The sequence below is a fragment of the Variovorax sp. J22P240 genome, assembly GCF_030316855.1.
Lineage (GTDB): Bacteria > Pseudomonadota > Gammaproteobacteria > Burkholderiales > Burkholderiaceae_C > Variovorax.
In genome coordinates, this window is record NZ_JASZYR010000001.1 from 222,487 (window position 1) to 443,525 (window position 221,039).

Below are 221,039 nucleotides of genomic sequence, written 5' to 3' on the forward strand. Positions count from 1 at the left end.
GTGCCGGTTGCGCCGGGCGCTGGATCTTGCTGTGGTCTGCAGCGAGGAAGGCGCTGAAGAACTTTTCGTCGAGCACCGCCGCGCGGCTCAGGCCCAGCTGCTCGCGATAGTTGGAGATCGCCTCGTCGATGGCAGGATTGAATTCGCCGTCGATCGGGCCGTCGTAGAACCCGCGGTGGCGCAGCTGGTTCTGGAAGTAGGCGATCAGCTCGATGCGCGTCGAAGCCATCGCGCTGTACCAATCCAGCATCTCGAGACGCGTTTCCTCGTTCGCCTTCGGGTCGGTGACGCCCAGGCAGGACCAGTAGGGGGTCTTCGTCAGCTTGCCGATGAGCTCCACCACTGCCAGTTCGACCAGCCCGCGCAGCGCCTGCGACTGGCCTTCCGAACGTGCCAGGTTCATGCTGTAGCTGATGCCGAACTTTTTGTACGCGGCGTCGCCGTCGATGCCCTTGCCCTGCTTCATGATCACCACGGCATTGCGTGACGTGACCCCCGGCAGCACCCCCATGTCGCTGGTCGACAGCACGTTCAGGTCGAGCGCCAGCATGCTGGTGGACGCGTCTTTTGCAGCACCAAGGTTGAGGTACGGGAAGTAGCCGATGCCGAAGTCTTTCTGGTTCTTGATCAGGTTCTCGTCGAACTGCGAGACGGAACCCTTGATGTCGTAGCGCGGAATCGCCTGGTAGACCGCCGTGGTCTGCGCGGCCGACAGGAAGCTGACCACGTTCAATGTGTCCTTGCCGAACGCGACCAGACGCACCGCGCGGCTGCGCCGCGACATGTCCGACACCGCCGAGATCAGCATGTCACGCGTTCCGGCGTTCAGCTTCTTGGTTTCGTCGGTGATTTCCTCGGTCAGCATCGTGACGTCGCGCACGCCGAAGTCGAGCATCAGCGTGTCCATGCAGCGCAGCGACTGCGAAAAGCCCGTGATCGAGCGCTGAGGGCGTTGCTCGGGGCCGACGCGGATCTCGGCGGTCTGTTCGAGGGTTGGCTGCTTGACCTCGAGCGCCTGGCAGCCTGCGAGTGCTGCGATTGCGCCAAGCGCCAGGAAGCGCACGATGCGGGGCGGTTTCATGACATCTCCGTTCTTGGCGATTTCGGCTCACCGGCAACTGCCGCGGCCGACGATGTTGATGGCATTGGGTGCGAACACGAACACCTCGCGCGGCCCGGCTCCGATGCGCCCGCCCGTGTCGATGTTGCCGATGCTCTGGCTCCCGCATGTGCCCTGGTTTTGGATTTGCTCCAGGGACTTGCCTTGTTCTTCAGCCTTGCGCTCCTGCGCGCTGATGCGGATCTTTTCCTTCGCGATCTTGGCGCGGAACCGTGAGTCGACCTCCAGCAGCTCCTGCCCCGCGAATGCACTGGCGCATGCGCCCAGCGTGATGGTGACGAGGATGATGCGGGAGGTGCGGCGGATGAGGGGTGCATTCATGGTGGGTCTCCTTGCTGGAAAACCGCCAGCGCCGTCGGCGCTGGCGGATGTGGGACGAAGGCACAGTGCTGGTTACTTGGCGACTCCGATGCTTTGAGCGGCGGTGGACAGGAAGCCGCTTGCGGTGTTGTTGGAGTTGGTGGCGATGACGGTCGAGTTGGTCAGCTTGCCGTTGCCTTGCGCGCCACCGATCTGCTGGCTGGCCGTGGACAGGAAGCCGGATGCGGTGTTGCTTGCACCATTGGCGATAACGGTCGAGTTGCTCACCTTGCCGTTGCCCTTGGCGAAGCCCACTTCCTGCGTGGCAGTGCTGAGGAAGCCCGAAGCCCTGTTGTTCAGGTTCGTTCCGATGACCGTGCTGTTGGTAAGCTCGCCGTTGTCCCGTGCGCGGCCGACGTCTTGGTTCGCCGTCGACAGGAAGCCCGAGGCGGAGTTGTTGGCCCCGTTGGCGATCACCGTGCTGTTGGTGATCTTGGAGTTCCCCTCGGACACACCGATGTTCTGACGCGCCGTGGCCAGGAAGCCGGACGAGGTGTTGTTGGCGTTGGTGGACAGCACTGTCGAGCCGGTGATTTCGCCCGCCATCGCGCCACCGAAGGCGAAACCGAGGGCGATGAGGATGGATGCTTTGCGAACGACTTGCATGATGATCTCCAGAGAGTGGTGACAGGGGTTGAGGTTGGGCTTGCCGAATTGCTTGCCTTCCCGCCCATGGGTTGCCGACGTCCCGGATTCGGTTCAAGGAGATTTCGGGCGAACGTCGCACCGGGGTAGGATCGCCCGCGATGCCCGACAGCGCGCCGCCTGATCCGCCGCCGAACCCCGCACGCCTGACGGGCTTGCGCGGTGCCTTTCACGCGCTGCGCAACTTTGGATTGATGGGTCTCGGCTCATCCGCTGCGAGCGAATACGACACGTTCACGGCCACGGATGGCCACGTTGTTCCCGTGTGTGTGCTCGGCCGCGGGTCGCCGCTGGTGCTGGTGCACGGATTCGGATGCACGCATCGCGATTGGCTGCCGGTGGCCCGGAGGCTGGCACGGCGCCATTGCGTGTTCAGCTGGGACGCACGCGGCCATGGCAGCTGCCGGTCGGCGAGCGGCAGCATCACGCTGGCGCGACTTGCGAACGACCTCGCCGAGGCACTCGACCATTTCGGGCTGCAGCGCTCGATCCTGGTCGGGCATTCCATGGGCGCGCTGACGTTGATGCAATACCTGCACCTGCATGGCACGCAGCGGGTTGCTGCGGTGGCGCTGGTCGACCAGTCTCCGCGCATCGTGACGGACGACAGCTGGCGACTCGGGCTGTTCGGCGGCTGCAGCGCGGCGATGCTGTCGGGGCTGATCGTCGGCGCGCGCCGGGATCTGGCCGAGACGCTGTTGAACGAGGTCGGTGCACTCGGAGGCACCTGGTTGCGGCGCCAGCTGGCTGTCGAAGCGCCGCTCGGACGGATGCTGCGTCGCCGCCTGGCGCGCATCGATGCCAGGCCGCTGCTCGACCTGGCCGAGTCAATGGCGAAGGCCGACTTCCGCGCTTCGCTGTCGCGCCTCGACGCGCCGCTGCTCGTCGTGCTCGGGGCCCGCAGCCCGCACTATGCCGGTGTGCCGCTCGATGCCTGGTATCGCGACACGGTGAAGCACGCGCAGATCTCGATCTACCCGCATGCCGGTCATTCGCCGCATGTGAGTGAGCCGCTGCGCTTCGCGCGCGAGCTCGAGCACTTCATCGAGGACCACGCCTGAGCGCCGCCCGGCCGCCCGAAGACGCTCGCACCGCAGTGCGAAGCACGGAGGTTACCCAATGAGCGGGTCGGCTCAGCTGCCGCAGCGCCCGTTGGCGTTCGATTTGAAGCAGAAGTCGGCGGTCAGGCTCGAGGACTCCCAGGGCACCTGCACGCGGCTGGTGTCTTCGGCCACACCGATACGCACCCGCTTGAAGAGTTGCTCGATCTGCAGTCCTGGCATCGACATGTTGGCCAGCAGGTGGCGTGCATAGACGCTGTGCTCGCTGCTGGCGCTGTCGAGCGCCACGCCGTTCGGCGCGGTCGAGAAGGCCACGAGCGTGCCCACGGGCGCATCGAGCGATGCCAGGCCGCCAGGCGTCGCGCCGCGGAATTTCAGGCGCCGTCCATCGGGGCCCACGATGACGCCGCCGGCGAACGGGTTCACACGGCAGGCATCGAGCACCACGATGTTGGCGCCGGTGCCGATCGCACTGAGCCGGTCGACGAACTCGCCGACGTCCGCACTTTGCCGCTGGATGTCCTCTTCGGACTGCGGGTCGGCATCGATCGGCACCAGGTAGTTGCGACCCTTCACCTGAACCCCGTGGCCGGCATAGAACATCACGCGAACCGCCGCCTTCGGCGCACGAATCGAAAACTCGCGCAGTGATTCGATCAGTTCCGGCAGTCGCGTGTTCTGACGCAGGGTCACCTCGTAGCCAAGGCCGCGCAGCGCTGCCGCGACGGCGATGGCGTCGCCCGGCGGGTTCTTCAGCGGTGCAGTGCGGTAGGCGCCGTTGCCGATCACCAATGCGATGCGCGACCCGGCGACGTTGGCATCGGCCGGGGCGCTCATGGCGGGACCGAAGGGCAGGGCTGCGGCACCCAATGCACCGCGCAGCAGCAGACGACGGGTCAGCAGTGCGGCCATGTCGGCTACTCCCGGGGCGGCACGCCGGCTGCGAGCGCGGCGGCCTGAACGATCGGGGCGGCCTTGACCTGTGCGAGCGCCGCCGCTTCGCTGCCGGCCGGTACGCGCAGGTAGTAGTCGCCGAGCTGGCCAGGGCCGCCGGCCAGTTCGCCGCGAACCTGGACCATCAGCATGCGGATGTCGGTCTCCTTGGCGTCGGGCGCGAAGCTGATCTTCAGCATTGGGCCCTCTTCGACACGGACCGCGTGCAGCGCGCGGATTTCGTCGGCGCTGTCGCGAGCGCTGCCGAGCAGGTTCACGATCACGCCGCCTTGCACTGCCATGACCGCCAGCGCGGCCAGCGCGTAGCTCGGTCGCATGCCGAAGTTGCCGAAAAAGGCGCCGATGCGATCGGCCAGGGTCGGACGGTCGCCCTGGATCAGGCGCATGCCGAAGTTGCCGAAAAAGCCGCCGATGCGCTCGGCCACGGTCGGACGGTCGCCCTGGATCAGGCGCATGGTGCGGGCCAGGCCGATCGTTGCCGGGACGGCCGGGGCGTTTTCCTCCACGCGCGCCTGCAGTGAGCGATACCAGTCCAGCTCGCTGCGGGACTCGGGATGCTGTGCCATGTAGGCGTCGACCCAGGCGCGGTCTTCGGCGCCCAGCGAGCCGTTGGCATACCAGGGGAGGAGTTCTTCGAAGCGTTCTTTCATGATGATCATTCCTGCACGGGACATGCCGTGTCAGCCCCTTGGTTGCGTGAGCCCGGCGGACGGTTCAAATTAATTCGCGCAATCGCCAAATACGCCACAAGCTCTTCAGGATGCAAGAGCGCCCCTCGCGTCAGGGGCACCCCCCTCACTGCGCAGCAGCGACTGCAGGCAATTCTTGATCTTCTGGCGGGCGTGGAACAGGCGCGTCTTGACGGTGCCCTCGGGACAGTTTTGTACCTCTGCCACGTCAGCCAGGCTCATGCCCTCGTAGAACACCAGGTGCAGGCATTCGCGATGCTCGTCCGACAGCTTGCCCATGCAATGTTGCACGCCTTCACGCCGTTGCTTGCCAGCCAACTCCGCGTAGCCGTCAGGCGTGTCGGAGGCGGTGGTCTCGGCGATGTCGTCGAGATCCCCGTGCACCTCGTCAGGCCGCCGCGCACGGTAGACCATCAGCGCCTTTCTGCGCGCAATCCCGATGAGCCAGGTGGAGAACTGCGAATCGCCGCGAAAGCGCTCGGGGTGGCGCCAGACCTCGTAGAACGAGTCCGCCAGGACTTCCTCGGCCCGCGCGTGGTCGCTCAGCATGTTGAGCACATACGCGTACACCTTGCGGCTGAACGCCTTGTACAGCTGACGAAACGCTGCCTGGTCTTCGCGGCCGATGCGTGCCAGCAGCTTGTTGACCTCGTCGTTGTCCATGCGGGCGGGAGCAGTGCGGTGGCGGTGACGAAATATAACGCGCTAAGTATCTGTCAGGTATGAGAAAAACAGGCCGCCGGCTTCGATGTCAGCCGGCCTGGGTCGCGCGCCTGAGCCAGCTCGGAAATTGCCGGTCGAAGACCTATCTTGTCGAGGCATTCGCAGGCGGTATCGGGCAAGGCCACGCTCATCTCGTTGTGCCAGAGCACGACGCCGAGCCAGCGCACCACCCTCACAGCGGCAGGGCAAACAGGACGAGCATGGCAATCAGCATGGCACTGCGTGAGCCCCGCCACAACGCCTCGGGCGTGCCATGCTTCCTGACAGCCTTTTTCATTGGGCGGCGCAGCGCCCGATCCGGGCGGTCAGCGGATCATGATCCACCGCCACTCGAGCCAGTTGTCCTCGCGCATCCATCAAACGGATGAGCCTCAGTCGATAGTGCGAGGATGACCCTCACGGATTCCCTCGGCGGCCAGTGCGCCCGCATCGATTGAAGGGCCCCGATATGCCGACGCTCCTCATGATGACCGCCACCGGCGAGACGCGGCAGGTCCTCCTGCAGCCCCACGACAACAAGATCGGCCGTGGCCCTCCATGGCGACGCCATCCGACTCGGTGCCTACGAGATGCGCTTCATTGCCACCGTTCAAGAGTTCACCCAGGTTGAAGCGTTGCGATTGCTGACCATGCACGGGCTGTTGGTCAACCTCGATCACGAAAGGGCGCAAGCGGACGCGCCCACGGCGCCGGACGTGCCTCGGAGCCAGCGCGGGCCTTTGTAGCCTCGCCTTGATTGACACGCCCGCAAGGCAGCGCGAAACTGCAGTCATCCATCTTTTAGCCGCTAGGCACGATCCCGGTTCGGGATCGTGAATGCATTGGCACGCCGAGTCGTTGCTGAAGCGACCACGAGTCGACGAACGTTTTCCCTGTCACACACTGGAGCTCTACGATGACCTCTCAAAGACAAGTCCTGATCGCCGCATGCACGGCACTGCTGATCGGGTCGAGTGCTGGAATCGCAGGCGCCGAGACGCCAGCCCACCAGCGGGTGGACCTCGAAGACGCACGAGGCGGCTCGACGGTTGTGTCCGTCGTCGGCGAGGTCACGGCGATCGATCTCGCCAACCGCATCGTGTCGATCAAGGGGCCCAAGGGCAACATCGGCGAGATGAGGGTCGATCCGGCAGTCAAGAATCTGGACCAGGTCAAGGTCGGCGACCGCGTCCGCCTCAGCTATCGAATCGGCGTCGCACTCGCGCTGGTGAAGGGCGGAGACGGCATTCGCGAAAAGGTTGAAACCGACTCGGCCGCGGTTGCTGCGCGTGGCGCGAAGCCGGGGGGCGTAGTGATGAAGAGAACCACCATCGTCGCCAACGTCGAGAGTGTGGATGCCAAGCGAGGCGTTGCCACGCTCAGGGGCCCGAGCGGCGATTTCGTGGACGTGAAGGTGCGCGATCCGAAGGTCTTGCACGAAGTCAAGGCAGGGGATCAGGTCGTCGCGAGCTTCACTGAAAGTGTGGCGCTGCGCGTCCAGCCTGCGCCGGCGAAATGATGGCGCGGCTTGCCGGCATGCGCAGGTGTTCGATCTGGGCATCCGCAGCGCGGCCGGGCGCACGCGGACTGGACAAGCTCATCAGGCGTTGATGCAATCCCGCAGCACCCCGTAGGCGCGACCGGTCGCTACGATGGGGGACGGTTCCGATCCCGTCCAACCCGAGGGTGCTCATCATGGCTGACGAGAAGTTTGATTCCGATTCGCTTCCAGGCGTCGTTTCGTCGGCCGCTTCGGATCTGTCGAGCCTGCGGCCCAGTCTGGTCGAGAACGCCCTGACTCAGGCGCTGCCTCTGCCTGACATCATGTTTGGCGGCGCGGTTCTCGTCGTGGTGATCATGTTCCATGCCTTCTGGATCCGCATCATCACGGGCTCCTATCTCAAGAGATCGAACGCGCTGAAGTCGAGCGCTTCGTTGTGGCAGGCCGACTTGCTGTTCACCCTGACCGTGATGATGCTGCTCGCGCTGCATCTGGCGGAGGTGGTGGTCTGGTCGGCAGCCCTGATCTTTGGCGACATCGTCGCGAACTGGTCCACCGCCGCGTACTTTGCGGCCAACTGCTACACCGCGCTGGGCGAGCCGTTCTCCCTGCCTCAGGCATGGCGCATCGTGCCGCCGATCATCGGGATGTCGGGGATCTTCACCTTTGCGTGGACGGCCAGCGTGCTCGTCAATTTCGTCTCACGCTACAACGACCTGCGCGAGTTCATGACCGGGCATCGACGGGCCGCGCACGAATCCTGAAGCGCAGGCTCAGCCGATCCTGCACCTGCATTGCGCCGCCGAGAATGGAGAAGGGCACGATGCCGAAGTCGGACTGCTTGAGTTCGAGCGTTCCCTCGACGCTCATCGCGCCCTCCACAGTCTCCATTTGCGCCGGCACATCAAAGCTGCGGCGGACCCCGTGCAGCGTGATGGTGACGTCGAGCCGCAACCCTGTCGGCGTCTTCTCCCCGCCGCTGATGTGAATGAGCGCGTAAGGAAAGCGTTGCGTCTCGAGCACCTTGTCGAGCATGTTCGAGCGCGTGCCGGCGATGTCGGACTCGGTGGGCTGCGTGTCCAATCTGCCTTCCGCGCGAAGTACCGGCTCGTCGACCGACAACTCGGCCAGGGGGACAAAGAAATCGGCAATTCTTTCGTCCGGGGCGATGTAGCCCTGGACGCCGCGGCTCGCAACGACGTGATCATGTCCGAGGTGCGCGAGCGATCCGCCGCGACGCACCAGGACGGAGACGAGTGATTGTTCGGGGTCCACGCGATAAACCGGCTTGCCCTGCGCCGCTGCTTCTTGATAGCGCTTGATAGGAAAGCCCTCCGGGGCGCTTCCCTTCGCAAGCGTCGGGGCTGGCTCCGGCGCTGTCACACGCACGGGCGGCGCGCAAGCCGCGATCAGCATCACGAGTGCGATGGCGTAGCCTAGGCGCAGCATTCACGAGGCCTTGCGCAGCCGCACGCGGAACTTCACCGCGACCTCGGGCCCGATCACATCCGTGGCGGTCCACTCGCCGGTGCCGATGCCGAATGGCGATCGCTTGACGGTGAATTCGCCTTGCATCGTCACGCCGTCGGACGCCTCGCTCCATCTGAAGGGCACCTCCAACGGCTGTTGCACTCCCTTCAGCGTGAGCACGCCGCGGGCGACGTAGCTGCCAGCCTGCGCAGGGCTCTGTCGGATGTCGGTCGAGTGGAACTCCGCCTGCTGATGGCGGGCAAAGTCGAACCATTCGGCCCCGGCAATGGCCTTGTTGATGTCCGCGCTGGCCATGTCCGCACTCGCGACCCTGATGGTGACATCCAGGCGGCCGCCGGCAGGCTTCGCCGGGTCGAAGTCGAGCCGCGTGTCGAACTCCTTGAAGGTGCCTGGAGCCGGCGATTTCTCGAAGGTGGCTGCGAACTCGAGCCGGCTGTTCGCAGGGTCCATTTTCCATTCGGCGGCGAGCGCGAAACCTGGCGCAGAGCAAGCCAGAACGGCGAGAAGACTGGCGAGCCCTTTCATTTCACGAGTCTCCTCGAAGGCAGCATTCGCCTCAGCACGTTGTTTCGCTTGACGAAGTGATGCCGCAGCGCGGCGCCGATATGCAGCATCAGCAAAGCGACGAAGGCAATGCCGAGTGCGAAGTGCACGAGCGCCACGACTTCTGCCGTGTGCTTGTCAGGTGCAATCAACGGCGGCAGCGGCAACTGCCAAAAGATGCGAAACGGGATGCCCGCCGCGGAGTTGATGACCCAGCCGGTGAGTGGCATCGCGATCATCAGGACATAGAGCAGGGCGTGGCTCCATCGTGCCGCAGCGCGCTCCCACGCGGGGGTGTCTGCCGGAAGCGGCGGCGTCGGCCTTGCCAGACGATTTAACAGCCGTGCGATGACCAAGGCGAGAATCAGCATGCCGATGGACTTGTGCCAGACGAAGAGATTGATCTTTGTCGGCGAAAGCCGCCACCCGACGGCCAGCCAGCCCATTGCGAACTGGATGAATATCAGCACCGCGATCAGCCAATGGAAGAGCCTGATCGACGCGCTCCAGGCGGCGTCGGTCTTCGCTTTCCCGGACGGGGCCGATGAGGGAGGCGTTCGCATCGCGCCCAGTGTCGCAGTTTGGGGCCATCTTGGACAACCCGCCTTCGCCTTGTCGCGCCGATCGAGCCGGCACACTTCAAAGTTGCCCCCTAGCTGCAGGAAGCCTCGGCGAGCGGCATGAGCGCCTCGATGTCATTCGCAGTCAGTGTGATGGGCGTGCACGGCGACGCGCGGTAGCGCTCCACGGCCTTCGCCTCGATCACGTCGAAATGGGCCTCGCAAGCATCGAGCAGGCTGATCTCGTCGTTGCTTGCGCCAAAGAGGTTGTGCAGTGCATCGTCGGCGATGCGGGCCATGATGCGAGGTCCGTCGAAGCCGTCGGGATAGATCGCGAACCGGACAGTCTCCGTGTCGAGACAATGGATCGCTTCGCAGTTCATGGTGAGCTCCTTTTTTCTTGGCTCATGGATTTCACGCTTTCACGGCCGAACGGATGCGCGCCATACTCGCAATGCAGGGACAGAAGCCGCCTACAGAAAGACATCTCCCATGAGCGATCCCTTCGATCTGAAGCGTTTCGTGGATGCCCAGGCCGGCGTGATCGACGGCGTTGTCGATGAACTGCGTGCGGGCAGGAAGCGCAGCCACTGGATGTGGTTCGTCTTCCCTCAACTGCTGGGACTGGGGCGCAGCGATATGGCGCGGCGCTATGCCATCGCTTCACTCGACGAGGCGCGCGCCTACCTGGCGCATCCGGTGCTGGGGCCAAGGTTGCGGGAGTGCAGCGAACGGGTCCTGGCGGTGGATGGCCGCACGGTGCACGAGATCTTCGGCGCGCCGGACGATCAGAAATTCTGGTCGTCCATGACGCTGTTCGCCGTGGCAGTCCCTTCGGCGGCGGTCTTTCGTTCGTGCCTGGAGAAGTACTTTGCAGGTCAGTCCGATCAGGCGACCTTGGTCTTGATCGGCTAGTTCAACTGTCCGTTGAGATAGGGCTCGGGGTCGACCGGCACGCCTTGTTTGCGGATCTCGAAATGCAGCTTGACGCGGTCGGCGTCGCTGTTGCCCATCTCGGCAATCTTCTGGCCCTGTCGCACCACGTCCTTCTCTTTCACGAGGATGGTCTGTGCGTGCGCGTAAGCGGTCAGGAAGGTGTCGTTGTGCTTGACGATGACCATGTTGCCGTAGCCGCGCAGCTCACCTCCGACATAGACGACGCGGCCGTCCGCCGACGCGACGATCGGGTCTCCGAGGTTCCCGGCGATGTCCAGCCCCTTGTTGCGGCTGCCGTCGAAGGTCGAGAGCGTGCGGCCGCTCGCCGGCCGGATAAAGATTGCTTGCGGTTTCGGCGCGGGCGCCGTCGCCTGCGGCGGGGCGACCTGCCCCGCAGGCGGCAAGGGATAGAAGGGCTGTGTCGGTCCTTGCCTTTGCTGCTGCGGTGCGGTAGTGCAGGCGGCCAGGACGGCTGCGGCAAACACCGCGACACCGGCGCGAAGAAGGTAGTTCTGTTCTTGCATGGGTCTTTTTGAAACGGATTCAGCAAAAAGGGTTCCCGCGGTCTCGCAACCGGGCCGTATTTTTAGCACGGCGCTGAAATTGCTGGCGTCATCATTTTCTGCAGCGATGGCTGGCGCGCGAGCACCGCGCTGCGGGGGCCGGCGTCCACGATCTTTCCGGCCTCCATCAGCACGACGGTGTCGAATCGATCGAGCAGGCTCAGCCGATGAATCGACGCAATCACGCAAGCATCCGGAAATGCTGCACCGATGCGTTCGAGCACGCGGCCCTCGGTGGCCGCATCCAGCGCGCTGGTGGGCTCGTCGAGCAGCAGCAACGAGCTGCCCTGAGCGGCGAGCACGCCGCGCGCCAGACACAGCCGCTGCCGCTGGCCGCCCGAGAGGTTAAAGCCGCGTTCGGAGAGGGGCGTATCGAGTTCACCATGTGTTGCCTTCAACACATCGTCGAAAGTGCTCACGCGCATTGCGGCCCGAAGCTGTTCGTCGTCGAAGGGCTGACCGAAGCCGAGGTTCTCGCGCACGCTCGCTTCGAACACTTCGGTTTCTTGCGGGATCAGTGTGGCGATCGCGCGCAGGCGCGACCAGGGTTGTGGTTGGCCATCGATGGCCACGGTGCCGCCATGCGGCGCATAGAGCCCGGCGAGCACACGCAGCAAGGTGCTCTTGCCTCCGCCGCTGGGGCCGACCAATGCGATGCGCTCGCCGCGGCGCAGCGCTAGCGACACCTCGTGCAATCCGCTGCGTGCGGTCTCGCCGGGCGCCTGAGTGCCGCGTGGGTTGTAGTTCCACACCAGGCCTTCGACCTGCGCAGTGCTCCAGCGGGCATCGCGGTCGACGTGCTCTTCCGCGAGATCGGCCGCGCGCGCTGGCGCCTGCCAGATCGGCGCCGCGCTGGTGTAGTCGGTGTGCATTCGTGCGAAGAACTGGAAGTTGGCCGCCATCGATGAAACCACGCTCGCGGCCTGCTGCGCATACTGGTAGATCATGAAGACCGAGCCCAGCATCACGGCTTGTCCCGGAGCGCGCGATTGCCAGACGTACACGACGACCAGTCCCCATGTCAGTGCCAATCCCATCAGGTCGACGGCACACCATTTGCCTTCGTTCAGCACGACGGTCCGCTTGAGCGGCTCAGAGATCGCTTCCATGCGTCGTCCCAGCAGCCCTCTCGAAGCGGCCGACAGCCGCAGTCCGATGACCGTCGATGCGTTGCCCAGGAAATCGAGGAGTGTCGCGACATAACGCCGGTCGGCATCGTTCTCGGCGCGTGCGAGGCGCATCAGCGCGCGGTCGAAGCGCACGATGATGACCGCGATCACGACATAGCCGATGATGGCCATTGCACCGCTGGCGCGTGACAGAAGCGTCAACGCGACCAGCGGCCCGATGAAGTTGACGATGTTCGTCAGATAGATGAACTGGTTCTGCGCGAAGTCCGACAACGCCCGGCTGGCCTGATGCACCCGGTGCTGCAGCTCGCCGGAGTGGTGCCCGTCGTGCCAGACGAGCGGCGCGGCTGCGATGCGGGCGTAGAGCGCATCGGCGAGCCTTTCACGAACGCGCAGGCCCACGTTGCGTTCGAGAATTCGCCCCGGACCGTGAATCACCCAAGAGAGGATGTAGACGCCCGCCACCGCCGCGATCCATTTCCCGGACCTCTCGATGTCTCCGGTCTGCAGCGCATTGATGGCCTGCGCCGCGAGCCACGGCATCGTGAGGCGCAGGATCTGCGACCCGGTCAACAGTGCCGTCGCGGAGAGCATTTGCGGCCGCGCGCCCTCTGCGTACTGCCAGAGCGCCGCATAGAGTTCACGGACGGCGTTGCCGGGTGCGCTGCTGCTCATCCTTTGGCGCCTGCTCTATTTCTGCGGAATCGGCGTCGCACGATCGATGGGAACCGCGGTGACGCTGTTCTTGGGAGATCCGTCAATGAGGAGATCGGAATAGGTCAGGTAGACCAGCGTGTTGCGCTTCGCGTCGACCATGCGCACGACGCGCAACCGCTTGAAAAGGATCGACAGGCGCTCGCTGTAGACCTCCTCGCGCTTCGGCAATGGCTGAGTCACGCTGACGGGCCCGACCTGGCGGCAGGCGATCGAGGCCTCGGCCTTGTCCTCGGCCAGTCCAAGCGCGCCCGAGACCCCGCCCGTCTTCGCGCGTGACACGTAGCAGGTGACGCCGTTCACCTTGGGGTCGTCATAGGCCTCGACCACGATCTTGTGGTCGGGTCCGATGAACTTGAAGGCTGTGTCCACTTCGCCGACAGGTTCGGCGCGCGCCAGCGCCGCCGTCGCCGTCAACAAGAGGAGAGCCGGGAGCAATGGAAAGGGCCGAATGCACGTCATGCGATGTCCACCGTGTGCACGCGGTCGAAGCTGCCGCGGCGCCGGTCCTCGAAATAGCGCTGCAGCGCCTCCTTGACCGTGCGGAACGCGATCTCCTCCCAGGGAATCTCTTCCTCGGTGAAGAGCCGGGCCTCGATGGTCTCGTGGCCCGGATCGAACCTGTCGCTCAAGAGTCTCGCGCGGTAGAACAGGTGCACCTGCCCGACGCGCACGACGCTCATGACCGCGAAGAGGCCTTCCATTTCGTACTGGGCACCGGCTTCTTCATCAGTCTCCCGCGCCGCGCCTTGCTCGGTCGTCTCGTTGAGTTCCATGAAGCCGGCTGGCAAGGTCCACTTGCCCCAGCGGGGCTCGATGTTGCGCTTGCACAGTAGAACCCGATCGCCCAGCACGGGGATGGTGCCGACCACGTTCAGCGGGTTCTCGTAGTGGATCGTGTTGCAGGCCGGGCAGACCGCGCGTTCCTTGGTGTCGCCGTCGTCCGGAACACGGTAGACGACCGCGGTGCCGCAGTTCTTGCAGTGCTTGATAGGGACGCGCAAAAACATGAGGCGTTCAGATGACCTTGACAGTCAGCGTAGGCAGGCCGGTGATCTCGCCGACGAGCGTGTCGCCGGCCACCACCGCGGCGACGCCTTCAGGGGTGCCAGTGAAGATCAGGTCGCCGGGCTGCAGTTCCCATGCGGCCGAGAGGTGCTCGATGGTCTCGCCGATGTTCCAGATCAGCTTGCTCACATTGCTGCGCTGGCGGTCGGTGCCTCCCACCTGCACGGAGATCTCGGCCTTCTCGACATCACCAGCCTGCGCGACCGGGACGATCGGGCCGATCGGCGCGCTTTGCTCGAAGCTCTTGCCGATGTCCCATGGGCGGCCTTGCTTCTTCATGTCGTTCTGCAGGTCGCGGCGCGTCATGTCCAGGCCGACGGCGTAGCCGAAGATGTGCTTGTGCGCATCGGCAGCCTTGATGTTCTTGCCACCCGTTCCGATGGCCGCCACGAGCTCGATTTCGTGGTGCAGGTTCTTGGTGAGGGTCGGGTAGGCCATGGTGCCGGTCGTGCCGGCATCCACCACCACGACGGCATCGGCCGGCTTCATGAAGAAGAAGGGCGGCTCGCGACCGGTGAAGCCCATTTCCTTGGCGTGTTCCTCGTAGTTCCGGCCCACGCAATAGATGCGGTGCACCGGGAAACGCGTGGTTTGGCCGACCACGGGAATCGACACGACAGGGTGGGGGGTGAAAACGTACTCGGAAGCCATGGAAAAAACGTCCTTTTCAGCGAAAACGGCAGTGTGCCAGAGGGCGGCGCCGGATGCCCCGGGGAATGGCCTCAGGGGCTGCGCGAGGCTATGCTTGCCGGATGATGAAGCTGCACAACTATTTCCGATCTTCCGCCTCCTTCCGCGTGCGGATCGCGCTCAACCTGAAGGGGCTCGACTACGAATACGTCCCCGTGCATATCGCGCGCGGGGACCACAAGACCGGGCCTTTCGCCGCCATTTCGCCGGACAAGCTGGTGCCCCTGCTAGAGGACGACGGCGAGCGTCTCACGCAGTCAATGGCGATCATCGAATACCTCGACGAGATCTACCCCGAGCCGGCACTGCTGCCGCACGACCCGGTGGGCCGCGCGCACGTGCGGGCGCTGTCGGAATCGATCGCCTGCGAGATCCATCCGTTGAACAACCTGCGCGTGCTCAAGTACCTCGTGCGCGAACTCAAGCTCGACGACGACGCCAAGAACGCCTGGTACCGCCACTGGGTGCGCGAAGGCATGGTCTCTTTCGAGCGCCAGCTCGCGCAATACCCCGAGGGCACCTACTGCTACGGCGACACGCCGACCATGGCCGACTGCTGCCTGGTGCCGCAGGTCTTCAATGGCCAGCGCTTCGACTGCGACTTCAGCGGCCTGCCGCGCACCATGGCAGCGTTCGAGGCCTGCATGCAGCTCGACGCTTTCCAGCGGGCACAGCCTTCGCGTTGCCCCGACGCCGAAGCGTGATCCATCCGGACTGGCTCGTCCCCGACTGGCCGACCGCGCCCGGCGTCCACACGCTGTGCACCACGCGGGCGGGGGGTGTCTCAGCCGGCAGCTACCAGGGCCTGAACCTTGGCGACCACGTCGGCGACGAGCCCGATCACGTTCGCGCCAACCGCTCCATGCTGCACCAGGCCATCGGCGCACGGCCGGTGTTTCTCCAGCAGGTGCATGGAACCTGGGTGACGCCGCTGGACTCGTCGAGCGTCGACGGCGCGGCGGCGGACGCCTGTACGACTGTCGAAAGCGGCATCGCCTGCACGATCATGGTGGCCGACTGCCTGCCGGTGCTGTTCACCGATGAAACGGGCAGCCGCGTCGCTGCTGCGCATGCGGGGTGGCGAGGGCTCGTCTCGGGCGTTCTGGAACGGACAGTCGAATCTTTCGACGCCGATGGCGGCGCCCGGAGAATCAAGGCCTGGCTCGGCCCCTGCATCGGGCCGGACGCCTTCGAAGTCGGCGACGAGGTTCGGGCCGCGTTCGAAGCCTCTGCGCCGGAGGCTCGCGACTGCTTCAGGCCCACCGGCTCACCAGGCAAATGGATGGCGGATCTGCCGGCCCTGGCGCGTCAGCGGCTGCGCGCAGCGGGCGTGATGCAGCTTCACGGCAACGACGGCAGCGAATCCTGGTGCACCGTGCACAACCCGTTACGCTTTTTCTCGCATCGGCGCGACCGGGTCAGCGGCCGCTTCGCCGCCTGCATCTGGCGCGACTGAATGCGCGGCGGCGGCTCGAATGGCGGCCTCGCGTTCGGCTGCCTCGCGCTCCTTGATGGCGCGGCGACGGGCTGGCGTCGCCATCAGGTAAACCACCAGTGCCACCGGCGCCAAGCCGTAGAGTAGAAAGGTGAAGACCGCGCCCAGCACGGTGCCGTTGGTGTTGGTGGCCTCTGCGACCGCCATCATCAGGGCAACATAAAGCCAGGCAATCACGACGAGATGCATAGACGATGATTTCAGGAAGGTATCGGGAGCCGCGCTGGTGGGGCTCTCGTGAATGCAGCATACTCAAATCCCGTATTGATGAGGCGAGGCACCAGGAGACATCATGAAACAAGAACATGCCACGGCGGCCGACACCTTCGCGCCGTTCCAGCAGGCGCTCACGCAGGGATGGAGCAAGGCGCTCGAATCATTCCAGTCGCTGGGCATGGGAGGCAACGGGCACGACATGTCCTGGGAAATGCCGAAGTTCTCACTCGCGACCGAGAAGCTGCAGGAGCTGCAGCAGCAGTACATCAACGAAGCCACCGAGCTCTGGCGTCAGGATGTGGCTCACAGGACGATCGGCGACAAGCGCTTCTCCGCAGAGGCCTGGAGCAGCAACCCCGTGTCGTCCTTCGCGGCGGCCGTCTACTTGCTCAACGCACGCACGCTGCTGGGCATGGCGGAGGCCGTCGAAGCCGACGAGAAGACGCGCTCGCGCCTGCGCTTTGCCGTCGAGCAGTGGATGGCGGCGTCGTCGCCCAGCAATTACCTCGCCTTCAATGCCGAAGCGCAGAAGAAGGCGCTCGAGACGCAGGGCGAGAGCATTGCCAAGGGCATCCAGAACCTGCTGCACGACGTGCAACAGGGCCATCTGAGCATGACCGACGAGAGCGCCTTCGAGGTGGGGCGCAACGTCGGCACCACCGAAGGCGCCGTCGTCTTCGAGAACGATCTTTTTCAGCTGCTCGAATACAAGCCGCTCACCGCCAAGGTCTACGAACGTCCGCTGCTGCTGGTGCCGCCGTGCATCAACAAGTTCTACATCCTCGACCTGCAGCCCGAGAACTCGTTGATCCGCTATGCGGTGGAGCAGGGGCATCGCGTCTTCGTGGTGAGCTGGCGCAATCCGGATTCGTCCATGGCCCAGTACACCTGGGACCAATACATCGAGGACGCCGCGATCAAGGCGATCCACGTCACGCAGGAAATCACCGGCCAGGACAAGAAGGGCGGAAAGATCGACACGCTCGGCTTCTGCGTGGGCGGCACCATCCTGAGCACCGCGTTGGCCGTGCTGGCGGCGCGCGGCGAGCAGCCGGCCTCGTCGGTGACCCTGCTGACCACCTTGCTCAATTTCACCGACACCGGTGTGCTCGACATCTTCATCGACGAAGCCTTCGTGCAGTTCCGCGAGATGCAGATGGCCAAGGGAGGCTTGCTGAAAGGTGGCGAACTCGCGTCGACCTTCAGCTTCCTGCGCCCCAATGACCTCGTGTGGAACTACGTGGTCGGCAACTACCTCAAGGGCGAGACGCCGCCGCCCTTCGACTTGCTGTACTGGAACAGCGACGCCACGAACCTGCCCGGCCCCATGTACTGCTGGTACCTGCGCAACACCTATCACGAGAACAAGCTCGCCGAGCCCGGCGCGCTGACCGTCGCCGGTGAGCAGGTGGATCTCGGCAGCATCGAGGCACCGGTGTACATCTACGGTTCGCGGGAGGACCACATCGTGCCTATCGGCGGTGCGTACGCATCGACGCAGGTGCTGACCGGCAAGAAGCGCTTCGTCATGGGCGCTTCCGGCCACATCGCTGGCGTAATCAATCCGCCCGTCAAGAAAAAGCGCAGCCACTGGATTCGCGGGGACGGCAAGCTACCGGCAACGCAGGAACAGTGGCTCGAAGGAGCGACCGAGCACCCCGGAAGCTGGTGGACCGACTGGTCGAACTGGCTAAAGACCCACGCGGGCAAGCAGATCCCTGCCCCCAAGACCTACGGCAAGGGCAGCGCCTACAAGGCGATGGAACCTGCGCCGGGCCGCTACGTCAAGGCGAAAGCCTGACCCTTTTCCTGTCATTTCAATCCACGCATCGGAGAGCACACCATGGAAGACATCGTCATCGTTTCAGCCGCACGCACCGCCGTGGGCAAGTTCGGCGGATCACTGGCCAACATCCCGGCCACCGAGTTGGGCGCCATCGTGATCAAGGAGGTGCTGGAGCGCGCCAAGGTCGGCAACGACCAGATCGGCGAAGTCATCATGGGCCAGGTGCTGACCGCAGGCAGCGGACAGAACCCGGCGCGGCAAGCCCTGTTGAAGAGCGGCATCGTCAATTCAGTGCCGGCGCTCACCATCAATGCCGTCTGCGGTTCGGGCCTCAAGGCGGTCATGCTGGCCGCGCAAGCCGTCGCAACGGGCGACAGCGAGATCGTCGTGGCCGGTGGCCAGGAGAGCATGAGTCTGGCGCCCCACGTGCTGCCGAACTCGCGCAACGGCCAGCGCATGGGCGATTGGAAGCTGATCGACACGATGATCGTCGACGGCCTGTGGGACGTCTACAACCAGTATCACATGGGCATCACCGCCGAGAACGTGGCGAAGAAGTACGACATCAGCCGCGCAGCACAGGACGAATTGGCGCTGGGCAGCCAGACCAAGGCCGCCGCTGCGCAGGACGCCGGCAAGTTCAAGGACGAGATCGTCGCGGTGAACATCCCGCAGAAGAAGGGTGATCCGGTCATCTTCGACAAGGACGAGTTCATCAACCGCAAGTCCAGCGCCGAAGGCCTGGCTGGCCTGCGCCCCGCCTTCGACAAGGCGGGCGGCGTGACGGCCGGCAATGCCTCGGGCTTGAACGACGGTGCCGCGGCCGTACTGGTGATGACCGCCAAGAAGGCGGCCGCGCTGGGCCTCAAGCCGCTCGGCCGTATCGCCAGCTACGCGAGCACCGGCCTCGACCCTGCCTTTATGGGCATGGGCCCGGTGCCTGCTTCGCAGAAAGCGCTGCAGCGCGCCGGATGGAAGCCGCAAGACCTCGATGTGCTCGAAATCAACGAAGCCTTTGCTGCGCAGGCCTGTGCCGTGAACCGCGAGATGGGCTGGGACGTGAACAAGGTCAATGTGAACGGCGGCGCCATCGCCATCGGCCACCCGATCGGCGCGTCCGGCTGCCGGATCCTGGTGACGCTGCTGCATGAAATGCAGCGCCAGAACGCCAAGAAGGGCATTGCGTCGCTTTGCATCGGCGGCGGTATGGGCGTTGCCCTGACGATCGAACGCTGACCCTCAGTCTCGCCCACTTCGTGTGGCTCGGCCTCCCCCTCTCGGGGGGGGTAACACCAGCGGACCGGCGGAGCCGGTTCCGCGGTATTCCCGGAACTTGAGGAGACGACTTGAGCGACAACGACGCTGAGCTTTTTCGAGTCATTCGGGACGAATTGTTCGTTGCCGCCGTGGGCGACGTGCTCGACACGATGGGCTACCAGCACCAGTTTCTTCCGGCGGGCATTGCGCCCCTGGAGAAGTCGATGCGCATCGTCGGCCGTGCGATGCCGGTGCTCGAAGCCGACGTGATCAACGACGGCAACCGATCGGCCGGGCCGTTGTCGGGCAAGCCTTTCGGGCTGATGCTCGAGGCGCTGGATGATCTGAAGCAGGACGAGATCTACATCGCTACTGGCGCCTCGCTGCGGTACGCGCTCTGGGGCGGCCTGATGTCGACACGGGCCCGACATCTCAAGGCGGCCGGCGCGATCCTCGACGGCTACGTGCGTGACGCCGACGAGATAGAGCGGCTCGGTTTCAACGTTTTCTGCCGGGGCACCTATGCGCAGGACCAGGGCGTGCGCGGGCAGGTGATCGACTATCGCTGCACCATCGAGATCGAGGGCATCCGCATTGCGCCCGGCGACCTGCTTTTCGGCGACCGCGAAGGCGTGCTGGTTGTACCGAGAGCGGTCGAGTCCGAGGCGGTGGCGAAGGCGCTCGACAAGGTGCGCACCGAAAACAAGGTGGCCGATGCGATCCGGGGTGGCATGAGTGCCTGCCAAGCGCTGGAGACCTTCGGCGTGATGTAGTTCCTGGGGCTTAGGGAAAACAGAAGGCCTCCTTCTGTAAACGCTGATTGCGCCGCCGCATGCCTGCGGCGACCATGAGGCTTCCCTATAGGTCAAAAAGGAGACATCTTGAAATTGAAATCGACATGGGCGGCTTTCGCTTGGGCGTCCCTGGGTGTCGGGCTGCTCGGCATTCAGACTCACGCTGCCGCGCAAGGCGCGTGGCCCGAGAAACCCGTCACATTGGTGGTGCCCTATTCGGCAGGCGGCCCGACCGACGTAGTGGCCCGCATGCTGGCGATCCCCATGGGCAAGTCACTCGGGCAGACTGTGATCGTCGAGAACACCGTGGGTGCCGGCGGCACGATCGCGCCGGCGCGGGTCGCCAAGGCGGCTCCCACCGGCTACACGATTCTCATCCACCACATGGGCATGGCGACCGCGCCGGCGCTCTACAAGAAGCTGCCATACGACCCGCTCAAGGACTTCGAATACGTCGGACAGGTCCTGGACGTGCCGATGACGCTGTTGTCGCGCAAGGACTTCCCGGCCAACACCTTCCCGGAGCTGCTGAAGTACGTGAAGGCGAACAAGGACAAGGTGTCCCTGGCCAATGCCGGCGTGGGTGCCGTGTCGCAGTTGTGCGGGCTGCTGCTCATGAGCCAGATCGGCGTCGATCTCACGACCGTGCCTTACAAGGGCGCCGGTCCCGCGCTCAACGACCTCATGGGCGGACAGGTCGACTTGTTGTGCGACCAGACCACGCAGACGGCGCCGGTCATCAAGGAAGGCAACCGCGTCAAGGTCTTCGGCGTCACCACGCCAAAGCGGCTGTCGAGCATGCCCAATGTTCCGACGCTCGACGAGCAGGGACTCAAGGGCTTCGACGTGCGGGTGTGGCATGGGGTTTACGCACCCAAGGGCACGCCTCCGGCCGTGATCGAGAAAATCAACATCGCGTTGCGCGCGGCATTGCAGGACGACGTGGTCAAGCAACGGCTGGCTGATCTGAGCTCGGAAATCGTGCCGATGGACAAGGTCACGCCTGAGGCCCTGCACAGCCATCTTGCGTCCGAGATCGCCAAGTGGGGCAAAGTCATTCGGGCCGCCGGCATTCAAGGCGAATAAGGGCTCGCCGCCAGGCTGCGCGCACTTCGTGTCGCTTCGCCCACCCCCTACCGGGGGCAACACCTGCGGCCCGACGGAGCCGGTTCCGCGGTGTTTCTGCAATGAGCTGTGCGGGTTCAGTCGCCGAGTTCGATGAGCACGGGTTGGTGGTCGGAGACGCGTGTTTGCAGGTCGACCTCGACACGGCGCACTCTGGGCGCCAGCGCATTGCTCACGAACACGAAGTCGCAGGCGATCGGGTCGGGGCCGTACTGGCGATCGAAGAGGCGGAAGGTGGGGTCGTGCGGGCGATCGGGATGAGCCAGCGGCCACGCATCCTGCAGGCGCTTGTCGGGCGTGCCGCCGACGGGCAATGCGGGGTCGGTGAAGGGCTGCTGTATCTCGTCGTAGGCGGGGTCCGATGCCGCCATGTTGAAGTCGCCGCAGAGGATGGCCTGGGGGGTGTGCAGCTTGGGCTGGAAGGGCGATCCGCGGAGTTCGACGACCGGGGGGGCGGCCGCCTGCTCGCACGCCTCGACGTGCAGGGCGCGCACGGCCCGGGCCTGTGCCAGGCGCTGGGTGGACGAGTAGTACTCGAGGTGCGTGGTTATCACGCGCAGGGAACCTAGCTCCGGGCTGGTCAGCGTGACGACGGTGCACATGCGCGGCATGCTGCTCACGCTCGAGTCGGCGGGCCAGGGCAGCAAGTGATGCTGCACGCGGGACACCGGCAGCCGCGTGGCGATCAGATTGCCGAAGCGCTGGCGGCGGCCGTCGGCGTCGAACTCGTCCACGGCCGCGCCGAAGAAGAGCTGGAAACCCGGCAACAGCCACTGCAACTCCGCCGGCTGGTCGCCGGGGCGTCCCGCCATGCCGTCGAAGCCGGAGGCGATCTCCTGCAGGCACAGCACGTCGAAGTCGCCCATTGCACGGGCGCCCTCGACGATGCGTTCGACGCTCACGACTCCGTCGAGGCCGCAGCACCATTGGGTGTTCCAGGTCACGAGTTTCATTTGATGCCGGCCCTCATGAAGCTCTGCACGAACTGACGCTGAAAGAGAAGAAACGCGATCAGCAGCGGCGCCGAGGTCATCAGGGTCGCAGCTGTGATCACCGACCAGTCGACGCCCTGATCGACCGACGAGAACACCTGCAGCCCGACCGTCAGCGGTCGCGCGTTGACGCTGTTGGTGATGATCAGCGGCCAGAGGAAATTGTTCCAGTGAAAGCTCACCGACACCAGCGCGAAGGCGGTATAGACGGGCTTCGCCAGCGGCACGTACACGCGCCACAACGTCTGCATCGCGCTCGCGCCTTCGACGCGGGCAGCCTCGTCCAGTTCCTTGGGCATGCCCATGAAGGTCTGCCGCAGCAGGAAGATCGCGAAAGCAGAAGCAAAGTAGGGCAGTCCAATCGCGACCAGGGTGTCGACCAGGCCGAGCCGAGCCATAGTCTTGTAGTTCTCCACCAGCAGGATGTCCGGCATGATCATCAGCTGCACCAGCACGAGGGCGAAGGCGATGCCGCGGCCCTTGAATTCGTAGCGCGCAAAGGCGTAGGCCGCGAGCGTTCCCAGCACGAGCTGCACGACGAGGACCATGCTGACGAGCAGGGTGGTGTTGAGGAAGTAGCGCGCGAACGGTGCGGCTTCCCAGGCGCGACGGAAGTTGTCCAGCGTGAGCGGCGCTGCCAGCGCGAAGCGCGTCGAATACTCGGCCGGATGGAAGGCGGTCCAGACCGCATAGGCGAGCGGCAGGATCCACAGCAGCGCGAGCAGCCATGCGGCCACCGTATCGAGCCAGGTCGGTTCGTTGAAGGCCAGCCGTTGTGCCGGAACGGCAGCGTTCATTTGTAGTGGACCTTCTTGTCGAGCACGAAAAATTGGAAGAGCGCGATGCCGGCCAGGACGACGACCAGCACCACCGTGATCGCCGAGGCGTAAGCCGTATCCCAGAAGCTGAACCCGACCTCGTACAGGTGGTAGAGCAGCAGAATCGACGCGTTGTCCGGCCCGCCGCGGGTGAGCACGAACAGATGGTCGACCATGCGGAAGGCGTTGATGAAGGCATTGACCAGCACGAACAGCGTGGTCGGCATCAGCAGCGGCCATTGCACGCGGCGGAAGAAATACCAGCGTGACGCGCCCTCGATGGCCGCCGCCTCGCGCAGGCTCGGATTGAGTGTCTGCAGCGCGGCCAGGTAGAAGATCATGAAGAAGCCGGCTTCCTTCCAGATCGCGACGAGCGTGACGGCACCCAGCGCGGTCGACGGGCTGCCAAGCCAGTTGTGCGAAGGCAGGCCGAGTGCGCCGGTGATCTGCTCCAGCAGGCCGTACTGCGGCGTGTAGAAAAAGAGCCAGATGTTGGCCACCGCGATCATCGGCAGCACCGTCGGCGTGAAGTACGCCATGCGCAGGAAGGCGCGGCCCGCGATGCGCTCGTTGACCCACAGCGCCATGACGAGTGCGAGTGCGATCGACAGCGGAATGGTCGCGCCCGCGAACCAGAGGTTGTTGCGCACGGCCTTCCAGAACACCGGATCGCTGGTCATCACCGCGTAGTTCTCCAGCCCGACCCACACGCCCGGGCGCTTGCCCTTGGGCGTCGAGAAGAAGCTGTCGACCAGCGTCGAGGCAGCCGGCCAGTGTGTGAACGCGACCAGCAGCGCCAGCGCTGGCAGCAGCATCAACCACGCATGCACCGCGTTGCGCGACGCGGTGCTTCCGGCGGCGATGCCGTGACTGCGCATGGTGGCGGCGTTCCTACTTGAACGAACGCAGGATGCGGTCCGCCTCGCGCTGTGCGTCCTGCATGGCCTGCGCCGGCGTCTTGCTGCCGGTCAGCGCGGCCTGGAGGCCGTCGTTCAGCGCCTTGGTCACGCGCTGGTTGTCGTGCGTGGAGAACTCCGCGACCGACACAGGCAGCTGGTCGCGCGCGACGAGCGCGGCCGGGAAGTCGCGGCCGTATTTGCGCAGCGTGTCGGTTTCATAGGCTGCGGGCGAGACGGCCACGTAGCCGGTGTCCATGCTCCACTGTGCGGCGCGCTCGGGCTGGGTCACCCACTTGGCGAACTTGAAGGCGGCTTCCTGTTGCGCCGGCGTGGACTTCTTGAAGATGTAGAAGTTGCCGCCGCCGGTCGGCGAACCCTTGCGCTTGTTGCCGGGGATCATGCCGACGCCGAAGTCGAACTTCGCGTTCGCCTTGATGTTGGTCAGGTTGCCGGTGGTGGTGTAGATCATCGCGGCCTTCTTCTCGAAGAAGTCCTTGGGCGTGGTGCCCCACTCGACCACGCCGGGCGGGTGGATGCCGGCCTTGCCGAGGTCGACCCAGTATTGCAGCGCCTCGACCACCTTCGGATCGTCGAACCGGACGGCGGTGCCGGCTTCGTTCGCGAGGATGGTGTCATTGGGCGTGGTCAGCGTCTGAAACAGCCAGTACGGGAAGCCGCTCGAAGGAATCTGCACGCCCCATTGAGTGACCTTGCCACTCGCATCCTTCTTCGTCAGCTTGGTGGCGGCGTCCTTGAGTTCGGCCCAGGTCGTCGGCGGCTTGTTGGGGTCGAGGCCGGCTTCCTTGAACAGTTCCTTGTTCCAGTACATGACGACGGTCGAGCGCTGGAACGGAATGCCCCAGGTCTTGCCGCCGGTCTGGCTGTTCATCATGAAGGCCTTGTAGAAGCCGTTCAGCCAGGCCTTGTCTTCGGCCGTCTTCACGAAGTCGTCGAAGGGGACGATGGCGTCTTCGTCGATCAGCGTGAACATGTCCGTCGACAGCAGCACGGACGTGACCGGCGGCGTGCCCGACTTGTGCGCGGTCAGCGCCTTGACGATGGTTTCCTGGTAGGTGCCCGCGTAGATCGGCGTGACCTTGATGCCTGGGTTCTCCTTCATGAACCCGGCCGCGAATCCGTCGATGGTCTTGGCGATCGGGCCGCCGACGGCCACCGGGTAGTAGAACTGGAGTTCCACCGGTGTCTGTGCGTGCAGCAGGCTCGCGGTGCCGGCGAAAAGGCCGCCGGCAGCCATCAGGTGGACGGCGAGCGTCCGGATGAAAGTCTTGCGTTGCATGGTCGCGTTTTTCCTTGGGAGTGGATTGGAAGTGAGAGATCAATCGATGCGCTGGCCGCTGGCGTCGAAGCCGTGCGCATCTTCGAGCGCCCAGCGCAGGCCGACGCGGTCGCCCGGTTCGGCGTGGTGCTGGCCAGCGGTGCGTACCAGCAGCGCCTGCGATCCGATCCCGCAGCGCAGCACCAGGTCTGCGCCGAGGTATTCCACGCTCTGCACGATGGCAGGGATGCCTTGCGGATCGAGCGCGATGGCCTCGGGCCGCACGCCGAGCATGGCGGCTCGCAGGCCCGTGGCGGCGTCGCTGCCGGCGATGCGACCGTCTTCCAGTGCCACGAGGTTCATCGGCGGCGTGCCGATGAAGCGTCCCGCGAAAGTGGTGGCGGGCCGCGCATAGAGATCGCGCGGCATGCCGGCCTGTTCGACTCGGCCCTGGTTCAGCAGCACGACCTGGTCGGCCATGCTCATCGCCTCGGTCTGGTCGTGCGTGACGTAGACCACGGTGAGCCCGAGTTGGCGCTGGAGATCGCGCAGTTCGCGGCGCATGTCCTGCCGCAATTGCGCGTCCAGGTTGGACAGCGGTTCATCCATGAGACAAACCTTGGCCTGCGCGACCAGGGCGCGGCCGAGCGCGACCCTTTGCTGCTGGCCTCCTGAGAGTTGCGAGGGCTTGCGGTCCAGCAGCGCACCGAGGCCCAGCAGGGCCGCGGCATCGCCCAGCCGCTTTGCAATTTCGGCTGCCGGCGTCTTGCGCACGGACAGCCCGAAGCTGATGTTGTCGGCCACGCTCAGGTGCGGAAAGAGTGCGTAGTTCTGGAACACCATGGCGATGCCGCGCTGGGCCGGCGGCAGCCGCGTCACATCGCGGCCGTCGATCAGCACCTGCCCACCGCTGGCGGTCTCCAGACCTGCAACGATGCGCAACGTCGTCGACTTCCCGCAACCGGAAGGCCCGAGCAAAACGCAAAAGGATCCGGGCTCGATATGGAGGTTGACCGCGTGCAAGGCAGTACTTTCGCCCCAGGATTTGGCGATATCGATCAACACAATGGAGGACATCAAACCAGTATATGGACGGCTTGTGACACCCGGTTGCAAAGAAGGGTCAGTGTTTTCCTGATCGGGCGTTGGTGAGAAACTTCGCTACAGTGACCAACGCCTGTTAGGGCTTGCACACACCAAGGAACACATATGAGCAAGAAAGTCGCATACGTCACCGGGGGTATGGGGGGCATCGGAACAGCCATTTGCCAACGCCTCCACAAGGATGGGTTCACCGTCATCGCAGGTTGCGGCCCTACGCGGGACCACGCCAAATGGCTGGCGGAACAGAAGGCGGAAGGCTTCGAGTTCCAGGCCTCGGTCGGCAATGTGGGCGACTGGCAGTCCACCGTCGAGGCCTTCACCAAGGCCAAGGCGGAGCACGGCAGCATCGACGTGCTGGTCAATAACGCGGGCATTACCCGGGACCGCATGTTCCTCAAGATGACGCCGGAGGACTGGAGCTCTGTGATCGAGACCAACCTCAACAGCATGTTCAACGTCACCAAGCAGGTGGTCGGCGACATGGTGGAAAAGGGTTGGGGCCGCATCATCAACATCAGCTCGGTCAACGGCGCCAAGGGCCAGGCCGGGCAGACCAACTACTCGGCGGCCAAGGCCGGCATGCACGGCTTCACGATGGCGTTGGCGCAGGAACTGGCCGCCAAGGGCGTGACGGTGAATACCGTGAGCCCGGGCTACATCGGCACCGACATGGTCAAGGCGATCCGCCAGGAAGTGCTCGACAAGATCGTCGGCACGATTCCCGTCAAGCGCCTGGGCGAACCGAGCGAGATCGCATCGATCATCGCGTGGCTCGCGACCGACGAAGGCGGCTATTCCACCGGGGCCGACTTCTCGGTCAACGGCGGGCTGCACATGCACTGAGGCGCCTTCGCCGCACACTCCAAAAAAAGACCCGCCCTCGCGGGTCTTTTTTTGTTTTCAAGGAGAGGTCGACATGACACCAACAACACCGGCGCAAAAGCCACCGATCTACAAGTCCCTCTACGTCCAGGTGATCGCCGCGGTGATCATCGGCGTGCTGCTGGGCCACTTCTACCCCTCGCTCGGCGAGTCGATGAAGCCGCTGGGAGACGCCTTCATCAAGCTGATCAAGATGATGATCGCGCCGATCATCTTCTGCACGGTGGTCGTCGGCATCGCCGGCATGGAGGACATGAAGAAAGTCGGCAAGACCGGCGGCCTGGCGCTGCTGTATTTCGAAGTCGTGAGCAGCATCGCGCTCGTGGTCGGGTTGGTGCTCGTCAACCTGTTCCAACCGGGCGCGGGCATGAACGTCGATCCGGCGTCGCTCGACACCCGGGCGCTGGCGGCCTATACCGGCCCGGGCAAGATGGAAGGCACGGTCGACTTCCTGCTGCACGTCATTCCCAACACCGTGGTCGATGCCTTCGCCAAGGGCGAGATCCTGCAGGTGCTGCTGATCGCCGTGCTATTCGGCTTTGCGCTGCATCGCTTCGGCGGTCGCGGCACGCTGGTGTTCGACATGATCGAAAAGGGTTCGCACGTGCTCTTCGTGATCATCGGCTACATCATGAAGCTCGCGCCCATCGGTGCCTTCGGCGCGATGGCCTTCACGATCGGCAAGTACGGCGTCGGCTCGCTGTTCCAACTCGGCAAGCTGATGGCCACCTTCTACCTGACCTGCCTGCTGTTCATCTTCGTGGTGCTGGGGCTGATCGCGCGTTTCCATGGCTTCAGCATCTGGAAGTTCATCAAGTACATCAAGGAAGAGCTGCTGATCGTGCTGGGCACATCTTCTTCGGAGTCGGTCCTGCCGCGCATGATGGAGAAGATGGAAAACCTCGGCGCCCGCAAGACGGTCGTCGGCCTGGTGATCCCGACCGGCTACTCCTTCAATCTCGACGGCACGTCGATCTACCTGACGATGGCTGCGGTCTTCATCGCGCAGGCGACGAACACTCCGATGACGCTCATGCAGGAGATCACGCTGCTCGGGGTGTTACTTCTGACCTCGAAGGGCGCGGCCGGCGTCACGGGCAGCGGGTTCATCGTGTTGGCGGCGACGCTGTCGGCTGTCGGTCACGTGCCGGTGGCCGGGCTGGCGCTGATCCTCGGCATCGACCGCTTCATGTCGGAGGCGAGGGCACTCACCAATCTGATCGGCAACGGCGTCGCCACCATCGTAGTCGCCAAGTGGACGGATGAGCTCGATATGGAAAGACTGCAGGCGGGCCTGAACAACGAGACCTGGATCGAGGCGCAGGAGCCCGAGGAACTGATCAACGCCCGTACGGAAAAGATGGCTTCCTGAATCCGCTTCTGGCTCGTCTTGCAGAATGCAAGCCGATGCCACATAGCGTTTCACTGATCAACACCGTTGCGGCCGGCCTCGGGCTCGCGCTCGTCCTCGGCTTCCTGGCGGCGCGGCTGCGCTTGCCGGCGCTCGTGGGTTATCTGCTGGCGGGTGTGATCATCGGGCCCTTCACGCCCGGCTTCGTCGCGGATGCGAGCATTGCCGCGCAGCTTGCCGAGATCGGCGTGATGCTGCTCATGTTCGGCGTCGGGCTGCACTTCTCGCTCGACGATCTGCTCGCGGTGCGAAAGATCGCGCTGCCCGGGGCGCTGGTGCAGATCGCGGTCGCCACGCTGCTCGGCGGGGCGCTGGCCACGTGGTGGGGCTGGAGTCCGGGCGGGGCCCTGGTGTTCGGGCTAGCGCTGTCGGTGGCGAGCACGGTCGTGTTGCTGCGCGCGCTCGAGAGCCTGGGCATCCTCGAAACGTTCACCGGCCGCATCGCGGTCGGCTGGCTGGTGGTGGAAGACCTCGCGATGGTGCTCGTGCTGGTGCTGCTGCCGCCATTGGCCGGCGCGCTGGGCGGCACCGGGGGCGCCGGTGACGGCACTCCCCTGTGGCAAACGCTGGGGCTCACGCTGCTGCAGGTCGGCGGCTTCGTCGCGTTGATGCTGGTGGTCGGGCGGCGCGTGTTCCCGTGGGTGCTTTGGCAAGTCACTCGCACGGGATCGCGCGAGTTGTTCACGCTGTGCGTGGTGGCGGCCGCGGTGAGCATCGCGTTCGCATCGGCGGCGCTGTTCGGCGTGTCGTTTGCGCTGGGGGCCTTCTTTGCCGGGATGGTGATGCGCGAGTCCGAGTTCAGTCACCGTGCCGCACAGGAATCGCTGCCGCTTCGCGACGCTTTCGCGGTGCTGTTCTTCGTCTCGGTCGGCATGCTGTTCGATCCTTCGGTGCTGATCGAGCGTCCGCTGCAGGTGCTGGCCGTGGTGCTGGTGATCGTCGTCGGCAAGTCCGTGGCGGCCTGCGCGCTGGTGCTGCTGTTTCGCTACCCCCTCGGCACCGCGCTGACGGTGAGCGCGAGCCTGGCGCAGATCGGCGAGTTTTCCTTCATCCTGGCTGCGCTGGGCGCGGGGCTGGGCTTGCTGCCGCCCGAGGGCCAGAGCCTGTTGCTGGCCGGCGCGCTCATTTCCATCTCCACCAATCCGTTGTGGTTCAGCCTGATCGAGCCGCTGCAGAAATGGCTGCACGCGCATTCGTCCTTTGCGCGCGGGCTGGAGGCCCGGGACGATCCGCTGGCCGAGCTGCCGATGAGCACGGAGGCCAAGTACCTGTCACGTCAGGTGGTGCTGGTCGGCTACGGTCGCGTCGGGCGACGAATCGCCGCGGCGCTCAAGGCGCACGACATCCCTTTCGTGGTGGCGGAGCAGAACCGCGAACTCGTGGAGAAGCTGCGCAGTGAAGGCATGGCAGCGGTCTGGGGCGATGCGGCGGACCCGGCCGTCCTCATCCAGGCCCACGTCGCCCGCGCGCGCGTTCTCGTGGTGGCCACGGCCGACGCCATGAACGTGCGGCAGATGATCGAGACGGCGCGCACGCTCAACCCGTCGATCGAAACAGTCATCCGCAGCCACAACGAGGACGAGGCCCGTCTGCTGACGCAGGAAGCGGCAGCGACGGTGTTTCTCGGCGAGCACGAACTGGCCCAGGCCATGGCCCGTGCGGTCTTGCTGCGCGCAGCCAGCGTCTGAGCGGATCAGAGGTCTTCGATCACCAGCGTCCGGTATCGCTGCGCGATCGAATAGGGCACCTGGCGGACGTGGACCATCAGGCGTTCGGCCGTGGCCTCGTTCTTCGTCCTGACCATCAGTGCCGTATGGCCCTCCCGGGCGAGTTGGGTATAGGCGCGGACCGTGGCAGCGTCGGTGCCGGCCGAAGGCAGGGGGCTGTCGGAATCGTGGATGGTGGGCGTGATCTGCTCGAGGACGATGTGCGGCGGGATCAGGTAGACCTCGTCACCGCTGAAGCCGTCCTCGATCAGTTGGTGCCCGACACGGCTGGCATCCTGCGCGTCCGGAAACATCACCACGGAATGGCCCGTAGGGTAGAACGCGCCGCCGAGGGTCGCGGTCATGTGCTTGTCTAGCGTGAAATGCTTCATGTCTCCTCCTCATGATGGATTGGACGATACATCTAGCTTAGGCCTGGCTCCAGCCGAGCGCTGTAGGGAAAGCTTGGTGGCGAAACGGAAATTGCCCCAAAGTGCCTCTTGCGGATTTTCAGGATTTGCGTATTTAATTACGACTGGTCACATTTGTGACGATTCGTGAAAATTGTCGCTAGGCATTATCCGGAGGGGTGAATAGGATCGTTTTGTCTTATCGCTGTCCATTCCTTTCCCCCGCTAATTCCATGTCGCAATTGCGAAATATCGCGCTCACCGTCCAGGAACTCGAAGAAGGCGAGTTCTATTGGGTATTGATGGAAGCCGCCGACTACGGCGTGGAGGATGCGCTTTCCTACCTGCCGATCGAAGCGGCGGGCGATCCCCACCTCACCTACGCCAATGCCTTGGTCGCAGGTGTCGCAGCGATCCGGAAGATGTTTGGCAAGGACGGTCCCCGCACGACGGATGTGCGCGGACCTTGATTCTGGGGACACCATGCGAAAACTAGGAGCGGCCATCGCCGCAGGCACCGCGGCGTTGATCGTCGCAGGCTGGTTCTATCGGCCTTCCACATCGGCCGAGTGGGCCGCGTGGGTCCAGACGCTGGGCGTGCTGGTGGCCATCCTGTGGGCGGTCCGGCTGCAGATCGCGGCCTCGAAGCAAGGCGAGCGACAGGCCGCGCAGGTTGCCGCCATGTTCGCGAACAACATGCACTGGGTCTTCCGCGAACTGAACGACGCCTGCGGCAAGTGCAGCTGGGACGACTACACGGTGCACCGGCGCATCCTCCACGAGGTTCTTGCGCAAGGTCGCGAGGTGACGTTGCAACTGCTTGATGGGCGCTCGCTGGCCATGGTGAGCAGCCTTCGCACCATTGCCGTCGAAGCGCTCGAAATGACCGAAGGCCATGGCCAGGACGGCAACTGGGCTCGCCTGCACAACTACTTCGATCGCCGGCTGCCGAGCATTTCCGCCTGGATGTCGGCGACGGGCAATCCGCCGGAGAGCAGCGGACCGACGGACTACGCAGGGTTGAGAACGTCCTTCGGCTAGAGGCTCATCCCCAGGTGTCGGTCTGGCGCAAGGCCGCATACAGCGTCTTGAAACGCGCGTGGCGCGCAGCGTACGTGGCTGCGGGCGCCGAGTTCGGTTCGAAGCGCTGTCGCACTTCCGGCCGGCGGCAGACTTCCGCCTCCGCTCCTCCATCCGCCAGCCACGCGAGTCGTGCCGCGCCCATCGCCCCGCCAGCCTCGCCGCCTTCGCATGCGGCGAGCGGCGTTTCGAGAATGTCCGCCAGCAACTGCGCCCACCATGAACTGCGCGCGCCGCCGCCGACGAGAACTAGATCGCCGCTCGGCCTGGCGAGCGTGTCCAACCCGTCGCGCAGGCCGAAGCTCACGCCTTCAACCACGGCATACGCGACCTCGGCCGGTCCGTGAGCGTGCGTCAGTCCGAAGAGCACGCCTTGTGCATTCGCATCGTTGTGCGGCGAGCGCTCGCCTGAAAGATAGGGAAGAAACAGCGGGGCGTGGCGGCGCGCTTCGGCGTTCAAGGTCGCCGCGGCCGCCAACAAGGAGGCTTCATTGCCGAGGCCGAAGCTGCGCGCGGCCCAACTCACCGCACTCGAAGCCGACAGCATCACCGACATCTGGTGCCAACGTCCCGGCAGCGCATGGCAGAAGGCGTGCACCGCGCGGTCGGGATCTGGCGCGAAACGATCGCCGCAGACAAAGATGACCCCTGAGGTGCCGAGCGAGACGAAGCCTTGGCCGGCCGTGACCAAGCCCATCCCGACGGCGCTCGCCGCGTTGTCGCCGCCACCGCCCGCGATCGGTATGTTGGCTGTCAGGCCCCAGCGCGCCGCCAGTTCCGGCTTCAGTCTGCCTGCCACGGCGTTGCCTTCGACGAGGCCGGGCATCTGCTGGCGACTGAGCCCGCAGGCCGCGAGCAGTTCGTCCGACCAGTCGCGCGCGCCCACGTCGAGCCACAAGGTGCCCGAGGCGTCCGACATGTCGCTCGCGAGCGTGCCGCTCAGCCTGTGGCGCAGCCAATCCTTCGGGAGCAGAACGCAGGCCGTCCGCGCGAACAAATCCGGCTCGTTTTCCTGCATCCACAGCAGCTTGGGGGCCGTAAAGCCCGGCATGGCGAGGTTGCCGGCCATCGCGGTCAGGCGCGGCACGCGCGCCATGAGCTCTTCGCATTGCGCGGCGCTGCGGCCGTCGTTCCAGAGGATGGCGGGGCGCAGCACCTCGCCAGCCGCGTCGATGGCCACGGCCCCATGCATCTGCCCCGAGAGCCCGATGGCACGCACGGCCGACAACGCGTGCGCACAGCTTCGATGGAGCGCGGCCATGACGGACTCGAGCGCTTCCCACCATTGCGCGGGCGCCTGCTCCGACCACAGCGGCGCGGGCCGGCTCACGGAAAGCGCCGCGCGGGCCAACGCGACGATGCGATGGTCCTTGTCCAGCAGCAGCGCCTTCAACTCTGAAGTGCCGAGATCGAGGCCGAGGTACACGGCGGACCTTCAGGCGAGGCTGCCGAAGCGGCTGTCGCTCTGGCGCCGGAACTCGGTCGGCGTCATGCCCTTGATCTCGAGAAAGCGCCGGTTGAAATTCGCGACGTTGTTGAAGCCGACCTGGTAGCAGATGTCGGTCACGTAGTGGTCGGTCTGCATCAGCAGATGGCAGGCGCTGTTGATCCGCACGCGGTTCACGAAGTCGGTGAAGCTGTTGCCCGTCGAGCGCTTGAAGAAGCGGCTGAAGCGGCTCTCGCTCATGCCCAGTTCGGTGGCGATGTCCGCCATCACGATCGGCTCGGCGAGGTTGGCGGTGATGCGGTTGACGATGACGTTGATCTGGTCGACCTCGGCGTCGCCTTCCACGCCCTGCATCTGCACGTTGGAGAGCAGGCGGTAGTCGGTGCATTGGGCCAGGTCGGCGAGGTATTCGAGGAAGCGCGCAAGGCGCTGCAAACCGTGCGCTGCCTTCACGGCATTCCAGTGCGCCATGGCGCGATCCGCCAGCCCGAAGAACTCGATGCCGTGGCGCGAGCGTTCGAGCAGTTGGAGCGCTTCGCGCAGTTCGGAAATCTCGGCCGCGGCGCGCTCGATGGGTTCGTGTCGGAACTGGATCACACGGTCGCGGCCGGCAGCGCCGCCCTCGGGCGCGTCGAGCGAGATCCAGTTGTGCGGCAGGCGCGGTCCGCACAGCACGAGATGGCCAGGCTGGAAGGGACCGATCCAGTCGCCCACGAAAGCCTTGCCGGAGGTCTCGGTGATGAGGTGCAGCTCGTACTCCTCGTGGAAGTGCCAGCGCACGAGCGGGCTCGGAAAGCCATGGGCCAGGCAGCGCACGAGGCCTGTTTCTTCAGGCGCCTCGTAGCCAAGGGAAGGTGAGCGCGCGATGTCGCGTTCGAGTTCGGGCTCGCGATGCCGGGGCAGGTGTCGTTGGCGTTGCGATGTCATGAAAGGGTCCTTCTCATGCACCTTCAACTCATGACGTTACCACCGTCGACATTGAGCGTTTGCGCCGTGATGTATCGCGCTTCATCGCTGGCCAGGAACACGACGGCGCCGGTGATGTCGTCGGGCTTGCCCATGCGGCCGAGGGGGACTTCGAGGCCGACCCGGCGCTTCTTCTCGCCGGGGGCGAGATTTTCGTACCTGGCAAAAAGAGAGTCGACCTGATCCCACATCGGCGTGTCGACCACGCCCGGCGAGATGGCGTTCACGCGGATGCCGCGCGGCGCCATGGCGAGCGCGGCGCTCTGGGTGTAGCTGATGACCGCCGCCTTGGTCGCGCAATAGTGCGACACCAGCGCTTCGCCGCGCCGCCCGGCCTGCGAGGCCATGTTGATGACCGAGCCGCCCTGAACGCCGGCATCGACCATGTGCTGCAGCACGCGCTGCATCACGAAGAACATGCCCTTCACGTTGACGGCGAAGAGGCGGTCGTACGCGGCCTCGCTGCTTTCTAGCAGCGGCGCCATCTCGAAGAGGGCGGCGTTGTTGACCAGCGTGTGGATGGCACCGTGCGACGCCTGCGCCGCGAACAGCATGCCGCCGATCGAGGGTAAGTCGGTGACGTCCGTTGCGACATAGGCCAATGCGTTCGGGTGCTTGCGCCGCAGGGCCTGCACGCCATCGGATGGGTCTTCCGCCAGATCGGCCAGCGTGCAGCGAGCGCCCTCGGCCAAACAGGCTTCGGCGATCGCGAGCCCGATGCCGCCACCTGCGCCGGTGATCAGGACGTGGCGCTCCGCAAGACGACCGGTCATTTGCCGCCTCGCTGGATGAAGGCCTGAACGCGCGCATCGGCCTTGCGCATGGCTTCGACGAGTCGCCTATCGGCGGCCGTGTCGCCCCACAAGGTCCCGTCGGCGCTCATCGCGGCGACGGGATCCGACGCGTCGCAGATGGCGTGCGCCGCAGCCTCGTCCATGCCCTGGTCCTGGTAGACATAGGGGAGCGCTCCCTTGTGCCAGCGTTGCAGGAAGGCAAGAAAAAGGGCCGGCAGCATCGCCACGCTCTCGATGCTCTCGCCGCGCGCCAGCCGCTCGTGGACGGTGGGCGCGATGAAGCCGGGAATCTTCGAGAAGCCATCCATTGCCACCCGCTGGTTGGTGTCGCGGATTGCGGGATTGCCGAAGCGCTCGAGCACGACGTCGCGGTAGACCGGCAGGTCGACCGGGCTCGGTCGCCCAGGCGAGTGCAGGCAGGGAATGACGTCATCCGTCACATAGTCGAAGGCCATGCGCCGGATCGCTGGCCTGTGCGTGCCTTCGTGGATGTAGTGCAGGCCGACCAGCGTGCCGGCCCAGGCGATGCAACTGTGGCTTGCGTTGAGGATGCGGATCTTGGCCTCTTCGTAGGGCGACACCGAATCCACCAGCTGCACGCCGACGCGCCCCCAGTCGGGTCGGCCGTTGACGAAGTCGTCCTCGATCACCCACTGGATGAAGCTCTCACCCGTCACCGGCGCGGCGTCGTCCCACCCCGTGGCCTGGAACACGCGCTGGCGCAGTTCGGGCGGCGGCCTTGGTGTGATGCGGTCGACCATGGCATTGGGGCCGCTGGTTTGCTTGCGTACCCAGTCGAGCAGTTCGGGTTGCCCGGCACGCTCGATGAACTCCAGCAGTCCCTTGCGAAAGCGGTCGCCGTTGTGGCGAAGGTTGTCGCAATTCAGCAGTGTCACCGGCCCGGCATTCGCCGCGCGGCGCGCGCCCAGGATCGCGCAGACCGCGCCGTAGATCGTCGTACCGGGCTGGCCGTTGCGCGCCCGCTCGAGGTCGTTCGCGAGATCGGCGGCGCCGAAGTCGAGGCGGTCCTTCGAATCGAGGTAGTAGCCAGCCTCCGTCACCGTGAACGAGATCACTCGCGTGCGCGGATCGGTGCCTCGGGCGATGACTTCCTTCAGGTTCGCGTCGTACGGAAGAACCTCGCGGATCGATTCGATACGCTGGTATCGGTACTCGCCGGCGGGTGAAACCGTCTCGAGCGTGTAGTGCCCGCCCTGTGCACGCAGGGCGCTTTCGACGTCAGCCATGTCCGGCCGCAGGTTGGCGCCGACCAGCGACCAGCGCATGTCGCCGGCGTCGATCAGCGCTTGCAGGTACACGGCCTGATGCGCGCGATGGAACGAGCCGAGTCCGAGGTGCAGGACCACGAAGTCGGAAGGAGTGGAATCGGCCATGGCAGTGTCAGGCGGCGACGGTGCGGCCTTCGCGGTTGAAGAAGTGGAGCACCGATGGATCGAGTTCGACCCTCACCGCGTCGCCAGCCTGCAGGTCGGTGCGATCGTTCTGGCGTGCGACCAGCGGTACGCCGCCGACGTCGATGTGGATCAGTGTGTCGGCGCCCAGGGCTTCGATCAGTTCGACCCGGGCGGGCGCGCCCGACCCCTGCCCCTGGTGGACGCGCAGCCCTTCCGGCCGCACGCCGAGGAAACCGTCGCTCGGCAGCCGGCCGCCCGTCAACGCCGAGAAGCTCGGTATGGCCTTCGCCTCGACCATGTTCATCGACGGCATGCCGATGAACTGCGCGACGAACTGGTTGGCCGGGCGGTCGTACAGGTCCATCGGCGTGCCGACCTGCTCGATCAGGCCGTCGCGCAGCACGACGACGCGGTCGGCCAGCGTCATGGCCTCGACCTGGTCATGGGTCACGTAGATGCTGGTCGCGCCGAGTGCGCGGTGCAGCTTGTGGATCTCGACGCGCGTGTTGCCGCGCAACGCTGCATCGAGGTTGGAGAGCGGCTCGTCGAAGAGAAACACCTTGGGCGCCCGCACGATCGCGCGCCCGATCGCCACGCGCTGCCGCTGGCCGCCGGAGAGTTCCTTCGGTGTGCGGCTCAGGTACTGCGTGAGGTTCAGCGTTTTGGCGGCGTGGTCGACTTTGGTCTTGATGACGTCCTTCGAAACTTTGGCCAACTTGAGCGCGAAGGACATGTTGTCGTACACGCTCATGTGCGGGTAGAGCGCATAGCTCTGGAACACCATCGCGAGATCGCGCTTGCCGGAAGGCGTGTGAGTGATGTCCTTGCCGTCGAGCGAGAGCTTGCCGCTGGTGATCGGTTCGAGGCCGGCGATCAGCCGCAGGAGCGTCGACTTGCCGCAGCCCGACGGGCCGACGAACACGATGAACTCGCCCTTGTCGATTTCGAGGTTCACGCCCTTGATGACATGGGTGTCGCCGAAGCTCTTCTGGATGTTGTCGAGTTGGAGGTAGGCCATCAAATGACTCCTTGAAGTTCTTTCGTTGCCGCCAATGCGGCACGTGTCCGAGTCGCGGGCCGCCACGGAGCCGGCTCCGCCGGGCCGCACGCGGCGCCCCCGGCAGGGGGGTGGCGAAGCGACACGAAGTGCGCGAAGGCTGGGGGCGAGCTCATTTCACGGCGCCGAAGGTCAGGCCTTGGACGAGTTGCTTCTGGCTGAACCACCCGAACACCACGATGGGCGCGATGGCCATCAGCGAGGCGGCGGAGAGCTTGGCCCAGAACAGACCCTCGGGGCTGGAGTACGAGGCGATCAGCGTCGCGAGCGTGCCGGCCTTGGCGGAGCTGAGGTTCAATGCCCAGAAAGCCTCGTTCCAGCTCAGCACCAGGCACAGCAGGCCGGTGGAGGCCAGCCCGCCGATCGACAGCGGCAGCACCACGTGGCGGAACTCGGTCCACAGGCTGGCGCCGTCCATACGGGCTGCCTCGAGGATCTCGGGCGGGATGTCCTTGTAGCTCGTGTAGAGCATCCACACCATGATCGGCAGGTTGGACAGCGTGAAGACGATGGTGAGCGCCGTGCGCGTATCGAGCAGGCCCGCGGTCTGCGCGATGACGTAGATCGGCACCAGGGCGCCGACGGCGGGCATCATCTTGGTCGAGAGCATCCACATCAGGATGTCGCGCGTGCGCCGGGTGCGGAAGAAGGCCATCGAGTAGGCGGCCGGCGCGGCGATGAGCAGGCCGATGACCGTCGATCCCACGCTCGTGATCAGGGAGTTCTTCGCGAAGAGCAGGTAGTCGCTGCGCCGCTGCACTTCCGCGAAGTTCTCCAGCGTCGGCTCGAAGATGAAGAGCGGCGGGACGTGGATGGCCTGCAGTTCGGTCTTGAACGAGGTCAGCACGAGCCAGCCCAGCGGAAAGAAGAGCAGCAGCGACGCGACCCACGCGCCCACGGTGCGCAGGCCCAGGGAGAGGATGTTTTCGGTTTGCATGCCGGTGCCCTCAGTCGAGGTTCTTTCCGATGATCCGGATCAGGAAGGCGGCCACGATGTTGGCCAGCACCACCGCGAAGAGCGCGCCCGCCGAAGCCACGCCGACGTCGAAGTTCATCAGCGACTGCTTGAAGATCAGGTAGGTGAGGTTGGTGCTCTCGTTGCCCGGGCCGCCATTCGTCGTGACCGCGATCTCCGCGAACACGGAGAGCAGAAAGATCATCTCGATCATGATCACGACCGCCATCGGCCGGCCCAGGTGAGGCAGGGTGAGGTAGCCGAAGCGCTGGAAGGCGGTGGCACCGTCCATGCGCGCGGCCTCCATCTGCTCGCGGTCGAGCGATTGCAGCGAGGTGATGAAGATCAGGCAGGCAAAGGGCAGCCACTGCCAGGCGACCATGATGATCACGGAGAACAGCGGCACGTCCGTCAGCCAGTCGACCGGCTCTGCGCCGAAGCTGCGCCAGAGGTCCGCGAGGATGCCGTAGATCGGATTCATCATCATGTGCTTCCACAGCAGCGCATTCACCGTCGGCATGACGAAGAAGGGCGAGATGAGGAGCACGCGCACGATGCCGCGGCCGGGGAAGGGCTCGTTGACCAGCAGTGCGAGCCCCACCCCGAGCACCACCGTGATGATGATGACGCTGCCGATCAGCACCAGCGTGTTCCACACCGCCGGCCAGAAGTCCGGGTCGGTGACGAAATAGTGGAAGTTCTCCAGCCCGTTGAACGTTCGTTCGCCCGGCTGCATGAGGTTGTAGTTGACGAACGAGAAGTAGATCGTCATCGCCAGCGGCACGAGCATCCAGAGGAGCAGCGTGACCACGGCCGGCGCCATCAGCGCGCGAGGCAACAAGCGGTTCATAAGAAGACCCCCAAGTCTTTCGTCGTGAGCTGCCGCGGACCCGGCTTCGCCGGTCCGCTGGCAGCGTCCCCCGCGGGGGGAAGGAGAAGCGACACGCAGTGCGCGCAGCCTGGGGGGCTACTTGTAATACCCACCTTTTTTCATCTCGCGTTCGGCGGCGGTCTGCGAGGTCTTCAAGGCCTGGTCGACCGTGACCTTCCCTGACAGCGCCGCGCTCATCTGCTGTCCGACCGCCACGCCGATCGCCTGGAACTCGGGGATGGCGGCGTACTGCACGCCGACGTACGGCGACTTCGGCAGCGTGCTGTCGTTCGCGTTCGCGGTGTCGATGGCCTTCTTCTCGGCTTCGGCGAAACGCGCCGCCTTCATGAACTCCGGCGATGCATAGGTGGACTTGCGCGTGCCGGTCGGCACCGTACCCCAACCGTGCTCCTTGGCGACAAGCTTGACGTAGTCCTTCGAAGTCGCCCATTTGACGAAGGTCTGTGCCGCGTCGACCTTCTGCGAGCTGGCCGGAATCGCAAGTGCCCAGGCCCACAGCCAGTTTGCGCCCTTGGGCGTGACGGCCACCGGCGCCTGCGCGAAGGCTACCTTGTCGGCCACCTTGGACTGCTTGGGATCGCTCACGAAAGAAGCCGCGATGGTCGCGTCGACCCACATGCCGCACTTGCCTTCGTTGAAGAGCGCGAGGTTCTCGTTGAAGCTGTTGGCCGAGGCGCCGGGCGGGCCGTAGGCCTTCATGAGGTCGACGTAGAAGTTGATCGCGTCATGCCAGGGCTTGGTGTCGATCTGCGGCTTCCAGCTCATGTCGAACCACTGGCCGCCGTTGGTGTTGACCATCGTCGTGAGCAGCGCCATGTTGTCGCCCCAGCCGGGCTTGCCGCGCAGGCACATGCCGTAGACGCCGGCCTTCGGGTCGTGGATCTTGCCGGCGAGTTCCTTCACCTGCACCCATGTCGGTTGGTCGGGCATCTTGAAGCCGACCTTGTCGGCCAGGTCCTTGCGGTACATCAGCATCGAGCTCTCGCCGTAGAAGGGCGACGCGTAAAGCTTGCCGTCGGCCGACAGGCCATTGCGCATGGCGGGCAGCAGGTCGTCGACGTCGAAGTTGGCGTCCGTGGCGATCGGCAGCAGCCATCCCTTCTTGGCCCAGATCGGCGTCTCGTACATGCCGATGGTCATCACGTCGAACTGGCCGCCCTTGGTCGCGATGTCGGTCGTGACGCGCTGGCGCAGAGTGCCTTCCTCGAGCGTCACCCACTTGAGCTTGATATCCGGATTCGCCTGCTCGAAGAACTTGGTGAGCTTCTGCATTTCGATCATGTGGCCGTTGTTCACGGTGGCGATGACCAGTTCGGTCGCGGCATGCGCCAGGCCTGTGCCCGCGATCGCGAGCGCCAGGCCCGCCTTCAGAAAGCGCTTCATGAGTTGTCTCCTTGTGGTCGACGACAGGCGGTCGCCGTGGCCGGATTCTGGAGACTCTGGCTTGCAGGTTTGGTACTGGCTCAGCCGATTTCGATACTTGGATGCACCACTTGATCGGTGACTTCCCTAGTTTCGGAAAGCAGGGATGTGAAAGGCATCGACGCTCCCTCAGGGTTTACGCAGATAGGCGGCAGTCTCAAGAAATCTACAATATGGACACTCATCCACAATATGGACGGATTGAAAATGCCCCTCGATGACTCGGACCCCAACCCGAAGACCCCTTACCAGTACCCGAACCCACCGGATGCGCTGCCCGAGATCGTGGTGCCGCACGCCATCCCGACGGACGAACGTCTGTGGGTGCCGCAGGCGGAGAACGTCTGGTTCCGACCGCTGTGCCTGAACGCGAGCCAGGGCTACTGGATGAATCTGCTGCGCGTGCGCAAGTCGGGCGTGCTGAGCCGCCATCGGCATCCGCAGGCGGTGCACGGCTTCGTGCTGAAGGGCCGCTGGCGCTATCTCGAGCACGACTGGGAAGCCACCGAGGGCAGCTACGTGTTCGAGCCGCCCGGTGAAACCCACACGCTGTACGTGCCGGAGGACGTGGAGGAAATGATCACGTACTTCCAGGTGAACGGTGTCATGTACTACACCGACCCCTGGGGCAAGGGCATGGGCTACGAGGACGTGTTCACCAAGATCGACATGTGCCGCAAGCATTTCGAGGCGGTGGGCCTGGGCGCCGACTTCACCAAGCAGTTCATTCGATGAGCGAGAACTACGGCCGCGCGAGCTACGACTTCGCCAACGCCGTGGCGGTCGTCACGGGCGGAGCGAGCGGCATCGGCGCTGAGGTGGTCGCGCACCTGCGGCGCTGCGGCGCGCGCGTGTCCGTGTGGGACATGGCCGTGTTGGCGGATGACGATGCGTGGAAGGTCGACGTGACGGATCTCGACAGCGTCGAACGCGCCGCGCAGGAAGTCGTGAAGCGCTTCGGCCGCATCGACTTCGCGGTCAACAGCGCGGGCTTCGCAGGGCCGACGATGCCACTCGATGCCTACGACCCGCTCATGTGGCGGCGCATCGTCGACGTCAATCTCGTCGGCACCTTCAACGTCTGCCGCGCTGTGGTGCCGTATCTGCGCGCAGCGGGAGCAGGGCGCATCGTCAACATCGCGTCGCTGGCCGGCAAGGAAGGCACGCCCAACGCCTCGGCCTACAGCGCGGCCAAGGCGGGTGTGCTGGCGCTGACCAAGTCGCTCGGCAAGGAACTGGCGACGACCGGCATCCTCGTCAACGCCATCGCGCCGGCCGCGGTGCACACGCCGATCCTGGCGCAGATGTCGCCCGCGCACGTGCAGACCATGATCGACAAGAGCCCGATGCAGCGTCTCGGCGAAAGCATCGAAGTGGCCGAGATGGTGGCGTGGCTCTGTTCGGGCTCATGCACCTTCAACACCGCATCCGTGTTCGATCTTTCGGGCGGACGCGCGACCTACTGAATCTTCGCGGCGAGGCGCTCCCCGTGCGCAACGCCATCACTTTTTTCCAACACCACCAGAGACATTCATGATTCGATTCGCACAAAATCTGCGCCGCGTCGCGGTCCTGTCCATGCTGCCCGCCGCGGCAGTGCTCGCTGCCGGCCAGGCCTCGGCCCAGGCGCGGGACTTTCCCAGCAAGCCGATCGAGTTGGTCGTGCCCTTCCAGCCTGGTGGCGGCACCGATGCGCTGGCGCGTGCTTTCGCCGACGCGACCCGCAAGCACATGCCGCAGAGCATGATCATCGTGAACAAGCCCGGCGCGAGCGGCGCCATCGGCTGGCAGGACGTGATCAACGCCAAGCCGGATGGCTACCGCCTCGCGGTCGTCACGGTCGAAGTGACCACGCTGCCGCACATGGGCCTCGCGAAGTTCACCTACGAGGACATGACGCCCATCGCGCGTCTCAATGCCGACCAGGCCGCGATCACCGTGCGTGCCGATGCGCCATGGAACACCGTCGAGGAGTTCCTTGCCGCAGCCAGGAAGGACAGCGGCAAGCTCAGCATGGGCAATGCCGGCAACGGATCGATCTGGCACCTGGCGGCCGCCGCGCTCGAGGACAAGACCAGCGTGAAGTTCAACCACACGCCGTTCCAGGGCGCCGGCCCCGCCGTGCTCGCATTGCTGGGTGGTCATATCGACGCCGTGGCCGTGAGCCCGGCCGAGGTCACGACCTACGTGCAGGCCGGCAAGCTGAAGACGCTGGCCGTGATGGCCGACCAGCGCGTGAAGGGCTTCGACAAGGTGCCAACGCTGAAGGAGCGTGGCATCGACCTGACCATCGGTACCTGGCGTGGCATCGCGGCGCCGAAGAACACGCCGCCGGAAGTCGTCGCCTACCTGAAGGACCTGAGCAAGAAGGCGTCGGACGAACCCGCCTTCCGCGAAGTGCTGGAGAAGCAGAACCTGGGCTTCGCCTACGCCGACGACGTCGCCTTCAAGGCCGTCATGTCCAAGGACAGCGCCTACTTCAAGACGCTGATGGGCAAGCTGGACCTCAAGAACTGATCGCGCGCGACATGACTTATCAGGCAGAACTTTTCAAGGGCAAGCGAGCACTGGTAGCGGGTGCCACGCAGGGCATCGGTGCCGTCATCGCCAACCACCTTGCCGCACTCGGCGCTGAGGTGACAGCACTCGGCCTGGGTGCCGGCGACGGCACGCTCGACGCGGCGGTCGAGGTCAGGCAGGCCGACGTGACGTCGAATGAAAGCCTCGAGGCGGCACTGTCCAACATCGACCGTCTCGACATCGTCTTCAACTGCGCGGGCATCATCCAGCGCGGCGCAGAGCACGACCTGGAGGTTTTCCAGAAAGTGCTGAACGTGAACCTCACGGGCACGATGCGCGTGTGCACCATGACGCGCGAGCGGCTGAAGGCGAGCCGGGGCTGCATCGTCAACACGGCCTCCATGCTCAGCTTCTTCGGGGGCGGGTTGGTCCCCGGCTACGCGGCCAGCAAGGGCGGTGTGGCGCAGCTCACCAAGTCGCTGGCCATCAGCTACGCGGCGGACGGCATCCGGGTCAATGCAATCGCTCCTGGCTGGATCGCCACGCCTCTGACGAAGCCGCTGCAGGACGACCCTTCGCGTGCCGGCCCGATCCTGGCGCGGACGCCGCTGGGGCGCTGGGGCACGCCGGACGACGTGGCGCGCGCGGCGATGTTCCTGTGCACGCCGGCGGCATCGTTCATGACGGGAGTGATCCTGCCGGTGGACGGTGGCTACATGGTGGCGTGAGGGCGATGGCGCAAGGCGAGCGGTATGAAAGGCACGAGGATAATGACCCGGCCTCTTCGGCCCTTCCTTCACTCGCTGGTCTCACTGTCCGTTCCATGCCCGCTCCCCGGTCTACTCCCGCCACCCCTTCGCTCGCCGAGGAGTCCGTCCAGGCGAAGGTCGCCGGCACCGCGGCGTTCTCCAAGTTCATGCGCGTGCTGCAGTTGGTGGCGGATGCCGAGGATCCGGTCAATGTCGCTGCGCTGATGCGCGCGAGCGGCTATCCGCGGCCGACCGTGCATCGCATCGTTGCCGCGCTGATCGCCGAACGCCTGCTGGTGGAAAACCAGAACAGCGCGAACCTGGCGCTCGGCCCGCGACTGATCCAGCTCGCGAGCCGGAGCTGGGGCCGGTCGGAATTGCGGCTGGCCGCCGTCGATGAACTCAAGCGCCTGCGTGACCTAACCGGCGAGACGGTGCACCTGGCCGTGCCCAACGGCACGAGCATGGTCTACATCGAGAAGCTCGAAAGCCCGAGCGCGGTGCGCATGGCCTCGCGCATCGGCACGAGCGTCTCGCTGCACTCGACGGCGGTGGGCAAGGCGTATCTGGCCGCCCTCGACGACAAGACCTTCAGGGGCTTGGTCAAGGGCCTTCCCATGTCTCGCTACACAGACAAGACCACGGTCGAGCCGGCCGCCCTGCGCGCCCAGATCGAACAGACGCGCGAGCGGGGCTGGTCGGTGGACAACGAGGAAAACGAAGCGGGCATCTTCTGCTTCGGCGCCGCGATCCGCGGAGCGGGCGGCGTGCCCGTGGCGGCCATCAGCGTCAGCACGCTGATGTTTCGCCAGAAGGAAGACCCGGAGCAAGCCTACGTGGCGCCGCTGCTCGAAGCGTGCCGGGTGATCTCGGAGCGCATCGCGCAGACGCCATCGCTTTCATCCGGCGACGTCCTCTAGCCTTCGTCGGCTTGCGTCGGGAGGCCGAAGCGACTTCAGGCAGCTTGCAGCGTTGTCGTGCGTTCGCCGAGACGGCTGCTCCATGCCGCCAGTGCCAATGCGCCCAGCGTGATGGCGGCACCCGCCCACGGCAGATCGGCGAGTGGGGCACCGGCAGCCAGCATCCCGCTGCCGATCCACGCGCCGGTCGCGTTGCCGAGGTTGAACGCACCCTGGTTGAGCGTCGATGCCAGGTTGGGCGCGGCATCCGCATGCTGCACGATGAGCGTCTGCAGCAGGGGCACGAGCGCGAACGAGAGGGTGGTCCACAGCAGCATCAGCACGACGGTCGCAGCCTGCATCGGCAGCACGAAATGCATGAGCGCCAGCACCAGCGCGTTGAGTCCGAGCACCAGCAGCATCGACGGCACCAGCCGCCGGTCCCCGAGCCGGCCGCCGACCGTGCTGCCGATGGTCAGGCCCACGCCCAGCAAAAGCAGGATCGGCGCGACCGCCGCGTTCGAGAATCCGCTCACCTGCGTGAGCAGCGGCGCGATGTAGGTGAACACGCAGAACAGGCTTGCCGAAGTCAGCGCGCTGGTTGCCAGGGCCAGCAGCACGCGGCGATCCGCCAGCACGGTGAACTCCCGCAGGATGTTGCCCTTCTGCATCTCGATGTGCCGCGGCAGCAGCACCACCAGCGAAGCGACCGCGGCCAGCGCGATCACCACGATGGATGCAAAGGTCATGCGCCAACCGTAGTGCTCGCCGATGATGCGGCCGAGCGGCACGCCGAGCACATTCGCCAGCGTGAGGCCGGTGAACATGAGCGCAATCGCCTGCGAGCGCTTGCTGGGCGCCACCAACCCTGCTGCGACGACCGAGCCGATACCGAAGAAGGTGCCGTGCGCGAGCGCGGTGATCACGCGGGCCGCCATCAGCAATCCGTAGTTGGGGGCCAGTGCGCAGAGCAGGTTGCCGAGCACGAAAAGAGAAGCCAGCGCGATCAGCGTGGCCTTGCGCGGCAGCCGCGCCGTTGCCACGGCGAACACCGGTGCGCCGACCACGACGCCCATGGCGTAGCCGGTGACCAGCAAGCCTGCATGGGAGAGGGTGACGCCGAGGTCGAGCGCCATGTCGGGCAATAGCCCCATCACGACGAATTCGCTGGTGCCGATCGCGAACGCGGCGGCAGCGAGGGCCAGCAGGGCGACGGGCATGCGCGACGGAGTTGCGAGCGCCGGATCGGTCGGAGTGGTCATTGGATGGGAGATTAGGGTTAACCCCTATTATCCCGGACGACCCGTCTCAAGTCGCAGGCAAAAGGGAATTCCGACGGAACTCCGTCGCATAAAACAACAGTGCGACCACCGCAAAGGCGCCGCCGAGGAGGCACAGGCCGCCCCATCCGTGAAATGCATAGATGGCCGCGGCCAAGCCGGATGCAACGGCGGCGCACATGAAGATGAAGGTCAGGAACAGGCCGTTCAGCCGTCCGCGCAGCTCAGGCGCCAGGATGTAGAGGTTGCGCAGGCTGAGCACGTTGCACAACTGGACAGCACCATCGAGCAGGATGCCAGCCGCGACCAGACCCGTCAGCGAGCGGTAGTGGACTGCCACGGCGCCCAGCCCGAAGGACAGTAGTGCGGCGACGATGGCCAGGCCCGTCGCCGGCCGCGTGAGTCCGCGGTCCGCCAGGCGCCCGGCCCACGGTGCCGCCAGCGCTCCGGCAGCGCCTGCCAACGCAAACAGCGCGATACCGCCCTGGCCCAGTCCGAACTCGTGGGCGAGCGCGAGCGGCACGGCGGTCCAGAACGCCTGGAAGCCCGCGAACATCATCCCCTGGTAGAAGGCGCGCCGGCGCAGCAGCGGCGTGCGCCAGACGATGCCGGGCAGCGAGGCCATGGTGCGGGCATAGCCGGTCGAGGCGTGCGGCTGGCGCTGGGGCAGTGCGCGCCACAGCACGACGGCCAGCGTCGCCATCAATACCGCGGAAATGGCGAATACGGCGCGCCATCCGAAGGCTGCGGCGATCAGGCTCGAAAAGGGGCGCGCGAGCATGATCCCTGCCAGCAGCCCCGCCATGATGTTGCCCACGACCTTGCCGCGCGTCGCCTCCGGCACGAGGTGCGAAGCCAGGGGCACCAGCACCTGGGCCGCCACGGCGCAAGTCCCGACGAGAAACGAAGCCGCGAGGAAAGTCGCTGCCGAATTCGACAGCGCGATGCCGACGAGCCCGATGACGGCGCCCACCATCAAGACGGTGATCAGCCGCCGGTTCTCCACCACGTCGGCCAGCGGCACCAGCATCAGCAGGCCGGCACCGTAGCCGAGCTGGGTCAGCGTCATGATCAGGCCGGCCAAGCCCGCATGCAGCTGGAGCGTGACGGCGATCGGCCCGATCAGCGGCTGCGCGAAGTAGATATTGGCGACGCAAAGCCCGCACGCGATGGCGAACAGGATGGTCAGTCCGGTGGACAGCCCGGCAGGCGCGACGGCGGATGTCCCGCGGGGAACGGAGTCTTGGGGATGGGGCACGGAGAGGTCTCGCAACGGACTCCAGGGCTCGCCCTGGGTGGAGGGCCGGCACCTTAGCATGTCTCCCGAGAACGTGCCGACGGACTTCGAAGGCAGCCCGCGCCCGCCGCCCTCTCCTTGGCTCGGCCGGCCGGCCGTTGCGTTGATGGAAAATGCCCTGCTCCCCCGAAAGATCAAGCACTTATCCAATGCTGACAACGAATTACGGCAAGCAGGTGCTTTCTGTTGCACCGATGATGGATAGGGCCAACGTTTGGTATTCATGCGGGTCTCCACGGTTTCGTGCCCAAATCGTGCCCAAATTGGCTTGCGTCGTCGGTCGTGACTGTTGGTCCAATCACTCCGCGATTGCCACTGGTGAACCGGCGCCAGACTGCCGCCCTCGGGCCTGACATATCGGCCGCCAGAACGGGCCCTCAGAAGGCCCCCAGAGCCCGACCGGCAGGGGTAGTAGCACCTGGGGTTAGAAGCGCCCCAGAACCCCCTGATTTCGCCTGTGTGGGCCGGCCCCGAGTTCACAATGGCATGGGTGTTGTGCACCATCTCGGAGGCCATCCATGCAGAACCTTGAGCAGCTTCAGGCCCGCCTGAACTCCGGTCCGGACCAGACTATCAGCATGCTAGCCTCGGCGACCTTCACTGGCCTGTTCCGCAGGCTGATTGCGGTGCTGGAGGCCGGTGGCGTTCCCCACGAGGAAGCCGAGACCACCGCCAGCGACGTGACGCTGGGCCTGCTGAACTCGCTCAGCGGGGCCGGCGACAAGATGGTCGCGGCCATGTCGCAGGCAGCGGCTTCGGCTTCGGCAGCGACAAGGCACTGAGCCGCACACCAGCTCAACGGCCTATCCGCTGCCCGTGCAGTGTTGGAATGGTCGACAGTGTGATGATTCGGACGAGGCATATGGCGACAATGTAAAACTGCCGCTCAACTGCCAGACCGACTCATCATGAAGAAATTACTCGCCGCATCCGTCGCCGTCGCTGCTGCCGCGTTCGGTGCACCGGCCTTCGCGCAGTTCCATGACAACAGCCGGCTCTACGACTCGTTCTCGATGGGGTTCGAATCACTGCCAGACAAATCGGCCGCACACCTGCTGGACCTGTGCAACGACTTCAGCGGACAGACTGACACCATCAGTAATCTTCGGGCCGCCGGGACACCGCGAGCAGACCTGATCAAGGAACTGGACAAGCGCCTGCCGGCGAACAGCAAGACGAACATCGCCGTGCGCACGATCACCCGAACCATCGTGGATGTGGTCTATGACTACCCGGTCAGTGCACGGCCCCAGATCGCCAGCGCCGTGAACAGCACTTGCATCGCAGCCAGTGCCGGCGTGAGGAAGTGACCCGAACTTCACAAGGCCCGCAAACGCAAATACAGGAAATCCTGTAATTGCACCGGTGGTCGCCAACCTTGCCGAACGCCCTGTCGTTGGTGCCGGCCGCATCGCGCAGCACTGCAGGGCGATGGGTAGGGCAGCGGCAACGGCATCGAGCGCGACGCGACACTGAGGCGGGCGACGGAATCAGGCACGCGAAAGATTCCGTCGTCTACGATCGACGAATGTTGATCGCCCCAGCCCAGCCCGGCTTCCAATACAACCTGGAGGAGATGCTCGATCGCTCGCACCAGTTGCATGAGCGAGTTTTCGAGATCCTTGGAGACGACGGGTTCCATGACGCTCCGCGTTCGGAAGCGGCCGTCGGCATGTGCTTCGTGGCGCTGGAGCATTCAGATGGTCTTCGTGCCCTGATGGCACTTGCGCTTCCTACTTCTGCGGTAAGCCTGATGCGCCACCAGTTCGAGGCGCTTACACGCGCAATGTGGTTGCTCTACGCAGCTCCCGAGTCGGCAGTCGTCAAACTGCTGGCACCGCTCACGTTGGAAAACGAGCAGGCAGCCAAGAACCTGCCCGGGGCCAGCGACATGATCGAGGATCTGCGGAAGCGCGTTGGAAACCCCGGTGAAGGCGTTCCGTCCGCCGCCCATCAGATGCTTGCCCACTTCAAGGAAGTGACTTGGCCGGCCATGAACTCGTTCGTGCATGGCGGCCTGCATCCACTGCGCCGCACATCCGACGGGTTCCCGCTGATGCTGGCGCTGCAGATCATCCGCAACTCGAACGGCTTGGCAACGATGACTGGGATGACGCTGGCGGTGCTTACCGGCGATCAACTGATCGCGAGCGCGATGTCGCGCATCCAGCGCGATTTCGCCGACTGCCTGCCGGATCTTCTGGAGCGAACGCCTGCAGCTTGACGTCGCAGGTGCGGCAAGGCACATGCCACAACACTAACGAGACATCCTCATCGGATAGCATACCCGGCTACTTGGAGCCGGAATGCCCGCAAAAATAGTTTCGCTTATCAACATGAAGGGTGGAGTGGGGAAAACCACTCTCGCGGTCGGACTTGCGTGGGAGTTGGCAAAGAAGCATCGTGTCCTTTTGGTGGATATTGACCCGCAATTCAATGCCACGCAATGGGTGGTGAATGCAGACACGTACTTGACTTGGTTGAAAACGAAGCACACCGTTTTAAATGTTTTTCAGCCGCAAGCCTTGAATCAAGCCGGCGGCGGAACAACGCCTCCAATAAAGCCTACTGAAAAAACCGCCATCATTCCGGTGAAGCACAACGGAAAGACCCTGCATGTTTTGCCTTCTGCTTTAGACCTGATGAAATTGGATGCTGCTCCCCGTGGAACAGAAAATCGACTGCGGGTGTTTCTTGATGGAGTAAAGTCTAATTTTGATTTTATTCTCATTGACTGCCCGCCGACTGCTTCGCTATTTAGTTATAGCGCCTTCTTAGCATCCGATGCGTATCTGGTCCCAGTAAAGCCCGACCCACTTTCAGTTCTGGGCCTGCCGCTACTCGAAAAAGCAATGCTGGACTACGAAGAGCGATCAGGTCAGGAATTGCTGCGACTCGGTCTGGTATTCACGCAAGTGCGCCAGACCCCAGCAATGGAGGCAACGATGAGAGAAGTCCGACTCCAGTATGCTGGAGAAGTTTTCAAGGATACGATACATCAGACGACTGGCGTAGCTGAGGCGGTCGAAGAGAACAAACCCCTTCAATATTTTGACCGTCAAGGGAAATTCCCTGAGGTGAAAGCGGCACTGACGGGAATATGCGCAGAATTTGAGCGAAGAGTGAGGGAAAAACTTTGAGAAATATGACATCTCGCCAGAAAGGTCTGTACCTCGTCGCAAGACTATATGAGTTGGCGGCCGAGTTTTCCGATCAGGAACTGCAGGAAATCTCCAATGACCAGTCGCGACAGCCGGCAAGCCCGGCCATCAAGCACGCGATTGACGCGCTAATTCAGCTCCATCGGGAAGTGGAAAGTATTGAGCCGCCCGAGGCTGTGAAGAACTCTAAATCTTCTTCTGGAAAAGTTATTTCGCCAACCGCTGAAGCGTCTTCCTTGGCTGACTTGCTCGGCGATAGAAACTCATTTCCAACTGTGGCAGATATTGCAAACGCACTCGAAATTCCTGCCCGATCGAAGGAGTCGCGAGAACGCTACATTGCCCGCGTTTCTCGGCTGGTCGGAGCGATGGATTCTCGCGGTCGAAAGCTGCTTCTCAGGCGAGTCGCAGATGGAATGGACAGCAAACCTGGCAGCTTCATTTCGAGTTGGTCAAGGCTTATCAAGGAGATGTGATGGCCACTGCACTGCCGCAGCGCCAAGCGTCCATCGCAGATCAAACAAAGCAAGATTTCAAGGCATACTGGGATAATGCCGAGAAAAGTCGCCTTGACAACCCTGCAGCTCAGCGAACACTAATTGCATCGGCGCACAAATATGCGGTGTGCTTCTCGTATCTATCGCGGGCAATGACAGCTCCGCCGGTGGAGTTGGAACCGCATCAACGCATTTTTTTTCAAGAACTGACCTCGGATGCCGTGCACTTGGTGCACGCATTGACGGGCGGCGACGCCAGAGGGGCACGCTTCTATCTGCGGAGTGTCATTGAGAATTTCTGGCGACACCATTATTTTCGGGATCATGTAGTCGAATATGGATGGCTGCACACTCGGGATAAGTATCACCATGAAATGAAGCAATTGAGGGAGCACTGTAGTTGGCTGACATGTTTTCAGGGAGAGCTGCAGCCTCTCATGACAAACCTGCCGCGACTGTATGCGGAATTGTCGGCGGCTGTTCACAGCACCTCGTCAAGGACGCTTGTGCTGAGGCAAACGTTGGACGACATTCGTCTTCTCGATGTACAAGTAAGCGAAATCACCAAGGATCTCCTCGGCACTTTAAAGGTCTGTTTAGCTCTCTGTATATTTTCAGAGAGAGAGATTTATCTTGGCTTAGGGACAAAGGTCCAAGAGTTTCTAATGAACTCCTTGTCGGTTGCGCAGAAAAGATTGGTTCAAAAAGCCTTTTTGAAGGCAGAGGCTGAAGCTGAGGCTGCTGCCGCCAAGGCGGCATGAAACTAAGACGCTGGCGAAACGTGCGCGCCTTCCGTTAGGCGGTGGTCCCCGCCTTATTTCGGTAAGGCTTAGTAGTTTCAGGTGTGGTGTGTTTTGGTTTAGCTCAACATCTTCGAACCTCGGGCTCTATTCTGGCCAAATCTTCTTGATCGCATAGTATGTTCCAGGCAACTCAGAACCATACCGCCTGTCTCTTCTGCTCCATTCCTTCGGAGCGGGTGATTGCTGAAAATTCGCTGGCCTATGCGATCCGCGACGGCTTTCCCGTGTCGCCCCTTCACACTCTCGTCATCCCCAAACGCCATGTCGTGGACTTCTTCGGCCTGACTCCTGCCGAACTGAATGCCTGTACAGAGTTGCTCCACGCATTGAAGGCCGGCATCGAGAAAGAAGATCCGACCGTGGCCGGCTTCAACATCGGCATGAACGCCGGGGAGGCTGCCGGGCAGACGGTCTTCCACTGCCACATCCACCTGATACCGCGCCGAGCTGGCGATGTCGAAGATCCGCGAGGCGGTGTGCGTCACCTTATGCCCGGCAAGGGTCACTACTAGCCGTGGGCGCCATCCCGGTCCCGGCCCTCTACACGGCGCACGCCCCGCCGAAACCCACCCTGCAGGATCAATGGCGAGCCATCAATCTGTTTGGGCGGAATGTCGCAAGCTACAAGTTCGCGCTGGCCGAGGCGTTACTCACACTGGCCCCGGCCGGTGGAAACGTCGTTCGCCTTGACGAACTGGCGAAGCCGTTCGCGCTGGCGGTCTGCCGCCACCTGCACCTCGAGGACAAGCAATCCACCTCGGCGAGCAGCAGCTTTCTGGCCGAATGCCGTCGCTTCAACCAAAGCGAGATCGACGAGACGCAGCTGATTGCCACGACGCTTGCCAAGGGCTTCAACAATGTCATCGACGCATTCCATGTCGTCGGTCAGGGAGACGTGCCACAAAGGTTTTTCATCGACGAGCGGGCGACCTCCAGCGGCATCCGGATCACGGACGATTTCAGCCGGTTACTTGAGACCGCCTCCGCCTTGGACTTGCCCAATGAGGTAGAGGCTCGGTGGCGGCTAGTGGAGACCGCGTGGAGACTGCAGGTAGGTAGGGCGATGATTGCAGCCTACGACGACGATTCAGGACAGCTGTTGCTGCCCAATAGGTCCATGCGGCGAGTGGCCGTCACCAGCTGCCGGGATGCATTGAACGGCTATCAGCAGGGCAAGTGCTTCTACTGTTCCTCGCCGATCACCGTTGTGCAGAGCGAGAACTTGGCGGACGTGGATCATTATTTTCCTCACGCCTTGCGCCCCACCGAGGTCGGTCATGCGATCAACGGTGTTTGGAACCTGGTGCTGGCGTGTCGCGCCTGCAACCGTGGAGAGGGCGGCAAGTCTGCCCGCGTTCCGCACGAAGATCTGCTCGCCCGGCTGCACGCCCGCAACGAGTTCCTGATCGGAAGCCACCATCCGCTGCGTGAGACACTGATCGCGCAGACGGGTACGACCGAGGCCGGACGACGAGCCTATCTGACGGAGTTCGACGGCGCTGCCATCTCGAAGCTGATTCACCGCTGGAAGCCTCGCGACTAGTTCACGGCCAGTCGATTCGGCCGTGCCTGTCACTGGTCGATACTCGCCTCCACAGGAGTAAACGACATGGACAACAGAGTTCCGCTTCCCACCGACAACATCTACAAGTTCTATGCCTTGTTTGGGCTGCTGCTCTTCATCTTCGGAATCGGTGCGGGAATCGTTCAAAACAAGGCCACGAACGACTTCATGGTCCGGTCATACATCGAGCTGGAGTCGCTGAAGTCAATCGAAAAGCCGACCTCAGTAGAGAACCTGAAGGCAACAGTGCTCGAACGCATGATCGACGTCGAGACGAGCGACAAGCAGACGTTTAAATGGAGCTTGGCGATCATCTCGGCAGCCGGCATCCTCTTGATGATCTATGGCTTCCATAGGTGGCATACGCAGATCCAGCCGGCGCAGGATGAGTTGCTGCAGCTTCAAGTCGAAAAGCTGCGGCGAGAGGTGGCGGGACTGGCGGGACAGCCTGCCGCTGTTCCGACTTCCGCGGCCGGTTTGCCTTCACGTATTGACCAAGCCGCACCCACCCTGACGTCGGCCGCTGCGGCGACCTGATATCGGCGCCGGGGAACTGCCCGCCGGCCGCAGTTGGTCAGCCGTCGAGGACTTGCTCGATGAGGTCCCATCTGTTCCGGTACGGTTCGACGTTCCACAAGTACTCGGAAGTGCCAGTTACGACGGCAACTGCGCGCACGGAACTGTCCTTTCGCTGCTGGCCCTTCCTGCCCGGTTCGCTCAGCCAGCGTTGGTGACGCGCAGCCACGTTGGCGGCCATCTCGGAACAGGGAACGACGAAGTACTCAAATGGAAGGTCGGACTTCGGAGCCGGGATGCCTGCCAAGATCCAGAAGAAGACCTCGCTGTACTGGCGCTCCGACTTCAGCCCGACATTGCACGACTTCGTACCGGGCACGAACGTTTTTACTTGGATGTGCGCGAATCGGGTGCCTGCCCGGTTGCTGCAAAGGACATCAGTGTTTGGCGTGTTCCCAAGCGTCACGACGGCGGCATAACCACGGCGGCACAGTTCTCCCGCCACAAAAAACTGGCTGGCGTTCCCCCGATGACTCTTGTCGCGTTCCATAGGAAGAGCTTGCCTTCTCGGCCTAGGTTAGGGCTGGTTCAAGATCTTTGCTTTCTCGCGATCGAACTCCGCCTGCGTCAAGGTACCGTTGTCCAGCAACTTCTTCAGGTTGCTGAGCTTCAGGAACTTGACGTCCTCGCCAGCGGCGGTGGACGGTGGCGGTGCTCCGCTCTTCTCCACGCACTCGAAGACGAGTTCCGAGCGCGGGAAGTTTCCGAGGATGTGAGGAGGCTTGGATGTCGTCTCCCGCAGCGCATTCATCGAGCGGCCTTTGCGGTCACAGAACTGGATCGCCCGTTGCTCGACATCGTCCCGGACGGACTGCAGCGAGACATAGCCAGTGGCCCCCTGTTGGAAGAGACGGTACTGCTCGAACCCCGGTGTCGGCTTGGCAAGCTCGACCGTTTCACCTGCGAAGGCTGCGCCGTCAAACTGTGACCTGGAACTGGTCGTGGTCTGGATCGCGGAGGTTTGCCCGCATCCGGCGAGCAGCACTGCAATCAGCCCAGCTGCGAGTCTTGTCATAGTCGCCAGTTCAAACATCGCCATATCTGTTGCGTGCTCCAAGCTCTGGTGGTCGCGATTCTGCCCGAGCACAGTTCTCGCTCAACGGACGATTTCAGTTGCACGTATCGGCCGGACTGCTGGGGGTACGGCTGGGGGGGGCGGATCGATCGGTCTGCCCCGACGCTTGGAAACCACCATCCATCGCGAAATAGAGATTTTTTCTTGAAAAAAGGATTCGATAGCAATACGCTATCAAACGAGCGACACCGGGAATGGAAGCATCCAAACCAGGTGATCGCTGGCTGTTTGCCGGCCATTGCCCCGCATGCCTTCATAACGCCGGATGCGCCACTCCCAACCGGCGCGCAAGGAGCCCAGCGTGACATCTTCAGTCATCGGTCTGATCGACCTGAGCGCCGTGGAGTCTCCGCACGTCAGCGGCGGCAGCTTTATTGCTTCGGACCGCGTCACACCGCCCCCCTCGGCGCTCAAGCCGATCGAATCGGCGCAGAGGCTCTGGGACATCCTGGACACCCAGTGCACTCGTGCCCGCGCTCGCGCAGCGGCAGAGGCCGAAGCCCGGCGTGCAGAACCTGAGCGACAGGCGGCGGCGCTGGCGCTGCGCCAGCACCAGCAGGTCGTTGATGAAACCCGAAGCCACGTCGCGAAGATCCGCGCCCTTCTCGAAAATCTGCGGCCGCCCGCCGGCACTCGCGAAGAGCTTCTGGTGAGTGCACTGGCAGCGACCATCGACGCATTCACAGCCTCCCCGGTGCATTCCGCAGAGGTGGACCCGTGATGACCGGTCTTCGCCATTGCGGCGATCTCATCCAAGTGACGACTCCGGAAGGCAAGGTGGAAAAAGTGCCGGCACACCGCCCTGACATCGCGCTGCTGTTGGCCCGAGGGCATGTGCCTGCCTCGCCGAAGACCCGCCCTGTCGCTCCGCTCAACCCGACACCGCGACAAGCTGCGGCATTGGCCCGTGCGCGGCAAGCTGTCGCGGCTGCCGACCTGGTTGTGGCCCGTGCACCCTCCAACCCGATGGGCATGCCGCTGACCGCCAAGCAGCGGGCCGCCGTCAACCGGATGCCGAACGTGGTGGTGCTGGAGACCGTGGGCAGCGTCCTCGGCCGGGAACTGGCCCTGCGCGACAAGCGGCTGAACGCGATGGAAGGCGCGATCCGGGAAATCGCCGAGGCCACGCGCACGGACATACTGGCCCGCGCACGCCGTGCCTGCCTGCGCGTGGTGGCGTGACATGGCGGCCAGAACCACCCTCACGAGCGAGGAGGAGAAGGCGATCCTGCGGCTCGGCAGGTCTCTCGGCATGAGCTTCGCTCGCCGGCTGCTGCGCGAGGAGCTGGTGCGCCAGAACACCGGGCATCCTGCGCCCGGTCACCGTGACGAGGAACACGACCTCGACGACCGCGCATTGATGCCCGAAACCGGGCGCGGCGGCTACCTCACGAAGTGAGACACAGGCGATGGCAACGCGCCCAGGAAGCCCGCTTGGCATGAGGATCACCAGGACCGCGCAGAAGCAGGCCAACGAGCCCCTGCGTCGCCTGTTCGCGAGCGAGGAGATGAATCTCGCCGATGTTGCTCGGGTCATGCATGTCAGTCGCGAACGAATCCGGCAAATCGAAAACGGCGCACTGGCGAAGCTAGCCACCGCCCTGCACGAGCGCGGTCTCACGCTCGAAGACCTTATTGGCGATCAGCGAGGCGAGTAGGAAATGGACAGGGCGCAATCAAGACTCTGAGCCGGCCGTGATCTCGCGCACTCGCTGCAGGTAGCCGTCCGCCTTCTTCAGCAGTTCGGCTCTTTGAGTTTCCGTCTCGGCTTCACTGGCTGCTTGCTGGGCGCGGGTCGCATGTGCCTTTAGCGCAGCGATAGTGCCGCCGCTTGACGCGGGTTCGCCTTCAGGAAGGTCACCATAGAACTCGTCGTAAATCTCTTTGAGCGTCCGCTCGCCGTGAAGCCAGTGGGGGCTGGGTTGCAGCGGATAGTCGTCGGCCAGGCCCATCACGCGCCGGGTCAACTGCGTCAGGCTGCACACCTCGCCGTCAACTTCGACAGTGCGTGGTCCGGCCACCGTGCAGGTCTTGGTGCCGTCCTTATAGGTCAACACCGTGCCCACCGGCAGGCCGAGCGCGAGGTAGTCAAACCGTGGACGCCGTGCACGGCGCAGCTGGGCCTCATCTTCCTCACGCTGTGCTGCCTCCTTGTCCACCAGCGGGGTGTTCGCCTCCAGTTCTTGGGTCACTACTGCAGTCGGTCGGGCGTGCAGGAGACGCAGGATCGCCATCGCCTGATGCGGCTCCATGCGAAAGAACTCGCGGTTCGGGTTCACGCGAAACGGCGCAAAGGCCACATGTAATGCGCGTTCCACCTCGGCCGCGTTCGGCACTGCGCATTCGTACGCACACTCGAATGGCAGCGGCACGCCGGAGGTGTATAGCTGGCTGGTGCGCGTGGCTGCCTCGTTGCCTCGCGTCATGCCAATTTTGATGAGGCCGGGCATCGCTGCGTTGGTCAACACATAGACGATCTGCAGATTCCCCGGCCAGTCGGAATGCTGGTGCTCCATTTCGCTTCCTCTGCGCTTGTGGCGAGGAATGATACGTGACGGGCATATGCCGGCATTGCACATCGCGTTGGAAGATCCAGCCGGAGACGAGCAGTCCATGCACGCTCCTAGGCGTCATGGTGGTCTCCGGCGGCATGTTCTATTCAAGCCTGCCCGAAGCCAGACGCGACATGCTTGCCAATATTCGGAATGAGACCGTGCGCCTCGGCGGCAACGCCTACGTCCTGACGACCGTGGTCGCCGAGCGCGGCTTTAGTCTGCCATTCGCTCAGGCCGACGCCTACAAGTGTCCAAAGGGGCTGGGATGCTTCGACGCTGCGCGGAGCTCTCGCCTTCTTGGGCGAGCTGCTTAAAGAGGCCAGTGCTTTCTTAACCTGGCCAGCTCGCGCTCCAGTGCCCGCAACTCTTCATTGAAAGCGGTCAATTCCTCGAGGGTGTATTCAATGCCTTGCTGTGAGCCGGACGGAAGCCCGATGACATTGACGACCTTGTGACGGTGCGCCTCGATGCCCCATCGTCCATGGACCATCTGATTGCGCTGCACCCGAGCGGCATGCACACGCTCAATCCAGCGTTCATAGGCCGCACGGCGCTTCGAACCAGCCGGGAGCTTCTCCGCGACGTGCTTCGAGAGCGTTTCGAGCTTGGTATGAATGTTCTGTCCTTCGACCGACTTCGATAGGGCCTCCAATTTCGCCCCGTTTTCCACCCACGCCAGACAGAGCCCCAGGTTCACATCGATGTACGAGAACGCGAACAGCATCTGGCCGAGCAAAGATGCAGCTTCAGCCTGCATCGCCTCTCGACGTGCCCACAGTTGGCCGGCCGTTTCGCCATGGTCAGGCGTTGAATCGATTTCCAAGGCTTCCTTGCATTTCGTGGTGTGGATGGTTCGAGCACCTGCTTTTGCAGGTCTGCCCTTGGACCGATTGTTGTCCACTGTCTGGTCAGTGCGCACGCGCTTCGAAGGCGTCCGGGGCGATGCGACGAAGCGCCCAACACGAACACGTCTGATGGCGAGGGCACGTCAATCACCTGTTCGGGGCCGGCCCGGTCAAGGTCCGAACAACGGCCCCAGATTCCGCAGCATCCATTCATCCATCCGCTTGCCGCATCCCCATCGCGTCGAGAGACTGCGAAAGGGCCTGCACCACATCCGACTGCCAGCGGATGGTGTGCGGCGTGCGCGGCAGGAAGGCACCTAGCAGGTACAGCCCCGGAACCGTGATCATCCCGTAGCTGCACAGGCAGCCGGCGGCATCGTGGAATGTGTATGCCGCGAAGTGCAATGCCCACAGCGGCCGGGGGTGCAGCGGCTGCGCCTTGGCGATGGCTCGCAGGACCTGACGGTGCTCAAGCCCGAGGCGCACGGCGAGCGACATCGATGTGGTGATGGGCAGCATGGTGTCGGTCCTTTCGGGATGGTGGTGAGATGCTCGCGCATAGGCCCTTGCTCGCGCATCGCTCGCGCATTTGGAGTTAGCGCAAATCTCATGCGCGAGCAGCGGGGAGCCCATGGCGGACCGCGTGCTCCCGCATGCGGTGGGGGTATATAGGGGGGAGCGAGAGAGAGAGCAGCCGAGGGGCGCGGGAGCGGTTGACTCCCCGCGCAGGTTGCTCATGCACCCGCCCCTTGCTCAGCCGATGCGGGAGCCGATGCGGGAGCAAACCATGCCTGCGCGGCAGCCGCTGTGCGGCCCTGATCGGTCAGCACCCATTCCAGTCTCTTGCTGGTGCCGTTGCTGCCGAGGTACTCCGCGATGGCGAGAAGGCCCCGTGCCTGAAGCAACTGCAGCACGCCATTCAGCTTCTTCATCTCGCGCAATCGCTTGGGCAGGTCCGGCACCATGATTGCCAGAATCCTGGCCGCGTTGTTGTTGGCCGTGAGGCTGGACGAGATGCGCTGGCCCTGCATCCTGGCTGCGGCGAACCCCTTGAGCAGGATGCGCTCGTCGTTGGGGTGCTCGATGGCATGCACCACTGCCGGACCGGGCTGCTCGTCGGGAAGGATGACGCCGTGGCGGGGGTCCCAGTGCAAATGCAGGCCGGTGCCACCAGCCGGGGCGTAGTTGCCCTTGGCACGCTTCAGGATGTAGGGGGCAGGTGGCCCCGCCGCGTCATCGTCATCGTCCTCCTGCTCGGCATCGGCCTTGCGGCGGGTCAGCTCCCAGCGGCTGCGCACGCTGTTGTGCCATTGGGTGCTGCCACTCCACTGCTGGCCGGCAGTGTTCGACACGCTGGCGGCGCGGTTGACGTGAGCCAGGAGCAGCACCGCGCCCGTGTGGCGCGAGGGCAGGAGGTGCCGCAGCGAACGGATGAAGGCCCGCACGGCAGGACGGCTGATCTCGTTGGCTGCATAGGTGTCCGAGGCGTTGTCGATCACCACGATGTCGATGGCTTCAGCGGCCATCAGGGCACGCAGTTCCTGGTAGCTGCGCGTGAGCCTTCCGACTGTGCCGCGCTGCTCTTCGAACAGTTCGGGGTCGTCGAGGTCAGCGGCGTCAACGACGAAGAGCCAGCCGTCCAAGGTGTCCGGCGTGATGCCCAGGGCGCTGCAGTACTGCTGGACGCGCCAGTTCAGGATTGGCAAGCCGTCCTCGCACGAGTAGAAGAGCACCCGGCGCGGCGGTCGCGGCGGGGTGCCGAGCACGGGCAGGCCAGCCGCGATGCAGATTGCGATGAGCAGGCCGATCTGCGACTTGCCGCCTTCACCGTGCGCAGCCAGGAGGGTGACGCATCCCTCAGGCAACCACTCAGGGATGACGAAGGCGGGCGGATCCTGCGGGTGGCTCGCAAGGTCCACGAGATTGAGGGTGTGCGCCTGCAGCCGCTGCGGCTCGTTTGCGTCCTCCAGCAGCAGCAGGGCCTGCCTCGTTGCCTCACCCGCATCACGCAGGCTGATCTGGTCGCGTTTGAAGTGCCCTTCTTTGGCCCGGTCATGCAGGGCGATGGCCTGACGGCTGGTTGCGCAGTCACGCACGATGGCTGCGTGGGCACCGATGGCGCTGGCACTACAGACGCATTGCCTCAGTTGATCGAGGTAGACCAACCCGCCGACTTGCTCGGCCCCGCCGTTGCGCTCGAAGTGTTCGGCCACGGTGATGACATCAGCAACCTGACCTTGGCTCATCATCGTGGCGAGCGCACCAAAGATCAGTCGATGCTCATGCTGGTAGAAGTGCCCAGCCTGCAGAGTGGTGGCGACCTCCGGCCACGCGCCGTTGTCCATCAGCAGGGCACCGAGCACGCTGTGCTCAGCTTCGATGCTGTGCGGCGGCACGCGCTGGTTTGCACCGTCCGCGTCACGTTGCCCTCCGTCCACGCGGTAGATTGCATCCGTCAGTGCAACGCTCATTGCATGACCTCTTCACGCTGACGCGGCGCAAGTGCTGGCAACCACATCGGCCAACACGCTTCTGTCCATGGCGGACGCCAGCGGCCTTCGTAAGCCGCCTGCTCGCGGTACCACTTATTGCCGCCACGGCTTGGCGGCGGCTTAGGCTTGTCCGGGGTGCTGGTGCTGGGTCCGGTCATGACTGCACCTCCTCACCAGGTTCGTGACCCGTGTCTGCGATCTGATAGGGTCTCACTGCCTGCAGCGGGCATTTGCGGACCATGCACTCGCGGACCTCTTCGAACTGAAACCCGGAGCAGGTCAGGCACATGGCCGTGATGCGGTCACGGTGGGTCGCATGACCGCCGCCCAGCACATGGGCCATGCGCGGGCGGTGCTTGGTCGGGATGGTGGCGAGGTAGGCGGCTGTCTTGCCATCCACCTGCCCGTATGGGGCCGATGGCGGCACGGTCGCGCCTTCGGAAAGGGGTAGCTGGCCGGCTGCGGTTTGCGGTGCTACCGGATCGGGCGGAGAATCCGTTTCCATCTGGTTGGCTCCAGAGTTCGCTGCGACGGAATCGTGGTCCTTCGCAGCGGTTTTTCCGAAAGACGCCGCCGCTTGTGACGGTCGCGGGCGTCGCCCTTTCTTGGTCGTGCCGATACGCAGGCTGACCATCATTCAAAGGATTGCTGGCGAACGTCCGTCTGCGTCGGTGCCGCGTATTCGGCTATGTAGCCATGCCGCCAGATGCGGGTTCGGATAGAGGAACGTCGTCCCGAGCTTCACGTATGGGGGGCCTTGACCACGGCGACGCCAGTCGACTACCGAATCGGGCTTGACCCCGGCGAGCTTGGCGAGGTCGGCTTCAATCGTGCAGTTGAGCTTTTCAGCCAGGGTTCGCTGAACGGCTTCCAGATTGTCCTGCGTGCTCATCGCCGGCTCCGAACGACGCGAACGGTCTGACCGTCGGTATAGGGCTTGCCACTGTAGGTACCCCGCAAGGCCCGGCGCTTCGCGTTAGCAGTCTGGTCCGGGTGCAGCTCCACGACCTTCTGCGGCACGCTCGGCATGCTCGTCGGCAGCGCCTTTTTGTCGATTGCAGTCACGATGCATCCCCATCAAACCCCGCCGAAGGGCCGGGCCAATGCTTCTGCATTGTTCACATATCTGGCGATGGTGGAGTTGTGAGTCGGAGAAGCGATTAATGCGACAAAACAGCGGGAACAAAGGACTTCCGAGTCTTATCGGGTCTCACCCACGCTGTGCGAAAACGCTGGACACGGCAACGGCCGCCCGCACGACCCACCGGTCATGCGCCTTGGCCCACTGTTCCGCCCGGCCCTGCCAGTACAGTCCTTGGCGTCCTTGGCCGACGCGAAAGCCGGCTGCCTTGCGCAAGCCATTGCTACCAGGGCGATTGAGGTCCCGGACGATTCGGGGCCAGTTCGCACTGAGCAGGCGAATCAACGCGGCTTTGGTGACGAGCACGTCGTCCTCCGGCATGCCGGGCAGAGGGAGGCGGTGCCGATGGGGCACTGCCGCTTCAGTACGATTGCGGGTAGCCATGGGATCACCTCTCGCTCAGGTGGATCAGGGTCAGCGGGGGCCGGGCGTGTCGCAACGCTCGGCCCTGCGCGTCATTGTGTCCCCCTATGCGGCAGCTTCCACCAGTCGCAGCCGACGCGGCCTTGCGGCCGGGGCCGACGTTTCGGCAGGTACCACGGCCGGCGCGGTGGGGCATGGGTTGTGGCGGTCATACGCCGCATGCACGTCCTCAGTGCTCAAGTTGAGATACCTCATCAGCATCTTCGGGTCCTTGTGCCCGCTGATCTTCATCACCTGCGGAATTTGAAGACCGGCCTTGAACAACCGTGTGATGCCTTCATGGCGCATATCGTGCAGGCGCAGGTTTTTGATCTTGCAAGCCTTGACGGCGCGGGTGAACAACGTGGAAACGGAGCCCGCGTTGTAAGGAAAGAGGAAGCCCGATCTCCGCTCGTGCAGCGCGGCCTCCACCATGGTCCATGCCGGCCCGAGCAACGGCACCAGTTGATCGTTGCCGACCTTCTCGGACGGGTCCTTGCGGTCACGAATCCACACAGAGCGTTTTTCTTCGTCGACATCTTCACAGGTGATGCGGCAGACCTCGCTGATGCGCATGGCCGACGCGATAGCGAACTCGACCAGCTCCCGCATCGGCGTCATGTCGCGGTTCATCATCCCCAGCTTGAGGGCCTGCACTTCCCAGTGATGAAAAAGCTTGTCCAGTTCGGCGGGCGTCGGCAGACGGTCGCGCTCCGTGCTGCGGGTGTTGAGCTTGCGATGCTTCAGCGATGCTCGTGCGTCCAGTGCGAGGCGCTCTGGAACGTCAAGGTGCCGGACATGCTTTGCCCATTTCATGACGCTGCTCAAGAAGCTCAAATCTGCCGCGATCGTGACGCCGCCCGCGCCTTGCTTCTGTCGGCGGTCGATCAGATCACGCAGGGTGATCGCACTCAGTTGGGACACTTTCACGTTGCCGATTTCGCGGCGGAGCATCGCCAAGGAAGCACGCTTGGTCCTGCCCTGCTTGTCGGTGATGCCGCTCTCGTTGTAGAGGTCGACCAATTGACTGACAGTGGTCGCCGATGGCAGCGGCGCATGGCCGCCCGCAGCAACGACGCGGACCTGCGCCTCGATCTCTGCCGCCCACTTGCGAGCCTCAGGCTTGCTCTGGAAGGTCGCTGTGCGATCGATGCCCTTGCGCCGGACCTGAACGCGCCAAGAGCCTGAAGGTAGTTGCGAAAATGAAGCCATGTCGTGTTCCCAATCCGTGCCCAAATTTCTGTGCATCAATGATACAGAAATGGCACATTCCGTGCCCATTTCCTGCCCATTTTTCGTGAAAATGGGCATGGAATGTTTGCGGTTCCTAACGTGGAAAACAAGATGGATAAAGGAATATAGATTTTGAAAATCTCTATTGCTCCAATGATGGATTGGACAGATCACCACTGCCGGTACTTCCATCGCCTCCTCACGCGGCGCACGCTGCTCTACACCGAGATGGTGACGACCGGCGCGCTCATCCACGGCGACGTCCCGCGCCACTTGCGTTTCAACAGCGAGGAGCATCCTGTCGCGCTCCAGCTCGGCGGCAGCGAGCCGGCAGATCTGGCGCATTGCGCAAAGCTGGGCGAGGAGTGGGGCTACGACGAGATCAACATCAACTGCGGCTGCCCGAGCGAGCGCGTGCAGCGCGGCGCCTTCGGTGCGTGCCTCATGAACGAGCCGCAGCTGGTGGCCGACTGCGTGAAGGCGATGGTCGATGTGGTGGATGTGCCCGTCACCGTCAAGCACCGCATTGGCATCGACAAGATCGAAAGCTATGAATTCGTGCGCGACTTCGTGGGCAAGGTGAGCGAAGCGGGCTGCGAAACCTTCATCGTCCATGCACGCAACGCCTGGCTCAAGGGCCTGTCCCCCAAGCAGAACCGCGAAGTGCCGCCGCTGCGCTATGAGCTGGTGCATCGGCTCAAACACGACTTTCCGGCGCTGCATTTCTCGATCAACGGCGGCTTCAACGACAACGCGCAGATGCATGCGCACCTGCGCTTGCTCGACGGCGTGATGATCGGCCGCGAGGCCTATCACAACCCCTGGTGGCTGGTCGAATGGGATGCAGTCTTCTACGGCGAGGCACCTTCGACGCTGACACGGGAAGAGGTCGAGCGCCAGATGTGCGACTACATGGCCCGAGAGGCCGCCGAGCACGGCACGCCATGGTCGAACATCGCCCGCCACATGCTCGGCCTGCGCAATGGCCTCCCAGGCGCCCGCCGCTGGCGCCAGGTCTGGAGCGACCACCGCCTCAAGTCCCGCCCCCCCCACGAGGTGATGGCGATCGCCCACGACCCGGCCGAGCAGGCTGCCTAAGCGAAAGCGAAGGCAGCCAGATCGAGGAATACCGCGGACCCGGCTCCGCCGGTCCGCCGGTATTGCCCCCGGCAGGGGGTAGGCGAAGCGACACGAAGTGCGCGCAGCCTGGGGGCGAGCCTAGTTCGCTGCTTCCAGGCCGTTGCTGAAGTGCCGCTGCATCCGCGCCATGGCCTCGGCGGCATCGCGCGCCTTGATCGCCGCCATGATGGCCCGATGCTCCTTCAGCGACTCGCCGATGCGGCCGGACTTCAACAGCGAGTTGTGGCGGTTGAGCTTCATCACCTTGCGCAGGTCGGCGACCATCTGGTCGCGCCAGCGGTTGTCGGCGATCGCGAGCAGCCGCATGTGGAAGCGCTCGTTGATCGCGAAGAAGTTCTGGCGATCGATGTGGCCCGGCGCCGCGGCGGCTTCGAGCTCGGCATGCAGGGCATCGAGCTCAGCCAGCTCGGCTTCCGTCGCGTGCTCGGCGACCACGCCCGCGGCATCGCTCTCCAGCAGGCTGAGCAGGTGGTAGACGTCCGCCAGATCCTTCTCCGAGACCTCGGTCACGTAGGCGCCTCGCCGCACCTTCATCGTGACCAGGCCCTCGGCCGCCAGCACCTTCAGCGCCTCGCGCAGGGGCGTGCGACTAATGCCGTATTCGTCGGCCAGCTTGAGCTCGTCGATCCAGCCTCCGGGTTCGAGCTCCCGGCTGAAGATGCGCTGGCGCAGAAGTTCGGCCACTTCTTCATAGAGGGCGCGCGGTGTGAGGGTGACAGCAGACATGGCTGGAATGTACCCCAAGTTCGATCTTTGAATTAATAATTACGGATCGGTTAGACTAGCGATCGAATTTGAACTGTGCCGCTCCTGCGCGGACACTCCCGACACACTCGCACGACCTGCAAAGCGGCGCTCATGAGCAAATCCGACATCACTTTTTCCACCGCCACACTCGAAGCCTGGACCAAGGCCGCCGCCAAATCGGCCCCCGGCGGGGATCTCAAGGCACTGAACTGGATCACCCCTGACGGCATTACCGTCAAGCCGCTCTACACCGCGGCCGACTTGCAGGGACTGAAGTACACCGACACGCTGCCGGGCTTCGAGCCCTACCTGCGTGGCCCGCAAGCCACCATGTACTCGGTGCGTCCGTGGACCATCCGCCAGTACGCGGGTTTCTCGACAGCGGAAGAATCGAACGCCTTCTATCGCAAGGCGCTTGCCGCGGGCGGGCAGGGCGTCAGCGTGGCCTTCGACCTCGCGACCCATCGCGGCTACGACAGCGACCATCCGCGCGTGACCGGCGACGTCGGCAAGGCCGGCGTGGCGATCGATTCGGTCGAGGACATGAAGATCCTGTTCGACCAGATCCCGCTGGACACTGTGAGCGTCTCGATGACGATGAACGGCGCGGTGCTGCCGGTGCTGGCAGGCTACGTGGTCGCGGCCGAGGAACAGGGCGTCGCGCAGGACCAGCTGAGCGGAACCATCCAGAACGACATCCTCAAGGAGTTCATGGTCCGCAACACCTACATCTTCCCACCCGCGCCGAGCATGCGGATCATTGGCGACATCATCGAGTACACGGCGCAGAAGATGCCGAAGTTCAACTCGATCTCGATCAGCGGCTATCACATGCAGGAAGCCGGCGCCAACCAGGCGCTCGAACTTGCCTTCACGCTGGCCGACGGCAAGGAATACGTGAAGACCGCGCTCGCCAAGGGGCTCGATGTCGACGGCTTTGCCGGCCGGCTGAGCTTCTTCTGGGCCATTGGCATGAACTTCTACCTCGAAGTCGCCAAGATGCGAGCCGCGCGCCTGCTGTGGTGCCGGATCATGAAGGAGTTCAACCCGAAGAACCCCAAGAGCCTGATGCTGCGCACGCACTGCCAGACCTCGGGCTGGTCCCTGACCGAGCAGGACCCGTACAACAATGTCGTGCGCACCACCATCGAAGCCATGGCCGCGGTGTTCGGCGGCACGCAGAGCCTGCACACCAACGCGCTCGACGAAGCCATCGCGCTGCCCACCGAGTTCAGCGCGCGCATCGCGCGCAACACGCAGTTGATCATCCAGGAAGAGACGCACATCACCAATGTGGTCGACCCGTGGGCTGGCAGCTACATGATGGAAAAGCTCACGCAGGACATGGCCGATGCGGCCTGGGCCATCATCGAAGAGGTCGAGGCCATGGGCGGCATGACCAAGGCGGTCGACAGCGGCTGGGCCAAGCTCAAGATCGAGGCGGCAGCCGCCGACAAGCAGGCCCGGATCGATTCGGGCAGGGACGTGATCGTGGGCGTCAACAAGTACAAGCTCAAGGAAGAGGACACGCACGACATCCTGCAGATCGACAACGTCAAGGTGCGCGACGGGCAGATTGCCAAGCTCAAGGCGATCCGCGAGAAGCGTGACAGCGCCGCCGTGCAGGCCGCGCTCGATGCACTCACCGCTGCCGCGGAAAGTGGCGAAGGCAATCTGCTCGACCTGAGCATCCAGGCCGTGCGCCTGCGCGCCACGGTCGGCGAGATCAGCGATGCGCTGGAAAAGGTCTACGGTCGCCACCGCGCCGACACGCAGAAGGTGACGGGCGTCTACGCTGCCGCCTACGACTCCGCGGAAGGCTGGGAAGCGCTCCAGCACGAGATCGCTGCCTTCGCCGAGGAGCAGGGCCGGCGCCCGCGCGTCATGATCTCCAAATTGGGGCAGGATGGCCACGATCGTGGCGCGAAGGTCGTCGCGACCGCATTCGCCGACCTGGGCTTCGACGTCGACATGGGACCGCTGTTCCAGACGCCCGAGGAATGTGCGCGCCAGGCAATCGAGAACGACGTGCACGCTGTGGGCGTCAGCACGCTGGCTGCCGGCCACAAGACGCTCGTGCCAGCCATCATCGAAGAGCTCAAGAAGCAGGGTGCCGACGACATCATCGTGTTCGTGGGCGGCGTGATTCCGCGCCAGGACTACGACTTTCTCTACGAAGCCGGCGTGAAGGGCATCTACGGCCCGGGCACCCCGATCCCCGCCAGCGCCAAGGACGTGCTGGAACAGATTCGTGCAGCAGTAGCGGCCTGAACATGCCGGTTCGAACACCGGTCACGGCTGAATCGCTGGCGACCTCGGATGGTGCTGTGCAGCGCCGCGCGATCGCCAAGGCGATCACGCTGCTCGAATCGACCCGCGACGACCATCGCGCGCAGGCGGACGAATTGCTCACTGCCTTGCTGCCTCACACGGGGAATTCGTTCCGGCTCGGGATTTCGGGCGTACCCGGCGTTGGTAAGTCGACTTTCATCGAGGCGTTGGGGCTGTTCCTGATCGAGCGCGGCCACCGCGTGGCGGTGCTCACCGTCGACCCGTCATCCACCGTCTCGGGCGGCTCGATCCTCGGCGACAAGACACGCATGGAAAAGCTCTCGGTGCACGAGCGCGCTTACATCCGCCCGAGCCCGTCGTCGGGCACGCTCGGCGGCGTCGCAGAGAAGACGCGCGAGGCGATGCTGGTATGCGAAGCCGCCGGCTACGACATCGTGATCGTCGAAACGGTCGGCGTAGGCCAGAGCGAGACTGCGGTCTCTGGCATGACCGACATGTTCGTGCTGCTCCAACTGCCGAACGCCGGTGATGACCTTCAGGCCATCAAGAAGGGCGTGATGGAACTGGCCGACCTGGTCGTCATCAACAAGGCCGACATCGACAAGGATGCGGCGACCCGCGCGCAGGCGCAGATTGCGTCGGCGCTGCGTCTTTTCGGTCACCACGGCAACCCGGCGCATGCACAGGTGATGCACGCGGCTCACGCCGTGCCGGGTTCCCCCGAAGCGGAAGTGCGCTTCTGGCTGCCCAAGGTGATCCAGCTCAGCGCATTGGCCGGCACCGGCATCGACGTATTCTGGGATGCGGTCCTGCAGTTCAAGGCGCTGCAGACCGCCAACGGCAAGTTGGCCACGCGCCGCGAAAAGCAGGCGCTCTCATGGATGTGGGAGCGCATCGACGCCGGGCTCAAGCAGGCATTCCGCCATCACCCGCAGGTACGCGAACTGTTGCCCCAAGCCATCGCCCAGGTGGCGGCAGGCACGCTGCCTGCATCGACCGCTGCGCGCAATCTGCTCGCCGCGCAGGCCGGACGAGCGTAGCCTGTCGCCTGCCACCTCCACAAGATCAACTCTCCCGACGAAACGCCATGAAAGAAATCCTCGAACAACTTGAAAAACGCCGTGAACAGGCGCGGCTCGGCGGTGGCAAGAAGCGCATCGACGCGCAGCATGCCAAGGGCAAGCTGACCGCGCGCGAGCGCATCGAACTGCTGCTCGACGACAACACCTTCGAAGAGTGGGACATGTTTGTCGAACATCGATCGAGCGACTTCGGCATGGCCGACAACAAGATCCCGGGCGATGGCGTGGTCACCGGCTACGGAATGATCAACGGCCGCCTGGTCTTCATCTTCAGCCAGGACTTCACCGTCTTCGGCGGCGCGCTCAGCGAGGCCCATGCCGAGAAGATCTGCAAGGTGATGGACCAGGCCATGAAGGTCGGCGCGCCGGTCATCGGCCTCAACGATTCGGGCGGTGCCCGCATCCAGGAAGGCGTGGCTTCGCTCGGCGGCTATGCCGACGTGTTCCAGCGCAACGTGATGGCCTCAGGCGTGGTGCCGCAGATCAGCATGATCATGGGCCCCTGTGCGGGCGGCGCGGTGTATTCGCCGGCGATGACCGACTTCATCTTCATGGTGCGGGACAGCTCGTACATGTTCGTCACCGGTCCCGAAGTGGTGAAGACGGTGACGCACGAGGACGTGACTGCCGAGGAACTGGGCGGGGCTTTGACGCACACCACCAAGAGCGGCGTGGCCGACATGGCCTTCGAGAACGACGTCGAGGCGCTGATGATGCTGCGCCGGCTCTACAACTACCTGCCGCTCAACAACCGCGAGAAGCCACCCGTGCGTCCCAGCGGCGACCCGGCGGACCGCGCTGATCTTTCGCTCGACACGCTGGTGCCCGACAACCCGAACAAGCCCTACGACATGAAGGAGCTGATCGTGAAGGTGGTCGACGACGGCGACTTCTTCGAACTGCAGCCCGACTACGCGAAGAACATCGTGATCGGCTTCGCGCGCATGGAAGGACAGAGCGTCGGCATCGTGGCGAACCAGCCGCTGGTGCTAGCCGGCTGCCTCGACATCAAGTCGTCGATCAAGGCGGCGCGCTTCGTGCGTTTCTGCGACGCGTTCAACATCCCGGTGCTGACCTTCGTCGACGTGCCCGGCTTCATGCCCGGCACCAGCCAGGAGTACGGCGGCATCATCAAGCACGGCGCCAAGCTGCTCTATGCGTATGCCGAATGCACGGTGCCGAAGATCACCGTCATCACGCGCAAGGCCTACGGTGGTGCGTACGACGTGATGGCGTCGAAGCACCTTCGCGGCGACGTCAACCTCGCCTGGCCGCGTGCCGAGATCGCGGTGATGGGCGCCAAGGGCGCAGTGGAGATCATCTTCCGCGAAGACAAGAACGACCCCGAAAAGCTTGCTGCGCGCGAGGCCGAGTACAAGGCGCGCTTTGCCAACCCGTATGTGGCGGGCACGCGCGGCTACATCGACGACGTGATCTTGCCAAGCGAGACGCGCAAGCGGATCTGCCGCTCGCTGGTCATGCTGCGCGAGAAAAAGCTTGAAAACCCGTGGCGTAAACACGGAAACATTCCGCTGTAAGCCGGAAAGAAGAACATGTTCAAGAAAATCCTGATCGCCAACCGCGGCGAAATCGCCTGCCGCGTCATCAAGACCGCCAAGAAGATGGGCATCCTCACGGTGGCTGTCTATTCCGATGCCGACAAGGACGCGCGCCATGTCGAACTCGCCGATGAGGCAGTGCATATCGGCGCCTCGCCGAGTCGTGAGAGCTATCTGCAGGCGGACCGCATCATCGCGGCCTGCCAGCAGACCGGCGCCGAAGCGGTGCACCCGGGCTACGGCTTCCTGTCCGAGAACGAAGCCTTCGCGAGGAAGGTCGAGGAAGAGGGCATCGCCTTCATCGGCCCCAAGCACTACTCGATTGCCGCGATGGGCGACAAGATCGCCTCGAAGAAGCTCGCGAACGAGGCCAAGGTCAACACCATTCCGGGCTGGAACGACGCCATCGAAACGGCCGAGCGCGCGGTCGAGATCGCCAAGGACGTCGGCTATCCCGTGATGATCAAGGCATCGGCCGGCGGCGGTGGCAAGGGTCTGCGCGTGGCCTACAACGACAAGGATGCCTTCGACGGCTTCACCTCTTGCCGCAACGAAGCGCGCAACAGCTTCGGTGATGACCGGGTCTTCATCGAGAAGTTCGTCGAGGAGCCACGCCACATCGAGATCCAGGTGCTGGGCGACTCGCACGGCAACGTGATCTACCTGAACGAGCGCGAGTGCTCCATCCAGCGCCGGCACCAGAAGGTGATCGAGGAAGCGCCATCGCCCTTCATCAGCGAAGCGACGCGCAAGGCCATGGGCGAGCAGGCGGTGGCGCTGGCCAAGGCGGTGAACTACCAGAGCGCGGGCACGGTGGAGTTCGTGGTCGGCAAAGACCAGAGCTTCTACTTCCTCGAGATGAATACGCGGCTTCAGGTGGAGCATCCCGTGACCGAGGCGATCACCGGGCTCGACCTGGTCGAATTGATGATCCGCGTCGCGGCGGGCGAGAAGCTGCCGCTGGCGCAACAGGATGTGAAGCGCGACGGATGGGCCATCGAGTGCCGTATCAACGCCGAAGACCCATTTCGCAACTTCCTGCCTTCGACCGGCCGACTGGTGCGATTCCAGCCGCCGAAGGAGACCATGTTCTCGGCGGATACCCGGCATCTCTACGGCATTCGGGTGGATACGGGCGTCTACGACGGCGGCGAGATCCCGATGTTCTACGACTCGATGATCGCCAAGTTGATTGTCCATGGCCGCGATCGCGCGCATGCCATTGCCCTGATGCGCGAGGCGCTCAATGGCTTCGTGATTCGCGGCATCAGCAGCAACATCCCGTTCCAGGCGGCGCTGCTTGCGCATCCGAAATTCGTGAGCGGCGAGTTCAACACCGGCTTCATTGCCGAGCACTATGGCAAGGGCTTCCATGCGGAAGACGTGCCGCACGACGATCCGGATTTCCTCGTCGCGTTGGCGGCCTTCATGCACCGCCGGTATCGTGCGCGCGCATCGGGTATCAGCGGCCAACTTGAAGGACACGGAGTCAAGGTGGGCGAGCAGTTCGTGGTGGTCGTTCTGGATGACGAGGGCGAGCACGTGCACAAGCGTGTGTCGGTCACCGATTTCCATGGACAGACGGGCTCCAGCGCCGTGGCGGTGGGCGATCGCAACTACAAGATCGACAGCAAGGCGTCGCTCGGCAGCATCCGGGTGGAAGGCAACGTCAACGGGCGCGCATTCATCGCGCAGGTGGAACGTGGCGCGGGCAAGAACCCGCTGTCGCTGCGCGTGTCGCACAACGGCACGCAGATCGAGGGGCTGGTGCTTTCGCCGCTCGGCGCGCGGCTGCTGAAGCTGATGCCATTCAAGGCGCCGCCTGACCTGAGCAAGTTCCTGATGTCGCCGATGCCGGGCCTGCTCGTCGAGGTGTCCGTGAAGCCCGGCCAGCAGGTGCAGGCCGGCGAGAAACTGGCGGTGATCGAGGCGATGAAGATGGAGAACGTATTGTTTGCGACGCAGGATGGCGTGGTCGCCAGCATCGTTGCAGCGAAGGGTGAGTCGCTTTCCGTTGACCAGGTGATCATGGAGTTTGCATGAGCCGTCCATTCAAGGTGCTGGGTATCCAGCAGATCGCGATCGGCGGGCCAGACAAGGGCCGGCTGCAGAAACTCTGGGTCGAGATGCTGGGGCTCGAAGTCACCGGCACCTTCAAGAGCGAGCGTGAAAACGTCGACGAGGACATCTGCGCGATCGGCAGTGGGCCGTTCAAGGTCGAGGTCGATCTGATGCAGCCGCTGGACGCCGAGAAAAAGCCTGCGGTTCACACCACACCTTTGAACCACGTGGGGCTTTGGATCGACGACCTCCCGAAGGCGGTCGAATGGCTCACCGGGCAGGGTGTGCGATTCGCGCCAGGTGGGATTCGTCAGGGGGCGGCCGGCTTCGACATCTGCTTTTTACATCCCAAGGCCAACGATGAATTTCCGATCGCAGGCGAGGGGGTGTTGATCGAACTGGTCCAGGCGCCGCCGGAAGTGGTCAAGGCCTTTGCGGCTCTCGCGACAGGTTAAGCCTGCGGGAGCCTCTGTCCGGCGCCCTGGCGGCGCCGGCTATTTGATGCCTGTCTTGGCTGCGCTCGCGGCTCGTGCACGAGCCAGCGCAGCCTCGACGATGGCGCGCTTGCGATCCGCCGGGGCTGTCGTATCCGGCGAGCCTTCCGGTGCCTTGACGACGGAAGATTCGGGCATCCTGCGCCGCCGGCCATGCGCTTCATAGCGGCTTCGTGCGTGGTTCGCCTGCGCTTGTGACCACGCCTGCCACCCGCTTCGGCCGGGCGTTGCCACTTCGAGCGAAATGCAGTCGACCGGGCAGACCGGGATGCAGAGCTCGCAGCCTGTGCAATGCGCCTCGATCACGGTGTGCATGCGCTTGTGGATTCCGAGGATCGCGTCGGTCGGGCACGCATCGAGACACAAGGTGCAGCCGATGCACCAGGATTCGTCGATGACCGCCATCGCCCGAGGGCCCTCGACGCCGAACTTCGGGTCGATCGGCCGGACCGGTTTGCCGGTGAGCTCCGACAAGCGAGCCACCCCTTCAGCACCGCCCGGCGGACATTGATCGATGCCTGCCTCCCCTGCCGCGATCGCGTCTGCGTAGCCCGCGCAATCAGGATAGCCGCAGCGTGTGCACTGCGTTTGCGGCAGCGCCTCCAGGAGGCGCGCGGCCAGGGTGTTCACGATCTCATGGGGACGTGCGTACAGCCGAACGCGACCGCCGCGCAGGCGCCGTCTTCCGGGCCGCGGCGGCACGCTTCTTCGGCGCTGCCGTCGGCTTGATCGTGTCTTCCGCCGTCAGGACCGTTGCTTTGTCGGCGCGCTTTTGCGGCTTGTCGTGCGCTTCGATGAAGGCCTTCACTTTCGGATAGACCTGTTCGCGCCAACGGCGACCGCTGAAGATGCCGTAGTGGCCGGCACCCTTGACTTCGTAGTGGTGCTGTTCGTCCGCTGAGACGCCGGTGCACAGTTCGTGCGCGGCGCGGGTCTGTCCGGAGCCGGAGATGTCGTCGAGTTCGCCTTCGACCGTCAGCAGCCCGGTGGAGTGAATGTCCTGCGGACGCACGGGCTCACGCTCGCCTTCGGGGTTCTTCACTTCCCATGTGCCGTTGACAAGGTCGAAATCCTGGAACACGGTGCGGATGGTGTCGAGGTAGTAGTCCGCATCCATGTCGAGCACGGCGTTGTACTCGTCGTAGAAGGTGCGGTGCGCCTCGGCGCTCGCGTCGTCACCCTTGATCAGGTTCTTGAAGTAGTCGTAGTGGCTGCTCGCGTGACGATCCGGGTTCATCGCGACGAAGCCCGTGTGCTGCAGGAAGCCGGGGTAAACGCGGCGGCCGGCGCCCGGGAAGCCGTCCGGCACGCGGTAGATCACGTTGTTCTCGAACCACTCGAAGCTCTTGTTCATCGCCAGGTTGTTGACCGCGGTCGGCGACTTGCGCGCGTCGATCGGGCCGCCCATCATGGTCATCGACAGCGGTGTCTTCTCGCCCCGACTGGCCATCAGGGACACCGCCGCCAGCACAGGCACCGTGGGCTGGCAGACGCTGACGACATGGCAGTTGCCGTACTCAGCCTGCAAGTAACGAATGAAGTCCTCGACATAGTTGATGTAGTCGTCGAGGTGGAATTCGCCCTCGGACAGTGGCACGAGGCGGGCATTGACCCAATCGGTGATGTAGACCTTGTGACCCTGCAGCATGGTGCGCACGGTGTCGCGCAGCAGCGTCGCGTAATGGCCCGACAGCGGGGCCACGATCAGGACCACGGGCTGACTTTTCAGCGTGTGGAGGATGTGCGGCTCGTCCGTGAAGCGCTTGAAGCGGCGCAACTGGCAGAAGGGCTTCTCGATCTCGACGCTTTCGTGGATCACAACGTCGTGCCCGTCCACCTTGACGGTCTTGATGTCGAATTCGGGCTTCTCGTAATCCTTGCCCAGACGATAAAGCAGGTCGTAGCCGGCGGCCATGCGCTGTGCGATCGGCGTCTGTCCGAAGACGGCGCCTTGGCCGTAGAGCTTGGAGGCGGCCTGCGCGAAGTCTGCAAACGGCTCCATGAGGGAGCGCTGTGCTTCGTAAAGTTGGTAGAGCATCGGAGGGGCCAGATAGTTATTGCAATGCAATATATCAGTAGCCCTGTGCTCAAAGTAGGGGGAGCCCCCCACGAAACTGACACAGCCGCGACATTCGTGAGTTCTCCACGAAACGGCCTGAAAGCAGCGCGCGGTTGCACGCGCCGCCGTCATGGTTTAAATCACCTTGGCGATGCTCTGACAAACGTAGTCGATGTTCTTGCTGTTGAGCGCCGCCACGCACATGCGGCCGGTGTCGGTCCCGTAGACGCCGAATTCCTCCCGCAAGCGCACCATCTGGTCCTTGGTCAGGCCCGAGTAGCTGAACATGCCGATCTGGGTCGTGATGAAGCTCATGTCCTGCTTCACGCCGGCGGCCTTCAGGCCGTCGACCAGCTTCTGACGCATGGCCTTGATGCGCACCCTCATCTCGGCAAGCTCCTTTTCCCACACGGCACGGCGCGCCGGATCGTTGAGCACAGCAGCCACCACCGCGCCACCGTGGATCGGCGGGTTGCTGTAGTTGGTGCGGATGGCGATCTTGAGCTGCGACAGCACGCGGGCGGCTTCTTCCTTGCTCTCGCAGAGCACCGACAGGGCGCCCACGCGCTCGCCGTACAGGCTGAAGCTCTTGGAAAAGGAGGTCGACACGAAAAAGGTCAGGCCGGCTTCGACAAACTTGCCGATTACCGCGCCATCTTCGGCGATGCCGTGGCCGAACCCCTGGTAGGCCATGTCGAGGAAGGGGGTCAGGTTGCCGGCCTTGACGGCGGCGATCACCTGGTCCCACTGGGCCGCGGTGATGTCATAGCCCGTCGGGTTGTGGCAGCAAGCATGCAGCACGACGATGGTGCCAGCCGGTGCGGCCTTGAGGGCGCCGAGCATGCCTTCGAAGTCGATGCCGCGCTTGGCTGCGTCGTAGTACGGGTAGCTCTCGACCTCAAAACCGGCGTTGGTGAACAGCGCGCGATGGTTTTCCCAACTCGGATCACTGATCAGCACCTTGGCGGACGGGCTGAGCTTCTTCAGGAAGTCGGCGCCGACCTTCAAGCCGCCCGTGCCGCCGATGGCCTGGATCGTGGCGACGCGACCGGACTTCACCGGCTCGCTGTCGGCGCCGAAGACGAGGCCCTTCACCGCGTTGTCGTAGGCGGCGATGCCGTCGATGGGCAGGTAGCCGCGCGCGCTGGGCGCCTTCATCATGTCTGATTCCGCGGCTTGCACGCAAGAAAGCAGCGGCAGCTTGCCGTTGTCGTCGTAGTACACGCCCACGCCGAGGTTGACCTTTTTCGGATTGCTGTCGGCGGCGTATTGCTCGTTGAGTCCCAGGATCGGGTCGCGTGGCGCCATCTCGACGGCGGTGAACATTGACATTGGAAAAGTCCTTTGGGGGGTGATCGGTTCACGTGAACGCCGGACCTGCGTTACGCTGCCCGGTTCGCTTGAATTTTACCGGCCGCGCCACCACCTCCCAGAGTCACGCCATGCCAGAAACCTCCGAAGTCATTCCAGAGCGGCAACACGCCGACCCCGTGGGCCCTGCCCCGCAGGGCGAATTCATCACGTTTCCCGGGTCGCCATTCGAACTGTTCCAGCCTTATCCGCCCGCCGGCGACCAGCCGGCCGCGATCGCCGGATTGGTCGAGGGTTTGCAGGATGGTGAGGTGTTCCAGACGCTGCTGGGCGTAACCGGCTCGGGCAAGACTTTCACCATGGCCAATGTGATTGCGCGGATGGGCCGTCCCGCGATCGTTTTCGCACCCAACAAGACCTTGGCCGCCCAGCTCTACAGCGAGTTCCGCGAGTTCTTCCCCAAGAACGCGGTCGAGTATTTCGTCAGTTATTACGACTATTACCAGCCAGAGGCCTATGTGCCTCAGCGCGACCTGTTCATCGAGAAGGACAGCTCGATCAACGAACACATCGAGCAGATGCGCCTGTCGGCCACCAAGAGCGTGCTGGAGCGGCGCGACACGGTGATCGTGGCGACCGTGAGCGCCATCTACGGCATCGGCACGCCCGAGGATTACACGCAGATGCGCTTCATCATGCGGGTGGGCGACAAGATCGGCCAGCGCGACGTGATCGGGCGCTTGATCCGCATGCAGTACACGCGCAACGAGCAGGATTTCTCGCGCGGCACCTTCCGCGTGCGCGGCGACACGATCGACGTGTTTCCGGCCGAGCACAGCGAGTTGGCGATCCGCATCGAGCTGTTCGACGACGAGATCGAGACGCTGCAGTTGTTCGATCCGCTCACGGGACGCATTCGCCAGAAGATCCCCCGCTTCACGGTCTATCCGTCCAGCCACTACGTCACGCCGCGCGACAAGGTGCTGAGCGCGGTCGAGACCATCAAGCTCGAACTCGACGACCGGCTCAAGTTCTTCGTCGCCGAGGGCAAGCTGGTCGAGGCGCAGCGCATCGAGCAGCGCACCCGCTTCGACCTCGAGATGCTCGCCGAGATCGGCCACTGCAAGGGTATCGAGAACTACACGCGCCACCTTTCGGGCGCAGCGCCTGGCGAACCGCCAGCCACGCTGACCGACTACCTGCCGAAGGACGCGCTGATGTTTCTCGACGAGAGCCATCAGATGATCGGCCAACTCGGCGGCATGTACAACGGCGACCGTGCGCGCAAGACCACGCTGGTCGAATACGGCTTCCGCCTGCCTTCGGCGCTCGACAACCGGCCCCTGAAGTTCGAGGAATTCGAGACGCGCATGCGGCAGTGCATCTTCGTCTCTGCCACACCGGCGCAGTACGAGAAAGACAACGCCGGAAACGTGGTGGAACAACTCGTCCGACCGACGGGACTGATCGATCCGGAGGTCGAGGTTCGGCCCGCCACCCATCAGGTCGATGACGTCCTGCAGGAGATTCGTCTCCGGGTCGACAAGCACGAGCGCGTGTTGATCACCACGCTCACCAAGCGCATGGCCGAACAACTGACGGACTACCTGGGCGACAACGGCGTCAAGGTGCGCTATCTGCACAGCGACGTCGATACCGTGGAGCGGGTCGAGATTTTGCGCGATCTGCGTCTTGGCACCTTCGATGTCCTGGTCGGCATCAACCTGCTGCGCGAAGGGTTGGACATTCCCGAGGTGTCGCTGGTGGCTATCCTCGATGCCGACAAGGAAGGCTTCCTGCGTGCCGAGCGTTCGCTGATCCAGACCATCGGCCGGGCGGCGCGCAACCTGAACGGCAAAGCCATCCTCTACGCGGATCGCATGACGGACTCGATGAAGAAGGCCATCGACGAGACCGAGCGCCGGCGCGCCAGGCAGATCGCTCACAACGAGGCCCACGGCATCACGCCGCGCAGTATCGTGAAACAGGTTCGCGACCTGATCGACGGCGTCTACAGCGAAAAATCGGGCAAGGAAGCCGCCAAGCGTGACCTGGAGCGCGCCAAGGTGGAGGACATGTCCGAAAAGGACATCGCCCGCGAGATCAAGCGGCTCGAGAAGACCATGCTCGAGCATGCGCGCAACCTCGAATTCGAGAAAGCGGCCCGCGTGCGCGACCAGTTGGCGTTGCTGCGCGAACAGGCTTTCGGCGGGCCAGGGCACGACAACGTCGCCGTCCCGCCCGCCTGACGCGACCGCCCGGCCGGGTCCCGGACTGCAATCGGGTTTACCCCAGCAGGCCGGAGGGCCTTCTGCTATACTTGAGCGAAATACTCAACAACAAAGAAACTTCGCGATGAAGGGCCGACTCCTAATAACTGGTTCACCAGGTAAGCCGGGGTCGGGCAGGGCGGAGACGACGTCACCAAGGCCTGGTGCCAAGGTGTCATTTCAACGGTAAGCACTCAAGGAGCTTGCGATGCGTCTCACTACCAAAGGCCGCTTTGCGGTTACAGCCATGATCGACCTGGCACTGCGCCAGAACACCGGTCCGGTCACGCTGGCCGCAATCAGCCAGCGGCAGCAGATTTCGTTGTCCTACCTCGAGCAATTGTTCGGCAAGCTGCGTCGTCACGAATTGGTCGAGTCGACCCGTGGCCCCGGCGGCGGCTATTCGCTCGGCCGCAAGGCCGCGGATATCACCGTGGCAGACATCATTGTTTCCGTCGATGAGCCCATCGACGCTACCCAGTGCGGCGGCAAGGAAAACTGCCTCGGCGAAGCGGGTCGTTGCATGACCCATGAGCTCTGGGCCTCGCTGAACCAGCGCATGGTGGAATTCCTCGATTCCGTCACGCTGCAGAAACTGGTCGACGACCAGATCGCGAAGGGCGTGCAGATCGAGAACAAGCCGGCAGTCAAGCGTGCGATTTCCAGCCAGCCAGTGGTCAAACCGATTCGCGTCAACGCCCCGAATTCCGTGTTTGCACTGGGCAACGCCTTCGCCAAATCGTGAGCCGACGGCGCCTCCGGGCGCCGATCGAATCGTTTCGATAAAGATTAAACCCCACGCCAGCCTGAGCCAGCCATGGACGTCACTCCTCATTTCCCGATCTATCTTGACTACGGCGCGACCACGCCGGTCGATCCGCGCGTCGTCGACGCAATGATTCCCTGGTTGCGCGAGCATTTCGGCAATCCGGCGTCGCGCAGTCATGCGTGGGGATGGGAGGCGGAAGAAGCCGTGGAAAAGGCCCGCGCCGACGTGGCCGACCTGATCGGCGCCGATCCGCGAGAGATCGTCTGGACGTCCGGCGCCACCGAATCGAACAACCTCGCTCTCAAGGGCGCGGCCCATTTCTACAAGGGCAAGGGCAAGCACCTGATCACGGTGAAGACCGAGCACAAGGCCGTGCTCGACACCATGCGTGAACTCGAGCGCCAAGGTTTCGAAGTCACCTACCTGGACGTCCAGGAAGACGGCCTGCTCGATCTGGAGGCATTCAAGGCCGCCATTCGTCCGGACACCATCCTCGCGAGCGTCATGTTCGTGAACAACGAAATCGGCGTGATCCAGGACGTCGTGGCGTTGGGCAATATCTGCCGCGAAAAGGGCGTGATCTTTCACGTCGACGCCGCGCAGGCCACTGGCAAGGTCGAGATCGACGTCAAGAACCTGCCGATCGACCTGATGAGCCTGGCTTCGCACAAGACCTACGGCCCCAAGGGCATTGGCGCGCTGTACGTGCGCCGCAAGCCGCGTGTGCGGCTCGAAGCCCAGATGCACGGCGGTGGTCACGAGCGCGGCATGCGCTCGGGCACCTTGCCCACGCACCAGATCGTGGGCATGGGCGAGGCTTTCCGGCTCGCCAAGCTCGACATGAAGGAAGACATCGCCAAGGCCCGCGCCCTGCAGCAGCGCCTTCTCAATGGCTTGAAGGACGTGGAGCAGGTCTTCATCAACGGAGATCTCGAGCACCGCGTGCCGCACAACCTCAACATGAGCTTCAACTATGTCGAGGGCGAGTCGCTGATCATGGGCATCAAGGGCCTGGCCGTTTCCAGCGGATCCGCCTGCACCTCCGCCAGCCTCGAGCCCAGCTATGTGTTGCGCGCCCTGGGTCGCAGCGACGAGCTCGCGCACAGCAGTCTGCGAATGACGATCGGCCGTTTCACGACCGAGGAAGAAATCGACTATGCGATCTCGACCATCAAGCACAACGTCGCCAAGCTCCGCGAACTGAGCCCGTTGTGGGAGATGTTTCAGGACGGCATCGACATCAGCACGATCCAGTGGTCGGCTCATTAAAGTTCAAAGAGGTACCCCATGGCTTACTCATCCAAGGTCATTGACCACTACGAAAATCCCCGCAATGTCGGCTCCTTCGAAAAGGGTGACGATTCGGTGGGCACCGGCATGGTCGGCGCGCCGGCCTGCGGCGACGTCATGAAGCTTCAGATCAAGGTCAACCCGGAAACCGGGGTGATCGAAGATGCGCGCTTCAAGACCTACGGCTGCGGCTCGGCGATCGCCTCGTCCTCGCTCGTGACCGAATGGGTCAAGGGCAAGACGCTTGACGAGGCCGCTGCGCTCAAGAACGCGCAGATCGCCGAAGAACTGGCCCTGCCACCCGTCAAGATCCATTGCTCGATCCTGGCGGAAGACGCGATCAAGGCCGCTGTCAGCGACTACAAGGCCAAGCACGGCGTCGCCGCCGCGACGACGGAAGCCGTTCACTGACATGGCTGTGACTCTGACCGAATCGGCCGCGCGCCACGTCACACGCTACCTCGGCAAACGAGGCAAGGGCGTGGGCGTGCGGCTGGGCGTCAAGACCACGGGCTGCTCGGGCCTGGCCTACAAGCTCGAGTACGTGGACGAGTTCGCGCCCGAAGACGTGGTGTTCGAAGACCATGGCATCAAAGTCCTGGTCGACCCCAAGAGCCTGGCCTATATCGACGGCACGCAGTTGGACTTCGTTCGCGAGGGCCTCAATGAAGGCTTCAAGTTCAACAACCCGAACGAACGCGACCGTTGCGGCTGCGGCGAAAGCTTTCGCATCTGATCCCGACCGGCCTCGCGACCGAGCCGCCACCATGTCATGTGCTGGCGGCTTTTTAACGCCATGAATCTGAACGACACCGACTTCGAACTTTTCGCCGTGCCGGCGACTTTCGCGCAGGACCGCGCCACGCTGGACGCCCGCTGGAAGGAACTGCAGCGCGAGGCTCATCCTGATCGTTTCGCTGCGCAAGGTGCCGCGGCGCAGCGAGTGGCCATGCAGTGGTCGGTGCGCATCAACGAGGCCTATCAACGGCTCAAGAACCCGATCAAGCGCGCCACCTACCTGTGCGAGCTGAACGGCGCTCCCATCAATGCAGAGAACAACACGGCGATGCCGTCGGATTTCCTGATGCAGCAGATCGCATGGCGGGAAGAACTGGACGAGGCGAGCGATGCCGACGCGCTCGACAAGCTGCGGGCCGAAGTGGAAGCCGGACGAGCGCGCGCGCTGGCGTCGCTGGATAGGCTCATCGACGAAAAAGGCGACTATCCCGCCGCCGCGCGTCAGGTGAGAGCCCTCATGTTCATAGAGCGCTTTGCCGAAGACATCGAAACCAAGTCCGATCAGTGGGGACAATAGCGCCATGGCATTGCTTCAGATTTCAGAACCCGGGCAGGCGCCCGATCCGCACCAGCGCCGCATCGCCGTCGGTATCGACCTCGGCACGACCCACTCGCTGGTGGCTGCTGTGCGCAACGGTGTCGCGGAATGCCTTCCCGATGCGGAAGGCCGTGTGGTGATGCCTTCAGCCGTGCGTTATCTCGACAAGGATCGGCGTCAGATCGGCTTCGACGCGCTGGCGGCGCGTTCCGCCGATCCGGCCAACGTGATCACATCCGTCAAGCGACTGATGGGCCGCGGCATCCAGGACATCGCCAACCGGGACGCGATGGCCTATCACCTGACGGGCGACGACGGCATGGTCCAGGTGCAGACCGTGGCCGGCGAGAAGTCACCGATCGAAGTCAGTGCCGAGATCCTTGCGACCTTGCGCTACCGCGCCGAGGACACCTTCGACGATGAGCTCTATGGTGCCGTGATCACAGTGCCGGCCTACTTCGACGAAGGCCAGCGCCAAGCGACGAAGGATGCCGCTCAACTGGCCGGGCTCAACGTGCTGCGGCTGATCAGCGAGCCGACGGCGGCCGCGATTGCCTACGGGCTGGACAACGCAAGCGAAGGTGTCTACGCCGTCTACGACCTTGGCGGTGGCACCTTCGACATCTCGATCCTGCGGCTGACCCAGGGCGTCTTCGAAGTCATCGCCACAGGTGGCGACTCCGCGCTGGGCGGCGACGACTACGACCACGCACTGGCTGAGTTCGTTCTCTCTCAGACCGGCTACAAGGCGCAAGGCGACGCCGACAGGGCTGCGCTGCTCGTGGCGGCGAGGGCCGCCAAGGAGGCGCTGTCTTCGGCCGAGTCGACTGCATTCGTTGCCGGGCTGGTGGCGGGGGAGATCCGTTTCGAGGTCCGCCGCGAGCAGTTCGACGCGGCCACGGCAAGCCTGACGGCGCGAACGATCGTGGCGGTCCGCAAGGCACTGCGCGATGCACGCCTGCAATCCGCAGAGTTGCAGGGCATCGTGCTGGTCGGCGGCGCCACGCGCATGCCGCAGATCCGCCGTGCGGTCGGCGATTTCTTCGGGCGTGATCCGCTGATCAACCTCAACCCCGATGAAGTCGTCGCGCTCGGCGCCGCGATCCAGGCCCATCAGTTGGCCGGCAACGGCGGTGCCGATGACCTGCTGTTGCTCGACGTGATTCCGCTCTCGCTCGGCATCGAGACGATGGGCGGCCTGGTCGAGCGCATCGTTCCGCGCAACCAGACCATCCCGACGGCCATGGCCCAGGACTTCACGACCTACAAGGACGGCCAGACCGCCTTGGCATTGCACGTGGTGCAGGGGGAGCGTGATCTCGTTGCGGATTGCCGCAGCCTCGCGCGATTCGAGCTGCGCGGCATTCCGCCGATGACCGCCGGTGCTGCGCGGATCCGAGTCACCTTTACCGTCGATGCCGACGGCCTCCTCAGCGTGAGCGCCAAGGAGCAGGGCAGCGGCGTGGAGGCGAATGTCACGGTCAAGCCGTCCTACGGTCTTTCCGACGACCAGATCGCGACCATGCTGCAGGAGAGCTTCTCGACCGCTCAGCAGGACATGCAGGCTCGTGCGCTGGTCGAGGCGCGCGTGGACGCCGATCGCATGTTGCTGGCCACGCAAAGCGCGCTCGATGCCGATGGCGCGCTGTTGTCGAGTGAAGAGCGCGGCGCGATCGAGGTGTTGATGGAGGGGTTGCGCAGTGCACGGTCCGCCAGCGACGCCGCTGTGGTCGAGGCGGCTACCAAGTCGCTGGCCGACGGCACGGAGGCCTTCGCCGCCCAGCGCATGAATGCCGGCATTGCGCGTGCGCTCGCCGGCCGCCAGATCGAATCCCTGTAGAACTCTCCATGCCCACGATCAAGATCCTTCCCCATCCAGAGTACTGTCCGCAAGGCGCAGAGATCAGTGCGCCTGCCGGCACCTCAATCTGCGAGGCCATGCTCGAGAACCACATCAACATCGAGCATGCGTGCGAGATGAGCTGCGCCTGCACCACCTGCCACGTCATCGTGCGACAGGGTCTCAATTCGCTCAACGAAGCGGAAGAGGGCGAGGAGGATCTGCTGGACCGCGCATGGGGCCTCGAGCCGCAGTCGCGCCTGAGCTGCCAGGCGATCCTGGCGCAGACGGACTTGACCGTCGAGATCCCCAAATACTCGATCAACCACGCGAAAGAAAAGCACTGATGACCCGGCAGATCGTTCTCGACACCGAAACCACGGGCCTCTCGGCGGAGAACGGCGACCGCATCATCGAACTGGGATGTGTGGAGCTGTACAACCGCAAGCTCACAGGTAACGACCTGCACATCTATTTCAACCCCGAGCGCGAAAGCCATGAGGACGCGCTCAAGGTGCACGGTTTGACGACCGATTTTCTGCGCGACAAGCCCAAGTTCGCGACGCTCGGCAACGACATCGTCGAGTACCTGCGCGACGCCGAGTTGATCATTCACAACGCGGCCTTCGACGTCGGCTTCCTCAACAAGGAGCTGGAGCTTGCCGGCCTGCCGCCATTGCGGAGTTTTGTCGGCGAAGTCACCGACACGCTTGCGATGGCGAAGACGGTGTACCCCGGCAAGCGCAATTCGCTCGACGCGCTGTGCGACCGCTTCGGCGTCGATCGCTCGAACCGCACCTTTCACGGCGCGAAGCTCGACGCTCAACTGCTGGCCGACGTCTACATCAATCTCACGCGCGGACAGGACGCACTGTTGATCGACGTGGCGGCGAACGAGCCGGCGCAAGGCATCGTCATCGTCGTGGATCTGAGCACGTTCGAGTTGCCGGTGCTCGTGGCAACCGAGCACGAACTCACGGCGCACGAAGAAGTGCTGCTGCAACTCGACAAGTCGAGCAACGGCCGGACGCTTTTTCGTCAGATGGCCGAAAAAGCTGTGGCATAATCGCAGGCTTCGCACCACACGGCGCGAATAGATCCAAATGGCGCATGTCACTTGCATGTGCGCCGCGGGCGGTTAGCTCAGGGGTAGAGCACAGCATTCACACTGCTGGGGTCGGAGGTTCGAAGCCTCCACCGCCCACCAAATTTCCCCCTCCTGTTTCATCTCTTGTGTCGAGTTGCCTCGACATGAGGCGCCGCGCGTTCCCTTCGTGGGTCTTGCGTATAGGCCCGCTGCCGCGTGAACCGGCGGATGGGTGATCTGGCTGTTCAGCCTCAAGTCGAATCGGTTTCGGTTGCATGCGTTGGCCGCCACGGCGAGAAGTTTCCGCTGCAAACTTCAGTCCTTTCCGGAGCCGCAGACAGACACGCCTCGCATTCAAGATCAGGGCTGGTCGCGAGAATTCCCGCTTCTCGATCCACGGCGACGTGTTCCGCTAATACATCGGCTCGATGCACCCGCGATCGTGACTGTTGCCGACGGGCCGCCGATGAGCGACGGCTGCGTCGGGGCAGGTCGAAGCGAGTCGCCGTCAAACTGGCGTTGCCGGCCGCATCCCACTCGAACACCCATTCATTGAAGGAAAAGAACTGATGACGAATGCCATCGAAGGAATCGTCGCCGACAGGGAGCACCAGGTGCTGCGGCGCGATCGCGCCATCGACCAGTCGGTGGACCTGAGCATCGAAGGCAAGGTCGTCGCGCGCCACCAATTGGTCGCTGTCGACGATCACTTTGCAATGCATCACCGAATTGCCGGTCGCGCCTGATCGATGTTTGTATTTGACACGCGACGGATCCCGGCTGGCGTTACTGCACTGTGCCTCGCGGGCCTGATGGCGATAGGGAGCCTCGCCGTTCCATCGATTGCCACAGCGCAAACTGCGGAGGCCGCGCCCACGCCCGTCGGCACGCCCAGTATTCCGGCCGGCTTTCCGGTCCAGCATGAGGCGCTGGGTCGCATCATGTTGCCCGAAGGAGACGCTTGGCGGGTCGGGTTCGCTCTGACGGGTGTGTTCCTTGCGATCGCAGCGATTCTTTCGACCCGGCAAACGAAGCGCGGGAGACCTTGGTGGAGACAGGTTGCGTGCAGCCTGGACAAAAGGGCCAGTGCCAGGATCGTGCGCCTGTCCGGCGTTCGACTCTCGCCGCGCCACAGCCTGCATGTTGTTTGTTGGGAAGGCCGTCGCCTGCTGGTCGGATGCAGTGATCACGCCATTCAGTTATTGGCTGAATCGCCTGCCGGACCCGATGCCGAAGCCACGCCGATGCCCGTCGTGGGGCCCGAGCTGAAGGGTGTGCCGTGGGCACCATGAGCGGTGACACCGCGCAGGCGCTGCGCGTTGTCCTCGGGGCTCTCCGTGCTGGCGATCCTGCCGGCGCTGCTCGTGTGCCTGACAAGCTTGCTGCGCATCATCGTCGCATTGCGAGCAAGCTGTCCGTCGAGGCGGGCAAGGGCATGGCGCCATTGCGCAAGTTCAAGCGCGAAGGCGCCGCACATCCGTTGCCGCTCCAGATTTTCCCGAGTTGATCTAACGCGTTGTGGTTCGACGGCCAATTCAACGGCTGTCCCATTCGACCGATGCGGGAGACTCCCGCCCCAACCGCTGACGGTGATTCTCGATCGCTCGGGCATGCAAGAAGTGCTCTCGCGCGTCGTTCGATCTGGCATGCCGCGTCATGCCTGCGGGGAGTACGCTGCAGATGCTGGCCCGCATGGATTGGCGCACGCGGTCGTCAATTTCATGGATTCGGGTCCCTCTGGAGTGCCGTGCCTCGGGCGATTCTTCAGTTCCGCGTTCACGGAACTGGCGCCGGACCGACGAGGCCCATGCGAATGCGATCGCCAGCATTGCTTTGTGCGAACAGATCGTCGGCGACCATCGTGGGCGCATCTATGCCGCGCCATCGCCGCTCGGCGGCCCTGGGCTGACCCTACGACTACCGCTGTGCTAACTATTGACAAGCCACAGCTAGAACCGATTGGAAAGTTCTCCGCCTGCCGGGCCGAGTTCAACCCCGTCCAAACCCATTCCGGGTTCATGTCGGCCCGCACCGACGCAAAATTCGCCTGTGCGCCGTCCTCACAGTTCCGCTGAAGTCGTAGAAGCGGCGCAAGAAGGAGTACGCCATGGCCACCAGTCCTGATCTCCCGACGCCAATCACGTCCGATCCCCCGGATGTGCCGGAGTTGCCCGTAGAGCCCGACGAGGGCCCTGTTACGCCGCCGGGCAGTCCAGTCGATCCAGAGAGTCCGTTCACGGTCCAGCCGGAGTGAGCGGATCAGGCGGCTAAGCTCGCGGGATGGATGAATTCGATTGTGCCGTCATCGGCGCCGGAGTGGTGGGGCTCGCCGTCGCAAGAGCGCTCGCGTTGCAAGGGCGTGACGTCATCGTGCTGGAGGCCGAAGGCGCCATCGGGACAGGGACGAGTTCCCGCAACAGCGAGGTGATCCACGCTGGCATCTATTACCCGCAGGGCTCGCTGAAGGCGCGGCTGTGCGTAGAGGGCAAGCAGTTGCTCTATGACTATGCCGGACAGCGAGGCCTGCCTCATCGTCGTTGCGGCAAGCTCATCGTGGCCACTGCCGAGCCGCAGGTCGCGCAACTCGACGGCATCATGGCCAAGGCGCGCGCCAACGGCGTGGATGACCTGGTGCTCCTCACGCGCGAGCAGGCCCAGGCGATGGAGCCGCAACTGGAATGCCTTGCCGCCTTGCACTCGCCGAGCACTGGCATCGTCGACAGCCACGCGTTGATGTTGAGCCTGCAGGGCGATCTTGAAAACGCCGGCGGGGTCGTGGCATTGAAGTCGAAAGTCGAGCGCGCCGAATGCGCGGACGGATCGGTCATCGTGATGACGCAGGACGGCACGGCCCTGCGTTGCAACACCGTGGTGAACTCCGCAGGGCTGGCGGCGCCTCTGTTGGCCCGCCAGTTTCAGGGGCTTCCCGCGAATGCGGTGCCGTCGGCCTACTACGCCAAGGGCAACTACTTCACCCTGGCGTGCCGGGCACCGTTCAGTCGCCTGATCTATCCGGTGCCGGAGGCCGCGGGCCTGGGCGTGCATCTGACGCTCGACCTGGGCGGTCAGGCCAAGTTCGGCCCAGACGTCCAGTGGGTGGCTTCGCCCGACGACCTGATCGTGGATCCGGCGCGCGGCGACAGTTTTTATGCCGAGGTGCGCAGGTACTGGCCCGCCTTGCCCGATGGCGTGCTCGTCGCGGGCTACGCAGGCATTCGTCCCAAGATATCCGGGCCGGGCGAAGCAGCGGCCGATTTCAGGATCGAAGGGCCGTCCACCCACGGTGTGCCGGGGCTGGTCAACCTGTTCGGGATCGAGTCACCGGGGCTGACCAGCAGCCTTGCCATTGGCCGCCATGTGGCCGAACTGCTGTCGTAGATGCGCGAGGGCATGTACCATGGAACGGCACGCCGCTGTCGGCGTGGAGCCGCCGGCGCGGTGCCGGCGCGACCGAGGAGGACCTTTTTCAATGACTGCATCCACCAATCTCGAAGCCGCGGCCAACGCCGTGGCTGAAGATATCGCGAGCGACGTCCGTGGCGTGCTCGCAAGCAAAGATCTCGACTCCGTGCCTCACATCAAGGCGCTGCGTCAGCGCATCGACAGCAAATTGGCGATCGCGCGTGAACTCGCGGCTGAGAAGAGCCGTGTTGCCGCCCAGAAGGCCCGCGAAGCAGCCAATACGGCCAATGCCTACGCTCATGACGAGCCCTGGCAGATCGCCGGCGCCGCGCTGGCGGTGGGCGTGCTGGTGGGCCTGCTGCTTGGCCGCCGCTGAGCGCAACGCACCCGGCGCCCGCGGGGGCCGCCGATGAGGGTGTCGAGTCTCTTCGGGCTCAAGGGTTACCTGCGCCGATTGCGCATCCTGGCGGGTGAAGGCGCACTGGCTGCCGAAGACCGGGCGCAGCTTCTGCGATTCGCGTGGCAGGACGAGAGAAAGCGCCTCAAGAGTATCCTGGGACTGGTGATTGCGGTCATCGGACTCACGACCGTTGCCATCGCGTTGCTGTCCGTGGCGATCGTCGTGCATTTCTGGGAGACGCCGCACCGCATCACAGCAGCCTGGTTGATGGCCGCGATGTGGGTTGGGCTCTGGTTGGCGGCGGTAGTCGTTTTGATGTCCATGCTGAGCAAATCTTCGGAAGCGTTCGATCCGGCGCGCGAGGCGTTCGAGCGCGACTTGGCATGGATCCAGGAGAGCCTCGGTCGTCAGCGAAGTGAAGACGCGGCGCGCCAAGAACGACCCGCAACTCGCGAGGAACTGCTCGCACGCATCGAGCGCCAGCGCGAGCGCATCGCGACGCTCCAGGCTGCTGCTACGGGAGCGGGTGAGGCACCGTCGCCCCGAGCGGACGAATCCGCGAGTGCCACGGCCATGCGCCTGGCGCGCGAGCATCCCATCGCAACCGGTGTGGCGGCTGCAACCGTCGTGGCAGTCGTGGGGCCGCGTCGCCTCGTGCGCTGGGCATCCGTGATCGTTCCGGTGATCTGGCGGATGCGTTGATTGCCGGCGCTCAGGCCCGGCGCTTGCGCAGTGCCTGGGCCGCCTGGTGGACCAGCGCCGGCCCCCGATAGATCAGTCCGGTGTAGATCTGCACGAGATCGGCGCCGGCGTCGATCTTGGCCTGTGCATCCGCGGCGTTCAGGACGCCCCCCACACCGATGATCGGATATCTGGGTCCCAACTCCGCTCGCAATTGGCCGATCACGCGGTTGCTCGCTTCCTTGACCGGCGCACCCGAGAGGCCGCCGGTTTCATTGGCATGGGGCAGTCCTGCCACTGCGTCGCGCGCGAGGGTGGTGTTGGTGGCGATCACACCGTCCATCCCGTGGCGCTGAAGCGTGGCCGCGATCACCTTGACCTGGGCCGCGTCGAGGTCCGGCGCGATCTTCACGAAGAGAGGAACGCGTCTGCCTTGTCGTGCGGCCAGTGCCTCGCGCTTGTCCGCCACCGCGCCGAGCAGCGCGTCAAGCGCCTCGTCGCTTTGGAGTGACCGCAGGTTGGCCGTGTTGGGGCTCGAGATGTTGATGGTCACGTAGTCCGAGTGGGGATACACGCCGTCCAGGCAGATCAGGTAGTCGTCCACCGCCCGCTCGATCGGCGTGGCCGCGTTCTTCCCGATGTTGAGGCCGAGCAGCATCGGTGCCCGGGACGTATTGCGGCGAAAGCGCGCACGCTGGACGTTGGCGATGAAGGCTTCGAGCCCGTCGTTGTTGAAGCCGAGTCGGTTGATCAGCGCATCGCGCTGCGGCAGGCGGAACATGCGCGGCTTCGGGTTGCCCGGCTGTGGCTTCGGCGTGACGGTCCCGACCTCCACGAAGCCGAAGCCCATCGCGGCAAAGGCGTCGATGCAGCGCGCGTTCTTGTCGAGGCCGGCCGCGAGTCCGATGCGGTTCGGAAACTGCAGCCCGGCGACGGTGATCCTGTCGTCCACGCGCGGCGCCGCGTAAGCGCAGGCCAGCGGTGTGTTCTGCGTGCGCGCCAGCGCGTCGAGCGTCAGCTCATGGGCGTGCTCGGGGTCGAATCCAAAGAGGAAGGGTCGGGCAAGCCCGTAAAGTGAAGAGGGCAACAGCAGGGGCATCGGATAATTCTCGACTTCAATCAGCCAAGGATTCTCTCCGATGACCTCACCCGCCCCAGCTCCCGCCTTGACTCAGGACGAACTCAAGGCACAGGTCGGTCGCGCCGCGCTGGACTACGTGGTGAAGGGCCAGATCGTCGGCGTCGGCACGGGTTCGACCGTGAACAAGTTCATCGACGCTCTCGCGACGATCAAAGGAGACATCCGGGGCGCGGTGTCGAGTTCGGTGGCATCGACGGAGCGCCTGCGTGCCTTGGGCATCCCGGTGTTCGACAGCAACGAGGTCGAGGAACTGGCGGTCTACATCGACGGCGCGGACGAGATCGACGGCCGCGGCTACATGATCAAGGGAGGTGGCGCCGCGCTCACGCGCGAGAAGATCGTTGCCGCCCAGTCCAAGCGCTTCGTGTGCATCGCCGATGCATCCAAGCTCGTGAACACGCTGGGCGCCTTCCCGCTGCCGGTCGAAGTGATTCCGATGGCGGTGCAGCGCGTGATTCGGCAGTTCACGCGCCTGGGCGGCCTGGCGCAGGTCCGCGAGAAGGACGGCGTGCCACTGATTACCGACAACGGCCAGCACATCGTCGACGTGACCGGCCTGAGGATCCCCGACCCGCTCGGCTTCGAGAGCGAGGTGAATCAGTGGCCGGGCGTGGTGACGGTGGGCGTCTTCGCGCACCAGCGCGCCAGCGTGTGCCTCCTGGGCACGTCGACGGGCGTGAGAACCATGCGCTTCAACTGAGCAGCGCAGGCGGCACCAGCGTTGCGTCAGAACTTGATGCCGGCGGGGTTGCTCGGGGTCGGTCCGCTCGCTGCAGCAGGTGCCGGTGCGGGCGCTGCCGCCGGTGCGGGCGCTGCGGGCGCGGGCTGCGCCGCAGGTTGCAAGGCGACCAGGGGTTGCGCCGGCGGATTGCGGTAGCCCGGCGGCAACTGGGCGCTTTTGGGATAGCCCGCCGCATCGAGGTATTGCGACCACTCGGCATCCGAGAAGCCCTTGAGTTGCTGCGCGCCGATCGTGACCAAGGGAAGGGAGCTCTGGCTGCTCAGACGCTGCAGGGCGCCGATGTCCTCGTTGGTCTTGACGGTGCGTTCCTCGAAAGGCACGCCGCGCGCGATCAACAGCGAGCGGCCGGCACCGCAAGGGCCGCATTCGTCCCCGGTGTAAAGCGTGACCGGATAGCGTTGAGCCACTTGCCGCAATTCGTAAGGAAGGGCCGAATTCGTGCTTATCGAGCTGCCGGAGCGAGGCGCCGCGGGCTGGGCATTGGCAGCCGGCGGTTGGTCGGAGAAGGTGACCTTGCCGTTCTTGTCGACATTGCGGTAGACCGGCTGCGCGAGCGCGGCGCAAGCGACCGCCAGTAAGGTGAGGCCCGAGAGGGCGGCGTTGAGCTTCATCGATGACTACTCCCGAAATCGGATGTAACGAAGTATCTCAGGGTCTGCCGGCAACGCCGTCGTTTCTCAAGCGGTCTGGGCCTCTGCCATCCCCTGATGTCGCAACAGCGCATCGAGTTGAGGTTCGCGGCCGCGGAAAGCCTTGAAGGATTCCATCGCGGTGCGGCTGCCGCCTGCCTCCAGGATGGCCTGGCGGTACTTCCGTCCGGTCTCGATGCTGGGTTCGCCATTGACGCCGGCGGTCTCCTCGAAGGCCGCGTAGGCGTCGGCGCTGAGGACCTCGGCCCACTTGTAGCTGTAGTAGCCGGCCGCGTAGCCGCCCGAGAAGATGTGGCTGAAGGTGTTGGGCGTGCGGCTGAAGGGGGGCGCCGGCATGACCGCGACTTCGCTGCGCACCTTGCCGAGCAACGCCAGCACATCGCCTGGCTTGGCCGTGGCAGCGTCATATTCAGTGTGCAAAAGCATGTCGAATAGCGAGAACTCGATCTGGCGCAGGGTCTGCAGGCCGCTCTGGAAGTTCTTGGCCGCCGTCATCTTGTCGAAGAGGGCGCGCGGCAAAGGCTCGCCGGTGTCGACGTGCGAGGTCATGTGGGCGAGAACGTCCCACTCCCAGCAGAAGTTCTCCATGAACTGGCTCGGCAGTTCGACCGCGTCCCACTCGACACCGCTGATACCCGACACGTCGCGCTCGTTGATCTGCGTGAGCATGTGGTGCAGGCCATGGCCGAACTCGTGGAAGAGCGTGGTCACGTCGTCGTGCGTGAGCAGCGGCGGCTTGCCGTCGACGCCCTCGGCGAAGTTGCACACCAGCTGCGCGACGGGCGTCTGCAGGGTGCCGGTATCCGGGCGCAGCCAGCGAGCGCGCACGTCGTCCATCCACGCGCCACCGCGCTTGGCGGCACGGGCGGACGGGTCGAGGTAGAACTGGCCGACCTTTTCCCCGGCGCGCTCGATTCGGTAGAACTCGACGCTCGGGTGCCACACGGGTGCGCTGTCCCGGCGGATCGACACTTCGAACAGCGTCTCGACGATCTTGAACAGTCCCGCCATGACTTTCGGCGCGGTGAAGTACTGCTTGACCTCCTGCTCGCTGAAGGCATAGCGCGCTTCCTTGAGCTTTTCGCCGATGTAGCTCCAGTCCCAGGGCTGCGGATCGAGGATACCGAGTTGCTCGGCCGCGAATGCGCGCAGGTCGGCCAGATCGCGCTCGCCGTAGGGCTTGGCCTTGGTGGCCAGATCGCGCAGGAACTTGACGACCTGGTCGCCCGATTCAGCCATCTTCGGCACGATGGAAAGCTCGCCGAAGTTGGGATAGCCGAGCAGCCTGGCTTCCTCCTGCCGCAACGCGAGGATCTCGCGGATCAGCTCGGTGTTGTCGAAGGCCGGATCGCCGAACTCGCTGGCACGCGTCACGTAGGCACGGTAGAGCCTTTCGCGCAGTGCGCTGCTCTTGGCAAACTGCATGACCGGCAGGTAGGAGGGCATCTTCAGCGTGAGCTTGAAGCCGTCCTTGCCTTCCGCTTCGGCGGCCGCGCGCGCTCCGCTGACGACGTCCTCGGGCAGGCCTTCGAGTTCGTCGGCCTGTGCGTACCAGGCGAAGGCGTCGGTCGCATCGAGTGCGTTTTCGCTGAACTTCTGGCTCAGTTCGGCCTGGCGTTCCTGGATTTCCGCGAAGCGCGTCTTGGCGACGCCCTGCAGTTCGGCTCCACCGAGTACGAAGTTGCGGATCGCATTGCGATGGGCCTGGCGTTGTTCGGTGTTGAGCGTGGCTGGATCAATGGCCTTGTACTTGGCGTAGAGCCGCTCGTCGGATCCGAGCCGTGTCCAGAAGGCCGTGACCCGCGGCATGGCCTCGTTGTACGCGGCGCGCAATTCGGGCGTGTCGGCGACGGCGTTGAGATGCCCCACGGCACCCCATGCGCGGCTGAAGCGCTCCGAAGCTACGTCGAGCACCCTGGAGATCGTCATCCAGTCGGCCGGGAACTCCGGTGCCGTCACGGTTTGCAGCGCCGCCTCGGCATCAGCCAGGAGCGTATCGACGGCAGGCGCCACCTGCTCGGGCGTGATCCGATCGAACAGCGGGAGATCAGTGAAGTCGAGAAGCGGGTTGGTCATAGGTAAGTTTCCAGGGCGAGCGGAGCAAGGCCCCTTCGGGAACCACCGCGGATCCGGCTTCGCCGGGCCGCCGGTGGTGCCCCTCGAGGGGGAGGCGGCTACACGAAGTGAGCAAGCAACGGGGTGATTCCTAGTTTGCGGCGCGTTCTGCCGCTTCAAGGGTGTTGGCGAGCAGCATGGCGCGGGTCATCGGGCCCACGCCGCCGGGGACGGGAGTGATCCAGCCCGCGACTTCCTTGACGCCGTCGAAGTCCACGTCGCCCGCGAGCTTGCCGTCGTCCTTGCGGTTCATGCCAACGTCGACGACCACCGCGCCGGGCTTCACCATATCTGCGGTCAGGATGTTGCGCTTGCCGACCGCGGCGACGACCACGTCGGCCTGACGGGTGACGGCGGCGAGATCTTTCGTCGCGCTGTGGCAGATGGTCACCGTGGCGTTCTTCGCCAACAGCATCATGGCCATGGGCTTGCCGACGATGTTGCTGCGGCCGATCACGACCGCGTGCTTGCCGCGCAGGTCGTAGCCGATCCATTCGAGCATCTTCATGCACCCGTGCGGCGTGCAGGGCCAGAAGCCCGGCTGGCCCACCATCAGCGCGCCTGCGCTGGCGACGTGGAATCCGTCCACGTCCTTCGCTGGCGAAATGGCCTCGATGACCCGATGGCTGTCCATGTGCGGCGGCAGCGGGAGTTGCACCAGGATGCCGTGCACCTTGGGGTCTTCGTTCAAGGCGTGGATGCGCGCGAGCAGGTCGGCTTCGGTCAAGGAGGCGGGATAGCGCTCGAGATTCGCGGTCAGTCCGGTTTCGCTGCTGTCGTTGACCTTGTGCTTGACGTAGACCTGGCTGGCAGGATCGTCGCCGACCAGGACGATCGCAAGCGTCGGTTCGATCCCCCGTGCCTTGAGTGCTCCAATGCGGCCAGCCACTTCGGCGCGGATTTTTCGGGACAGCGCGTTGCCGTCGATCAGTTGGGCGGTCATCGAATTTTGGATTTCCAAGTAGAAACGCCCGCTTGCGCAGGCGTGGAAGGCTGGTGGTGTCCGTTGCTCGAACGGCGGCTAGGCCTTGGCCGGGGCGGCCTGCCCAAGCGCAATCTTGAGCAGGTCGGCCACCGTGTTGGCGTTGAGCTTTTCCATGATGTTGGCGCGGTGCGCCTCCACCGTCTTGATGCTGATGCCGAGGTCGTCGGCGATTTGCTTGTTCAGCCGGCCTGCCACGATGCGTTCGAGCACCTGCGCCTCGCGGCCGGTGAGCTTCGACAGCAGCGCATCGCGGCTGGCGGATTGCTGGTGCTGCGCAAAAGCGCCGCGCGCGTGCTCGAGCATGCGCTCGACCAGCGCCACAAGGGCCTCGTCGTTGAAGGGCTTCTGGATGAAATCCATTGCACCCTTCTTCATGCTGTCCACCGCCATCGGCACGTCGCCATGGCCGGTGATCACGACAATCGGCAGGGGCGATCGCCGCTCGATCAGGCGGTCCTGCAACTCGATGCCCGACATGCCGCCCATGCGGATGTCGACGATCAGGCAGGCGACTTCGCGCGGGTCATAGCGGGAGAGAAACGATTCGGCGGAGTCGAAGCAGCGGACCCGGTAGTCCTTGCCTTCGAGCAGCCATTGCAGCGAATCGCGAACCGCTTCGTCGTCGTCGACGACATAGACGGTGCCCTTCTTGGGAATCAAACTCATGCAGGTACTTTCGCCTCGTTGCTTGCTACGGATTCGATAGCGTCTAACACCGGTATCCAGAAGGAGAAACGGCATCCGACCACATCGGGCCCATTGTAGATGTTCTCCGCCTGCATCCGGCCGCGATGCGACTCGACGATGGTCCGGCAGAGATTGAGCCCGATGCCCATACCTTCGGGCTTGGTGGAGAAGAAGGCTTCGTACAGCCGGTCCATCACTTCAGGTGCCAGGCCCATGCCGGTGTCCTGCACCGAGAATTCGACGGCGTTGTGCCCGTCGATGATCTTCGGTAGCACACGCAGTTCGACGCTACGGCGCGCCAGCGGTCGGTTCGCCAGGTCGATGGATTCAGCGGCGTTCTTCAGCAGGTTGACCATCACCTGCTCGATCAGGATGGGGTCGACGCGCAGGATCGGCAGGCGCGCCGCGACGTAGTGGTTGAGACGCACGTTGCGGCGCCGCAACTCGATGCCGGCCAGTTCGACCGCTTCGCTCACCATGGTCGAGACTTCGGCCGGCGTCCGGTTCGGCTCGCTGCGCTTCACGAAGGAGCGGATGCGCTGGATGATCTGGCCCGCGCGCTGCGCCTGCTTCGACGTCTTGTCGAGCGCCGCGAGCAGGGCGTCCGAGTCGATCTGCTGGCCCTTGATGCGCGACATCATTCCGTTGCAGTAATTGGTGATGGCGGTCAGTGGCTGGTTGAGTTCGTGCGCCACGCTGGACGCCATTTCGCCCATGGTGATCAGCCGGCTGGCAGCCTGTGCCCGATCGGCCTGCGCTGCTGACAGGTCTTCCGCGTCGCGCCGCGGTGTGATGTCGGTCGCGATGACCAATTGCGCGAGCCGGCCGTCGACCCAGGTCAGATAGCGCGAACGCACTTCGAGCCACTTGCCGAGTTCGGGCACGAAGATCTCGTTGTTGGCCGGTTGCGCGGCAGTCAACTGGTCGACCGGCAGGCCGGCAAACGCGTCGACGTCGTCGAGGGCCTCGTCGTGCGCATGCGCGGCCGGCACGCCAGCCTGCGCCACCATGCCCAGGTGCCCCACGGTGTTGGAGCCGAACCAGAGGCGATAGAGCTTATTGGCAAACAGCAACTCTTCGCTGCCCAGCGGCGCGACCGACACCGAGGCATCCAGCGCTTCGAGCACTGTGGTGAAGCGTTCGTATGAGGCCGACAGCTGTTCGCGAATGCGCGTTGGCTCCGTGATGTCGGTCATCGACGTCATCCAGCCGGTCTGGTGCCCGCGTGCGTCGATCAGCGGCGAGACGTAGAGCCGTGCGTTGAACACGCTGCCGTTCTTGCGCTTCACGCGCACCTGGAAGCCACCCGGCAAGGCGCGGCCGTGCAGCTCTTCCTCGAGCCGCTCGTTCATGACCTCGCGGTCGGATTCGAGCCAGTAGGGGAAGGGCGGCGTCTGGCCGACGAGCTCGTTTTCGCTCCACCCCGTCATCGCGCAGAAGGCAGCGTTCACGTAGGTGATGCGGCCTTCCAGGTCGAGCACCCGCATGCCGGTGAGCATCGAGTTTTCCATCGCGCGACGGAAGTTGGTTTCGGCTACCAGCGCCTGTTGTGCCTGCAGTCGGCGCCGCGTGTGGCGCCAGGTGCCGATCAGCATCCAGCTGGTCAGCACGCTGAGCGCGCCAACCAGCCAGAAAAGCCCGTTGCCCACGACGCCTTGCGAGGTGCGATACGCCTGCGCCCGCAGCACCAGGGCATTCCCGACCGGCGAGACCGGCACCTCGTACTCATTGGTCCGCACCGTCCAGGGCAGGAGCCGCGTGCCGGCACCGCGCGGACTCGCGACCGTGTTGCCGGCGAGGAGGCCCCCCTTCGCGTCAAGCAGTGAAACGGCGTAGCGCGCCGAGACTTCCGCGGGCATTCCATAGCGCAGCAGGCCGTCGATGGAGAACTCGCCCAGCAGCATTCCGGCAAACAGGCCCTGGTCGAACAGGGGAATATGGAGCTGCAACATAGGCTGCGGCTCACCGCCGGCCAGGGGTTGCGAGAACACAGGTTGCCGCAGTTCGCGCGCGAGGGCGTAGTTGCTCTCCGTGTCGCCAGGCCGCAGCACGTCACCGATCGCATGCTGCTGCGCCGGGTGGACGCTGGGCGCGGCATAGCCGGCCTTGAAGCGGCGGCGATCGTCGATCCAGCTCACCGCCTGCAGTTCCGGGAACTGGCTCACGAGCGATTCGGCGCGGCTGGTGAATTCGGTCGCGTCGATCTCGCGGTTGGACGCATCGCGCGCCAGTCGCATGAGCTGCTCTTGGCGCTCCAGCAGACGAAGCCGCACGCGCTGCTGCGCGTATTCCACGTCGCGCCTCACCGACTCCTGGACGCGTTCCATTTCCTCCGCACGGAGATACCAGAAGGCAGAGACGATGGCCGCAAGGAAAAGCAGCACTGCCGCCAACGGGGCCAGCATCGCGACCGCGTCCTGCAGCATAGGCGTCTGGCGGCGCCACCAGCGGCGCCACCATGAAAGGGGCGACGCGTGCACCGCGTTGCGGGCGACGGCGATCGGGGAAGAAAGGGGCATCGGGCAAGTTTAGGTGAACGCTCTTGCGCGAGCACGGACGCGCAAGCGCCATCCTGCTCTGCTTTCCCGGGGTAATTTCATAATAAGAAATTACTACGCACTATTTGAAATCTGAAGATTTCTGTGAGAAACTGCCGCGCGTTGCCGGTTACGGCACTAAATTACAGCCACCCCCCTCAAAAGGAGACAAGCATGTCGGCAAATCCCGAGAGCCAGTTCGGCTCGGCCGCGAACGACCCGGACGCACAGGAGACACGTGAGTGGATGGACGCCCTTTCGGCGGTCATCCAAAGCGAGGGGCCAGAGCGAGCGCACTTCCTGCTCGAGCAATTGCTCGAGCACGCCCGCCAGAACAGCATCGACAAACCGTTCTCGGCCAACACCGCCTACGTGAACACCATCGAGACCGACCAGGAAGAACGGTCTCCCGGCAATACCGAGATCGAGGAACGCCTGCGCTCCTACATGCGCTGGAACGCGATGGCGATGGTCGTCAAGGCCAACCGCCACCACCCGCCCGAAGGCGGTGACCTGGGCGGCCACATCGGTTCCTTCGCCTCGCTGGCCAGCATGTTCGGCGCCGGCTTCAACCACTTCTGGCACGCCGAAAGCGAAAACCACGGCGGCGACTGCCTCTATATCCAAGGCCACGTTTCGCCCGGCATCTATGCCCGCGCCTACCTCGAAGGCCGCCTGACCGAAGAGCAACTGCTCAACTTCCGCCAGGAAGTCGACGGCAAGGGGCTGTCGAGCTACCCGCACCCGAAGCTGATGCCCGAGTTCTGGCAATTCCCGACCGTCTCGATGGGCCTCGGTCCGCTGATGGCGATCTACCAGGCCCGCTTCCTCAAGTACCTGCACGCGCGCGGCATTGCCAACACCGAGAACCGCAAGGTCTGGGTCTTCTGCGGCGACGGCGAAATGGACGAGGTCGAGTCGCTGGGCGCCATCGGCCTGGCGGCGCGCGAGAAGCTCGACAACCTGGTCTTCGTCATCAACTGCAACCTGCAGCGCCTGGACGGCCCGGTGCGGGGCAACGGCAAGATCATCCAGGAGCTCGAAGGCGAATTCCGCGGCTCGGGCTGGAACGTCATCAAGCTGATCTGGGGCAGCAACTGGGACCCGCTGCTCGCGCGTGACAAGGACGGTGCGCTGCGCAAGATCATGATGGACACGAACGACGGTGACTACCAGTCGTTCAAGGCCAACGACGGTGCCTATGTGCGCAAGCACTTCTTCGGCCGCGATCCGCGCACGCTGGAGATGGTCGCCAAGATGAGCGACGACGAGATCTGGAATCTGCGCCGCGGCGGCCATGATTCGCAGAAGGTCTACGCGGCCTTTCATTCGGCCGTCAATCACAAGGGCCAGCCCACCGTGCTGCTGATCAAGACCGTCAAGGGCTTCGGCATGGGCAAGATCGGCGAAGGCAAGAACACTGTCCACCAGACCAAGAAGCTGGGCGAGGAGGACATCAAAGCCTTCCGCGACCGCTTCAACATCCCGATCCCGGACAGCCAACTCGCCGACCTGCCGTTCTACAAGCCGGCCGACGACACGCCCGAAATGAAGTACCTGCACGAGCGCCGCAAGGCCCTCGGTGGCTACCTGCCGCATCGCCGCGTGAAGGCCGACGAGAGTTTCACCGTGCCCTCGCTCGAAACCTTCAAGGCCGTGTTGGAGCCGACCGCGGAAGGGCGCGAGATCTCGACCACGCAAGCCTATGTGCGCTTCCTGACGCAGCTGCTGCGCGACCAGGCGCTCGGCCCGCGCGTGGTGCCGATCCTGGTCGACGAGGCACGCACCTTCGGCATGGAAGGTCTGTTCCGCCAAGTGGGGATCTACAACCCCGCGGGTCAGCAGTACACGCCGGTCGACAAGGATCAGGTCATGTACTACAAGGAAGACAAGGCCGGCCAGATCCTGCAGGAAGGCATCAACGAGGCTGGCGGCATGTCGAGCTGGATTGCGGCGGCCACGTCGTACAGCACCAACAACCGCATCATGGTGCCGTTCTACGTGTACTACTCGATGTTCGGCTTCCAGCGCATCGGCGACCTGGCCTGGGCGGCCGGCGACATGCAGGCCCGCGGCTTCCTGCTGGGCGGCACCTCGGGACGCACCACGCTCAATGGCGAGGGCCTGCAGCATGAGGACGGGCACAGCCACATCCTGGCGAACACCATCCCGAACTGCGTGAGCTACGACCCGACCTTCGCACACGAAGTCGGCGTGATCCTGCACCATGGCCTGAAGCGCATGGTGGAGAAGCAGGACAACGTCTATTACTACCTGACGCTGCTCAATGAGAACTACCCGATGCCTGGCCTCCAGCCCGGCACCGAGGAGCAGATCATCAAGGGCATGTACTTGTGCAAGCAGGGGCCTGCGCTGAAGGCCAAGGCGCCCACCGTGCAATTGCTGGGCAGCGGCACCATCCTGCGCGAGAGCATCTCCGCGCAGGAACTGCTCGAAAAGGACTGGGGCGTGAGCGCCTCGGTCTGGAGTTGCCCGAGCTTCAACGAGCTGACCCGTGACGGCCAGGAAGCCGATCGCTGGAACCTGCTGCATCCGACGGAGGAGCCTCGCGTTTGCTTCGTCGCGAAGCAACTCGGCGCATCGACGGGTCCGGTGGTGGCATCGACCGACTACATGAAGGCCTACGCCGAACAGATCCGCCCCTTCATCCCGAAGGGCCGCAACTACAAGGTGCTCGGCACCGACGGCTTCGGCCGCAGCGACTTCCGCAACAAGTTGCGGGAGCATTTCGAGATCAACCGCCACTACATCGTGGTCGCTGCGCTCAAGGCGCTGGCCGAAGATGGCGTCGTTCCCGCGCAGAAGGTGGCAGACGCAATCAAGAAGTACGGCATCAACGCTGACAAGATCAACCCGCTCTACGCATAAAACAATCAACTGCGCCTCAAGGGCGGGAGACACGATATGGCAACAGTGGAAATCAAGGTGCCGGACATCGGCGACTTCGACGAAGTCGCGGTGATCGAGGTTCTGGTGAAGGTGGGCGACACGGTGAAGGCCGAGCAGTCGCTGATCACGGTGGAGTCGGACAAGGCCTCGATGGAGATTCCGTCGAGCCAGGCCGGCGTCGTGAAGGAACTCAAGGTCGAGGTCGGCAGCAAGGTCAAGGAGGGTTCGGTCGTGCTGGTGCTTGAAGGCGAGGGCGCGGCTGCGCCCACTGCGGCACCGGCGGCGGCTCCGGCCTCCGCGACGGCGGCGCCCGCTCCGGCATCTGCACCGGCTGCAGCCGCACCTGCCGCAGCCGCCGGTCCGATCGAAGTGAAGGTACCCGACATTGGCGACTTCAAGGACGTCGCGGTGATCGAGGTCCTCGTGAAGCCTGGCGATGCGATCAAGCAGGAGCAGTCGCTGATCACGGTCGAGTCGGACAAGGCGTCGATGGAGATTCCGTCTTCCGCGGCCGGCGTGCTCAAGGAGCTCAAGGTCAAGGTGGGCGACACGGTCAACATCGGAGACTTGATCGCGATCATCGAGGGATCCGGCGGTGCTGCTGCGGCACCCGCCGCCGCTTCGGCAACGGCACAGGCCGCCGCGGCCCCCACATCGGCCAGCGCCTCTGCGCCGGCCCCAGAGTCCGTACCCTCTGCTGCTGTGCCTGCGCACGATCCGACTGTCGCGCCGTCCGGAAAGCTGCCGCATGCATCGCCCTCGGTGCGCAAGTTCGCCCGCGATCTCGGCGTGCCGCTCGAAGAGGTGAAGGGCAGCGGCCCCAAGGGCCGCATCACCCAGGAAGACATCCAGAACTTCACCAAGGCCGTGATGAGCGGCGCGGCGAGCACCAAGGCTTCGGGCGCCAAGGCACCCGCAGGCGGAGGCAGCGGCGAAGCGCTGGGCCTGCTGCCGTGGCCCAAGGTCGACTTCACCAAGTTCGGCACGGTCGAGCGCAAGGACCTGTCGCGTATCAAGAAGATCAGCGGCGCCAACCTGCACCGCAACTGGGTGATGATCCCGCACGTCACGAACAACGACGAAGCAGATATCACCGAGCTCGAAGCCTTCCGCGTGTCCACCAACAAGGAGAACGAGAAGTCGGGCATCAAGGTCACGATGCTGGCCTTCGTGATCAAGGCCATGGTCTCGGCGCTGAAGAAGTTCCCCGATTTCAACACCAGCATGGACGGCGACCAGCTCGTCTACAAGCAGTACTACAACATCGGCTTCGCGGCGGACACGCCGAACGGGCTGGTGGTGCCGGTGCTCAAGGACGCCGACAAGAAGGGCGTGCTGCAGATCAGCCAGGAAATGGGGGAGCTCGCCAAGAAGGCGCGCGACGGCAAGCTCGGCTCGGCCGACATGCAAGGCGGCTGCATCTCGATCAGCTCGCTCGGTGGCATCGGCGGCACGCACTTCACGCCGATCATCAACGCGCCCGAGGTGGCGATCCTCGGTCTCTCCAAGGGCGCGACGAAGCCGGTATGGGATGGCAAGGCCTTCCAGCCGCGCCTGATGCTGCCGCTGTCGCTGTCATACGACCATCGCGTGATCGACGGCGCGTCTGCGGCCCGGTTCAATGCCTACCTGGGTCAGGTCCTCGCCGACTTCCGCCGCGTTCTTCTATGACAACCGTCGTGGCCGTCCGAAAAGGCGGCCAAGTCGTGATGGCAGCCGATTCCTTGGTGACCTTCGGCGACACGCGGCTGTCGCATCGTGCCGAGAAAAACCAGAAGCTGTTCATGGTCAACGACGCCGCGGGCCAGAGCATCTTTGCCGTGGCCGGCGCGGCGGCCCACTTCCTGGTGCTGCAGCATGCGCTGGCGGCGCAGCCGGCCGAGGCGCTTCGCTTCGGCAGCAAGGACGAGATCTTCCGCACCTTCACGCTGCTGCATCCGGTGCTCAAGGACTCGTTCTTCCTGCAGACCAAGGAGGACGAGCATGAGCCCTACGAGTCGAGCCAGTTCACGATGTTGCTCGCCAACGCGAGTGGCATCTATGGCATCTACAGCTATCGCGAAGTCTTCGAGTTCAAGCAGTTCTGGAGCATCGGCTCCGGCCGCAGCTTTGCACTCGGCGCGATGCATGCAGCCTATGACAAGGCGCGCTCGGCGCGCGACGTGGCCGAGGCCGGCGTGGTCGCGGCCTGCGAATTCGATCGAAACTCGGCCGGACCGGTCGACGTTCTCACACTCAAACTGAAGGTGTCCAAATGAGCGAAGTACAAGTCAAAGTGCCGGACATCGGCGATTTCGATGAAGTTGCGGTGATCGAGGTTCTCGTAAAGCCCGGCGACACCGTGAAGGCGGAGCAGTCGCTGATCACGGTGGAGTCGGACAAGGCCTCGATGGAGATCCCCTCATCGCACGCGGGCGTGGTCAAGTCGGTGGCCGTGAAGGTCGGCGACAAGGTCAGCGAGGGGTCTGTGGTGTTGACGCTGGATGCAGCCGAAGGCGCCGCTGCTGCGCCGGCACCCGCGCCGGCCGCCTCCCCATCCGCCGCACCGGCGCCGAAGGAGGCGTCGGCACCGACTGCACCGGCACCGGCGTCTGCGGTGGCATCGACCTACGCGGGCTCGGTGGACGTCGAATGCGATCTGCTGGTGCTGGGCGCCGGCCCTGGTGGCTATTCCGCGGCCTTCCGCGCGGCCGACCTCGGCCTCAAGGTCGTGCTGGTCGAGCGTTACGCGACGTTGGGCGGCGTCTGCCTCAACGTCGGGTGCATTCCCTCCAAGGCGCTGTTGCATGTCGCGGCGGTGATCGACGAGGTCAAGCACTTCGCCGACTTGGGGGTGAGCTACGGCGAACCCACCGTGGATCGCGCCAAACTGCTCGGCCGCAAGAACAAGGTGGTCGGCAAGCTGACCGGCGGCCTGGCCGCCATGGCGAAGATGCGCAAGGTGACGACGGTGCGCGGTGTCGGCGAGTTCGTCGATCCGTACCACGTCAAGGTGCAGGAGACCACGGGCGACGGCAAGGACGTGACCGGCAAGGCGCAGACCGTCAAGTTCCGCCATTGCGTGATCGCGGCGGGCTCGCAGGCGGTGCAGTTGCCCTTCATGCCGAAGGATCCCCGCGTCGTCGATTCCACCGGAGCACTTGAACTCGGCGTCGACCCAAAGCGCATGCTGATCCTCGGCGGCGGCATCATCGGGCTCGAAATGGGCTCGGTGTATTCCACGCTGGGCGCGAGGCTCGACGTCGTCGAGATGCTCGACGGGCTGATGCAGGGCGCGGACCGCGACCTCGTCAAGGTCTGGCAGAAGCTCAACGCACCGCGCTTCGACAACATCATGCTGAAGACCAAGACCGTCGGCGCCGAAGCCACGAAGGAAGGCATCCGCGTGACCTTCGAAGGCGAGCAGGCTCCGAAGGAACCGCAGGTCTACGATCTGGTGCTGCAGGCCGTCGGCCGCAGTCCCAATGGCAAGAAGATCGGCGCCGAGAAGGCAGGGGTGAACGTGAGCGATCGCGGCTTCATTCCCGTCGACATCCAGATGCGCACCAATGTGCCGCACATCTTTGCGGTCGGCGACATCGTCGGTCAGCCGATGCTGGAGCACAAGGCGGTGCACGAAGCGCATGTAGCGGCAGAGGTGATTGCCGGCGAACAGAAGGGCGACAAGGAACTCGCAAGCGCAGCCTTCAATGCCCGCGTGATTCCGAGCGTCGCCTACACCGATCCGGAAGTGGCGTGGGTCGGCCTCACCGAGGACCAGGCCAAGGCCGAGGGCGTGAAGATCCACAAGGGTCTGTTCCCGTGGACGGCTTCGGGCCGCGCCATCGCGAACGGTCGCGACGAGGGCTTCACCAAGCTCCTGTTCGACGAGGAAACGCATCGCATCGTCGGTGGCGGCATTGTCGGGACGCACGCTGGCGACATGATCGGCGAGATCGCGCTCGCCATCGAGATGGGGGCCGACGCCATCGATATCGGCAAGACCATTCATCCGCACCCGACCTTGGGTGAGAGCATCGGCCTGGCGGCGGAAGCGGCGCACGGCAGTTGCACGGACTTGCCGCCAGTCAAAAAACGCTAAGGCAAATGACGAAAAAAATCCCGCCGGCGGCGGGATTTTTCGTTGGGGCGCCGCCGGATCAGTCGCCCGAGGTCTTGAGAAGGTCGTCCTGGGACGAGACCACGCGGCGCGCCCCGCTGAAGCGACGCTGCCAGTAGCTGCCGCTCATGTCTTCCACGCGCACCTGGGCGCCAGGCTTGGGGGAATGGATGAACTTGCCTTCGCCGACATAGATGCCGACATGGCTGAATGCGCGGCGCATGGTGTTGAAGAACACCAGGTCGCCGGGCTTCAAGTCGTGGCGGTCGATCTTCTGGGTAGCGGCGGCCTGTTCTTCGGCGCGGCGGGGGAGCAGGTGGCCGACGGTCTGGTTGTACATTGCGCGGACGAAACCGCTGCAGTCGAAGCCCGTCTCGACGGTGTTGCCGCCGCGGCGGTAGGGAACGCCGAGGAAGCCAATCGCCGTGACGACGAGGTCGGAAGTGCGGTCCACCATGGTCTGCCGAACCTGATGCAGCTGGCCCATCAGACTCTTGTCGACGACCATCATCTCGTTGTTGTCGTCCGCCCGATCAAGTTGCGGCGCGGCGTGAGCGGCGGTCGCAAGCAGGAGGGCGGCGGTGAGCATTAAAAATCGCATGGCGCGTAGGATATGGACGACACCATGGAGTGTCAATTTCATGTGAGTTCGGGATTTTGCACGTAACTGCTTGTCAGAGATGAGATTTTTTCACCTTCTCACAATCAAAAATGTAAAGGTTTCGATTATTGGCAATAAGTTCTTTCGCTCGTGTAATGCGAAAGGCTTGGAATTTCGCCGGAATGACCAAACGATTGCAAGTCCAGACGCATCGAAGGAGCCGAATGCCCTCACAATTTGTAACTGTTCGTCGATGGACATCACGCCTGCTTTGCCTGGCTGCGGCGAGTGCTGGGATGGCGACTGCGGCGCCCCGGACCGAGGTCGTTGCTTCAGGACTTGAGAACCCCTGGGGCGTAGGCTTTCTTCCGGGCGGACGCTTCCTAGTGACCGAAAAAGCCGGTCGCATTCGCGTCGTCGGGGTCGATGGCAAAGTGGGCGCGCCGGTCGCCGGACTGCCCGCCATCGCTGCGGGCGGGCAGGGCGGTCTGCTGGACGTGATCGCCGATAGCGCGTTCGAGGCCAACCGCACGTTCTATTTCTGCTACTCGGAGCCCGATGCGGCCGGAATGGGCAATAGCACGGCGCTGGCACGAGCCCAGTTGTCGGCCGATGGAAGCCGCATCGAAGGCCTGAAGGTGATATTCAGCCAGCAGCCCAAGGTCGCGAGCCGCAATCATTTCGGCTGCCGCATAGTCGAGGCCAAGGACGGTTCGCTGTTCCTCACGCTGGGCGACCGCTTCAGCCGCAAGGAAGACGCCCAGAAGCTCGACAACCATCTGGGCAAGATCGTGCGCCTAGGCAAGGACGGCTCGGTTCCGAAGGACAACCCCTTCGTCGGGAAGGCGGGTGCACTGCCCGAAATCTGGAGCTACGGGCACCGCAACGGGCAGGGCGCCACGCTGGCGCCGGATGGAAAGCTCTGGATGCACGAGCATGGCCCGCAGGGCGGTGACGAAATCAACATTCCGCAGGCCGGCCGCAATCATGGATGGCCGGTGATCACCTTCGGTGAGAACTACGGCGGCGGCAGGATCGGCGACGGGATCACGCAGAAGGAAGGAATGGAGCAGCCGCTGCACTACTGGGTGCCTTCCATCGCGCCGTCGGGGATGGCCTTCCTGACCAGCGATCGCTACGGCGCGGGCTGGAAGGGGAATCTCTTTGTGGGATCGCTCAAGTTCGGCTATCTCGACCGAATTGAGCTGAAGGGTGGCAAGGTCGTGGCCGAGCACAAGCTGCTGGAAGACGGCCGAGCGCGCATCCGCGACGTAAAGCAGGGGCCGGACGGCTTGCTTTACGTGCTGACGGACGAATCCAACGGCAAGCTCCTTCGTCTCTTGCCTGAATGAAATGAAGCTTTCGGTGGTACGGTCTGGCCTCTCCTCTCTCCAGTTACTCGCGAAAGACGTTTTCCCATGCTGCTCGATGCATCGCAATCCCAGTTGGTTCTGGTCGACTATCAGGCGCGCCTGATGCCATCGATCTTCGAGGCGGACGCCGTGACGAAGAATGCGGTGCGCCTCGGCAAGATCGCCAAGCTGATGCAGGTACCGGTCTGGGGCACCGAGGAAAACCCGTCGAAGCTGGGCGAGAACCTTCCCGACATCCGTGTCCTGTGCCAGCGCACGCTCGCCAAGATGCATTTCAGCGCCGCGGAAGAAGGCCTTGGCGAATGGCTGCGCGTGCCGGCCAAGGCGCCTCAGGGCAATGCCCGCAGTCTCCCCAAGCACCTCCAGAAGCCGGCAGCGGCCGAAGAGCGCAACATGATCGTCATGGCCGGCTGCGAGGCGCACGTGTGCCTGATGCAGACGGCGCTCGATCTGCTCGAGGACGAGTTCGAAGTCTGGGTCGTCACGGATGCCTGCAGCTCGCGCACCGAGCGCAACCGGGACGCGGCCTTCGATCGGCTGGCGGGTGCCGGCGCGGAACTGGTGACCACCGAGATGGTAGGCTTCGAGTGGCTTCGCACGGCGGAGCATCCCCGTTTCGATGAAGTGCTGGCGTTGGTCAAATAGCTGCTGGCGGCCCGCGAAAACCGGGCCGGTGCCCTATTTCTGAAGCCGGCGGTAGGCGCTGAAGTGTCGAATGGCCTCGCGCCGATGACCCAGGTGGTCATGCAATCGGGCGGCGTTGAAATGCGCATCACCGACGGTCGAATCGATCTCGAGGCATCGCTCGTAACTCTCGAGCGCATCATGCAGGCGTCCCAGGTCTTCCAGTGCCACCGCACGATTGAAATGCAGCAGCGCCACACTCGGTCGCAGGCCCAACGCAGCGTCATAGAGGGCTGCGGCTTCTTCGTGGCGCCCCGTCTCGCAGAGGATCGCGCCCAGATTCAGGTAGGCATCTGAAAAATCCGGCGCAATGGCTACGGCCTTCCGGTAGGCCGCTTCAGCGGCCTGCATATCCCGCGTTTCGAGTTCTTCAGCCTGCGTGAACCATGCGTCCGCGGATGCTTGAACCGATTGCGGCGGGTTTGCGTCTTCGCTCTGCAGATGCTCCACGAACGCCACCGAGCCTCGTGCGGCCGCAACCTCGAAGTCCATGAGCAACTGGCCCGACTCTGCCTCCCACTGGCTGTCGCGTTCGCGCACGGCGATCGTGCTGCCCACGGCCGTGATCCGCAAGCCGGTCAAGGGCAATTCCGCGGGCAACGTGGCTTTCAGCCGCTGCAGCGCGCGCAGGATCTTGCGCGTCGGGATGTCGGCGGCCTGGAGTTCGTGAGCGGTACGCAGCAGAACGACATCGCGAAAGGAAAACCGGTACTCGTTGCGCGGTCCTCGCGCAGGATGGACGAAGCCGTTCGCGATCAACCCCGAGATCGCACTCCGGGAGAGGCCGAGCATTTCCTGGAGGCTGCGCAGGGTGTGGGGCGCCTGCACCTTGACGTCGGTCACTTCCTCAAGCGCGCGGCGGCCGGGGCTGCGGTCGTCGTCTTGGCAGGGGCGCGCTTCACGCCCTTGCGTTCCTTCGAAGCGAGCGGTGTCACGACTTCAGCGGCAGGCGTACGCGGCGTCGCCGGGCGTTTCGTACCGCCGGCACCTGCGCGAACCAGGCTGGCGCGCAGCATTTCGGTGAGGTCGATGATCTGGCCGCTGCCCGGCGCTGTTTCACGCTCTTCCACCGCAACCACCTGCTTGCCCGCGATCTTCGCGTCGATGGCCTCGAGAATCCGCTTCTTCTCCTCGTCGACGAACTGCGCGGGGTCGTAGCTGTCCTGGGATATCTGGTCGATGAGCTGCAGCGCGAGTTGCACTTCCGCGTCCGATGGCTTGATCTCCTCGATCTCCAGATCCTTGAGCGAACGGACCTCGTCGGCGTAGAGAAGCTGCTGCAGCACCAGGCCGTCCTCGGCGGCTCGGACCTGCACGACGTATTGCTTGCCTTTCCAGGCCCATTTCGCGAGCGCGCACCGGCCGCTCTTGCGCATGGCCGCGCGCAGCAGGGTGTAGGGCTTGGCGCCGCGCTTGTCGGGCGCTATGAAGTACGCCTTGTCGTAATAGATCGGGTCGACGGCCTTTTCCGGAATGAAGGCGACGATGTCGATCGTATGGGTCGTGCTTTCCTCGACGGCCTTCAATTCGTCGGGGGTGAAGAGGACGTAGCGGTCCTTCTCGAATTCATAGCCCTTGACCATTTCGGAGCGGGGCACCACGACCGACTGATCCTTCTCCGAGACGTATTGCTGCTTCACGCGCGAGCCGTCCTTGGCCAGGAGATTGAATCTGACCGCTCCGGAGCTTTCGGTCGCGGAGTACAGCTTGACCGGGATGGAAACCAACCCGAAGCTCAGCGATAGCGAGGCGATCGAACGTGCAGCCATGAAACCTCCAAGGAGGTATTCAGCACCTCCCCGGCCGGAGAATGCCACTTTCCTGGACGCTCGGCCAGAGGGGGACGCAACTTCAGCAGTCGCGACGGATAGGCATACAGCGATTTTCAGTCCATGTTTTCTCTCTCGTCACTCACGCGGCGTCCTTCCCTTGATGGCATTGGCGTTCGTCATGTTTGCGGCACTTCGGGATTGGGCAGGAAGTCGAGCCCGACACGCGACAGCACTTCGCGCAGGCGGCCCAGCGTCTTCGGTCCAATGGCGACTTCTTTCAGCAACTCCTGCTCGCTGATCGCGGAGAGATCCTCGATGCAGAAGATGCTGAGTTCCTTGAGCGCATCCCGCGCACTCGCGCGCACGGAGATCTCGTCGATCGGCGTTTCGGGGCTCAACTGGATCGGCATGTTGAATCGCTGCGCGCCTCTGGGGCGCCAGTTGAAGGACTGGAATTCGAAGGTCGAGTCCTCGGGGATCAGGCGTTCGCGCAGTGCTGCCGCGTGCTGGCGCTTGGCTTCATGAATGGCGCTCCGGAGGGCCCCGAGACAGGGGAGCAGTTCGTCGTCGGGCAACTGGGCGAGGTCATCAACGGATTGGATCATGCAAGACATAACTTGGACTTTCATCAATACGTGCGCCGTCGGACGTGGCTGCGGGCCACTTCTTCAACGCCGGAAATACGAGGATGGGGTTCGAGGCGCGGAGCGCCTCAATGGCATGCACGTTGCTGCTCCGGTCGTCGGAGCCGGGTGATGCCAATCGGGAAAGTGCTTTCCCAGTGAAACCGCAGTGCGACGTGTCGCGAAACTTTGACCGGAGACTCCGAAAACCGCATGCCTGCTTGCTCTTTGATTGCCGATTCGACGGCGACGCCTAAGTATTGGGAGTCTGCTGCAGGAAGTCCATGCCGCGCATGGATGAAGGTTATGCGCGTAGCGAATGTCCGTCTTTCACCTTGAGTTCGAGGCTTTGCATGACCTGGTCGCGAAACCAGATGTGGGCCGCGTGGCGGTGTGTTCGGTCGTGCCAGGAGATGTAGACATCGAACGCCGGCACGACCACTGGCAATGCCAGTTCGGCAAGCCCGAAGCGATCGCGAAAACGCGACGCCAGCGACAGGGGCAGGAGCGCCACCATGTCCGATTTCTCCAGCAGGTGAGGTGCAGTGAGGTAGTTCGGAGTGACGTAGCGGCGCTGGCGCTGCAGCCCCTGCGCGGCCAGAGCCTGATCGACGGATTCGCCGAAGCAGTTCACGGTGTTCGGCATGATCACCACGTGTTCGAGGCCCGCGAACTCCGCCGGCGTGAGCGTCTTGCCCATGGCCCAGTGGCCGGCGCGCGCTATGCACACGATGCGATCGCGAAACAGCAGCCGGTGGCGGAGTTCGCGCAGGCTGGGCGGCAGGATGCCGACGCAGAAGTCGACATCGCCCGCCTCGAGCACCTTGTTGAACTGCGAAGGATGCACCGGGTGTCGTACCGATATCGAAATGCCCGGATACTCCGTGCCGAGATGCTGCACCAGGTGGTCGACGAAGAGGCACTCCAGATAGTCGGTGGCGACCATGCGGAACAGGTAGCGAGTGACTCTCGGGTCGAAAGCCACCGCGTTGCCGAGCAGTTCATCCATCTCCTCCAGGATCCGCTCGGCGAAGTCGCGCAATTGGAGCGCCTTGGCAGTGGGGATCAGGCCGCTGCCGCCCTTCACGAGGATCGGGTCACCCGTGACAGTACGCAACTGGCCGATCGCGCGGCTCATTGCGGGCTGGCTGATGGAGATCGCCTCCGCAGCGCGCGAGATGTGCGAGTGACAGACAAGCGCCACCAGGCATTTGAGCAAATGGAAGCTCAGTTCACCGTTGGCATTTCTTTCCTGGTGCATAGGCGGCTGTGTTCAACACGAAAACCTGAGGATACGGGCGGTTGCCTAGCCGAAGGTAAATACGTAGGCCTGTGCCCCCTCATCGAGAAATTCGATTTCGAAAAGGTGTTCCTTTGTACTCTTTGTCTGGCGAAGCAACTGATAAAGCCGCTGTACATCGATCATTCCGTTGCCTTGGGCGTCGACGTCGGAGCCGTGGTCCGATAGCGGCGGCTTGCCATCCAGGAGCACCCTGAAGCGCACGGGTTTCCCATCGGCCGATGGGCCGAGCACCAGATGCAAGTCCCGCGCATGAAAGCGATAGGCGATGCGCCCGTTGGTTCGGTTCGATATCGCGCGTTCGCGCTCCACAGTCCAGTCGCCGGCGAGCGCCCACTGGTCCGAACGCAACGAAGCGGGACGTCGGTAGACGTTGGCGCGGTCGCTTGCAATGCCGCCCGGGGAGGCGAAGTTGCGCGACCGTTCGTAGCCGAGGTAGGTCTCTTGCGAGAGCGAAGGCGAGACGTCCGGTGCGGCCTGAACGCCCGAGGCCGTCGGCGAAACCAGCCCCGATGGAACGTTGGTTCGCCCCGCCTCCGCCAGCAGTTGCTGAATGACCCGCTCTGATTCTTCGTACTGGTTTTCTCCGAATTGGTGATGGCGGATGTGACCCTGCGCATCGACGAAATAGAACGCGGGCCAGTACTGGTTGTCGAAAGCGCGCCAGATGGCAAAGTCGCTGTCGACCGCGACAGGAAAGCCGATGCCGAGATCCTCGACTGCCCGGTGAACGTTGGACGAACGCTTCTCGAATGCGAATTCCGGCGCATGCACGCCGACCACCACCAGCCCCACGTCCCTGTACTTGTCGGCCCAAGCGCGGAGGTAGGGCAGGGTCCGGAGGCAATTGATGCACGAGTAGGTCCAGAAGTCGACCAGCACCACCTTGCCGCGCAGACCTTCGGGGGTCAGCGGTGCCGAGTTGATCCATTCGGTCGCACCTGAGAACGAAGGAAGAAGGCCCTCGGTCCGCAGCGTTCGCGAGGGCGCGGGCTTGCGGGCCGCTGCCGTCAGCGTCAACTCTGTGTCTTCGAGTGTGGAGGGGGTGTCGGCCTGTGGGGGCTTCAGCGTCGGAAGTCCGATGCGATCCACGAGTGCCTGTTCCAGCGTCGACGTGGTCCTGATCGAAAGGCGGCTGAGCAAGCCGGTGTCCAGGCCCAGCGCAATCGCACCGACGCCTACCAGCACCAACGCCCCCGCCGTGCGCCGAACCCATTCGCCCGTGTGGAGCGAACGCTTCATCGCCGCAAACGCTCGTCCACCCAGCAACAGCGCGGCGGCCAGTGACGTGCAAGCGCCTGCGGCATAGGCGAGCAGCAACAGCGACGTGCCCACGCTCGCGCCATTGAGGGCTGCCCCCGTGAGGATCAAGCCGAGGATCGGCCCCGCGCAAGGTGCCCAGAGCAGGCCTGTGGCCATTCCCAGCAGCAGGGGCGTGCCGATGGAAGCGGGCGCTGTCGTCCCATTCGGCTGTGGCTCCGACAATCGAGTGCCCAAAGCGACCAGCGGTCTGGTCAGGCGGTCGGCGACTCTTGGGAAAAGTAGCGTGATGCCGAACACCGCCAACAACGCCATCGCGGCATGGCGCCCGTACTCGTTGAGCGCAACCACCCAACCTCCACCGACCGCAGCCAGCGTGGCAATGGCGGCAAAGGCCACCGCCATGCCCAGCAGCATCGGCAGACCGTGCGAGCTGAACGGGCGATCGGCACGCGCGAACACGAAGGGCAGCACCGGCAGGATGCAGGGACTCAGGACGGTGAGCACGCCGCCCACGTAGGCAATGATGAGGATGAGCATGATGTCGGGGTGATGGTGGTCCGCGGCGATCAGGTCGCGACGGGTTGAACGGTGGCCATGGTGAGCCGGGCCTCTAGCCCGCCTTCGGCGCGGTTGCACAGCTTCAGCTCCGCGCCCATTGCCACCGCGAGTTGCTGCGCGATGGCAAGCCCCAGGCCCGTGCCGCCGGTGCTGCGGTTGCGTGAGCCTTCCACGCGATGGAAGGGCTTGAGCACGGCGTCGTGCTGATCGGGCGGAATGCCCGGCCCGTTGTCGACGACGGCAACCACCCAGCGGTCCGCTTCGACGCGCACACGGACGCGCACATCGCTGCCGAACTTCAACGCGTTGTCGATGAGGTTTACGAGAATCCGCCGAAGGGCATTGGGGCGCGTCACGACCGGCACGTCGATCCGTCCCTCCAGCATCACAGGCTGGCCGGAGTCTTCGTAGTCGGCGACCATGCTTTCGAGCAGCGCGTCGGCATCGATGCGGCAGGGCGGCTCCGTCGCGCCATGGAGGGTGCGCGCGTAGGTCACGCCTTCCCGCACCAGAGCGTTCATGGCATCGAGGTCCTGCCTGAACTTGACCTGGTCCTTCCCGTTGTCCATCAGGTCGGTGCGCAGGCGCATCCGGGTGATGGGTGTCTGCAGGTCGTGTGAAATGGCCGCGAGGATTTCCACGCGCTCGGCCATGTAGCCCGCGATCCTTCGCTGCATGGCATTGAACGCGCGAGCCGCATGCACGACTTCGGTCGGCCCTTCCTCGACCAACTCGTGCGCCTTCAGGTCGGGTCCGAGCTCATCTGCCGCCGCGGCGAGCCGGGCGAGAGGCCGTGTGACCAGGCGCACCGCGAACCACGCACAGACGGCCAGCACCGCCAACTGGATCCAGAGCACCCACATGACCCAGGCGGAGACAGGGATGCCCACCCGTCGCGCATGGACGATCACCGTGCTGCCGTCCGCCAGGCGCACCTGAATCTGCAGCCCCTCGTGCGGATCGGCTGCCTGTGCCACCTTCACGACCTCGAACGGACGCAATGCGTTGACAATGGCCTCGCCAAATTCCCGTGCGACGGGTGACCCAGGCTGGGGGCCCTCCACGCTGCCGCCCAGCATGAACCGGTAGTTGCGCCGCTCGAGGCGTTCGAGCCAACCGGCGCGTTCCTCGGCAGGCAGGCGGTCCAGGATCGCGATCGAACTCGCGATATCACGCTCGATGCCGCTCATCATCAGTTCGCGAAGTGCCACGCCGCGCTCGTAGCGGATCGATGCGAAGGTCAGCAACTGTGCAATCGCCAGACCCACCACGATGATCAGCGTCACGCGTGCAAAGAGGGAGCGCGGGACCAGCCGACGCCAGTCTGCGGCGGGGGGCGGAGGGCGCGCATGGAGGCTTGCAGAAGTAGGCATGGTTGGGTTTATAGGCCCCGAACCACCCTCCAGCCGCTTCGTGTGTATTCCAGTGTGTCTGCCGGGGACGGCAACCTACACGACCATACGTACCGAGGGCGATCGCGCTATCGCGCGAGGTTCAGGTCCATGCTCTCCTTGAGCCGAACCATGTTCTCCTCGCCGACGCGGATGAGGCCACTGCGCGGCTGGTCCATGTCGATGATGATCGTGAACACCATCGCGATCAGCAGTGCGAAGAGCGCTGTCGACACGTGGCGTCGCCGGCCCGTCAGACCGTAGCCATAGGCGATGAAGCTCAGTGCGCCCAGTGCGACGGCGATCAGCAGGCTGATCACGATCTGTGGCACATGGTTGTCCAGCGCGGCGCGGCGCTTCTCGTTGGTGTTGAACATCTCGTTCAATGACTGGATGACCAGCACTCGCTCCGGCGAGGCCTGGCTGAGCGTCGCAGATGCGCCCGCCAACGCCCAGAGTCGAGACTCGATGTCCGTCGTGGCGGCGCTGGTCCTTTCGAGCTGCGTACGGTCGACGCCGGCCTGCATGAAGTCGACGCGCGCTGCGACATAGCTCTTCAGCAGGTCCGACACCTGCTCCCGCTGCGATGGCGGCAGCAACTGGGCTCGCAGATAGCTCGTGCGGATTGCATTGACCTCTTCCTGGATCAGCGTCTTGCGGGCGTCGAAACGCGAGGCCGCCATCGCGAAATTGAAGCCGAGCAGCAATGCCAGAAGTCCAAGCAATGCGGCTTGCAGTGCGCCGATGTGCGATCTGGAGGTGTCGTCGCTCCGATGCACATGGCGACGACCGAGCTGAAAGGCGATCTCCAGCGCAGCAAAGAAGGCCACCACAACGATGATGAACAGTACGGCCTCGTCCAGTCCAGCCAGCATGGGGGTCTCCTGCGAAGAGCCGCCCATTCTGCTGGATGCAGATGAAGCGACGCAATCCCCTTGAAGGCCGGCTACATTGCAAGGCAACGCCCTGCGTCGGAACCACGATCGCCATGCAACCCAGACCTGCAGACCATGTCCTCATCGTCGATGACGACCGCGAGATCCGCGAACTGCTCACCACCTACCTGGTCAAGAACGGCCTGCGCGTGGCCTCGGTGCCCACGGGGCGCCACATGCGTGCGGCGCTCGAAGAGTCAGGTCCCTTCGACCTGATCATCCTCGACCTCATGCTGCCCGGCGAAGACGGGCTGACTCTGTGCCGCGACCTGCGCTCGGGCAGGCACAAGTCCATCCCCATCCTGATGCTGACGGCGCGCAGCGAAGAAGCCGACCGCATCCTCGGCCTGGAGATGGGCGCCGACGACTACCTCGCCAAGCCTTTCTCCGCCCGTGAACTGCTCGCCCGGATTCGCGCGGTGATGCGCCGCACGCGCATGCTGCCGCCCAACATGCACTCGACCGAGACGGCCCGGACGCTGGCCTTCGGCAACTGGCAGGTCGATACCGTTGCGCGACACCTGATCGACGACAGCGGCACGATGGTCGCGCTGAGCGGCGCGGAGTACCGGCTCCTGCGCATCTTTCTGGACCATCCGCAGAAGGTGCTGAGCCGCGATCAACTGTTGAGCCTGACGCAGGGCCGGGAGGCCGAACTCTTCGAGCGCTCGATCGACCTGCTCGTCAGCAGGCTGCGCCAGCGCCTGCGCGACGATGCGCGCGAGCCGCGGTACATCAAGACCGTGCGAAGCGAGGGCTACGTCTTCGCGTCGGCCGTCGAGGCTCGCGACTGAGGCTGCGCCAGGAGTGACTGGATCTTTTTCTCGGTCTCGCCGTAGGCGCCCTCGCCGAAGTGCGAGTACACGATGCGCCCTTGCTTGTCGATGAGGTAGACCGCAGGCCAGTACTGGTTCCTGAACGCCTTCCAGGTCGCATAGCTGTTGTCCTGCGCCACGGCGTGCTGGATCTGCAAGCGCTTGATGGCCTCCTGCACATTCTTCGTCGACTTCTCGTACGCGAACTCGGGCGTGTGCACGCCCACCACGACCAGGCCCTGGTCTTTGTACTTCGCGTGCCAATCCTTCACATAGGGCAGATGGTTCAGGCAATTGATGCACGTGTAGGTCCAGAAGTCGACGAGCACGACCTTGCCGCGCAGCTCGTCCAGCTTCAGCGGCTGTGAGTTGAGCCACGTGTCGATGCCCTGGAACTCGGGGGCGGTCCGCCGCTCGGCCGTGGGTGTGTCGCCGCCGTTCGGTGGCGCGGCGAAGGTCAAGGCTGCAAGCGAGGTCGCAAGAGCCACGCCGAAGAGGAGTGCACTGGCTCGGATGTTCATGGCGATTTCCTTCTGGGTTGTCGAACGGACGGATCTTCCGCCGCGACGTGCCTCGTGGGCGCCTGTGACGTACGACTCTGTATCCGGCGCACGAAGTCGACACACTACGTTTCACTGGCGACACTCCGGAAGTCGATCGCAACAAATACAGCATCGGAGTTGCATCCCTGCCGGAGACATCCTCGAAGCCGTAAAGTGATTCACATAGGCCTCTCTCGCAGGCCATTTCAGGGACCAACACACCGCAGGAGACATCCCATGACTCGCACCGTTCAAGAGAAACGCACCGCATTCAGCGCGCTTCACATCCAAGGCTGCTTCGTGTTGCCGAATCCTTGGGACGTCGGCAGTGCCCGGATGCTGCAGGGCATGGGATTCAAAGCCCTCGCATCCACCAGTTCCGGCTATGCCTGGTCGCAGGGCCTTCCAGACGGCGGGGCTTCACGGGAGACCGTGCTGGCCCACTTGCGCACCCTCGTGGAGGCTACCGATCTGCCGGTGAATGCAGACTTCGAAAGCGGCTATGCGGAGAACCCGGAAGGCGTCGCGCTCAGCGTTCGAATGGCGATCGAAACGGGCGTGGCGGGCCTCTCGATCGAGGATGCGACGGGCAACGCCGACGACCCGGTGCGCAGCATCGGCGATGCGGTCGCGAGGCTACGTGCTGCCCGTGCGGCGATCGACGAAGCCGGCGGCGACACGCTGCTGGTCGGGCGCGCCGAGAATTTCCTGTACGGTCGCACGGACCTCGACGACACCATCGCCCGGCTCAAGGCCTACGCCGGAGCCGGGGCGGACTGCCTCTATGCGCCGGGCATTCGCACGCGGGAGCAGATCACAGCGGTGGTGGCCGCCGTGGCGCCGAAGCCGGTCAATCTGCTGATCGGCTCGGCCAGCGAATTCACGCTGCAGGATGTCGCGGCGATGGGTGTCCGGCGCATCAGCGTGGGCGGTGCGCTTGCTCGTTCAGCGTGGGGTGGCTTCATGCGGGCCGCGCGCGAGATCGCGGAGAACGGCCGCTTCGGGTTCGCCGAAGCGGCGCGGGGTGACGAGTTGAACACATTCTTCCGCAGCGCCGACTGAGCGCCGCCGCGCTCACTCTAGCGCAGCCGCCGGCCCGAAGAACTCGTAGCGCACTTGCTGGTCCGGCACGCCGAGCGTCCGCAGCGCCGTCTTCACCTGCCGCATGAACGGCTTCGGGCCGAGGAAGTAGGCATCGACGTCGCGCGTCTTGGCCGGCAGCCATTGGGCGAGCTTCTGCGCGTCGAGCCGGCCGACCGCGTGCGGCGCGTCGGCGTCACCCGGTGCTTCGGGCGCCTCGTCGTAGCAGTAGAAGCGTTCGAGCTGGGGATGCTTCTGTGCCAGCGCGTCGATGGCATGGCGGAACGCGTGGACGCTGCGTGCACGCGCGCAATGGATGAAGTGCACCACGCGCGAGGTCTTCAGCGCGGCTTCGAGCATCGCCAGCGTCGGCGTAATGCCCACGCCACCGCTGATCAGCACCAGCGGCCGGTCGCTCTCTGCGAGCGTGAATGCGCCCGAGGGCGGGAACAGTTCGATCGTGCTGCCCACTTGCACCTGGTCGTGCAGGTGATTGGAAGCGAGTCCGCCTTGCTCCCGCTTCACGCTGATACGGTAGGTCCGGCCGTTCGGTGCGGCCGAGAGCGAATAGTTGCGGCGGATGTCCTGGCCATCGAAGACCAGGCGCAGGCTGATGTACTGGCCGGGCTCGAAGTCGAGCACGGGCTGGCCGTCGACCGGCGCGAAATAGAAGGAAGTGATCTCGTCGCTTTCGACTTCCTTGCGCACGACCTTGAAGTCCCGCCCGCCGCGCCAGCCGCCGGGCGCTGCGGCCTTCGCGTCGTAGGCTTGCTTCTCGGCGCCGATCAAGATGTCGGCAAGCTGTCCGTACGCGGCGGCCCAGGCCTCGATGACCTCGTCCGTTGCGATCTGCGGGCCGAGCACTTCGCGGATCGCGCGCAGCAGGCAGGCGCCGACGATCGGGTAGTGCTCCGGCTGCACCTGCAGGGCGACGTGCTTGTTGACGATCTGGGTCGCCAGGTCGCCCAGCGCTTCGAGCCGGTCGATGTTGCGCGCGTACATGAGCACGCCGTTCGCGAGCGCGCGGGGCTGATCGCCGCTCGCCTGGTTGGCCTGATTGAAGAGCGGGCGGGCTTCGGGGTGCTCGCCCAGCATGATGGCGTAGAAGTGCGTCGTGAGGGCTTCACCACCTGTTTCGAGCAGGGGCACGGTGGCGGTGATGATGGCCTTTTGGGAGACGGACAGCATGAAGGAGTCTTTCGATTGTGGGAGGGTGATGGCTTCTTCATTGCAATCCCCGTTCCAGCCTGGTGTTCCCCGTGAATCAAAGACTTGGGCGCCAACGATGTCTTGTTGACACGCATAGGATGCCGTCATGTCGACACGAACAGAGTCAATATGACAACGCATCCCTTGCTCCAGGCCATCATCCCGCTGGTGGCCGACATCGCGCGCGAACTGCCCAGCGCCGAACGCTATCGCCGCCTGCTGGAGGCGTTGCGGGTGCTGCTCCCTTGCGACGCGGCGGCGCTGCTGCGCCTCGATGACGGTTGGCTGTTGCCGCTGGCCGTGGACGGCCTGAGCAGCGACACGCTGGGCCGTCGGTTCCGCGTCGAAGAGCATCCGCGCTTCGCCGCCCTGCTCGAAGCGGATGGCCCCTTGCGATTTCCGGCCGACAGCAGCCTGCCGGACCCCTATGACGGATTGGTCGAAGGCGTGAAGGGGCATCTGCCCGTGCACGACTGCGTGGGTTGCGTCATCCGCGTCGACGAAAAGCCATGGGGCCTTTTGACACTCGACGACCTGGCGCCGGAACGCTTCTCCCGCGTCGACCTGAAGGTGTTGCAGTCCTTCGGCAGCCTCGCCGCTGCGACGGTCAGCGTCGCGGGCCACGTCGAGCAACTCAAGACGCGCGTTCGCGACGAAAGCCTTCGCGCCGAGGGATACCGGCTGGCGGCGGCGCCGCGCGCGCGCGGACTCATCGGCCGCAGCCCTGCGATGCGGCAACTGCAGAAGGAAATCGAACTGGTCAGCGACAGCGAGTTGTCGGTGTTGATCCAGGGCGAGACCGGCGTCGGCAAGGAACTGGTCGCGGAGGCGCTGCATGCGGGCTCGTCCCGCGCCGCACGCCCCCTGATCAGCCTGAACTGCGCCGCACTGCCCGAGACGCTGGTGGAAAGCGAACTCTTCGGCCATGTGAAGGGTGCCTTCACCGGTGCCGTGGTCGAACGCCCGGGCAAGTTCGAGTTGGCCGATGGCGGAACGCTCTTCCTCGACGAGGTCGGCGAACTCACGCTGCCGGTGCAGGCCAAGCTGTTGCGCGTGCTGCAGAGCGGCCAGTTGCAAAGGCTCGGATCGGACCGCGAGCATCGGGTCGACGTGCGGCTCATCGCTGCGAGCAACCGCAATCTGGCCGACGAGGTGCGGGCAGGGCGCTTGCGCGCGGACTTCTACCACCGGCTGAGCGTCTACCCGCTGCAGGTGCCGCCCTTGCGCGAGCGCGGTCGCGACGTGCTCCTGCTCAGCGGCTTCTTCCTCGAAGAGAACCGCTCCCGCCTGGGGCTCGGTGGCTTGCGGCTCGACGCCAGCGCACAGGCCGCGTTGCTCGGCTACGACTGGCCGGGCAACGTGCGCGAACTCGAACACCTGCTCGGGCGCAGCGTGCTGAAGGCGCTCGGCCGTCATTCGCAGCGCCCGCGCATCCTGAGCCTGACGGCGGGCGACCTCGATCTGGCGGGCGCGCGACCGATCGAGCCCGAAAGCACGGACGGATCACCGGCGACTCCGACGTCCCTGCCGCGATTGCGCGACGGCGAGGGTCTTCGCGATACCGTCGCCAGGTTGGAGCGTGAACTTGTGACGTCCGCACTGGCGCAGAACGACTACAACTGGGCCGCCGCGGGCCGCGCACTCGGCATGGACCGTGGCAATCTCGCCCGTCTCGCGAGACGGCTCGGCCTGCCAGGAGACAAGCGGTCGCTTCGCGCCATGTGCTCGTCCTGAAACCCGTCGTTGCCTGATTCGCCCTGCCGCACAGCGGCGACTCAGAAGTCGGACGACCTGACGACGATCGGCTCCCGGTGCGTGGCGTCATAGCGGGACCAAGCGGCCACGTTGATCGCCACGTGGTTCTCCTCGTAGGCGCTGACCGCACGGCTCGCGCCATCAGCGGCGTGAACGTAGGCACCGAAATGGGACGCGAGCGCATCGTCGGTGATGAGGGCCTCAATCTCGCGGCCTTGGGCGGGGAGGGCGAAGGCCACGCCATTGCCGACCCAGCGCGCGCCGCGCGATCCGCCGATCCGGTGCCCGCCGGCATCGAGGCCGATGGCTGCTTCCAGTGGAGCCCGCTCCGTCTCGACTGGTTCCGCGACGGGTTCCGGCGGAGGGTCCTCGATGACTTCGGCCGAAGCGAAGTCCCTGTCGAGGAACATCATCTCGAAATTGCAGATCTGGATGATGTCGCGGTCAAGCAGCGGCCGCACCGACACATCATCGCCATTGACCAGCGTGCCGTTCGTGCTGTGGAAGTCGTGTAGGGTGACGAAACGCCCCTGCCGCGTGAGGACCGCGTGAGCCTTGCTGATGGTGGCGCTCGCGAGCACCAGGTGGTTGTTCATGCTGCGACCGATCCTGAACTCGCCTTCGCGGAGCCGCACGATGCGCAGCGATACCCCGTTCTTGGTCACGATCAGCGTCGGCATGGTGCGAGTCCTCCCTTCTCAGCCGATGGTATGTCCGCACAGGCGCAGTCGACGCGCGCCGTGACACGACGAGAGCATTGAGACGGACTGATACACATGGCCGAAAGCACGCCAGTCAGACCGTGAAGACCACCTTGTTTCCGTTCACACTGGAGGTTCGGCTGAACCGGCGCGGACGTGGAAGGCCTGCGGTCGCGTCGCGTCGCGTCGCGTCGCATCGTGACGTGAAGCACCGCTCGACGGCCGGCCCCAACGCCAAAAGGAGACAAGCATGATTGAAGGACAACAGAATTTCTCTCGCCGCTCGGTGCTGGCCGCCTCGCTGGCAGCCGTCGCGATGGGCGCGCTGCCCCTTGCTGCTCGCGCGCAATCCGGCACGGTCCGGTTCATCCTGCCCAACGCCACGGGCTCGGGCGTGGACGCGATCACTCGCGCCGCCCAGCCGGCACTTTCCAAGGCGCTCAATGCGTCCGTGGTGGTCGACAACCAGCCCGGCGCAGGCGGCGTGGTCGGCCTGCAGGCGCTGGCGCGCTCGGCGCCCGACGGCAACACGCTGTCGGTCGTGTCGAACAACGTGGTGATCTTTCCTAGCGTGTTCAAGTCGCTGCCTTTCGACATGCCGGGCGATTTCACGCCGATCGCCATCGTGGGAGCGACGCCCATGGTGCTGGTGGTCAACCCGAAGGTACCGGCCAACAACAGCAAGGAACTTGTCGCCCTGCTCAAGAGCAAGCCGGGGGCGCTGAATTTCGCTTCCGGTGGCAACGGCACGATCCTGCACCTGGCGACCGAATTGTTCCTCGAGCAGGCGGGCGTGACCGCCAAGCACATCCCCTACAAGGGTGTCGGCCCGATGGTCACCGACCTGATCGGCGGGCAGGTCGAGTTCGGCACGGCCGCACTGCCCAGCGTCCAGGCGCACATCAAGAGTGGTGCGCTCCGCGCGATCGGTGTTCTCACAGCGAAGCGCGTTCCGGCCGCACCGGAGATTCCGACTTTCGTCGAGCAGGGGCTGCCGAATTTCGTGGTGGATGCCTGGTTCGCGGTCATCGGCCCGAAGGGCCTCAGTGCGGCCAACGTGAAGAAGGTCCACGACGCCGTGGTCACCGCTTTCGAGGACCCGGCCGTCAAGGAAGCAATGGCCAAGCAGGGGAACACGATCGCGGTCAGCACGCCCGAACATGCGCAGGCGGCGTTCAAGAGTGAATTGGCGAAGTACGCGGCGCTCGTCAAGAAGGCGGGCATCGAGCCGCAGTAGGCGGCGCGCGGGCTAGAGGCCCATGAACTCGGAGATCCGCTGGGTGACCGTCTTCTTGGGCGGCTTCGGTCCCAAGGCACCCATGCGGTGATCCGCCACCGCATCCAGTGCGTCGGCGACTTTGGCGCGGCGGTCGTCGACGTCGCTGCCGCGGCGCCACCTGTTGGCCACCATCCGTATTTCCTCCAAGCTCATCGGAGGCAGGGGCGCCTCGCAGGTGATCGGCCTGCGGGGTTCGTTATTCACCGGGACGCGCAGCCGCCGCGGTCCGAATAGCCCGCTCGAAGACGATGCGGGACGGCCGGAGAAGTGGAATTGTTCCATGCGGGAATTCTGTCGAATGCACCTGCGGCGGGCCAATAGCGCGGAGGTTGTAGGTTCACTTCGGCAGCAGCGCCAGCGCTTCGTCTCGCCACCAGGCGACCGCTTCCAGATAGCCTTCCCAGACGCAGCCGTTGCACCCTCGGCCGCAGCAGGTCGTGGGCTCCGGCGGCGGGTCGCGAAAGGCCTGGATGCCCGATGCGCGAAGATGGGTGGCGATGCGATGCACGGCGGTGCGTGCCGACGAGGCGTCGTTGATGGCGGGGAGATCCACGCTTCGATGTTAGGCGACGTGGGGCTTGCAGGATGTGCCTGCCGAGGCGCGGGACAGGGGTACGATGCCCGCGATGAGTTCGAGTCCATCCATCATTTCCAATCGCCATTGCCCGCGCATTTACCTCGCAGGCCCGGATGTTTTCTTCCCCTGCCAGGAAGACATCTTCCTGGCTCTGAAGGCGCAGTGCGCGCAACTCGGCATGGAGGGGCTCGCGCCGACCGACACTGCCTTGTCGCCGGCGACCCACCCGGAGCCCCATGACTTGGCGCAGGCCATCTACGAAGGCAACGTCGAGATGATTCGTCAGTCGGACGGCGTGATCGCCAACCTGATGAGCTTCCGCGGCCAGGAGCCCGATTCGGGCACGGTGTTCGAAGTGGGGTTTGCGGTCGCGCTCGGAAAGCCCGTCGTCGGCTACGGCGTTCCGGAGGGCACCTATGCGGACCGTGTCGCTGCGGCGATCGCCTGCAGTTCGGATGCGGTGGGGGAGGTCAGGGAGACCGAGACCGGTGCGATGGTCGAGGGCTTCGGCCAACCGCTCAACCTCATGTTGGCCCGCTCGATCCGGCTCGCTCCGACGGCCCGCGAAGCGCTCGATTGGCTCGCGGCCAAACTGGGAGCGCAAGCAAAGAGGCCCAGCGGGGTTTAGTCGCTGGGCCCTGGGCTTCCCTTTGTGCTGCGTTTGCCTTCGAGAGGCTGCGTTTGCCTACGTGAGAGGCGCACAGGAAACCCAACGGGCCCACTCTAAGCATTTGCACCCCGCGCGTCTCCATCCATCGGCCGATTGGCGCGATTCCCCAGGTTTCAGCTGCCACAAAAGGTTTCGCGCCCTCCAAAGTGACCGACTGCCTGTTTTCGAGGCACCGCGTTGGAAACCCAGTCTGGAGTCGATCCCTTGCGTTGTGCAGGCGGTTGTCCACAACTCTGTCCACGGTGCTCGGGGACAAACCCAGAGTGCCCGCCGCACCCTTTCGGAGCACCCGCCGATGAGGGCGACCTGCCTCGGGAAGCGTATTGGCGTGCTGGCGGCGATGGCGTACTTTCGGCCTGGCCCGCAGGCCAGGGTGTAGTGATCTCTGCCTTGCGGCAGTGGGGTTCTTAGGTGTTTTCACTGATGTCGACGATGATTGTCAACATAAGTGTTGACATGAATTTCGACAAAACCTAAATTCCACCGGACAGTCTCGGCACGCCCGGCCAATCCAGGGCAGTCCGAGCTGACAAGTTCGCCAACATGCCGGGCCGGTCCCTGCAGGTTGGCGCCCGGTGCCACCGCAAGGAGACCAATCGATGCAAACCACCATGACGGCCGGCGCGACAGCGACCGCCGCAGCGCCCGACACCACCCTTCAGCCGACCAAGGTCCGCTGGAAGATCTTCCTGATGATGTTGTTCCTCATCTCGATCAACTACATCGACCGGGCGTCACTGTCCGTGGCCATGCCGCTGATCGCCAAGGAGTTCGATATCGGGCCGGCCGTGCAGGGCCTCCTGCTCAGTTCCTTCTTCTGGACCTACGCGCTCATGCAGATTCCCGGCGGCATGCTGGCCGACCGCTTCGGTCCGCGAGTCGTCATTGCCGGCGCGACGCTCGGCTGGGGCTTCTTCCAGGCCATCGCTGCGTTCTGTACCGGCTGGGTTCCGCTGCTGCTGACGCGCCTGGGGCTGGGTGCGGCGGAGGCGCCGATCTATCCGGCTGGCGGCAAGCTGAACGGCATCTGGATGACGCAGAACGAGCGCGGCCGCGGCGCGACCCTGCTCGATGGCGGCGCGCCGCTCGGGGCCGCACTGGGTGCGATCCTGATTTCGGGGCTCATCGCCTTGCTCGGATCCTGGCGCCTGGCCTTCGTCATCGCCGGTGTAGGCACCGTGATCGCCGGCCTGTTCGCCTGGAACTACATCCGCAACCATCCGCGCGAGCATCCCGGCGTCAACGAGGCCGAGGCGAAGTACATCGAAGCCAGCCATGCGGAAGACGCGGCCAGCGAGCCGCAAGGCGCCAGCGGCCGCCTGCTCGACTTCCTGCGCTTCCGTTCGGTCTGGGGCATGTTCTTCGGCTGGATGTGCTTCAACGCACTGTTCTACGGCCTGCTCACGTGGATGCCCAACTACCTCTCCAAGGTGCACGGCTTCGACATCAAGCAGATGGGCGGCGCGGTGTTCATCATGTTCTTCTCGGGCTTTGTCGGCGAAATGTTCGGCGGCTGGCTGGCCGACAAGTGGAAGGCCGCTGGCGCTTCGAACGCCAAGGTGTTGCGCACGCTGTTCGGCGTTTCGTCGGTCATCGCGACGATCGCGATCTATACGGTGTCGCAGATCACGAGCCCCATCGCCGTCGTGATCCTCCTGTCGATCACGCTGTTCTTCCTGCGCTGGTGCGGCCTCTTCTGGTGCGTGCCTTCGATCCTCGGCCGCAGGGCGCACGTCGGCTTCCTCGGCGGCACGATGAACCTGGGCGGCAACGTCGCGGGCATCGGCGTGCCGATCGTGGTCGGCCTGATCGTGCAAGCCACCGGTTCCTACTTCATGGCACTGATGCTCTTTGCCGCGGCCGGTGCAGGCTTGTTCATCTGCTCCACGCTGTTGATCGATTACAGCAAGAAGCTTCCCGTCTAGTCCACTTTCGAGATCTCGCGAAATGTCCCAGTCCCAACGCATCGGCGTGTTGACGCCTTCCTCCAACACGGCACTGGAGCCGCTGACCAGCGCGATGGTCGCCGGCGTGCCGGGCGTCTCGGCGCACTTCTCGCGATTCCGGGTGACCGAGATCTCGATGGGCGACAAGTCGCAGAACCAGTTCGACGAGCGCATGATCCTCGACGCCGCGAAGCTCCTGGCCGACGCGAACGTCGACGTGATTTGCTGGAGCGGCACGTCCGCGAGCTGGCTCGGCTTCGAGCGCGACCGCGCGCTGTGCGCCCGCATTACCGAAGCGACCGGCATTCCCGCGACGACCTCGGTGCTGGCGCTCAACGAACTGCTTGCCGCGCAGGGCGCGCGCACGCTGGGGCTGGTGTCGCCCTATGTCGAGGACGTGCAGCGGCGCATCGTCGCCAACTACGCTGAACTCGACGTGGAATGCATCGCGGAACGCCATCTGGACCTGACGGTGAACTTCTCGTTCGCTGAAGTCGCGCCCGACACCTTGCGGACCATGATCCGCGAGGTCGCGCAGAAGAAGCCCGACGCCATCACCGTGATGTGCACCAACCTCCACGGTGCACCGCTGGTCGAGGAGATGGAACGCGAGCTCGGCATCCCGATCTACGACTCGGTGGCGACCGTGGTCTGGAAGGCGCTGAAGATCGCTGGCGTGGACCCGCGCGCGGTCAAGGGCTGGGGAGGGCTGTTCGCATGAGCGCAGGCACTTTCGATCTCGTCGTGCGCAATGCGCGCGTCGCCACCGCGAGCGACACCTTCGACGCGGACATCGGCATCACCGGTGGCCGGATTGTGCAACTGGGAATGGGCTTGCCAGCGGGCCGTCGCGAGATCGACGCCGCTGGCGCCTTCGTCACGCCCGGTGGCGTCGATGCCCACTGCCATCTCGACCAGCCCATGGAAGCACCCGTGCGCATGGCGGATGACTTCGACACCGGCACGCGTGCGGCAGCCTGCGGCGGCACGACCACGGTGATCCCGTTCGCCGCGCAACAGAAGGGCCAGTCGCTGCGCGCCGCGGTGCGCGACTACCACGAGCGCGCCGAGGGCCGCGCGCACGTCGACCACGCCTTCCACCTGATCGTCAGCGACCCCACCGAGGACGTGCTGACGAACGAACTGCCGCAGCTGATCGCCGAGGGCTATACGTCGTTCAAGATCTACATGACCTACGACGACCTCAAGCTCAACGACGGCCAGATCCTGGACGTGCTGGACGTCGCGCGCAGCCATGATGCGATGGCGATGATCCACGCCGAGAACGCCGATTGCATCGAATGGCTGACCCGGCGGCTGGAGGCCAGCGGACGCACTGCGCCGCGCTTCCATGCGCATTCGCGGCCGATGCTGGTCGAACGCGAGGCGACCCATCGCGCCATCGCGCTGTCGGAGCTGGTCGACGTGCCGATCATGATCGTGCACGTGTCGGGCAAGGAGGCGGTCGAGCAGATCCGCTGGGCGCGCTCGCACGGCCTGCACGTGTTCGCGGAGACCTGCCCGCAGTACCTGTTCCTGACGGCGGAGGACCTCGGCATCGACGACAGCTACGGCGGCGCCCGCTGCGTGTGCAGCCCGCCGCCGCGCAACAAGGACAACCAGCAGGTCATCTGGAATGGACTGGCCGACGGCCTGTTCACGATTTTCTCGTCCGACCATGCGCCGTTTCGCTACGACGCGCTGGAAGGCAAGAAACCGGGTGGCAAGGAGGTCGAGTTCCGCCACATCCCCAACGGGATTCCCGGCATCGAGACGCGCCTGCCGTTGCTGTTCTCGCATGGCGTGCTCGACGGGCGCATTACGATCAACCGCTTTGTCGAACTCACCTCGACGAACCCCGCCAAGGCCTACGGATTGCATCCGCGCAAGGGGACGATCGCCATCGGCGCGGACGCCGACCTGGTGGTCTGGGGCGCGACGCCGCGGCAGGTGCGAAATGCCGACCTGCACCACGCCGTGGACTACACGCCGTACGAGGGCATCGACGTGAAGGCATGGCCTGCATTGACGATCGCGCGCGGCGAAGTCGTGTGGGACGGCCAGACCTTCCATCCGCGCGCCGGCCGCGGAGAATTCCTGCGTCGCGGCAGACCCACGCTGCTGCCCGCAGCAAGACAGCGAGGCGCGCCATGAAGATCCTGCTGATCAATCCCAACACCTCCCAGAGCGTCTCCGACCTCATCGAGGCCGAGGCGCGGCGCGCTGCCGCGCCGGATACGCAACTGAGCGTGCTCACGGCGCCGTTCGGCGTGGCGTACATCGAGACGCGGTTCGAGTCGCTCATCGGTGCCTACGCCACGGCGACGCTCGCGGCCGAGCACTGCGACCAGCACGACGCCATCGTGGTGGCGGCCTTCGGCGATCCGGGCATCGATGGCCTGCGCGAAGTGCTGGACATCCCCGTCGTCGGGCTGACGGAGGCGGCGCTGATGAGCGCCTGCCTGCTCGGCAAGCGCTTCTCGATCGTGGCGATCTCGCACCGCATCACGGCGTGGTATCGCGAGTGCGTCGCGGCCAACGGCCTGAGTAAGCGGCTGGCTAGCATCCGCAACCTGGACAACCCGCTGAAGGACATCGGCCGTGTGCAGGAAGACCACACGGCTCGCCTGGAAGCGCTGTGCCTGTCGGCCATCCAGGACGACGGTGCGGACGTCATCATCATCGCCGGCGCCCCGCTGGCGGGCTTGGCGCGATCCATCCGGGACCGCATTCCCGTGCCCGTGGTCGATGGCGTGTCGAGCGCCGTGTGCCATGCACAGACGCTCGTCTCGCTGGGGACGTTGCCGGCGCGGCAGGGTAGTTTCGCGCCGCCACCGATCAAGCCGAACCACGGTCTGCCCGAAGGCATCGCACGGCTGCTCGCGCGGGACCGAATGCAGAGGTGAAGCGCCGTCGCTAAGATCGAAGCGCATGCCAAAGAAACTAAGTTCCCCCCCCATTGAAGCGAGCGGCACTGGCCGCGAGCAGAGCGTCGACGCCATTGCCGAGAAGATCTCCACGGCGATCCTCGAACACCGCCTGGCCCCGGGCACCAAGCTAGGCGAGGACCGTCTGGCCACGATCTTCGGCACCAGCCGTGCCAAGGTGCGCGAGGTGCTGGCCCGACTGGCGCACGAGCAAATCGTCGAACTGGTGCCGCAGCGCGGTGCGCACGTCGCCAAGCCGACCATCGAGCAGGCGCGCGATGTCTTCGAGGCGCGTCGACTCATCGAGCCCGGCGTGCTGCGCCGACTGGTCGGAACGATCGATGATTTCAAGATGCAGCGCCTGCGCCGGCACCTCGAACTCGAGGCCGATGCGCGTCAGCGCGGCGATGCGCGCGCCGTGGTGCGCCTCTCGGGCGAGTTCCACCTGCTGCTGGCCGAACTGGCCGGCAACTCGGCCCTCGCGCGCACCATGCGTGAGCTGTCGACGCTGACCTGCCTGATCATCTCGCTGTACGACGCCCCCACCGCCACCAGTTGCCGCGCCGACGAGCATGAGGAAATCGTCGATGCGATCAAGCGGGGTGACGCCAAGCGCGCCGAGACGCTCATGCTCCATCACCTGGATCACATCCAGGAAAGCCTCAAGCTCGATGCGGGAAGCGATGAGGCGGATCTCGAAAGCATCCTCGGGGAATGACCTAGTTCCTTTCGTCCGGCTGCCTCGCCGATAAGATGGCTGCCCATCGTGTGCGGGCCTCAAGACGAAAGGACTCTCCGAAGATGAATGCTGAAGACCCCGCTCGAAAGGGCCAGAGGCGTTTCGCCTCCGGGACCCATCGCTCTCATCGGGCCCGCAAGCGCAAGTCTCTGACGATTTTCTTCGTCACCGTAGTGATCGTCGCGGTGGTCATCGGGGCGGGCCTGCTTTATGAGTCGCCGCCCGAGCCGCTACCGGCGACCGCGGCCGCACCGGCCGGCAAGCCATCGGAGCGGACGGCCGCACTTGCGCCACTGAACCTGCCCGCCGACGATGCACCCCATGGATCTGCGATGGAATGGTGGTACTACAACGGCATCCTCGGCGCGAAGACGGGCGATCGCTACGCCTTTCACATGGTCGTCTTCGTGGCCAACGGGCTGATCAAGCACACCGTCGTTCATGCGGCGTTGACCGACCTTCAAACCGGCAAGCGCTACGCCAGCCAGACCCGCACCGCCGGCATTCCCGCGACGAGCGTCGTCAATGGCTACGACTTCCGGCACGAGAAATGGCAGGCCACGGCATCGCCCTCATCCCATGTGTTGCGCGCGGCCTTCGACGGCGCTTCCATCGCTTTCGACTTGGGCACCTCAGGCCGGGTCGTCGCGCATGCCGCGCCGGGCTCGGACACGCCGGGCATCCTGGACTTCGGCAAGAGCGGCATCAGCTACTACTACTCGCGCCCGCGTCTTCCGGCGCAAGGCAGCATCACCGTCGGAGGGAAGTCGCTGCAGGTGAGCGGTGACGTGTGGTTCGATCACCAATGGGGCGAGTTCGATGTGCTGACGCTGGGCTGGAACTGGTTCGCGCTTCACCTCGCGGACGGATCGGACCTGATGCTCTACCAGTTGTTCGACATGGACCGCCGGAATGTCATGACGGCGGGCACGCTCTCGAACGCCAAGGGCGCGGTGCCATTCAAGGCAGGCGAGGTCGAACTGGTCCCGGGCAGCACCTGGACGAGCCCGAAGACGGGCATCCCCTACGTCGTCGAGTGGAAGATCAAGCTTCCATCGGGCGACCTCAACGTCAAGCCGTTCGTGGCCGACAGCGAATTTGATTCCAGCGGCACGAGTGCGAACGTCTATTGGGAAGGGGCAGTGAAAGCGACCGGCAGCATCGAAGGGCAGGGCTTCCTGGAGTTGAGCGGCTACGACCGATTGAGCGCGAGGCAAGCGAAAGGCAAGTGATCCATTCCGTGCTGGAAGTCGCCATCGACTGAGTTTGTGAAAACAAAAGTTCCAATTTTCCTGTTTCCGGTGCGAAACTGTGGGGTATCGCAACACTCGGAAACCGAAGAATGGCCAGCGGTGCGCCTGCGACTGGGCACGCCTTCCTGCGAGGCGAGCGTCGCCTGACTGTCCCCGAATACGTCGGGCTGGTGGCTTCGTGCCAAGCAGCCTTCGATGCGGCGATGAGCGAGTTGCCGCCATCGAGCCAAGTCGACCTCTGGAACGCTTTTCATGCGGAGACATTTCTGCCGTCCAGTGGCAAGCGAATGCTGTGGGTGCTGCGACGGGGCGTGCTCGATGACCTGGCGCCCAGAGTCGAAAGCATCCTGTCCCAGGACTGGCAGCCCGAGCCGACGGAGATCGAGCAACTGGTCTTCCGCGCGGTCCTCGAGGCGCTCGCGACCGGCCGGGAGCGACCGAGCGAAATCGCGGAGTTCTGCAACGAGATCCATGCTTGGCCGTCGGTACTGGGCGTGGCCGAATACCTGACGGGTAACCTGGCCGCCGCGGTCCGCATGGCGACGCTCGATGTCACGAGCGATCGCCAGCCGCGGCAGGTGCGCTTGCCCAGCTGGGCGCTCGTTGGAACGTTGCTCGAAGCCCTTGGCGCCGCTCCGGAGCCGTCGGTCGCGGCCCTGCTGCCTTTCACTGCGGCACTGGCCACCGTGCTCGGACCCAAAAAAGGGCGGCTCACGATCGAACACTCGCGATGCCTGGCCCGGCTTTACTTCGAGACGGACGCGGGGCGGCGCGCATCTGTGCTGGAAGTTGCGTTGCGGGCCGGCCTGGAGGCCGATCCACAGCGCACGCCATCGGGCGACGACGATGACAAGGTTCGCAAGCTGTTGCGGGGGCTACAGGCGCTCCAGCTTCTCCAGATGACCGCAGCGGAGCAGAAGATTCGCTGGACTGTGCTCACCTTGCGCCATCTACCGCCTGGCCAGGCCGCGAATGAATTGATCTCCTCCTACTTCAAGTGACCACGAGCGTGGGGTTCCTTCAGATCCGCTTGCGCCGAGGCACCACGTTGAGTTGCAGCGTCGCCTTTGCGGGAGCGTCGCCGAGCAAGGCCTGCAGCGGCGCGATGTCGATAAGCTGGTCCGCGTGCCAAACCTTGATCGATGCGGCCCCTTCGGGAACGTCGAGCGTGACGAGGCCGTCGGCACCCGTCAGTGCGGCCCAGGGCGAGTCGCTCACATAGACATGTCCGCGCATCGAGTTGTGCAGATGGCAGCCGAGCAGCACGGCGCCGGGCTTGTCGAAGGTGGCATCGGCCGTCTTGCCTGGCTTGCCTTCGGGCTTGGCCCCGATCATCAATTCGAAACCGCCGGCCGGACCGGCATCGAATTGCGCGACGCCCGCGGCGGAGGCGCGCACATGGTGCTCCCACGGATCGTTGTTGACGAAGCGCGCCTTGGCACCGACGGAGACCAGGCTCACGGCCGGAACGAAGCGCATCTTTTCCTGGCTGATCGTCACTTCCCTGGGCAGCGGCTTGGCGGGCAGGGCCTTCGATGCGCTAACCACGACGACGACCGCATCGACGACGGGCTGACCGTCCTTGTCGAGCACGCTGACTTGCAGCGGCGTCGCCCCACAGAGTGCGCACAGCAGCGCGCCGGCGACCGCGACGATGGCGTTGCGCATGGTCGGCATGCGCAAAGGGGAGAGGGTGTGCATGCGCTCAGAGCTGGTTCGTCTTGATGACGTGCCAGACCTTGTTGTAGTTGTCGCCGTAGACGTCGCCGGGGTCCTGGTCTTCGGGCCAGGTGTAGAGCGGCTGGCCCTTGAAGGCCCACTGCTTGCGGCCGTCATCGCGGGCGATCACCGAGAGACTGCCGCTTGGCTTGGCGCCTTCGGCCGCCATGACCGGCGGCCACTTCACCGCGCAGTCGCCATTGCAGACCGAGCGGCCGCTGTTGGGGGCATCCTTGTCGAAGGTATAGAGCGTGAGACCCTTGTCGTTGACCAGAATGCCGTTGGCGACTTTCACGGTCGAGACGTCCTTGGACGCGACGGGCGCGGCAGGCGGCCTGGTCGCGCAGCCGGCAATCAGGGTCAGGGTGAGGGCGAGACTGGCAACGGCAATGCGCAAGATGGGCTCCTTTGGATTCGTTGAATAGGGGAGATCGCCCCGCATTAAACATTTCGATACAGTTTTTCCCTTGTGCAATTTGTCACGCCCCGAATGCTTTCGTTTGCGCGGATCGAAGGAAGCGTCGTGGTATAGCTCGGCATACGATCGGCGGTGACACTCTGTGCGACTCGTGCCGAACAATCTTGAACAGCGAGCGACATGACAGCTTCTTTGCCAGGCTGCGCGCAAGGATGGGCATTGCTGATGGGCATGACGCTGGCCCTCGGCGCCTGCACCACTTATGGGGTGGTCGAGAATGTGCCGTTGCCTGCGGGCGGCCACGCTGGCCCTGCCTATTCGTTGGGCGAATTCGTCGAGAAGCACCATCGACGTTCCGACGAGTTGATTCTGGCCGTTGCGTTCTCGGGTGGCGGCACGCGAGCCGCAGCCCTGTCCTACGGTGTCATGCAGGAGCTGCGTGATACCCGTGTGCAGATGAACGGCAAGGAGCAAAGCCTGCTCGATACGGTCACCGTCATCAGTTCTGTTTCCGGGGGAAGTTTCACATCGGCCTACTACGGCCTCTACGGCGATCGCATCTTCGTCGACTACGAGGAGCGATTCCTCCGCAGCGACGTTGAAGGTGCACTGCTGCGCGGGCTGTTGAATCCCGTGCGCTGGTTCAGCAGCCACGGCCGCACCGAAATGGCGGTTTCGTACTACCGGCAATCGCTTTTCGGCGATGCGACTTTCGCCGACCTGGTCAAGCGCGATGCACCGTTGATCCTCATCAACAGCTCCGACCTGAGTTCGGGCGGGCGCTTTTCGTTCGTCCAGGAATACTTCAGCCTGATGTGCTCGGACCTCGGCAGCTTCCCGCTGGCGCGCGCCGTCACTGCCTCGAGCGCCGTGCCGGTGCTGTTCGGGCCGGTCGTGCTGCAGAACTATGCTGGCTGCGCTCGCGGCATGCCCCCCTGGCTCGCGGCTGCGAAGCAACGCGACAGTGACAACGACTACTTGAGCATGGTCGTGCAGGATGACCTCTCGTACGAGAACAAGGTCAAACACAAATACGCCCAACTGGTCGATGGCGGGATCACCGACAACCTGGGTCTTCGCGCACTGATGGACGCCGTCGATTTGACCGGTGGTGCGCAGAAGTACGTCAGGACTCTCGGCATCGCGACACCGCGCCGCATCGCCATCATCTCGGTCAATGCGGCGGCCGATGCGTCCGGGGGCATCGGAGAGAGCAGTCGGGAGCCGACTTTCGAGCAGACGATGAATGCCGTCACCAATGTCCAATTGCATCGCTACAACGTGGCAACGCTTCAGCAGACGCAGCAAAGCCTCGACCGCTGGACCCGCGAGCTCTCGACGCCCGAACTGCCCGTGAGCTCGTACTTCATTCGACTGAGCTTCGAAGACGTGCGCGATCTGCCGCTGCGCCGCTTCCTGAACGAGATCCCGACCAGCTTCGCGCTGGACAAGGAGCAAGTGGCGAGGCTGATTGCCACCGGCCGCGAGTTGCTGCGCAACAGTCCGGACTATCAGCGCCTGCTGGCCGGCCTGCATGCACGGCCAGACACGGTCGTGCCGAAAGCCATCGCGCCCTGACCCCGCCCTTGCTACCCGGACGAACGCAGTCTTCGTTCGGCCCGCTCGCGCAGCAGGTCGTAGATCGGCGGGATGCCGAGCAGGTTCATCACCACCATGGCGCCAAAGCAGGCGGCCAGCATCGGCAGCAGCAGATTGACGCTGCCCGTCATCTCGACGGCCAGGCAGATGCCCGTCAGCGGCGCACGGACGACCGCGGTGAAAAATGCCGCGAGGCCGACCACGGCGTAGGCGGTCGGCGACGCACCGGCCGGAAACCACTCCCCATACAGGCGACCGAACACGAGGCCGATTTGTGCGCCGAGAACCAGCATCGGCGCGAACAAGCCGCCGGGCGTGCCCGCCGCATAGGAGATGGGACCGAGCGCGAAGCGGATGACGAAGATCAGGGCGATCGTGGACAGGGAGCCGGCATTGAGCAGCGTCTGCTGCGTGAGCGCGTCACCGCCCCCGACCCATTGGGGTGCCAGCCAGGCCAGGAGGCCGACCCCGCCACCGATCAGCGCCGCCCGCGCCGTGACTGGAAGTCCGCCGGCCCGGTCGGCCACTGCCAGCGCGCCCATGACCGCGCGCGTGTAGGCGGCGGCCGCGAGCGCGGCAACGACACCGAGGGTCACATGGACCGGCACCGTCGCGAAACCCGGAAACGGTTGCGCCGGCACGGCGAAATCCGGCTCCACACCCACGAACACGCGCGACACTGCGATGGCGCTCGCCGAGGCGCCCAACGCGGCGGCCGCCGTGCGCGTATCGAAACGCCGCAGCAATTCCTCCAGGACGAACACCGCGCCGGCGATCGGAGCATTGAAGGCCGTAGCGAGTCCGGCGCCCGCGCCGGCGGCGAACAGCACCCGGGCGTCGACTTGACCGCGGCGGAACAGCCGGCCGATCACGTCGGCGATCGAGTGACCCATCTGCACGCTAGGTCCTTCACGCCCGAGGGCCAGGCCGGATCCGATGGCAAGCACGCCTCCGACGAACTTGACGATGGCAGTGCGCACGGGCCTGCCCGGTTCGCCGCCGCTGATCGCCGCCTCGACCTCGGGTATGCCGCTGCCTGCCGCGGCCGGGGAAATCCGGCTCACCAGGGCTGCCGCAACGGCAGTGGCTCCAGCGGCGCCGGCGACAACAAGCAGTAGGCCCAAGAGCCCCTCCTGGTGCGCTCGCGCAATGAACTCATCTCGCAGGGCATCGGCCTGTTGAAGCAGGAGCCGGAATACGGCGCAGACGAGCCCGGTGACGCATCCCACGAGCAGCGACAGCAGCGCGAGAACCAGCGTACCGGCTCTGCTCTCGTCCTGATCGGGGCTTGGCGCCACCTGGTTGTCACCCGAGCGGACCGCCGCCGGCAGAGGCGTCGTCGATGATGACCGGGCCGGACATGGAATGCGCGAACGTGGACTCGCAACGCAGGGCCTTGTAGATGGCATCCAGCAATTGCTGCTGCGGGTAGGGCTTCTGCAGGAAGTCCACGGCGCCGTCCCGGATGGCCTGGACCGCCGTCGAAATGTCGACGCTACCGCTGACGAACACGATCGGCATCTGGACGCCCATTTCCTGCAGTCGTTTCTGCAGCGCGAGCCCGTTCATCCACGGCATGCGCAAGTCCAGCACCAGGCAGCCACGCCAAGCGGGGTCGAAGGCGGCCAGGAACTCGAACGCCGAACCGAAGACTGCGGCCGCGAGTCCGACCGCAACGACCAACTCGCGAATCGAGTCGCGACAGGCGTCGTCGTCGTCAATGATGAATACGGTGGGTTCGCTCACGGACTGCCTTCGGAAGGGCGCGCCGAGCAGGGCCTGATCCTTCGATGCCCAACACTTTTGCCCTTGCGCTGGAAGTCCTGCACCGTAACCGCAGATGGTGTTTTTCGATATTGGCCATTGGTACGATGGCACGACATTTGTGCCGTCGCCGCAACACAATATGTTCTGCAACCGATTTCGCGGCCATCGCCCCGAATCTGCAACCCTTCGGACATGTCGTGACTGCTCTCACACTGCACTACCACCCGCTCTCGTCCTACTGCCACAAAGTGTTGATCGCGGTCGACGTGTTGGGCATTGCCATCGACAAGCGACTGCTCGATCTGGCCGACCCCGCAGAGCGAGCGGCCTACCTGGCGTTGATTCCCACGGGCAAGATGCCGCTGCTGGTGGACCAGGGCCGCCCCGTCCCCGAGACGAGCATCATCATCGAATACCTGCAGCGCCACCATGCAAGCTCTGGCCGCACCCTCATCCCGCACGACCCGGACGCCGCGCTCGATGTGCGCTTATGGGACCGGATCTTCGACCTGTACGTGATGACGCCGATGCAGGAGTGCACCGCCGATCTTCTGCGGCCGGAAGGAGATCGCGACGGCGCGAAGAGGGCGCGAGAAGGTCTTTCGTCGGCTTATGCGTTCATCGACCGCCACCTCGAAGGGCGAACCTGGGTGAGCGGCGATGCGTTCAGCCTGGCCGACTGCGCTGCAGCGCCGGCCTTGTTCTATGCCGTGACCTACGTCCCGCTGCGGCCGCAGCACGTGCGCCTGGCGGCTTACTTCGAGCGCCTCATGGAACATCCATCGGTGGCGCTCACCATCGATCAGGCGCGTCCCTACTTCAAGTTCTACCCTGGGCGTGAAGGTCTGTCCCGGCGCTTCTTCGACCCGATGGATCGTTGAAGCGCCGCGAAGTCAGCGCCGCGTTGGATACACGCAGCCACCGCGCGGGCAGTGAGGCTTGCAGCAATAACGAAGAGCCCTTCGGAGATTGATGATCTTCCGAAGGGCCCTCGCAGCCTTGGAGTACCTGAGTGGAGTTGCCGAGGCCGTGAAAGCAATATGGTCCGGGCGATGGAATCCAGGACTCAGCGGGACGCTGAAGGCGCAGACAGACAAGTCCTACCGGCACGGGGGGACCTTCTGAAGGGTGCGACGGTAAAACCGCTGAGTCAGCCCGTCGGGCCTCCGCGGAATCCGGGACTGCTCTTGCGCCGGCTACGCACGGCATTCGCCAAGTCGTCCAGGACCGGGACTGTCTGCGTAAAGCTGATGCAGGCATCTGTGATCGAGACGCCGTGCTTGGGCGGCACGCCGGGAATCAGGTCCTGTCGGCCTTCCTCAAGATGACTTTCGATCATCACTCCGGTGATGCGCGAGTCGCCCGCGGAGATCTGCTCCGCCACGTGGTGCGCCACGGCGATCTGCCGCTGGTGCTGCTTGCTGCTGTTGCCGTGCGAGACGTCGATCATGACCTGCTCCGCCAAGCCATTGGCGCGCAGAGCCGCACAACTCGCGGCCACGTCGATGGCCGAATAGTTCGGCGCCTTTCCGCCGCGGAGGATTACGTGGCAGTCGTCGTTGCCGCGGGTCTCGAAGATTGCGGCCATCCCCATCTTGGTCATGCCCATGAATGCGTGCGGAGCCCTCGCCGCAAGGATGGCATCGGCGGCCACCTTAATGCTCCCGTCGGTCCCGTTCTTGAAGCCCACCGGACAGCTGAGCCCCGAGGCGAGCTGGCGATGGCTTTGGCTCTCAGTGGTTCGGGCCCCGATGGCGCCCCAGGCAATCAAATCGGCGATGAACTGAGGACTGAGCAGGTCGAGAAACTCGGTGCCCGTCGGCAGCCCCAGCAGCGTCAACTCCAGAAGCAGGCGCCGAGCACGTTCGAGGCCTTCGTTGATCGCGAAGCTGCCGTCGAGGTGCGGATCGTTGATGTAGCCCTTCCAGCCGACCGTCGTGCGCGGCTTCTCGAAATAGGTGCGCATGACGATCAGGAGGTCGTTTTCGAGATCGTCGGCCACCTTCTTCAGCCGGTGGGCATATTCGATGGCCTGGTCGTGGTCGTGGATCGAGCAAGGTCCGACCACGACGATCAGCCGGTCATCGCGTCCGTGCAGGATATCGGCAATCGCCGCGCGGCTCTGCTCCACCAGCGCGAGCGTGTTGTCCAGAACCGGGACCCTTTCCTGCAGGAGCGCCGGCGTCATCAGTGGCCGAACCGCGCCGATGCGAACGTCGTCAATGCGAGTGGTATCGATCGTGCTGTCGCGGGAACCGATCTCGGCATCGTGGAGGGGGTCGTCGAGCTTCGGCATGTTGTGCGCATCGGTTGAGGAAGCGGCCATTGTCCATCAGCGACAGCTCGCAACGGAGCAGCACAACTCGGACGGCTTCGTGGACGTTCCTCATGCTTCGGACTCCACGCCATAGGTCTGGATCGGTTCCGCCTTGCCCTTGACCATCGCCGGGGGCATCGGCCGGAGGCGAAACTGATCCTGGACCGTGCGGCGAATGTCCTCAGTGATCAGCAGATCGACTTCGTACTTGCTGGTCAGCCCTTCGACCCGGGCAGCAACGTTGATCGGATCGCCCGTCACGCTGAACTTCGACAAGCCTGCGGTGCCGATCACGCCTGCCACCACCTCTCCGCCGTGAATGCCGATGCCGAAGCGCAGTTCAGGCAGGCCCTTCTCACGCAAAGTGGCGTTGTAGCGCGCCAGTGCCGCGCGCATTTCCAGAGCGGCCAGCACGGCGTCTCGCGCCTGCCAGGGGTTGGATTCCATGGCGCCGAACAGGGCCAGCAAGCCGTCGCCCACGAACTCGGTGACATGACCGTGATGATGGGTAATGGCAACGGTCATGTGGCGGAAGTAGTCGTTCAGGATGCTCACGGTGACGGCGGGGTCGAGCCGATCGCACAAGGCCGTGAAGCCGCGCAGGTCGGCAAACAACATCGTCACCTGGCGTCGCTCGGGCGCGAAGGCGTCATCGGCGCGGGTGAGCCGCTCGACCACGTCAGCCGGCACGAAACGCTCGAACTGACGTTGCAGTTGCTCCAGCTTTTCATCGGAGGCCAGCAGCAGCTTCTCGAGCTGATCGTTCTGGCGACGGCCGCGCAGGACGAGTACTGCCAGGCTCGAAAGGACGACGGCCCCGACCGCGGCCAGGACCCATGCCAGCGCCATCATTCCAGCAACATGGCCAGCCGGACGGTCCCATTCGCCAGCGATGCCACCCCAATGGCTTCCAGCAGCGCGTCGGCGTCCAGCACGGTGCCGAGGGCGCGCGTCTTTTGCTGGATCGACGAAGGTTCGTAGTACACCGTGTCGCGCGCCCAGGCCAGGAGGCCGGCTTCGCGTTGTGCCAGGCGGGGGCAACGAAGCGTTGCCAAGGCGCTTTCGATTTCCGTCTGACTCAGGCCCTCTTCGAAAAGCAACTGGGTCGCCGCGGCTTCGCAATGCGGGCAGCCGAGCGTGCGCGCGACCACGGCGAACATCAGCACTTTGGCGCTGCGGCTCAGCACCCCCGTCTCGAACGCGCCGTCGAGCGCCGCCTTCATGACTCGGCCTGCATGGAGACCCGCGAGCGGCGCCACCACGACGCCAAACGGGCCCGCGGCCAATGCAGTCTGATCCATCGCCGCTTCCGCCGGCCTGCTCGGCGCGAACTTCTTCATCAACGGCATGGCGAGCGCGAGCAGCCAACGGAACGGTCCGCTGGCCATGCGTTCGAACTTCTGTTCCGACGGACACGCCAACAGGGTGCTGACGCGGTTGTAGAAGCACCCGAGCGAGATCGCAAACGCGATCTCGCCGATTTGCGCCGGCGTGTAGCCGAGCTTGAGCAGGGCAGCACGCTCTGCCGCGGCCGGGCGGGGCCTTGATCGGGCCAGACTGCGGCAGAAGGCGATGTACGCGCGCTCCTTGTCGTCCAGCTCGGCCGTCTGCACGTCGCGTTCGACTTGCTGGATGAATGACTCGGAATAGCCCAGCACCTTCATGTAAGCGCGGTTCGCGCCATAGCAGTAGCGGCAGGAATTCTCCTGTGCCGTCACCATGTTCCCCATGCGGTGCAGCCGCTCCGTCAGAGCGCCCGGCACATAGCTCGTCGCCTCGTAGGCTGCCTCGCGCAACCACCGGCTGGGTGCGACTCGGCGGTCAACCTCCAGGACCTGGGCGCCGCGGCGCTTGAGTTCGGCTTCCCACTCCACGTCGTGCGCAGCCGGCAGGACCGGGTCGCCCCATTGGATTTCGCTCAGCAACACAGCCATCGGCCACTCCACCGGAATTGGACGGATTCTGCCGCAACGCCGAGCAGCTGGCCGCATGCTGCCTTTGGCCTTCACCACGGCCCAGGGTCCTCATGGGCGCCACTTCGGCACGAGTGCTTCGTCGAGCGCCCAGTGCGGCCGGCCAGGCTCGATCCGCACGCCACCGATCCAGCGAGTGGTGCTGGCGTGATCGACCCAGTAGGCGGCGCCGTCCAGGACAAGCTTGCCCAAGCCAGTCAGTTCGAGCGGCCGGCGAGGCCAATCCAGCTGGGTGTCGAATTCTCGAATCAAAGGATTCCCCACATCGATCAGGGCGCGCGCCAACGCGTAGAACATCGAGTCACCCAGGAACGGAAGAGGTTCTCGAACACTCATCAGTTCACTGAAGACCCGGCCCAAAGTGGGCCGATCGAGCTCACGGATGATCTCCAACACAAGTCGTTCGGTCAGGGACAGTCCGTCGCGCAGAGATGGGAGCTCCTGCAGTTGGCGACGCAGCGCTGGTGCCAGGAACGGCAGCCCCAAGGACTCACTGAAGGCCAATTCGGCCCAGGCTTGCGGCGAAGAGGCGCGATACGCCTTCCACGCCGTGCGTGCGAGTTCGAGGGTGCTTGCTTCCAGGCGGCGTCGTTGGGGCCATAGCCACGCGAGAACCTCTGGCGCCAACTGCCCGATTCCGATGAACCTTTCGACGCCTGGGACGTGGCTGATCTCTATCAGCTCCAGCAATTCCGGTGGCGTGGTCATCCCCGCCAGGACGGCAATGAGAAACAACTGGTCGTACGCATCCGCATCGCACCAAAGTACGGCATGCGGGGCCTGCGAAATCCGGGCGAGGTCTCGGTACTCGCCCCGCATGCGCTGCCGCGCGTCGTCGATCGGCATGTCGAAGGCACTGCTGATGAAATCGCAGCGAAGCTCGAGGAATTCGAGATCGGGTACGTCCGGTGCGGGTCCCATGCACAGGGGATCCGCAAACATGTGGAATTCGCCTTGGAAGCCGGCCACGCGCAAGCTGTGAGCAATGTCGTTGCCGCAGCGCCAATGCTGAGTGCTGGCTTCGCGGTCTGCAGCAAACTGCGGATGTCGAGCGGCGAAATCAACAGCGTCGGTATGCGCTTTGAGCTTGGGCCAACTCGGGAACCCGAGCTCGCGAGCGATGAGCCACTGCGCGTCCGCCAATCGGGGAGGGGCGGAGTAGAGCGCATGTCGCTCGAGCAGGGCTTGCTGGGACACCGCCGTACCGTCTCTCAGCCGAGTGAGGAGCTCCTTGGCTCGCTTGCGTTGGTGCTCGAGGTTGATATGGCCGTTGTAGGCCGAGGCGCGATAGTCGTTGGGCATACGATCTCCAAGATCGGCCGTGTCCGCTGGCTGGCCGGGAGTCGCATGTGAATGCGCTGTGATCTGAAGCCTGGGCGCAGCCCTTTCCGCGGACGGGAGGCGTGGAGAGACGCCCGGCGGAATTCTAGTTTCCAGCGCAACGCTGAAAAGTGACCGAAGGGCCCCCGCCAGCGAAATTGCGCACTTTGACTCGAAAAATGTGGCCGAAATTCGCCCGATTCACCCACAACGGGCTGGCACTCGCCTATTCTGCGGGCCATTCCAACTACTCGAGACATCCGTGATGAATGACTGCGCCGATCAGCATCCGAGCCTCGTCCCGTGGGCTGCGGCCTTCCTGCTGGCCGCAGCCGCCCCAGCCCATGCGCTGGTCATCGGCGTGACCGAGGGCGTGACCTATCAGGCCAGTGACAGCCAGATCGAGGCCAAGTTCGAGCCTATCGCCGAGGCGCTGGGCAAGGCGCTGAAGCAGCCGGTGACGATCAAGGTCCTGAGCTCGTACCGCAACGCGCGCGAGGCGTTGAAGGAGAACCAGGTCGACCTGGCCTTCGTGCATCCGGCCCACGTGGCGTTCGAGGCGACCAAGGCGGGCCACTTCAAGACGCTCGCCTGGACCGCGGGCTTCACGGATTACAAGGTGTCCTTCCTGTGCAAGGACCTGAAAGCCATCTCCAATTGGAAGGAGATCGCCGGCAAGAGCCTGGTCATGCCCGATCCGGACTCCATCACCTCCGTGATCACGCGTGCGATGCTGCGTGAGCAGGGCCTGCAGGAGGGCGCGGTCAAGACCACCAACACGCGCTACCAGGATGCGGTGCCGTTCTATGTGCAGAACGGTTTCGCCGTCTACGGCGCCACCGCGTCAGCCGGTGTGATCAAGGCCTGGAAGTCCACTGGCGGGAAGACCTGCGCCGAATCGCGCGCCGTTCCCATCAAGCAGTGGCTCGCCTCGAGCAAGCTCGACGCGAGCACAGTCGCCACGGTGCGCGACACCTTGCTGGGGCTCGGACAGTCCGATGCCGGCAAGCGTGCGCTCGCCACCTCGACGTACACCGGATTCATCGCGCCCTCGGTGGAAGTCGAGAAGTCGTTGATGACCTGGCTGGGGATCTGACCCGAATCCGCACGACGAGCGCCACGAGGATCGCCTGCACCGCGCAGGCCCGTTTACCTTGTTTTGAAAATCCAGGCTGGCTGTCAGCTTGCAGAAAGCACGGTCTCAATAATTATGAATTCAGTTTCGGCGGCGGCCGGATCTGCAAGACAAGGAGACATGCTCATGAGCCGCTACGCAGAGTTCTATCGCCGGTCCGTCGACGACCCCGAAGGCTTCTGGGCCGAACAGGCCCGGTTGATCGACTGGAAGTCGCCGCCGCAACAGACTCTGGACGCCAGCCGGCCACCTTTCGCGCGCTGGTTCGTGGGTGGTACGACCAACCTCTGCCACAACGCGGTCGATCGCCATCTGGCCCGTCGCGGTGATCAACGCGCCTTGATCTTCGTGTCGACCGAGACCGGCGTCGAGAAGAGCTACAGCTTCAAGGAACTCCATGCCGAAGTGCAGCGCGTCGCTGCCAGCCTGATGGAACTGGGCGTCGGCAAGGGTGACCGCGTCCTGATCTACATGCCGATGGTTCCGGAGGCGGCCTTCGCCATGCTGGCCTGCGCGCGCATCGGGGCCATCCATTGCGTGGTGTTCGGCGGCTTTGCGAGTGGCTCGCTGGCGTCGCGCATCGAGGACGCGACGCCGAAGGTCATCGTGAGCGCCGATGCCGGGTCGCGCGGCAACAAGGTCCTTGCGTACAAGCCCTTGCTCGACGAGGCGATCCGGCTGTCTTCGCACAAGCCCGATGCGGTGCTGCTGTTCGATCGCGGCCTGGCGCCGATGGCGCTGACCGAAGGCCGCGACCATCTTGCGAGTGCGCTGATGGAGAGGCATCGCGATGTCGAGGTGCCCTGCGTCTGGCTCGATGCGACGGATATCAGCTACACCCTCTACACCAGCGGCACCACCGGCAAGCCGAAGGGCGTACAGCGCGACACCGGCGGCTACGCCGTCGCACTCGCCGCGAGCATGCAGCACATCTTCGACGGCCGCGCCGGCGAAAGCTATTTCTCGACCAGCGACATCGGGTGGGTAGTCGGTCACAGCTACATCGTCTATGGCCCGCTGATCGCGGGCATGGCGACCCTTATGTACGAGGGCCTGCCGACCCAAGGTCTCGACCAGCAGCCCGACGGCGGCATCTGGTGGCGCCTGGTCGAGAAGTACAGGGTGACGGTGATGTTCAGTGCGCCCACGGCGGTGCGCGTGCTGAAGAAGCAGGACCCCGCGCTGCTGAAGAAGTACGACCTGTCGAGCCTGCGTGCGCTCTTCCTGGCTGGCGAACCGCTCGACGAGCCGACAGGTCGCTGGATCAGCGAGGGGCTGGGCGTGCCGATCATCGACAACTACTGGCAGACCGAGTCCGGCTGGCCGATCCTCACGGTCGCGAATGGCGTGGAGCGCACACGGAGCAAGTTCGGCAGCCCGGGCATCCCGATGTACGGCTTCAAGGTCAAGATCCTCGATGAGACGACCGGCGACGAACTCACCGGCGCGAACGAGAAAGGCGTCGTCGTCATCGAGGGCCCGACGCCACCGGGCTTCATGCAGACGGTCTGGAGGGACGACGAGCGCTTCGTCAATACCTACTGGAAGGGCGTTCCGGGCAAGCTGGTGTATTCGACCTTCGACTGGGGCATTCGCGACGCGGACGGCTATTTCTACATCCTCGGCCGCACCGACGACGTGATCAATGTGGCCGGCCACCGGCTGGGCACGCGCGAGATCGAGGAGAGCATCTCCGGCCACGCGAACGTAGCCGAAGTCGCCGTGGTCGGCGTCGCCGATGCGCTCAAGGGCCAAGTGGCGATGGCCTTCGTCGTTCCCAAGGACGGCGCGGCTGTCGCAGACGAGAAGATGGCCCTGCACCTTGAAGGGGAAATCATGAAGCGCGTATCAGACGATCTCGGTGCCCTGGCCCGGCCCGCGCGCGTGCGCTTCGTGGCCGCATTGCCCAAGACACGCAGTGGCAAGCTCCTCCGCCGCGCGATCCAGGCCGTGTGCGAGCAACGCGATCCCGGCGACCTGACGACCATCGACGACCCGTCCACCCTCCAGCAAATCAAGAACCTGCTCTGACCGTCCGCCGCCGCCTCAGTCCAGAAATACCGCGGAACCGGCCTTGGCGGACGGCTGGTATTGCCCCCTTGCAAAGGGGGTGGGCGGCCACACGTAGTGGGCAAGCCTGGGGGTTACAATCCGCCGGTACTCAGGCCCTTCCCCAGCCACAGTCGCATCCGCCAATCGGTTCAGCCGTGTCGCGGAAGGTTTCTTAACCAGCTAGTGCTTCCTTCAGGGAAGCGAAGGTCAGCGGAATATGAGCGATTCCTCGTCGACGTCTTCGTCCGTCTACAGCGCCTATCAAGGCAATACCTACCTCTTCGGCGGCAATGCGCCCTATGTCGAAGAGATGTACGAAAACTACCTCTCCAACCCGGGCAGCGTGCCCGACAACTGGCGCTCGTACTTCGACGCGCTTCAGAACGTCCCCGCGACGGACGGAACCAACACCAAGGACGTGCCGCACCTGCCGGTCGTCAATGCCTTCGCCGAGCGCGCCAAGCAGGGCACGACCAAGGTGGTCGTCGCCAGCGGCGCCGATTCCGAACTCGGCCGCAAGCGCACGGCCGTCCAGCAGCTGATTGCTGCCTATCGCAACGTCGGCGCCCGCTGGGCCGACCTCGATCCGCTCAAGCGCACCGAGCGTCCCGCGATTCCCGAACTCGAGCCTTCTTTCTACGGCTTTGCAGATGCCGACCTGGAAACGGTGTTCAACACGAGCAACACCTTTTTCGGCAAGGAAACGATGTCGCTGCGCGATCTGCTCAATGCGCTGCGCGAAACCTACTGCGGCACCATCGGCGTCGAGTACATGTACATGACCGACCAGGCGCAGAAGCGCTGGTGGCAGCAACGGCTCGAAAGCGCCCGCACCAATCCGCAGCTCTCCGCCGAACAGAAGAAGCGCGTGCTCGAGCGTCTGACCGCTGCCGAAGGCCTCGAACGCTTCCTGCACACCAAGTACGTCGGCCAGAAGCGCTTCTCGCTCGAAGGCGGTGAAAGCTTCATCGTCGCGATGGACGAGGTGATCAAGCAGGCCGGCATCAAGGGCGTCCAGGAAATCGTGATCGGCATGGCCCACCGCGGCCGTCTCAACGTGCTGGTGAATTCGCTCGGCAAGATGCCGGCGGACCTCTTCGCGGAGTTCGACCACACGGCACCCGAAGACCTGCCCAGCGGCGACGTCAAGTACCACCAGGGCTTCAGCTCGGACGTGTCGACGCCCGGCGGCCCGGTGCACCTGAGCCTGGCATTCAACCCCTCGCACCTTGAGATCGTGAACCCGGTGGTCGAAGGCTCCGTGCGCGCTCGCATGGACCGTCGCGCCGACCCGCTCGGCAAGCAGGTGCTGCCGGTCATCGTGCACGGCGACGCCGCCTTCGCAGGGCAAGGCGTCGTGATGGAAACGCTGGCGCTGGCCGAAACGCGCGGCTATTCCACCGGCGGAACGGTCCACATCGTGATCAACAACCAGATCGGCTTCACCACCAGCGACCCGCGCGACAGCCGCTCGACGCTGTATTGCACCGACATCGTCAAGATGATCGAAGCGCCGGTGCTGCACGTGAACGGCGACGACCCCGAAGCCGTGGTGCTCGCGACCCAACTCGCCCTCGAATTCCGCATGGAGTTCCAGAAGGACGTGGTGGTCGACATCGTCTGCTTCCGCAAGCTGGGCCACAACGAGCAGGACACGCCGGCGCTGACGCAGCCGCTGATGTACAAGAAGATCGCGCAACACCCCGGTACGCGCAAGCTCTACGCCGACAAGCTCACCGCCCAGGGCATGGGCGCCACGCTCGGCGACGACCTGGTCAAGGCGCAGCGCGCGGCTTTCGACGCCGGCAGGAACACCTCGGACCCGGTCCTGACCAACTTCAAGAGCAAGTACGCGGTGGACTGGCACCCCTTCCTGAATAAGAAGTGGACCGACGCCGGCGACACGGCCATCCCGACCGCCGAATGGAAGCGGCTGGCCGAGCGCATCACCAAGGCACCGGACAACTTCACCGTGCATCCGCTGGTTAAGAAGGTGCTGGACGACCGTGCCGCGATGGGCCGCGGCGACGTCAACGTCGACTGGGGCATGGGCGAGCACATGGCTTTCGCCTCGCTCGTGGCCAGCGGCTACCCGGTGCGTCTGTCGGGTGAGGACAGTGGCCGCGGAACCTTCACGCACCGCCACGCGGTGCTGCACGACCAGAACCGCGAGAAGTTCGACGTAGGCACCTACGTGCCCTTGCAGAACGTCGCTGACAACCAGGCACCGTTCGTCGTGATCGATTCGATCCTGTCGGAAGAAGCCGTGCTCGCCTTCGAATACGGCTACGCCTCCAATGATCCGAACACGCTCGTGATCTGGGAAGCGCAGTTCGGCGACTTCGTCAATGGCGCTCAGGTCGTGATCGACCAGTTCATCGCATCGGGCGAAGTCAAATGGGGCCGCGTCAACGGCATCACGCTGATGCTGCCGCACGGCTACGAAGGCCAGGGCCCCGAGCACAGCTCGGCGCGCCTCGAGCGCTTCATGCAGCTGTCGGCCGACACCAACATACAGGTGGTGCAGCCGACCACGGCCAGCCAGATCTTCCACGTGCTGCGTCGCCAGATGGTGCGCAACCTGCGCAAGCCGCTGGTGATCATGACGCCGAAGTCGCTGCTGCGTAACAAGGACGCGACCTCGCCGCTGTCGGAGTTCACCAAGGGCAGCTTCCAGACGGTCATTCCGGACAACAAGGATCTCAAGGCCGAGAAGGTCAAGCGCATCATCGCCTGCTCCGGCAAGGTCTACTACGACCTGGCGAAGAAGCGCGAGGAAAAGGGAACCGATGACGTCGCGATCATCCGCGTCGAGCAACTCTATCCCTTCCCGCACAAGGCCTTCGGCGCCGAACTGAAGAAGTATCCCAATCTCGTCGACGTGGTGTGGTGCCAGGACGAGCCGCAAAACCAGGGCGCCTGGTTCTTCGTGCAGCACTACATCCACGAGAACATGCAGGAAGGCCAGAAGCTCGGCTACTCCGGCCGTGCCGCCTCGGCATCGCCCGCGGTCGGCTACTCGCACCTGCACCAGGAACAGCAGAAGGCGCTGGTCGACGGCGCGTTCGGCAAGCTCAAAGGCTTCGTGCTGACCAAGTAAGAAGAACTCACATTCACCTCACAAAGAAACACGAAGCGGAATAGAAAATGTCCATCGTTGAAGTCAAAGTCCCCCAGTTGTCCGAGTCCGTGGCCGAAGCCACCATGCTCCAGTGGAAGAAGAAGCCCGGCGAAGCTGTCGCCATCGATGAAATCCTGATCGAGATCGAAACCGACAAGGTCGTGCTGGAAGTACCGGCCCCGGCTGCCGGCGTGCTGGCCGAAATCGTGGCGGGCGACGGCGCGACCGTCGTGGCCGACCAACTCATCGCGAAGATCGACACCGAAGGCAAGGCCGGCGCTGCCGCGCCGGCTGCAGCGCCCGTCGCTGCTCCGGCAGCGGCTCCTGCCGCTGCCGCTGCCGCTTCTGCCACCGGCGGCTCGAAGTCCGACGTGGCCATGCCCGCCGCGGCCAAGCTGCTGGCGGACAACAAGCTGAGCACCGGCGACGTCGCGGGCACTGGCAAGGACGGCCGCGTCACCAAGGGCGACGTGCTCGGTGCCGTCGCTTCGGGCTCGACCGCCAAGGTCGCTGCGCCCGTGCCCATTCCGACCGGCGCGCCGAAGGCTGCCTTGCAGCAAGTCGCTTCGCCGGCCGGCGCACCCGATCTCGGCGAGCGTCCGGAAGAGCGCGTCCCGATGAGCCGCCTGCGCGCGCGCATCGCCGAGCGCCTGCTGCAATCGCAGTCCACCAACGCGATCCTGACCACCTTCAACGAGGTGAACATGGCGCCCGTGATGGAAATGCGCAAGCGCTTCCAGGAGAAGTTCGAGAAGGAGCACGGCGTCAAGATCGGCTTCATGAGCTTCTTCGTGAAGGCCGCGGTGCATGCGCTCAAGAAGTACCCGGTGCTCAACGCTTCGGTGGACGGCAACGACATCGTCTATCACGGTTACTTCGACATCGGCATCGCGGTCGGTTCGCCGCGTGGCCTGGTGGTGCCGATCCTGCGCAATGCCGACCAGATGAGCTTTGCGGACATCGAGAAGAAGATCGCCGAGTACGGCGCCAAGGCGCGCGACGGCAAGCTGGGCATCGAAGAGATGACCGGCGGCACCTTCTCGATCTCCAACGGCGGCGTGTTCGGCTCGATGCTGTCGACGCCGATCATCAACCCGCCGCAGTCGGCCATCCTGGGCGTGCATGCGACCAAGGACCGCGCCGTGGTGGAGAACGGCCAGGTTGTCGTTCGCCCGATGAACTACCTCGCGATGAGCTATGACCACCGCATCATCGACGGCCGCGAAGCCGTCCTGGGCCTCGTCGCCATGAAGGAAGCGCTGGAAGATCCCGCACGCCTCCTCTTCGACATCTGAGGAGCCACGGATGTCTGACAAACAATTCGACGTCATCGTCATCGGTGGCGGCCCCGGCGGCTACGTCGCCGCGATCCGTGCGGCGCAGCTGGGCTTCAACGTGGCCTGCATCGACGAGTGGAAGAACGCAAAGGGCGGACCGGCCTTGGGCGGCACCTGCACCAACATCGGCTGCATTCCCTCGAAGGCGCTGCTGCAATCGTCCGAGCACTACGAGCACGCGGCACACAGCTTTGCCGACCACGGCATCAAGATCGAAGGCCTCGGCCTCGATGTCGAGAAGATGCTGGCGCGCAAGGACACCGTCGTGAAGCAGAACAACGACGGCATCGTCTACTTGTTCAAGAAGAACAAGGTTGCCTTCTTCCACGGCCGCGGCTCGTTCGCGAAGACCGCGGACGGCGGCTATGAGATCAAGGTGGCGGGTGCGGCTGAAGAAAGCATCATCGGCAAGCACATCATCATCTCGACTGGCTCGAACGCGCGCGCCTTGCCGGGCGCTCCGTTCGACGAAGAGAAGATCCTCTCGAACGACGGCGCCTTGCGCATCGGCGGTGTGCCGAAGAAGCTCGCGCTCATCGGCTCAGGCGTGATCGGCCTCGAAATGGGCTCGGTGTGGCGCCGCCTCGGTTCCGAGGTGACTGTGCTCGAAGCCCTGCCGACCTTCCTCGGCGCGGTGGACGAGCAGATCGCCAAGGAAGCGAAGAAGGCCTTTGACAAGCAGGGCCTGAAGATCGAACTCGGCGTCACGGTCGGTGAGGTCAAGTCCGGCAAGAAGGGCGTCAGCATCGCGTACACCGACGCCAAGGGCGGCGCACAGTCGCTCGAGGTCGACAAGCTGATCGTCTCGATCGGCCGCGTGCCCAACACCATCGGCCTGAACGCCGAAGCAGTGGGGCTCCAACTGGACGAGCGTGGCGCGATCGTGGTCGACGACGACTGCAAGACCAGCCTCCCGAACGTGTGGGCCATCGGCGACGTGGTGCGCGGGCCGATGCTCGCGCACAAGGCGGAGGAAGAGGGCGTCGCGGTGGCCGAGCGGATCGCGGGCCAGCACGGGCATGTCAACTTCAACACCATCCCTTGGGTGATCTACACCTCGCCCGAGATCGCGTGGGTCGGCCAGACCGAGCAGCAGCTCAAGGCAAGCGGCCGTGCCTACAAGGCCGGCAGCTTCCCGTTCCTCGCCAACGGGCGCGCCCGTGCGCTGGGCGATACGACCGGCATGGTCAAGTTTGTGGCCGACGCGGTCACCGACGAAATCCTCGGCGTGCACATGGTCGGACCGATGGTCAGCGAGCTGATCTCCGAAGCCGTGGTGGCCATGGAGTTCAAGGCCAGCGCCGAAGACATCGCGCGCATCTGCCACGCGCATCCGTCGCTGTCGGAGGCGACCAAGGAGGCGGCTCTCGCCGTTGACAAGCGCACGTTGAACTTCTGATCCGTGAACGTTCGCCAGGCCTATGACGCGGAGCTGGCTGCGCGGGGGTTCCAGAGCGACCCCGCGCAGCTGCGCGCCGTGGAGTCGCTCGACCGCTGCGCGAGCGAGTGGGCCGATTTCAAGGCCCAGCGTTCCAACGCATTCAAGAAGCTGATCAACCGACCCGACGTCCCTCGCGGGGTGTACATGCATGGCGGCGTCGGGCGCGGCAAGAGCTTCCTGATGGACTGCTTCTACAACGCAGTCCCGCTCCGACGCAAGACGCGTCTGCACTTCCACGAGTTCATGCGCGAAGTGCACCGCGAATTGGCCGATCTTCAGGGCACGGTCAACCCGCTGGATGAGCTCGGGCGGCGCATCGCCAAGCGCTATCGGCTGATCTGCTTCGACGAGTTCCACGTCGCCGACATCACCGACGCGATGATCCTGCATCGACTTCTGGTGGCGCTGTTCGAGAACGGCGTGGGCTTCGTCACCACCTCGAACTTCAAGCCGGACGATCTGTATCCGGGCGGCCTGCACCGGGACCGCATCCTTCCCGCGATCGCGCTCCTGAACGACCGACTCGAAGTCATCAGCGTCGACAATGGCACCGACTACCGCCGCCGCACGCTGGAGCAGGTGCGGCTCTATCTCACGCCCAATGGCGCCGCGGCGGACAAGGAAATGCGCAAGGCCTTCGAGCGGCTGGCCGAAAGCGCGGACGAGAACCCGGTCCTGCACATCGAGTCGCGCGAGATCCACGCGCGGCGCAAAGCCGGGGGCGTGGTCTGGTTCGATTTCAAGACGCTGTGTGGCGGTCCGCGCTCGCAGAACGACTACCTGGAAATCGCAACGCAGTTCCACACCGTGCTGCTGTCCGACGTGCCCTACATGCCCGTTCGCATGGCGTCGGAAGCACGTCGGTTCACATGGCTGGTCGACGTGTTCTACGATCGGCGCGTGAAGCTGATCATGTCCGCCGAAGTGCCGCCCGAGGCGTTGTACACGGAAGGGCCGCTGGCCCACGAGTTTCCGCGAACCGTGTCCCGACTCAACGAGATGCAGTCGACCGAATTCCTCGCGCTCGAACGCCGTGTCGTCGATACCCGACTTACATGATGAAGAATATCGTCCTTGCATTGCTGACTTGCCTGACCTCGCTGCCCCTCTGGGCGCAGTCCGACGCGACGACTGGAAGCACGAACTTCGACGTCGAACGGGCGCGCCTGGCACAGGAGCGGAAGGCCGCTGACGCCCGCTTCGCGACCGAGCAGGCCGCCTGCTACAGGAAGTTCGCGGTCGAGGACTGCCTGCATGAAAGCCGTCGCCGCCGCCGCGTGGCCACTGACGACATCAAGCGTCAGGAAGCGTCGATGAACGACTTCGAGCGCAAGCGCCGCGCAGCCGCGGAACTCGACAAGCTTGAACAGCAGAAGGCGGACCAGCGCGCGCAGGATGCGCAAGCGAAGCGGGACGAAGCGCTGAAGTCGCAGCAGGACCGTGAAAAGCGCGCGGCCGATCACGCAGCAAGCCGTGCGCAAACGGCGTCCGAAGCAGCCCAACGGCAACGCCAGTTCGACGACAAGCAGCGCGCCCATGCCGAAGAACAGGCCAAGGCAGCCCAGCGGCGCGCCGATGCGCCGGCGGCGCGCGCGGAGTACGAACAAAGACTGCAGAAGGCGGAGGAACATCGCGCGGAACTCGGGAAGCGCAACGCCGCGAGAACCAAGCCTCGCTCGGCACCCCTGCCGACGCCTGGAGAGCCGCCTGCGTCTGCGCCGGCACCTGCAGCGCCGGCTCCGGTAGTTCGCTGACGGGATCGTGCCCGGCGCCTCAGTCTGCGGGCAGCGGTTCGAGCTTCAGAACGACGATGGAGATGTTGTCGCCAGTCCCGTGTGCACGCCGCCGCGCTTCGGCGACCAGCAACTCCACGGCAGCGCGCGGCGATTGTTCCGCCAGCAACCCGCCCATCTCCTCGGGCTTGAAGTAGTGCCATAGCCCGTCGCTGCAGGCCATCAGCACGTCGCCCGTTTGCAGGCGGGGGACGAGGTGGATGTCGACCGGCGGAGGACTCGAGTTCATGCCAAGGCAGCCCAGCAGGATGTTGCTCTGCGGGTGCATGTTGGCTTCATCGTCGTTGATCTCGCCGCGGTCCACCAGCACCTGCACGTAGGAGTGATCCTTGGTGCGCTTGACCAGCTTTCCGTCGTGGAAGTGGTAGATGCGCGAGTCGCCGGCATGAATCCAGGCGCAGTCGCCCTCGGGGTTCATGAGGAAGGCGGCCAGTGTGCTGTGCGGCTCCTGCTCGCTGGACACCGCTGTAAGCTTGATCACCGTGTGGGCGTCTTCCAGCAGTTGCCGCAATATGGCCACGCCTTCGTCGCGACCGGGCTTGTAGCGCGAGAAGAGCTGGCGGGCCGTCAGCAGAACCTGATCGGAAGCCTTGCGCCCGCCGCTGCGCCCGCCCATGCCGTCGGCGATCACACCGAGCACGCATCCCGGCGTGCGGGGGTGGGACATGATCAGGACCTGGTCCTGCTGGTAGGGGCGGTCTCCCTTGTGGAGACCGGTCGCGGCGGCGAGTCGAAAGCCTCGGGTCATGTGGGCGCGGATGCGCCGATGGCGCGGTCTTTCATGTTGTCGTGCAGGAGGGACGAAGACGTATTATCGAGTGAACACAAGCTGCGGCTGAAGCGCCGTTGCGTCGAATTCACACTGCCCCCGTTGGACTCCAATCTTCACTCCATTTCACGCCAGCTGATCGAACTCCGGATCCAGCATGCGGACCTCGACGCCACGATCGACCGGCTGGGCGAGGTCGTCCCGGTCGATGAACTGCTTCTTCGACGTTTGAAGAAGCGGCGTCTGGGTCTACGCGACGAGATCGCACGCCTCGAACGCCTGCTCGACCCGCAAGAGCCCGCCTGATGTCCATTGAACAAGAGGTGCGCGAGGCCTTCGCGCAGGATGGCGTGCTCTCCCATGCCGCCGAGCAGTTTCGAGAACGCGAAGGCCAGACGCAGATGGCTCTCGCTGTTGCGCGCACCATCGACCAGGGCGGCGTGCTCGTCGTAGAGGCAGGCACCGGCGTCGGCAAGACCTTTTCGTACCTCGTGCCGGCACTGCTGAGCGGCGAGCGCGTGCTGCTGTCGACTGCGACCAAGACCCTGCAAGACCAGCTCTTCGGCCGCGATCTGCCCCGGCTGGTCGCTGCGCTGGGGTTACCGGTGCGGACCGCCTTGCTCAAGGGGCGGTCCAGCTATGTGTGCCTGCACCGCCTCGATCAGGCGCGCCATGACGCCTCGCTGCCCGAACGCGGCTCGCTGCGCACGCTTGCGAAGATCGAGCAGTGGTCCAAGTCCACGCGCACGGGCGACATGGCCGAGTTGCCGGGGTTGGACGAGCGCTCGCCGCTGATCCCCCTGGTGACATCCACCCGCGAGAACTGCCTCGGCGCGCAATGCCCTCAGTTCAAGCCGTGCCACGTCAATCTCGCGCGTCGCGAGGCGATGGCGGCGGACGTGGTGGTCATCAACCACCACTTGTTCTTCGCCGACCTCGCCGTGCGCGAATCCGGCATGGCGGAGTTGCTGCCGACCGTGCGGGTCGTCGTATTCGACGAGGCACACCAGCTCAATGAAACCGGGGTGCAGTTCCTCGGCGCTCAGCTTGGCAGTGGGCAAGCCCTGGACTTTGCACGCGACCTGCTGGCAGCGGGGCTCCAGCATGCGCGAGGGTTGGTCGACTGGCAGCGACTGGTGGCAGGGGTCGAGCGCGGTGCGCGCGAACTGCGGCTGTCGGTGGGCAAGCAATACTCCGGCGCGAAGCTGCGCTGGGCCGGTGCGTCGCCGGAAGGCGTCGCGCCGGAGGCATGGCAGGACGCGCTCGATGCGCTGCAGCAGGCTTTCGCTGAAGCCGCGAGGGGGCTCGACACCGTGAGCGAACTGTCGCCCGATTTCGGTCGCCTCCATGATCGCGCGCAGCAACTGTCGGACCGTGCGGAGCGCTTCGCTGAGAGCTGTCCCGACGGATCGGTGCGCTGGGTGGACGTCGGAACACAGCTGCGATTGATCGAGTCGCCGCTCGACATCGCCGAAGCGGTGCGAACGCGTGTCCTCAAGTCGGACCCGGACAACGAGGAAGAGCAAGGGCGCGCATGGGTCTTCACCTCGGCCACGCTCGGGGACGATCCCAAGCTGCGCTGGTTCACAGAGCCCTGCGGCCTCGACGATGCCGAGGTGCTGCGCGTCCAGAGCCCGTTCGACTACGCACGCCAGGCGGCGCTCTACGTACCGCGCATGTTTCCCAAGCCGAACGATCCGGCGCACAGCCAACGCGTGGCGCAACTCGCCGCCCGGGGAGCTGGCGTGCTCGGTGGTCGCACGCTGGTCCTCACGACGACGCTGCGCGCGCTGCGGACGATTGGCGATGCCATGCGGCAGGAATTCGAGCATCTGGAGCCCGTTCAGCGGCCGGAAGTGCTGGTGCAGGGTGAACTTCCCAAGCGGGTCCTCATGGACCGCTTTCGTGAAGGGTCTGCCGATGGGCGTTCCGGCTGTGTTCTGGTCGCATCAGCCTCTTTCTGGGAGGGGTTCGATGCTCCCGGCGATGCCCTGCAACTGGTCGTGATCGACAAGCTTCCGTTCCCGCCGCCCAATGACCCGCTCGTCGAGGCACGTTCGCAACGTCTCGAGTCGCAAGGACGCAGCTCCTTCAGCGACTATTCGCTACCCGAAGCCGCCGTAGCGCTCAAGCAGGGCGCCGGACGGTTGATCCGGCGAGAGACCGATATGGGTGTGCTGGTGATCTGCGACACGCGCCTCGTCGCCATGGGCTACGGCCGCCGCCTGCTCGCCGCGCTGCCGCCCATGCGCAGGATCGAAACCGAAATGGAGTTCGATGCCGCCGTCGTCGAATTGGTAGCGGAGAGGAACGCTGAGTAGTCTGCTGGCTCGAGCATGCGGCCACGGGGCCGCCCCAAGGCGAGCCGCGCCGCCCCGTCGGGAGGGTGGCAAATTACACGAAGCGAATGCGAAGTGAAAAGCCGGGGGGCTTTGTGTTCACCAGAGCTTCCACCAAGGATCGTCCTTGGCCCGGAAGCCTCGCGTCAGATATTCGCTCTTTGGATAGTTGGAGGTCAGCACACGCTGGGTGTCGTCACGGAGATCGTTGAGGCCCAGCTTGTCGTAGGACATGTACATGATGTACAGCGCTTCTTCGAGCGCCGGAACTTCGCGGTAGTCTGCCAGGGCCTGCTGCGCGCGGTTGATGGCCGCCAGGTAGGCGCCGCGGTTGTAGTAGTAGCGCGCCACGTGAACTTCATACTGCGCCAACGAGTTGACGATGTAGTTCATCCGTTGGCGCGCGTCTGGCGTGTAGCGCGACTCGGGGAAGCGGGTCACCAGCTCCTTGAACGCCTCGAACGATTCCTTCGCGGCCTTCTGGTCGCGCTCCGACAAGTCTTGGCGCGTCATGAACGCGAACATGCCGAGGTCGTCGTTGAAATTGATCACGCCCTTGAGATAGAGCGCGTAGTCGATCGCCGGACTGGCCGGGTGCAGCTTTATGAAGCGATCGAGCGTCGCGACGGCCGGAACCTTGTCGCCTGCCTTGAATTGGGCATAGGCCTTGTCGAGCTGCGCTTGTTGCGCGAGCGGCGTGCCGGCAGCGCGGCCTTCCAGCTTCTCGTACAACGGCACCGCTTTGTCGTAGGCGCCCGAGTCCACTTCGTCCTTGGCTTCGGAGTAGATCCGGTTGGGGCTCCAGTTCGCGGTCTTGTCGGTCGGGGTCGAGCAGCCAGCCACCAGCCATGCTGCCGCGCAAAGGGCCAGCCAGCCGGAGACAACCGATAATTTGGCGCGAAACATCAGATAAGGCTTTCGTGAAACAGTTGCCCTCAATTATATCGGCCGACCCCTTGGGCAATACCCCGGAGGCGGCCGACCACGACGAGGGTGTGGAGCTGTCCGACGCCAGCGAAATTCGCACTTTCCTGATCGGCGAGGCCCAGCACGGCCAGCGGCTGGATCGGGCACTTGCCGCATTGGTGCCCGAGTTCTCGCGCAGTTACCTCCAGCAACTCATCGATGCTGGCACCGTTGAACTGCAGGGGAGGGTGGTGACCAAGACCTCGGCCACGGTGCATGCCGGCGAAGCCGGGCGCGTCGAGCTTCGCCCGACACCTCAGAGCCAGGCATTCCGGCCCGAGACAATGGCGATCAACGTGCTGCATGAAGACGACCATCTGCGCGTCATCGAAAAGCCTGTGGGGCTTGTGGTGCATCCGGCACCAGGCAACTGGAGTGGAACCTTGTTGAATGGACTACTTGCGCTCGATCCGCGGGCGGCGCTGTTGCCTCGCGCCGGCATCGTGCATCGGCTGGACCGCGACACCAGCGGCCTGATGGTCGTCGCGCGCAGCCGCGCGGCGATGGATGCGCTTGTTGCGCTGATCGCAGCGCGCGAAGTCAAGCGCCAGTACCTCGCGCTCGCCCACCGCACCTGGCAGGGCGCCAACGCGCGACATGTGGACACCGCGATCGGCCGCGATCCGCGCAATCGCCTGCGCATGGCGGTGGTCGACCTGGAGCGCCATTCCGGCAAGCCAGCGCGCACGCTGATCGAGGCGCTCGACACCAACGACCTGGGCTGTGCGGTGCGCTGCACGCTGGAAACGGGGCGGACCCACCAGATTCGCGTGCACATGGCGTCGATCGGCCATCCGCTCGTCGGCGATGCTCTCTACGGAGGCACTAACGCTGCCGGGCTGAACCGTCAGGCGCTGCACGCCTTCAGGCTCGGATTCGTGCATCCCATCACCGGGCAGCCGATGGAGTTCCAGTCGCAGCCGCCGGCGGATCTCGCTCAGGGTTTTTACGAGTGGGGGCTGGATTACAATCGCGCCTGACGGTCCCGAGGGCCGCGCCGGCCATTCGATGCCGGCCTCGCGTTGCATTCGCCGCGTGCCTGCAGCGCCTTCTTTCATCCATCTGAACAAGCGTCCCCGAGACGCCTTTTCCGGGATAACGCGAACCATGAATACGGCGGATGCCAAGCGCATTCTCGAAACCGCGTTGATCTGTTCGACCCAGCCGTTGCCGGTGCGCGAACTGCGCGTGCTGTTCGACGACGAACTGGGCGCGGACACGATCAAGTCGTTGTTGCTCGAATTGCAGGAAGACTGGTCGCAACGCGGCCTTGAGCTCGTGAGCGTGGGTACCGGCTGGCGTTTCCAGAGCCGGCCCGAGCTTCGTGACCATCTCGATCGCCTGCACCCCGAGAAGCCGCCGCGCTACACGCGTGCGGCCCTTGAGACGCTGGCGATCATTGCCTACCGGCAACCAGTCACGCGAGGTGACATGGAAGACATCCGGGGTGTCACCATCAATTCGCTGATCCTCAAGCAACTCGAAGACCGCAACTGGGTCGAAGTCATTGGTCATCGCGAAACCGTCGGCCGGCCGGGCCTGTATGCGACCACGCGACAGTTTCTCGACGACCTGGGCCTCGCTTCGCTGGACCAGTTGCCGGTGATCGAATCGCCATCGCAGCAGGGCGCCTTGATCGAAGCGCTCCATCGTGCGGCCGGCGAAGACCAGCCTACGCTGCCGATCGAAGAAATCGCAGCGCAGCCCGAGGCGGTGCCTGCGGAAACTAACGCAGCGAGTGGCGAAGCCCTCGAGGCCGTCGTGGTCATCGCTGGAACCGCCGACGCCACTGAAGCCGAAGTGGCGATCGATCCTGAAATCGACGCACCCGCTCCGACCGAATCCCCATCCTCCTCTCCCATCGACGCAGATGCAGATGTAGTTGCACCGTCCGATGAGGCCGACGCCACCGCTGTCCCTTCCGGAACCCGACCATGAGCCCCAAAGATCCCGATGACGCAGCCACGCTGCCGGCCGAACCCCTCTCCGAGGAGCGCGCGGCGGATGCGGCGTTGCAGCCTGAAGATGGTGCCACCGCCCCTGTCGCAGAAGGCGCTTCCGAGGCGCCGCGCAAGCGTCGCCCGCGTCGGCGCAAGCCCGACGCCACAGACGTGTCGGCCGAGACCCCGGCCGATGATGCGGTGGAGTCCGTCGGGGCGCCAGCTGTCGAGGAGCGGCCTGCACCGCCTGTGGACGCCGCGCGCGAGGTAGCTGCTTCCGAGGTGGATGAAGGCGACGAGGACGAAGAGCCGGACGAAGAGGAAGACGACCTCGACCGTGCGCGCCGCGCCGCCGAGCGTGAACAGCGCAATGCGCCGCCGCCCGAGCCGATTCGATTTGCCGACGTTATTTCGGGCCAGTTCGACGCCGACGAGGAAAGCCCCGAAGTGCCGCCGCTCAAGCGCGTGCTGCTGCCGGAGGCCGATTCGCCCAAGCTGCACAAGGTGCTGGCGCAAGCTGGCCTGGGCTCGCGCCTCGAGATGGAGCAACTCATCCTCCAGGGCCGGATCTCGGTCAACAACGAGCCCGCCCACATTGGGCAGCGCATCCAGTACGGCGACCAGGTCAAGGTCAACGGCAAGCCGATTCGCTACCGCATCGCACCGCCGCCGGCGCGCGTCATCGCGTACCACAAGCCGGTCGGCGAAGTCGTCACGCACGACGATCCTCAGAACCGCCCAACCGTTTTCCGCAAGCTCCCGCGCCTGCAGCAGGGCAAGTGGCAGTCCGTTGGCCGCCTCGACCTGAACACCGAAGGTCTGTTGCTCTTCACGAGCTCCGGCGAACTGGCCAACCAGTTGATGCACCCCCGTTTCGGGCTGGAGCGCGAGTACGCCGTTCGGGTGCTCGGCGCTCTCAGCAGCGAGGAGAAGCAGCGCCTGCTCGAAGGCGTTCGCCTCGACGACGGGATGGCCCATTTCGGGACCATCGAGGAGGGCGGCGGCGAAGGCTCCAACTGCTGGTACCGCGTCACCATCTCCGAGGGCCGCAACCGCGAGGTGCGCCGACTCTTCGAATCGGTGGGGCATGCGGTCAGCCGGCTGATCCGCATCCGCTACGGCGCCATGGTGCTACCGCGCGGTCTCAAGCGCGGCGCATGGATGGAACTCGACGAGCGTGACATCCGGGCGCTGTTCCAGGCTGCAGGCGGCTCCGGCGAGCGACAGGCTCGGCCGGGCGCAGGGCCGAGAGGCCAGGGCGGCCAGGACGGCGGCGGCGGACGCAACAACCGCAACCGCAAGCGGCGCGGCAACCGCAATGGCGGAGGCGTCGGCCCTCAAGGGGACGATCGCGAAGCGCCAATCCCGAATCCGCTGGCCCACGGTCCGGGCGCGCGGTCCGACCGTGGCATGGGCGGCGGCAAGGGTCCGTCGCAGGGGCGCCGGGGCAATCGCGGCGACCGCCAGGGCCAAGGTCAAGGCCAAGGCCAGCAGGGCCGCAACCGTCAGGGCGACGATCGTCCACCGAGCGGTGCCAACCAGCCGGACCCGATGAAGACATCGCTCGGATATATCGGCGCCGACAGCTTCTCGCGCCAGCGCAAGGAACAACGCCAGGGTCCGCGCCGTGGCGGGCCCGCCGGCGGCAACTTTGGCGGACAAGGCGGCGGTCGCCGCCGAGGTCGCTGAAAATCGGCGCGAACGCCGGTCTTTCGCCCGCTTCCTGCGGGTTGACCCTATCGCGCCGGTTAAAATCAAAGGCTTTGTCAAAGTCCGCAGCTTCACGGTTGCGGTGCCGACAAAACCCATCCAGATTCAAGCTCTCAAGAAAGCACTTCAATGGCCATCGAACGCACCCTCTCCATCATCAAGCCCGACGCAGTGGCAAAGAATGTCATCGGCAAGATCGTCTCCCGCTTCGAGGCTGCCGGCCTCAAGATCGTGGCGGCCAAGCTGGTGCATCTGTCGCGCAACGAAGCCGAACAGTTCTACGCCGTCCACAAGGAGCGCCCCTTCTTCAAGGACCTGGTCGAATTCATGATCTCCGGCCCGGTGTTCGTGCAAGTGCTCGAAGGTGAAGACGCCATCGCCAAGAACCGTGACCTGATGGGCGCCACCGACCCCAAGAAGGCAGCCGCCGGCACCATCCGCGCCGACTTCGCCGACAGCATCGATGCCAACGCAGTGCATGGTTCCGATGCGCCCGAAACCGCGAAGAACGAAGTGGCCTTCTTCTTCGCCGGCCTCAACGTCTACGCACGCTGAGGTTCAGCCCGACTGACGCAATGACCACGGCCAACCTGCTCGACTTCGATCTGGAAGGACTGGCCGCGTTCTGCGAACGGCTGGGCGAAAAGCGTTTTCGCGCGACGCAGCTCTTCCGCTGGATTCACCAGCGGGGAGCGAACGAGTTCGCGCACATGACCGATCTGGCGAAATCGCTGCGCGAGAAGCTCGCGACCACGGCGCGTGTCGAGGCGCTCCCCGTGATCACGCAGCACGAATCCGCCGACGGCACCATCAAGTGGCTGTTCGATGTCGGTGACGGCAACGCGGTCGAGGCCGTGTTCATTCCCGAGGACGATCGCGGCACCCTGTGCGTGTCGTCCCAGGCCGGCTGCGCGGTCGGATGCCGTTTCTGCTCGACCGGGCACCAGGGCTTCAGCCGCAATCTCACGACCGGCGAGATCGTCGCCCAGTTGTGGTTTGCCGAGCATTTCCTGCGCAAGCACCTGAAGCGCGACGAGCGGGTCATCTCCAACGTCGTGATGATGGGCATGGGTGAACCGCTGCAGAACTACTCGGCACTGGTGCCGGCGCTGCGCACCATGCTCGACGACAACGCCTACGGGCTGTCGCGTCGGCGCGTGACGGTGTCGACCTCCGGCGTGGTGCCGATGATCGATCGGCTCGGCGGCGACTGCCCGGTCGCGCTCGCGGTCTCGCTTCACGCGCCGAACGACGCGCTGCGCGACGACCTGGTGCCGCTCAATCGCAAGTACCCCATCGCCGAACTTCTGGAAGCCTGCAAGCGCTACCTCGCGCACGCGCCGCGCGACTTCATCACTTTCGAGTACTGCATGCTGGACGGCGTCAACGACCAGCCGGAGCATGCACGTCAGCTGGTGGACCTGGTTCGCTCGCAGGGGGTCTCCTGCAAATTCAACCTGATCCCCTTCAATCCATTTCCGGCATCCGGCCTGTTGCGTTCGCCGCAACCCCGGGTGTTGTCCTTCGCCAAGGTATTGAGCGAAGCAGGCATCGTCACCACGGTTCGGAAGACGCGTGGCGACGACATCGACGCCGCGTGCGGCCAATTGGCAGGCGACGTCAAGGACCGCACCCATGCGGCCGAGCGCATGGCCCAGCGGCGAACCGTTGTTTTGCACCCGGCCCGCACGAAGGCCGTCACATCCACTCCCGAGGAGCAATGATCCGATGAGCAAGGCCTTTCCGACTGCGCAAACGCTGGTGATGCAGGCGCTCTTTGGCGTTGCGGCCGTGTTCCTGCTGGCCTCCTGCGCCACCAGGGATGGCGTCTTGCCGAGCAATGCTCCCAATGCCGCTGCCATCGTGACCGATTCGGATGAAACGAACGCCCGCAAACGCGCCAAGCTGCGCATCGAATTGGCGATCGGTTACTTCCAGCAAGGGCAGACGACGGTCGCGCTGGACGAAATCAAGCAGGCGCTTGCTGCAGATCCGACCTTTGCGGACGCTTACAACTTGCGCGGCCTCGTCTACATGCGGCTCGACGATGCTCCCGCAGCCGAGGACAGTTTCCGCCGCGCCATTGCATTGAATCCGCGCGAGCCCAATGTTCTTCACAACTACGGCTGGCTCCTGTGCCAGCAGAACCGCTATGCCGACGCGCAGCAGCAGTTCAGTGCCGCGCTCGCAGTGTCCAGCTACGCCGATCGCGCCAAGACGCTCATGACACAAGGGATCTGCCAGCTGAGGGCGGGGCAGCGCGCCGAGGCCGAGCGCAGCCTCACGCAGGCCTACGAGCTCGATGCCGCCAATCCGGTGATCGGCTACAACCTGGCGTCCGTCCTGGCCCAGCGCGAGGAATGGTCGCGTGCGCAGTTCTACATTCGCCGAGTCAACAACAGCCCCTCGGCCAGCGCCGAGACCTTGTGGCTCGGCATCAAGATCGAACGCCAGCTCAACAACCGTGAGGCGATTGCACAGCTGGCTGGCCAGTTGCAACGGCGCTTCCCCCAGTCGCGGGAGGCGATTGCGTACGAGCGCGGGAATTTCAATGATTGAGCGGGCGAGTGAATTCGGGGCTTCCGCAGCGGTGCCTCTGGTCGCCGGTGACAGCACTCACATGACGGCGGGCGACATGCTGCGCGAAGCGCGCGAGGCACACGGGCTGCACATCGACATGGTGGCGGCCGCACTCAAGGTGTCGCCGCAGAAGCTCGCGGCATTGGAAGCCGACGACATCGCGTCCTTGCCGGATCCGGTGTTTGCGCGGGCGCTTGCGGCGAGCGTGTGCAGGGCCCTGCGAATCGATCCGGCGCCGGTGCTGGCCAAGCTGCCGGGTGCCTTGCGCCCGGGTCTCGCAGACGCCGATCAGACGATCAGCCGGAACCTCCGTTCGGCTGCGCCGCGTTCGGGCGCAGGATCCAACTGGCTGCCGCCCTCGCGGCCCCTGTTGATCGTTGTGATGCTGCTGTTGGCTGGCGCTGCCGTCCTGTTCTGGTTGCCGCAATCGATCTTCGACCGTGTCGGCGCATCGATTGCACAACTCACTGCCTCGGAAGCCAGCGACCCCAACGCTTCGACGGCTTCGCCCGCTCCGGCCGGCACCGCGACCGAGGCCGTCGCACCCGCTGCGCAACCCGTGTTGCCGCCGCCCGCGGAAATCGCCCCGGCCGAGCCGGCAGCCGCGGCCTCGGACCCGGCCGCCAGCAACGACTTGATCGTGTTCGTCGCGCGCGAGGAAGCGTGGATCACCGTGACCGAATCGGGCGGCAAGCAATTGCTGCGGCGCACCGTCAAGGCGGGCGAAACGGTCGCGTTGAACGGTACTTTGCCGCTGCAGGTGGTCGTCGGCCGTGCTTCGGGCGTCGACGTGCGCGTGCGCGGCAAGGCCTTCGACCTCGCGCCCGTCACGCGTTCCGGAGGTGTGGCACGCTTCGAGATCAAACCCTGAGGCCCCAGACCCCATGACGGACATCATCGACTCCATCGGCTGCCTCCCGATCGAACCCGCCGCCCCCAAGGCGCGCCGCAGCCGCCAGGCGAGCGTGGTCTGGGGGCCCCGTAGCGTCACAGTGGGAGGCGATGCGCCGGTGCGTGTCCAGTCGATGACGAATACCGACACGGTCGACGCGATCGGCACGGCCATCCAGGTCAAGGAACTGGCACTTGCCGGATCCGAGATGGTGCGCATCACGGTGAACACGCCCGAGGCGGCGGCGCAGGTGCCGTATATCCGCGAACAGCTCGACCGCATGGGCGTCGACGTGCCGCTGATCGGCGACTTCCACTACAACGGTCACCGGCTGCTCACCGACTATCCGGCCTGCGCCGAGGCGCTCAGCAAGTACCGCATCAATCCGGGCAACGTCGGCAAGGGCGACAAGCGCGACCGCCAGTTCGGCCAGATGATCGACGCGGCCATGCGCTGGAACAAGCCGGTGCGCATCGGCGTCAACTGGGGCAGCCTCGACCAGGAATTGCTGGCCAGCCTCATGGACACCAACAGCCGGCGCGCCGAACCCTGGGACGCGAAGCAGGTGATGTACGAGGCGCTCGTGACCTCGGCCATCGATTCCGCGAAGCTCGCCGAGTCGATGGGCATGAATGGCAACCAGATCATTCTGAGTTGCAAGGTCAGCGGCGTGCAGGACCTGATTTCGGTCTACCGCGAACTCGCGAAGCGCTGCGACTACACTCTGCACCTCGGCCTGACCGAGGCTGGCATGGGCACCAAAGGCACGGTGGCGTCGGCCACGGCGCTGTCGATCCTGCTGCAGGAAGGCATCGGCGACACGATCCGTGTCTCGCTCACGCCGCAGCCGGGCGAATCGCGTACCCAGGAGGTGGTGATTGCCAACGAGATCCTGCAGGCGCTGGGCCTGCGAGTGTTCGTGCCGAGCGTCACCGCGTGCCCGGGCTGCGGCCGTACGACCAGTACCACCTTCCAGGAACTCGCCAAACAGATCGACGATTACCTGCGCATGCAAATGCCGGTCTGGCGTACCAAGTTTCCGGGCGTCGAGAACCTGAAGGTCGCCGTGATGGGCTGCATCGTCAATGGCCCGGGCGAGAGCAAGCATGCCGACATCGGCATCAGCCTGCCCGGCACCGGCGAAGCCCCCGCGGCGCCGGTCTTCATCGACGGCGAAAAGGCGCTCACGCTGCGCGGCGACAACATCGCCGGCGAGTTCCACCAGTTGGTCGAAAACTATATTGAAAAGCGCTTTGGCAGCGAGTCCGCTGCACAGGTTGCCTGATCTCATCCATGGCTGAAAAACTCAATGCCGTCAAAGGCATGAACGACATATTGCCGCCCGAATCGGCGCGCTGGGAGTGGCTCGAGGCCACCGTGCGCGAGCTGATGGCGCGATATGCCTACCGCAACATCCGCACCCCGATCCTCGAGCACACGGCGCTGTTCGTGCGCGGCATCGGCGAGGTGACGGACATCGTCGAAAAAGAGATGTACTCGTTCGAGGACAAGCTCAACGGCGAGGCACTGACACTGCGGCCCGAGAACACCGCGAGCGTGGTGCGCGCGGTCACCGAGCATTCGCTGCTGTACGACGGTGGCAAGCGGCTTTGGTACATGGGGCCGATGTTCCGTCACGAGCGTCCGCAGCGCGGCCGCTACCGGCAGTTCCACCAGATCGGTGCCGAGGCCCTGGGCTTTGCCGGCCCGGACGTCGATGCCGAACTGATCCTGCTGGCGAACGCACTCTGGAAGGCACTGGGCCTGACCGACGTGCGCCTCGAACTCAACAGCCTGGGCCAGCCTGCCGAGCGGGCGCTGCACCGGGCCCAGTTGATCGCCCACTTCGAGAAGCACGCCGACCAGCTCGACGAAGACGCCAAGCGCCGCCTGCACACCAACCCGCTGCGCATCCTGGACACCAAGAATCCGGCGATGAAGGACATCGTCGAATCGGCGCCGAAGCTGATCGACTTCCTTGGCGAGGAATCGCTGGCGCACTTCGATGGGCTGCGCGCCATCCTCGACGCCAACGGCATCGGCTACACCATCAACCCGCGCCTGGTGCGCGGCCTCGACTACTACAACCTCTCGGTCTTCGAGTTCGTGACCGACCGCCTCGGCGCCCAGGGCACGGTTTGCGCGGGCGGCCGCTACGACGACTTGATCGTGCAGATCGGCGGCAAGGCCGCTCCGGCTGTCGGCTGGGCGCTCGGTGTCGAGCGTGTGCTCGAACTCGTGAAAGAGCAGGGCACACCGGTCCCGATGCCGGTGCCCGACGTCTATGCCGTGGTGCCTGACACTGCCGCGATGCCCGTCGCTCTGCGCACGTTGCAGCAGTTGCGCGATGCCGGCGTGCGGGCGCAGATGCATGCCTCCACCGCCGATGGACTGGGTAGCTTCAAGTCGCAGTTCAAGAAGGCCGACGCCAGCGGAGCAGCCTACGCACTGATCTTCGGTGCCGATGAGCTCTTGCGCGGTGAGGTCACCGTCAAGGCGTTGCGGGACGGCAGTGGTGCGCAAAGTACCCGGCCGCTCGCCGATGTGCCCACCTGGGCCGCCACCCTACAATCCTTGGCTCCCAACAACTGACAGCGCATGGCCACCCATCTCGACCTCGAAGAACAGGAACAGCTCGACCAGCTCAAGCATTTCTGGAACACCTATGGCACCCTGATCACTTGGGTCGTGCTGCTTGCAGCGGGCGCCTTCGTGGCGTGGAACGGCTGGCAGTATTTCCAGCGCACCAAGGCCGTGCAAGCATCTGCGCTCTATGACGAAGTCGAGCGCAGTGCACAGGCCGGTGACACAGCCCGCACCGAACGCGCTCTCGCCGACATGAAGGACAAGTTCGCCGGCACCGCCTATGCGCAGCAGGCCGGTCTGCTGGCCGCGAAGACCTTGTACGAGAAAGGCAACTTGGATGGCTCGCGCGCCGCGCTAGCCTGGGTGGCGGAGCATGCGGTTGATCCCGGCTACCAAGCCGTCGCCAAGCTGCGCCTCGCGGCCGAGTTGCTCGAAGCCAAGTCGTATGACGAGGCGCTCAAGCAGCTCTCGGGCGATGTACCCAAGGAATTCGAAGCGCTGGTCGCGGACCGCAAGGGCGACATCTATCTTGCTCAGGGCAAGCGTGACGAGGCGAAAGCCGAATACCAGAAGGCCTGGGCCGCTTTCGAGCCGCGCACGGACTATCGCCGTCTCGTCGAGATCAAGCTCAATGCCGTTGGCGTCGACCCGAAGAGCCTGGCTGCTGCCGGCTCTGCTTCCCCAGCCAAGACCAAGCCATGAATTTCAAGCGTTACCTGCCTTCTGCGCCCGTTCTGCGCTCAGGCGCTGCAGTGGTATTGATTGCCGCGCTGGCCGCCTGTTCCGGTACATCGAGGCCCAAGCCCGCCGAACTTCCCGCCAATCCGGCACTGATGGGCGTGCGCCAAGCCTGGAGCGTGCGCATTCCGGCGGTGGAATTCCCCCTGTCGACGAATGTCAGCGGTGACCTCGTCGCGGTCGCGAGCAGCGACGGCACGGTGGCCGTGATCGACGCGCGCGCCGGTCAGGAAGTGTGGCGCGCCAAGGTCGGTGAGCCCCTGGCAGCCGGTGTGGGCAGCGACGGATCGATGGTCGCCGTCGTGACGGCCAACAGCGAGCTCGTCGCCCTGCAAGGCGGTAAGGTGCTGTGGAAGCAGCGCCTGACGGCCCAGGCCTATACGCCGCCGCTGGTGGCTGGCCGCCGCATCTTCGTCCAGGCCGCGGATCGCACGACCAGCGGCTGGGATGGGCAGAGCGGCCGCCGCCTCTGGTCGCAGCAGCGCCCGGCAGAGAATTTGGTCTTGAAGAAGCCCGGCGTGCTCCTCGCCGTCGGCGACACGCTGGTGACCGGAGTGGGCGGCCGGCTGGTCGGCATCAATCCAGCGAACGGCACCTCGCGGTGGGAGTCGTCGATTGCCGCACCACGCGGCACCAACGACGTTGAGCGCCTCGTAGATCTGACAGGCTCCGTGAGCCGCATCGGCGACGTCGTCTGCGTGCGCGCCTACTACGCCAACGTGGGCTGTGTCGACGCCTCGCGCGGCGCGCTCCTCTGGACCAAGCCGGCCGTGAGCGCCGAAGGCCTGGGGGGCGACGACCGCTATGTCTTCGGCACCGAGGAGAACGGCACCGTCATCGCTTGGCGCCGCTCCGACGGCGAGCGCGCCTGGCAGCAGGCCGACCTGCTCAAGTACCGCATGCTGACCGCTCCGCTCGCGGTCGGCCGCTCGCTGATCATCGGCGACAGCACCGGCCTGGTGCATGTGCTCTCTCGCGAGGACGGTTCGCAACAGACTCGCCTTACGCCCGATGGATCAGCCATCGCTGCAACGCCGGTTCTGGCGGGCAATACGGTCGTGGTCGTCACCCGCAATGGCGGTGTGTTCGGCTTCCGGCCTGAGTAATCACGTGAAAGGACGCCTTCAATGAAGCCGGTCATTGCACTGGTCGGGCGTCCCAACGTCGGCAAGTCGACCCTGTTCAATCGCCTGACGCAGACGCGCGACGCCATCGTCGCCGACTTTGCAGGCCTGACGCGCGACCGTCACTACGGCAATGGCCGGCAGGGCAAGCGCGAATTCATCGTGATCGACACCGGCGGCTTCGAGCCTGACGCGGGCAGCGGCATTTTCAAGGAGATGGCCAAACAGACGCGGCAGGCGGTGGCGGAAGCCGACGTGGTCATCTTCGTGGTGGATGCGCGCGAAGGGCTGTCGGCCCAGGATCACGACATCGCGAACGAACTCCGCCGGCTAGGGAAGCCCTGCGTGCTCGTGGCCAACAAGGCCGAAGGCATGCACGACGGCACCAAGCTGGTCGACTTCTACGAACTGGGCTTCGGCGAGGTGTATGGCATCTCCGCGGCGCACGGGCAGGGGATTCGCGACCTGGTCGAACTCGCGCTCGGGCCACTCGACCTCCCCGAAGAGGACGAGGCCGAGGAAGAAGAGGCCAACAAGGCGATCAAGCTGGCTGTCGCCGGCCGTCCCAACGTCGGTAAGTCCACGCTGATCAACACCTGGCTCGGCGAAGAGCGGCTGGTTGCCTTCGACATGCCCGGCACCACGCGCGACGCCATCATGGTGCCGTTCGAGCGCAACGGGCAGCGTTTCGAGTTGATCGATACAGCGGGGCTGCGCCGCAAGGGCAAGGTGTTCGAGGCGATCGAGAAGTTCTCGGTGGTCAAGACACTGCAGGCCATCGAGTCCGCGAACGTGGTCCTGCTGCTGCTCGACGCGACGCAGGGCGTGACCGACCAGGATGCCCATATCGCAGGCTATATCCTGGAGAGCGGCCGCGCGGTCGTGATCGCCATCAACAAATGGGATGCGGTGGACAGCTACCAGCGGGAGCAGATCCAGCGCCAGATCGAGACACGCCTGCCGTTCCTGAAGTTCGCTGCGCTGCATTTCATTTCGGCCGTCAAGCGGCAGGGGCTCGGCCCGGTCTGGCAGGCCATCGTGCAGGCCCACAAGTCCGCGACGCGCAAGATGTCTACGCCGGTGCTGACGCGCCTGTTGCTGGAAGCGGTTCAATTCCAGGCGCCGAAGCGCTCGGGCATGTTCCGGCCGAAGATGCGTTATGCGCACCAGGGTGGTATGAACCCGCCAGTGATCGTTATTCACGGCAATTCGCTGGAGCACGTCACGGACGCCTACAAGCGCTTCCTGGAAGGCCGGTTTCGCAAGGAATTCGATCTGGTCGGCACGCCCTTGCGCATCGAACTCAAGACTTCGCGCAATCCGTACGCCGACAAGGACGAGTGAACGGCATTCTTGCGGCTTGGCTGCCAATAGCGTCCAAAGAGCAGCATCGGCAGCCGAAGTTCCGGCTTTTAACTGCCGTTTTTTTACAAGGCCATTGGACTTTCTTGCTGCAGCGCGGAAACGCTGTGTTAAGGTGATCAGTCCAACAACTACTCTTGAACACGGAGAATATCGTGAGCAATAAAGGGCAACTTCTACAAGACCCCTTCCTGAACACCTTGCGTAGAGAGCACGTGCCTGTTTCGATCTATCTGGTCAACGGCATCAAGCTGCAAGGTCAGATCGAGTCGTTTGACCAGTACGTCGTGTTGCTTCGCAATACGGTGACCCAGATGGTCTACAAGCATGCCATCTCCACCATCGTGCCGGGTCGGGCCGTCAACTTCTCGGCTGCCGAGAACGACGACACTGCCGCCTGAACGGCACGGAGCGCGGCGGTTCGTCCGCCGCGCTTTTTCCAATTTTGACTCCGCTTGTCTGAACTGATTCCCCGCAAGGAAGGCGCCGTCGTTCTTGTCGGCGTGGACTTCGGGCTGCCCCATTTCGACGGCGAACTCGAGGAACTCGGACTGCTTGCGCAGACCGCGGGCCTGGAGCCGGTCGCTCGCCTCGTGTGCAAACGCAAGGCGCCCGACGCGGCATTGTTCGTCGGAAGCGGCAAGGCCGACGAAATCCGCGAACTCGCCGAACTGCATCGCGCGAGCGAAGTCGTCTTCGACCAGGCCCTGAGCCCGGCGCAGCAGCGCAACCTCGAGCGCCAACTCGGTGTCGCGGTCTATGACCGCACCTTCCTCATCCTCGAAATCTTCGCCCAGCGCGCGCGTTCGCACGAAGGCAAGCTGCAGGTCGAGCTGGCCAGGCTGCAATACCTGAGCACGCGCCTCGTGCGCCGGTGGTCCCACCTGGAGCGTCAGCGCGGTGGCATCGGCACGCGCGGCGGCCCCGGCGAAACCCAGATCGAACTCGACCGCCGCATGATCGGCGAAGCCATCAAGCGCACACGCGAGCGGCTCGCCAAGGTTCGGCGGCAGCGCGGCACCCAGCGGCGGCAGCGTGAGCGTCGCGACACCTTCAACATCTCATTGGTCGGCTACACCAATGCCGGCAAGTCTTCGTTGTTCAATGCGCTGGTCAAGGCCCGCGCCTATGCGGCCGACCAGCTCTTCGCGACGCTGGACACGACGACGCGCCATTTGTACCTGGGCGACGCACGCCGGAAGGTGTCGATCTCCGACACGGTCGGCTTCATTCGCGACCTGCCTCACGGTTTGATCGACGCCTTCAAGGCCACTTTGCAGGAGGCCGTCGATGCGGACCTGCTGCTGCACGTGGTGGACGCGTCCAATCCCCATCATCCCGAACAGATGGCCGAAGTGCACGCCGTGCTCAAGGACATCGGCGCCGACACGGTTCCGCAGCTCCTGGTCTTCAACAAGCTCGACGCTCTTGAAAGCGCGCAGCACCCCCTGCATCTCCAGGACGAGATCGACGTCGACGGCGTGCAGGTGCCTCGCATCTTCCTGAGCGCCCACACCGGCGAAGGCGTTCCGGCGTTGCGCGCCGAACTCGCCCAACGATCGCGCCTGCTGTCTGAAGACATGACCCCAGAAGCCAGCGCCGAATTGCACGATGCCGCCAACTGATTGGGCACAATCCCCGTCACTGACTCAAGAACAGAATCGAATGAATGCAAAGCCAGTGTGGAGACGGTTTTCCGGCATGTTCAACCTGAACGATGGCCGGTGGGGCCGGGGTGACGACTCCTCGTCGAACGGCGACCGTCCCGCCGCCAACCGTCCCGACGGCGAGCCTCCCGCTCCGCCGCCTTCGGGTAACAACAATCGCCCGCGCGGCCAAGGTCCGAACCAGGGGCCACCGGATCTCGATGAACTCTGGCGCGACTTCAATCGAAAGCTCGGCGGCCTCTTCGGCGGCGGGCGCGGCGGCGGCGACAACAACCGGCCGAACGGTGGCAACGGTGGCGGCCTCAAGCCCGACATGAAGAACGCGGGCTTCGGCCTCGGGCTGGTTGCGGCAGTTGCAGTCCTGATCTGGCTGGGCACCGGCTTCTTCATCGTGAACGAAGGCCAGCAGGCCGTGATCACGCAATTCGGCCGCTACAAGGCGACCGTGGGCGCCGGTTTCAACTGGCGGCTGCCGTATCCGATTCAGCGCCACGAGATCGTCGTCACCACGCAGATCCGTTCCGTCGACGTCGGCCGCGACACCATCGTGCGCTCGACCGGCCTGCGCGAGTCCGCCATGCTGACCGAGGACGAGAACATCGTCGAGATCAAGTTCGCCGTGCAGTACCGCTTGAGCGACGCCCGTGCCTTCCTCTACGAGAGCAAGTCGCCGGCCGATACCGTGGTGCAGGTGGCCGAGACAGCCGTCCGCGAGGTGGTCGGCAAGATGCGCATGGACGCTGCGCTCGCTGACGAGCGTGACCAGATTGCGCCACGCGTGCGCGCGCTGATGCAGACCATCCTCGACCGCTACAAGGTCGGCGTCGAGGTCGTCGGCATCAACCTGCAGCAGGGCGGGGTGCGTCCCCCGGAGCAGGTGCAGGCGGCATTCGACGACGTGCTCAAGGCCGGCCAGGAACGCGAGCGCACCAAGAACGAAGCGCAGGCTTACGCGAATGACGTGGTTCCGCGCGCGACGGGTACCGGCTCGCGTCTCAAGGAAGAGTCCGAGGCCTACAAGGCGCGGATCGTTGCACAGGCGCAAGGTGATGCGCAGCGCTTCAGTTCGGTGCTCTCCGAATACCAGAAGGCGCCGCAGGTCACGCGCGACCGCATGTACACAGATGCCATGCAGCAGATCTACAGCAGCACGACGAAGGTGCTGGTCGACTCGAAGCAGAACTCGAACCTGCTCTATCTGCCACTCGACAAGCTGATGCAGTTCTCCGGTCAGAACGCGGCCGGTACGCCGGTGGACGCTGCCAATCCCAATGTCGCGGGCACGGCCGCACCACAGTCGTCGGTGATTCCGGTTGCCCCATCCGCAGGCGACGCGCGCGCCCGCGATGGCCGCTCGCGCGACCGCGACGTGCGCTGAGGACACAAGAATATGAACAGAATCGGATTCATCGTCTCGTCGGTCCTGGTGGCGCTCGCGCTGCTGAGTTCGACCCTCTTCGTGGTCGACCAGCGCCAGTTCGGCGTGGTGTACGCGCTCGGGCAGATCAAGGAAGTGATCACCGAGCCGGGCCTGAACTTCAAGCTCCCGCCGCCGTTCCAGAACGTGTCGTACATCGACAAGCGCTTGCTGACGCTGTCGAGCCTCGACCCCGAACCCATGCTCACCGCGGAAAAGCAGCGCGTGGTGATCGACTGGTACGTGCGCTGGCGCATCACCAATCCGTCGGAGTACATCCGCAACGTTGGCCTCGACGAGAACGCCGGTGCCGTGCAGCTCAACCGCGTGGTTCGCAACGCGTTCCAGGAAAACATCAACAAGCGTACCGTGCGCGACCTGATCTCCGTGCGCCGCGAGGCCGTCATGTCCGACGTGCAGCGCGAGGTACTGGCGGTGGTCAAGGGTGCCAAGCCGTGGGGCGTCGACGTCGTGGACGTTCGCATCACGCGGGTCGACTATGTCGAAGCCATCACCGAATCGGTCTACCGCCGCATGGAAGCGGAGCGCAAGCGCGTCGCCAACGAACTGCGCTCTACTGGTTTTGCCGAGGGCGAGAAGATCCGTGCCGACGCCGATCGCCAGCGCGAAGTGATCGTGGCCAACGCCTACCGCGATGCCCAGAAGATCAAGGGCGAGGGCGACGGCCGTGCCGCCAGCATCTATGCCGACGCCTTCGGCCGCGACCCGCAGTTCGCGCTGTTCTATCGCAGCCTCGATGCCTACAAGCAAAGCTTCAACAAGAAGAGCGACGTGATGGTCCTGGATCCGTCATCGGACTTCTTCAAGTCGATGCAAAGCTCCGGCTCGACGAGCAATGCACCCCGTCGCTGAGGATGACAGCGCGCCTGCCTGCCGCCTGCTGAGATCGGATCGTCGTGAACGTCGATACCTTCTGGAGCGCGCTGGCGCTCGTCCTGGTGATCGAGGGGCTGCTGCCTTTTCTCTCGCCCGGCGGCTGGCGGCGCGGCTTCGGCCAGCTCATGCAGTTGCGCGACGGGCAACTCCGCTTCTTCGGTCTTTGCAGCATTCTTTTGGGCCTGGCGCTCCTCTGGGTATTGGGGTGACGCGGTCCCGGTAGAATCCCGGTTTAACCACGCCCCCGATCCCCATGTCCGCCTGGGTCCTCCCGGATCACATTGCCGATGTGCTGCCTTCCGAGGCGCGCCACATCGAAGAACTTCGACGCGAACTGCTCGATACCGCCCGTGGCTATGGCTACGAGTTGGTCATGCCGCCGCTGCTCGAGCACCTGGAATCCCTGCTGTCCGGCACGGGCGAGGCGCTCGGCCTGCAAACCTTCAAGCTGGTCGATCAGTTGTCGGGGCGCAGCATGGGCTTGCGCGCCGACACCACGCCGCAGGTCGCGCGCATCGATGCCCACCTTCTCAATCGCGCGGGTGTGACCCGGCTCTGCTATTGCGGCCCGGTCCTGCACACGCGGCCCGATCGTCCCCATGCAACGCGCGAGCCGCTGCAGTTCGGCGCTGAAATCTACGGCCATGCCGGGCTCGAAGCCGACACTGAAGTCCTGCGCCTGGCGCTCGATTGTCTGCGAGCCGCCGGCGTCACCGGGCCCGCGCAAAGTCCGGTCATCGTCGACCTGGCGGACGCGCGCATCGTGAGCTCTCTGTTTGCCGGCATGCCGGTCGATGCCGCCGTCATTGCGCGTATCCATGCGGCCCTGGCGGCCAAGGACGCCAGCGCCCTGCGAGAACTCACGGCCAACTTCCCCGCGCCGTCGCGTGAGGGTCTGCTGGCGCTCGTCCAGCTGTACGGTGACGCGTCCGTGCTCGACGAAGCCGCCAAGGCCCTGCCGGACTCTGCCGGCGTTCGTGCCGCGCTGTCTGACCTGAAGCAGCTGGCTGGCCACCTCGAAGGCGCCAGCGTCAGTTTCGACCTGGCCGACTTGCGTGGCTATGCCTACTACAGCGGCATGCGCTTCGGCATCTATACCGAGGGCGCCAGCGACGCCCTGGTGCGTGGCGGCCGTTATGACGAGGTGGGGGCCGTGTTCGGCCGCAACCGTCCAGCGGTGGGCTTCAGCCTCGACGTCCGCGAACTGGTCGGCGTGCTGCCCGCAAGGCCCCTGCGCGCCGCCATCCGAGCGCCGTGGAGCGATGCCGAGGCCCTCAACAAGACCATTACCGCCCTGCGCGGCGAAGGCGAAACCGTCGTGTGCGTCCTGCCGGGCCACGACAGCGAAATCGATGAATTCCATTGCGACCGCGAGCTCGTCGAGCGCGACGGCCAGTGGCGCGTTCAAGCCATCTGAATCCTGAAAAGCGAAAAATCATGAGCGTAACCACCGGAAGAAATGTGGTCGTCGTCGGAACCCAGTGGGGCGACGAAGGCAAGGGCAAGTTGGTCGACTGGCTGACGGAGAGCGCGCAGGGCGTCGTGCGCTTCCAGGGCGGCCACAACGCGGGCCACACGCTGGTCATCAATGGCGTCAAGACGGCGCTGCATCTGATCCCGAGCGGCATCATGCGGCCCGGCGTCAAGTGCTACATCGGCAATGGCGTGGTGTTGTCGGCCGGCAAGCTATTCGAGGAAATCGAAGGGCTGGAGAAGGCCGGCGTCGAGGTCCGCTCGCGGCTGCGCATCAGCGAGGCCTGCCCGCTAATCCTGCCGTTCCACGCGGCGCTCGACATTGCGCGCGAGGCCTACCGCGAGAAGGGCGGCATCGAGAAGATCGGCACCACCGGCCGCGGCATCGGCCCGGCCTACGAGGACAAGATCGCCCGCCGCGCGCTGCGCGTGCAGGACCTGAAGCACCCCGAGCGCTTCGCGACCAAGCTGCGCGTGTTGCTCGACCTGCACAACCACGTGCTGACTCAGGTGCTGAGCGCACCGGCCATCGACTTCGACACCGTCTACGACGAAGCGATGCGCCACGCCGAACTGCTCAAGCCCATGATGGCCGACGTCTCGCGCGAGCTCAACGACGCCAACCGCGCCGGCGCCAACCTGCTGTTCGAAGGCGCGCAGGGCACTTTGCTCGACGTCGACCATGGCACCTATCCCTACGTCACCTCCAGCAACTGCGTGGCCGGCAATGCGGCAGCGGGGTCCGGTGTCGGGCCGGGCATGCTGCATTACATCCTCGGCATCACCAAGGCCTACTGCACGCGCGTCGGCGGCGGCCCGTTCCCGACCGAACTCGACTGGGAAAAGCCGGGCACCGTGGGCTATCACCTGAGTACCGTCGGTGCGGAGAAGGGCGTGACCACGGGGCGCAGCCGCCGCTGCGGCTGGTTCGATGCCGCGCTGCTGAAGCGCTCGGCCCAGGTCAATGGGCTGAGCGGCCTGTGCATCACCAAGCTCGACGTGCTCGACGGTCTCCATGAACTGCAACTGTGTACCGGCTACCAGCTCGACGGCGAATACACCGACATCCTGCCCATGGGCGCAGACGAGATCGAGCGCTGCACACCCGTCTACGAGAAGCTCGAAGGCTGGACCGAGAGCACGGTGGGCGTCACGCAATACGAGAAGCTGCCCATCAATGCGCGCCTCTATCTGCAGCGCATCGAACAGGTCACGGGCGTGCCGATCCACATGGTCTCGACCAGCCCCGATCGCGATCACACGATCATGATGCGCCACCCTTACTTGGCCGACTGACCCCCACTCGCAGGAGACGATCTTTCATGTTGACCGAAGACGGCAAGCACCTTTACGTCAGCTACGACGAGTACCACAACCTGATCGAGAAGCTCGCGATCAAGGTGTACCAGTCGGGCTGGCAGTTCGACACCATCCTGTGCCTGGCGCGTGGCGGCATGCGCCCCGGCGACGTGCTCTCGCGCATCTTCGACAAGCCCCTGGCGATCATGTCGACCAGCTCGTACCGCGCGGACGCCGGCACGATCCAGGGCCATCTGGACATCGCGCGCTACATCACCACGCCCAAGGGCGAGATCGCAGGCAAGGTGCTGCTGGTGGACGACCTCGCGGATTCCGGCCACACGCTCCACGCCGTGGTCGAGAACCTCAAGAGCAGCTACAAGCCCATCACCGAGTTGCGCAGCGCGGTGATCTGGACCAAGGCGCTGTCGACCTTCACGCCGGACTATTCGGTCGAGTTCCTGCAGACCAATCCGTGGATCCACCAGCCCTTCGAGGGCTACGACTCGCTCGGCGCCGAGAAGCTGATGGAGAAATGGTCGGTCTGAAGGCCGCGGCCTTCGTGCTCACTTGAGCATCTCGGTATAGCGCCGCTGCATTTCGTCGGTCGGCACATCCTCGATGCTGTGGCCGACGTTCCAGCGGTGACCGAAGGGATCGAAAAACGACCCTGAGCGCTCGCCGTAGAACTGATCCTGCGCCGCCATGTGCAGCGTGGCGCCGGCTTTCAGCGCGCGTTCCATCACCGCGTCCGCATCGTCGACGTGCAGATGCAGGGTGACAGGCGTGGCGCCGATGGTCCTGGCGCCGCGGATGCCGTATTCAGGAAACTCGTCGCACAGCATCAGCGTCGTGCTGCCGAACTCCAGCTCGGCATGTCCGATGCGGCCGCTGGGCTCGGTGAGCCGGAATTTCTCCTTCGCGCCGAATACCTCGCCATAGAACGCGATGGCCGCAGCCGTGTCGTGCACGCAGAGGTAGGGGAAGAACTCATGGATGGTCATCGAAGCGTCCTCATCAAAGGTCTGGAGGCGATTCTGGGCTGGCCGGGGGCGGGCGTCTTGAAGGAATTTGACGCTCAAGCGCGCACGTGGTTCGGCGAACTGGGCGAAGCCCGGCGATAGGCCTGCGGCGTCATGCCGGTGATTTCGAGAAAGTCGCGATTGAAATGCGGCTGGTCGCTGTAGCCAGACTGAAGGGCGAGATCGGCCCAGGGCAGGGCGCCCCAGGCGGGCTCCGCTGCCATCACCCGCTGGAATCGCAGGACGCGTTCGAGCCGCTTGGGTGGCAGGCCGGCGGCGTCCCTGAACATGGCGATGAAGCGCCGGTGGCTGTAGCCGCTGGCATCGACCAGATCGCTCACCATGGCGCCGCCTCCCAGCCAAAGCAGGGCCTGCGCGACGGCGGGGTGCATCGCGCGCGGCTTCGGCTCCAGTCGTTCGTTCAGCAAGTCTTCCAGGACGGTCAGTCGGGCCGCAGGCGTTCCGGCCTCGTGCACCCGCTCCAGCGCCTCCGACGCCTGGGCGCCCCAGAGCGCGTCCAGCGGTGTGTGGCGCTCGGCCAGTTCATCTGCCGGCATGCCGAACAATGCCCTTGCGGCGCCGGGCCGGAACTGCACGCCCACCGAACCGGTAGCGACAGACACATCGCGCGCATAGAAAGCAGACCGGGCACCGCCCACGATCGCGTAGCCCACCGTGTATCCGACCGAATCCACCGCATCGACGAAGAGCCGAAGCGGCGGCCCCGAGAGCCGGAACACCAAGTGCATGTCACCTGTCGGCAACACGTGTTCCCGCAGGGACGCTTCGCCCGCCGCCGCGCCGACCGGACCGGGATCGGCCGCCCACATCGACCGGACGAACGGTCGCAGCGAAGGTCTGGGTACGCGCGTCAGCAGCATCGGCGCATTGTGTGCCGACCGGCCGATCCGGTCGACTAGCATGGAGGCATGCGCAAGCCCATCACCGACCTGATTCACCATCCATACACCCCGCCGGCGAACTTCGCAGCGCCCCAGCGCGGCGTGTACAAGGCCTCCACCGTCTTCTTCGCCGACGTCGCCGCGATGCGCGCGAGGGACTGGAAGACCAAGGCCGGCTACACCTACGGCCTGCACGGCACACCGACCACCTTCACGCTCGAGGAGCGGCTCGCCACGCTGGAGGGCGGCACCGAGTGCCTGCTGGTGCCCAGCGGCCTCGCTGCGATCGCGCTGGTCTCCTTTGCGCTGCTGAAGGCCGGTGACGAGGTGCTGATCCCCGACAACGCCTACGGCCCCAACAAGGCACTGGCGAACGGCGAACTGGCGAATTTCGGCATCACCCACCAGCTCTACGATGCGATGAATCCGGCGGATCTCGCCGACAAGCTGTCGAGCCGCACCAAGCTGGTCTGGGTGGAGGCCGCCGGCTCGGTCACGATGGAATTCCCGGACCTGCCCGCACTCGTGGGCGTCTGCCGCGCTCGCGGCATCATCACGGCGCTCGACAACACCTGGGGCGCCGGTCTGGCCTTCGCGCCCTTCGATTTCAACGGCAGCGGGCAGGGCGTCGACATTTCCATCCACGCACTCACCAAGTACCCGAGCGGCGGCGGCGACCTGCTCATGGGTAGCGTGGTCACGCGCGACGAGCGCCTGCATCGCGCAGTCAAGCTCACGCACATGCGCATGGGGTTCGGCATCGGCGTGGGCGATGTCGAGACCCTGTTGCGTTCGCTGCCCAGCATCGCGCTGCGCTACCAGGCGCACGACCACAGCGCGCGCGAACTCGCCCGCTGGCTCGAAGGTCGCGCGGAGATCGCACAGGTGCTGCACCCCGCGCTCGAAAGCTCTCCGGGTCACGCGCACTGGCTGCGTCTCTGTGGCGCCACCGATCTGGCCGCCGGCCTGTTCTCGGTGGTGTTCGACGAGCGCTACGGCACCGAACAGGTCGATCGCTTTTGCGACAGCCTGGAACTTTTCCGGCTCGGCTATTCGTGGGGCGGACCGATCAGCTTGGTCGTGCCATACGACATCGGCCTGATGCGCGACGCCAGCGTTGCGAAGTGGCCGCACAAGGGCACGCTGGTCCGATTTTCGATCGGCCTGGAGGATGTCGGAGACCTTCGCGCCGACCTCGAACAGGCCCTTGCGGCACTCTGAGAGCCGGCGGTTATCGCGTACAGTCGGACCACGTGCAGTCACCCTGACTGCCTCGCCCGAAGGAGAAGCAGTGGCAACACCAAATTACGGCTATGAAAAGCGCCAGAAGGAATTGGCAAAGAAGAAGAAGAAGGAAGACAAGCTGAGGGAGAAAGCCAACCGCAAGCTCATGCCCAGCAGCGATGGGCTCGCCCCGGGCGATCCGGAAACCGACGTGGCCTCGCTGGAACGCGATCCGCCGACGGTTCCGGAACTACCCACGAAGAACGGCTGAGCAGCCGTTTTCAGCAACGATCTAGAAGAAGCCGCCGCGGCCCGGGCCTGCGGCGGCTTTTTATTTGGCTCTGTCGGGCCGTCACTTGGGCAGCAGCTTGCGCAGCGTTGGCCACACGTTGTCCAGCATGCGCGGCTGCGCGGCCGCCGTCGGATGGATCCGGTCGGCCTGGAAGAGCATTGCTGCGTCCGGGCTGTCCGCCACCCCCTTGAGAAGAAAGGGCACGAGCGGTGCCTTGGTCGCGCCCGCCACCCTGGCGAAGAGCGTCTCGAAGCGCCGCGTGTAGTCGCTGCCGTAGTTGGGCGGCACCTGGATGCCCACGATCAGCACTTGCGCGCCCACGGCCTGCGCGGCCTTGGTCATCTGCAGCAGGTTGTCCTCCGTGCTGGTCAGCGGCAGGCCGCGCAGCGCGTCGTTCGCGCCGAGTTCGAGCACTACGTGCGTCGGCTGATGCTGCGCGAGCAGGTTGGGCAGCCGAGCCCGGCCGCCGGACGTGGTGTCGCCGCTGATGCTGGCGTTGATCACCGTGGCCGCCACCTTCTGATCGACCAACCGCTTTTCCAGCAGCGGCACCCAGCCTTCGCCGCGCTTGAGCCCGTATTCAGCAGAAAGCGAATCGCCGAGGATCAGAATCACGGGCCGTTTGGCGGCGGCAGCCTGGGCCTGCGCGGCGATCCATGACCCTCCGCTGCCGGCCAGCGCACCACTCAAGATAAAGTGACGTCGATTCACCACGCGAAACCTTTCAATGTCCTCAATCCAAATCGATGGCCGCTCCGAACCCATTGTTGCCGTCGAGCATGTCTTCAAGTCCGTCACCGACTCCACCGGAACGCTGGACATTCTGCAGGACATCCACTTCACGCTGGGCGCGAAGGAGACGGCCGCCATCGTCGGCGCTTCGGGCTCGGGCAAGAGCACGCTGCTGTCGATCGTCGCGGGCCTGGACACGCCCACCCGCGGCACGGTGAAGCTCGCCGGTGAGGATCTGTTCGCCATCGACGAAGACGAACGTGCGGCCCTGCGCGCGCAGAAGGTCGGCTTCGTGTTCCAGAGTTTCCAACTGCTCGGCAACCTGAGCGCGCTCGAGAACGTGATGCTGCCACTCGAACTGGCCGACCGCAAGGATGCCCGCAAGGCCGCGACCGAGATGCTCGGCCGCGTCGGCCTGAGTCAGCGGCTCGGTCACTATCCCAAGGTCCTGTCGGGCGGCGAGCAGCAGCGGGTGGCGCTGGCGCGAGCTTTTGTCGTACAGCCCGCATTGCTCCTCGCCGACGAGCCAACAGGCAGTCTCGACTTTGCAACCGGCGAGCAAGTGATGAAACTGATGTTTGATCTGAACCGTGAACTGGGCACTACCCTCGTGCTTGTCACGCACGACCGGGGTATCGCCGAGCGGTGCGAGCGGCGGATCACGATCGAGGCCGGCCGCGTGGCGCTCGACGGTCACGGCGCCTGAGCGCTTTTTCGGACGGCGGGCCGCGTGAATGGCCTCCACGCATTGCAAGAGGAATTGCCATGCAGAAGCCGCGACCCGGTATTGACGAAGAAGACGACACCGCCTTCGGTGGACTGGCGCCCCGCAGCGGGCCGCGCACTGAAGTTCATTACGCCCGCTACGGTGGCGCCGGCAAATGGGTGGCTGCGATCGTTGCCGCGGTCGTGGTCCTGCTGATCCTGCTCTACATCACCGATCGGCTCTGAACTCGATACCCCGGGGCTCGATAATCCCCCGATGTCTTCCCCCAAAGTGATCTTCGGCTTCCATGCCGTGGGCGTGCGTATCAAGACCGCGCCGAAATCGGTGATCGAGGTGCTCTTCGATGCAAGCCGGCGCGATGCCCGCATGCGGCAGTTCGTTGCCCGTGCGCAGGAGGCCGGCGTCCGGCTGATCGAGGCCGATGGCTTGCGCTTGGCCAAGCTCGCCGGCAGCCATGGCCACCAGGGTGTGGCCGCGCGCGTGGAGCCCATTCCCCAGACTCATTCGCTCGATGAGTTGCTCGAAGGGCTGGAGGCCGCCGGCACCGTGCCGCTGCTGCTGGTGCTCGACGGCGTGACCGATCCGCACAACCTCGGCGCCTGCCTGCGCGTGGCCGACGGCGCGGGTGCTCATGCGGTGATCGCGCCCAAGGACCATGCCGCCGGCATCAACGCGACCGTCGCCAAGGTGGCGAGCGGAGCCGCCGAGACGGTGCCGTACTTCATGGTGACCAATCTCGCGCGCACGCTCGGCGAACTCAAGGAACGCAACATCTGGTGCGTCGGCACCAGCGACGACGCGCCTGGCACGCTCTACCAAAGTGACCTGAAGCGTCCGCTGGCGATGGTGCTCGGCGCCGAGGGTGAGGGCATGCGGCAACTCACGCGCAAGACCTGCGACGAGCTGGTGAGCATCCCGATGGCTGGTGCGGTCGAAAGCCTCAACGTGTCGGTGGCGAGCGGGGTGTGCCTCTACGAGGCGATGCGCCAGCGGCGCGCCTGAGCTTGTTTCGTGGTGTTCGATGCAGCCGACGCTCACCTACAACCCGCATTCCTCCGCGCCGCAGCTGCGGCTGCCGCCCGGTGCTTGTGACGCGCACGTCCACGTGTTCGGGCCGGCAGCGCGCTTCCCCTTCGCGGAAGGCCGCAGCTTCACGCCCGCAGATGCCCCGAAGGAAACCTTGTTCGCGCTGCACCGGCACCTGGGCATCGAGCGCTGTGTGATCGTGCAGTCGCTCTGCCATGGCTACGACAACCGCGTGGTGGAGGACGCGATCGTGGCCGGTGGTGGCAACTATCTCGGCGTGGCACTGTTGCCTCTGGGTGTGGCCGACGAAGAACTGGCGCGGCTCGCGTCCGTCGGGTTTCGGGGCGTGCGCTTCAATTTCGCGAGGAATTCGGCCGCCGATTTCGACGTGGAAGGCGTCGTTGCGTTCAGCCGGCGTCTCGAACCATTTGGCATGCACCTGCAGGTGCATTTCGAGCGCGGGCTGATCCATGAACTCGCTTCACCACTCGCGCGCAGTGCCGTGCCGGTGGTGGTCGATCACATGGCGCGCGTCGATGCTTCGGCAGGAACCACGCACCCCGACTTCGTCGCACTGCATGCGCTGATGCAGAACCCGCTGTTCCGCGTCAAGGTGAGCGGCGTGGACCGCATTTCTCGTGCAACGGACTACGCCGATGGCGCAGCGATCGCACAGAGGCTGGTTCGCGAGTTTCCAGAGCGCTGCCTGTGGGGCACGGATTGGCCGCATCCGCTTCACGATCATGTGCCGGACGATGGCGCTCTCGTCGACGCGCTCTTGCGCATTGCGCCCGATCCCGACGAGCGGGAGCGCCTGCTGGTGGGCAACCCGCGAGACTTCTATCGTTTCGACGGTCTTTGACGACTAGAGCAGAGTGAAGAAGCGCATGACCACTTGCGCCGGATGTCGAACGCCGACGCCGACGAACATGCGCTCGCCGATCCAGCGGAGCGAAGGTGACGATGTCTCGAAGCGTGGGTTGCAGCGGAAATAGATCTGACCGGGGTCCACCGGCTCGCCGCGCAGGAGCGTCGCCATCGCTTCCGGGGGCGCGGCGCGAACGGCATGGTTCTGCACGTAGATCAGATCACCTGCATCGGTCTCGAGCCCATAGCGGGCATCCAACTCGGACAGGGTGTCGCTGACGATCAACTGAAAGTCGGTGCCACCTGGAATGACTCGCGCCGTCCAACCATTCCCGCGTGCAGAGCCGCCGGTGATGGGCACTAGCCGGCGCATGCCGCGCGGCCCTTGGCTCAGCACCTGCGGTGCGCCGACTTCGACTTGAAGGTCGGCGAAGTATTCGAGCGAGGGTGGGGCGAGCGGGTCGGTCGGATTCATCCGCCGAGGGTAACGCCAATGGCGTGTTTGGGAATCAGGAAGGGTCCTTGCCCCGGGTGCGGCCCACCGCGCTGAAGATCCCGATGCCGAGCACGATCAGCGTTCCGATGCCGATGTAGAGCGTCGGGACACCCGCGACCGATGCACCCCAGATCAGGCCGGCCAGGAAAATCAGGAAACCGATCATGTAGAGGGCAAAAGACATGTTCTCTCTCCGAAACTGCGAATCGGGCCAGTCTCCATGACCCCGATGGCCGCAGCGGCGGTCTGGGCCGCCAATCCGTGTCGGAGCGTGCCTACCGCTGGGCGGCCGTCTCGGCGCTCGCCGCGTCGAGCGCCGCGATGGTTTCGGGCGCCAGTTGGAGACTCGCTGCGGCGATCAGCTCGTCGAGTTGCTTCATCGAGGTGGCGCTCGCAATGGGCGCCGTGATGGAGGGGCGCGCGATCTGCCACGCGATCGCCACTTGGCCCTGGGTGGCGCCGTAGGCGTGAGCGGCCGCGTCCAGCGCATCGAGGACGCGAAGACCGCGCGGGTTCAGGTATTTCTTCGTCGTGTTGACGCCGCGCGCGCTCTTTGCAGCATCCGCCTCGGTCCGGTACTTGCCCGTGAGAAAGCCGGCCGCGAGCGCGTAGAAGTTGATGACGCCGATGCCGCGTTCGACGCACAGCGGCTCCAGTTCTTTCTCGAAGACATCGCGGTCGTACAGGTTGTAGAGCGGCTGCAGGCTCTCGTAGCGTGGCAGGCCCTGCTTCTCGGCCACATCCAGCGCTTCGGCCAGACGGGGCGCGCTGAAGTTCGATGCGCCGATCGCCCGCACCTTGCCGGCCTTGATCAATGCGGCAAAGGCCTCGGCAGTGTCTGAAAACGGCGTCTCCGGGTCGTCGTCGTGCGACTGGTAGAGGTCGATGTGATCGGTCTTCAGGCGCCTGAGCGACGCATCGACAGCCTCACGGATATAGGCGGGAGAGAGGCCCTTCTTGCCTTCGCCCATCGGCTTGCCGACCTTGGTCGCCAGCACGATGCGATGGCGTTTGCCGGTCTGCCGGAGCCACTTGCCGATGATGGTTTCAGATTCGCCGCCACTGTGGCCCGGCACCCAGCTGGAATAGACGTCCGCCGTGTCGACGAAGTTGAACCCGGCGTCGACCCAGGCGTCGAGCAGACGGAACGAGAGCGTCTCGTCGACGGTCCAGCCGAAGACATTGCCGCCGAAGGCGAGCGGAGAGACTTGCAGGCCGGAGCGGCCGAGCGGACGAAACTGCATGAGTGGATTCCTCGAAGGTTCGGATCAGACGACGCCCAGGGCGCCGAGCAGGGCGCCGGCGCCGAGCAACCACAACAGATGGATGCGGGTGCGCCACACGATAAACGCCGAGACGCCGGTCAACAGCCAGAGGTGCCAGGCGGGCGCGTCGCCGGAATGGTTACCTGAGGCCAGCACCCAGCCGGTCGCGATCAGCAGGCCGACCACGACCGGCGCCATGCCCTGCTTGAACGCCCGCACCCCGCGCCGCTCGCGGTTGCGATGGCCCCAGCGGGTCGCGAAGTAGGTCAGCGTGGTGCTGGGCAGCATGATCCCGACCATGGTGACAGTCAGGCCGAGCAACCCGAGCAGCCACGCATGCGGACCGGCGCCGATGCCTCCGCCAGCGTTGAGCCCGACGTTCCAGCCCATCAGCGCGACGAACAGCACGTTCGGCCCCGGAGCGGCCTGGGCAATGGCGACCGAAGAGCTGAACTGCGCGTCCGTCAACCAGCCATGCTGCGCCACCAGGTAGCGTTGCATGTCGGGCACGGTGGTGATGGCGCCACTGATCGACAGGAGGGAGAGCATGAGGTACTGGCCGAAGAGAGCCAGCCAGTCATGCCAGTGCATCACGATCGTCATGGGCTGATCTTTCGCCAGGTCCAGACGCAGGTCACGCCGCCGACGGCGAGCAGGACCCATCCGAGTGGGACTCTTGCGAAGGCGATCGCGCCGAACACCAGCGCTACCAGGCCGAGGCATACACCGAAGCCCAGCGGATGCCTGCGCAGCGCCGGGATCAGCTTGATGCCGGTCGCGGCGATCAGGCCGCCGGCCACCGCACCCATGCCGCGCAGTGCACCGGCCACCTGCGGATTGCCAGCGTAGTGCGCGTAGAGCACCGCCAGGGTCAGGATCACGCCGAGCGGCACGACCAGCATGCCGGCCACCGCGCAAATGGCGCCGCGCAGGCCGAAGTAGCGGTCGCCGATCATCAGCGCGAGGTTCACCACGTTCGGCCCCGGCAGCACCTGGGCCACGGCCCAGTCCTCGAGAAATTGATCGGGCGTCAGCCAGCGCTTCTTCTCGACCATCTCGCGCTGCACGACGGCGAGCACGCCGCCAAAACCCTGCAGGGCAAGCCAGGTGAATGAAACGAAAAGGTCTCGCGGGGACTGGGGTTGCGGTCGGTCGGGTGCCGATGCCGCGCTGGGAAGGGGCGGGTGCATTGCGGGCGATTATCGTAGGCAAGGCGCGCCGGCGTTGCCGCGCTCCGCTCGACTTGCGCGGCGGGGCCATGCTGCGACACTGCGCCAATGAATGCAGCACGCGCGCTCTTCGATCTCTGCAAGCAGTCCTTCGCGTCCTGGCGGGCGGACTACGCCCCCAGCATGGGCGCGGCACTGGCCTACTACACGGTTTTCTCGGTGGCGCCACTGTTGCTGATCGTGATCTCGGTCGTGGGCCTGGTGTTCGGGCGCGAAGAGGCGCGCGGTGAGATCTTCGAGCAGCTTTCGGGGCTGATGGGGGCCGAGGGGGCACGCGCGGTGCAGATCATGCTCGAAGCGCTCAACAAGCCCAGGCAGGGCATCGTCGCGACGGTGATCGGCGTCGCCCTGCTGCTGGTCGGCGCGACCACGGTCTTCGGCGAACTGCAGGACGCCTTCGACCGCATCTGGCGTGCACCCGCGAGGGAGGACGTCAACGGACTGCTCGACCTCATGCGCGCGCGGCTGCTGTCCTTCAGCATGATCATGGGCATCGGCTTCCTGTTGATCGTCTCGCTGGTGGTCAACGCGGCACTGGCGGCGCTTGGCGAATGGTGGGCGCCGGTCTTCGGCGGCTGGGCCACGCTGGCGCAGAACGTCAACTCCGTGTTCGGCTTCGTGATCGTCACGGTGGGCTTCGCGATGATCTTCAAGGTCATGCCGCGCGTGAGAGTGCAATGGCGCGACGTGTGGATCGGCGCGGTGGTCACCGCCGTGCTGTTCACCATCGGCAAGTACCTGATCGGCTTGTACATCGGAAAGACCGGCATCGCCTCGGGCTACGGCGCGGCCGGTTCGCTGGTGGTTCTGCTGGTGTGGGTCTACTACTCGGCGCAGATATTCCTGCTGGGCGTGGAGTTCACCTGGGTCTACGCGCACGCCTACGGTTCTTTCAAGGGACGGCCGCGGCCGGCGGCCAGGGCGTCGCCGACGCGCGCTGAGCAATCCACCTGATCAGCCGGTGAAGCCGCCGTCGTCGAGGAACTTCTGCTCTTCGGCCGTCGTGCGGCGGCCGAGCACCGCGTTGCGATGCGGAAAGCGGCCGAAGCGCGCAATGATGTCTCGGTGCAGCACCGCGAAGCGCTGCGTATTGGCATCGAGTGCGGTATTGAGTGCGACCGAACGCTCCTGGTCCGCCAGCGATTCGGAATGCATGAAGGGCAGATAGAAAAAAGGCCGAAGCGTCGGCTCGACCTGGCGGTCCAGGCCGGCATCGATGGCGGCGCTCGCGATGGCCCGGGCTTTTCCGTCGGTGGCGAACATGTGGCCGCTGCCGCGCCAGGCGTTGCGAGGAATCTGGTCGAGCAGCACGAGCAATGCCAGCGCACCCTCGGCATCGGCGGCCCAGGGGTCGAGCGCACCGGTCGCGGCGGCGTGGTGGGCGGCTTCGAAGCGCGATTTGCACTCGGTGTCGAATGCATCGTCCTTGTCGAACCAGCGGTCGGGGCCAGCGTCTCGCCAGAACCGGACGACGTCGTGGGCGGAGGGGAGGGCGTTCATGGCGTCAGGATCATGCCACCGCGTCCCGCAAGACGGGTTGCTGGCCGACAGCGCCACCCCGCAATGCTTTTTATCCTGTGGGATTGCCAACTACATGGAGATGCCTCATGACCCGATATGGCGCCACTTTGCGCATGGCCCTCGTGGCCGGCGTTGCGACCGCCGCTCTGGCGGGCTGCGGAATGATGTCCAAGTCCAATACCGCGACCTTCAGCGGCAGCATGAACGCGGCGAGCCAAGTGCCGCCCAACATGACGCGCGGCAGCGGTCTCGCCGAGGCGACGCTCAACAAGGACACGAACGTCCTCAAGTACAAGATCACCTACGACGGCCTGAGCGGGCCGGCCACGGCGGCGCATTTCCATGGACCGGCCGCTGCCGGCGCGAACGCAGGTGTGGTGCTGCCTTTCGCCAATGCGGCGAGCCCGATCGAGGGGCAGGCCACGCTCACCCCGGCCCAGGCGGCTGATCTGTTGGCGGGCAAGTGGTACGCCAACATCCACACGGCGGCCAATCCGGGCGGCGAGATTCGCGGGCAGATGCTGCCCAAGATGTAGTCCTCCGGAGAGAGGCGGGAACGGTGGCCCATGGTGTCCAATGGACGTCATGGGAACCACAGCAAATGCCAAGTATTCCGCCTCGCGCCCGTCCGGCCCCCGCGTCGACATCACCAGCGCCCGCAAGGCGCTGGTGCTCCAAGGCGGCGGCGCGCTGGGCGCGTACCAGGCCGGCGTCTACGCGGGCGTTTTCGAGAAGCACAAGGCGCTCGACTGGGTGGCCGGTGTTTCGATCGGCGCCATCAACGCCGCGCTGATCGCCGGCAATGCGCCCGAAGTGCGCGTGCAACGGCTTCGCGAATTCTGGAACATCGTTTCTTCGGGCCCGGCGCAGCGCGTGCCGGCGTGGTGGAGCGACCGGGCGATGTTCAACCAGTGGAGCGCCACATCGGCGGCGGTCTTCGGCGTGCCCGGCTTCTTCGAGCCGCGCCGCAGCCCCGCGCTGCTGCTCGGTGGCGCGGCGCCGGTGCTGAGCTATTACGACACCGGACCATTGAAGTCGACGCTGGAGCGGTTGGTGGATTTCGATCGCCTCAACCACCCCGAGATCCGCTTCAGCGTGGGCGCAGTGAACGTGCGAACCGGCAATTCCATCTATTTCGACAACACCGTCCAGCGCATCGGCCCGGAGCACATCATGGCCAGCGGCGCGCTGCCGCCAGGCTTTGCGCCGGTGCACATCGACGGCGAGGATTACTGGGATGGCGGCATCGTCTCCAACACGCCGCTGCAGTACGTGCTCGACATGCATCCGCGCAGCGAACCGCTGATGGTGCTGCAGGTCGACCTGTTCAGCGCCCGCGGAGCCATGCCGCGCACGATCGCCGAGACATTGGAGCGGCAGAAGGACATCACCTATTCGAGCCGCACCCGTATGAACACCGACGCGCTCGCCTCGAACCTGAATCTCCAGCAGGCGATCGCGGACCTCATCAAGAAGCTGCCCGCGCCATTGCGCAAGGACGCCAGCGTGCAGGCGGTGTGCGATCAGCTCTCGCACAAGCCCATCGAGATCGTGCATCTGATCTACCGCGACAAGCCCTACGAACTCGAATCGAAGGACTACGAGTTCTCGCGCGCTTCGGTCGATGAGCACTGGGAGGCGGGCTGGCGCGACATCTGCAACACGCTGGACCATCCGGAATGGCTCAAAAGCGCTTCGCAGGCCAATGGCGTCACCACCTTCGACCTGACCGAGCCCAACGCCCGGCGCGTTCGCCGTCCGATGAAGCTGCCGCACATTCCGGCCGGCGCCTAGCCGGCAGATCAGGTTCGTTTAAGTCTCCCGCGCCAATCTGCTGCCATGGGCACGCAGCTTGCACGCATCCTCCAACCTCCGTCACGCAAAGGAATCTCCATGCAACTCAAGGACAAGGTCGCCTTCATCACCGGCTCGGCCAGCGGCATCGGCAAGGAAATCGCCATCGTCTTCGCCAAGGAAGGCGCCAGGATCGTGATTGCCGACCTCAACAAGGAAGCAGCCGACGCCACCGCCGCCGAACTCAAGGCGACGGGCGCGCAGGCGATCGGCGTTGGCGTCGACGTCACCAGCGAAGAGCAGGTCAACGCATCCGTCGAGGAGGCCGCCAAGGCCTTTGGCGGCATCGACATCCTGATCAGCAATGCGGGCATCCAGATCGTGCATCCGGTCGAGGAGTTCAGTTTCGCCGACTGGAAAAAGATGCTGGCGATCCATCTCGACGGCGCCTTTCTCACCACCAAGGCCTGTCTGAAGCACATGTACGCGCAGGGCCGCGGCGGCAGCGTGATCTACATGGGCTCGGTGCACTCCAAGGAGGCTTCGCTGCTCAAGGCGCCCTACGTCACCGCCAAGCACGGCCTGATCGGACTGGCCAAGACCGTGGCGAAGGAGGGCGCAAAGTACGGCGTGCGCGCTAACGTGATCTGTCCCGGCTTCGTGCGCACACCGCTGGTCGAGAAGCAGATCCCGGAGCAGGCGAAGACGCTGGGTATCACCGAGGAACAGGTCATCAAGAACGTGATGCTCAAGGAGACGGTGGACGGCGAGTTCACCACCACCGACGACGTGGCGCGCGTTGCGTTGATGTTCGCTGCGTTCCCGACCAATGCCCTGACCGGTCAATCGCTGGTCGTGAGCCACGGTTGGTTCATGCAGTGATCGCGGCAGGGGTACTAACCCTGTATTTCATGCCGGCTGAATGACAGCTTGACGGCCTAGGATTCCATCAACGGGCGCGATGGTGCACCCGACAGAACACGGAGACCCCAGGCCATGGCGACATCTCTTCATTTCATGGGCCGGCGCGCGGCCATCGCGGCGACGGCGTTGCTGCTGGCTGCTTGCAGCGGCCTCGGCACCCAGCCCGCGGCGACGGACGTCCATGTGATGACCTCGGGCGGCTTCACCGCGGCCTACAACGACCTGCGCCCCGGCTTCGAGAAGGCGAGCGGCCGCACGGTGAAGACCGCCTATGGCGCCTCCATGGGCAATGCGGACGATTCGATCCCTAGCCGGCTGGCGCGTGGTGAGCCAGCCGACGTCGTGATCCTCGCGCGGCCGGCGCTCGACGCACTGGTGGAGCAGGGCAAGGTCGTGCCCGGCAGCCAGGTCGACCTGGTGCGCTCCAGCATTGGCTTTGCGGTCAAGAAAGGTGCCCCCAAGCCCGACATCAGCACGGTGGACGCGCTCAAGCGCACCCTCATTGCCGCGCCCTCCATTGCCTATTCGGCGAGCGCCAGCGGCACCTACTACGAGACCGAGATGCTGAAGAATCTGGGCATCGAGGCGCAGGTCAAGCCCAAGAGCAAGCGCATCCTGAGCGAGCGCGTAGGCACCGTCGTCGCGCGCGGCGATGCGGCGCTCGGCCTGCAGCAGGTGAGCGAGTTGCTGCCCATCGAAGGCATCGACTATGTCGGACCCTTGCCGGCGGAAGTGCAGCGCGTCACCGTGTTCTCGGCTGGCGTCGCGAGCGCGTCGAAGCAGCCCGACGCAGCCCGCGCACTGATCCGCTACCTGAATTCACCGGAAGCCGCGCCGACCATCGCCAAGACGGGTCTCGAACCGCTGGCCGCTCCCTGAGTCGTCATCGAGGCAGCAGGCGCGCTGGCTTCGCCTTCACGATCGCTGAAGACCTCTTGCCCCGGGCGCACTGGCGCTCGGGACGCGGGCTGCCTAAAGTCGCTCCTCTCACGAGGAGACAACGCATGACGACGCCTGGCACTCTGGCCTTTCCTTCCATGAAGAACCGGTGCTCGCCCGCCGAATGGCAAGCTCGGATCGATCTGGCTGCCTGCTATCGGCTGATCGAGTTTTACGGCATGGCCGACATGATCGCCAACCACATCTCGGCGCGGGTGCCGGGGGAGGACGGCGCCTTCCTCATCAATGCCTACGGGATGATGTACGAGGAGATCACGGCGTCGAGCCTGATCAAGGTCGATCACGACGGCAACATCCTTTCCATGCCGGATTTCGGCGATCTGGAATACGGCGTCAACAAGGCCGGCTACGTGATCCACAGTGCAGTGCATGCCGCGCGGCCGGAAGTCGCATGCGTGATCCACACCCACAGCTGGGCATCGATGGCCGTGTCGTCGCTGGAATGCGGACTGCTTCCGCTGACGCAGACGGCCATGCGCTTCCTGAAGATCGGCTATCACGAGTACGAGGGCGTCGTGCTCGATACCGCCGAGCAAGCTTCGCTGGTCGCCGATCTGGGCCAGTCCGAGGCGCTGATCCTGCGCAACCATGGCGCGCTCGTCGTCGGAAACACGGTCGGCGAGGCCTTCAACTGGATGCATCGGCTGGAACTGGCCTGCCGGTCGCAGCTCGCGGCGATGGCCTGCAACAGTCCCTTCCGCCCGGTGCCGCCTGCGGTGCTGGAAGCGACCTGGAAGAACTACCAGCCTGGCACGCGCCGCCCCTACGGCGTCATGGAGTGGCCCGCCTTGCTGCGCAAGCTGGACCGGATGGACCCGAGCTTTCGCGACTGATTCATCGTAAAAAAAGGAGACATCCCCATGAGCCCAATCCCTCCCGCCACCGTCTCCGATCGACCAACCCGCGCCGCGTGGCAGCCGAAGCGACGCGGCGCAGCGCTGGCGATGGTCGCGCTGTCCGCGTCGTTGATGGCCCCGCCCACGTTCGCGCAGGCGTACCCGGCCAAGCCGGTGCGCATCGTCATCGCGTTTTCGGCGGGCGGCACCACCGACATCCTGGCCCGCTCGGTGGCGCTGAAGCTCGGCGACCAGCTCAAGCAGCCTTTCGTGATCGACAACAAGCCCGGCGGCGGCGGCAACATCGGCACCGAGGCGGTGGTGCGCTCGGCGCCGGATGGCTACACGCTGATCGTCAACTCGGTCGGCCCGATCGCGGTCAACCAGACGCTCTACAAGAACCTGCCCTACGACCCCTTGAAGGACCTGGTGCCGATCGTGCAGATCGCCGACGTGCCGAACGTGCTGGTGGTCCATCCTTCGGTGCCGGCCAACACCTTCGAGGAATTCGTCGCGTACGCCAAGGGCAACCCGGGCAAGCTCAACTACGGCTCCACGGGCACCGGCACCTCCTCGCACCTGTCGAGCTTCATGCTGAGCCAACGCATTGGCACCGAGACGACCCACGTCCCCTACAAGGGTGCCAACGCGCTCAACGACCTTCTCTCCGGGCGCCTGCAATTCATGTTTGCCACGATCCCTTCGGTGATCCAGCACATCCGCGCCGGCAAGCTGCGAGCGCTGGCCGTCTCCAGCGACAAGCCCTCGCGCTCGCTGCCCGGTGTTCCGACCGTGGCGGAAAAAGGCTTCCCCGGCTTTGCGGCAGGGTCGTGGTTCGGCTTCTTCGCGCCGAAGGGCACGCCGGAATCGGTCATCGTGCTGCTCAACAAGTCAGTCAACGATGTCCTGCCTTCGCTGGAAGAGCAGATGATCCGCGAGGGCGCCGATCCGGTGGGCGGTACCGCGGCGCAGTTCGGGCAGTTCACCCAGCGCGAATACGAAAAATGGAAGGTGATCGTGCGCGAGTCCGGCGCCACGCCGGAATGAGCGACGACCCCACGATGGCCCCGCTGCGCATCCTGCTGTCGGATGCTGCGCGAGAGCGCGTCGGGGCCGCCATTGCATCGGTGATGGGGTCGCGCGCGCATTGCTTCGTCGCACCGCGGCCGGGCATCGACGCCGATCTCGCCTTCGTGACACGCGACGTCACGGGCCTGTCGACCAAGCATGCCGTGCTGCCCGCAACGCAGGTGTTCTACGACGCGATGCTCGGTTCACCGGGCCTGCGCTGGGTGCACGTGCACTCGGCGGGCGCCGACCGGCCTGTCTACGTGGCGCTGCATGCCCGTGGCGTGGCGGTCAGCACTTCATCGGGCGCCAATGCAGCCGTGGTGGCCCAGACTGCGCTGGCCGGACTTCTGGCGTTGGCACGGCGCTTTCCCCAGCTCATGCGTGCTCAGCGCGAGCGCACCTGGGCACCGCTGATCGGCACCGGCATGCCGCGCGACCTTGCAGGGCAGACCGCGGTGATCGTCGGGTGGGGGCCGATCGGCCAGCAGATCGCGGCCTCGCTCCGGCTGCTGGGCCTGCGCGTCGCCGTGGTTCGCAGCAGCGCCGAGCCTGCGGCAGCGGACGTCGAGACGGTGGCCTTCGAGGATATAGGGAACGTTCTCCCGCGCGCCGACTGGCTGTTGCTGGCCTGCCCGCTGACGTCGCGGACGCGAGGCTTGATCGACGCCAGTGCGATCGCGCTATTGCCGGATGGGGCGCACCTGATCAATGTGGCGCGCGGCGAGTTGGTGGACGAGCCGGCGCTGATCGAGGCGCTCGCCGATGGGAAGCTCGGCGGCGCCTTCCTCGACGTCTTCGCCCACGAACCGCTGCCGCCGGAATCTCCCCTGTGGGGCTTGGACAACGTGATCGCCACACCTCACAGCGCGGGCTTTTCGGACGGCAACGCGGCGAGGGTGACCGAGCTTTTCATCGACAACCTCCGGCGCTGGCTGGCCGGCCAGAAGCTGCACAACGAGGTTGCCTGAGAATCGCCGGCGGCGTCAGGCTGCCGGTGGTGCGAACTTCAGCTCCCAGGTCTCGCCGACCAGCTGCTGGCCGAAGCCGTCGTAGGGCTCCGATTTGACCAGCCTGAAGCCGCGTGCCGCATAGATGCCTCGTGCCGCGGTGAGACAGCTGTTGGTCCAGAGCACCATCTTCTTGTAGCCCTTGTTGCGTGCAAAGGCGATGCATTCGTCCGTGAGCCGTGCGCCCAGGCCCAGCCCGCGCGCCTTGGGGCTCAGGATCAGCATGCGCAGTTGCGCCGTCGTGGGCGACTTGCGCACCACGAACACGGCCCCGACACGCTCGCCGTCGAGTTCGGCGATCCAGCAGCGCTCCCATCCGGGCTGGAACTTGCGCAGGAACTGGCTGGCGATGTCGGCCACCAGCGCTTCGAAGTCGCTGTTCCAGCCGTATTCGCGTGCATAGATCTCGCCGTGCTGTTGCACGACCCAGCCCATGTCGCCCGGCCCCGGGTCGCGCAGGACAGCGGCCTTCGTCTTCGTCGGTGCGGCCGTGGCCGGGTCCAGCAGGTTTTGCACGGTTTGCATGGCTTCGATCAATTGCAGCCTTTGCGGCGGGGGGAGCGGTGCGAGGAGGGCGGCAGCCTCGTCGCGCGACTTCTGCTGCAGCGGTGCGAAGGCCTGGTGCCCGCCCTCGGTCAGGCGCAGCAGACTCTGCCGCGCGTCGCGTGGATCGGGATCGCGTCGGAGCCAGCCATTGGCTTCGAAGCGGCGCAGGATGCGGCTGAGGTAGCCGCCGTCGAGGTGCAGATCCTTGCCGATCTCGCTGGCCACGGGCGCTTCGCGGTGCGCGAGTTCGTACAGCACGCGCACGTCGGTCAGCGACATGTCGCTGTCGAGATACGGGTTGAGGACGCCGATGCAGCGGGTGTAGAAGCGGTTGAACTGGCGGATCGCCTTGATGGCGGCGACCTCGGGCAAGGTGATGGGAGCGGTCGACATGCTTGCCATTGTCATTTAAATAATTGACAAAAGCAATTAATAAGCAGAACCGCCTGCTTGTGTCCTTTACCCTTTAGGGCGACAGCACCACTGGAAAACCCTAAAATCTAGGGTTGCCCACAACGGGCCCACCCGGCCCGCAGGCCTGCGCGGCACCCTTGCCGTCCTATCCCCGATGAACGCCCCCGTCGACGTCTCCTTTTTCGCTCGTGCCGCCAAGCCGCTGACCAGCTACCGCAAGTACTGGGCAGCTCGTTTCGGCACGGCCAAATTCCTGCCGACGTCGAGGGCCGAGATGGATGCGTTGGGCTGGGACAGCTGCGACATCATCGTCGTCACTGGCGATGCCTACGTGGACCACCCGAGCTTCGGCATGGCCGTGATCGGCCGCATGCTGGAGGCGCAGGGCTTCCGCGTCGGCATCATCGCGCAGCCCGACTGGCAGAGTGCCGACCCCTTCAAGATACTGGGCAAGCCGAACCTGTTCTTCGGCGTGACCGCCGGCAACATGGATTCGATGATCAACCGCTACACGGCGGACCGGAAGATCCGCAGCGACGACGCCTACACGCCCGGCGACGTCGGCGGTCACCGGCCGGACCGCGCGGCCATCGTCTACTCGCAGCGCTGCAAGGAAGCCTGGAGCGACGTGCCGATCGTGCTCGGCGGCATCGAAGGGTCGCTGCGCCGCATCGCGCATTACGACTACTGGCAGGACAAGGTGCGCCGCTCGATCGTGGTGGACGCCAAGTGCGACCTGCTGCTCTACGGCAACGCCGAGCGCGCCATCGTCGAGATCGCCCATCGGCTGGCCGCGCGCGAGCCGGTGCACCAGATCACCGACGTGCGCGGGACGGCCTTCGTGCGGCGTGAGACGCCCGAGGGCTGGTTCGAGATCAACTCCACCAGCGTCGACGAGCCCGGCCGGGTCGAGGCGCACGTCAATCCGTACCTGATGGTGTCGGACCAGGCCAAGGCCAACGGCGCGACCTGCGCCAAGGAAGACGAGGCGCAGGCTGTCGCGCAGGCGGCCGAGGCAGGTGGTTCGGTCAACCTCGCGATCAAGCCGCTGAAGTTCGTTCCCAATCCAGCCCTGCAGAGCCGCGAGCGCATCAAGGTGCCGCCGCGGGACCGTTCGGTGATCCGGCTGCCTTCGTACGAACAGGTGCGCGCCGATCCGGTTCTGTACGCGCACGCCAACCGCGTGCTTCACCTGGAAACCAACCCCGGCAACGCGCGAGCCCTGGTGCAGGCCCACGGCGAAGGCACGACCGCCCGCGACGTCTGGATCAATCCGCCGCCCATTCCGCTCACCACGGCCGAGATGGACCACGTGTTCGACCTGCCGTACGCGCGCAGCCCGCATCCGCGCTACGCCGACGAGCAAGGCAGCCACGACGGCGCGACCAAGATCCCGGCCTGGGAAATGATCCGCTTCAGCGTGAACATCATGCGCGGCTGCTTCGGCGGATGCACCTTCTGCTCGATCACCGAGCACGAGGGGCGCATCATCCAGAGCCGGTCGGAAGAATCGATCATCAAGGAGGTCGAGGCGATCCGCGACAGCGTGAAGGGCTTCACCGGCACCATCTCCGACCTCGGCGGGCCCACTGCCAACATGTACCGGATCGGCTGCAAGTCCCCCGAGATCGAATCGGCCTGCCGCAAGCCGAGCTGCGTGTATCCCGGCATCTGCCCGAACCTCAACACCAACCACGATCCGCTGATCAAGATCTACCGCCGGGCGCGCGCGCTCAAGGGCATCAAGAAGATACTGATCGGCTCCGGCCTTCGCTACGACCTGGCCGTGCAGTCCCCCGAGTACGTGAAGGAGCTGGTGCAGCATCACGTCGGGGGCTACCTCAAGATCGCGCCCGAGCACACCGAGCAGGGCCCGCTCACCAAGATGATGAAGCCCGGCATCGGCAGCTACGACAAGTTCAAGCAGATGTTCGAGAAGTTCAGTGCCGAGGCGGGCAAGAAGCAGTACCTGATCCCGTACTTCATCGCCGCGCATCCGGGCACCAGCGACGAGGACATGATGAACCTCGCCATCTGGCTCAAGAAGAACGGCTTCCGCGCCGACCAGGTGCAGACCTTCTACCCGTCGCCGATGGCCACCGCGACGACGATGTACCACACCAACAAGAATCCGCTGCGCAAGATCACGCGCGACAGCGAGACGGTGGACATCGTGCGCGGCGACAAGCGCCGTCGCCTGCACAAGGCCTTTTTGCGCTACCACGATGCCAACAACTGGCCACTGCTGCGCGAGGCGCTCAAGTCGATGGGCCGCGCCGACTTGATCGGCAATGGCAAGCACCACCTGATCCCGACCTGGCAGCCGCTCACCGACGGCAGCTACCAGAGCGCTCGCCGCAAGAACTCGACGACCGTCGCGCTCACGCCGGTGAAGCCCGCCAAGGGCCGCATCCTCACGCAGCACACGGGCCTGCCGCCGCGTGAGACCGGGGCAGGTCGCACCAGGCCTTCCGCCGGCAAGCCGATCCGCAAGAGCCGTTGAGCTGACCGGATTGCCGCGCCGGCCACCGCTGCCTCGCGGTGTATGGTGTCGGCATGAGCAAGTTTCTGGTCGCGCTTTCGCAGTGGTGCCGTATCGGTCTCTGGCTATCGCTCTGCGCGATGGCATCGGGCTCGCAGGCGGCGACTCTGGAAGCCGGATCGGTGCAAGCCATGCGGGAGCTGCATCGCAAGCTCGTCGATCAGCTCGCCCAGAGCCCATTGAAACGGCCTGTCGTCCTCGACTCCACCGAAACCGATGGCGGGCTCCAGGGCGACGTCTATGCGGTCGTCGATCATTCGCTCGAAGACGTGCGCCGGGCGCTCGAACGTTCATCGCAGTGGTGCGAGATGCTGATCCTGCACATCAACAACCGCCGTTGCCGCGCGGAGCATGGCGCCACCGGCGAGAAACTCACACTCAGCGTCGTGCCGCGTTATGACAAGCCGATCGAGCAGGCCTTCGAGCTGGCCTTCGTCCACCGCGTTGCAAGCGCCACGCGCGACTACCTCCTGGTCGACCTTTCCGCTGAATCGGGGCCGATGGGCACCAGCCACTATCGCGTGCTGCTCGAGGCCATGCCGCTCGGCAATCGACAGACCTTCCTGCACTTTGCCTATGCGTACGACCACAACATGGTCGCGCGCCTGGCGACGATGGCCTACCTCGCGACCTTCGGCAGCCACAAGATGGGCTTCACGGTGGTGGGGAAGACGTCGGACGGCGGCCCCGAATACATCCGCGGCCTGCGCGGACTCGTCGAGCGCAATGCGATGCGCTATTTCCTCACGCTCGAAGCCTATCTCGATGGCTTCTCGGTCCCGCCGCCGGAACGGGCCGACAAGCGCCTGAATAGCTGGTTCCAGGCCGTCGAGAAGTATCCGACGCAACTCCACGAGGTCGATCTCGAGACCTATCTTGCAGTCAAGCGTGAGGATCGGCAGCGAGATGCCGGAACGGCGCGCTGAACGCTCAGCGCAGAACCAGCACCGGTGTATGCGAATGCGTCAGCACATGCAGCGTTTCGCTGCCCATCAGCAGGCGCTTGATGCCGCGGCGCCCGTGCGAGGCCATCACGATGAGGTCGCACTTGTGCACGCGGGCGGCTTCGATGATGGCTTCGGACACGAGCTCCGATTGCATGACGATCGCCCGGGTGCTCTTCACGCCCTTCGAGTCTGCGGCGGCCTTGACGGCATCGACCACGCGCTGCGCTTCGACGTCGGCCTGCTCGCGCAGGCGCGTGACCTCCATCTGGCTCATCAGCATCGAGCCTTCGAAGTAGCTGGCGGGGTAGTGGTGGACCACCTTGACGGCGATCAGCTCGGCCTGCGTCAGGAGAGCCAGGTCGATGGCGCTGGTGACGGCCAGTTCCGACAGATCGGATCCGTCGGTAGCGACGAGGATGCGTTCATACATGGCGACGCTCCCGGGCGAGAGAGACCCGCCCCCGCTTCAGATTAGTGCGCGAACGGGCGTTGAGCAAGGCGTCTGCAAGCGTCTAGGCGGGGTCGCCTAAGGCCAACAGCCGCGGATCGAGGGCGGTGCCCAGCCGCGCGGGCGTTGGTCCTTTTGGGGAACAATCGCCGGATCTTGGCCCGTCGTGTCGATCCCTACAGCCTTCGATTGTTCGTCTCTGCAGCGCGGGCAGGATCGATCGTCCGCGCCGCCGAACAGGAGCACATCGCGCCGTCCGCGCTGAGCAGGCGGCTGGCCGATCTGGAGCATGCTTTCGGGACGCCGCTCCTGATACGGTCGCCACGTGGCGTCACGCTGACGAACGCCGGCCGACTGGTGCTGGCGCGCGGCGAGAAGATCGACGAGGACTTGCAGGCGCTCGTGCGGGAAGTGCAGACCGAAGGCGACGAAGTGCGTGGGGCCGTGCGCCTCTACGCCAACATGTCCGCAGTGATCGGTTTCCTGCCGGAGCGCTTGCGCGCCTTCATGGCGGCTTATCCCCAGGTCGAAGTCTCGCTGCAGGAGAACGACACGCGCGATGTCATCCGCGCCTGTCTCGACGATCGTGCCGACGTCGGGGTCGGCGTCGACATGGCGGTGCCGCCCGGCCTCGAGTCCTGGCCCTTTGCCATGGACCCGCTGCAGGTGGTGCTGCCGGCCGGCCACGCGCTGGCAAAGCACAAGGTGCTGAGCTTTGCGCAGGCGCTCGAACTCCCGTTGATCGGCGTCCATCAGGGCGGGGCGCTCGATCGCTCGATGCACGAACGCGCCGCCGCGCTGCACCGCCGCTTTGCGCCGACCGTGTCGGTCAGCAGTTTCGACGCGGTCTGCCGCATGGTCGAGGCCGGGCTCGGCATCGCCGTGATTCCCGGGAGCGCAGCCGCGGCCTATGCCGGCAGCCCACGCTTCGTGCGGCGACCGCTCGACGAGCCCTGGGCGGCACGCGCGCTGCGCATGTACGCGCTGCGCAAGACGCCGCGGCCTGGCGCGGTGGGCGCCCTGATCGAGAGCCTCCGGGGGTAAGCGGCGATCTCGCATTTCGCGAGAACCCGTCTGCCGCATCGGCGCTTTGCAGCACGCAGCGCGCCCGTGAGAATTCGGCATGCCAGCCATTTCGCCCACGAGGTTCCCCGCGATTCAGTTCGCGCCAGCCATCCTCTTTCTGAGCCAGTCGGCCGACGTGGTCACTCGCAGCCTGCAGGGCGAATCGATCTCGCTCGACGAGGCGCGTCCCTTGCGCGACGACGTCTCGACCGACGAGATCACGCCGCTGCCGATCCTCACGCACTACGACGACAAGCTCGGGCGCTACCCCTACATCGGCTTCAGGGCGGGCGACGATGCAACGCCCATCGGCACCGATGCGATCCGCACCCGTGGTGTCGAGGTCGTGGTGAGCGGCAAGCGCTATGGCAAGGGCTCCTCGCGCGAGCACAGTCCGGCCGCGGAAAAGCTGGCCGGCGTACGCCTGGTGATCGCCGAGAGCTTCGAGCGCATCTATCGCCAGAACGCGGACAACATCGGACTTTTCACGTCGACCGATTTCAGCCTCGTCGAACGCATCCAGGCAGGAGAGGCGATCCCTCTCGCGGATCTCGTCGCGGGTAGGGATGCGTTGGCGGCTGCGATCCTCCGGAACGGTGGATTGCTCCGCTTCGGCCAGCAGCACATGCGCGACATCACCGTCGCGCCCGAGGTGGCTGACACGCGCCCGCGCACGCTGTTCGAGAAGATCGTGGAACGCCATGCGCTGGCGACCGATCTGACCGAGGCGCATCCCGCGCCGGGCGATGGTGCCTTCGTGCGGGCCGACTGGCGTTTCATTCACGAGTACTACACCGGCATGGCCGCGCACATGTTGCACACCACTTTCGGCCGCCCGCTGGCGCTGTACGAGCCGGGCTCGATCATCGTGTTCGAGGACCACACTTCCTACGTCGAGGAAAGCCCCGCGCACGTGCGCGGCGGGCTGGTGCCCAACGTGCACCGCATGGTCGAGGCGCAGCGCGAGTTCGCGGCCGCCTACGCGCTGCGCTCGCATCGCACACTGAGCGAGGCCGAGGCGGCGTCCGACGATGGCAGCAACGTCGCAGGCATCTCGCACGCGATGGTGGCCGAGCACTATGCGCTGCCGGGGCAAGTCGTCGTCGGCACCGATTCGCACACGCCGCACAGCGGCGCGCTGGGCTGCGTCGCCTTCGGTGTCGGCACGACCGATATGGCCAATGCCTTCGTCACCGGTGCGGTGCGCCTGACCGTGCCGCAGTCGCTTCGCATCGTGCTGGAGGGGAGGGTGCCGGCCGGCGTGACGGCGAAGGACATCGTGCTGCACCTGCTGTCGCAGCCGATCATCCGCAGCGGCGGTGGCGTGGGCAAGGTGTTCGAGTTCTGCGGCGAGGGCATCGCGGCGCTCTCCACCGACGAGCGGGCCACGCTCACCAATATGACGGCCGAGCTCGGGGGCTTCACCGGCATCGTCGCCCCTGATGCGGAGACCGTGCGCTTCCTGCGTGAGCGGCGCGGCATCGACTTCGCGCTCGAGCCCTGGATGCACAGCGACGAGGGCGCCGAGTACGCTGAAATCCTTCGCATCGATTGCGCCGGCGTGCCTCCGATGGTGGCCCGCCCCGGCGACCCGGGCAACGGACTGCCGTTGGCGGAGGTGCAGGCGCCGGTCCGCATCGACATCGCCTACGGCGGGTCATGCACCGCCGGCAAGCGAGAGGATTTCGATCACTACCACGCGGTGTTGCGCTGGGCTGCCGATCGAGGACTCCGCGTTGCGCCGCATGTGGAGCTGTTCCTGCAGTTCGGCACCACGGCCGTTCGCGATCACTGCATTTCCCAGGGCTACATGGATGCATTCGACAAAGTCGGCGCGCGCATGCTGCAGCCTTCGTGCGGTGCTTGCGGCAACTGCGGGCCCGGCGGCTCGACGAGCAGGGATCAGGTCACCGTCAGCGCGATCAACCGCAACTTTCCGGGGCGCGGCGGGCCAGGCCAGGTCTGGCTCGCGAGCCCACCGACCGTGGCGGCCAGCGCGATCGCCGGCGAGCTCGTGTCCTTCGAGACGCTGCAACAGCGGCAGGCCTGAATCCGGCCAGGGCTGACGTTCCCGCATGCCGCCAGGCATGACTCGCCATTTGGGCGCACGCAGCACGGGCACAATCCGCGCCATGAGGCAATGGTTGCGTACGCAAGGTGGCTGGTGGCTCGCATGGCTGCTGGTCACCGGCGTCGGTGCGGTCTGGATCGCGCGCGCCGAGATCCAGCAGTTGAACGAGGATTTCGAGGTCAACGGGCGCATTGCGCATCGCCTGATGAGCCAGCAGGTCGTGCAGTACGACGCGGTGCTCGCGACCCTCGCGTTGCTGGAGCCCGTGCCGGGTGCCAACCAGCCCGAGCGTCGGCTGCCGTCGGTCTATCCCTCCATCCTTGGCGTGCTGCGGCGCGAGACGGGCACGGATTGGTCCGATCCGCAGCTGGCCCAGGCCGAAGCCAGGTCGCGCGAACTCCGGCGCCCTGAACTCGCGACGAGTGACTTCGCCAGCGGTCGCTATCGGCTCGTGACCGGCTCGGTGCCGACGAGCTATGCGCTGGACATCGACCTCGCGACGGCCGTGCCTTGGCGCGATTGGCCGATGGATCCGAAGACCAGCCCGGTGCGGGTGACACTCGAGCGGACAGGGCAGTCTTTCGTCGTGCAGCCGGGCGATTCGACCGCGCGCAACGGCTGGCGCTTCGATTTCCGCAAGGCGCTGGCTTCCGAGAGCCAGTCCTTCGACCTCGTGGCGGAGCGCGTCGTGTCTTGGCGGGAACTGCCCTGGGTCCTGATGGCCGCATGGGCGATCGCGGCGGGTGTGGTGCTCGCCGGGGCCTACACCTTGCTGCGCCAGCGCATCGCGCGGCAGCGTGCCGAAGAGCTGCTGCGGCTCGGCCAGGTGGCGCGGCTCAACGCCCTGGGCGAACTGGCGGCCGGAATGGCGCATGAGCTCAATCAGCCACTGACTGCGGTGCTTGCAAACACGCAGGCCGCCCAGCGCCTGCTGAATGACGACCCGCCTGAACTGGCGACCGCGCGAACGGCGATGCGGCAAGCTGCGGAGCAGGCGCGTCGCGCCGCGGACGTGATCGGCCGCCTGCGTCGCGTGATCGCGCGTCCGGACCGCCACGCCGAGACGCGGCCCGTGGTGTTGCAGGAGGCCCTGCGCGGCGCATTGCACCTGCTCGCGCCCGAATTCGATCGGCGCGCGGTAGGGCCGGCCTTCGACGACGCGGCCCACGCGCCGGTCACGGTGCATGCCGATCCGGTCGCACTCGAACAGATCGTGCACAACCTGCTGATGAATGCGCTTCAGGCGCTGGAAGACGTGCCCGCAGGCGAGCGCGGCCTTCGAATTTCAGTCGACCGTGAAGGCGGGCACGGCGTACTGGCGGTGACCGACAACGGACGCGGTATCGCGCCGGAATCCTTGCCGCGCATCTTCGAACCCTTCTTCAGCACGCGGGACGGCGGCCTGGGGCTCGGACTCAGCCTGTGCGAGACGCTGGCCGTCGGCATGGGCGGCTCGCTCGCCGCCGAGGCCGCATCGCCGCGCGGCGCCCGTTTCACGTTGCGGTTGCCGCTGGCGAACTCTTCCTCGACGGAGCGGCGCGCATGAACGAACCGCTGTCACCGCTGATCCACCTGATCGACGACGACCTCGCGGTGCGCGAGAGCCTCGCGCTGCTGATCGGCACGGTGGGCCTTCGCACGCACGCCTGGGCGGACCCGCAGGCCTTTCTCGACGGCTTCGACCGCAGCAGCATCGGCGCGATCGTGCTCGACGTGCGCATGCCCGGCATCAGCGGGCTGACGGTGCTCGACACCTTGATCGCGCAGGGCGTGGACCAACCGGTGATCATGCTCACCGGTCACGGCACGGTGGAGATGTGCCGGCGCGCCTTCAAGGCTGGCGCGGCGGAGTTCCTCGAGAAGCCGGTGGATGACGAGCAGTTGCTCGAAGCCTTGCAGCAGGCGGTGCGGCAGCACGTCAACTCGCGCGAGCGGACGCAGGCCGACCAGGCCGCGCGCGATCGCTATCTGCAGCTTTCGGAGCGCGAGCGCGAAGTGCTGGGCTTCATCGTGGCGGGGCTGACCAACAAGGAGATCGCCCGCGCTCTGGCCCTGTCGCCGCGAACGATCGAGACGCACCGCGCCAATCTGTTCGGCAAGCTGGAGTGCGACTCGCTGGCGCAACTGATCCGGCGATACGCCGCATTGGTCGACACTCCGTAGTTTTACGGAGCGGCGGGCGTAGCCGTACGAATGGTCCCGGGGCCGAGCTATTTCTACAGTTGCCATGCGGTCGGCGAAATGCCGGCGCAAGCAACCCAATCACCTCTGGAGAACTCCATGCATTCGACCCTTCGTCTCGGCGGCCTCGCCGTTTTGCTCGCCGCTTCCGCGATGACAGCGCAGGCGCAAACCCAGGCACCGAGCCCGGCCGTGCGCGCTGAAAAGAACATGTCGCTCGAACTTGCGAACCAGATCGCGGCCGCCAGCGTTGCGGCCTGCGCCGCCAATGGATATGCCGTGGCAGCGACCGTGGTCGACCGCTCGGGCACCGTGCGCGCCGTGCAGCGTGCCGACAACGCCGGCTCGCACACGCTGGGCGCCAGCGAACGCAAGGCATGGACCTCGGCATCGGCCAAGGCGCCGACGCTCGCCATGATGGAGAACGCGCAGAAGAACTCCGCCGCGGCGAACCTCGTGAACATCCCCGGCTTCCTGCTGCTCGGCGGCGGCGTGCCGGTCAAGGTCGGCAATGAAGTGATCGGAGCCGTGGGCGTCGGCGGCGCGCCAGGCGGCCATCTGGACGAGCAGTGCGCCAACGCCGCACTCGACAAGGTCAAGGGCCAACTGGGCTGATCGCCATGAAGGCCGCGCTGTACCGATCGAGCCTTGCCGCCGCTGTTGCGGCGCTGCTGATGTCGTCCGGCGGTGTGGCGCTGGCGCAGGTGCCGCCGACGGCTGCCGAAGTCCAGGCCTACCAGGGCCTGCACCAGGCCGCGTGGCGAGGCGACATGAGCAGGCTCAAGGCGCTGATCGCGGCCGGTGCAGATCTGGATGCTCGCGACAGCCTCGGCCGCACGCCCCTGCACGTGGCGACCTATGCGCGCCAACGCGAAGCCATCACCGCGCTGGCAAAGGCCGGTGCGAACCTCCAACGCCTGGAAGACGACCGCTATGACGTCGTCACCATCGCTGCAGTCGCGGATGACGTGCCCACGCTCGCGCTGCTGCTGTCGCTCGGCGCAAGCGCCGGGCAGACCACGAGCCGCTACGACGGCACCGCACTCATCGCGGCGGCTCACCTCGGCCATGACGAGGTCGTGCGGCGCCTCATCGCCGCCGGCGCACCGCTGGACCACGTCAACAACTTGCACTGGACCGCCCTGATCGAATCGATCGTGCTCGGCGACGGCGGGCCGCGCCACCAGCGCACGCTGATCGCGCTCGTCGATGCGGGCGCCAATCTGCAGCTCGCAGATCGGCAGGGCAACACCCCGCTGCAATTGGCCAAGGCGCGTGGCTACAACGCCATGGTCGAAAAGCTCAAGGCCTCGGGCGCAAAGTAAGGCGGCTCGGGGACAATCGGGCGATCCTTTTCGCAGGACTCGCTCCATGTACACACCGCCCCAGTTCAATTCCACGGACCGTGCGACCGCCGCGGAGCTGATGCGCGCGCATCCCTTCGCGACGCTGATCTCGAACGACGACGACGGACTGCCCTACATCACGCACTTGCCGCTGGTGCTGGACGATCGCGGGGAGGACGGTTTCGCGCTGCTGGGCCATTGCGCCAAGCCCAATGCGCACTGGCGTTACCTGCGGGCGAGACCCACGGCGGTCGTGAGCTTTCTGGGGCCGCATGCCTACATGTCGCCTTCGGTCTACCCCGACCTGGCCCGTGTTCCGACCTGGAACTACCTCGCAGTGAATTGCACGGTCGAAGCCCGGCTGATCGAAACGCCTGCCGAGAAAGACGCCTTGCTCAAGCGCCTGATCGGCCAGCACGAGCCAGCGTACGCACAGCAATGGCGCGATCTCGGCGAGGAGTTCCAACTCAAGATGCTCAACGGCATCGTCGGCTTCGAACTGCGCGTGACGGCGCTGCAATGCAAGCTCAAGCTCAACCAGCACCGCAAGGAGGCGCACGCCGCCATGCATGCGCAATACAGCGTGGGATCGCCTGACGAACAGGCGCTGGCCGGCTGGATGAAGCGGCTCGGCATGAACGTCTCCGACACGCAAGCTGCGGAGGAGACCTGAGATGCGTGTCATCGGATTGATCGGTCTCGTTCTGGCGCTCGTCATCGTCGGCTTGCTGGTCAAGAAGCAACTCGGCGGCATGACCGCACCCGCACTGTCGACCGGCCCGGCACCCGCAGGCAGCGCGCCGGCCGGCGATGCCCGCGCGCAGAGCCAGCAAATTCAGCAGCAGTTCAAGCAATCGCTCGACGCCGCGATGCAGCAGCGGCGTCCCGTCACCGATGACAACTGACGATCACTGGATGGCTCTCGCGCTGGCGGAAGCGAGACAGGCAGCCGACGTCGGCGAAGTGCCTGTGGGTGCCGTGCTGGTGAAGGATGGCGTGCTGATCGCCAGCGGCCGCAACGCACCCGTCTCGCTGCACGACCCGAGTGCGCATGCCGAGATCAACGCACTGCGAGCGGCGGGTGCCGCGCTGGGCAATTACCGCCTCGATGGTTGCGAACTCTTCGTGACATTGGAACCCTGCGCAATGTGCGCCGGTGCCATGCTGCACGCGCGGCTCGCCCGCGTGGTGTTCGGCGCTGCGGACCCGAAGACCGGCGCGGCGGGATCGGTGATCGATCTGCTCGGGCAGCCGCAGTTGAATCACCACACGCGGGTGCAAGGAGGTGTTCTTTCGGCCGACTGCCAGGCGCTTCTGCAGAACTTCTTCCGCGACCGTCGCAGCGCGGCACGCGAGGCGGCCGAGCCCTTGCGCGACGATGCTCTGCGCACGTCGGCCGATCGCTTCAGCGCGTTGGCCGACTACGCGTTTGCTCCGCATTACATGAGCGATCTTCCGAGCCAGCAAGGCTGGCGCATGCACTATCTGGACGAAGGACCGCAGGATGCGCAGGCCGCCTGCCTGTGCCTGCACGGGCCGGGGGAATGGAGCTACCTGTTCAGGCACCTCTTGCGTGTGCAGGGTCTGCGCGTGCTGGCGCCCGACCTGATTGGCTTTGGGCAAAGCGACAAGCCCAAGCGCGAGGTCGTGCATCAACTCGCGTGGCATCGCGACGTGCTGCTCGAATGGCTCGATCGCTTGCAGCCGGGGCCGCTGGCACTCGTGCATAGCGAGAATGCTTCCGCGCTGGCGTCGCTCCTGGCTGAGGCCGCGCCCGAACGCTTTCCCTTGGTGATGGTCGCGCCGGATGGTGGCGGATCCGTGTCCGATGCATGGCGGGCACCCTTTCCCGATCGCGGCTACGAGGCCGCCTTGCGCGCGCTCGGGCCTGTTCCGAAGCGAGTCTCCGGACCCACGGCCGAACAGGCGGCCCAGTTGGCAAAGGACGCAATGGGATACTTCGCCCCGTGAAAAAACACATCTACATCTATTCGCCCTCCAGCGCTGTGCGCGACAAGGCTGCGTTCAAGCGCGGCGTCAAACGGCTCCAGGCGCTCGGTCATGAAGTCGAAGTCGACGAAGCGGCTCTTGCAACACACCAGCGTTTCGCGGGCGATGACGCCACGCGACTGGCCGCGATCTCACGCGCTGCGGCCAGCGGCGCCAACGTGGCGCTCATTTCGCGCGGCGGCTACGGGCTCACGCGCATCCTCGACGCGATTCCGTACAAGGCCGTGGCCAAGGCCATTCACCACGGCACCGAGTTCGTCGGACTCAGCGACTTCACCGCCTTCCAGAGCGCACTGCTGGCCAAGACCGGCGCCGTGACCTGGGCGGGCCCCGCGGTCGGCGAGGACTTCGGCGCCGAAGCCGGGGCCGACGACATCATGGAAGCCTGCTTCGACGATCTGTTGAGCGGGCGAGGCGAGGGCACTGGCTGGCGCATGCCGGCGCGCGACAGCGCTGGTCTGCCCAAGCTCCGCAGCATCCACGACGCCGTCCTCTGGGGTGGCAATCTCTGCGTGCTGACGAGCCTGCTCGGCACGCCGTACTTCCCGGCGATCGACAAGGGCGTGTTGTTCCTGGAGGACGTCAACGAGCACCCCTATCGCGTCGAACGCATGCTCGATCAGCTGCGCCATGCGGGTGTGCTCGGGCGTCAGAAGGCGGTGATCCTGGGGTCCTTCACCGGCACGAAGAAGGTGCCGCACGACCGTGGATTCAGCCTGCAGACTGTGACGGCGCGCCTGCGCGAGTTGATCAAGCCCCCGGTCCTGACCGGGCTGCCCTTCGGTCACGTGTCGACGAAGGTGCTCCTGCCAGTCGGCGCGAAGGTCGAACTGGCGGCCGATGGGCGCGACGTCTTCATGGTCTGGGGACATCGGCACGCCCATTGAGCGTGCCGGGAGGGCGCGGCCGCGAGGGCGGCGCGCCAGCTCAGGTGATGATGCGCTGGTGGGTTCTCGGACCCATTGTGCCGGGCAGGCCGCCCTTGAACAGGCGGTTGATCTGGCGCATCTGGCGCCTTGCCGCCACTTCGCCGTCGACGGCGCTGAGTGCTGTCAGCACATCCTGACGCAGATACCAGAGCGCTTCGAGATCACCCGCGAAGCGGACGCGTTGGGCAACGCGCTGGATCGAGTGACCACCGTGCACTTGCAAGAGGGACAACATGGCGGTACGGATCTGGCCCATCTGACGATCCGCGGAACGGCGGAGGCCGAGCCCGGGAAGAGACAGAAAGCGGAAGAACCTGCTGAGGGACACCATGGAGGTAAAGGCGTGTTGCCGAAAGCCTTGATGGCCGCTACGTTAAGGCGACGTCCTCTGCGGCACAAGTGTCGACACAATTATTCATGTTTAAAAACAACATACTTCACGAATCAGTTCGCGTATTGGTGGAAGAATTGATACCTAAGTGTTACTTTTAAAAATGAAACTTGGTGTTCCTGTTGTCACGAAATGAAAAAGCAACAGCTTTCCCCGCTTCCTGCGCGATTTGAGCGTTTGCGACAGGGTTTCTCTGCTGCTTTGCCATAATCGAACAGCGAGAGCTACCAAAAACTGCACAACATGGGCGCCAATTCCACAGTCGTATTTGCTGACTTGACGGGGAGCACCAGGGTTTTCGAGGCCATGGGGAACGCCCGTGCGACCGAGACGGTGACGCGCCTGACCCAGTGGATCGGCGGCGTGTGCGAATCCCATGGCGGACGTGTCGTGAAATCGCTGGGCGATGGCGTCTTTGCCATCTTCGCCAACGGCGTGACTGCCACCCGGGCCGTGCTGGAAATGCAGCGCAATCATCAGAAGCGCTTGCAGACCTGGCCGGCGCCCTTGCGCATGGAACTGCAGATCGGTGTCGCCAGCGGCGAAGTCGTCGAAGTCGACGGCGACTGTTACGGCGACGCAGTCAACCTGGCATCGCGGCTCAGCGATCTGGCCGGCCCCGGCCAGATCTGGGCTACCGAGTCGGTCATCGAGCAGTTGCTGGAGGGCGAAGTGCGCCATCGCAACCTGGGGCCGATCAATATTCGCGGCAAGGTCGAGATGCCCGTCGTCCACCGCGTCGACTGGCAGGACGAGGTTTCCGAGTTCCTGACGATGCCTGCCGCGCTGATCCAGCCGGCGCGTGCGGCGGATTCGTCCTTCGGCCAGATCGAACTGGCATGGCTCGACGTGCGTTCGATGTTTCGCGCGGCTGAATTGCCCATTCACCTGGGGCGGGTCGACGAGGCGCAGTTCGTCGTCAACGATCCACGGGTGTCGCGCCTGCATGCGCGCATCGAAGCGCGGCACGGCAGTTGTGTGCTGGTCGATGTCAGCACCTATGGCACCTGGGTCCGCTTCCACGGCACCGCGGGCGCCAGCGGCGAAATCGCGCTGAGGCGCGACGAGTGCGTGCTGCACGGCAGCGGCGAGATCGGCCTGGGCGCACCGCTCAGCGATTTCAGCGCGCCGACCATCTCGTTCAACACGACCGGCGGCAATGTGCTGCTGGCTCGTCGCGACGTCCGCTGACACGCCTTTCGCCTGCGAGGTTCGATGGATGGCCGACCGGGCGCACCGGCTGTCGAGCGCCTTGTTCGATCCAGCTATATCGAACTGAAGATTGCTTCGTTGTCTTGTCATGTGTCTTGCCCAGAATGCGAGGCTCATCGATACGCCCTACAAGACACGAACCATGAGCTCGCTCTCCCCATCGATCCATCCTGCACAGCGCGTGATCGGCGTGACCGCCAAGGCCTGGGGCATCGCCCCCGCATCGGCGCATGCCATCGCGCGCCGTGCTCACCATGGCTATGTCTCGGTCCGCGCGCTGCGACGACTTGCAGTGGCTTCCGCATCGACAGGGTCGCTCACCATTGCCCATTCATGGTGAGTGGAACTTGAACTTGGATATTTGCGCCATTGGTCGATACTGACGGCCTGTTCTTCCATCTCGCAGGCCGCAGATCATGAACACCCGCACATCGCTGAGTCCGCTCCTCGTGCCCGATATGCGCACAGACCACATCGTGGGATCCGGCGCATCGCAGGTCACCGTGGTCGAGTATGGCGACTTCGAGTGCCCGTCGTGCCGGCAGGCGCACCCGGCGGTGAAGATTCTTCTGGCGCACTTCGGCGACAAGGTGTGCTACGTGTTCCGCCACTATCCATTGCGCGAGGTTCATCCGCACGCGGAACTGGCGGCGGAGGCGTCCGAGGCGGCGTCGGCGCAACACAAGTTCTGGCCGTACCACGATCTTCTGTTCACCCATCAGCAACATCTCGACAAGCCGCACCTTTTCGAATTCGGCGAGCAGCTTGGCCTGGATATGTCCCGCTTTCGCAATGAGGTCGAAGACCACGTCTACCTGCAGCGCGTGCAGGAGCAGGTCGACAGTGGTCGCCGCGTTGGGGTGCGCTCGACGCCGGCCTTCTACGTCGACGGCGTCGGTACCGACGTGACGTTCGGGCTGCAGCATCTGCAGGAGGCGGTCGACAAGGCCCTGCTCGCCTCCGCAGCGTAGCCTCCCACCGCCGACCTCAGGCCGGTTCGAGTACCTGGAGCACGCGGCCGTCACCTATGAATGACTCGCCGACCAGCATCCGAAACGCGGTGTCTGCCGGAAACCGAGGCAGCGCCAAGGCGGGCGCGAGAAATTCCACTTCGAGTGTCTGAGCCGTTCCGCGGCGAAAGGCTTCGCCGGGCCGTACCCACCACCTGGCAGAGAAGGCCTCGTTGTCGACGACGAGCGCGCAGCGATGCTCGCCCTCGGCGACCGGCGTGTCGTGGGAGGGCAGCTTCGGTTGGCGCAACGTGAGTTCGACGCGCGCGTGCGGTTCGAAGACGCGTCTTTCGTCGAAAGGCGAAGGCGGCGGCGCAGCCGGGCGCCGGATCCGCGCGATGAGCCAGGCAATGACGTTACCGATGATCGGCACCCACAGCAGCATCAGCAGTGTGCCGATGTCGCGCAGGGTAGATCCCGGCGCCGCGAAATGCCGCATGACGGCGCCCCCGATGGCGACGCACAACAGGATGATGACGATGAGTCGGCGTCTGAATTGGATGGTGGTCATGGTGGATGGGTAGCTTAGCGGGGTGCTGCCGGCCTGCCGATCGGCCGGTGCTTATTCCAGAGGCAATGCGGCGGAAACCCGCGCCAGGTCAGGCTGCGTGCGAGGGTCTCCCGCTACTACGCACAGTGTTATCCACAGAATTGCGGCACAACTCAGGTGAGAGTCAGCTTGGCCGTCCGATTCATGCGGTTTCCGGTTGACCCACCCCTCTGCCTCCAGCTCCGCAAACAGCGGAGTCAGCGACTGCAGCTTGACGCCTTCGCGCGCGCCACTCTGCGGAGTCCGTAGAGGGTTGCGTCACGCGATCCAGGCGTTACGGGGTCAGTCCCTCGGCTTCAACGCGATGCGCTCCCATTTGGTGCAATATGTTGTCGCATTAATGAAGGCGAAAGAAAGTGCGATTGGCCAGCATCATGTGGGCTTTGTCGTTAGATTGGTTAGGGATAACCATGATTTTTGTCATCGAAATTGATGCGCTCAAGATCGACGAATTACTATAGAATACGTAAACATATTGACGTATTGGCTCTGTTTTTAGGGGCCGCCGTATAGGACGATAGCAAGCTTCAAACCTGATGGAGAACCTCATGCAAAGATTCGAAGGCAAGACAGTGGTGGTCACCGGTGGTGGTGGCGGTATCGGCGGCGCGACATGCCGTCGCTTCGCCCGCGAAAGCGCGAAGGTGGCCGTGTTCGACATGAATGTGGAAGCCGCCGAGAAAGTCGCGGCGCAGATTCGCGACACGGGCGGGCAGGCGCAGGCCTTCCGCTGCGACATCACCGATCGCGCCAGCGTCGACAAGGCGGTGGAGGCCACGCAGCAGGGCCTGGGCCCGATCGACGTGCTGGTCAACAACGCCGGCTGGGACGTGTTCAAGCCCTTCACCAAGACCGAGTCGGCGCAGTGGGACAAGCTGATCGCGATCAACCTGACCGGCGCCCTGCACATGCACCACGCGGTGCTGCCCGGCATGGCCGCGCGCAAGGCGGGGCGCATCGTCAACATCGCATCCGACGCGGCGCGTGTCGGCTCTTCGGGCGAAGCGGTGTACGCCGCCTGCAAGGGCGGACTGGTGGCGTTTTCTAAGACCATCGCCCGCGAACATGCGCGCCATGGCATCACGGTCAACGTGGTGTGCCCGGGGCCGACCGACACCGCGCTGTTCGCCGACTACAAGGAAGGCGCCGGCAACCCCGAGAAGCTGATGGAGGCCTTCACGCGCTCGATTCCGCTGGGCCGCATCGGCCAGCCCGAGGACCTGCCGGGTGCCATTCTCTTTTTCGCCAGCGACGACGCCGGCTTTGTCACCGGCCAGGTGCTCAGCGTCTCCGGTGGCCTGACCATGAACGGCTGATCGCCTTTCCATACACCCCCAAGGAGAACACCATGGAATTCGAAGACATCCTCTATGAAGCCCGCAACGGCGTGGCCTGGATCACGATCAACCGGCCCGAGAAGATGAACTCGTTTCGCGGCCAGACCTGCGACGAGCTCATCAAGGCGCTCAACCGCGCGGGCTACGACAAAAGCATCGGTGCCATCGTGCTGGCGGGTGCGGGCGACCGCGCCTTCTGCACGGGCGGCGACCAATCTGCGCACGACGGCAACTACGACGGCCGCGGCACCATCGGCCTGCCGATGGAGGAATTGCACGACGCCATCCGCAACGTGCCCAAGCCGGTGATCGCCCGCGTGCAGGGCTTCGCCATCGGCGGGGGCAACGTGCTGTGCACCATCTGCGACCTGACCATCGCCTCCGAGAAGGCCATCTTCGGCCAGGTCGGCCCGAAGATGGGATCGGTCGATCCGGGCTATGGCACCGCCTTCCTGGCGCGCGTGGTCGGCGAGAAGAAAGCACGCGAGATCTGGTATCTGAACCGCCGCTACAGCGGTGCCGAGGCGGTGGCCATGGGCCTGGCCAACGCCGTGGTTCCGCACGAGCAGCTCGACGCCGAGGTGCAGAAGTGGGCCGAGGAGATCTGCGAGCGCAGCCCCACCGCCATCGCGATCGCCAAGCGCAGCTTCAACATGGACACCGCGCACCAGAGCGGCATCGCCGGCATGGGCATGTACGCGCTGAAGCTCTACTACGACACCGAAGAGTCGCGCGAGGGCGTCAATGCCCTGAAGGAAAAGCGCAAGCCCGACTTCCGCAAGTACGTGAAGTAGGGCGCTTCCCCGCTGCCGCCCCAAGGAGACGACATGAACCCCTACATCGACGAAGACCTCGCCGCGCTGGCTGAACATGCGCGACGCTTTGCTGCCGGCCGTGTCGCGCCGGGCTTTCTGGAACGCGACAGGACCCGAGTGCTCGATCGTGCGTTGATGCGCGAAATGGGCGAGATGGGATTCATCGCGCCCGAGCTGCCCGAAGAGCACGGCGGGCAGGGCATGGGTTGCCTGGCGGCCGGCGTGATCCACGAAGAGATTGCGCGAGCCGATCTCAGCATGTCCTACGTCAACCTGCTGGCGTCGCTCAATGGGCAGATCCTTGCAGAGCATGGCCGGCCGGAAGTGGTCAAGCCCTGGCTGCAGAAGCTCACGCGCGGCGAGGCGCTTTTCGCCATCGCGCTCACCGAACCGCGCGGCGGCTCGGACGCGGCCAACCTGCGCCTGAGAGTCGAGCGCGTGGGCGACGAGTACGTGATCAACGGCGAGAAGACTTCCATCTCCGCAGCCGACCAGGCCGATGCGGCCGTGGTGTTCGGCCGCACGGGGTCGATCGAATCGGCCGCGCACGGCGTGACCGCACTGCTGGTGCCCATGGATCTGCCGGGCGTGACGCGCAACCGCTTCGACTGCCACGGCCAGCGCGCCATCGGCCGCGGCTCACTGTTCTTCGAGAACGTGCGCGTGCCCGTGAGTCATCGCCTTGGCGACGAAAACAAGGGCTTCGTGCAAGTGATGCAGGGCTTCGACTTCTCGCGCGCGCTGATCGGCCTGCAAGTGCTCGCGGTGGCCCGCGTGGCGCTCGAGGAAACCTGGGAATACGTCGCCCAGCGCGAGGCCTTCGGCAAACCGCTGTCTGCATTCCAGGGCGTGTCGCATCCGCTGGCGGATTTCGACACACAAGTCGAAGCCGCTCGCCTGCTGTGCCTGCAGACGCTCTGGCTGAAGGACAAGGGTGCGCCGCACACGGCCGAAGCCGCGATGTGCAAGTGGTGGGCGCCCAAGCTGGCCTACGACGTGGTGCACCAGTGCTTGCTGATGTTCGGCCACGGCGGCTACGACCGCGGCGTGATGGAGCAACGACTGCGCGATGTGCTGGGCTTCCAGATCGGCGACGGCACGGCCCAGATCATGAAGACCATCGTGGCGCGCACCCGTGCCGGCCGCAGCGCCGTGCCCGCCTGAAGCGCCACCCACCCCGCCAACGAAAGAGGAGACAACCATGGAATTCGACGCCGTACTGCTGCCCCCGCGCCGCGCCCGGATGATTGCGCAGGGCCTGTGGCACGACCGCACCATCAACGACGACCTCGACGCCTGCGTCGCGAGCTGTCCCGACAAGCTCGCTCTGACCGCACTGCAGGTGGAGGACGGCGTCACGACCCGCTTCACCTACCGCCAGATGGCTCAGATGGCCGACCGCATCGCGGTGGGATTGGCCCGCCTGGGCGTGGGCCGCAATGACGTGGTGGCCTGCCAGTTGCCCAACTGGTGGCAGTTCACGCTGACCTACCTGGCCTGCTCGCGGCTGGGCGCCGTCATCAATCCGCTGATGCACATCTTTCGCGAGCGCGAGCTGTCTTTCATGCTCAAGCATGGCGCGGCCAAGGTGATGATCGTTCCGAAGACCTTTCGTGGCTTCGACTTCGAGCGCATGGTGGCCGGGCTGCAACCGGGGCTGCCCGACCTGAAGCAGATCGTGGTGATCGGCGGCGCGGGCTCCAACAGCTTCGAGGCGCTGCTCAGCGGTCCGGCCTGGGAGGACGAACCCGACGCGCAGGACATCCTCGCGCGCAGCCGCCCCGGCCCTGATGACGTGACGCAACTGATCTACACCTCCGGCACCACGGGCGAGCCCAAGGGCGTCATGCACTCCGCCAACACTACGATGGCGAACATCATTCCCTACGCGGAGCGCCTGCATCTCGGCGCCGACGACGTGGTGCTGATGGCCTCGCCCATGGCGCACCAGACCGGCTTCATGTACGGGCTGATGATGCCCATCATGCTGAAGGCCGGCGCCGTCCTGCAGGACATCTGGGAGCCGAAGCAGGCCATTGCGCTGATCCGCGAGGAGAAGGCGAGCTTCACCATGGCCTCCACGCCGTTCCTCACGGACCTCGCCAAGACGGTGGCCGAATCCGGCTCCGGCGTGCCGAGCCTGCGCGTGTTCCTGTGCGCGGGCGCACCGATTCCCGGCCCGCTGGTCGAGCAGGCGCGCCAGGCCCTCGGTGCCAAGATCGTATCGGCATGGGGCATGAGCGAGAACGGTGCCGTCACCCTGACCCAACTGGACGACGATGACGAGCGCTCCATCCACACCGACGGTTGCCCGTTGCCGGGCGTGGAGGTCCAGGTAGTCGACGTTGATGGGCAAGCCTTGCCGTCGGGCGAGGTGGGCCGGTTGATGCTGCGCGCCTGCTCGAACTTCGGCGGCTACCTGCAGCGACCGAGGCTCAACGGCACCGACGCGGATGACTGGTTCGACACCGGCGATCTCGCTCGCATCGACGCGCGGGGCTACATCCGCATCACCGGCCGCAGCAAGGACGTGATCATTCGCGGCGGCGAGAACATCCCGGTCGTCGAGATCGAGTCGCTGCTCTATCGGCATCCGGACATCGCCATGGCTGCCATCGTGGCCTATCCCGACGAGCGGCTCGGCGAACGCGCCTGCGCGGTGGTGGTTCCCCGGCCTGGAAAGAGTGTCGATCTGCCCTCGATCGTGGATTTCCTGAAAGCCCAGAAGGTGGCGATCCAGTACATCCCGGAGCGGCTCGTCGTGCGCGACGTCATGCCGTCCACGCCATCCGGAAAGATCCAGAAATTCAAGCTGCGCGAACTGCTGCGCGAGAACGCGGCCTGAGCGGCAGGCGCATCGCTTCCATCACCACAACGGAGACAAGACATGGATTTTCATTTCACTGCGGCCGTGCGCCGAAGTCTGGTTCGGGCCGCCATCGGCATGGGCATGCTCGGCGCGGCCTGCGCGATCCAGGCGCAGACGGCGGCCAACTGGCCCGCCAAGCCCATTCGCGTGGTCGTCGGCTTCGCGCCCGGCGGCAGCACCGACGTGATGGCGCGCATCCTCTCGCAAGCGCTGTCCGAATCCCTCGGCCAGCCGGTCGTCATCGACAACAAGCCCGGTGCCAGCGGCAACATCGCGGCTTCGGAAGTAGTGCGCGCGGCACCGGACGGACAGACTTTCCTGATCGCGCCCACCTCGGTGGAAACAGCCAATCCTTCGCTCTTCAAGTCGACCCTGCTGCCGTCGCGCGACCTCATGCCGGTCGCGAGCGTCGGACGCACGCAGATGTACCTGGTCGCCAAGCCGCAGATGGCCGCGAAGGACGTGCGGGATCTCGTCGCACTGGCGAAGGCCAAGCCAGGCACCTTGTCCTATGCCTCGGCCGGCGCGGGCACGCCGCCGCACCTGGCCTGTGAACTGTTCAAGCAGGCGACCGGCACCTACATCACCCACATTCCCTACCGCGGCGCGGCGCCTGCGCTGCAGGACGTGCTGTCGGGCCAGGCCGACTTCGTCTGCGACCCGGGGATCGCCTTCCCGCACATCCGCACCGGCAAGGTCAAGCTGCTGGGCATCGTGAGTGCCAAGCGCTCGCCTTTCTTCCCCGACGTTCCGACCGTGGGCGAGCAGGGCTTCCCCGGTGCCAATCTCGACATCTGGTTCGGCATGTGGGCGCCCAACGGAACCTCTCCCGACATCGTGGCCCGCATGAACCGCGAGATCGGCAAGGCGCTGTCGCAGGCGGCCGTCAAGTCGCGCTACGGCGACCTGGGCGCCGAGCCGGTCGCCATGGACACAGCCGACTTCCGCAAGATGCTGGCCACCGAGGGCACGCTGCTGTCCGGGCTGATCAAGGAACAGAAGATCGTCGTGGACTGACCCGGGAGCAAGCCGCCATGCAAGAGCAACCCATCCTCGCGGAGACCCGTGGCCGAGTCGGTGTCATCACGCTGAACAGACCGCAGCAGATGAACGCGCTCGACGATGCGCTGATGGATGCGCTCGGCGCGGTGCTGCTGGCCTTCGATGCCGATGCCGGCATCGGCACCATCGTCATCACGGGCAACGCCAAGGCCTTCGCGGCCGGCGCCGACATTGCGGCGATGGCGGACTGGAGCTACATGGACGTCTTCCAGGGCGACTTCATTAGCCGCAACTGGGAAGCCATCCGCCGCGTTCGCAAGCCGGTGATCGCGGCGGTGGCCGGCTTCGCGATGGGCGGCGGCTGCGAACTGGCGATGGCCTGCGACCTGATCGTCGCGGCCGAATCCGCCCGGTTCGCGCTGCCGGAGATCAAGCTGGCGATGCTGCCCGGCGCCGGCGGCACCCAGCGCCTGCCCCGCGCCATCGGCAAGGCGAAGGCCATGGACATGTGCCTGTCCGGCCGCATGCTGGATGCAGCCGAAGCGGACCGCTACGGCCTGGTCTCGCGCGTGGTGCCCGACGAAAGATTGCTTTCCGAAACCATCGACCTCGCGACCCGCATAGCCGGCTTCTCTCTACCGGCGCTGATGGCAATCAAGGAGTCCGTGAATCGTGCCTGGGAGGCTTCGCTCACCGAAGGCATCGGCTTCGAGCGCCGGCAACTCCATGCGCGCTTCGCCAGCGAGGACGCGCACGAGGGCATGCACGCCTTTCTCGCCAAGCGAGAACCGGTATTCAGGCACCGCTGACGCTACCACTTGGGATGCACCGGCGCGAACACCGGGCGGAACAGATAGCGGCGTGCGATTTCGCTGTAGCCGCGGTAGTAGAAATGTCCATTGCCAGCCAGCACGGCGGCACGATGGCGCCGGAAATGCACCGGGATTTCGTACCAGGGCATCGTAGGCGCGCGGTGGTGCACGTGGTGCAGGTTGTTGTAGAGGTAGAGCAGGCCGAAGAGCAGGTTGGATTCGACGATCGCCACGCGCTCGTGCGGCGTGTCGCTCCAGCGGTGTTCCGTGAAGGAGCGCAACGCGCCGAGCATCATGCCGGGGTAGACGAAGCAGATCAGGTATTTGCCGAGGCTCATGCCGCAGACTTCGATCACGTAGTACAGAACCGGCGCCACGCTCAGCGCATGCACGAGCCAGATCCCGACGTGTGAGAAGTCGCCGGCGCAGATGCGTCCGACCTCGCCGCGAACCAGCTTGTAGAGCCGCAGGACCGGGCCCAGCACCACGCGGAAGGCGAGGGTCTGGTTGGCCTGGTAGATCCACCGCCATGCTGCGCCGTAGCCGGCCCACGCGGGCGCAGAGTGGTAGGCGCTCTCGGTGTCGCGCTCAGGGTGCGTCAGGTGGAAGTTGACGTGGTGTGCGCTGTGTCCGCGGTTGTATAGGGGGTAGGGCAGCCACAGGTTGATCGGCGGCCAGACGCTCGCCCATCGCAGCCATTGGGGCAGGTGGCGCATCGCATGAATGCTCTCGTGTTGCAGCGAGAAGTGCAGTTGCGCCAGATAGCCGCCGAGCACGAACAGCAGCCAGCCCGGCAGCGCGCGGTGCGAGGCGACGAGCGCTGCCCAGGCCGCATAGATCGCGACGGCGAGGATCAGCGTCGGGACTTCGTAGTGGCGCCACCAGGGTGCACGCGCAGCGCGGGTGGAAGGAGCAGGAATGTGCGCGGTTGTCATGGGTCGTCCGATGCGGCGCGATGATAGGAAGGCCACCGCCATCCGCATGCGCCCATTCCGCATGTCCATATGCGCAAAGCTTTGTTCGCAGCAGCGCGTGGACAACCTAGATTCGTCGGCTTTCACGTCCCCGCGCGACGCCCGACCCATGAACCTCTCGAATCGCCGCAGCCTGCTTTCGGTGCTTGCGCTTGCCCTGTCTTCCAGCTTCGGCTTTGCCGCGGACAACTATCCGAACAGGACCGTCAAGCAGGCGGAGATCCAACC

231 protein-coding genes and 1 tRNA gene (2 of these 232 only partly in view) are annotated in these 221,039 nt (G+C 64.8%); 141 read left to right on the forward strand and 91 right to left on the reverse strand.

The genetic code is table 11. The features are described from left to right. The 3 genes from QTI24_RS01125 to QTI24_RS01135 form a co-directional block, all read right to left on the reverse strand. A protein-coding gene (locus QTI24_RS01125; protein ID WP_286597779.1) for a DUF4384 domain-containing protein crosses the window boundary here: on the reverse strand, positions 1–1,081 show its 5' portion. It extends 524 nt beyond the left edge of the window; only the first 1,081 of its 1,605 coding nucleotides appear in the window; the start codon lies at positions 1,079–1,081; its stop codon lies beyond the left edge, outside the window. 27 nt (positions 1,082–1,108) lie between these two features. Continuing rightward, positions 1,109–1,441, reverse strand: coding sequence for a hypothetical protein (locus tag QTI24_RS01130; RefSeq protein ID WP_286597781.1), 333 nt, complete (start codon positions 1,439–1,441; stop codon positions 1,109–1,111). 72 nt (positions 1,442–1,513) lie between these two features. Then, positions 1,514–2,086, reverse strand: coding sequence for a hypothetical protein (locus QTI24_RS01135; protein ID WP_286597782.1), 573 nt, complete (start codon positions 2,084–2,086; stop codon positions 1,514–1,516). Between the two features lie 140 nt (positions 2,087–2,226). Here QTI24_RS01135 and QTI24_RS01140 point away from each other — a divergent pair, with 140 nt between their 5' ends. Next, positions 2,227–3,186 (forward strand): alpha/beta fold hydrolase, encoded by a 960-nt coding sequence (locus tag QTI24_RS01140; RefSeq protein ID WP_286597783.1) that lies wholly within the window; start codon positions 2,227–2,229, stop codon positions 3,184–3,186. 72 nt (positions 3,187–3,258) lie between these two features. Here QTI24_RS01140 and QTI24_RS01145 read toward each other — a convergent pair whose 3' ends face one another. The 3 genes from QTI24_RS01145 to QTI24_RS01155 form a co-directional block, all read right to left on the reverse strand. Continuing rightward, positions 3,259–4,098: a caspase family protein gene (locus tag QTI24_RS01145; RefSeq protein WP_286597784.1), complete on the reverse strand. Its 840-nt coding sequence runs from the start codon at positions 4,096–4,098 to the stop codon at positions 3,259–3,261. A gap of 5 nt (positions 4,099–4,103) precedes the next feature. Beyond that, entirely contained in the window at positions 4,104–4,790 is a 687-nt protein-coding gene (locus QTI24_RS01150) for a hypothetical protein (RefSeq protein ID WP_286597785.1), read from the reverse strand. Positions 4,791–4,895: 105 nt separating this feature from the next. Next, positions 4,896–5,492, reverse strand: a complete 597-nt coding sequence (locus QTI24_RS01155) for an RNA polymerase sigma factor (protein ID WP_286597786.1) — start codon at positions 5,490–5,492, stop codon at positions 4,896–4,898. Between the two features lie 587 nt (positions 5,493–6,079). Between QTI24_RS01155 and QTI24_RS01160 the strand changes: the two genes are divergently transcribed. The 3 genes from QTI24_RS01160 (at position 6,080) to QTI24_RS01170 (ending at position 7,796) form a co-directional block, all read left to right on the forward strand. Next, positions 6,080–6,277 (forward strand): hypothetical protein, encoded by a 198-nt coding sequence (locus QTI24_RS01160; RefSeq protein WP_286597787.1) that lies wholly within the window; start codon positions 6,080–6,082, stop codon positions 6,275–6,277. Between the two features lie 170 nt (positions 6,278–6,447). Continuing rightward, positions 6,448–7,050, forward strand: coding sequence for a hypothetical protein (locus QTI24_RS01165; protein ID WP_286597788.1), 603 nt, complete (start codon positions 6,448–6,450; stop codon positions 7,048–7,050). 176 nt (positions 7,051–7,226) lie between these two features. Beyond that, positions 7,227–7,796: a hypothetical protein gene (locus QTI24_RS01170; RefSeq protein WP_286597789.1), complete on the forward strand. Its 570-nt coding sequence runs from the start codon at positions 7,227–7,229 to the stop codon at positions 7,794–7,796. On the opposite strand, the gene QTI24_RS01175 is transcribed toward QTI24_RS01170, so the two are convergent. The 4 genes from QTI24_RS01175 to QTI24_RS01190 form a co-directional block, all read right to left on the reverse strand. Beyond that, on the reverse strand, positions 7,759–8,481 hold the full coding sequence (locus tag QTI24_RS01175; RefSeq protein ID WP_286597791.1) for a YceI family protein: 723 nt from the start codon (positions 8,479–8,481) through the stop codon (positions 7,759–7,761). The genes QTI24_RS01170 and QTI24_RS01175 overlap by 38 nt on opposite strands. After that, on the reverse strand, positions 8,482–9,048 hold the full coding sequence (locus QTI24_RS01180) for a YceI family protein (RefSeq protein WP_286597793.1): 567 nt from the start codon (positions 9,046–9,048) through the stop codon (positions 8,482–8,484). Continuing rightward, positions 9,045–9,629, reverse strand: a complete 585-nt coding sequence (locus QTI24_RS01185; protein WP_286597794.1) for a cytochrome b — start codon at positions 9,627–9,629, stop codon at positions 9,045–9,047. The genes QTI24_RS01180 and QTI24_RS01185 overlap by 4 nt, the downstream gene beginning before the upstream one ends. A gap of 89 nt (positions 9,630–9,718) precedes the next feature. Beyond that, entirely contained in the window at positions 9,719–10,009 is a 291-nt protein-coding gene (locus QTI24_RS01190) for a hypothetical protein (protein WP_286597795.1), read from the reverse strand. 109 nt (positions 10,010–10,118) lie between these two features. Between QTI24_RS01190 and QTI24_RS01195 the strand changes: the two genes are divergently transcribed. Next, on the forward strand, positions 10,119–10,541 hold the full coding sequence (locus QTI24_RS01195; RefSeq protein WP_286597796.1) for a DUF1810 domain-containing protein: 423 nt from the start codon (positions 10,119–10,121) through the stop codon (positions 10,539–10,541). On the opposite strand, the gene QTI24_RS01200 is transcribed toward QTI24_RS01195, so the two are convergent. The 5 genes from QTI24_RS01200 to QTI24_RS01220 all read right to left on the reverse strand — a co-directional run bounded on the left by QTI24_RS01200 (position 10,538) and on the right by QTI24_RS01220 (position 14,688). Continuing rightward, entirely contained in the window at positions 10,538–11,086 is a 549-nt protein-coding gene (locus tag QTI24_RS01200; RefSeq protein WP_503011184.1) for a murein hydrolase activator EnvC family protein, read from the reverse strand. The two genes, QTI24_RS01195 and QTI24_RS01200, sit on opposite strands and share 4 nt — an antisense overlap. A 62-nt stretch (positions 11,087–11,148) precedes the next feature. Continuing rightward, positions 11,149–12,930 (reverse strand): ABC transporter ATP-binding protein, encoded by a 1,782-nt coding sequence (locus tag QTI24_RS01205; RefSeq protein WP_286597797.1) that lies wholly within the window; start codon positions 12,928–12,930, stop codon positions 11,149–11,151. A gap of 15 nt (positions 12,931–12,945) precedes the next feature. Beyond that, positions 12,946–13,431 (reverse strand): CreA family protein, encoded by a 486-nt coding sequence (locus tag QTI24_RS01210; RefSeq protein WP_286597798.1) that lies wholly within the window; start codon positions 13,429–13,431, stop codon positions 12,946–12,948. Further along, on the reverse strand, positions 13,428–13,979 hold the full coding sequence (locus QTI24_RS01215; RefSeq protein ID WP_286597799.1) for an NUDIX hydrolase: 552 nt from the start codon (positions 13,977–13,979) through the stop codon (positions 13,428–13,430). Before QTI24_RS01215 ends, QTI24_RS01210 begins: the two co-directional genes overlap by 4 nt. A 7-nt stretch (positions 13,980–13,986) precedes the next feature. Continuing rightward, complete coding sequence (locus QTI24_RS01220) at positions 13,987–14,688, reverse strand: fumarylacetoacetate hydrolase family protein (RefSeq protein WP_286597800.1); 702 nt, start codon at positions 14,686–14,688, stop codon at positions 13,987–13,989. A gap of 104 nt (positions 14,689–14,792) precedes the next feature. Between QTI24_RS01220 and maiA the strand changes: the two genes are divergently transcribed. After that, positions 14,793–15,431, forward strand: a complete 639-nt coding sequence (gene maiA, locus QTI24_RS01225; RefSeq protein WP_286599232.1) for a maleylacetoacetate isomerase — start codon at positions 14,793–14,795, stop codon at positions 15,429–15,431. Next, positions 15,431–16,183 (forward strand): peptidoglycan editing factor PgeF, encoded by a 753-nt coding sequence (gene pgeF, locus QTI24_RS01230; RefSeq protein ID WP_286599234.1) that lies wholly within the window; start codon positions 15,431–15,433, stop codon positions 16,181–16,183. The genes maiA and pgeF overlap by 1 nt, the downstream gene beginning before the upstream one ends. On the opposite strand, the gene QTI24_RS01235 is transcribed toward pgeF, so the two are convergent. Then, on the reverse strand, positions 16,115–16,411 hold the full coding sequence (locus QTI24_RS01235) for a hypothetical protein (RefSeq protein WP_286597801.1): 297 nt from the start codon (positions 16,409–16,411) through the stop codon (positions 16,115–16,117). The two genes, pgeF and QTI24_RS01235, sit on opposite strands and share 69 nt — an antisense overlap. Before the next feature lie 103 nt (positions 16,412–16,514). Between QTI24_RS01235 and phaC the strand changes: the two genes are divergently transcribed. The 4 genes from phaC (at position 16,515) to QTI24_RS01255 (ending at position 21,361) form a co-directional block, all read left to right on the forward strand. After that, positions 16,515–18,239, forward strand: a complete 1,725-nt coding sequence (gene phaC / locus QTI24_RS01240; RefSeq protein WP_286597802.1) for a class I poly(R)-hydroxyalkanoic acid synthase — start codon at positions 16,515–16,517, stop codon at positions 18,237–18,239. A 42-nt stretch (positions 18,240–18,281) separates the two neighbouring features. After that, positions 18,282–19,460: an acetyl-CoA C-acetyltransferase gene (locus QTI24_RS01245; RefSeq protein ID WP_286597803.1), complete on the forward strand. Its 1,179-nt coding sequence runs from the start codon at positions 18,282–18,284 to the stop codon at positions 19,458–19,460. 110 nt (positions 19,461–19,570) lie between these two features. Beyond that, positions 19,571–20,254 carry an RraA family protein gene (locus QTI24_RS01250; protein ID WP_286597804.1) on the forward strand — a complete coding sequence of 228 codons (684 nt, stop codon included), beginning with the start codon at positions 19,571–19,573 and terminating at the stop codon, positions 20,252–20,254. A gap of 150 nt (positions 20,255–20,404) precedes the next feature. Then, complete coding sequence (locus tag QTI24_RS01255; RefSeq protein WP_286599235.1) at positions 20,405–21,361, forward strand: tripartite tricarboxylate transporter substrate-binding protein; 957 nt, start codon at positions 20,405–20,407, stop codon at positions 21,359–21,361. A 116-nt stretch (positions 21,362–21,477) separates the two neighbouring features. Here QTI24_RS01255 and QTI24_RS01260 read toward each other — a convergent pair whose 3' ends face one another. Genes QTI24_RS01260 through QTI24_RS01280 form a run of 5 tightly spaced genes read right to left on the reverse strand, consistent with a single transcriptional unit; the run spans position 21,478 to position 26,462 of the window. Then, positions 21,478–22,353 carry an endonuclease/exonuclease/phosphatase family protein gene (locus tag QTI24_RS01260; RefSeq protein WP_286597806.1) on the reverse strand — a complete coding sequence of 292 codons (876 nt, stop codon included), beginning with the start codon at positions 22,351–22,353 and terminating at the stop codon, positions 21,478–21,480. Beyond that, positions 22,350–23,189, reverse strand: a complete 840-nt coding sequence (locus tag QTI24_RS01265; RefSeq protein WP_286597807.1) for a carbohydrate ABC transporter permease — start codon at positions 23,187–23,189, stop codon at positions 22,350–22,352. Before QTI24_RS01265 ends, QTI24_RS01260 begins: the two co-directional genes overlap by 4 nt. Then, positions 23,186–24,088 (reverse strand): carbohydrate ABC transporter permease, encoded by a 903-nt coding sequence (locus tag QTI24_RS01270; RefSeq protein ID WP_286597808.1) that lies wholly within the window; start codon positions 24,086–24,088, stop codon positions 23,186–23,188. The genes QTI24_RS01265 and QTI24_RS01270 overlap by 4 nt, the downstream gene beginning before the upstream one ends. 13 nt (positions 24,089–24,101) lie before the next feature. Further along, positions 24,102–25,406 (reverse strand): ABC transporter substrate-binding protein, encoded by a 1,305-nt coding sequence (locus QTI24_RS01275; RefSeq protein WP_286597809.1) that lies wholly within the window; start codon positions 25,404–25,406, stop codon positions 24,102–24,104. A gap of 39 nt (positions 25,407–25,445) precedes the next feature. Then, a complete protein-coding gene (locus tag QTI24_RS01280; protein ID WP_286597810.1) occupies positions 25,446–26,462 on the reverse strand; it encodes an ABC transporter ATP-binding protein in 1,017 nt (338 codons plus the stop codon). A 132-nt stretch (positions 26,463–26,594) separates the two neighbouring features. Here QTI24_RS01280 and phbB point away from each other — a divergent pair, with 132 nt between their 5' ends. The 3 genes from phbB (at position 26,595) to QTI24_RS01295 (ending at position 30,470) form a co-directional block, all read left to right on the forward strand. Beyond that, positions 26,595–27,332: an acetoacetyl-CoA reductase gene (gene phbB / locus QTI24_RS01285; RefSeq protein ID WP_286597811.1), complete on the forward strand. Its 738-nt coding sequence runs from the start codon at positions 26,595–26,597 to the stop codon at positions 27,330–27,332. Positions 27,333–27,405: 73 nt separating this feature from the next. Continuing rightward, positions 27,406–28,743 carry a dicarboxylate/amino acid:cation symporter gene (locus QTI24_RS01290; protein WP_286597813.1) on the forward strand — a complete coding sequence of 446 codons (1,338 nt, stop codon included), beginning with the start codon at positions 27,406–27,408 and terminating at the stop codon, positions 28,741–28,743. A gap of 35 nt (positions 28,744–28,778) precedes the next feature. Continuing rightward, positions 28,779–30,470: a cation:proton antiporter domain-containing protein gene (locus QTI24_RS01295; RefSeq protein ID WP_286597814.1), complete on the forward strand. Its 1,692-nt coding sequence runs from the start codon at positions 28,779–28,781 to the stop codon at positions 30,468–30,470. A 5-nt stretch (positions 30,471–30,475) separates the two neighbouring features. Here the strand turns inward: QTI24_RS01295 and QTI24_RS01300 are convergent, their stop codons facing one another. After that, positions 30,476–30,880, reverse strand: coding sequence for a hypothetical protein (locus QTI24_RS01300; RefSeq protein ID WP_286597815.1), 405 nt, complete (start codon positions 30,878–30,880; stop codon positions 30,476–30,478). 251 nt (positions 30,881–31,131) lie between these two features. Between QTI24_RS01300 and QTI24_RS01305 the strand changes: the two genes are divergently transcribed. Next, complete coding sequence (locus tag QTI24_RS01305) at positions 31,132–31,368, forward strand: hypothetical protein (protein ID WP_286597816.1); 237 nt, start codon at positions 31,132–31,134, stop codon at positions 31,366–31,368. Positions 31,369–31,381: 13 nt separating this feature from the next. Then, positions 31,382–31,939 carry a hypothetical protein gene (locus QTI24_RS01310; RefSeq protein ID WP_286597818.1) on the forward strand — a complete coding sequence of 186 codons (558 nt, stop codon included), beginning with the start codon at positions 31,382–31,384 and terminating at the stop codon, positions 31,937–31,939. Positions 31,940–31,943: 4 nt separating this feature from the next. Here the strand turns inward: QTI24_RS01310 and xylB are convergent, their stop codons facing one another. The 8 genes from xylB to QTI24_RS01350 all read right to left on the reverse strand — a co-directional run bounded on the left by xylB (position 31,944) and on the right by QTI24_RS01350 (position 40,887). Continuing rightward, positions 31,944–33,404, reverse strand: a complete 1,461-nt coding sequence (gene xylB, locus QTI24_RS01315) for a xylulokinase (RefSeq protein ID WP_286597819.1) — start codon at positions 33,402–33,404, stop codon at positions 31,944–31,946. A 9-nt stretch (positions 33,405–33,413) separates the two neighbouring features. Beyond that, entirely contained in the window at positions 33,414–34,352 is a 939-nt protein-coding gene (locus QTI24_RS01320; protein ID WP_286597821.1) for an AraC family transcriptional regulator, read from the reverse strand. Positions 34,353–34,375: 23 nt separating this feature from the next. Then, positions 34,376–35,164 (reverse strand): L-iditol 2-dehydrogenase, encoded by a 789-nt coding sequence (locus QTI24_RS01325; RefSeq protein WP_286597823.1) that lies wholly within the window; start codon positions 35,162–35,164, stop codon positions 34,376–34,378. Then, on the reverse strand, positions 35,161–36,579 hold the full coding sequence (gene dalD, locus QTI24_RS01330) for a D-arabinitol 4-dehydrogenase (RefSeq protein ID WP_286597824.1): 1,419 nt from the start codon (positions 36,577–36,579) through the stop codon (positions 35,161–35,163). Before dalD ends, QTI24_RS01325 begins: the two co-directional genes overlap by 4 nt. 7 nt (positions 36,580–36,586) lie before the next feature. Further along, positions 36,587–37,618 (reverse strand): ABC transporter ATP-binding protein, encoded by a 1,032-nt coding sequence (locus QTI24_RS01335; protein ID WP_286597825.1) that lies wholly within the window; start codon positions 37,616–37,618, stop codon positions 36,587–36,589. A 151-nt stretch (positions 37,619–37,769) separates the two neighbouring features. Next, the gene (locus QTI24_RS01340) at positions 37,770–38,594 is read right to left on the reverse strand and encodes a carbohydrate ABC transporter permease (protein WP_286597826.1); all 825 of its coding nucleotides are present in this window, start codon (positions 38,592–38,594) and stop codon (positions 37,770–37,772) included. Between the two features lie 10 nt (positions 38,595–38,604). Continuing rightward, positions 38,605–39,462 (reverse strand): carbohydrate ABC transporter permease, encoded by an 858-nt coding sequence (locus QTI24_RS01345; RefSeq protein ID WP_286597827.1) that lies wholly within the window; start codon positions 39,460–39,462, stop codon positions 38,605–38,607. A 117-nt stretch (positions 39,463–39,579) separates the two neighbouring features. Continuing rightward, complete coding sequence (locus tag QTI24_RS01350) at positions 39,580–40,887, reverse strand: ABC transporter substrate-binding protein (RefSeq protein WP_286597828.1); 1,308 nt, start codon at positions 40,885–40,887, stop codon at positions 39,580–39,582. 246 nt (positions 40,888–41,133) lie between these two features. Here QTI24_RS01350 and QTI24_RS01355 point away from each other — a divergent pair, with 246 nt between their 5' ends. The 5 genes from QTI24_RS01355 (at position 41,134) to QTI24_RS01375 (ending at position 45,115) form a co-directional block, all read left to right on the forward strand. Further along, complete coding sequence (locus QTI24_RS01355) at positions 41,134–41,661, forward strand: 2,4'-dihydroxyacetophenone dioxygenase family protein (protein ID WP_286597829.1); 528 nt, start codon at positions 41,134–41,136, stop codon at positions 41,659–41,661. After that, positions 41,658–42,392 (forward strand): SDR family NAD(P)-dependent oxidoreductase, encoded by a 735-nt coding sequence (locus tag QTI24_RS01360; protein WP_286597830.1) that lies wholly within the window; start codon positions 41,658–41,660, stop codon positions 42,390–42,392. The genes QTI24_RS01355 and QTI24_RS01360 overlap by 4 nt, the downstream gene beginning before the upstream one ends. A gap of 67 nt (positions 42,393–42,459) precedes the next feature. After that, a complete protein-coding gene (locus QTI24_RS01365; RefSeq protein WP_286597831.1) occupies positions 42,460–43,443 on the forward strand; it encodes a tripartite tricarboxylate transporter substrate binding protein in 984 nt (327 codons plus the stop codon). 11 nt (positions 43,444–43,454) lie between these two features. Next, a complete protein-coding gene (locus QTI24_RS01370; protein ID WP_286597833.1) occupies positions 43,455–44,174 on the forward strand; it encodes an SDR family NAD(P)-dependent oxidoreductase in 720 nt (239 codons plus the stop codon). Between the two features lie 95 nt (positions 44,175–44,269). Next, complete coding sequence (locus tag QTI24_RS01375; protein WP_286597835.1) at positions 44,270–45,115, forward strand: IclR family transcriptional regulator; 846 nt, start codon at positions 44,270–44,272, stop codon at positions 45,113–45,115. Between the two features lie 35 nt (positions 45,116–45,150). Here the strand turns inward: QTI24_RS01375 and QTI24_RS01380 are convergent, their stop codons facing one another. Beyond that, positions 45,151–46,314, reverse strand: a complete 1,164-nt coding sequence (locus QTI24_RS01380) for an MFS transporter (RefSeq protein ID WP_286599236.1) — start codon at positions 46,312–46,314, stop codon at positions 45,151–45,153. Positions 46,315–46,402: 88 nt separating this feature from the next. Continuing rightward, on the reverse strand, positions 46,403–47,632 hold the full coding sequence (locus QTI24_RS01385; RefSeq protein ID WP_286597836.1) for an MFS transporter: 1,230 nt from the start codon (positions 47,630–47,632) through the stop codon (positions 46,403–46,405). Positions 47,633–48,189: 557 nt separating this feature from the next. On the opposite strand from QTI24_RS01385, the gene QTI24_RS01390 reads away from it, so the two are divergent. From QTI24_RS01390 to QTI24_RS01430, 9 genes are all read left to right on the forward strand, one after another. Beyond that, a complete protein-coding gene (locus tag QTI24_RS01390) occupies positions 48,190–48,453 on the forward strand; it encodes a hypothetical protein (RefSeq protein WP_286597837.1) in 264 nt (87 codons plus the stop codon). Between the two features lie 126 nt (positions 48,454–48,579). Beyond that, positions 48,580–48,981: a hypothetical protein gene (locus QTI24_RS01395; RefSeq protein WP_286597838.1), complete on the forward strand. Its 402-nt coding sequence runs from the start codon at positions 48,580–48,582 to the stop codon at positions 48,979–48,981. A gap of 218 nt (positions 48,982–49,199) precedes the next feature. Then, positions 49,200–49,895, forward strand: coding sequence for a DUF6988 family protein (locus tag QTI24_RS01400; RefSeq protein ID WP_286597840.1), 696 nt, complete (start codon positions 49,200–49,202; stop codon positions 49,893–49,895). 82 nt (positions 49,896–49,977) lie between these two features. Then, positions 49,978–50,811, forward strand: a complete 834-nt coding sequence (locus QTI24_RS01405; RefSeq protein WP_286597842.1) for a ParA family protein — start codon at positions 49,978–49,980, stop codon at positions 50,809–50,811. 5 nt (positions 50,812–50,816) lie between these two features. Further along, complete coding sequence (locus tag QTI24_RS01410; protein WP_286597843.1) at positions 50,817–51,308, forward strand: hypothetical protein; 492 nt, start codon at positions 50,817–50,819, stop codon at positions 51,306–51,308. Beyond that, positions 51,308–52,090 carry a hypothetical protein gene (locus QTI24_RS01415; RefSeq protein ID WP_286597844.1) on the forward strand — a complete coding sequence of 261 codons (783 nt, stop codon included), beginning with the start codon at positions 51,308–51,310 and terminating at the stop codon, positions 52,088–52,090. The genes QTI24_RS01410 and QTI24_RS01415 overlap by 1 nt, the downstream gene beginning before the upstream one ends. Before the next feature lie 158 nt (positions 52,091–52,248). Further along, positions 52,249–52,644, forward strand: coding sequence for an HIT family protein (locus tag QTI24_RS01420; RefSeq protein WP_286597845.1), 396 nt, complete (start codon positions 52,249–52,251; stop codon positions 52,642–52,644). 2 nt (positions 52,645–52,646) lie between these two features. Then, positions 52,647–53,675, forward strand: coding sequence for an HNH endonuclease family protein (locus QTI24_RS01425; RefSeq protein ID WP_286597846.1), 1,029 nt, complete (start codon positions 52,647–52,649; stop codon positions 53,673–53,675). A gap of 66 nt (positions 53,676–53,741) precedes the next feature. Next, a complete protein-coding gene (locus QTI24_RS01430; RefSeq protein WP_286597848.1) occupies positions 53,742–54,233 on the forward strand; it encodes a hypothetical protein in 492 nt (163 codons plus the stop codon). 37 nt (positions 54,234–54,270) lie between these two features. On the opposite strand, the gene QTI24_RS01435 is transcribed toward QTI24_RS01430, so the two are convergent. Together QTI24_RS01435 and QTI24_RS01440 are read right to left on the reverse strand one after the other, a co-directional pair. Further along, the gene (locus QTI24_RS01435; protein ID WP_286597849.1) at positions 54,271–54,762 is read right to left on the reverse strand and encodes a hypothetical protein; all 492 of its coding nucleotides are present in this window, start codon (positions 54,760–54,762) and stop codon (positions 54,271–54,273) included. A gap of 27 nt (positions 54,763–54,789) precedes the next feature. Continuing rightward, the gene (locus QTI24_RS01440) at positions 54,790–55,305 is read right to left on the reverse strand and encodes an SHOCT domain-containing protein (RefSeq protein ID WP_286597850.1); all 516 of its coding nucleotides are present in this window, start codon (positions 55,303–55,305) and stop codon (positions 54,790–54,792) included. A gap of 343 nt (positions 55,306–55,648) precedes the next feature. On the opposite strand from QTI24_RS01440, the gene QTI24_RS01445 reads away from it, so the two are divergent. The 4 genes from QTI24_RS01445 to QTI24_RS01460 are packed head-to-tail and all read left to right on the forward strand — an operon-like array spanning position 55,649 to position 57,005. After that, positions 55,649–56,068 carry a hypothetical protein gene (locus tag QTI24_RS01445; RefSeq protein ID WP_286597851.1) on the forward strand — a complete coding sequence of 140 codons (420 nt, stop codon included), beginning with the start codon at positions 55,649–55,651 and terminating at the stop codon, positions 56,066–56,068. Next, positions 56,068–56,529 (forward strand): hypothetical protein, encoded by a 462-nt coding sequence (locus QTI24_RS01450; protein WP_286597852.1) that lies wholly within the window; start codon positions 56,068–56,070, stop codon positions 56,527–56,529. The genes QTI24_RS01445 and QTI24_RS01450 overlap by 1 nt, the downstream gene beginning before the upstream one ends. A 1-nt stretch (position 56,530) precedes the next feature. Further along, positions 56,531–56,746 (forward strand): hypothetical protein, encoded by a 216-nt coding sequence (locus QTI24_RS01455; RefSeq protein WP_286597853.1) that lies wholly within the window; start codon positions 56,531–56,533, stop codon positions 56,744–56,746. A gap of 40 nt (positions 56,747–56,786) precedes the next feature. Further along, a complete protein-coding gene (locus QTI24_RS01460) occupies positions 56,787–57,005 on the forward strand; it encodes a sigma factor-like helix-turn-helix DNA-binding protein (RefSeq protein WP_286597854.1) in 219 nt (72 codons plus the stop codon). Between the two features lie 18 nt (positions 57,006–57,023). Here the strand turns inward: QTI24_RS01460 and QTI24_RS01465 are convergent, their stop codons facing one another. From QTI24_RS01465 to QTI24_RS01505, 9 genes are all read right to left on the reverse strand, one after another. Further along, positions 57,024–57,863, reverse strand: a complete 840-nt coding sequence (locus QTI24_RS01465) for a GIY-YIG nuclease family protein (RefSeq protein WP_286597855.1) — start codon at positions 57,861–57,863, stop codon at positions 57,024–57,026. A 349-nt stretch (positions 57,864–58,212) separates the two neighbouring features. Further along, a complete protein-coding gene (locus tag QTI24_RS01470) occupies positions 58,213–58,725 on the reverse strand; it encodes a hypothetical protein (RefSeq protein ID WP_286597856.1) in 513 nt (170 codons plus the stop codon). A 232-nt stretch (positions 58,726–58,957) separates the two neighbouring features. After that, positions 58,958–59,266, reverse strand: coding sequence for a hypothetical protein (locus QTI24_RS01475; protein WP_286597857.1), 309 nt, complete (start codon positions 59,264–59,266; stop codon positions 58,958–58,960). Between the two features lie 215 nt (positions 59,267–59,481). Continuing rightward, the gene (locus tag QTI24_RS01480) at positions 59,482–61,218 is read right to left on the reverse strand and encodes an AAA family ATPase (RefSeq protein WP_286597858.1); all 1,737 of its coding nucleotides are present in this window, start codon (positions 61,216–61,218) and stop codon (positions 59,482–59,484) included. A gap of 175 nt (positions 61,219–61,393) precedes the next feature. Next, entirely contained in the window at positions 61,394–61,876 is a 483-nt protein-coding gene (locus tag QTI24_RS01485) for a hypothetical protein (protein ID WP_286597859.1), read from the reverse strand. Next, positions 61,877–62,131: a helix-turn-helix transcriptional regulator gene (locus QTI24_RS01490; RefSeq protein WP_286597860.1), complete on the reverse strand. Its 255-nt coding sequence runs from the start codon at positions 62,129–62,131 to the stop codon at positions 61,877–61,879. It abuts the gene before it with no gap. Next, complete coding sequence (locus tag QTI24_RS01495) at positions 62,128–62,304, reverse strand: hypothetical protein (RefSeq protein ID WP_286597861.1); 177 nt, start codon at positions 62,302–62,304, stop codon at positions 62,128–62,130. The genes QTI24_RS01490 and QTI24_RS01495 overlap by 4 nt, the downstream gene beginning before the upstream one ends. A 145-nt stretch (positions 62,305–62,449) precedes the next feature. Then, on the reverse strand, positions 62,450–62,764 hold the full coding sequence (locus QTI24_RS01500) for a hypothetical protein (RefSeq protein WP_286597862.1): 315 nt from the start codon (positions 62,762–62,764) through the stop codon (positions 62,450–62,452). A gap of 84 nt (positions 62,765–62,848) precedes the next feature. After that, positions 62,849–64,093: a tyrosine-type recombinase/integrase gene (locus QTI24_RS01505; RefSeq protein ID WP_286597863.1), complete on the reverse strand. Its 1,245-nt coding sequence runs from the start codon at positions 64,091–64,093 to the stop codon at positions 62,849–62,851. Between the two features lie 51 nt (positions 64,094–64,144). Here QTI24_RS01505 and dusA point away from each other — a divergent pair, with 51 nt between their 5' ends. Continuing rightward, positions 64,145–65,113, forward strand: a complete 969-nt coding sequence (dusA, locus tag QTI24_RS01510; protein WP_286599237.1) for a tRNA dihydrouridine(20/20a) synthase DusA — start codon at positions 64,145–64,147, stop codon at positions 65,111–65,113. Between the two features lie 120 nt (positions 65,114–65,233). Here the strand turns inward: dusA and QTI24_RS01515 are convergent, their stop codons facing one another. Then, the gene (locus QTI24_RS01515) at positions 65,234–65,881 is read right to left on the reverse strand and encodes a GntR family transcriptional regulator (RefSeq protein WP_286597864.1); all 648 of its coding nucleotides are present in this window, start codon (positions 65,879–65,881) and stop codon (positions 65,234–65,236) included. A 132-nt stretch (positions 65,882–66,013) separates the two neighbouring features. Between QTI24_RS01515 and scpA the strand changes: the two genes are divergently transcribed. The 5 genes from scpA to QTI24_RS01540 are packed head-to-tail and all read left to right on the forward strand — an operon-like array spanning position 66,014 to position 73,351. Beyond that, positions 66,014–68,173, forward strand: a complete 2,160-nt coding sequence (gene scpA, locus QTI24_RS01520) for a methylmalonyl-CoA mutase (protein WP_286597865.1) — start codon at positions 66,014–66,016, stop codon at positions 68,171–68,173. Positions 68,174–68,175: 2 nt separating this feature from the next. After that, positions 68,176–69,234, forward strand: a complete 1,059-nt coding sequence (gene meaB, locus QTI24_RS01525; RefSeq protein ID WP_286597866.1) for a methylmalonyl Co-A mutase-associated GTPase MeaB — start codon at positions 68,176–68,178, stop codon at positions 69,232–69,234. A gap of 47 nt (positions 69,235–69,281) precedes the next feature. After that, positions 69,282–70,814 (forward strand): acyl-CoA carboxylase subunit beta, encoded by a 1,533-nt coding sequence (locus QTI24_RS01530; protein WP_286597867.1) that lies wholly within the window; start codon positions 69,282–69,284, stop codon positions 70,812–70,814. A gap of 15 nt (positions 70,815–70,829) precedes the next feature. Continuing rightward, positions 70,830–72,878 carry an acetyl-CoA carboxylase biotin carboxylase subunit gene (locus QTI24_RS01535; protein WP_286597868.1) on the forward strand — a complete coding sequence of 683 codons (2,049 nt, stop codon included), beginning with the start codon at positions 70,830–70,832 and terminating at the stop codon, positions 72,876–72,878. Beyond that, positions 72,875–73,351 (forward strand): VOC family protein, encoded by a 477-nt coding sequence (locus tag QTI24_RS01540; RefSeq protein ID WP_286597869.1) that lies wholly within the window; start codon positions 72,875–72,877, stop codon positions 73,349–73,351. The genes QTI24_RS01535 and QTI24_RS01540 overlap by 4 nt, the downstream gene beginning before the upstream one ends. A 39-nt stretch (positions 73,352–73,390) precedes the next feature. Here the strand turns inward: QTI24_RS01540 and QTI24_RS01545 are convergent, their stop codons facing one another. The 3 genes from QTI24_RS01545 to QTI24_RS01555 all read right to left on the reverse strand — a co-directional run bounded on the left by QTI24_RS01545 (position 73,391) and on the right by QTI24_RS01555 (position 76,781). After that, entirely contained in the window at positions 73,391–74,020 is a 630-nt protein-coding gene (locus QTI24_RS01545; protein WP_286597870.1) for an RnfABCDGE type electron transport complex subunit B, read from the reverse strand. 4 nt (positions 74,021–74,024) lie between these two features. Beyond that, the gene (locus QTI24_RS01550; protein WP_286597871.1) at positions 74,025–75,428 is read right to left on the reverse strand and encodes a polyhydroxyalkanoate depolymerase; all 1,404 of its coding nucleotides are present in this window, start codon (positions 75,426–75,428) and stop codon (positions 74,025–74,027) included. Positions 75,429–75,584: 156 nt separating this feature from the next. Continuing rightward, positions 75,585–76,781: an amino acid aminotransferase gene (locus QTI24_RS01555; protein WP_286597872.1), complete on the reverse strand. Its 1,197-nt coding sequence runs from the start codon at positions 76,779–76,781 to the stop codon at positions 75,585–75,587. A 110-nt stretch (positions 76,782–76,891) separates the two neighbouring features. Between QTI24_RS01555 and uvrB the strand changes: the two genes are divergently transcribed. The 10 genes from uvrB (at position 76,892) to QTI24_RS01605 (ending at position 85,472) form a co-directional block, all read left to right on the forward strand. Beyond that, positions 76,892–79,009 carry an excinuclease ABC subunit UvrB gene (uvrB, locus tag QTI24_RS01560; RefSeq protein ID WP_286597873.1) on the forward strand — a complete coding sequence of 706 codons (2,118 nt, stop codon included), beginning with the start codon at positions 76,892–76,894 and terminating at the stop codon, positions 79,007–79,009. Positions 79,010–79,238: 229 nt separating this feature from the next. Then, positions 79,239–79,775, forward strand: a complete 537-nt coding sequence (iscR, locus tag QTI24_RS01565) for a Fe-S cluster assembly transcriptional regulator IscR (protein WP_028253560.1) — start codon at positions 79,239–79,241, stop codon at positions 79,773–79,775. A gap of 72 nt (positions 79,776–79,847) precedes the next feature. Next, positions 79,848–81,068 (forward strand): IscS subfamily cysteine desulfurase, encoded by a 1,221-nt coding sequence (locus QTI24_RS01570; protein WP_286597874.1) that lies wholly within the window; start codon positions 79,848–79,850, stop codon positions 81,066–81,068. 18 nt (positions 81,069–81,086) lie between these two features. After that, entirely contained in the window at positions 81,087–81,500 is a 414-nt protein-coding gene (iscU, locus tag QTI24_RS01575) for a Fe-S cluster assembly scaffold IscU (RefSeq protein ID WP_286597875.1), read from the forward strand. Position 81,501: 1 nt separating this feature from the next. Continuing rightward, positions 81,502–81,825 (forward strand): iron-sulfur cluster assembly protein IscA, encoded by a 324-nt coding sequence (iscA, locus tag QTI24_RS01580; RefSeq protein ID WP_286597876.1) that lies wholly within the window; start codon positions 81,502–81,504, stop codon positions 81,823–81,825. Between the two features lie 60 nt (positions 81,826–81,885). Further along, entirely contained in the window at positions 81,886–82,404 is a 519-nt protein-coding gene (hscB, locus tag QTI24_RS01585) for a Fe-S protein assembly co-chaperone HscB (RefSeq protein ID WP_286597877.1), read from the forward strand. Between the two features lie 4 nt (positions 82,405–82,408). Then, complete coding sequence (hscA, locus tag QTI24_RS01590; RefSeq protein ID WP_286597878.1) at positions 82,409–84,265, forward strand: Fe-S protein assembly chaperone HscA; 1,857 nt, start codon at positions 82,409–82,411, stop codon at positions 84,263–84,265. An 8-nt stretch (positions 84,266–84,273) separates the two neighbouring features. After that, on the forward strand, positions 84,274–84,612 hold the full coding sequence (gene fdx, locus QTI24_RS01595; RefSeq protein WP_286597881.1) for an ISC system 2Fe-2S type ferredoxin: 339 nt from the start codon (positions 84,274–84,276) through the stop codon (positions 84,610–84,612). Then, the gene (dnaQ, locus tag QTI24_RS01600; protein ID WP_286597883.1) at positions 84,612–85,331 is read left to right on the forward strand and encodes a DNA polymerase III subunit epsilon; all 720 of its coding nucleotides are present in this window, start codon (positions 84,612–84,614) and stop codon (positions 85,329–85,331) included. The genes fdx and dnaQ overlap by 1 nt, the downstream gene beginning before the upstream one ends. Positions 85,332–85,397: 66 nt before the next feature. Next, a tRNA-Val gene (locus tag QTI24_RS01605) sits at positions 85,398–85,472 on the forward strand. Between the two features lie 131 nt (positions 85,473–85,603). Here QTI24_RS01605 and QTI24_RS01610 read toward each other — a convergent pair. After that, on the reverse strand, positions 85,604–86,542 hold the full coding sequence (locus QTI24_RS01610) for a hypothetical protein (RefSeq protein ID WP_286597884.1): 939 nt from the start codon (positions 86,540–86,542) through the stop codon (positions 85,604–85,606). On the opposite strand from QTI24_RS01610, the gene QTI24_RS31455 reads away from it, so the two are divergent. The 5 genes from QTI24_RS31455 (at position 86,450) to QTI24_RS01630 (ending at position 89,856) form a co-directional block, all read left to right on the forward strand. Beyond that, complete coding sequence (locus tag QTI24_RS31455) at positions 86,450–86,644, forward strand: flagellar biosynthetic protein FliO (protein WP_353506082.1); 195 nt, start codon at positions 86,450–86,452, stop codon at positions 86,642–86,644. The genes QTI24_RS01610 and QTI24_RS31455 overlap by 93 nt on opposite strands. Beyond that, positions 86,641–86,859: a hypothetical protein gene (locus QTI24_RS01615; RefSeq protein ID WP_286597886.1), complete on the forward strand. Its 219-nt coding sequence runs from the start codon at positions 86,641–86,643 to the stop codon at positions 86,857–86,859. Before QTI24_RS31455 ends, QTI24_RS01615 begins: the two co-directional genes overlap by 4 nt. Before the next feature lie 773 nt (positions 86,860–87,632). Then, positions 87,633–88,730, forward strand: coding sequence for an NAD(P)/FAD-dependent oxidoreductase (locus tag QTI24_RS01620; protein WP_286597888.1), 1,098 nt, complete (start codon positions 87,633–87,635; stop codon positions 88,728–88,730). Between the two features lie 91 nt (positions 88,731–88,821). After that, complete coding sequence (locus QTI24_RS01625; protein WP_286368215.1) at positions 88,822–89,130, forward strand: glycine zipper domain-containing protein; 309 nt, start codon at positions 88,822–88,824, stop codon at positions 89,128–89,130. A gap of 33 nt (positions 89,131–89,163) precedes the next feature. After that, the gene (locus tag QTI24_RS01630) at positions 89,164–89,856 is read left to right on the forward strand and encodes a phage holin family protein (RefSeq protein ID WP_286597890.1); all 693 of its coding nucleotides are present in this window, start codon (positions 89,164–89,166) and stop codon (positions 89,854–89,856) included. Between the two features lie 10 nt (positions 89,857–89,866). Here QTI24_RS01630 and QTI24_RS01635 read toward each other — a convergent pair whose 3' ends face one another. Next, complete coding sequence (locus QTI24_RS01635) at positions 89,867–90,934, reverse strand: quinone-dependent dihydroorotate dehydrogenase (RefSeq protein ID WP_286597891.1); 1,068 nt, start codon at positions 90,932–90,934, stop codon at positions 89,867–89,869. Positions 90,935–90,974: 40 nt separating this feature from the next. Here QTI24_RS01635 and rpiA point away from each other — a divergent pair, with 40 nt between their 5' ends. Beyond that, entirely contained in the window at positions 90,975–91,676 is a 702-nt protein-coding gene (gene rpiA, locus QTI24_RS01640) for a ribose-5-phosphate isomerase RpiA (protein WP_286597892.1), read from the forward strand. A 26-nt stretch (positions 91,677–91,702) separates the two neighbouring features. On the opposite strand, the gene QTI24_RS01645 is transcribed toward rpiA, so the two are convergent. The 5 genes from QTI24_RS01645 to QTI24_RS01665 all read right to left on the reverse strand — a co-directional run bounded on the left by QTI24_RS01645 (position 91,703) and on the right by QTI24_RS01665 (position 98,674). After that, positions 91,703–92,329 (reverse strand): glutaredoxin family protein, encoded by a 627-nt coding sequence (locus QTI24_RS01645; protein ID WP_286597893.1) that lies wholly within the window; start codon positions 92,327–92,329, stop codon positions 91,703–91,705. Positions 92,330–92,395: 66 nt separating this feature from the next. Further along, positions 92,396–94,444 (reverse strand): M3 family metallopeptidase, encoded by a 2,049-nt coding sequence (locus tag QTI24_RS01650; protein ID WP_286597894.1) that lies wholly within the window; start codon positions 94,442–94,444, stop codon positions 92,396–92,398. 130 nt (positions 94,445–94,574) lie between these two features. Next, complete coding sequence (gene folD, locus QTI24_RS01655; protein ID WP_286597895.1) at positions 94,575–95,426, reverse strand: bifunctional methylenetetrahydrofolate dehydrogenase/methenyltetrahydrofolate cyclohydrolase FolD; 852 nt, start codon at positions 95,424–95,426, stop codon at positions 94,575–94,577. Between the two features lie 78 nt (positions 95,427–95,504). After that, positions 95,505–96,134 carry a response regulator transcription factor gene (locus QTI24_RS01660; protein WP_028253580.1) on the reverse strand — a complete coding sequence of 210 codons (630 nt, stop codon included), beginning with the start codon at positions 96,132–96,134 and terminating at the stop codon, positions 95,505–95,507. Further along, positions 96,131–98,674, reverse strand: a complete 2,544-nt coding sequence (locus QTI24_RS01665; protein ID WP_286597896.1) for a PAS domain-containing sensor histidine kinase — start codon at positions 98,672–98,674, stop codon at positions 96,131–96,133. The genes QTI24_RS01660 and QTI24_RS01665 overlap by 4 nt, the downstream gene beginning before the upstream one ends. 192 nt (positions 98,675–98,866) lie before the next feature. On the opposite strand from QTI24_RS01665, the gene aceE reads away from it, so the two are divergent. Genes aceE through lpdA (QTI24_RS01685) form a run of 4 tightly spaced genes read left to right on the forward strand, consistent with a single transcriptional unit; the run spans position 98,867 to position 105,683 of the window. Beyond that, on the forward strand, positions 98,867–101,581 hold the full coding sequence (aceE, locus tag QTI24_RS01670; protein WP_286597897.1) for a pyruvate dehydrogenase (acetyl-transferring), homodimeric type: 2,715 nt from the start codon (positions 98,867–98,869) through the stop codon (positions 101,579–101,581). A 36-nt stretch (positions 101,582–101,617) separates the two neighbouring features. Next, positions 101,618–103,273: a dihydrolipoyllysine-residue acetyltransferase gene (aceF, locus tag QTI24_RS01675; RefSeq protein WP_286597899.1), complete on the forward strand. Its 1,656-nt coding sequence runs from the start codon at positions 101,618–101,620 to the stop codon at positions 103,271–103,273. Next, on the forward strand, positions 103,270–103,860 hold the full coding sequence (locus QTI24_RS01680) for an Ntn hydrolase family protein (RefSeq protein ID WP_286597900.1): 591 nt from the start codon (positions 103,270–103,272) through the stop codon (positions 103,858–103,860). Before aceF ends, QTI24_RS01680 begins: the two co-directional genes overlap by 4 nt. Then, entirely contained in the window at positions 103,857–105,683 is a 1,827-nt protein-coding gene (gene lpdA, locus QTI24_RS01685; RefSeq protein ID WP_286597902.1) for a dihydrolipoyl dehydrogenase, read from the forward strand. Before QTI24_RS01680 ends, lpdA (QTI24_RS01685) begins: the two co-directional genes overlap by 4 nt. Before the next feature lie 58 nt (positions 105,684–105,741). Here the strand turns inward: lpdA (QTI24_RS01685) and QTI24_RS01690 are convergent, their stop codons facing one another. Further along, on the reverse strand, positions 105,742–106,302 hold the full coding sequence (locus QTI24_RS01690) for a C40 family peptidase (RefSeq protein WP_286599238.1): 561 nt from the start codon (positions 106,300–106,302) through the stop codon (positions 105,742–105,744). A 296-nt stretch (positions 106,303–106,598) separates the two neighbouring features. Between QTI24_RS01690 and QTI24_RS01695 the strand changes: the two genes are divergently transcribed. Together QTI24_RS01695 and QTI24_RS01700 are read left to right on the forward strand one after the other, a co-directional pair. Beyond that, the gene (locus QTI24_RS01695) at positions 106,599–107,654 is read left to right on the forward strand and encodes a PQQ-dependent sugar dehydrogenase (RefSeq protein WP_286597904.1); all 1,056 of its coding nucleotides are present in this window, start codon (positions 106,599–106,601) and stop codon (positions 107,652–107,654) included. A 66-nt stretch (positions 107,655–107,720) separates the two neighbouring features. Then, entirely contained in the window at positions 107,721–108,320 is a 600-nt protein-coding gene (locus QTI24_RS01700; protein WP_286597906.1) for an isochorismatase family protein, read from the forward strand. A gap of 33 nt (positions 108,321–108,353) precedes the next feature. On the opposite strand, the gene QTI24_RS01705 is transcribed toward QTI24_RS01700, so the two are convergent. From QTI24_RS01705 to QTI24_RS01735, 7 genes are all read right to left on the reverse strand, one after another. After that, positions 108,354–109,202, reverse strand: a complete 849-nt coding sequence (locus tag QTI24_RS01705; protein ID WP_336621871.1) for a tetratricopeptide repeat protein — start codon at positions 109,200–109,202, stop codon at positions 108,354–108,356. Further along, positions 109,199–110,128, reverse strand: coding sequence for a non-homologous end joining protein Ku (gene ku / locus QTI24_RS01710; protein WP_286597908.1), 930 nt, complete (start codon positions 110,126–110,128; stop codon positions 109,199–109,201). Before ku ends, QTI24_RS01705 begins: the two co-directional genes overlap by 4 nt. 179 nt (positions 110,129–110,307) lie before the next feature. Further along, the gene (locus tag QTI24_RS01715; RefSeq protein WP_286597910.1) at positions 110,308–110,736 is read right to left on the reverse strand and encodes a helix-hairpin-helix domain-containing protein; all 429 of its coding nucleotides are present in this window, start codon (positions 110,734–110,736) and stop codon (positions 110,308–110,310) included. A 322-nt stretch (positions 110,737–111,058) separates the two neighbouring features. Continuing rightward, entirely contained in the window at positions 111,059–112,015 is a 957-nt protein-coding gene (locus tag QTI24_RS01720) for a LysR family transcriptional regulator (protein WP_286597912.1), read from the reverse strand. A gap of 45 nt (positions 112,016–112,060) precedes the next feature. Continuing rightward, on the reverse strand, positions 112,061–113,854 hold the full coding sequence (locus tag QTI24_RS01725; protein WP_286597913.1) for a cytochrome c biogenesis protein DipZ: 1,794 nt from the start codon (positions 113,852–113,854) through the stop codon (positions 112,061–112,063). A 29-nt stretch (positions 113,855–113,883) separates the two neighbouring features. Further along, positions 113,884–115,248, reverse strand: a complete 1,365-nt coding sequence (locus tag QTI24_RS01730; RefSeq protein WP_286597915.1) for a sensor histidine kinase — start codon at positions 115,246–115,248, stop codon at positions 113,884–113,886. A gap of 107 nt (positions 115,249–115,355) precedes the next feature. Continuing rightward, on the reverse strand, positions 115,356–116,141 hold the full coding sequence (locus tag QTI24_RS01735; RefSeq protein ID WP_286597917.1) for a bestrophin-like domain: 786 nt from the start codon (positions 116,139–116,141) through the stop codon (positions 115,356–115,358). A 113-nt stretch (positions 116,142–116,254) separates the two neighbouring features. On the opposite strand from QTI24_RS01735, the gene QTI24_RS01740 reads away from it, so the two are divergent. Then, positions 116,255–116,995 (forward strand): response regulator, encoded by a 741-nt coding sequence (locus QTI24_RS01740; protein WP_286597919.1) that lies wholly within the window; start codon positions 116,255–116,257, stop codon positions 116,993–116,995. Here the strand turns inward: QTI24_RS01740 and QTI24_RS01745 are convergent. Continuing rightward, on the reverse strand, positions 116,959–117,537 hold the full coding sequence (locus tag QTI24_RS01745; protein WP_286597921.1) for a thioredoxin family protein: 579 nt from the start codon (positions 117,535–117,537) through the stop codon (positions 116,959–116,961). The two genes, QTI24_RS01740 and QTI24_RS01745, sit on opposite strands and share 37 nt — an antisense overlap. 258 nt (positions 117,538–117,795) lie before the next feature. Here QTI24_RS01745 and QTI24_RS01750 point away from each other — a divergent pair, with 258 nt between their 5' ends. Beyond that, positions 117,796–118,620: an isocitrate lyase/PEP mutase family protein gene (locus tag QTI24_RS01750; RefSeq protein ID WP_286597922.1), complete on the forward strand. Its 825-nt coding sequence runs from the start codon at positions 117,796–117,798 to the stop codon at positions 118,618–118,620. Between the two features lie 12 nt (positions 118,621–118,632). Here QTI24_RS01750 and hmpA read toward each other — a convergent pair whose 3' ends face one another. Then, positions 118,633–119,826, reverse strand: coding sequence for an NO-inducible flavohemoprotein (hmpA, locus tag QTI24_RS01755; protein WP_286597923.1), 1,194 nt, complete (start codon positions 119,824–119,826; stop codon positions 118,633–118,635). A gap of 150 nt (positions 119,827–119,976) precedes the next feature. On the opposite strand from hmpA, the gene norR reads away from it, so the two are divergent. Further along, positions 119,977–121,581 (forward strand): nitric oxide reductase transcriptional regulator NorR, encoded by a 1,605-nt coding sequence (gene norR / locus QTI24_RS01760; RefSeq protein ID WP_286597924.1) that lies wholly within the window; start codon positions 119,977–119,979, stop codon positions 121,579–121,581. A gap of 41 nt (positions 121,582–121,622) precedes the next feature. Here the strand turns inward: norR and QTI24_RS01765 are convergent, their stop codons facing one another. Then, a complete protein-coding gene (locus QTI24_RS01765; RefSeq protein WP_286597925.1) occupies positions 121,623–122,282 on the reverse strand; it encodes an FHA domain-containing protein in 660 nt (219 codons plus the stop codon). Positions 122,283–122,553: 271 nt separating this feature from the next. Here QTI24_RS01765 and QTI24_RS01770 point away from each other — a divergent pair, with 271 nt between their 5' ends. Continuing rightward, on the forward strand, positions 122,554–123,540 hold the full coding sequence (locus QTI24_RS01770; RefSeq protein WP_286597926.1) for a Bug family tripartite tricarboxylate transporter substrate binding protein: 987 nt from the start codon (positions 122,554–122,556) through the stop codon (positions 123,538–123,540). A gap of 12 nt (positions 123,541–123,552) precedes the next feature. Here QTI24_RS01770 and QTI24_RS01775 read toward each other — a convergent pair whose 3' ends face one another. Together QTI24_RS01775 and QTI24_RS01780 are read right to left on the reverse strand one after the other, a co-directional pair. Continuing rightward, positions 123,553–123,714 (reverse strand): hypothetical protein, encoded by a 162-nt coding sequence (locus QTI24_RS01775; protein ID WP_286597927.1) that lies wholly within the window; start codon positions 123,712–123,714, stop codon positions 123,553–123,555. Positions 123,715–123,919: 205 nt separating this feature from the next. Beyond that, a complete protein-coding gene (locus QTI24_RS01780) occupies positions 123,920–124,135 on the reverse strand; it encodes an oxidoreductase-like domain-containing protein (RefSeq protein ID WP_286597928.1) in 216 nt (71 codons plus the stop codon). Between the two features lie 73 nt (positions 124,136–124,208). On the opposite strand from QTI24_RS01780, the gene QTI24_RS01785 reads away from it, so the two are divergent. The 8 genes from QTI24_RS01785 to QTI24_RS01820 all read left to right on the forward strand — a co-directional run bounded on the left by QTI24_RS01785 (position 124,209) and on the right by QTI24_RS01820 (position 132,695). Beyond that, positions 124,209–124,787 (forward strand): nucleoside 2-deoxyribosyltransferase, encoded by a 579-nt coding sequence (locus QTI24_RS01785; protein ID WP_286597930.1) that lies wholly within the window; start codon positions 124,209–124,211, stop codon positions 124,785–124,787. Positions 124,788–125,428: 641 nt separating this feature from the next. Next, the gene (locus tag QTI24_RS01790) at positions 125,429–126,754 is read left to right on the forward strand and encodes an MFS transporter (RefSeq protein WP_503011185.1); all 1,326 of its coding nucleotides are present in this window, start codon (positions 125,429–125,431) and stop codon (positions 126,752–126,754) included. Between the two features lie 22 nt (positions 126,755–126,776). Next, entirely contained in the window at positions 126,777–127,496 is a 720-nt protein-coding gene (locus QTI24_RS01795; RefSeq protein WP_286597931.1) for a maleate cis-trans isomerase family protein, read from the forward strand. Then, on the forward strand, positions 127,493–128,929 hold the full coding sequence (hydA, locus tag QTI24_RS01800) for a dihydropyrimidinase (RefSeq protein ID WP_286597933.1): 1,437 nt from the start codon (positions 127,493–127,495) through the stop codon (positions 128,927–128,929). The genes QTI24_RS01795 and hydA overlap by 4 nt, the downstream gene beginning before the upstream one ends. Then, entirely contained in the window at positions 128,926–129,681 is a 756-nt protein-coding gene (locus QTI24_RS01805; RefSeq protein ID WP_286597934.1) for an aspartate/glutamate racemase family protein, read from the forward strand. The genes hydA and QTI24_RS01805 overlap by 4 nt, the downstream gene beginning before the upstream one ends. 25 nt (positions 129,682–129,706) lie before the next feature. Then, a complete protein-coding gene (locus tag QTI24_RS01810; RefSeq protein ID WP_286597936.1) occupies positions 129,707–130,420 on the forward strand; it encodes a GntR family transcriptional regulator in 714 nt (237 codons plus the stop codon). Between the two features lie 83 nt (positions 130,421–130,503). Then, positions 130,504–131,673 (forward strand): lipocalin-like domain-containing protein, encoded by a 1,170-nt coding sequence (locus QTI24_RS01815; protein WP_286597937.1) that lies wholly within the window; start codon positions 130,504–130,506, stop codon positions 131,671–131,673. A gap of 110 nt (positions 131,674–131,783) precedes the next feature. Then, a complete protein-coding gene (locus QTI24_RS01820) occupies positions 131,784–132,695 on the forward strand; it encodes a hypothetical protein (protein ID WP_286597939.1) in 912 nt (303 codons plus the stop codon). Between the two features lie 19 nt (positions 132,696–132,714). Here QTI24_RS01820 and QTI24_RS01825 read toward each other — a convergent pair whose 3' ends face one another. Together QTI24_RS01825 and QTI24_RS01830 are read right to left on the reverse strand one after the other, a co-directional pair. Then, on the reverse strand, positions 132,715–133,395 hold the full coding sequence (locus QTI24_RS01825; protein WP_286597941.1) for a cupredoxin domain-containing protein: 681 nt from the start codon (positions 133,393–133,395) through the stop codon (positions 132,715–132,717). Between the two features lie 4 nt (positions 133,396–133,399). Continuing rightward, positions 133,400–133,810 (reverse strand): COG4315 family predicted lipoprotein, encoded by a 411-nt coding sequence (locus QTI24_RS01830; RefSeq protein WP_286597943.1) that lies wholly within the window; start codon positions 133,808–133,810, stop codon positions 133,400–133,402. Positions 133,811–134,011: 201 nt separating this feature from the next. Here QTI24_RS01830 and QTI24_RS01835 point away from each other — a divergent pair, with 201 nt between their 5' ends. Beyond that, the gene (locus QTI24_RS01835; RefSeq protein ID WP_286597944.1) at positions 134,012–135,409 is read left to right on the forward strand and encodes a patatin-like phospholipase family protein; all 1,398 of its coding nucleotides are present in this window, start codon (positions 134,012–134,014) and stop codon (positions 135,407–135,409) included. A gap of 11 nt (positions 135,410–135,420) precedes the next feature. Here QTI24_RS01835 and QTI24_RS01840 read toward each other — a convergent pair whose 3' ends face one another. Both QTI24_RS01840 and QTI24_RS01845 read right to left on the reverse strand, forming a co-directional pair. After that, entirely contained in the window at positions 135,421–136,728 is a 1,308-nt protein-coding gene (locus QTI24_RS01840) for a ClC family H(+)/Cl(-) exchange transporter (protein WP_286597945.1), read from the reverse strand. 7 nt (positions 136,729–136,735) lie between these two features. Further along, a complete protein-coding gene (locus tag QTI24_RS01845; RefSeq protein ID WP_286597946.1) occupies positions 136,736–137,176 on the reverse strand; it encodes a response regulator transcription factor in 441 nt (146 codons plus the stop codon). 218 nt (positions 137,177–137,394) lie between these two features. Here QTI24_RS01845 and QTI24_RS01850 point away from each other — a divergent pair, with 218 nt between their 5' ends. Next, on the forward strand, positions 137,395–138,078 hold the full coding sequence (locus QTI24_RS01850; protein WP_286597948.1) for a glutathione S-transferase family protein: 684 nt from the start codon (positions 137,395–137,397) through the stop codon (positions 138,076–138,078). 269 nt (positions 138,079–138,347) lie between these two features. Here QTI24_RS01850 and QTI24_RS01855 read toward each other — a convergent pair whose 3' ends face one another. The 4 genes from QTI24_RS01855 to QTI24_RS01870 form a co-directional block, all read right to left on the reverse strand. Beyond that, a complete protein-coding gene (locus tag QTI24_RS01855) occupies positions 138,348–139,493 on the reverse strand; it encodes a 3-deoxy-7-phosphoheptulonate synthase (RefSeq protein WP_286599241.1) in 1,146 nt (381 codons plus the stop codon). 90 nt (positions 139,494–139,583) lie between these two features. Further along, a complete protein-coding gene (locus QTI24_RS01860; protein WP_286597949.1) occupies positions 139,584–140,366 on the reverse strand; it encodes an adenylate/guanylate cyclase domain-containing protein in 783 nt (260 codons plus the stop codon). Continuing rightward, a complete protein-coding gene (locus QTI24_RS01865; protein WP_286597951.1) occupies positions 140,363–141,448 on the reverse strand; it encodes a carboxymuconolactone decarboxylase family protein in 1,086 nt (361 codons plus the stop codon). Before QTI24_RS01865 ends, QTI24_RS01860 begins: the two co-directional genes overlap by 4 nt. 90 nt (positions 141,449–141,538) lie before the next feature. Then, the gene (locus QTI24_RS01870; RefSeq protein WP_286597952.1) at positions 141,539–142,789 is read right to left on the reverse strand and encodes a DUF1835 domain-containing protein; all 1,251 of its coding nucleotides are present in this window, start codon (positions 142,787–142,789) and stop codon (positions 141,539–141,541) included. A 283-nt stretch (positions 142,790–143,072) separates the two neighbouring features. Between QTI24_RS01870 and QTI24_RS01875 the strand changes: the two genes are divergently transcribed. The 7 genes from QTI24_RS01875 (at position 143,073) to QTI24_RS01905 (ending at position 153,647) form a co-directional block, all read left to right on the forward strand. Continuing rightward, positions 143,073–143,903 (forward strand): phosphate/phosphite/phosphonate ABC transporter substrate-binding protein, encoded by an 831-nt coding sequence (locus QTI24_RS01875; RefSeq protein ID WP_286597953.1) that lies wholly within the window; start codon positions 143,073–143,075, stop codon positions 143,901–143,903. A gap of 114 nt (positions 143,904–144,017) precedes the next feature. Continuing rightward, positions 144,018–145,973, forward strand: a complete 1,956-nt coding sequence (locus tag QTI24_RS01880) for a propionate--CoA ligase (RefSeq protein WP_286597955.1) — start codon at positions 144,018–144,020, stop codon at positions 145,971–145,973. A gap of 238 nt (positions 145,974–146,211) precedes the next feature. Then, entirely contained in the window at positions 146,212–149,094 is a 2,883-nt protein-coding gene (locus QTI24_RS01885) for a 2-oxoglutarate dehydrogenase E1 component (RefSeq protein ID WP_286597957.1), read from the forward strand. Between the two features lie 47 nt (positions 149,095–149,141). After that, positions 149,142–150,410: a 2-oxoglutarate dehydrogenase complex dihydrolipoyllysine-residue succinyltransferase gene (gene odhB, locus QTI24_RS01890; protein ID WP_286597958.1), complete on the forward strand. Its 1,269-nt coding sequence runs from the start codon at positions 149,142–149,144 to the stop codon at positions 150,408–150,410. A gap of 10 nt (positions 150,411–150,420) precedes the next feature. Next, positions 150,421–151,851 carry a dihydrolipoyl dehydrogenase gene (gene lpdA / locus QTI24_RS01895; RefSeq protein WP_286597959.1) on the forward strand — a complete coding sequence of 477 codons (1,431 nt, stop codon included), beginning with the start codon at positions 150,421–150,423 and terminating at the stop codon, positions 151,849–151,851. 3 nt (positions 151,852–151,854) lie between these two features. Further along, a complete protein-coding gene (gene zapE / locus QTI24_RS01900; RefSeq protein WP_286597960.1) occupies positions 151,855–152,952 on the forward strand; it encodes a cell division protein ZapE in 1,098 nt (365 codons plus the stop codon). Next, positions 152,952–153,647: a hypothetical protein gene (locus QTI24_RS01905; protein WP_286597961.1), complete on the forward strand. Its 696-nt coding sequence runs from the start codon at positions 152,952–152,954 to the stop codon at positions 153,645–153,647. Before zapE ends, QTI24_RS01905 begins: the two co-directional genes overlap by 1 nt. Before the next feature lie 19 nt (positions 153,648–153,666). Here the strand turns inward: QTI24_RS01905 and QTI24_RS01910 are convergent, their stop codons facing one another. Next, positions 153,667–154,434 (reverse strand): PP2C family protein-serine/threonine phosphatase, encoded by a 768-nt coding sequence (locus QTI24_RS01910; protein ID WP_286597962.1) that lies wholly within the window; start codon positions 154,432–154,434, stop codon positions 153,667–153,669. A gap of 123 nt (positions 154,435–154,557) precedes the next feature. Here QTI24_RS01910 and QTI24_RS01915 point away from each other — a divergent pair, with 123 nt between their 5' ends. Further along, positions 154,558–154,761: a DUF465 domain-containing protein gene (locus QTI24_RS01915; RefSeq protein ID WP_286597963.1), complete on the forward strand. Its 204-nt coding sequence runs from the start codon at positions 154,558–154,560 to the stop codon at positions 154,759–154,761. Continuing rightward, a complete protein-coding gene (gene yoaA, locus QTI24_RS01920; RefSeq protein WP_286597964.1) occupies positions 154,761–156,776 on the forward strand; it encodes a DNA repair helicase YoaA in 2,016 nt (671 codons plus the stop codon). Before QTI24_RS01915 ends, yoaA begins: the two co-directional genes overlap by 1 nt. Before the next feature lie 117 nt (positions 156,777–156,893). Here yoaA and QTI24_RS01925 read toward each other — a convergent pair whose 3' ends face one another. Then, the gene (locus QTI24_RS01925; RefSeq protein WP_286597966.1) at positions 156,894–157,700 is read right to left on the reverse strand and encodes an outer membrane protein assembly factor BamD; all 807 of its coding nucleotides are present in this window, start codon (positions 157,698–157,700) and stop codon (positions 156,894–156,896) included. Here QTI24_RS01925 and QTI24_RS01930 point away from each other — a divergent pair. The 20 genes from QTI24_RS01930 to QTI24_RS02025 all read left to right on the forward strand — a co-directional run bounded on the left by QTI24_RS01930 (position 157,643) and on the right by QTI24_RS02025 (position 177,993). Continuing rightward, positions 157,643–158,740 (forward strand): RluA family pseudouridine synthase, encoded by a 1,098-nt coding sequence (locus QTI24_RS01930; protein WP_286597967.1) that lies wholly within the window; start codon positions 157,643–157,645, stop codon positions 158,738–158,740. The two genes, QTI24_RS01925 and QTI24_RS01930, sit on opposite strands and share 58 nt — an antisense overlap. Positions 158,741–158,867: 127 nt before the next feature. Beyond that, positions 158,868–159,698, forward strand: a complete 831-nt coding sequence (gene scpB, locus QTI24_RS01935) for an SMC-Scp complex subunit ScpB (RefSeq protein ID WP_286597968.1) — start codon at positions 158,868–158,870, stop codon at positions 159,696–159,698. Next, entirely contained in the window at positions 159,695–161,389 is a 1,695-nt protein-coding gene (locus QTI24_RS01940; protein WP_286597969.1) for a pseudouridine synthase, read from the forward strand. The genes scpB and QTI24_RS01940 overlap by 4 nt, the downstream gene beginning before the upstream one ends. Before the next feature lie 150 nt (positions 161,390–161,539). Continuing rightward, positions 161,540–161,965, forward strand: a complete 426-nt coding sequence (gene ndk / locus QTI24_RS01945) for a nucleoside-diphosphate kinase (RefSeq protein WP_286597970.1) — start codon at positions 161,540–161,542, stop codon at positions 161,963–161,965. A 20-nt stretch (positions 161,966–161,985) separates the two neighbouring features. After that, positions 161,986–163,134, forward strand: a complete 1,149-nt coding sequence (gene rlmN / locus QTI24_RS01950; protein ID WP_286597972.1) for a dual-specificity RNA methyltransferase RlmN — start codon at positions 161,986–161,988, stop codon at positions 163,132–163,134. Between the two features lie 4 nt (positions 163,135–163,138). Beyond that, complete coding sequence (gene pilW / locus QTI24_RS01955; RefSeq protein WP_286597973.1) at positions 163,139–163,969, forward strand: type IV pilus biogenesis/stability protein PilW; 831 nt, start codon at positions 163,139–163,141, stop codon at positions 163,967–163,969. Beyond that, on the forward strand, positions 163,962–164,861 hold the full coding sequence (locus QTI24_RS01960) for a helix-turn-helix domain-containing protein (RefSeq protein ID WP_286597974.1): 900 nt from the start codon (positions 163,962–163,964) through the stop codon (positions 164,859–164,861). The genes pilW and QTI24_RS01960 overlap by 8 nt, the downstream gene beginning before the upstream one ends. A 13-nt stretch (positions 164,862–164,874) precedes the next feature. Next, the gene (gene ispG / locus QTI24_RS01965) at positions 164,875–166,167 is read left to right on the forward strand and encodes a flavodoxin-dependent (E)-4-hydroxy-3-methylbut-2-enyl-diphosphate synthase (protein WP_286597975.1); all 1,293 of its coding nucleotides are present in this window, start codon (positions 164,875–164,877) and stop codon (positions 166,165–166,167) included. An 8-nt stretch (positions 166,168–166,175) separates the two neighbouring features. Then, entirely contained in the window at positions 166,176–167,474 is a 1,299-nt protein-coding gene (gene hisS, locus QTI24_RS01970; RefSeq protein ID WP_286597976.1) for a histidine--tRNA ligase, read from the forward strand. A gap of 6 nt (positions 167,475–167,480) precedes the next feature. Further along, positions 167,481–168,170: a YfgM family protein gene (locus tag QTI24_RS01975; RefSeq protein ID WP_286597977.1), complete on the forward strand. Its 690-nt coding sequence runs from the start codon at positions 167,481–167,483 to the stop codon at positions 168,168–168,170. Then, positions 168,167–169,312 carry an outer membrane protein assembly factor BamB gene (gene bamB / locus QTI24_RS01980; RefSeq protein ID WP_286597979.1) on the forward strand — a complete coding sequence of 382 codons (1,146 nt, stop codon included), beginning with the start codon at positions 168,167–168,169 and terminating at the stop codon, positions 169,310–169,312. The genes QTI24_RS01975 and bamB overlap by 4 nt, the downstream gene beginning before the upstream one ends. 21 nt (positions 169,313–169,333) lie before the next feature. Beyond that, positions 169,334–170,674, forward strand: a complete 1,341-nt coding sequence (der, locus tag QTI24_RS01985) for a ribosome biogenesis GTPase Der (protein ID WP_286597980.1) — start codon at positions 169,334–169,336, stop codon at positions 170,672–170,674. 173 nt (positions 170,675–170,847) lie between these two features. Continuing rightward, positions 170,848–171,093, forward strand: coding sequence for an RNA chaperone Hfq (gene hfq / locus QTI24_RS01990; protein WP_093123058.1), 246 nt, complete (start codon positions 170,848–170,850; stop codon positions 171,091–171,093). 54 nt (positions 171,094–171,147) lie between these two features. Continuing rightward, positions 171,148–172,317: a GTPase HflX gene (gene hflX, locus QTI24_RS01995; RefSeq protein WP_286597981.1), complete on the forward strand. Its 1,170-nt coding sequence runs from the start codon at positions 171,148–171,150 to the stop codon at positions 172,315–172,317. Between the two features lie 76 nt (positions 172,318–172,393). After that, the gene (gene hflK / locus QTI24_RS02000) at positions 172,394–173,737 is read left to right on the forward strand and encodes an FtsH protease activity modulator HflK (protein ID WP_286597983.1); all 1,344 of its coding nucleotides are present in this window, start codon (positions 172,394–172,396) and stop codon (positions 173,735–173,737) included. A gap of 12 nt (positions 173,738–173,749) precedes the next feature. Further along, entirely contained in the window at positions 173,750–174,649 is a 900-nt protein-coding gene (gene hflC, locus QTI24_RS02005; protein WP_286597984.1) for a protease modulator HflC, read from the forward strand. Between the two features lie 44 nt (positions 174,650–174,693). Beyond that, the gene (locus QTI24_RS02010; protein ID WP_286597985.1) at positions 174,694–174,882 is read left to right on the forward strand and encodes a DUF2065 domain-containing protein; all 189 of its coding nucleotides are present in this window, start codon (positions 174,694–174,696) and stop codon (positions 174,880–174,882) included. 44 nt (positions 174,883–174,926) lie between these two features. After that, entirely contained in the window at positions 174,927–176,090 is a 1,164-nt protein-coding gene (locus QTI24_RS02015) for an ATP phosphoribosyltransferase regulatory subunit (RefSeq protein WP_286597986.1), read from the forward strand. Positions 176,091–176,110: 20 nt separating this feature from the next. After that, positions 176,111–177,442, forward strand: a complete 1,332-nt coding sequence (locus QTI24_RS02020) for an adenylosuccinate synthase (protein ID WP_286597987.1) — start codon at positions 176,111–176,113, stop codon at positions 177,440–177,442. 26 nt (positions 177,443–177,468) lie between these two features. Next, complete coding sequence (locus tag QTI24_RS02025) at positions 177,469–177,993, forward strand: phosphoribosyltransferase (RefSeq protein ID WP_286568368.1); 525 nt, start codon at positions 177,469–177,471, stop codon at positions 177,991–177,993. 18 nt (positions 177,994–178,011) lie between these two features. Here the strand turns inward: QTI24_RS02025 and QTI24_RS02030 are convergent, their stop codons facing one another. Next, entirely contained in the window at positions 178,012–178,449 is a 438-nt protein-coding gene (locus QTI24_RS02030) for a VOC family protein (RefSeq protein WP_286597988.1), read from the reverse strand. 74 nt (positions 178,450–178,523) lie between these two features. Then, positions 178,524–179,390 (reverse strand): helix-turn-helix domain-containing protein, encoded by an 867-nt coding sequence (locus QTI24_RS02035; protein ID WP_286597989.1) that lies wholly within the window; start codon positions 179,388–179,390, stop codon positions 178,524–178,526. A 6-nt stretch (positions 179,391–179,396) separates the two neighbouring features. Between QTI24_RS02035 and QTI24_RS02040 the strand changes: the two genes are divergently transcribed. Together QTI24_RS02040 and QTI24_RS02045 are read left to right on the forward strand one after the other, a co-directional pair. After that, the gene (locus QTI24_RS02040) at positions 179,397–180,590 is read left to right on the forward strand and encodes a PLP-dependent transferase (protein WP_286597990.1); all 1,194 of its coding nucleotides are present in this window, start codon (positions 179,397–179,399) and stop codon (positions 180,588–180,590) included. 70 nt (positions 180,591–180,660) lie between these two features. Beyond that, a complete protein-coding gene (locus QTI24_RS02045; RefSeq protein ID WP_286507677.1) occupies positions 180,661–180,864 on the forward strand; it encodes a hypothetical protein in 204 nt (67 codons plus the stop codon). 81 nt (positions 180,865–180,945) lie between these two features. On the opposite strand, the gene QTI24_RS02050 is transcribed toward QTI24_RS02045, so the two are convergent. Further along, complete coding sequence (locus QTI24_RS02050; RefSeq protein ID WP_286597991.1) at positions 180,946–181,596, reverse strand: arylesterase; 651 nt, start codon at positions 181,594–181,596, stop codon at positions 180,946–180,948. A gap of 16 nt (positions 181,597–181,612) precedes the next feature. On the opposite strand from QTI24_RS02050, the gene QTI24_RS02055 reads away from it, so the two are divergent. Genes QTI24_RS02055 through QTI24_RS02070 form a run of 4 tightly spaced genes read left to right on the forward strand, consistent with a single transcriptional unit; the run spans position 181,613 to position 184,232 of the window. Next, positions 181,613–182,323 carry an ABC transporter ATP-binding protein gene (locus tag QTI24_RS02055; RefSeq protein ID WP_286597992.1) on the forward strand — a complete coding sequence of 237 codons (711 nt, stop codon included), beginning with the start codon at positions 181,613–181,615 and terminating at the stop codon, positions 182,321–182,323. Positions 182,324–182,382: 59 nt separating this feature from the next. Continuing rightward, entirely contained in the window at positions 182,383–182,568 is a 186-nt protein-coding gene (locus QTI24_RS02060) for a hypothetical protein (RefSeq protein ID WP_286597993.1), read from the forward strand. A 31-nt stretch (positions 182,569–182,599) separates the two neighbouring features. Beyond that, positions 182,600–183,346: a 23S rRNA (guanosine(2251)-2'-O)-methyltransferase RlmB gene (gene rlmB / locus QTI24_RS02065; protein WP_286597994.1), complete on the forward strand. Its 747-nt coding sequence runs from the start codon at positions 182,600–182,602 to the stop codon at positions 183,344–183,346. Between the two features lie 19 nt (positions 183,347–183,365). Then, entirely contained in the window at positions 183,366–184,232 is an 867-nt protein-coding gene (locus tag QTI24_RS02070; RefSeq protein WP_286597995.1) for an amidohydrolase family protein, read from the forward strand. Positions 184,233–184,235: 3 nt separating this feature from the next. On the opposite strand, the gene QTI24_RS02075 is transcribed toward QTI24_RS02070, so the two are convergent. The 5 genes from QTI24_RS02075 to QTI24_RS02095 all read right to left on the reverse strand — a co-directional run bounded on the left by QTI24_RS02075 (position 184,236) and on the right by QTI24_RS02095 (position 187,188). After that, positions 184,236–184,712 carry a DUF3237 domain-containing protein gene (locus QTI24_RS02075; protein WP_286597996.1) on the reverse strand — a complete coding sequence of 159 codons (477 nt, stop codon included), beginning with the start codon at positions 184,710–184,712 and terminating at the stop codon, positions 184,236–184,238. 34 nt (positions 184,713–184,746) lie between these two features. Continuing rightward, complete coding sequence (locus QTI24_RS02080; protein WP_286597997.1) at positions 184,747–184,917, reverse strand: hypothetical protein; 171 nt, start codon at positions 184,915–184,917, stop codon at positions 184,747–184,749. Between the two features lie 91 nt (positions 184,918–185,008). Beyond that, positions 185,009–185,977: an aldo/keto reductase gene (locus QTI24_RS02085; RefSeq protein ID WP_286597999.1), complete on the reverse strand. Its 969-nt coding sequence runs from the start codon at positions 185,975–185,977 to the stop codon at positions 185,009–185,011. Between the two features lie 24 nt (positions 185,978–186,001). Continuing rightward, positions 186,002–186,601 carry a chromate transporter gene (locus QTI24_RS02090; protein ID WP_286598001.1) on the reverse strand — a complete coding sequence of 200 codons (600 nt, stop codon included), beginning with the start codon at positions 186,599–186,601 and terminating at the stop codon, positions 186,002–186,004. Then, positions 186,598–187,188 (reverse strand): chromate transporter, encoded by a 591-nt coding sequence (locus QTI24_RS02095; protein WP_286598003.1) that lies wholly within the window; start codon positions 187,186–187,188, stop codon positions 186,598–186,600. The genes QTI24_RS02090 and QTI24_RS02095 overlap by 4 nt, the downstream gene beginning before the upstream one ends. Before the next feature lie 87 nt (positions 187,189–187,275). Here QTI24_RS02095 and QTI24_RS02100 point away from each other — a divergent pair, with 87 nt between their 5' ends. Then, positions 187,276–188,181 (forward strand): YihY/virulence factor BrkB family protein, encoded by a 906-nt coding sequence (locus tag QTI24_RS02100; protein WP_286598004.1) that lies wholly within the window; start codon positions 187,276–187,278, stop codon positions 188,179–188,181. On the opposite strand, the gene QTI24_RS02105 is transcribed toward QTI24_RS02100, so the two are convergent. Continuing rightward, positions 188,182–188,727 carry a DUF924 family protein gene (locus QTI24_RS02105; protein ID WP_286598005.1) on the reverse strand — a complete coding sequence of 182 codons (546 nt, stop codon included), beginning with the start codon at positions 188,725–188,727 and terminating at the stop codon, positions 188,182–188,184. A 107-nt stretch (positions 188,728–188,834) separates the two neighbouring features. On the opposite strand from QTI24_RS02105, the gene QTI24_RS02110 reads away from it, so the two are divergent. The 7 genes from QTI24_RS02110 (at position 188,835) to QTI24_RS02140 (ending at position 195,301) form a co-directional block, all read left to right on the forward strand. Next, positions 188,835–189,284, forward strand: coding sequence for a CHRD domain-containing protein (locus QTI24_RS02110; RefSeq protein ID WP_286598007.1), 450 nt, complete (start codon positions 188,835–188,837; stop codon positions 189,282–189,284). Positions 189,285–189,333: 49 nt separating this feature from the next. After that, positions 189,334–190,542: a DUF3734 domain-containing protein gene (locus QTI24_RS02115; protein ID WP_286598009.1), complete on the forward strand. Its 1,209-nt coding sequence runs from the start codon at positions 189,334–189,336 to the stop codon at positions 190,540–190,542. A gap of 99 nt (positions 190,543–190,641) precedes the next feature. After that, positions 190,642–191,424, forward strand: coding sequence for a 3-hydroxybutyrate dehydrogenase (locus QTI24_RS02120; protein ID WP_286598010.1), 783 nt, complete (start codon positions 190,642–190,644; stop codon positions 191,422–191,424). Positions 191,425–191,538: 114 nt separating this feature from the next. Then, on the forward strand, positions 191,539–192,345 hold the full coding sequence (locus tag QTI24_RS02125; protein ID WP_286598012.1) for a substrate-binding domain-containing protein: 807 nt from the start codon (positions 191,539–191,541) through the stop codon (positions 192,343–192,345). A 125-nt stretch (positions 192,346–192,470) separates the two neighbouring features. Next, positions 192,471–193,259: a class II aldolase/adducin family protein gene (locus QTI24_RS02130; RefSeq protein WP_286598013.1), complete on the forward strand. Its 789-nt coding sequence runs from the start codon at positions 192,471–192,473 to the stop codon at positions 193,257–193,259. 111 nt (positions 193,260–193,370) lie between these two features. Then, positions 193,371–194,309 (forward strand): Bug family tripartite tricarboxylate transporter substrate binding protein, encoded by a 939-nt coding sequence (locus QTI24_RS02135; RefSeq protein WP_286599243.1) that lies wholly within the window; start codon positions 193,371–193,373, stop codon positions 194,307–194,309. Further along, entirely contained in the window at positions 194,306–195,301 is a 996-nt protein-coding gene (locus QTI24_RS02140; RefSeq protein ID WP_286598014.1) for a D-2-hydroxyacid dehydrogenase, read from the forward strand. The genes QTI24_RS02135 and QTI24_RS02140 overlap by 4 nt, the downstream gene beginning before the upstream one ends. 15 nt (positions 195,302–195,316) lie before the next feature. Here QTI24_RS02140 and QTI24_RS02145 read toward each other — a convergent pair whose 3' ends face one another. Beyond that, the gene (locus QTI24_RS02145; RefSeq protein ID WP_503011186.1) at positions 195,317–196,279 is read right to left on the reverse strand and encodes a bifunctional helix-turn-helix transcriptional regulator/GNAT family N-acetyltransferase; all 963 of its coding nucleotides are present in this window, start codon (positions 196,277–196,279) and stop codon (positions 195,317–195,319) included. A 175-nt stretch (positions 196,280–196,454) separates the two neighbouring features. Between QTI24_RS02145 and QTI24_RS02150 the strand changes: the two genes are divergently transcribed. Both QTI24_RS02150 and QTI24_RS02155 read left to right on the forward strand, forming a co-directional pair. Beyond that, complete coding sequence (locus QTI24_RS02150) at positions 196,455–198,803, forward strand: YgiQ family radical SAM protein (RefSeq protein ID WP_286598015.1); 2,349 nt, start codon at positions 196,455–196,457, stop codon at positions 198,801–198,803. A gap of 53 nt (positions 198,804–198,856) precedes the next feature. Then, positions 198,857–199,768: a hypothetical protein gene (locus tag QTI24_RS02155; RefSeq protein WP_286598016.1), complete on the forward strand. Its 912-nt coding sequence runs from the start codon at positions 198,857–198,859 to the stop codon at positions 199,766–199,768. Between the two features lie 4 nt (positions 199,769–199,772). Here QTI24_RS02155 and QTI24_RS02160 read toward each other — a convergent pair whose 3' ends face one another. Further along, complete coding sequence (locus tag QTI24_RS02160) at positions 199,773–200,219, reverse strand: universal stress protein (protein WP_286598018.1); 447 nt, start codon at positions 200,217–200,219, stop codon at positions 199,773–199,775. A 174-nt stretch (positions 200,220–200,393) separates the two neighbouring features. Between QTI24_RS02160 and QTI24_RS02165 the strand changes: the two genes are divergently transcribed. The 10 genes from QTI24_RS02165 (at position 200,394) to QTI24_RS02210 (ending at position 209,797) form a co-directional block, all read left to right on the forward strand. After that, the gene (locus tag QTI24_RS02165) at positions 200,394–201,281 is read left to right on the forward strand and encodes a LysR substrate-binding domain-containing protein (RefSeq protein ID WP_286598020.1); all 888 of its coding nucleotides are present in this window, start codon (positions 200,394–200,396) and stop codon (positions 201,279–201,281) included. A 79-nt stretch (positions 201,282–201,360) separates the two neighbouring features. Continuing rightward, on the forward strand, positions 201,361–203,352 hold the full coding sequence (locus tag QTI24_RS02170) for an aconitase family protein (RefSeq protein WP_286598022.1): 1,992 nt from the start codon (positions 201,361–201,363) through the stop codon (positions 203,350–203,352). A gap of 82 nt (positions 203,353–203,434) precedes the next feature. Next, the gene (locus QTI24_RS02175) at positions 203,435–204,919 is read left to right on the forward strand and encodes a sensor histidine kinase (RefSeq protein WP_286598023.1); all 1,485 of its coding nucleotides are present in this window, start codon (positions 203,435–203,437) and stop codon (positions 204,917–204,919) included. After that, positions 204,916–205,536 carry a response regulator transcription factor gene (locus tag QTI24_RS02180; protein ID WP_286598025.1) on the forward strand — a complete coding sequence of 207 codons (621 nt, stop codon included), beginning with the start codon at positions 204,916–204,918 and terminating at the stop codon, positions 205,534–205,536. The genes QTI24_RS02175 and QTI24_RS02180 overlap by 4 nt, the downstream gene beginning before the upstream one ends. A 117-nt stretch (positions 205,537–205,653) precedes the next feature. Then, positions 205,654–206,169 carry a GlcG/HbpS family heme-binding protein gene (locus QTI24_RS02185; protein ID WP_286598026.1) on the forward strand — a complete coding sequence of 172 codons (516 nt, stop codon included), beginning with the start codon at positions 205,654–205,656 and terminating at the stop codon, positions 206,167–206,169. A 59-nt stretch (positions 206,170–206,228) separates the two neighbouring features. Next, entirely contained in the window at positions 206,229–206,879 is a 651-nt protein-coding gene (locus QTI24_RS02190; protein WP_503011215.1) for an ankyrin repeat domain-containing protein, read from the forward strand. A 46-nt stretch (positions 206,880–206,925) separates the two neighbouring features. Continuing rightward, positions 206,926–207,573, forward strand: a complete 648-nt coding sequence (locus QTI24_RS02195) for an FMN-binding negative transcriptional regulator (protein WP_286598028.1) — start codon at positions 206,926–206,928, stop codon at positions 207,571–207,573. 1 nt (position 207,574) lies between these two features. After that, positions 207,575–207,805 (forward strand): hypothetical protein, encoded by a 231-nt coding sequence (locus QTI24_RS02200; RefSeq protein WP_286598029.1) that lies wholly within the window; start codon positions 207,575–207,577, stop codon positions 207,803–207,805. A gap of 10 nt (positions 207,806–207,815) precedes the next feature. Then, on the forward strand, positions 207,816–208,871 hold the full coding sequence (gene tadA / locus QTI24_RS02205; protein ID WP_286598030.1) for a tRNA adenosine(34) deaminase TadA: 1,056 nt from the start codon (positions 207,816–207,818) through the stop codon (positions 208,869–208,871). After that, the gene (locus tag QTI24_RS02210) at positions 208,868–209,797 is read left to right on the forward strand and encodes an LD-carboxypeptidase (RefSeq protein WP_286598031.1); all 930 of its coding nucleotides are present in this window, start codon (positions 208,868–208,870) and stop codon (positions 209,795–209,797) included. The genes tadA and QTI24_RS02210 overlap by 4 nt, the downstream gene beginning before the upstream one ends. 40 nt (positions 209,798–209,837) lie before the next feature. Here the strand turns inward: QTI24_RS02210 and QTI24_RS02215 are convergent, their stop codons facing one another. Continuing rightward, the gene (locus QTI24_RS02215; protein ID WP_286568332.1) at positions 209,838–210,095 is read right to left on the reverse strand and encodes a hypothetical protein; all 258 of its coding nucleotides are present in this window, start codon (positions 210,093–210,095) and stop codon (positions 209,838–209,840) included. A gap of 378 nt (positions 210,096–210,473) precedes the next feature. On the opposite strand from QTI24_RS02215, the gene QTI24_RS02220 reads away from it, so the two are divergent. From QTI24_RS02220 to QTI24_RS02230, 3 genes are all read left to right on the forward strand, one after another. After that, entirely contained in the window at positions 210,474–211,421 is a 948-nt protein-coding gene (locus QTI24_RS02220; protein ID WP_286598032.1) for an adenylate/guanylate cyclase domain-containing protein, read from the forward strand. A 163-nt stretch (positions 211,422–211,584) separates the two neighbouring features. After that, positions 211,585–211,782 carry a hypothetical protein gene (locus QTI24_RS02225; RefSeq protein WP_286598033.1) on the forward strand — a complete coding sequence of 66 codons (198 nt, stop codon included), beginning with the start codon at positions 211,585–211,587 and terminating at the stop codon, positions 211,780–211,782. Positions 211,783–211,858: 76 nt separating this feature from the next. Continuing rightward, a complete protein-coding gene (locus QTI24_RS02230; RefSeq protein ID WP_286598035.1) occupies positions 211,859–212,413 on the forward strand; it encodes a DsbA family protein in 555 nt (184 codons plus the stop codon). Positions 212,414–212,429: 16 nt separating this feature from the next. On the opposite strand, the gene QTI24_RS02235 is transcribed toward QTI24_RS02230, so the two are convergent. Then, positions 212,430–212,963, reverse strand: coding sequence for a hypothetical protein (locus QTI24_RS02235; RefSeq protein ID WP_286598036.1), 534 nt, complete (start codon positions 212,961–212,963; stop codon positions 212,430–212,432). A gap of 587 nt (positions 212,964–213,550) precedes the next feature. On the opposite strand from QTI24_RS02235, the gene badH reads away from it, so the two are divergent. From badH to QTI24_RS02265, 6 genes are read left to right on the forward strand one after another with little or no spacing between them, the layout of a single operon-like run. Beyond that, entirely contained in the window at positions 213,551–214,318 is a 768-nt protein-coding gene (badH, locus tag QTI24_RS02240) for a 2-hydroxycyclohexanecarboxyl-CoA dehydrogenase (protein WP_286598037.1), read from the forward strand. A 32-nt stretch (positions 214,319–214,350) separates the two neighbouring features. Further along, positions 214,351–215,133 carry a 2-ketocyclohexanecarboxyl-CoA hydrolase gene (gene badI, locus QTI24_RS02245; protein ID WP_286598039.1) on the forward strand — a complete coding sequence of 261 codons (783 nt, stop codon included), beginning with the start codon at positions 214,351–214,353 and terminating at the stop codon, positions 215,131–215,133. 33 nt (positions 215,134–215,166) lie between these two features. Then, on the forward strand, positions 215,167–216,318 hold the full coding sequence (aliB, locus tag QTI24_RS02250; protein WP_286598041.1) for a cyclohexanecarboxyl-CoA dehydrogenase: 1,152 nt from the start codon (positions 215,167–215,169) through the stop codon (positions 216,316–216,318). A 37-nt stretch (positions 216,319–216,355) separates the two neighbouring features. Further along, a complete protein-coding gene (gene aliA / locus QTI24_RS02255) occupies positions 216,356–217,999 on the forward strand; it encodes a cyclohexanecarboxylate-CoA ligase (RefSeq protein ID WP_286598043.1) in 1,644 nt (547 codons plus the stop codon). A gap of 42 nt (positions 218,000–218,041) precedes the next feature. After that, complete coding sequence (locus QTI24_RS02260) at positions 218,042–219,040, forward strand: Bug family tripartite tricarboxylate transporter substrate binding protein (protein ID WP_286598044.1); 999 nt, start codon at positions 218,042–218,044, stop codon at positions 219,038–219,040. Positions 219,041–219,057: 17 nt separating this feature from the next. Further along, positions 219,058–219,834, forward strand: coding sequence for an enoyl-CoA hydratase (locus QTI24_RS02265; protein ID WP_286598045.1), 777 nt, complete (start codon positions 219,058–219,060; stop codon positions 219,832–219,834). 2 nt (positions 219,835–219,836) lie between these two features. Here QTI24_RS02265 and QTI24_RS02270 read toward each other — a convergent pair whose 3' ends face one another. After that, positions 219,837–220,772 carry a fatty acid desaturase gene (locus tag QTI24_RS02270; RefSeq protein WP_286598046.1) on the reverse strand — a complete coding sequence of 312 codons (936 nt, stop codon included), beginning with the start codon at positions 220,770–220,772 and terminating at the stop codon, positions 219,837–219,839. A 148-nt stretch (positions 220,773–220,920) separates the two neighbouring features. Here QTI24_RS02270 and QTI24_RS02275 point away from each other — a divergent pair, with 148 nt between their 5' ends. Beyond that, positions 220,921–221,039, forward strand: the 5' portion of a protein-coding gene (locus QTI24_RS02275) for a hypothetical protein (protein WP_286598047.1). Its footprint extends 7 nt past the window's final position; the window shows 119 of its 126 coding nt (coding positions 1–119); its start codon is at positions 220,921–220,923; the stop codon falls past the right edge of the window.

Coding starts and splice junctions, on each gene's coding strand:
- QTI24_RS01490 (WP_286597860.1), bottom strand. CDS start 62,131: ATGAGCACGCAGGACAATCTGGAAGCCGTTCAGCGAACCCTGGCTGAA.
- QTI24_RS02085 (WP_286597999.1), bottom strand. CDS start 185,977: ATGCAGTTTCGTCCGCTCGGCCGCTCCGGCCTGCAAGTCTCTCCGCTC.
- QTI24_RS02040 (WP_286597990.1), top strand. CDS start 179,397: ATGCGCAAGCCCATCACCGACCTGATTCACCATCCATACACCCCGCCG.
- QTI24_RS01175 (WP_286597791.1), bottom strand. CDS start 8,481: ATGCTGCGCCTAGGCTACGCCATCGCACTCGTGATGCTGATCGCGGCT.
- meaB (WP_286597866.1), top strand. CDS start 68,176: ATGCCGGTTCGAACACCGGTCACGGCTGAATCGCTGGCGACCTCGGAT.
- QTI24_RS01430 (WP_286597848.1), top strand. CDS start 53,742: ATGGACAACAGAGTTCCGCTTCCCACCGACAACATCTACAAGTTCTAT.
- QTI24_RS01420 (WP_286597845.1), top strand. CDS start 52,249: ATGTTCCAGGCAACTCAGAACCATACCGCCTGTCTCTTCTGCTCCATT.
- lpdA (WP_286597902.1), top strand. CDS start 103,857: ATGAGCGAAGTACAAGTCAAAGTGCCGGACATCGGCGATTTCGATGAA.
- QTI24_RS02265 (WP_286598045.1), top strand. CDS start 219,058: ATGCAAGAGCAACCCATCCTCGCGGAGACCCGTGGCCGAGTCGGTGTC.
- QTI24_RS01395 (WP_286597838.1), top strand. CDS start 48,580: ATGAAGAAATTACTCGCCGCATCCGTCGCCGTCGCTGCTGCCGCGTTC.
- QTI24_RS01290 (WP_286597813.1), top strand. CDS start 27,406: ATGACACCAACAACACCGGCGCAAAAGCCACCGATCTACAAGTCCCTC.
- QTI24_RS01165 (WP_286597788.1), top strand. CDS start 6,448: ATGACCTCTCAAAGACAAGTCCTGATCGCCGCATGCACGGCACTGCTG.
- hscA (WP_286597878.1), top strand. CDS start 82,409: ATGGCATTGCTTCAGATTTCAGAACCCGGGCAGGCGCCCGATCCGCAC.
- QTI24_RS01205 (WP_286597797.1), bottom strand. CDS start 12,930: ATGAGCAGCAGCGCACCCGGCAACGCCGTCCGTGAACTCTATGCGGCG.
- QTI24_RS01790 (WP_503011185.1), top strand. CDS start 125,429: ATGCAAACCACCATGACGGCCGGCGCGACAGCGACCGCCGCAGCGCCC.
- QTI24_RS01200 (WP_503011184.1), bottom strand. CDS start 11,086: ATGCAAGAACAGAACTACCTTCTTCGCGCCGGTGTCGCGGTGTTTGCC.
- QTI24_RS01410 (WP_286597843.1), top strand. CDS start 50,817: ATGACATCTCGCCAGAAAGGTCTGTACCTCGTCGCAAGACTATATGAG.
- QTI24_RS01930 (WP_286597967.1), top strand. CDS start 157,643: ATGCTGCCGCGCAAAGGGCCAGCCAGCCGGAGACAACCGATAATTTGG.
- QTI24_RS01570 (WP_286597874.1), top strand. CDS start 79,848: ATGGACGTCACTCCTCATTTCCCGATCTATCTTGACTACGGCGCGACC.
- QTI24_RS01400 (WP_286597840.1), top strand. CDS start 49,200: ATGTTGATCGCCCCAGCCCAGCCCGGCTTCCAATACAACCTGGAGGAG.
- QTI24_RS01960 (WP_286597974.1), top strand. CDS start 163,962: ATGATTGAGCGGGCGAGTGAATTCGGGGCTTCCGCAGCGGTGCCTCTG.
- phaC (WP_286597802.1), top strand. CDS start 16,515: ATGAAACAAGAACATGCCACGGCGGCCGACACCTTCGCGCCGTTCCAG.
- QTI24_RS01630 (WP_286597890.1), top strand. CDS start 89,164: ATGAGGGTGTCGAGTCTCTTCGGGCTCAAGGGTTACCTGCGCCGATTG.
- scpA (WP_286597865.1), top strand. CDS start 66,014: ATGAGCAAATCCGACATCACTTTTTCCACCGCCACACTCGAAGCCTGG.
- QTI24_RS02070 (WP_286597995.1), top strand. CDS start 183,366: ATGCAGCCGACGCTCACCTACAACCCGCATTCCTCCGCGCCGCAGCTG.
- QTI24_RS01235 (WP_286597801.1), bottom strand. CDS start 16,411: ATGCATCTCGTCGTGATTGCCTGGCTTTATGTTGCCCTGATGATGGCG.
- QTI24_RS01855 (WP_286599241.1), bottom strand. CDS start 139,493: ATGCCGAAGCTCGACGACCCCCTCCACGATGCCGAGATCGGTTCCCGC.
- QTI24_RS02260 (WP_286598044.1), top strand. CDS start 218,042: ATGGATTTTCATTTCACTGCGGCCGTGCGCCGAAGTCTGGTTCGGGCC.
- hydA (WP_286597933.1), top strand. CDS start 127,493: ATGAGCGCAGGCACTTTCGATCTCGTCGTGCGCAATGCGCGCGTCGCC.
- QTI24_RS01350 (WP_286597828.1), bottom strand. CDS start 40,887: ATGAAGCGCTTTCTGAAGGCGGGCCTGGCGCTCGCGATCGCGGGCACA.
- QTI24_RS01805 (WP_286597934.1), top strand. CDS start 128,926: ATGAAGATCCTGCTGATCAATCCCAACACCTCCCAGAGCGTCTCCGAC.
- QTI24_RS01905 (WP_286597961.1), top strand. CDS start 152,952: ATGAAGAATATCGTCCTTGCATTGCTGACTTGCCTGACCTCGCTGCCC.
- QTI24_RS01435 (WP_286597849.1), bottom strand. CDS start 54,762: ATGGAACGCGACAAGAGTCATCGGGGGAACGCCAGCCAGTTTTTTGTG.
- iscA (WP_286597876.1), top strand. CDS start 81,502: ATGGCTGTGACTCTGACCGAATCGGCCGCGCGCCACGTCACACGCTAC.
- hflK (WP_286597983.1), top strand. CDS start 172,394: ATGTTCAACCTGAACGATGGCCGGTGGGGCCGGGGTGACGACTCCTCG.
- QTI24_RS01460 (WP_286597854.1), top strand. CDS start 56,787: ATGAGGATCACCAGGACCGCGCAGAAGCAGGCCAACGAGCCCCTGCGT.
- QTI24_RS01620 (WP_286597888.1), top strand. CDS start 87,633: ATGGATGAATTCGATTGTGCCGTCATCGGCGCCGGAGTGGTGGGGCTC.
- QTI24_RS01795 (WP_286597931.1), top strand. CDS start 126,777: ATGTCCCAGTCCCAACGCATCGGCGTGTTGACGCCTTCCTCCAACACG.
- QTI24_RS02140 (WP_286598014.1), top strand. CDS start 194,306: ATGAGCGACGACCCCACGATGGCCCCGCTGCGCATCCTGCTGTCGGAT.
- QTI24_RS01145 (WP_286597784.1), bottom strand. CDS start 4,098: ATGGCCGCACTGCTGACCCGTCGTCTGCTGCTGCGCGGTGCATTGGGT.
- QTI24_RS01715 (WP_286597910.1), bottom strand. CDS start 110,736: ATGATCCAATCCGTTGATGACCTCGCCCAGTTGCCCGACGACGAACTG.
- ispG (WP_286597975.1), top strand. CDS start 164,875: ATGACGGACATCATCGACTCCATCGGCTGCCTCCCGATCGAACCCGCC.
- rlmN (WP_286597972.1), top strand. CDS start 161,986: ATGACCACGGCCAACCTGCTCGACTTCGATCTGGAAGGACTGGCCGCG.
- pilW (WP_286597973.1), top strand. CDS start 163,139: ATGAGCAAGGCCTTTCCGACTGCGCAAACGCTGGTGATGCAGGCGCTC.
- QTI24_RS01485 (WP_286597859.1), bottom strand. CDS start 61,876: ATGATGGTCAGCCTGCGTATCGGCACGACCAAGAAAGGGCGACGCCCG.
- QTI24_RS01150 (WP_286597785.1), bottom strand. CDS start 4,790: ATGAAAGAACGCTTCGAAGAACTCCTCCCCTGGTATGCCAACGGCTCG.
- QTI24_RS01135 (WP_286597782.1), bottom strand. CDS start 2,086: ATGCAAGTCGTTCGCAAAGCATCCATCCTCATCGCCCTCGGTTTCGCC.
- hisS (WP_286597976.1), top strand. CDS start 166,176: ATGGCTGAAAAACTCAATGCCGTCAAAGGCATGAACGACATATTGCCG.
- QTI24_RS01700 (WP_286597906.1), top strand. CDS start 107,721: ATGCTGCTCGATGCATCGCAATCCCAGTTGGTTCTGGTCGACTATCAG.
- QTI24_RS01500 (WP_286597862.1), bottom strand. CDS start 62,764: ATGGCTACCCGCAATCGTACTGAAGCGGCAGTGCCCCATCGGCACCGC.
- rpiA (WP_286597892.1), top strand. CDS start 90,975: ATGACCTCACCCGCCCCAGCTCCCGCCTTGACTCAGGACGAACTCAAG.
- QTI24_RS01295 (WP_286597814.1), top strand. CDS start 28,779: ATGCCACATAGCGTTTCACTGATCAACACCGTTGCGGCCGGCCTCGGG.
- QTI24_RS01335 (WP_286597825.1), bottom strand. CDS start 37,618: ATGGCCTACCTCCAACTCGACAACATCCAGAAGAGCTTCGGCGACACC.
- QTI24_RS01535 (WP_286597868.1), top strand. CDS start 70,830: ATGTTCAAGAAAATCCTGATCGCCAACCGCGGCGAAATCGCCTGCCGC.
- QTI24_RS02030 (WP_286597988.1), bottom strand. CDS start 178,449: ATGACCATCCATGAGTTCTTCCCCTACCTCTGCGTGCACGACACGGCT.
- QTI24_RS02025 (WP_286568368.1), top strand. CDS start 177,469: ATGTTGACCGAAGACGGCAAGCACCTTTACGTCAGCTACGACGAGTAC.
- QTI24_RS02170 (WP_286598022.1), top strand. CDS start 201,361: ATGCCAGCCATTTCGCCCACGAGGTTCCCCGCGATTCAGTTCGCGCCA.
- QTI24_RS01885 (WP_286597957.1), top strand. CDS start 146,212: ATGAGCGATTCCTCGTCGACGTCTTCGTCCGTCTACAGCGCCTATCAA.
- QTI24_RS01190 (WP_286597795.1), bottom strand. CDS start 10,009: ATGAACTGCGAAGCGATCCATTGTCTCGACACGGAGACTGTCCGGTTC.
- aliB (WP_286598041.1), top strand. CDS start 215,167: ATGAACCCCTACATCGACGAAGACCTCGCCGCGCTGGCTGAACATGCG.
- ndk (WP_286597970.1), top strand. CDS start 161,540: ATGGCCATCGAACGCACCCTCTCCATCATCAAGCCCGACGCAGTGGCA.
- QTI24_RS01555 (WP_286597872.1), bottom strand. CDS start 76,781: ATGTCAATGTTCACCGCCGTCGAGATGGCGCCACGCGACCCGATCCTG.
- QTI24_RS01880 (WP_286597955.1), top strand. CDS start 144,018: ATGAATTCAGTTTCGGCGGCGGCCGGATCTGCAAGACAAGGAGACATG.
- QTI24_RS02175 (WP_286598023.1), top strand. CDS start 203,435: ATGAGGCAATGGTTGCGTACGCAAGGTGGCTGGTGGCTCGCATGGCTG.
- QTI24_RS01645 (WP_286597893.1), bottom strand. CDS start 92,329: ATGAAGCTCAACGCCGCCCTCTCGGGCCTCACCTTACTGGCGGTCGCT.
- odhB (WP_286597958.1), top strand. CDS start 149,142: ATGTCCATCGTTGAAGTCAAAGTCCCCCAGTTGTCCGAGTCCGTGGCC.
- QTI24_RS02020 (WP_286597987.1), top strand. CDS start 176,111: ATGAGCGTAACCACCGGAAGAAATGTGGTCGTCGTCGGAACCCAGTGG.
- QTI24_RS02035 (WP_286597989.1), bottom strand. CDS start 179,390: ATGCTAGTCGACCGGATCGGCCGGTCGGCACACAATGCGCCGATGCTG.
- QTI24_RS02060 (WP_286597993.1), top strand. CDS start 182,383: ATGCAGAAGCCGCGACCCGGTATTGACGAAGAAGACGACACCGCCTTC.
- ku (WP_286597908.1), bottom strand. CDS start 110,128: ATGGCTGCACGTTCGATCGCCTCGCTATCGCTGAGCTTCGGGTTGGTT.
- aceF (WP_286597899.1), top strand. CDS start 101,618: ATGGCAACAGTGGAAATCAAGGTGCCGGACATCGGCGACTTCGACGAA.
- QTI24_RS01815 (WP_286597937.1), top strand. CDS start 130,504: ATGAATGCTGAAGACCCCGCTCGAAAGGGCCAGAGGCGTTTCGCCTCC.
- uvrB (WP_286597873.1), top strand. CDS start 76,892: ATGCCAGAAACCTCCGAAGTCATTCCAGAGCGGCAACACGCCGACCCC.
- QTI24_RS01155 (WP_286597786.1), bottom strand. CDS start 5,492: ATGGACAACGACGAGGTCAACAAGCTGCTGGCACGCATCGGCCGCGAA.
- QTI24_RS02185 (WP_286598026.1), top strand. CDS start 205,654: ATGCATTCGACCCTTCGTCTCGGCGGCCTCGCCGTTTTGCTCGCCGCT.
- QTI24_RS02215 (WP_286568332.1), bottom strand. CDS start 210,095: ATGGGCCAGATCCGTACCGCCATGTTGTCCCTCTTGCAAGTGCACGGT.
- QTI24_RS01745 (WP_286597921.1), bottom strand. CDS start 117,537: ATGAACATCCGAGCCAGTGCACTCCTCTTCGGCGTGGCTCTTGCGACC.
- QTI24_RS02145 (WP_503011186.1), bottom strand. CDS start 196,279: ATGTCGACCGCTCCCATCACCTTGCCCGAGGTCGCCGCCATCAAGGCG.
- QTI24_RS01775 (WP_286597927.1), bottom strand. CDS start 123,714: ATGGTGGCCAACAGGTGGCGCCGCGGCAGCGACGTCGACGACCGCCGC.
- hflC (WP_286597984.1), top strand. CDS start 173,750: ATGAACAGAATCGGATTCATCGTCTCGTCGGTCCTGGTGGCGCTCGCG.
- QTI24_RS01540 (WP_286597869.1), top strand. CDS start 72,875: ATGAGCCGTCCATTCAAGGTGCTGGGTATCCAGCAGATCGCGATCGGC.
- QTI24_RS01810 (WP_286597936.1), top strand. CDS start 129,707: ATGCCAAAGAAACTAAGTTCCCCCCCCATTGAAGCGAGCGGCACTGGC.
- QTI24_RS02135 (WP_286599243.1), top strand. CDS start 193,371: ATGGTCGCGCTGTCCGCGTCGTTGATGGCCCCGCCCACGTTCGCGCAG.
- QTI24_RS02160 (WP_286598018.1), bottom strand. CDS start 200,219: ATGTATGAACGCATCCTCGTCGCTACCGACGGATCCGATCTGTCGGAA.
- QTI24_RS01305 (WP_286597816.1), top strand. CDS start 31,132: ATGTCGCAATTGCGAAATATCGCGCTCACCGTCCAGGAACTCGAAGAA.
- QTI24_RS01360 (WP_286597830.1), top strand. CDS start 41,658: ATGAGCGAGAACTACGGCCGCGCGAGCTACGACTTCGCCAACGCCGTG.
- norR (WP_286597924.1), top strand. CDS start 119,977: ATGACAACGCATCCCTTGCTCCAGGCCATCATCCCGCTGGTGGCCGAC.
- QTI24_RS01505 (WP_286597863.1), bottom strand. CDS start 64,093: ATGCCCATTTTCACGAAAAATGGGCAGGAAATGGGCACGGAATGTGCC.
- QTI24_RS02015 (WP_286597986.1), top strand. CDS start 174,927: ATGTCCGCCTGGGTCCTCCCGGATCACATTGCCGATGTGCTGCCTTCC.
- QTI24_RS01345 (WP_286597827.1), bottom strand. CDS start 39,462: ATGAACCGCTTGTTGCCTCGCGCGCTGATGGCGCCGGCCGTGGTCACG.
- QTI24_RS01515 (WP_286597864.1), bottom strand. CDS start 65,881: ATGTCTGCTGTCACCCTCACACCGCGCGCCCTCTATGAAGAAGTGGCC.
- lpdA (WP_286597959.1), top strand. CDS start 150,421: ATGTCTGACAAACAATTCGACGTCATCGTCATCGGTGGCGGCCCCGGC.
- yoaA (WP_286597964.1), top strand. CDS start 154,761: ATGTCCATTGAACAAGAGGTGCGCGAGGCCTTCGCGCAGGATGGCGTG.
- QTI24_RS01140 (WP_286597783.1), top strand. CDS start 2,227: ATGCCCGACAGCGCGCCGCCTGATCCGCCGCCGAACCCCGCACGCCTG.
- QTI24_RS02110 (WP_286598007.1), top strand. CDS start 188,835: ATGACCCGATATGGCGCCACTTTGCGCATGGCCCTCGTGGCCGGCGTT.
- QTI24_RS01130 (WP_286597781.1), bottom strand. CDS start 1,441: ATGAATGCACCCCTCATCCGCCGCACCTCCCGCATCATCCTCGTCACC.
- badI (WP_286598039.1), top strand. CDS start 214,351: ATGGAATTCGAAGACATCCTCTATGAAGCCCGCAACGGCGTGGCCTGG.
- aliA (WP_286598043.1), top strand. CDS start 216,356: ATGGAATTCGACGCCGTACTGCTGCCCCCGCGCCGCGCCCGGATGATT.
- QTI24_RS01635 (WP_286597891.1), bottom strand. CDS start 90,934: ATGCCCCTGCTGTTGCCCTCTTCACTTTACGGGCTTGCCCGACCCTTC.
- QTI24_RS01650 (WP_286597894.1), bottom strand. CDS start 94,444: ATGACCAACCCGCTTCTCGACTTCACTGATCTCCCGCTGTTCGATCGG.
- QTI24_RS01340 (WP_286597826.1), bottom strand. CDS start 38,594: ATGCAAACCGAAAACATCCTCTCCCTGGGCCTGCGCACCGTGGGCGCG.
- dnaQ (WP_286597883.1), top strand. CDS start 84,612: ATGACCCGGCAGATCGTTCTCGACACCGAAACCACGGGCCTCTCGGCG.
- QTI24_RS02100 (WP_286598004.1), top strand. CDS start 187,276: ATGAATGCAGCACGCGCGCTCTTCGATCTCTGCAAGCAGTCCTTCGCG.
- QTI24_RS02090 (WP_286598001.1), bottom strand. CDS start 186,601: ATGACGATCGTGATGCACTGGCATGACTGGCTGGCTCTCTTCGGCCAG.
- maiA (WP_286599232.1), top strand. CDS start 14,793: ATGAAGCTGCACAACTATTTCCGATCTTCCGCCTCCTTCCGCGTGCGG.
- QTI24_RS02190 (WP_503011215.1), top strand. CDS start 206,229: ATGTCGTCCGGCGGTGTGGCGCTGGCGCAGGTGCCGCCGACGGCTGCC.
- QTI24_RS01660 (WP_028253580.1), bottom strand. CDS start 96,134: ATGAGTTTGATTCCCAAGAAGGGCACCGTCTATGTCGTCGACGACGAC.
- QTI24_RS01480 (WP_286597858.1), bottom strand. CDS start 61,218: ATGAGCGTTGCACTGACGGATGCAATCTACCGCGTGGACGGAGGGCAA.
- hmpA (WP_286597923.1), bottom strand. CDS start 119,826: ATGCTGTCCGTCTCCCAAAAGGCCATCATCACCGCCACCGTGCCCCTG.
- QTI24_RS01265 (WP_286597807.1), bottom strand. CDS start 23,189: ATGAACGCTGCCGTTCCGGCACAACGGCTGGCCTTCAACGAACCGACC.
- QTI24_RS01680 (WP_286597900.1), top strand. CDS start 103,270: ATGACAACCGTCGTGGCCGTCCGAAAAGGCGGCCAAGTCGTGATGGCA.
- QTI24_RS01665 (WP_286597896.1), bottom strand. CDS start 98,674: ATGCCCCTTTCTTCCCCGATCGCCGTCGCCCGCAACGCGGTGCACGCG.
- QTI24_RS01325 (WP_286597823.1), bottom strand. CDS start 35,164: ATGACCGGTCGTCTTGCGGAGCGCCACGTCCTGATCACCGGCGCAGGT.
- der (WP_286597980.1), top strand. CDS start 169,334: ATGAAGCCGGTCATTGCACTGGTCGGGCGTCCCAACGTCGGCAAGTCG.
- QTI24_RS01865 (WP_286597951.1), bottom strand. CDS start 141,448: ATGGCTGTGTTGCTGAGCGAAATCCAATGGGGCGACCCGGTCCTGCCG.
- dalD (WP_286597824.1), bottom strand. CDS start 36,579: ATGGCCGATTCCACTCCTTCCGACTTCGTGGTCCTGCACCTCGGACTC.
- QTI24_RS01170 (WP_286597789.1), top strand. CDS start 7,227: ATGGCTGACGAGAAGTTTGATTCCGATTCGCTTCCAGGCGTCGTTTCG.
- QTI24_RS01720 (WP_286597912.1), bottom strand. CDS start 112,015: ATGCACCAGGAAAGAAATGCCAACGGTGAACTGAGCTTCCATTTGCTC.
- QTI24_RS01785 (WP_286597930.1), top strand. CDS start 124,209: ATGAGTTCGAGTCCATCCATCATTTCCAATCGCCATTGCCCGCGCATT.
- QTI24_RS02075 (WP_286597996.1), bottom strand. CDS start 184,712: ATGAATCCGACCGACCCGCTCGCCCCACCCTCGCTCGAATACTTCGCC.
- folD (WP_286597895.1), bottom strand. CDS start 95,426: ATGACCGCCCAACTGATCGACGGCAACGCGCTGTCCCGAAAAATCCGC.
- QTI24_RS01925 (WP_286597966.1), bottom strand. CDS start 157,700: ATGTTTCGCGCCAAATTATCGGTTGTCTCCGGCTGGCTGGCCCTTTGC.
- QTI24_RS02220 (WP_286598032.1), top strand. CDS start 210,474: ATGGGCGCCAATTCCACAGTCGTATTTGCTGACTTGACGGGGAGCACC.
- aceE (WP_286597897.1), top strand. CDS start 98,867: ATGTCGGCAAATCCCGAGAGCCAGTTCGGCTCGGCCGCGAACGACCCG.
- QTI24_RS02120 (WP_286598010.1), top strand. CDS start 190,642: ATGCAACTCAAGGACAAGGTCGCCTTCATCACCGGCTCGGCCAGCGGC.
- QTI24_RS01275 (WP_286597809.1), bottom strand. CDS start 25,406: ATGCAACGCAAGACTTTCATCCGGACGCTCGCCGTCCACCTGATGGCT.
- QTI24_RS01390 (WP_286597837.1), top strand. CDS start 48,190: ATGCAGAACCTTGAGCAGCTTCAGGCCCGCCTGAACTCCGGTCCGGAC.
- QTI24_RS01245 (WP_286597803.1), top strand. CDS start 18,282: ATGGAAGACATCGTCATCGTTTCAGCCGCACGCACCGCCGTGGGCAAG.
- QTI24_RS01820 (WP_286597939.1), top strand. CDS start 131,784: ATGGCCAGCGGTGCGCCTGCGACTGGGCACGCCTTCCTGCGAGGCGAG.
- QTI24_RS02080 (WP_286597997.1), bottom strand. CDS start 184,917: ATGTCTTTTGCCCTCTACATGATCGGTTTCCTGATTTTCCTGGCCGGC.
- iscR (WP_028253560.1), top strand. CDS start 79,239: ATGCGTCTCACTACCAAAGGCCGCTTTGCGGTTACAGCCATGATCGAC.
- iscU (WP_286597875.1), top strand. CDS start 81,087: ATGGCTTACTCATCCAAGGTCATTGACCACTACGAAAATCCCCGCAAT.
- QTI24_RS02130 (WP_286598013.1), top strand. CDS start 192,471: ATGACGACGCCTGGCACTCTGGCCTTTCCTTCCATGAAGAACCGGTGC.
- QTI24_RS01210 (WP_286597798.1), bottom strand. CDS start 13,431: ATGACGTGCATTCGGCCCTTTCCATTGCTCCCGGCTCTCCTCTTGTTG.
- QTI24_RS01180 (WP_286597793.1), bottom strand. CDS start 9,048: ATGAAAGGGCTCGCCAGTCTTCTCGCCGTTCTGGCTTGCTCTGCGCCA.
- rlmB (WP_286597994.1), top strand. CDS start 182,600: ATGTCTTCCCCCAAAGTGATCTTCGGCTTCCATGCCGTGGGCGTGCGT.
- QTI24_RS02125 (WP_286598012.1), top strand. CDS start 191,539: ATGGCGACATCTCTTCATTTCATGGGCCGGCGCGCGGCCATCGCGGCG.
- QTI24_RS01440 (WP_286597850.1), bottom strand. CDS start 55,305: ATGTTTGAACTGGCGACTATGACAAGACTCGCAGCTGGGCTGATTGCA.
- QTI24_RS01280 (WP_286597810.1), bottom strand. CDS start 26,462: ATGTCCTCCATTGTGTTGATCGATATCGCCAAATCCTGGGGCGAAAGT.
- QTI24_RS01690 (WP_286599238.1), bottom strand. CDS start 106,302: ATGCGATTTTTAATGCTCACCGCCGCCCTCCTGCTTGCGACCGCCGCT.
- QTI24_RS01615 (WP_286597886.1), top strand. CDS start 86,641: ATGAGCGGTGACACCGCGCAGGCGCTGCGCGTTGTCCTCGGGGCTCTC.
- QTI24_RS01465 (WP_286597855.1), bottom strand. CDS start 57,863: ATGGAGCACCAGCATTCCGACTGGCCGGGGAATCTGCAGATCGTCTAT.
- QTI24_RS01415 (WP_286597844.1), top strand. CDS start 51,308: ATGGCCACTGCACTGCCGCAGCGCCAAGCGTCCATCGCAGATCAAACA.
- QTI24_RS01825 (WP_286597941.1), bottom strand. CDS start 133,395: ATGCACACCCTCTCCCCTTTGCGCATGCCGACCATGCGCAACGCCATC.
- QTI24_RS01320 (WP_286597821.1), bottom strand. CDS start 34,352: ATGACATCGCAACGCCAACGACACCTGCCCCGGCATCGCGAGCCCGAA.
- QTI24_RS01455 (WP_286597853.1), top strand. CDS start 56,531: ATGGCGGCCAGAACCACCCTCACGAGCGAGGAGGAGAAGGCGATCCTG.
- QTI24_RS01310 (WP_286597818.1), top strand. CDS start 31,382: ATGCGAAAACTAGGAGCGGCCATCGCCGCAGGCACCGCGGCGTTGATC.
- QTI24_RS02115 (WP_286598009.1), top strand. CDS start 189,334: ATGGGAACCACAGCAAATGCCAAGTATTCCGCCTCGCGCCCGTCCGGC.
- QTI24_RS01740 (WP_286597919.1), top strand. CDS start 116,255: ATGCAACCCAGACCTGCAGACCATGTCCTCATCGTCGATGACGACCGC.
- QTI24_RS01940 (WP_286597969.1), top strand. CDS start 159,695: ATGAGCCCCAAAGATCCCGATGACGCAGCCACGCTGCCGGCCGAACCC.
- phbB (WP_286597811.1), top strand. CDS start 26,595: ATGAGCAAGAAAGTCGCATACGTCACCGGGGGTATGGGGGGCATCGGA.
- QTI24_RS01730 (WP_286597915.1), bottom strand. CDS start 115,248: ATGCCTACTTCTGCAAGCCTCCATGCGCGCCCTCCGCCCCCCGCCGCA.
- QTI24_RS01975 (WP_286597977.1), top strand. CDS start 167,481: ATGGCCACCCATCTCGACCTCGAAGAACAGGAACAGCTCGACCAGCTC.
- QTI24_RS02055 (WP_286597992.1), top strand. CDS start 181,613: ATGTCCTCAATCCAAATCGATGGCCGCTCCGAACCCATTGTTGCCGTC.
- QTI24_RS01725 (WP_286597913.1), bottom strand. CDS start 113,854: ATGCTCATCCTCATCATTGCCTACGTGGGCGGCGTGCTCACCGTCCTG.
- QTI24_RS01375 (WP_286597835.1), top strand. CDS start 44,270: ATGCCCGCTCCCCGGTCTACTCCCGCCACCCCTTCGCTCGCCGAGGAG.
- QTI24_RS01550 (WP_286597871.1), bottom strand. CDS start 75,428: ATGCTCTACCAACTTTACGAAGCACAGCGCTCCCTCATGGAGCCGTTT.
- QTI24_RS01530 (WP_286597867.1), top strand. CDS start 69,282: ATGAAAGAAATCCTCGAACAACTTGAAAAACGCCGTGAACAGGCGCGG.
- QTI24_RS01770 (WP_286597926.1), top strand. CDS start 122,554: ATGATTGAAGGACAACAGAATTTCTCTCGCCGCTCGGTGCTGGCCGCC.
- QTI24_RS01750 (WP_286597922.1), top strand. CDS start 117,796: ATGACTCGCACCGTTCAAGAGAAACGCACCGCATTCAGCGCGCTTCAC.
- QTI24_RS02195 (WP_286598028.1), top strand. CDS start 206,926: ATGTACACACCGCCCCAGTTCAATTCCACGGACCGTGCGACCGCCGCG.
- badH (WP_286598037.1), top strand. CDS start 213,551: ATGCAAAGATTCGAAGGCAAGACAGTGGTGGTCACCGGTGGTGGTGGC.
- scpB (WP_286597968.1), top strand. CDS start 158,868: ATGAATACGGCGGATGCCAAGCGCATTCTCGAAACCGCGTTGATCTGT.
- QTI24_RS01735 (WP_286597917.1), bottom strand. CDS start 116,141: ATGCTGGCTGGACTGGACGAGGCCGTACTGTTCATCATCGTTGTGGTG.
- QTI24_RS01765 (WP_286597925.1), bottom strand. CDS start 122,282: ATGCCGACGCTGATCGTGACCAAGAACGGGGTATCGCTGCGCATCGTG.
- QTI24_RS02200 (WP_286598029.1), top strand. CDS start 207,575: ATGCGTGTCATCGGATTGATCGGTCTCGTTCTGGCGCTCGTCATCGTC.
- tadA (WP_286598030.1), top strand. CDS start 207,816: ATGGCTCTCGCGCTGGCGGAAGCGAGACAGGCAGCCGACGTCGGCGAA.
- QTI24_RS02150 (WP_286598015.1), top strand. CDS start 196,455: ATGAACGCCCCCGTCGACGTCTCCTTTTTCGCTCGTGCCGCCAAGCCG.
- QTI24_RS01475 (WP_286597857.1), bottom strand. CDS start 59,266: ATGCTGCCCATCACCACATCGATGTCGCTCGCCGTGCGCCTCGGGCTT.
- bamB (WP_286597979.1), top strand. CDS start 168,167: ATGAATTTCAAGCGTTACCTGCCTTCTGCGCCCGTTCTGCGCTCAGGC.
- QTI24_RS01870 (WP_286597952.1), bottom strand. CDS start 142,789: ATGCCCAACGACTATCGCGCCTCGGCCTACAACGGCCATATCAACCTC.
- hscB (WP_286597877.1), top strand. CDS start 81,886: ATGAATCTGAACGACACCGACTTCGAACTTTTCGCCGTGCCGGCGACT.
- QTI24_RS02225 (WP_286598033.1), top strand. CDS start 211,585: ATGAGCTCGCTCTCCCCATCGATCCATCCTGCACAGCGCGTGATCGGC.
- QTI24_RS02095 (WP_286598003.1), bottom strand. CDS start 187,188: ATGCACCCGCCCCTTCCCAGCGCGGCATCGGCACCCGACCGACCGCAA.
- QTI24_RS02155 (WP_286598016.1), top strand. CDS start 198,857: ATGAGCAAGTTTCTGGTCGCGCTTTCGCAGTGGTGCCGTATCGGTCTC.
- QTI24_RS02235 (WP_286598036.1), bottom strand. CDS start 212,963: ATGACCACCATCCAATTCAGACGCCGACTCATCGTCATCATCCTGTTG.
- QTI24_RS01910 (WP_286597962.1), bottom strand. CDS start 154,434: ATGACCCGAGGCTTTCGACTCGCCGCCGCGACCGGTCTCCACAAGGGA.
- QTI24_RS01260 (WP_286597806.1), bottom strand. CDS start 22,353: ATGAAACTCGTGACCTGGAACACCCAATGGTGCTGCGGCCTCGACGGA.
- QTI24_RS01835 (WP_286597944.1), top strand. CDS start 134,012: ATGACAGCTTCTTTGCCAGGCTGCGCGCAAGGATGGGCATTGCTGATG.
- QTI24_RS01215 (WP_286597799.1), bottom strand. CDS start 13,979: ATGTTTTTGCGCGTCCCTATCAAGCACTGCAAGAACTGCGGCACCGCG.
- QTI24_RS01195 (WP_286597796.1), top strand. CDS start 10,119: ATGAGCGATCCCTTCGATCTGAAGCGTTTCGTGGATGCCCAGGCCGGC.
- QTI24_RS01185 (WP_286597794.1), bottom strand. CDS start 9,629: ATGCGAACGCCTCCCTCATCGGCCCCGTCCGGGAAAGCGAAGACCGAC.
- QTI24_RS02230 (WP_286598035.1), top strand. CDS start 211,859: ATGAACACCCGCACATCGCTGAGTCCGCTCCTCGTGCCCGATATGCGC.
- QTI24_RS02180 (WP_286598025.1), top strand. CDS start 204,916: ATGAACGAACCGCTGTCACCGCTGATCCACCTGATCGACGACGACCTC.
- QTI24_RS01695 (WP_286597904.1), top strand. CDS start 106,599: ATGGCGACTGCGGCGCCCCGGACCGAGGTCGTTGCTTCAGGACTTGAG.
- fdx (WP_286597881.1), top strand. CDS start 84,274: ATGCCCACGATCAAGATCCTTCCCCATCCAGAGTACTGTCCGCAAGGC.
- QTI24_RS01625 (WP_286368215.1), top strand. CDS start 88,822: ATGACTGCATCCACCAATCTCGAAGCCGCGGCCAACGCCGTGGCTGAA.
- QTI24_RS02270 (WP_286598046.1), bottom strand. CDS start 220,772: ATGACAACCGCGCACATTCCTGCTCCTTCCACCCGCGCTGCGCGTGCA.
- QTI24_RS01380 (WP_286599236.1), bottom strand. CDS start 46,314: ATGCCCGTCGCCCTGCTGGCCCTCGCTGCCGCCGCGTTCGCGATCGGC.
- QTI24_RS01405 (WP_286597842.1), top strand. CDS start 49,978: ATGCCCGCAAAAATAGTTTCGCTTATCAACATGAAGGGTGGAGTGGGG.
- QTI24_RS01355 (WP_286597829.1), top strand. CDS start 41,134: ATGCCCCTCGATGACTCGGACCCCAACCCGAAGACCCCTTACCAGTAC.
- QTI24_RS01300 (WP_286597815.1), bottom strand. CDS start 30,880: ATGAAGCATTTCACGCTAGACAAGCACATGACCGCGACCCTCGGCGGC.
- QTI24_RS01450 (WP_286597852.1), top strand. CDS start 56,068: ATGACCGGTCTTCGCCATTGCGGCGATCTCATCCAAGTGACGACTCCG.
- QTI24_RS01270 (WP_286597808.1), bottom strand. CDS start 24,088: ATGCGCAGTCACGGCATCGCCGCCGGAAGCACCGCGTCGCGCAACGCG.
- QTI24_RS01860 (WP_286597949.1), bottom strand. CDS start 140,366: ATGATGGCGCTGGCATGGGTCCTGGCCGCGGTCGGGGCCGTCGTCCTT.
- QTI24_RS01370 (WP_286597833.1), top strand. CDS start 43,455: ATGACTTATCAGGCAGAACTTTTCAAGGGCAAGCGAGCACTGGTAGCG.
- QTI24_RS01220 (WP_286597800.1), bottom strand. CDS start 14,688: ATGGCTTCCGAGTACGTTTTCACCCCCCACCCTGTCGTGTCGATTCCC.
- QTI24_RS01365 (WP_286597831.1), top strand. CDS start 42,460: ATGATTCGATTCGCACAAAATCTGCGCCGCGTCGCGGTCCTGTCCATG.
- QTI24_RS02105 (WP_286598005.1), bottom strand. CDS start 188,727: ATGAACGCCCTCCCCTCCGCCCACGACGTCGTCCGGTTCTGGCGAGAC.
- QTI24_RS01875 (WP_286597953.1), top strand. CDS start 143,073: ATGAATGACTGCGCCGATCAGCATCCGAGCCTCGTCCCGTGGGCTGCG.